General features: G+C 70.3%; 215 protein-coding genes, 1 tRNA gene, 1 pseudogene and 1 riboswitch (2 of these 218 only partly in view). Of the genes and pseudogenes, 139 read left to right on the forward strand and 78 right to left on the reverse strand.

Going from position 1 to position 223,403, the window contains the following annotated elements; translation table 11 throughout:
• Positions 1-1,082, forward strand: partial view of an ATP-dependent chaperone ClpB gene (gene clpB, locus LG391_RS26265; protein ID WP_225771012.1) — the end only. 1,525 nt of this gene lie to the left of the window's left edge; 1,082 of the gene's 2,607 nt are visible here — the last part of the coding sequence; its start codon lies off the left edge, out of view; its stop codon occupies positions 1,080-1,082.
• A gap of 41 nt (positions 1,083-1,123) precedes the next feature.
• Here the strand turns inward: clpB and LG391_RS26270 are convergent, their stop codons facing one another.
• Entirely contained in the window at positions 1,124-2,029 is a 906-nt protein-coding gene (locus LG391_RS26270) for a LysR family transcriptional regulator (protein ID WP_225771013.1), read from the reverse strand.
• A gap of 112 nt (positions 2,030-2,141) precedes the next feature.
• Between LG391_RS26270 and LG391_RS26275 the strand changes: the two genes are divergently transcribed.
• From LG391_RS26275 to LG391_RS26285, 3 genes are read left to right on the forward strand one after another with little or no spacing between them, the layout of a single operon-like run.
• Positions 2,142-2,873 carry an SDR family oxidoreductase gene (locus LG391_RS26275; RefSeq protein ID WP_225771014.1) on the forward strand — a complete coding sequence of 244 codons (732 nt, stop codon included), beginning with the start codon at positions 2,142-2,144 and terminating at the stop codon, positions 2,871-2,873.
• A gap of 12 nt (positions 2,874-2,885) precedes the next feature.
• Complete coding sequence (locus LG391_RS26280; RefSeq protein ID WP_225771257.1) at positions 2,886-3,242, forward strand: Atu4866 domain-containing protein; 357 nt, start codon at positions 2,886-2,888, stop codon at positions 3,240-3,242.
• Positions 3,243-3,289: 47 nt separating this feature from the next.
• Positions 3,290-3,688: a VOC family protein gene (locus tag LG391_RS26285; RefSeq protein ID WP_374200788.1), complete on the forward strand. Its 399-nt coding sequence runs from the start codon at positions 3,290-3,292 to the stop codon at positions 3,686-3,688.
• Between the two features lie 9 nt (positions 3,689-3,697).
• Here the strand turns inward: LG391_RS26285 and rsgA are convergent, their stop codons facing one another.
• A complete protein-coding gene (gene rsgA / locus LG391_RS26290; protein WP_225771016.1) occupies positions 3,698-4,768 on the reverse strand; it encodes a ribosome small subunit-dependent GTPase A in 1,071 nt (356 codons plus the stop codon).
• Positions 4,769-5,032: 264 nt separating this feature from the next.
• On the opposite strand from rsgA, the gene LG391_RS26295 reads away from it, so the two are divergent.
• Together LG391_RS26295 and LG391_RS26300 are read left to right on the forward strand one after the other, a co-directional pair.
• On the forward strand, positions 5,033-5,965 hold the full coding sequence (locus tag LG391_RS26295) for a cyclase family protein (protein WP_225771017.1): 933 nt from the start codon (positions 5,033-5,035) through the stop codon (positions 5,963-5,965).
• Between the two features lie 36 nt (positions 5,966-6,001).
• The gene (locus tag LG391_RS26300; RefSeq protein ID WP_225771018.1) at positions 6,002-7,996 is read left to right on the forward strand and encodes an alpha/beta fold hydrolase; all 1,995 of its coding nucleotides are present in this window, start codon (positions 6,002-6,004) and stop codon (positions 7,994-7,996) included.
• Between the two features lie 196 nt (positions 7,997-8,192).
• Here LG391_RS26300 and LG391_RS26305 read toward each other — a convergent pair whose 3' ends face one another.
• The gene (locus tag LG391_RS26305; protein WP_225771019.1) at positions 8,193-8,864 is read right to left on the reverse strand and encodes a hypothetical protein; all 672 of its coding nucleotides are present in this window, start codon (positions 8,862-8,864) and stop codon (positions 8,193-8,195) included.
• Positions 8,865-9,108: 244 nt separating this feature from the next.
• Between LG391_RS26305 and LG391_RS26310 the strand changes: the two genes are divergently transcribed.
• The 3 genes from LG391_RS26310 to LG391_RS26320 are packed head-to-tail and all read left to right on the forward strand — an operon-like array spanning position 9,109 to position 13,259.
• Positions 9,109-10,956, forward strand: coding sequence for an iron-containing redox enzyme family protein (locus tag LG391_RS26310; RefSeq protein ID WP_225771020.1), 1,848 nt, complete (start codon positions 9,109-9,111; stop codon positions 10,954-10,956).
• Positions 10,953-11,897: a hypothetical protein gene (locus LG391_RS26315; RefSeq protein WP_225771021.1), complete on the forward strand. Its 945-nt coding sequence runs from the start codon at positions 10,953-10,955 to the stop codon at positions 11,895-11,897. Before LG391_RS26310 ends, LG391_RS26315 begins: the two co-directional genes overlap by 4 nt.
• Positions 11,898-11,900: 3 nt before the next feature.
• Positions 11,901-13,259, forward strand: a complete 1,359-nt coding sequence (locus tag LG391_RS26320) for a cytochrome P450 (RefSeq protein WP_225771022.1) — start codon at positions 11,901-11,903, stop codon at positions 13,257-13,259.
• 55 nt (positions 13,260-13,314) lie between these two features.
• Here LG391_RS26320 and LG391_RS26325 read toward each other — a convergent pair whose 3' ends face one another.
• From LG391_RS26325 to LG391_RS26345, 5 genes are all read right to left on the reverse strand, one after another.
• The gene (locus LG391_RS26325) at positions 13,315-14,022 is read right to left on the reverse strand and encodes a 2-phosphosulfolactate phosphatase (RefSeq protein WP_225771023.1); all 708 of its coding nucleotides are present in this window, start codon (positions 14,020-14,022) and stop codon (positions 13,315-13,317) included.
• A 52-nt stretch (positions 14,023-14,074) separates the two neighbouring features.
• Complete coding sequence (gene pgk, locus LG391_RS26330) at positions 14,075-15,268, reverse strand: phosphoglycerate kinase (RefSeq protein ID WP_225771024.1); 1,194 nt, start codon at positions 15,266-15,268, stop codon at positions 14,075-14,077.
• A 112-nt stretch (positions 15,269-15,380) separates the two neighbouring features.
• A complete protein-coding gene (locus LG391_RS26335; RefSeq protein ID WP_225771025.1) occupies positions 15,381-15,590 on the reverse strand; it encodes a molybdopterin-binding protein in 210 nt (69 codons plus the stop codon).
• A gap of 120 nt (positions 15,591-15,710) precedes the next feature.
• Positions 15,711-16,895, reverse strand: coding sequence for a Gfo/Idh/MocA family protein (locus tag LG391_RS26340; protein ID WP_225771026.1), 1,185 nt, complete (start codon positions 16,893-16,895; stop codon positions 15,711-15,713).
• A gap of 25 nt (positions 16,896-16,920) precedes the next feature.
• The gene (locus LG391_RS26345; RefSeq protein ID WP_225771027.1) at positions 16,921-17,979 is read right to left on the reverse strand and encodes a sugar phosphate isomerase/epimerase; all 1,059 of its coding nucleotides are present in this window, start codon (positions 17,977-17,979) and stop codon (positions 16,921-16,923) included.
• Positions 17,980-18,251: 272 nt separating this feature from the next.
• Here LG391_RS26345 and LG391_RS26350 point away from each other — a divergent pair, with 272 nt between their 5' ends.
• Positions 18,252-18,710, forward strand: a complete 459-nt coding sequence (locus LG391_RS26350) for a hypothetical protein (protein ID WP_225771028.1) — start codon at positions 18,252-18,254, stop codon at positions 18,708-18,710.
• 8 nt (positions 18,711-18,718) lie between these two features.
• On the opposite strand, the gene LG391_RS26355 is transcribed toward LG391_RS26350, so the two are convergent.
• Positions 18,719-19,057 carry a DUF167 family protein gene (locus LG391_RS26355; protein ID WP_225771029.1) on the reverse strand — a complete coding sequence of 113 codons (339 nt, stop codon included), beginning with the start codon at positions 19,055-19,057 and terminating at the stop codon, positions 18,719-18,721.
• Entirely contained in the window at positions 19,054-19,353 is a 300-nt protein-coding gene (locus LG391_RS26360; RefSeq protein ID WP_225771030.1) for a YggT family protein, read from the reverse strand. The genes LG391_RS26355 and LG391_RS26360 overlap by 4 nt, the downstream gene beginning before the upstream one ends.
• Positions 19,354-19,551: 198 nt before the next feature.
• On the opposite strand from LG391_RS26360, the gene LG391_RS26365 reads away from it, so the two are divergent.
• The 15 genes from LG391_RS26365 (at position 19,552) to LG391_RS26435 (ending at position 32,910) form a co-directional block, all read left to right on the forward strand.
• Positions 19,552-19,638: transfer RNA gene (locus LG391_RS26365), tRNA-Leu, on the forward strand.
• A gap of 193 nt (positions 19,639-19,831) precedes the next feature.
• Positions 19,832-20,389, forward strand: coding sequence for a ribonuclease D (locus tag LG391_RS26370; protein ID WP_225771258.1), 558 nt, complete (start codon positions 19,832-19,834; stop codon positions 20,387-20,389).
• 152 nt (positions 20,390-20,541) lie between these two features.
• On the forward strand, positions 20,542-21,501 hold the full coding sequence (locus tag LG391_RS26375) for an SIS domain-containing protein (protein WP_225771031.1): 960 nt from the start codon (positions 20,542-20,544) through the stop codon (positions 21,499-21,501).
• Between the two features lie 2 nt (positions 21,502-21,503).
• Positions 21,504-22,205 carry an LPS export ABC transporter periplasmic protein LptC gene (lptC, locus tag LG391_RS26380; RefSeq protein WP_225771259.1) on the forward strand — a complete coding sequence of 234 codons (702 nt, stop codon included), beginning with the start codon at positions 21,504-21,506 and terminating at the stop codon, positions 22,203-22,205.
• Positions 22,202-23,053: an LptA/OstA family protein gene (locus LG391_RS26385; RefSeq protein WP_225771032.1), complete on the forward strand. Its 852-nt coding sequence runs from the start codon at positions 22,202-22,204 to the stop codon at positions 23,051-23,053. Before lptC ends, LG391_RS26385 begins: the two co-directional genes overlap by 4 nt.
• Positions 23,054-23,063: 10 nt before the next feature.
• A complete protein-coding gene (lptB, locus tag LG391_RS26390) occupies positions 23,064-23,849 on the forward strand; it encodes an LPS export ABC transporter ATP-binding protein (protein ID WP_225771033.1) in 786 nt (261 codons plus the stop codon).
• Between the two features lie 14 nt (positions 23,850-23,863).
• The gene (gene rpoN, locus LG391_RS26395; protein ID WP_225771034.1) at positions 23,864-25,402 is read left to right on the forward strand and encodes an RNA polymerase factor sigma-54; all 1,539 of its coding nucleotides are present in this window, start codon (positions 23,864-23,866) and stop codon (positions 25,400-25,402) included.
• Positions 25,403-25,549: 147 nt separating this feature from the next.
• Entirely contained in the window at positions 25,550-26,131 is a 582-nt protein-coding gene (hpf, locus tag LG391_RS26400; RefSeq protein ID WP_225771035.1) for a ribosome hibernation-promoting factor, HPF/YfiA family, read from the forward strand.
• Positions 26,132-26,152: 21 nt separating this feature from the next.
• Positions 26,153-26,611: a PTS IIA-like nitrogen regulatory protein PtsN gene (gene ptsN / locus LG391_RS26405; RefSeq protein ID WP_225771036.1), complete on the forward strand. Its 459-nt coding sequence runs from the start codon at positions 26,153-26,155 to the stop codon at positions 26,609-26,611.
• A gap of 57 nt (positions 26,612-26,668) precedes the next feature.
• Positions 26,669-28,180 carry an FGGY-family carbohydrate kinase gene (locus tag LG391_RS26410; RefSeq protein ID WP_225771037.1) on the forward strand — a complete coding sequence of 504 codons (1,512 nt, stop codon included), beginning with the start codon at positions 26,669-26,671 and terminating at the stop codon, positions 28,178-28,180.
• A gap of 57 nt (positions 28,181-28,237) precedes the next feature.
• Positions 28,238-28,993, forward strand: a complete 756-nt coding sequence (locus tag LG391_RS26415) for a GntR family transcriptional regulator (RefSeq protein ID WP_225771038.1) — start codon at positions 28,238-28,240, stop codon at positions 28,991-28,993.
• Positions 28,990-29,730 carry an SIS domain-containing protein gene (locus LG391_RS26420; protein WP_225771039.1) on the forward strand — a complete coding sequence of 247 codons (741 nt, stop codon included), beginning with the start codon at positions 28,990-28,992 and terminating at the stop codon, positions 29,728-29,730. Before LG391_RS26415 ends, LG391_RS26420 begins: the two co-directional genes overlap by 4 nt.
• Positions 29,731-29,799: 69 nt before the next feature.
• Positions 29,800-31,086 carry an ABC transporter substrate-binding protein gene (locus LG391_RS26425; protein WP_225771040.1) on the forward strand — a complete coding sequence of 429 codons (1,287 nt, stop codon included), beginning with the start codon at positions 29,800-29,802 and terminating at the stop codon, positions 31,084-31,086.
• A gap of 97 nt (positions 31,087-31,183) precedes the next feature.
• Positions 31,184-32,086 carry a carbohydrate ABC transporter permease gene (locus LG391_RS26430; protein ID WP_225771041.1) on the forward strand — a complete coding sequence of 301 codons (903 nt, stop codon included), beginning with the start codon at positions 31,184-31,186 and terminating at the stop codon, positions 32,084-32,086.
• Positions 32,083-32,910, forward strand: a complete 828-nt coding sequence (locus LG391_RS26435; RefSeq protein ID WP_225771042.1) for a carbohydrate ABC transporter permease — start codon at positions 32,083-32,085, stop codon at positions 32,908-32,910. Before LG391_RS26430 ends, LG391_RS26435 begins: the two co-directional genes overlap by 4 nt.
• A gap of 55 nt (positions 32,911-32,965) precedes the next feature.
• Here LG391_RS26435 and LG391_RS26440 read toward each other — a convergent pair whose 3' ends face one another.
• Both LG391_RS26440 and LG391_RS26445 read right to left on the reverse strand, forming a co-directional pair.
• Entirely contained in the window at positions 32,966-33,187 is a 222-nt protein-coding gene (locus LG391_RS26440) for a DUF1150 family protein (RefSeq protein ID WP_225771043.1), read from the reverse strand.
• A gap of 22 nt (positions 33,188-33,209) precedes the next feature.
• Positions 33,210-33,674, reverse strand: a complete 465-nt coding sequence (locus LG391_RS26445) for an Hsp20 family protein (RefSeq protein ID WP_225771044.1) — start codon at positions 33,672-33,674, stop codon at positions 33,210-33,212.
• 186 nt (positions 33,675-33,860) lie between these two features.
• Between LG391_RS26445 and LG391_RS26450 the strand changes: the two genes are divergently transcribed.
• Positions 33,861-34,361, forward strand: a complete 501-nt coding sequence (locus LG391_RS26450) for a Fur family transcriptional regulator (protein WP_225771045.1) — start codon at positions 33,861-33,863, stop codon at positions 34,359-34,361.
• Between the two features lie 3 nt (positions 34,362-34,364).
• On the opposite strand, the gene bla is transcribed toward LG391_RS26450, so the two are convergent.
• Positions 34,365-35,153 (reverse strand): subclass B1 metallo-beta-lactamase, encoded by a 789-nt coding sequence (gene bla, locus LG391_RS26455; protein ID WP_225771046.1) that lies wholly within the window; start codon positions 35,151-35,153, stop codon positions 34,365-34,367.
• A 202-nt stretch (positions 35,154-35,355) separates the two neighbouring features.
• On the opposite strand from bla, the gene LG391_RS26460 reads away from it, so the two are divergent.
• The 9 genes from LG391_RS26460 to LG391_RS26500 all read left to right on the forward strand — a co-directional run bounded on the left by LG391_RS26460 (position 35,356) and on the right by LG391_RS26500 (position 42,260).
• Positions 35,356-36,324: a GTP-binding protein gene (locus tag LG391_RS26460; RefSeq protein WP_225771047.1), complete on the forward strand. Its 969-nt coding sequence runs from the start codon at positions 35,356-35,358 to the stop codon at positions 36,322-36,324.
• A complete protein-coding gene (locus tag LG391_RS26465; protein WP_225771048.1) occupies positions 36,321-37,349 on the forward strand; it encodes a WD40 repeat domain-containing protein in 1,029 nt (342 codons plus the stop codon). The genes LG391_RS26460 and LG391_RS26465 overlap by 4 nt, the downstream gene beginning before the upstream one ends.
• On the forward strand, positions 37,346-37,642 hold the full coding sequence (locus tag LG391_RS26470) for a hypothetical protein (protein ID WP_225771049.1): 297 nt from the start codon (positions 37,346-37,348) through the stop codon (positions 37,640-37,642). The genes LG391_RS26465 and LG391_RS26470 overlap by 4 nt, the downstream gene beginning before the upstream one ends.
• Positions 37,643-37,682: 40 nt before the next feature.
• Positions 37,683-38,090: a GFA family protein gene (locus LG391_RS26475; RefSeq protein WP_225771050.1), complete on the forward strand. Its 408-nt coding sequence runs from the start codon at positions 37,683-37,685 to the stop codon at positions 38,088-38,090.
• 140 nt (positions 38,091-38,230) lie between these two features.
• Complete coding sequence (locus LG391_RS26480; protein ID WP_225771051.1) at positions 38,231-38,401, forward strand: hypothetical protein; 171 nt, start codon at positions 38,231-38,233, stop codon at positions 38,399-38,401.
• Complete coding sequence (locus LG391_RS26485) at positions 38,398-39,150, forward strand: metal ABC transporter ATP-binding protein (protein WP_225771052.1); 753 nt, start codon at positions 38,398-38,400, stop codon at positions 39,148-39,150. Before LG391_RS26480 ends, LG391_RS26485 begins: the two co-directional genes overlap by 4 nt.
• Positions 39,150-40,022 carry a metal ABC transporter permease gene (locus LG391_RS26490; protein WP_225771053.1) on the forward strand — a complete coding sequence of 291 codons (873 nt, stop codon included), beginning with the start codon at positions 39,150-39,152 and terminating at the stop codon, positions 40,020-40,022. The genes LG391_RS26485 and LG391_RS26490 overlap by 1 nt, the downstream gene beginning before the upstream one ends.
• A gap of 20 nt (positions 40,023-40,042) precedes the next feature.
• On the forward strand, positions 40,043-40,990 hold the full coding sequence (locus tag LG391_RS26495; RefSeq protein ID WP_225771054.1) for a metal ABC transporter substrate-binding protein: 948 nt from the start codon (positions 40,043-40,045) through the stop codon (positions 40,988-40,990).
• Between the two features lie 124 nt (positions 40,991-41,114).
• Complete coding sequence (locus tag LG391_RS26500; RefSeq protein WP_225771055.1) at positions 41,115-42,260, forward strand: helix-turn-helix transcriptional regulator; 1,146 nt, start codon at positions 41,115-41,117, stop codon at positions 42,258-42,260.
• On the opposite strand, the gene LG391_RS26505 is transcribed toward LG391_RS26500, so the two are convergent.
• Both LG391_RS26505 and LG391_RS26510 read right to left on the reverse strand, forming a co-directional pair.
• A complete protein-coding gene (locus tag LG391_RS26505; RefSeq protein ID WP_225771056.1) occupies positions 42,257-43,282 on the reverse strand; it encodes a TIGR01620 family protein in 1,026 nt (341 codons plus the stop codon). The two genes, LG391_RS26500 and LG391_RS26505, sit on opposite strands and share 4 nt — an antisense overlap.
• Positions 43,279-44,652 (reverse strand): YcjX family protein, encoded by a 1,374-nt coding sequence (locus LG391_RS26510; protein ID WP_225771057.1) that lies wholly within the window; start codon positions 44,650-44,652, stop codon positions 43,279-43,281. The genes LG391_RS26505 and LG391_RS26510 overlap by 4 nt, the downstream gene beginning before the upstream one ends.
• 149 nt (positions 44,653-44,801) lie before the next feature.
• Here LG391_RS26510 and LG391_RS26515 point away from each other — a divergent pair, with 149 nt between their 5' ends.
• From LG391_RS26515 to LG391_RS26540, 6 genes are all read left to right on the forward strand, one after another.
• Entirely contained in the window at positions 44,802-45,590 is a 789-nt protein-coding gene (locus tag LG391_RS26515; protein ID WP_225771058.1) for a YdcF family protein, read from the forward strand.
• 43 nt (positions 45,591-45,633) lie between these two features.
• Positions 45,634-46,272 carry a 5,6-dimethylbenzimidazole synthase gene (bluB, locus tag LG391_RS26520; protein ID WP_225771059.1) on the forward strand — a complete coding sequence of 213 codons (639 nt, stop codon included), beginning with the start codon at positions 45,634-45,636 and terminating at the stop codon, positions 46,270-46,272.
• A gap of 202 nt (positions 46,273-46,474) precedes the next feature.
• Positions 46,475-47,803 carry an ABC transporter substrate-binding protein gene (locus LG391_RS26525; protein ID WP_225771060.1) on the forward strand — a complete coding sequence of 443 codons (1,329 nt, stop codon included), beginning with the start codon at positions 46,475-46,477 and terminating at the stop codon, positions 47,801-47,803.
• 181 nt (positions 47,804-47,984) lie between these two features.
• On the forward strand, positions 47,985-48,551 hold the full coding sequence (locus LG391_RS26530) for an SIS domain-containing protein (protein WP_225771061.1): 567 nt from the start codon (positions 47,985-47,987) through the stop codon (positions 48,549-48,551).
• Between the two features lie 4 nt (positions 48,552-48,555).
• Complete coding sequence (locus tag LG391_RS26535) at positions 48,556-49,443, forward strand: carbohydrate ABC transporter permease (RefSeq protein WP_225771062.1); 888 nt, start codon at positions 48,556-48,558, stop codon at positions 49,441-49,443.
• A complete protein-coding gene (locus LG391_RS26540; protein ID WP_225771063.1) occupies positions 49,443-50,306 on the forward strand; it encodes a carbohydrate ABC transporter permease in 864 nt (287 codons plus the stop codon). Before LG391_RS26535 ends, LG391_RS26540 begins: the two co-directional genes overlap by 1 nt.
• 6 nt (positions 50,307-50,312) lie before the next feature.
• Here LG391_RS26540 and LG391_RS26545 read toward each other — a convergent pair whose 3' ends face one another.
• The 4 genes from LG391_RS26545 to LG391_RS26560 form a co-directional block, all read right to left on the reverse strand.
• Positions 50,313-50,678 carry a type II toxin-antitoxin system VapC family toxin gene (locus LG391_RS26545; protein WP_225771064.1) on the reverse strand — a complete coding sequence of 122 codons (366 nt, stop codon included), beginning with the start codon at positions 50,676-50,678 and terminating at the stop codon, positions 50,313-50,315.
• Positions 50,672-50,905, reverse strand: a complete 234-nt coding sequence (locus LG391_RS26550) for a ribbon-helix-helix protein, CopG family (RefSeq protein WP_225771065.1) — start codon at positions 50,903-50,905, stop codon at positions 50,672-50,674. The genes LG391_RS26545 and LG391_RS26550 overlap by 7 nt, the downstream gene beginning before the upstream one ends.
• Before the next feature lie 58 nt (positions 50,906-50,963).
• Positions 50,964-52,016, reverse strand: a complete 1,053-nt coding sequence (pyrB, locus tag LG391_RS26555; protein ID WP_225771066.1) for an aspartate carbamoyltransferase — start codon at positions 52,014-52,016, stop codon at positions 50,964-50,966.
• A gap of 62 nt (positions 52,017-52,078) precedes the next feature.
• A complete protein-coding gene (locus LG391_RS26560; protein WP_225771067.1) occupies positions 52,079-53,095 on the reverse strand; it encodes a sugar-binding transcriptional regulator in 1,017 nt (338 codons plus the stop codon).
• 262 nt (positions 53,096-53,357) lie between these two features.
• On the opposite strand from LG391_RS26560, the gene LG391_RS26565 reads away from it, so the two are divergent.
• The 3 genes from LG391_RS26565 (at position 53,358) to LG391_RS26575 (ending at position 55,605) form a co-directional block, all read left to right on the forward strand.
• Positions 53,358-53,699: a hypothetical protein gene (locus tag LG391_RS26565; RefSeq protein ID WP_225771068.1), complete on the forward strand. Its 342-nt coding sequence runs from the start codon at positions 53,358-53,360 to the stop codon at positions 53,697-53,699.
• A gap of 135 nt (positions 53,700-53,834) precedes the next feature.
• The gene (locus tag LG391_RS26570; RefSeq protein WP_225771069.1) at positions 53,835-55,100 is read left to right on the forward strand and encodes a class I SAM-dependent methyltransferase; all 1,266 of its coding nucleotides are present in this window, start codon (positions 53,835-53,837) and stop codon (positions 55,098-55,100) included.
• Between the two features lie 202 nt (positions 55,101-55,302).
• Complete coding sequence (locus LG391_RS26575) at positions 55,303-55,605, forward strand: hypothetical protein (RefSeq protein WP_225771070.1); 303 nt, start codon at positions 55,303-55,305, stop codon at positions 55,603-55,605.
• A gap of 13 nt (positions 55,606-55,618) precedes the next feature.
• Here LG391_RS26575 and LG391_RS26580 read toward each other — a convergent pair whose 3' ends face one another.
• Positions 55,619-56,629, reverse strand: a complete 1,011-nt coding sequence (locus tag LG391_RS26580; RefSeq protein ID WP_225771071.1) for a zinc-binding alcohol dehydrogenase family protein — start codon at positions 56,627-56,629, stop codon at positions 55,619-55,621.
• Between the two features lie 155 nt (positions 56,630-56,784).
• Between LG391_RS26580 and LG391_RS26585 the strand changes: the two genes are divergently transcribed.
• The 6 genes from LG391_RS26585 (at position 56,785) to LG391_RS26610 (ending at position 60,816) form a co-directional block, all read left to right on the forward strand.
• Positions 56,785-57,615, forward strand: a complete 831-nt coding sequence (locus LG391_RS26585; RefSeq protein ID WP_225771072.1) for an ABC transporter ATP-binding protein — start codon at positions 56,785-56,787, stop codon at positions 57,613-57,615.
• On the forward strand, positions 57,599-58,393 hold the full coding sequence (locus tag LG391_RS26590; RefSeq protein ID WP_225771073.1) for an ABC transporter permease: 795 nt from the start codon (positions 57,599-57,601) through the stop codon (positions 58,391-58,393). Before LG391_RS26585 ends, LG391_RS26590 begins: the two co-directional genes overlap by 17 nt.
• Positions 58,394-58,403: 10 nt before the next feature.
• On the forward strand, positions 58,404-59,417 hold the full coding sequence (locus LG391_RS26595; RefSeq protein WP_225771074.1) for an ABC transporter substrate-binding protein: 1,014 nt from the start codon (positions 58,404-58,406) through the stop codon (positions 59,415-59,417).
• A 120-nt stretch (positions 59,418-59,537) separates the two neighbouring features.
• Positions 59,538-59,999, forward strand: coding sequence for a VOC family protein (locus LG391_RS26600; RefSeq protein ID WP_225771075.1), 462 nt, complete (start codon positions 59,538-59,540; stop codon positions 59,997-59,999).
• On the forward strand, positions 59,996-60,343 hold the full coding sequence (locus LG391_RS26605; protein WP_225771076.1) for a helix-turn-helix transcriptional regulator: 348 nt from the start codon (positions 59,996-59,998) through the stop codon (positions 60,341-60,343). Before LG391_RS26600 ends, LG391_RS26605 begins: the two co-directional genes overlap by 4 nt.
• Positions 60,340-60,816 carry an SRPBCC family protein gene (locus LG391_RS26610; protein WP_225771077.1) on the forward strand — a complete coding sequence of 159 codons (477 nt, stop codon included), beginning with the start codon at positions 60,340-60,342 and terminating at the stop codon, positions 60,814-60,816. The genes LG391_RS26605 and LG391_RS26610 overlap by 4 nt, the downstream gene beginning before the upstream one ends.
• A gap of 31 nt (positions 60,817-60,847) precedes the next feature.
• Here the strand turns inward: LG391_RS26610 and LG391_RS26615 are convergent, their stop codons facing one another.
• Together LG391_RS26615 and LG391_RS26620 are read right to left on the reverse strand one after the other, a co-directional pair.
• Positions 60,848-61,327, reverse strand: a complete 480-nt coding sequence (locus LG391_RS26615; RefSeq protein ID WP_225771078.1) for a response regulator — start codon at positions 61,325-61,327, stop codon at positions 60,848-60,850.
• Between the two features lie 156 nt (positions 61,328-61,483).
• A complete protein-coding gene (locus tag LG391_RS26620) occupies positions 61,484-63,265 on the reverse strand; it encodes a bifunctional diguanylate cyclase/phosphodiesterase (protein WP_225771079.1) in 1,782 nt (593 codons plus the stop codon).
• Between the two features lie 359 nt (positions 63,266-63,624).
• Here LG391_RS26620 and LG391_RS26625 point away from each other — a divergent pair, with 359 nt between their 5' ends.
• The 5 genes from LG391_RS26625 to LG391_RS26645 all read left to right on the forward strand — a co-directional run bounded on the left by LG391_RS26625 (position 63,625) and on the right by LG391_RS26645 (position 69,166).
• Positions 63,625-64,668 carry a BMP family ABC transporter substrate-binding protein gene (locus tag LG391_RS26625; protein WP_225771080.1) on the forward strand — a complete coding sequence of 348 codons (1,044 nt, stop codon included), beginning with the start codon at positions 63,625-63,627 and terminating at the stop codon, positions 64,666-64,668.
• Positions 64,669-64,682: 14 nt separating this feature from the next.
• Positions 64,683-66,194 carry an ABC transporter ATP-binding protein gene (locus LG391_RS26630; protein WP_225771081.1) on the forward strand — a complete coding sequence of 504 codons (1,512 nt, stop codon included), beginning with the start codon at positions 64,683-64,685 and terminating at the stop codon, positions 66,192-66,194.
• A gap of 196 nt (positions 66,195-66,390) precedes the next feature.
• Complete coding sequence (locus LG391_RS26635; RefSeq protein WP_225771082.1) at positions 66,391-67,416, forward strand: ABC transporter permease; 1,026 nt, start codon at positions 66,391-66,393, stop codon at positions 67,414-67,416.
• A 5-nt stretch (positions 67,417-67,421) separates the two neighbouring features.
• Entirely contained in the window at positions 67,422-68,330 is a 909-nt protein-coding gene (locus LG391_RS26640; RefSeq protein WP_225771083.1) for an ABC transporter permease, read from the forward strand.
• 23 nt (positions 68,331-68,353) lie between these two features.
• Positions 68,354-69,166 carry a purine-nucleoside phosphorylase gene (locus LG391_RS26645; RefSeq protein WP_225771084.1) on the forward strand — a complete coding sequence of 271 codons (813 nt, stop codon included), beginning with the start codon at positions 68,354-68,356 and terminating at the stop codon, positions 69,164-69,166.
• Positions 69,167-69,277: 111 nt separating this feature from the next.
• Here LG391_RS26645 and LG391_RS26650 read toward each other — a convergent pair whose 3' ends face one another.
• On the reverse strand, positions 69,278-71,080 hold the full coding sequence (locus LG391_RS26650; RefSeq protein ID WP_225771085.1) for an IlvD/Edd family dehydratase: 1,803 nt from the start codon (positions 71,078-71,080) through the stop codon (positions 69,278-69,280).
• 175 nt (positions 71,081-71,255) lie between these two features.
• Here LG391_RS26650 and LG391_RS26655 point away from each other — a divergent pair, with 175 nt between their 5' ends.
• Genes LG391_RS26655 through LG391_RS26665 form a run of 3 tightly spaced genes read left to right on the forward strand, consistent with a single transcriptional unit; the run spans position 71,256 to position 72,796 of the window.
• Entirely contained in the window at positions 71,256-71,477 is a 222-nt protein-coding gene (locus tag LG391_RS26655; RefSeq protein ID WP_225771086.1) for a KTSC domain-containing protein, read from the forward strand.
• Between the two features lie 44 nt (positions 71,478-71,521).
• A complete protein-coding gene (locus tag LG391_RS26660) occupies positions 71,522-72,115 on the forward strand; it encodes a DUF1287 domain-containing protein (protein ID WP_225771087.1) in 594 nt (197 codons plus the stop codon).
• A gap of 33 nt (positions 72,116-72,148) precedes the next feature.
• Complete coding sequence (locus LG391_RS26665; protein WP_225771088.1) at positions 72,149-72,796, forward strand: HAD-IA family hydrolase; 648 nt, start codon at positions 72,149-72,151, stop codon at positions 72,794-72,796.
• 147 nt (positions 72,797-72,943) lie between these two features.
• On the opposite strand, the gene LG391_RS26670 is transcribed toward LG391_RS26665, so the two are convergent.
• Complete coding sequence (locus LG391_RS26670; RefSeq protein WP_225771089.1) at positions 72,944-73,720, reverse strand: CbtA family protein; 777 nt, start codon at positions 73,718-73,720, stop codon at positions 72,944-72,946.
• Positions 73,721-73,731: 11 nt separating this feature from the next.
• Entirely contained in the window at positions 73,732-73,947 is a 216-nt protein-coding gene (locus LG391_RS26675) for a CbtB domain-containing protein (RefSeq protein ID WP_225771090.1), read from the reverse strand.
• 55 nt (positions 73,948-74,002) lie between these two features.
• Positions 74,003-74,079, reverse strand: a riboswitch (cobalamin riboswitch).
• Between the two features lie 125 nt (positions 74,080-74,204).
• Between LG391_RS26675 and LG391_RS26680 the strand changes: the two genes are divergently transcribed.
• Both LG391_RS26680 and msrA read left to right on the forward strand, forming a co-directional pair.
• On the forward strand, positions 74,205-74,777 hold the full coding sequence (locus LG391_RS26680) for a histidine phosphatase family protein (RefSeq protein WP_225771091.1): 573 nt from the start codon (positions 74,205-74,207) through the stop codon (positions 74,775-74,777).
• Between the two features lie 83 nt (positions 74,778-74,860).
• Positions 74,861-75,472 carry a peptide-methionine (S)-S-oxide reductase MsrA gene (msrA, locus tag LG391_RS26685; RefSeq protein ID WP_225771092.1) on the forward strand — a complete coding sequence of 204 codons (612 nt, stop codon included), beginning with the start codon at positions 74,861-74,863 and terminating at the stop codon, positions 75,470-75,472.
• Between the two features lie 149 nt (positions 75,473-75,621).
• On the opposite strand, the gene nth is transcribed toward msrA, so the two are convergent.
• Positions 75,622-76,311: an endonuclease III gene (gene nth, locus LG391_RS26690; RefSeq protein WP_225771093.1), complete on the reverse strand. Its 690-nt coding sequence runs from the start codon at positions 76,309-76,311 to the stop codon at positions 75,622-75,624.
• 6 nt (positions 76,312-76,317) lie between these two features.
• The gene (locus LG391_RS26695) at positions 76,318-76,671 is read right to left on the reverse strand and encodes a TfoX/Sxy family protein (protein WP_225771094.1); all 354 of its coding nucleotides are present in this window, start codon (positions 76,669-76,671) and stop codon (positions 76,318-76,320) included.
• A 130-nt stretch (positions 76,672-76,801) separates the two neighbouring features.
• On the opposite strand from LG391_RS26695, the gene LG391_RS26700 reads away from it, so the two are divergent.
• A complete protein-coding gene (locus tag LG391_RS26700; protein ID WP_225771095.1) occupies positions 76,802-77,641 on the forward strand; it encodes an inositol monophosphatase family protein in 840 nt (279 codons plus the stop codon).
• On the opposite strand, the gene LG391_RS26705 is transcribed toward LG391_RS26700, so the two are convergent.
• The 6 genes from LG391_RS26705 to LG391_RS26730 all read right to left on the reverse strand — a co-directional run bounded on the left by LG391_RS26705 (position 77,638) and on the right by LG391_RS26730 (position 83,602).
• The gene (locus LG391_RS26705) at positions 77,638-78,768 is read right to left on the reverse strand and encodes a mechanosensitive ion channel family protein (protein ID WP_225771096.1); all 1,131 of its coding nucleotides are present in this window, start codon (positions 78,766-78,768) and stop codon (positions 77,638-77,640) included. The two genes, LG391_RS26700 and LG391_RS26705, sit on opposite strands and share 4 nt — an antisense overlap.
• Positions 78,769-78,829: 61 nt before the next feature.
• Positions 78,830-79,675, reverse strand: a complete 846-nt coding sequence (locus LG391_RS26710) for a glycerophosphodiester phosphodiesterase family protein (protein ID WP_225771097.1) — start codon at positions 79,673-79,675, stop codon at positions 78,830-78,832.
• Positions 79,668-80,750: an ABC transporter ATP-binding protein gene (locus LG391_RS26715; protein ID WP_225771098.1), complete on the reverse strand. Its 1,083-nt coding sequence runs from the start codon at positions 80,748-80,750 to the stop codon at positions 79,668-79,670. Before LG391_RS26715 ends, LG391_RS26710 begins: the two co-directional genes overlap by 8 nt.
• A gap of 7 nt (positions 80,751-80,757) precedes the next feature.
• Positions 80,758-81,576, reverse strand: a complete 819-nt coding sequence (locus LG391_RS26720; protein WP_225771099.1) for an ABC transporter permease — start codon at positions 81,574-81,576, stop codon at positions 80,758-80,760.
• Positions 81,573-82,445: an ABC transporter permease gene (locus LG391_RS26725; protein ID WP_225771100.1), complete on the reverse strand. Its 873-nt coding sequence runs from the start codon at positions 82,443-82,445 to the stop codon at positions 81,573-81,575. The genes LG391_RS26720 and LG391_RS26725 overlap by 4 nt, the downstream gene beginning before the upstream one ends.
• Positions 82,442-83,602: an extracellular solute-binding protein gene (locus LG391_RS26730; RefSeq protein ID WP_225771101.1), complete on the reverse strand. Its 1,161-nt coding sequence runs from the start codon at positions 83,600-83,602 to the stop codon at positions 82,442-82,444. The genes LG391_RS26725 and LG391_RS26730 overlap by 4 nt, the downstream gene beginning before the upstream one ends.
• Positions 83,603-83,828: 226 nt before the next feature.
• Here LG391_RS26730 and LG391_RS26735 point away from each other — a divergent pair, with 226 nt between their 5' ends.
• Together LG391_RS26735 and LG391_RS26740 are read left to right on the forward strand one after the other, a co-directional pair.
• Positions 83,829-85,046 (forward strand): mandelate racemase/muconate lactonizing enzyme family protein, encoded by a 1,218-nt coding sequence (locus tag LG391_RS26735; protein ID WP_225771102.1) that lies wholly within the window; start codon positions 83,829-83,831, stop codon positions 85,044-85,046.
• Positions 85,047-85,198: 152 nt separating this feature from the next.
• Positions 85,199-86,812 (forward strand): GMC family oxidoreductase, encoded by a 1,614-nt coding sequence (locus LG391_RS26740; protein WP_225771103.1) that lies wholly within the window; start codon positions 85,199-85,201, stop codon positions 86,810-86,812.
• 139 nt (positions 86,813-86,951) lie between these two features.
• On the opposite strand, the gene pobA is transcribed toward LG391_RS26740, so the two are convergent.
• Positions 86,952-88,118, reverse strand: a complete 1,167-nt coding sequence (gene pobA, locus LG391_RS26745; protein ID WP_225771104.1) for a 4-hydroxybenzoate 3-monooxygenase — start codon at positions 88,116-88,118, stop codon at positions 86,952-86,954.
• 115 nt (positions 88,119-88,233) lie between these two features.
• Between pobA and LG391_RS26750 the strand changes: the two genes are divergently transcribed.
• Positions 88,234-89,151 (forward strand): helix-turn-helix domain-containing protein, encoded by a 918-nt coding sequence (locus LG391_RS26750; RefSeq protein ID WP_225771105.1) that lies wholly within the window; start codon positions 88,234-88,236, stop codon positions 89,149-89,151.
• A gap of 113 nt (positions 89,152-89,264) precedes the next feature.
• On the opposite strand, the gene LG391_RS26755 is transcribed toward LG391_RS26750, so the two are convergent.
• Together LG391_RS26755 and LG391_RS26760 are read right to left on the reverse strand one after the other, a co-directional pair.
• Positions 89,265-90,059: an SDR family NAD(P)-dependent oxidoreductase gene (locus tag LG391_RS26755; RefSeq protein WP_225771106.1), complete on the reverse strand. Its 795-nt coding sequence runs from the start codon at positions 90,057-90,059 to the stop codon at positions 89,265-89,267.
• Positions 90,060-90,097: 38 nt separating this feature from the next.
• A complete protein-coding gene (locus LG391_RS26760) occupies positions 90,098-90,811 on the reverse strand; it encodes an SDR family oxidoreductase (RefSeq protein WP_225771107.1) in 714 nt (237 codons plus the stop codon).
• Between the two features lie 118 nt (positions 90,812-90,929).
• Between LG391_RS26760 and LG391_RS26765 the strand changes: the two are divergent.
• The 3 genes and pseudogenes from LG391_RS26765 (at position 90,930) to LG391_RS26775 (ending at position 93,969) form a co-directional block, all read left to right on the forward strand.
• A pseudogene (locus LG391_RS26765) lies at positions 90,930-91,844 on the forward strand (LysR substrate-binding domain-containing protein).
• 87 nt (positions 91,845-91,931) lie between these two features.
• Entirely contained in the window at positions 91,932-92,987 is a 1,056-nt protein-coding gene (locus tag LG391_RS26770) for a dipeptidase (RefSeq protein WP_225771108.1), read from the forward strand.
• A gap of 25 nt (positions 92,988-93,012) precedes the next feature.
• Positions 93,013-93,969: a DUF1186 domain-containing protein gene (locus LG391_RS26775; protein ID WP_225771109.1), complete on the forward strand. Its 957-nt coding sequence runs from the start codon at positions 93,013-93,015 to the stop codon at positions 93,967-93,969.
• Positions 93,970-93,979: 10 nt separating this feature from the next.
• Here the strand turns inward: LG391_RS26775 and LG391_RS26780 are convergent, their stop codons facing one another.
• Positions 93,980-94,918, reverse strand: a complete 939-nt coding sequence (locus tag LG391_RS26780) for a sigma-70 family RNA polymerase sigma factor (protein ID WP_225771110.1) — start codon at positions 94,916-94,918, stop codon at positions 93,980-93,982.
• On the reverse strand, positions 94,915-95,673 hold the full coding sequence (locus LG391_RS26785; protein WP_225771111.1) for an SDR family oxidoreductase: 759 nt from the start codon (positions 95,671-95,673) through the stop codon (positions 94,915-94,917). The genes LG391_RS26780 and LG391_RS26785 overlap by 4 nt, the downstream gene beginning before the upstream one ends.
• A 185-nt stretch (positions 95,674-95,858) precedes the next feature.
• Here LG391_RS26785 and LG391_RS26790 point away from each other — a divergent pair, with 185 nt between their 5' ends.
• The 5 genes from LG391_RS26790 to LG391_RS26810 all read left to right on the forward strand — a co-directional run bounded on the left by LG391_RS26790 (position 95,859) and on the right by LG391_RS26810 (position 102,057).
• Positions 95,859-96,374, forward strand: coding sequence for a sigma-70 family RNA polymerase sigma factor (locus tag LG391_RS26790; protein ID WP_304608564.1), 516 nt, complete (start codon positions 95,859-95,861; stop codon positions 96,372-96,374).
• 74 nt (positions 96,375-96,448) lie between these two features.
• Entirely contained in the window at positions 96,449-97,393 is a 945-nt protein-coding gene (locus LG391_RS26795; protein WP_225771112.1) for a FecR family protein, read from the forward strand.
• Positions 97,394-97,593: 200 nt separating this feature from the next.
• Positions 97,594-99,993, forward strand: a complete 2,400-nt coding sequence (locus LG391_RS26800; RefSeq protein WP_225771113.1) for a TonB-dependent siderophore receptor — start codon at positions 97,594-97,596, stop codon at positions 99,991-99,993.
• Positions 99,990-101,096: an ABC transporter substrate-binding protein gene (locus LG391_RS26805; RefSeq protein WP_225771114.1), complete on the forward strand. Its 1,107-nt coding sequence runs from the start codon at positions 99,990-99,992 to the stop codon at positions 101,094-101,096. Before LG391_RS26800 ends, LG391_RS26805 begins: the two co-directional genes overlap by 4 nt.
• A 91-nt stretch (positions 101,097-101,187) precedes the next feature.
• Positions 101,188-102,057, forward strand: a complete 870-nt coding sequence (locus tag LG391_RS26810) for a phosphotransferase family protein (protein WP_225771115.1) — start codon at positions 101,188-101,190, stop codon at positions 102,055-102,057.
• 15 nt (positions 102,058-102,072) lie between these two features.
• Here LG391_RS26810 and LG391_RS26815 read toward each other — a convergent pair whose 3' ends face one another.
• Positions 102,073-102,429 carry a hypothetical protein gene (locus tag LG391_RS26815; RefSeq protein ID WP_225771116.1) on the reverse strand — a complete coding sequence of 119 codons (357 nt, stop codon included), beginning with the start codon at positions 102,427-102,429 and terminating at the stop codon, positions 102,073-102,075.
• 109 nt (positions 102,430-102,538) lie between these two features.
• A complete protein-coding gene (locus LG391_RS26820) occupies positions 102,539-102,838 on the reverse strand; it encodes a hypothetical protein (RefSeq protein ID WP_225771117.1) in 300 nt (99 codons plus the stop codon).
• Between the two features lie 404 nt (positions 102,839-103,242).
• Here LG391_RS26820 and LG391_RS26825 point away from each other — a divergent pair, with 404 nt between their 5' ends.
• Complete coding sequence (locus tag LG391_RS26825; RefSeq protein WP_304608565.1) at positions 103,243-104,808, forward strand: ABC transporter ATP-binding protein; 1,566 nt, start codon at positions 103,243-103,245, stop codon at positions 104,806-104,808.
• Entirely contained in the window at positions 104,805-106,568 is a 1,764-nt protein-coding gene (locus LG391_RS26830; protein ID WP_225771119.1) for an ABC transporter ATP-binding protein, read from the forward strand. The genes LG391_RS26825 and LG391_RS26830 overlap by 4 nt, the downstream gene beginning before the upstream one ends.
• Before the next feature lie 7 nt (positions 106,569-106,575).
• Here the strand turns inward: LG391_RS26830 and LG391_RS26835 are convergent, their stop codons facing one another.
• Together LG391_RS26835 and purB are read right to left on the reverse strand one after the other, a co-directional pair.
• On the reverse strand, positions 106,576-107,721 hold the full coding sequence (locus LG391_RS26835; protein WP_225771120.1) for a PLP-dependent aspartate aminotransferase family protein: 1,146 nt from the start codon (positions 107,719-107,721) through the stop codon (positions 106,576-106,578).
• 3 nt (positions 107,722-107,724) lie between these two features.
• Positions 107,725-109,023, reverse strand: coding sequence for an adenylosuccinate lyase (gene purB, locus LG391_RS26840; RefSeq protein ID WP_225771121.1), 1,299 nt, complete (start codon positions 109,021-109,023; stop codon positions 107,725-107,727).
• 211 nt (positions 109,024-109,234) lie between these two features.
• Here purB and LG391_RS26845 point away from each other — a divergent pair, with 211 nt between their 5' ends.
• A complete protein-coding gene (locus tag LG391_RS26845) occupies positions 109,235-109,861 on the forward strand; it encodes an FMN-binding negative transcriptional regulator (protein ID WP_225771122.1) in 627 nt (208 codons plus the stop codon).
• 183 nt (positions 109,862-110,044) lie between these two features.
• Here LG391_RS26845 and LG391_RS26850 read toward each other — a convergent pair whose 3' ends face one another.
• From LG391_RS26850 to LG391_RS26865, 4 genes are all read right to left on the reverse strand, one after another.
• Positions 110,045-110,701 carry a hypothetical protein gene (locus LG391_RS26850; RefSeq protein WP_225771123.1) on the reverse strand — a complete coding sequence of 219 codons (657 nt, stop codon included), beginning with the start codon at positions 110,699-110,701 and terminating at the stop codon, positions 110,045-110,047.
• Positions 110,702-110,777: 76 nt separating this feature from the next.
• A complete protein-coding gene (locus LG391_RS26855; RefSeq protein ID WP_225771124.1) occupies positions 110,778-111,239 on the reverse strand; it encodes an MEKHLA domain-containing protein in 462 nt (153 codons plus the stop codon).
• 40 nt (positions 111,240-111,279) lie between these two features.
• A complete protein-coding gene (locus LG391_RS26860) occupies positions 111,280-113,019 on the reverse strand; it encodes a thiamine pyrophosphate-dependent enzyme (RefSeq protein WP_225771125.1) in 1,740 nt (579 codons plus the stop codon).
• 59 nt (positions 113,020-113,078) lie between these two features.
• Positions 113,079-114,254: a LeuA family protein gene (locus LG391_RS26865; protein ID WP_225771126.1), complete on the reverse strand. Its 1,176-nt coding sequence runs from the start codon at positions 114,252-114,254 to the stop codon at positions 113,079-113,081.
• A gap of 458 nt (positions 114,255-114,712) precedes the next feature.
• Here LG391_RS26865 and LG391_RS26870 point away from each other — a divergent pair, with 458 nt between their 5' ends.
• Genes LG391_RS26870 through LG391_RS26880 form a run of 3 tightly spaced genes read left to right on the forward strand, consistent with a single transcriptional unit; the run spans position 114,713 to position 116,116 of the window.
• A complete protein-coding gene (locus LG391_RS26870) occupies positions 114,713-115,030 on the forward strand; it encodes a helix-turn-helix transcriptional regulator (RefSeq protein ID WP_225771127.1) in 318 nt (105 codons plus the stop codon).
• Positions 115,023-115,517, forward strand: coding sequence for an SRPBCC domain-containing protein (locus tag LG391_RS26875; RefSeq protein ID WP_225771128.1), 495 nt, complete (start codon positions 115,023-115,025; stop codon positions 115,515-115,517). Before LG391_RS26870 ends, LG391_RS26875 begins: the two co-directional genes overlap by 8 nt.
• Complete coding sequence (locus LG391_RS26880) at positions 115,505-116,116, forward strand: ATP-dependent Clp protease proteolytic subunit (protein WP_225771129.1); 612 nt, start codon at positions 115,505-115,507, stop codon at positions 116,114-116,116. Before LG391_RS26875 ends, LG391_RS26880 begins: the two co-directional genes overlap by 13 nt.
• A 148-nt stretch (positions 116,117-116,264) precedes the next feature.
• Here the strand turns inward: LG391_RS26880 and LG391_RS26885 are convergent, their stop codons facing one another.
• From LG391_RS26885 to pcaD, 8 genes are all read right to left on the reverse strand, one after another.
• On the reverse strand, positions 116,265-117,608 hold the full coding sequence (locus LG391_RS26885) for a 3-carboxy-cis,cis-muconate cycloisomerase (RefSeq protein ID WP_225771130.1): 1,344 nt from the start codon (positions 117,606-117,608) through the stop codon (positions 116,265-116,267).
• 179 nt (positions 117,609-117,787) lie between these two features.
• Complete coding sequence (gene pcaF, locus LG391_RS26890; RefSeq protein WP_225771131.1) at positions 117,788-118,993, reverse strand: 3-oxoadipyl-CoA thiolase; 1,206 nt, start codon at positions 118,991-118,993, stop codon at positions 117,788-117,790.
• Positions 118,990-119,766 carry a CoA-transferase subunit beta gene (locus tag LG391_RS26895; RefSeq protein ID WP_225771132.1) on the reverse strand — a complete coding sequence of 259 codons (777 nt, stop codon included), beginning with the start codon at positions 119,764-119,766 and terminating at the stop codon, positions 118,990-118,992. The genes pcaF and LG391_RS26895 overlap by 4 nt, the downstream gene beginning before the upstream one ends.
• 148 nt (positions 119,767-119,914) lie before the next feature.
• A complete protein-coding gene (locus LG391_RS26900) occupies positions 119,915-120,772 on the reverse strand; it encodes a CoA transferase subunit A (protein WP_225771133.1) in 858 nt (285 codons plus the stop codon).
• 3 nt (positions 120,773-120,775) lie between these two features.
• Positions 120,776-121,351, reverse strand: coding sequence for a protocatechuate 3,4-dioxygenase subunit alpha (pcaG, locus tag LG391_RS26905; RefSeq protein ID WP_225771134.1), 576 nt, complete (start codon positions 121,349-121,351; stop codon positions 120,776-120,778).
• 2 nt (positions 121,352-121,353) lie between these two features.
• On the reverse strand, positions 121,354-122,046 hold the full coding sequence (gene pcaH, locus LG391_RS26910) for a protocatechuate 3,4-dioxygenase subunit beta (RefSeq protein ID WP_225771135.1): 693 nt from the start codon (positions 122,044-122,046) through the stop codon (positions 121,354-121,356).
• Positions 122,043-122,441, reverse strand: coding sequence for a 4-carboxymuconolactone decarboxylase (pcaC, locus tag LG391_RS26915; protein WP_225771136.1), 399 nt, complete (start codon positions 122,439-122,441; stop codon positions 122,043-122,045). The genes pcaH and pcaC overlap by 4 nt, the downstream gene beginning before the upstream one ends.
• Positions 122,434-123,222: a 3-oxoadipate enol-lactonase gene (gene pcaD / locus LG391_RS26920; protein ID WP_225771137.1), complete on the reverse strand. Its 789-nt coding sequence runs from the start codon at positions 123,220-123,222 to the stop codon at positions 122,434-122,436. The genes pcaC and pcaD overlap by 8 nt, the downstream gene beginning before the upstream one ends.
• A gap of 112 nt (positions 123,223-123,334) precedes the next feature.
• On the opposite strand from pcaD, the gene pcaQ reads away from it, so the two are divergent.
• From pcaQ to LG391_RS26945, 5 genes are all read left to right on the forward strand, one after another.
• Positions 123,335-124,276: a pca operon transcription factor PcaQ gene (gene pcaQ, locus LG391_RS26925; protein WP_225771138.1), complete on the forward strand. Its 942-nt coding sequence runs from the start codon at positions 123,335-123,337 to the stop codon at positions 124,274-124,276.
• A gap of 64 nt (positions 124,277-124,340) precedes the next feature.
• Entirely contained in the window at positions 124,341-125,741 is a 1,401-nt protein-coding gene (locus LG391_RS26930) for a selenium-binding family protein (RefSeq protein ID WP_225771139.1), read from the forward strand.
• 3 nt (positions 125,742-125,744) lie between these two features.
• Complete coding sequence (locus LG391_RS26935) at positions 125,745-126,398, forward strand: hypothetical protein (RefSeq protein WP_225771140.1); 654 nt, start codon at positions 125,745-125,747, stop codon at positions 126,396-126,398.
• A gap of 204 nt (positions 126,399-126,602) precedes the next feature.
• Complete coding sequence (locus tag LG391_RS26940) at positions 126,603-127,871, forward strand: multidrug effflux MFS transporter (RefSeq protein ID WP_225771141.1); 1,269 nt, start codon at positions 126,603-126,605, stop codon at positions 127,869-127,871.
• Between the two features lie 66 nt (positions 127,872-127,937).
• The gene (locus LG391_RS26945; protein WP_225771142.1) at positions 127,938-128,612 is read left to right on the forward strand and encodes an HAD family hydrolase; all 675 of its coding nucleotides are present in this window, start codon (positions 127,938-127,940) and stop codon (positions 128,610-128,612) included.
• Positions 128,613-128,716: 104 nt separating this feature from the next.
• On the opposite strand, the gene LG391_RS26950 is transcribed toward LG391_RS26945, so the two are convergent.
• Positions 128,717-129,715 carry an integrase core domain-containing protein gene (locus tag LG391_RS26950; protein ID WP_225765342.1) on the reverse strand — a complete coding sequence of 333 codons (999 nt, stop codon included), beginning with the start codon at positions 129,713-129,715 and terminating at the stop codon, positions 128,717-128,719.
• Between the two features lie 158 nt (positions 129,716-129,873).
• Here LG391_RS26950 and LG391_RS26955 point away from each other — a divergent pair, with 158 nt between their 5' ends.
• The 6 genes from LG391_RS26955 (at position 129,874) to LG391_RS26980 (ending at position 135,196) form a co-directional block, all read left to right on the forward strand.
• Positions 129,874-130,482: a helix-turn-helix transcriptional regulator gene (locus tag LG391_RS26955; RefSeq protein WP_225771143.1), complete on the forward strand. Its 609-nt coding sequence runs from the start codon at positions 129,874-129,876 to the stop codon at positions 130,480-130,482.
• A gap of 129 nt (positions 130,483-130,611) precedes the next feature.
• Complete coding sequence (locus LG391_RS26960; protein WP_225771144.1) at positions 130,612-131,520, forward strand: metal ABC transporter substrate-binding protein; 909 nt, start codon at positions 130,612-130,614, stop codon at positions 131,518-131,520.
• Positions 131,507-132,313 carry a metal ABC transporter ATP-binding protein gene (locus LG391_RS26965; RefSeq protein WP_304608566.1) on the forward strand — a complete coding sequence of 269 codons (807 nt, stop codon included), beginning with the start codon at positions 131,507-131,509 and terminating at the stop codon, positions 132,311-132,313. The genes LG391_RS26960 and LG391_RS26965 overlap by 14 nt, the downstream gene beginning before the upstream one ends.
• Positions 132,310-133,152, forward strand: a complete 843-nt coding sequence (locus LG391_RS26970) for a metal ABC transporter permease (RefSeq protein ID WP_225771145.1) — start codon at positions 132,310-132,312, stop codon at positions 133,150-133,152. The genes LG391_RS26965 and LG391_RS26970 overlap by 4 nt, the downstream gene beginning before the upstream one ends.
• 208 nt (positions 133,153-133,360) lie before the next feature.
• On the forward strand, positions 133,361-134,215 hold the full coding sequence (locus tag LG391_RS26975) for a metal ABC transporter permease (RefSeq protein ID WP_225771146.1): 855 nt from the start codon (positions 133,361-133,363) through the stop codon (positions 134,213-134,215).
• Between the two features lie 123 nt (positions 134,216-134,338).
• Positions 134,339-135,196: a class I SAM-dependent methyltransferase gene (locus LG391_RS26980; protein WP_225771147.1), complete on the forward strand. Its 858-nt coding sequence runs from the start codon at positions 134,339-134,341 to the stop codon at positions 135,194-135,196.
• Positions 135,197-135,207: 11 nt separating this feature from the next.
• Here LG391_RS26980 and LG391_RS26985 read toward each other — a convergent pair whose 3' ends face one another.
• Positions 135,208-135,603, reverse strand: a complete 396-nt coding sequence (locus LG391_RS26985; RefSeq protein WP_225771148.1) for an SgcJ/EcaC family oxidoreductase — start codon at positions 135,601-135,603, stop codon at positions 135,208-135,210.
• 151 nt (positions 135,604-135,754) lie between these two features.
• On the opposite strand from LG391_RS26985, the gene LG391_RS26990 reads away from it, so the two are divergent.
• On the forward strand, positions 135,755-136,702 hold the full coding sequence (locus LG391_RS26990) for an AEC family transporter (RefSeq protein ID WP_225771149.1): 948 nt from the start codon (positions 135,755-135,757) through the stop codon (positions 136,700-136,702).
• Between the two features lie 50 nt (positions 136,703-136,752).
• On the opposite strand, the gene LG391_RS26995 is transcribed toward LG391_RS26990, so the two are convergent.
• The 3 genes from LG391_RS26995 to LG391_RS27005 are packed head-to-tail and all read right to left on the reverse strand — an operon-like array spanning position 136,753 to position 138,778.
• Positions 136,753-137,280 (reverse strand): hypothetical protein, encoded by a 528-nt coding sequence (locus tag LG391_RS26995; protein WP_225771150.1) that lies wholly within the window; start codon positions 137,278-137,280, stop codon positions 136,753-136,755.
• Positions 137,280-138,182 (reverse strand): phosphotransferase family protein, encoded by a 903-nt coding sequence (locus tag LG391_RS27000; protein ID WP_225771151.1) that lies wholly within the window; start codon positions 138,180-138,182, stop codon positions 137,280-137,282. The genes LG391_RS26995 and LG391_RS27000 overlap by 1 nt, the downstream gene beginning before the upstream one ends.
• Before the next feature lie 5 nt (positions 138,183-138,187).
• Positions 138,188-138,778, reverse strand: coding sequence for a hypothetical protein (locus LG391_RS27005; protein WP_225771152.1), 591 nt, complete (start codon positions 138,776-138,778; stop codon positions 138,188-138,190).
• A gap of 481 nt (positions 138,779-139,259) precedes the next feature.
• Here LG391_RS27005 and LG391_RS27010 point away from each other — a divergent pair, with 481 nt between their 5' ends.
• Complete coding sequence (locus tag LG391_RS27010) at positions 139,260-140,306, forward strand: nucleoid-associated protein (RefSeq protein WP_225771153.1); 1,047 nt, start codon at positions 139,260-139,262, stop codon at positions 140,304-140,306.
• Positions 140,272-141,696, forward strand: coding sequence for a hypothetical protein (locus LG391_RS27015; protein ID WP_225771154.1), 1,425 nt, complete (start codon positions 140,272-140,274; stop codon positions 141,694-141,696). Before LG391_RS27010 ends, LG391_RS27015 begins: the two co-directional genes overlap by 35 nt.
• A 65-nt stretch (positions 141,697-141,761) precedes the next feature.
• Here LG391_RS27015 and glgX read toward each other — a convergent pair whose 3' ends face one another.
• From glgX to LG391_RS27040, 5 genes are all read right to left on the reverse strand, one after another.
• A complete protein-coding gene (glgX, locus tag LG391_RS27020; protein WP_225771155.1) occupies positions 141,762-143,897 on the reverse strand; it encodes a glycogen debranching protein GlgX in 2,136 nt (711 codons plus the stop codon).
• A 224-nt stretch (positions 143,898-144,121) separates the two neighbouring features.
• Positions 144,122-144,646 (reverse strand): hypothetical protein, encoded by a 525-nt coding sequence (locus tag LG391_RS27025; RefSeq protein ID WP_225771156.1) that lies wholly within the window; start codon positions 144,644-144,646, stop codon positions 144,122-144,124.
• Positions 144,636-147,137 carry a malto-oligosyltrehalose synthase gene (gene treY, locus LG391_RS27030; protein WP_225771157.1) on the reverse strand — a complete coding sequence of 834 codons (2,502 nt, stop codon included), beginning with the start codon at positions 147,135-147,137 and terminating at the stop codon, positions 144,636-144,638. The genes LG391_RS27025 and treY overlap by 11 nt, the downstream gene beginning before the upstream one ends.
• Entirely contained in the window at positions 147,134-148,981 is a 1,848-nt protein-coding gene (gene treZ, locus LG391_RS27035) for a malto-oligosyltrehalose trehalohydrolase (RefSeq protein ID WP_225771158.1), read from the reverse strand. The genes treY and treZ overlap by 4 nt, the downstream gene beginning before the upstream one ends.
• Before the next feature lie 33 nt (positions 148,982-149,014).
• On the reverse strand, positions 149,015-149,212 hold the full coding sequence (locus LG391_RS27040; RefSeq protein WP_225771159.1) for a DUF2934 domain-containing protein: 198 nt from the start codon (positions 149,210-149,212) through the stop codon (positions 149,015-149,017).
• Between the two features lie 498 nt (positions 149,213-149,710).
• On the opposite strand from LG391_RS27040, the gene LG391_RS27045 reads away from it, so the two are divergent.
• The 13 genes from LG391_RS27045 (at position 149,711) to LG391_RS27105 (ending at position 167,031) form a co-directional block, all read left to right on the forward strand.
• Positions 149,711-150,778: a LacI family DNA-binding transcriptional regulator gene (locus LG391_RS27045; protein ID WP_225771160.1), complete on the forward strand. Its 1,068-nt coding sequence runs from the start codon at positions 149,711-149,713 to the stop codon at positions 150,776-150,778.
• Position 150,779: 1 nt separating this feature from the next.
• Complete coding sequence (locus tag LG391_RS27050) at positions 150,780-151,742, forward strand: sugar ABC transporter permease (RefSeq protein WP_225771161.1); 963 nt, start codon at positions 150,780-150,782, stop codon at positions 151,740-151,742.
• Positions 151,742-152,641, forward strand: a complete 900-nt coding sequence (locus tag LG391_RS27055; RefSeq protein ID WP_225771162.1) for a carbohydrate ABC transporter permease — start codon at positions 151,742-151,744, stop codon at positions 152,639-152,641. Before LG391_RS27050 ends, LG391_RS27055 begins: the two co-directional genes overlap by 1 nt.
• Positions 152,642-152,685: 44 nt before the next feature.
• On the forward strand, positions 152,686-154,131 hold the full coding sequence (locus LG391_RS27060; protein WP_225771163.1) for an extracellular solute-binding protein: 1,446 nt from the start codon (positions 152,686-152,688) through the stop codon (positions 154,129-154,131).
• A complete protein-coding gene (locus tag LG391_RS27065) occupies positions 154,118-155,335 on the forward strand; it encodes an ADP-ribosylglycohydrolase family protein (protein ID WP_225771164.1) in 1,218 nt (405 codons plus the stop codon). Before LG391_RS27060 ends, LG391_RS27065 begins: the two co-directional genes overlap by 14 nt.
• Before the next feature lie 25 nt (positions 155,336-155,360).
• Positions 155,361-157,469: an ADP-ribosylglycohydrolase family protein gene (locus tag LG391_RS27070; RefSeq protein WP_225771165.1), complete on the forward strand. Its 2,109-nt coding sequence runs from the start codon at positions 155,361-155,363 to the stop codon at positions 157,467-157,469.
• Complete coding sequence (locus tag LG391_RS27075; RefSeq protein WP_225771166.1) at positions 157,462-158,682, forward strand: CaiB/BaiF CoA-transferase family protein; 1,221 nt, start codon at positions 157,462-157,464, stop codon at positions 158,680-158,682. The genes LG391_RS27070 and LG391_RS27075 overlap by 8 nt, the downstream gene beginning before the upstream one ends.
• A complete protein-coding gene (locus LG391_RS27080; RefSeq protein ID WP_225771167.1) occupies positions 158,679-160,760 on the forward strand; it encodes an ADP-ribosylglycohydrolase family protein in 2,082 nt (693 codons plus the stop codon). The genes LG391_RS27075 and LG391_RS27080 overlap by 4 nt, the downstream gene beginning before the upstream one ends.
• A 1-nt stretch (position 160,761) precedes the next feature.
• The gene (locus LG391_RS27085) at positions 160,762-161,649 is read left to right on the forward strand and encodes a CoA ester lyase (RefSeq protein ID WP_304608567.1); all 888 of its coding nucleotides are present in this window, start codon (positions 160,762-160,764) and stop codon (positions 161,647-161,649) included.
• Positions 161,650-161,755: 106 nt separating this feature from the next.
• Positions 161,756-162,265, forward strand: coding sequence for an RNA polymerase sigma factor (locus tag LG391_RS27090; protein WP_225771168.1), 510 nt, complete (start codon positions 161,756-161,758; stop codon positions 162,263-162,265).
• Between the two features lie 69 nt (positions 162,266-162,334).
• On the forward strand, positions 162,335-163,306 hold the full coding sequence (locus LG391_RS27095; protein ID WP_225771169.1) for a FecR domain-containing protein: 972 nt from the start codon (positions 162,335-162,337) through the stop codon (positions 163,304-163,306).
• Between the two features lie 135 nt (positions 163,307-163,441).
• Complete coding sequence (locus tag LG391_RS27100) at positions 163,442-165,931, forward strand: TonB-dependent siderophore receptor (RefSeq protein ID WP_225771170.1); 2,490 nt, start codon at positions 163,442-163,444, stop codon at positions 165,929-165,931.
• Positions 165,925-167,031 (forward strand): ABC transporter substrate-binding protein, encoded by a 1,107-nt coding sequence (locus LG391_RS27105; protein WP_225771171.1) that lies wholly within the window; start codon positions 165,925-165,927, stop codon positions 167,029-167,031. Before LG391_RS27100 ends, LG391_RS27105 begins: the two co-directional genes overlap by 7 nt.
• A gap of 1 nt (position 167,032) precedes the next feature.
• On the opposite strand, the gene LG391_RS27110 is transcribed toward LG391_RS27105, so the two are convergent.
• Positions 167,033-167,722 carry a GntR family transcriptional regulator gene (locus LG391_RS27110; protein ID WP_225771172.1) on the reverse strand — a complete coding sequence of 230 codons (690 nt, stop codon included), beginning with the start codon at positions 167,720-167,722 and terminating at the stop codon, positions 167,033-167,035.
• Positions 167,723-167,956: 234 nt separating this feature from the next.
• On the opposite strand from LG391_RS27110, the gene LG391_RS27115 reads away from it, so the two are divergent.
• The 12 genes from LG391_RS27115 to oxlT all read left to right on the forward strand — a co-directional run bounded on the left by LG391_RS27115 (position 167,957) and on the right by oxlT (position 183,091).
• Positions 167,957-168,982: a 2-dehydropantoate 2-reductase gene (locus LG391_RS27115; RefSeq protein WP_225771173.1), complete on the forward strand. Its 1,026-nt coding sequence runs from the start codon at positions 167,957-167,959 to the stop codon at positions 168,980-168,982.
• A 52-nt stretch (positions 168,983-169,034) separates the two neighbouring features.
• Positions 169,035-169,478: a CBS domain-containing protein gene (locus LG391_RS27120; RefSeq protein WP_225771174.1), complete on the forward strand. Its 444-nt coding sequence runs from the start codon at positions 169,035-169,037 to the stop codon at positions 169,476-169,478.
• A 115-nt stretch (positions 169,479-169,593) separates the two neighbouring features.
• Positions 169,594-170,760, forward strand: a complete 1,167-nt coding sequence (locus LG391_RS27125; RefSeq protein WP_225771175.1) for a Re/Si-specific NAD(P)(+) transhydrogenase subunit alpha — start codon at positions 169,594-169,596, stop codon at positions 170,758-170,760.
• Between the two features lie 14 nt (positions 170,761-170,774).
• Positions 170,775-171,179: an NAD(P) transhydrogenase subunit alpha gene (locus tag LG391_RS27130; protein ID WP_225771176.1), complete on the forward strand. Its 405-nt coding sequence runs from the start codon at positions 170,775-170,777 to the stop codon at positions 171,177-171,179.
• A gap of 47 nt (positions 171,180-171,226) precedes the next feature.
• On the forward strand, positions 171,227-172,624 hold the full coding sequence (locus tag LG391_RS27135; protein ID WP_225771177.1) for an NAD(P)(+) transhydrogenase (Re/Si-specific) subunit beta: 1,398 nt from the start codon (positions 171,227-171,229) through the stop codon (positions 172,622-172,624).
• A 352-nt stretch (positions 172,625-172,976) separates the two neighbouring features.
• A complete protein-coding gene (locus LG391_RS27140) occupies positions 172,977-173,666 on the forward strand; it encodes a GntR family transcriptional regulator (protein ID WP_225771178.1) in 690 nt (229 codons plus the stop codon).
• A 57-nt stretch (positions 173,667-173,723) separates the two neighbouring features.
• Positions 173,724-175,427, forward strand: coding sequence for a thiamine pyrophosphate-binding protein (locus tag LG391_RS27145; protein ID WP_225771179.1), 1,704 nt, complete (start codon positions 173,724-173,726; stop codon positions 175,425-175,427).
• A gap of 74 nt (positions 175,428-175,501) precedes the next feature.
• Entirely contained in the window at positions 175,502-176,731 is a 1,230-nt protein-coding gene (frc, locus tag LG391_RS27150; RefSeq protein ID WP_225771180.1) for a formyl-CoA transferase, read from the forward strand.
• Between the two features lie 264 nt (positions 176,732-176,995).
• On the forward strand, positions 176,996-179,146 hold the full coding sequence (locus tag LG391_RS27155) for an acetate--CoA ligase family protein (RefSeq protein ID WP_225771181.1): 2,151 nt from the start codon (positions 176,996-176,998) through the stop codon (positions 179,144-179,146).
• A 218-nt stretch (positions 179,147-179,364) separates the two neighbouring features.
• A complete protein-coding gene (gene sucC / locus LG391_RS27160) occupies positions 179,365-180,561 on the forward strand; it encodes an ADP-forming succinate--CoA ligase subunit beta (RefSeq protein WP_225771182.1) in 1,197 nt (398 codons plus the stop codon).
• The gene (gene sucD, locus LG391_RS27165) at positions 180,561-181,457 is read left to right on the forward strand and encodes a succinate--CoA ligase subunit alpha (protein ID WP_225771183.1); all 897 of its coding nucleotides are present in this window, start codon (positions 180,561-180,563) and stop codon (positions 181,455-181,457) included. The genes sucC and sucD overlap by 1 nt, the downstream gene beginning before the upstream one ends.
• Positions 181,458-181,777: 320 nt before the next feature.
• Complete coding sequence (gene oxlT / locus LG391_RS27170) at positions 181,778-183,091, forward strand: oxalate/formate MFS antiporter (protein ID WP_225771184.1); 1,314 nt, start codon at positions 181,778-181,780, stop codon at positions 183,089-183,091.
• 80 nt (positions 183,092-183,171) lie between these two features.
• Here oxlT and LG391_RS27175 read toward each other — a convergent pair whose 3' ends face one another.
• Positions 183,172-183,369 carry a hypothetical protein gene (locus LG391_RS27175; protein WP_225771185.1) on the reverse strand — a complete coding sequence of 66 codons (198 nt, stop codon included), beginning with the start codon at positions 183,367-183,369 and terminating at the stop codon, positions 183,172-183,174.
• A gap of 324 nt (positions 183,370-183,693) precedes the next feature.
• Between LG391_RS27175 and LG391_RS27180 the strand changes: the two genes are divergently transcribed.
• The 5 genes from LG391_RS27180 to LG391_RS27200 all read left to right on the forward strand — a co-directional run bounded on the left by LG391_RS27180 (position 183,694) and on the right by LG391_RS27200 (position 188,145).
• On the forward strand, positions 183,694-183,888 hold the full coding sequence (locus LG391_RS27180; RefSeq protein ID WP_225771186.1) for a hypothetical protein: 195 nt from the start codon (positions 183,694-183,696) through the stop codon (positions 183,886-183,888).
• Positions 183,889-184,213: 325 nt separating this feature from the next.
• Positions 184,214-185,236, forward strand: a complete 1,023-nt coding sequence (locus LG391_RS27185) for a tripartite tricarboxylate transporter substrate binding protein (protein WP_225771187.1) — start codon at positions 184,214-184,216, stop codon at positions 185,234-185,236.
• Positions 185,237-185,329: 93 nt separating this feature from the next.
• Positions 185,330-185,836, forward strand: a complete 507-nt coding sequence (locus tag LG391_RS27190; protein ID WP_225771188.1) for a tripartite tricarboxylate transporter TctB family protein — start codon at positions 185,330-185,332, stop codon at positions 185,834-185,836.
• Between the two features lie 68 nt (positions 185,837-185,904).
• Positions 185,905-187,428, forward strand: a complete 1,524-nt coding sequence (locus LG391_RS27195) for a tripartite tricarboxylate transporter permease (RefSeq protein WP_225771189.1) — start codon at positions 185,905-185,907, stop codon at positions 187,426-187,428.
• Between the two features lie 18 nt (positions 187,429-187,446).
• Complete coding sequence (locus LG391_RS27200) at positions 187,447-188,145, forward strand: GntR family transcriptional regulator (RefSeq protein ID WP_225771190.1); 699 nt, start codon at positions 187,447-187,449, stop codon at positions 188,143-188,145.
• Between the two features lie 109 nt (positions 188,146-188,254).
• Here LG391_RS27200 and LG391_RS27205 read toward each other — a convergent pair whose 3' ends face one another.
• A complete protein-coding gene (locus tag LG391_RS27205) occupies positions 188,255-189,271 on the reverse strand; it encodes a DMT family transporter (RefSeq protein WP_225771191.1) in 1,017 nt (338 codons plus the stop codon).
• Between the two features lie 185 nt (positions 189,272-189,456).
• On the opposite strand from LG391_RS27205, the gene LG391_RS27210 reads away from it, so the two are divergent.
• On the forward strand, positions 189,457-190,293 hold the full coding sequence (locus LG391_RS27210; RefSeq protein WP_225771192.1) for an AraC family transcriptional regulator: 837 nt from the start codon (positions 189,457-189,459) through the stop codon (positions 190,291-190,293).
• A gap of 225 nt (positions 190,294-190,518) precedes the next feature.
• Here the strand turns inward: LG391_RS27210 and LG391_RS27215 are convergent, their stop codons facing one another.
• Positions 190,519-191,409, reverse strand: coding sequence for a LysR family transcriptional regulator (locus LG391_RS27215; protein WP_225771193.1), 891 nt, complete (start codon positions 191,407-191,409; stop codon positions 190,519-190,521).
• Here LG391_RS27215 and LG391_RS27220 point away from each other — a divergent pair.
• The gene (locus LG391_RS27220) at positions 191,365-192,381 is read left to right on the forward strand and encodes an SDR family oxidoreductase (RefSeq protein WP_225771194.1); all 1,017 of its coding nucleotides are present in this window, start codon (positions 191,365-191,367) and stop codon (positions 192,379-192,381) included. The genes LG391_RS27215 and LG391_RS27220 overlap by 45 nt on opposite strands.
• A 183-nt stretch (positions 192,382-192,564) precedes the next feature.
• On the opposite strand, the gene LG391_RS27225 is transcribed toward LG391_RS27220, so the two are convergent.
• Positions 192,565-193,569, reverse strand: coding sequence for an NADP-dependent oxidoreductase (locus LG391_RS27225; protein ID WP_225771195.1), 1,005 nt, complete (start codon positions 193,567-193,569; stop codon positions 192,565-192,567).
• 104 nt (positions 193,570-193,673) lie between these two features.
• Here LG391_RS27225 and LG391_RS27230 point away from each other — a divergent pair, with 104 nt between their 5' ends.
• Complete coding sequence (locus tag LG391_RS27230) at positions 193,674-194,609, forward strand: LysR substrate-binding domain-containing protein (protein WP_225771196.1); 936 nt, start codon at positions 193,674-193,676, stop codon at positions 194,607-194,609.
• Between the two features lie 82 nt (positions 194,610-194,691).
• Here LG391_RS27230 and LG391_RS27235 read toward each other — a convergent pair whose 3' ends face one another.
• Positions 194,692-195,432 (reverse strand): dienelactone hydrolase family protein, encoded by a 741-nt coding sequence (locus LG391_RS27235; RefSeq protein ID WP_225771197.1) that lies wholly within the window; start codon positions 195,430-195,432, stop codon positions 194,692-194,694.
• Between the two features lie 403 nt (positions 195,433-195,835).
• Between LG391_RS27235 and LG391_RS27240 the strand changes: the two genes are divergently transcribed.
• Positions 195,836-196,636 (forward strand): response regulator transcription factor, encoded by an 801-nt coding sequence (locus LG391_RS27240; RefSeq protein WP_225771198.1) that lies wholly within the window; start codon positions 195,836-195,838, stop codon positions 196,634-196,636.
• 91 nt (positions 196,637-196,727) lie between these two features.
• Here the strand turns inward: LG391_RS27240 and LG391_RS27245 are convergent, their stop codons facing one another.
• Positions 196,728-198,314, reverse strand: coding sequence for an ATP-binding protein (locus LG391_RS27245; RefSeq protein ID WP_225771199.1), 1,587 nt, complete (start codon positions 198,312-198,314; stop codon positions 196,728-196,730).
• A gap of 685 nt (positions 198,315-198,999) precedes the next feature.
• Between LG391_RS27245 and LG391_RS27250 the strand changes: the two genes are divergently transcribed.
• Positions 199,000-200,055, forward strand: coding sequence for a LysR family transcriptional regulator (locus LG391_RS27250; RefSeq protein WP_304608568.1), 1,056 nt, complete (start codon positions 199,000-199,002; stop codon positions 200,053-200,055).
• 13 nt (positions 200,056-200,068) lie between these two features.
• On the opposite strand, the gene LG391_RS27255 is transcribed toward LG391_RS27250, so the two are convergent.
• Positions 200,069-200,959 carry a DUF72 domain-containing protein gene (locus tag LG391_RS27255; RefSeq protein WP_225771200.1) on the reverse strand — a complete coding sequence of 297 codons (891 nt, stop codon included), beginning with the start codon at positions 200,957-200,959 and terminating at the stop codon, positions 200,069-200,071.
• Positions 200,960-201,072: 113 nt separating this feature from the next.
• Complete coding sequence (locus tag LG391_RS27260; protein ID WP_225771201.1) at positions 201,073-202,227, reverse strand: porin; 1,155 nt, start codon at positions 202,225-202,227, stop codon at positions 201,073-201,075.
• Positions 202,228-202,493: 266 nt separating this feature from the next.
• Between LG391_RS27260 and LG391_RS27265 the strand changes: the two genes are divergently transcribed.
• Entirely contained in the window at positions 202,494-204,083 is a 1,590-nt protein-coding gene (locus LG391_RS27265) for a gamma-glutamyltransferase family protein (RefSeq protein WP_225771202.1), read from the forward strand.
• Between the two features lie 87 nt (positions 204,084-204,170).
• Positions 204,171-204,908 (forward strand): creatininase family protein, encoded by a 738-nt coding sequence (locus LG391_RS27270; protein ID WP_225771203.1) that lies wholly within the window; start codon positions 204,171-204,173, stop codon positions 204,906-204,908.
• Here LG391_RS27270 and LG391_RS27275 read toward each other — a convergent pair.
• Positions 204,881-206,647: a VanW family protein gene (locus LG391_RS27275; RefSeq protein WP_225771204.1), complete on the reverse strand. Its 1,767-nt coding sequence runs from the start codon at positions 206,645-206,647 to the stop codon at positions 204,881-204,883. The two genes, LG391_RS27270 and LG391_RS27275, sit on opposite strands and share 28 nt — an antisense overlap.
• Before the next feature lie 153 nt (positions 206,648-206,800).
• Between LG391_RS27275 and LG391_RS27280 the strand changes: the two genes are divergently transcribed.
• From LG391_RS27280 to LG391_RS27290, 3 genes are all read left to right on the forward strand, one after another.
• On the forward strand, positions 206,801-207,760 hold the full coding sequence (locus tag LG391_RS27280; RefSeq protein ID WP_225771205.1) for a GlxA family transcriptional regulator: 960 nt from the start codon (positions 206,801-206,803) through the stop codon (positions 207,758-207,760).
• A 106-nt stretch (positions 207,761-207,866) separates the two neighbouring features.
• Entirely contained in the window at positions 207,867-208,790 is a 924-nt protein-coding gene (locus tag LG391_RS27285) for a 3-keto-5-aminohexanoate cleavage protein (protein ID WP_225771206.1), read from the forward strand.
• The gene (locus LG391_RS27290) at positions 208,780-209,757 is read left to right on the forward strand and encodes an L-carnitine dehydrogenase (RefSeq protein WP_225771207.1); all 978 of its coding nucleotides are present in this window, start codon (positions 208,780-208,782) and stop codon (positions 209,755-209,757) included. The genes LG391_RS27285 and LG391_RS27290 overlap by 11 nt, the downstream gene beginning before the upstream one ends.
• A 123-nt stretch (positions 209,758-209,880) precedes the next feature.
• On the opposite strand, the gene LG391_RS27295 is transcribed toward LG391_RS27290, so the two are convergent.
• Positions 209,881-210,999 (reverse strand): hypothetical protein, encoded by a 1,119-nt coding sequence (locus LG391_RS27295; RefSeq protein WP_225771208.1) that lies wholly within the window; start codon positions 210,997-210,999, stop codon positions 209,881-209,883.
• 76 nt (positions 211,000-211,075) lie between these two features.
• A complete protein-coding gene (locus LG391_RS27300; protein WP_225771209.1) occupies positions 211,076-212,014 on the reverse strand; it encodes a DMT family transporter in 939 nt (312 codons plus the stop codon).
• 351 nt (positions 212,015-212,365) lie between these two features.
• Here LG391_RS27300 and LG391_RS27305 point away from each other — a divergent pair, with 351 nt between their 5' ends.
• From LG391_RS27305 to LG391_RS27320, 4 genes are all read left to right on the forward strand, one after another.
• Complete coding sequence (locus tag LG391_RS27305) at positions 212,366-213,904, forward strand: sugar ABC transporter ATP-binding protein (protein ID WP_225771210.1); 1,539 nt, start codon at positions 212,366-212,368, stop codon at positions 213,902-213,904.
• 214 nt (positions 213,905-214,118) lie between these two features.
• Entirely contained in the window at positions 214,119-215,096 is a 978-nt protein-coding gene (locus LG391_RS27310) for an ABC transporter permease (RefSeq protein WP_225771211.1), read from the forward strand.
• On the forward strand, positions 215,093-216,067 hold the full coding sequence (locus tag LG391_RS27315) for an ABC transporter permease (protein ID WP_225771212.1): 975 nt from the start codon (positions 215,093-215,095) through the stop codon (positions 216,065-216,067). Before LG391_RS27310 ends, LG391_RS27315 begins: the two co-directional genes overlap by 4 nt.
• Before the next feature lie 23 nt (positions 216,068-216,090).
• Positions 216,091-217,092: a substrate-binding domain-containing protein gene (locus LG391_RS27320; protein ID WP_225771213.1), complete on the forward strand. Its 1,002-nt coding sequence runs from the start codon at positions 216,091-216,093 to the stop codon at positions 217,090-217,092.
• A 112-nt stretch (positions 217,093-217,204) separates the two neighbouring features.
• Here the strand turns inward: LG391_RS27320 and purN are convergent, their stop codons facing one another.
• Both purN and LG391_RS27330 read right to left on the reverse strand, forming a co-directional pair.
• Positions 217,205-217,810 carry a phosphoribosylglycinamide formyltransferase gene (purN, locus tag LG391_RS27325; protein ID WP_225771214.1) on the reverse strand — a complete coding sequence of 202 codons (606 nt, stop codon included), beginning with the start codon at positions 217,808-217,810 and terminating at the stop codon, positions 217,205-217,207.
• Positions 217,807-218,841 (reverse strand): LacI family DNA-binding transcriptional regulator, encoded by a 1,035-nt coding sequence (locus LG391_RS27330; protein ID WP_225771215.1) that lies wholly within the window; start codon positions 218,839-218,841, stop codon positions 217,807-217,809. Before LG391_RS27330 ends, purN begins: the two co-directional genes overlap by 4 nt.
• A gap of 150 nt (positions 218,842-218,991) precedes the next feature.
• On the opposite strand from LG391_RS27330, the gene LG391_RS27335 reads away from it, so the two are divergent.
• The 3 genes from LG391_RS27335 to LG391_RS34895 all read left to right on the forward strand — a co-directional run.
• Positions 218,992-220,080, forward strand: a complete 1,089-nt coding sequence (locus LG391_RS27335; RefSeq protein WP_225771216.1) for a hypothetical protein — start codon at positions 218,992-218,994, stop codon at positions 220,078-220,080.
• A 118-nt stretch (positions 220,081-220,198) separates the two neighbouring features.
• Positions 220,199-221,443 (forward strand): glycerate kinase, encoded by a 1,245-nt coding sequence (locus tag LG391_RS27340; protein WP_225771217.1) that lies wholly within the window; start codon positions 220,199-220,201, stop codon positions 221,441-221,443.
• Positions 221,444-221,626: 183 nt separating this feature from the next.
• Positions 221,627-223,403, forward strand: the 5' portion of a protein-coding gene (locus LG391_RS34895; RefSeq protein WP_304608569.1) for an S-layer family protein. The gene runs 878 nt beyond the window's last position; only the first 1,777 of its 2,655 coding nucleotides appear in the window; the start codon lies at positions 221,627-221,629; its stop codon lies off the right edge, out of view.

The following is a 223,403-nucleotide window of genomic DNA, read 5'->3' on the forward strand; positions in this document are numbered from 1 at the left end:
TGGAGAAGAAGCTCAAGGAGGCCGAGGCGGCCCAGGCCTCGCACATGGTGCGCGAGGAGGTGCAGGCCGACGACATCGCCGCGGTGGTCAGCCGCTGGACCGGCGTGCCGGTCGACAAGATGCTGGAGGGCGAGCGCGACAAGCTGCTCCACATGGAGGAGAAGCTGAAGACCCGCGTCGTCGGCCAGGACGAGGCGCTGACCGCAGTCGCCAACGCGGTGCGGCGCGCCCGCGCCGGGCTGCAAGACCCGAACCGGCCGATCGGCAGCTTCCTGTTCCTGGGTCCGACCGGCGTCGGCAAGACCGAGCTGACCAAGGCGCTGGCCGAGTTCCTGTTCGACGACGAGACCGCCATGGTCCGCATCGACATGTCGGAGTTCATGGAGAAGCACGCGGTCAGCCGGCTGATCGGCGCGCCGCCGGGCTATGTCGGCTACGACGAGGGCGGGGCGCTGACCGAGGCGGTGCGGCGCCGGCCCTACCAGGTGATTCTGTTCGACGAGGTCGAGAAAGCCCATCCGGACGTCTTCAACGTGCTGCTGCAGGTGCTGGACGACGGCCGCCTGACCGACGGCCAGGGGCGGACGGTCGACTTCCGCAACACGCTGATCGTGATGACCTCCAATCTGGGCTCCGAGCATCTCGCCTTGGCTTCGATCGAGCAGGGCGACGACGAGGGCGAGATCGACTTCGTCAGCCGCGAGAAGGTGCTGATGGCGGTGCGCCAGCACTTCCGGCCGGAGTTCCTGAACCGGCTCGACGAGATGATCGTGTTCCGTCGGCTCAGCCGGACGAACATGACCGGCATCGTCGACATCCAGCTGGGCCGCCTGCGCCACCTGCTCGAGGACCGCAAGATCGCGCTCGAGCTCGACGAGCGGGCGAAGGCCTGGTTGGCGGAGCAGGGTTACGACCCGGTCTATGGGGCGCGGCCGCTGAAGCGGGTGATCCAGCGCGAGCTGCAGAACCCGCTGGCGACCGCGATCCTGGAGGGCCGCGTCGTCGACGACAGCACGGTGAAGGTCACTGCGGGCGAGGACGGGCTGGTGCTGGAGCCGCAGCCGCTCGCCGCCGCGGCCTGACGTGAGACGGGAAGGGGCGCTGCGGCGCCCCTTTCTCTTGCCTACACCGTGACCTCGAAGACGAAGTCGAGGAAGGCGCGCACCCGGGCCGGGGGCAGACCGCGCGAGCGGTGATAGGCGTAGACCGGGAAGCGCTCGTCCGACCAGTCGGGCAGCAGCCGGACCAGCCGGCCGGAGGTCAGCAGGTCGCACACGCTGAACTCCAGCGGCTGGCCGATGCCCTGGCCGCCCAGCAGGGCGCCGATCAGGCTGCCGGAATCATTGACCGTCAGCCGGCCCCTGACCGGGACCGACACCACCTCCGCCTTGCGCCGGAACTCCCATTCATAGGGCCGGCCGGTGGCGGCCTCCTTCACCAGCACACATTCATGGCCGTCCCGGACCAGATCCTCCGGGTGGCGGGGCCGGCCGCGGCGCTCGACGTAATCGGGGGAGGCGCAGGTCAGGACCCGCGTCTCCAGCAGCAGCTTGCTGTTCAAGCCTGAGGGCTCCGGCTCGCCGAAGCGCAAGGCGATGTCGAAGCCCTCCGCCACCAGGTCGCCGATGCGGTCGCGCACCACCAGCTCCAGCTCGATCTCCGGATGGCGCGCCATGAAGCCGGCCAGGCGCGGCGCCAGCACATGATGGCCGAAGGCGGCATCGGCATTGACCCGCAGCCGGCCGCGCACCGCGCCGGCGGCGCCCGACGCCTCGGCCGCCCGCTCCTCGATGCCGGTCAGGTGCGGCATCACCCCGTCGTAGAAGCGACGGCCCTCCTCGGTCAGCGTGATCGCCCGCGGCGTGCGGTCGAACAGGCGAACGCCCAGCCGCGCCTCCAGCCGGGCGACGGCACGGCTGACGCCGGACTGAGTCAGGCCCAGGCTGTCCGCTGCCCGCACGAAGCTGCCGGCCTCGACCACCGCGGCCAGGGCGCTGATGCCGCTCAGCAGGCGGCCATCGAAAGCCATGAGCACGAGTCCCAGTCATTGAAATGATGTCGACTATGCGCTCGTGTCGTGTTGGGTCAAGCCATAGGGTCGTGGCGGCGGCGAGGCACGCCGCAGCTGATGGAGATCCGACATGGAAGGCAAGGTCATTGCCGTCACCGGCGCGTCGAGCGGCATCGGCGAGGCCGTGGTGCGCCATTTCGCCAGGGCCGGCGCGGCCGTGATGCTGGGCGCCCGCCGCCTGCACCGGCTCGAGGTGGTGGCCGATGAGATCCGCCGCGGCGGCGGCCGGGTGGGGCTGCAGCGTTTGGACGTCACCCGCCGCGAGGATGTCGACGCTTTCGTCCAGGCCGCGGTGGCGCAGTTCGGCCGGCTGGACGTGATCGTCAACAACGCCGGGGTGATGCCGCTGTCCCCGGTTGCGGACCTCAAGGTCGAGGAATGGGACCGGATGGTCGACGTCAACCTCAAGGGCGTGCTGTACGGCGTCGCCGCGCCCCTGCCGGTGTTCCGCGCCCAGGGCAGCGGCCATGTCGTCAACGTCACCTCGGTCGCCGACCGGCGCATCGTGCCGACCGCAGCGGTGTACTCGGCGACCAAGTGCGCCGTGCGTGCCTTCTCCGAGGGGCTGCGGCAGGAGATCGGCGGCGGCGTCCGGGTCACGGTGGTGGCGCCGGGCGCGACGGAATCGGAGCTGGCCAACGGCATCTCCGACCCCGAGCTGCGGCGGGCGGCGATCGAGGACTACCGCCGCGACCTGCTTCCCGCCGAAGCCATCGCCCGCGCCATCGCCTATGCCGTCGCCCAGCCGCCGGACGTCGACGTCAACGAGCTGGTCGTGCGCCCGACCGCCCAGGCCTATTGAGCGGCGGCCGTGATGCTGCCCTTCCGCATCGCCCTGGCGGCCCTGGCGGTTCTCTCCGCCCCGGCCACCGAAGCCCAGACCATCCCCGCACAGGCCAGCGACATGACACGCACCGATCTCTCCGAGGCCGATCTCGTCGGCATGTGGGTGACCGAGAACGGTCACATCCGGCTCGAACTGCTGGCCGGCGGCCGCTACGACGAGGCGCGCGGCGCCCGGCGCAGCGCCTATGCCGGCCGCTGGGAGATCCGCGGCCCCGGCGAGATCTTCTTCGCCGACGATTCCGGCTTCACCGCCACCGGCACCGTCGCCGACGGGACCCTGGAGGTGGGCGGCGACCGCTTCCGCCGGGACGGGCGCTGGGACTGACCGGCATGCCGTCCTATCATCCCGCGCCTGAGGAGGAGGACGGCATGATCCGCATCGACCATCTCGACCACTTGGTGCTGACCGTGGCCAGCATCGAGGCGACCTGCGACTTCTACACCCAGGCGCTGGGCATGCAGGTGGAGACCTTCGGCGCCGACACGCCGGAGGGGAACCGCCGCAAGGCCCTGCGCTTCGGCGACCAGAAGATCAACCTGCATCAGGCCGGGCACGAGTTCGAGCCGAAGGCGCTGCGGCCGACGCCGGGCTCGGCCGATCTCTGCTTCATCGCCGCGACGCCGCTGGAGGAGGTGATGGCCCATCTCCAGCGCCTCGGCATCGCGATCGAGGAGGGCCCGGTGCCCCGCACGGGGGCCGCCGGGCCGATCCGCTCGATCTATCTCCGCGATCCCGACGCCAACCTGATCGAGATCTCGAACCCGGCGTGAGGGCGCCGGTCACCCCCAGTCGCCGCGCTTCTTGCCGGCGCGGTACTGCTTGTGCCGCTGGATCCAGACGCGGCGGGCCTCGGCCCGGGCCAGCGGGTCCTCCTTGCGCTCGAGATGGGCCAACTCGCGCTGCAGCTTGCCCCAACTGCGCCAGCGCTCCGGGTCCAGGCTGCCGTCCTCCAGCGCCGCGCGCACGGCGCAGCCAGGTTCGGTCTCGTGCCGGCAGTCGGCGAAGCGGCACTCCGCCGCCAGCGCCTCGATGTCGGCGAAGGTGGCGGCGACGCCGTCCCCGGCGTCCCACAGGCCGAGCTCGCGCATGCCCGGCGTGTCCAGCACCAGCCTTCCGTTCGGCAGCAGCACCAGCTCGCGATGGGTGGTGGTGTGGCGGCCGCGGGCGTCGTCCTCGCGGATCGCGCCCGTGGCCATCAGCTCGGTCCCTGCCAGGGCGTTGACCAGGCTGGACTTGCCTACGCCGGAGCTGCCGAGCAGCACCGCCGTCTGGCCCGGGGCGAAGCAGTCGCGCAAGGCCTCGACGCCCTCGCCGGTGACGGCGGAGACGACATGCACCGGCACGCCCAGCGCCACCGCCTCGATCTCGGCCAGCGGCGCGTCGCGGTCGTCGCACAGGTCGGCCTTGGTCAGCACCACGATGGGGGAGGCGCCGCTCTCCCACGCCGTGGCCAGGTAGCGCTCGACGCGCCGGGCGTTGAGGTCGGCGTTCAGCGAAGTGACCAGGAAGGCGACCTCGACATTGGCGGCAACCACCTGCCCGGTCGGGCGGCCGGGGCCGGCGGCCTTGCGGGTGAAGGCGCTGCGTCGCGGCAGCACCTGGTGGATGGTGGCGCTGCCCTCCTCCGGGCGCAGGGATGCGGCCACCCAGTCGCCGGCCACCGGATAGTCGCCCTCCAGCGCCTCATGGGCGAAGCGGCCGGAGAGTTGGCCGGTCATCTCGCCCGCCGGGGTGACGAGACAATATGCGCCGCGCTGCTGCACGGTGACGCGCGCCGGGCTGAGGCCGCGGACGGCGAGCGGACGGAAATCATGCTGGAGCGCCGGGCTCCAGCCATAGCGATCGATCAATGTCGGATCCTCGATCGGAAGCCTGTCAGGCGCCGGCCGAAGAGATCCCGATGTCAGGAGGCCCGAACGGCGGCGCAGCGAAGGGGGGCGCGAAGCGCGCGGACAATCGCAGCCATCGTCATCCCCTCCTTTCCGAGCCGTTAGGGGCGACCCAGGGATAAGCCGGCCGGGACGGGGCGTCAAGCCGGCGTCCGATCTTACCGCTTGGAGGCCGGCCCGGGCTCGGGCGATGCTCGTCCGCGCAAACCATCGAAGGGGGCTTCCATGCTGCGGATCCTGGCCGGGACGGCCGTCCTGTCCCTTGCGCTGGCCGCCGCGCCGGCGGCGCAGGCGGCGGAAGGGCTGTGGAGCGTCTATGATTCGACGCTGAAGAGCGCGAAGTACATCGACCTGACCCATGCCTTCGCACCGGTCCAGCCGGTCTGGCCGGGCTTCGGCAATGCCGAGTTCAAGCCGGCGGTGGCGGGCAACGATCTGCCCGACTACGCCAAGAAGGGCGACGAGTTCACCTACGCCAAGCACGGCTTCGTCGCCAGCGCCTATGCCCTGCCGACCGACCAGTACGGCACCCAGCTGGACCCGCCGGCGCATTGGGACGAATACGGCGCCACCATCAGCGACCTGCCGCCGACCTTCGCGGTGCGCCCGCTGGTGGTGATCGACATCCACGAGAAGGTGGCGAAGGACCCCAGCTACGCCATGACCGTCGAGGACGTGACGGCCTGGGAGGCGAAGCACGGCACCGTGCCCGAGGGCAGCGTCGTCATGGTCCGCACCGACTGGTCGAAGAAGTGGGGCGATGTCGAGCACTTCAACGACAAGCCGTTCCCCGGCGTGTCGCTGGACGCGCTGAAGTTCCTGCATCTCGAGCGCCGCATCCTGTTCCACGGCCACGAGCCGCTGGACACCGACGCCACGCCGACGCTGGAGGGCGAGGCCTGGCTGATGCACAACCACTTCACCCAGGCCGAGGGCGTGGCCAATCTCGACCAGGTGCCGGAGGCCGGGGCGCTGATCGCCATCGGCTTCGCCAAGCCGCTGGGCGGCACCGGCGGCTACGCCCGCTACATCGCCATCGCCCCGGCCGACTGGCCGCACGGCGTCACCATCGCCGAGGCGCCGGGCGCGCCGCTGCCGAAGCAGACCGCCCCGCTGCGCCGCGGCCCCGACGGGGTGATGCGGCCGACGCCGCAATAGCGGTTGCCGGTCGCGGACGCTCACGGCGGAGGAGTCATGTCGATGTCGAGGATGGCGCTGATGGCGATGACCCTGTTCGGCCTGCTCTCGGCCCCGGCGGCAGGGCAGGCGGCCGAGAAGACGGTCGAGTTCACGGTCGACGGCCAGAAAGTGGTCGGCACGCTCAACCTGCCGGACGGCGTCGCTTCGCCGCCGGCGGTGCTGCTGCTGCACGGCTTCACCGGCAGCCGGGACGAGCTGGAGATCCCGGCGGCGAAGGAGGGCATCTTCCGCCGCGCCGCGCGGATCTGGGCGGCCCAGGGCATCGCCAGCCTGCGCATCGACTTCCGCGGCAACGGCGACAGCGAAGGCGCCTTCGCCGACATGACGCTGGACGGGCAGGTGAAGGACGCGCTGGCCGCGCTCGACTTCCTCGCCGGCGGGGGCGAGGTCAACAGGGATCGCCTGGCCCTGGTCGGCTGGAGCATGGGCGGCACGGTCGGCGCCATCGTCGCCGGTCGAGCCAGGCAGAAGCTGACCTCCGTCTCGCTCTGGGCGCCGGGCACCAACATGCCGGCATCGATCGCCCTGCTGCTCGGGCCGGACATCGTCCGGCAGGGGCTGGCCGGCGGCGACACGCCGGTCACGGCGAAGCTGCCCTGGGGGGCCGAGGTCGCGCTCAAGGACAGCTTTTTCCGGAGCTTGTACGCGATCGACCCGGTGGCGGAGATCGCCCGGTACAAGGGGCCGCTGCTGGTCGCGGTCGGCACCAAGGACGACGTGGTCTTCCCGCAGCCGACGGCCGGCCAGGTGCTGCTCGACAGCCATGACGGGCCGGAGGAGCTGTGGGTGCGGCCGATGGACCACGTCTTCAACGCCTTCGACGGCACCGCGACGGTGGACGAAGTGATCGCCAAGACCGGCAGCTTCATCGCCGCGGCGCTGCCGCCCGCGGTCGACGCCGCGGCCGATCACGAGACCAAGGGCGTGACCGAGGGCAACCTGCCGGTCTTCTACCAGAAGCTGAAGGACCAGCTGCACTTCGCCCTGGCCCGGGACCAGGCCGGCGGCGACTTCCCGCAGTGGCGGGCGACCGCCCGGGCGAAGCTGTGGGACCTCTTGATCCAGCCCGACGACGACACGCCCTTCGACGCCCGGGTGGTGGAGGAGCAGGATCGCGGCGGCTACGTCGCCCGGAAGATCGTTCTGTCGATCACCGGCAACAGCCGCGTCGCCGCGCTGCTGCTGGTGCCGAAGGGGCCGGGGCCGTTCCCGGCGGCGCTGGTGCTGCACGACCACGGTGGCAAGTTCGATATCGGCAAGGAGAAGATGGTCCGGCCCTGGGGCGACGCGGCGCGGCTGGCCTCGGCCCAGGCCTGGGTCGACAAGTACTATTCGGGCAACTTCATCGGCGACGACCTGGCCCGACGCGGCTATATCGTGCTCGCGACCGACGCGCTGGGCTGGGGCGACCGGCAGAACAACGGACCGGAGTCGCAGCAGGCGCTGGCCTCGAACCTGTTCAATCTCGGCTCCTCGCTGGCCGGCACCATCGCGGTGGAGGATGTGCGGGCGGCGCGCTGGCTCGCCTCGCTGCCCGAGGTCGACAAGGACCGCGTCGCCGCCATCGGCTTTTCCATGGGTGCCTTCCGGGCCTGGCAGGTGGCGGCGCTGACCGACGCGGTGACGGCGGGCGTCGCGGTCAACTGGATGGCGACGCTGGACGGGCTGATGGTGCCCGGCAACAACCAGCTCAAGGGCCAGTCGGCCTTCAACATGTTGCACCCCGGCATGTTCCGGTGGTTCGACTATCCCGACGCGGCCGCGATCGCGGCGCCGAAGCCGATGCTGTTCTATGCCGGCGAGACCGACCCGCTGTTCCCGGCGGCGTCGGTGCGCGCGGCCTTCGCGAAGATGGCGAAGGTCTGGGCCGATGCCGGCGCGCCGGACCGGTTCTCCGCCAAGGTCTGGCCGAACGCCCATATCTTCCGCGCCGAGGAGCAGGCGGAGGCCTTCGACTGGCTCGACCGGCAATTCGCCCGGCCGGAGTGAGGGACCCGCGCGGACACGCGCAGACCCCTCCCCCTAGCCCCCTCCCGCAAGGGGAGGGGGAGAGTGGAAGGCCGGGCGGGCTTGGTGATGGCGTCGCAGGCCGGGTTCGCGCTACGCGAACCCGACACAATGGTGCGGCGGCGGGATATTGGGTTCGCGATGCGAGCCCAACCTACGCGGTCGAGCCGCAGAGGCCTCAGCTGCTGTCCGGTTTCGCCGGCTCCGGCGCGGGACGGCCGGTGCCGGACTCGTCCGGTCCGGCGGACCAGTCTTCCGCGGTCTCGCGGTCGCCGGCTTCAGTCTCGGCCCGCGGGGTGGTCGCCGGCGGGGCTGCCGGCGGATCGAGGATCTCGTCCCAGCTGCGCGGCAGCCGGATCGGGTCCGGCGGGTAACCGATCTTGCGGCACACCGCCTGCACGAACTCCGCCGCCGACAGCGTGTCCAACTGCGCGTCCAGGATCTCGTCCTCGACCAGCGCCTCCCACGCCGTCGACCGCATGCATTCGGCGTCCAGCCCCTCCTCCGGCCGCGACGCCGCCGCCACCATCCCGGCCGCGCGCTCCCGCCGCTCCCGGCGGCGCCCTTCCTCGCCCGATTCCTTGCGCTCGTCCCTGCGCTTGATGAAGCCGGTGCGGATCCGCTCGGTCAGGGCCACGGTCAGCCGCACCGAGCGCGTCAGCCGCGCCTGGACCGGGCCGAAATCGGGCGACGCCTCCGGGTCGAGATGCGCCCGCTCCTGCTGCCGCTCGGTCATCCGCTTGCAGCGCATGTCGATCTCGGCCGCCTCGCGCAGCAGTCGCAGCGCCCATCCCGTCCAGTTCATGTCGGGATCAGTCGGCCGGGTCGGTTCGGATGGCAACTCGTCCATGGAACGTATCATGAACAAGAGAACTTGCTAATACTACTGCGATCTTTGTCCGGCCGAATTCCACGATGTTAATCTGTCTATCAAAATGGCGGCACCGGCCGAAAACGCCGCGGGATGGGCCTGTTCCGGCCGCAAATCCGGGGTTTTCTGTCCGCAATGCCGCTGGGTGGACGCCGGGCCCCGGGATAGACTCGGGGCCAAAGGTCGCGCCCGGCGGCCTCCGCTGGCTGCATCGGACCCTTCCATGACCTTCCTCACCGGTTTTGGCCGATTCCTCCCGGGCGAACCTGTCGGCAATGACGAACTCGAGGCCCTGTTCGGCCCGCTGAGCCCGCGCCAGCGCCGGGTGCAGGAGGAGGCGCTGGCCCATAACGGCATCCGCAGCCGGCACTATTCGCTCGACCGCAGCGGCGTCTTCCGCTTCGACAACGCCGGCATGGCGGCCCGGGCGGCGCGCGCGGTGCTGGAGAATGCGGGGCTGCCGCCGGGCGACCTGGCCTTCCTGGCCGCCGGCACCTCGGGCGGCGACGTGCTGGCGCCCGGCTTCGCCAGCATGGTGCATGGCCGGCTGGGCCTGCCGCCGCTGGGCCTTGCCAGCCTGCAGTCCTTCTGCGCCAGCGGCATGATGGCGCTGCAGGCCGGCCACCACGCCATCGCCGCCGGCGGCCGGCCCAACGCGCTGGTGGTGGCCTCGGAATTCGCCAGCCGCTTCTTCCGCGCCGGCTTCTTCGAGACCGGGCGCTTCGACCTCGACGCCGAGTTCCTGCGCTGGATGCTGTCGGACGGCGCCGGCGCGGTGCTGCTGGAGGACCGGCCGGCCCGCCGCGGCCTCAGCCTGCGGCTCGACTGGGTCGACATCGTCTCCCATGCCGGCCATCACGACACCTGCATGGTCGGCGGCGCCCGGCCGTCGCGCGAGGCGGAGGATGGGTTGGCCGCCTGGGGCACCTATCCGACGCTGCAGCAGGCCGTCGACGACGGCGCCTTCCGCCTGCGCCAGGACCTCAAGCTGCTCGACGCCATCGTGCCGATGTGCACCGCGCGGTATTTCGAGCTGATCGATGCCGGCCGGATCGATCCCGACCGCATCGACTATGCCCTGTGCCACATCTCCTCCGCCGCCTTCCGCGGCAAGATGCTGGCGGGGCTGGAGGCGGCGGGGCGGCCGCTCGACCCGGAGAAGCTGTTCTCGAACCTCGCCACCTGCGGCAACACCGGCGCCGCCTCGATCTACATCATGCTGGAGGAGCTGGTGCGGACCCGGCCGCTGGCGCCCGGCCAGCGCATCGTGCTGATGGTGCCGGAGAGCGGGCGCTTCATTGCCGCCTATGCCCATCTGACCGTGGTCGGCCCCGACGGCGAGGCCGGAAAGGCGCCGATGCCGGTGACCGCAGCTGTGCCGCCCGAGCCCGCGCCGGCGACGGGATCCGACGCCATCCGCCGGCTGCAGCAGCGCCTGGCCGCGGTCTGGGCCGCCTTCGAAGCGGACCTCGAGGCGGTGCCGGTGGTGGTCCGGCTGCAGCATGGCCGGCTGACGCTCGACGACTACCGCCAGGTCCTGTTCGACCTGCGCCAGCAGGTGGTGGAGGGAGCGCGCTGGATCGCCCGCGCCGCCTCCTCGATCGGGCCCGATCTGGTGGCGGTGCGACCGCTGTTCATCGGCCATTCCGGGGCGGAGCAGAACGACTTCCGGCTGCTGGAGGAGGATTATGTCGCGCTGGGCGGGTCGCTCGACGACATCCGCCGCGGCCGCAAGAACATCGGGTCGGAGGCGCTGTCGGCCTGGATGTTCCAGAAGGCGAGCGAGCCGAATCCGATCGACCTCCTGGGCGCGATGGTGATCATCGAGGGGCTCGGGGAGCGCATCGCCGGCCGCTGGGGCGCCGCGATCCAGGACCAGTTGGGCCTGCGCGACGACCAGGTGCGTTTCCTGCGCCATCATGCGGCGGAGGACGAAGACCACATCGCCAAGCTGTGGTCGCTGCTGGAGCAGCTGGACCTGACCGAGGCGCGGATCGACGGCATCGTCGCCTGCGCCAAGGTCACCGCCCGGCTGTACCGGCTGCAGCTGGAGGAGCTGGGCAACCGATGACCATGCAGGCGGGGGAGGGGGGAAAGGCGGCCTGGCCGGCGGATTTCGATCCGGCCCAATCGCCGCCGGACGACCCCGATCCGTGGACCACGCTCTATGTCGACCAGGGGCTGTGGATCGACCCGGAGGCCAAGGCCGCCCTGGTGCGCAACATGAAGTCCTGGTCGCGCCGGGCGGTGCTGCCGATCCTGCGGCCGGTCGCCCGCAGCTTCGTCGTGCTGAACACCCTGATCCGCCTGGCCCTGCCCAGGACGCTGGCGCGGCCGGTGCTGCTGCACCGCATCCTGGTGTGGAGCCTGCGCCGCTTCGTCCGCCGCGACGCCAACTTCCTGGTGCTGCGGCACTTCCATCTCGGGTCGGAGATCCTGGCCTTCATCGCCGCCAACGTGCCGGGCTTCCGGCCGACCACCCGGCCGCTGCGCCCGGCCAATGTCGGCGAGCTGATGCCGGACGTGTTCCTGCGCCACGACATCAACATCTACCGCTTCATCCTCGAGCTGAACGCCCATCTCGCCGCCACCGGGCGCGAGCTGGTGCCGCCGGAACGGCTGGACCTGACGCCGATCACCGACGGGCCGATGCCGATCGAGGCGGAGCTGGAGGGCACGCGCAACGGCATCGACCTGCACAGCGCGGTCGAGGCCTACACCCCGGTCTACCAGCTGCTGCTCAGCGACAGCGACTTCTGGCGGGCCAGCAACTCGCTGCAGCTGGACGAGATCATCGGCGTTTACGTGGCCCGCATTCTCGGCAACCCCTACAACCTGTCCTTCATGCTGAACCGCCATCCGCTGATCCCGGAATCGACCCTGAAGGCCGGCTATCGGCTGATGCTGCACGGGCTGGTGACCGAACAGCTGCACGGCTATCTGCGCCAGCTCAAGCGCGCCCAGGCCAGCGGGGGGGCGATCCCGGCCACCCGCGCCACGGTCGACGGCTGACACATGGCGCCGACCGTGCGGAAGGGCCTGCTTGCCTCGTTCCGCCATGCCCTGGCCGCGCATCGCAACGGACTGCACGGCATCCCCGACGAATCCTACGCCGCGGCCTGGACCGAGCAGGCGGTGCTGGGCTGGCGCTTCCTGCTGGCGAACGAGCCGGAGGCGATCCGCGCCATCCTGACGGCGGATGAGGAGACGACGGGCAAGGCGAAATGGGTGCAGCGGACAATAGGTCCGGCACTGGGCGACGGGCTGCTGTCGATCGAGGGCGAGGCCTGGCGCCGCAGCCGGGTCGTGGTCCAGCCGATGTTCCACCCGTCGCGCATCGCCGCGCAGCACGGCGCGATCCTGCAGGCGGCGGAGGATCTCGGCGACCGCTGGCGCCGGGCCGCGGCGGCGGGGGAGGGCACGCGCGACGCCGCCCCCGACCTCAGCCGGGCGACGCGCGAGATCCTGCTGGCGCTGTTCTTCGACCCGGACTTCTCGGACATCCTGGCCCGGCTGGGCGACCTGATCCCGATCCTGCAGGAGACGGCGGGCCGGGCCCGGTTCAAGACCCTGCTGGGCCTGCCGCGCTGGTGGCCGGACCGGCTGGGGCCGGCCTTCCACCGTTCGCGCAAGGCGCTGAACGCCGCGCTGGACGACGCCTTCGCCCGCCGCCGGGCCGACCCGCAACCGCATGACGACCTGCCCGGCCGGCTGCTGACCGCGGGCGCCGAAGCTGGGCTGGACGATGCGCGCATCCGGGCCGAGATCACGACGCTGTTCTTCGCCGGCTATGAGACCACCGCCAACGGCATGGCCTGGGCGGTGTGGGAACTGGCGCAGCGGCCGGAGCTGGTGGACGCGATCCGCGCCGAGCTCGTGGCCGTGACCGGCGGCGCCCTGCCGGGACCGGACCAGCTGACGTCGCTGGGCCTCGCCAACCGGGTGATCCACGAGGTGCTGCGGCTGTACCCGCCCGGCTGGATCGTCGGCCGGCGGGCGCTGCGGCCGCTGGAGGTACCCGACGGCGCTGGGAAGACCCGCCGGATCCGCCGCGGCACCACGCTCAACATCGCCCCCTGGGTCACGCATCGCAGCCCGCTCTACTGGCGCGAGCCCGACCGCTTCGACCCGGAGCGCTTCGCCGAGGACGCGGCCGCCGGCCGGCCGCGTGGCATCTACTACCCCTTCGGCCACGGCCCCCGGGCTTGTCCCGGCCGCGGCCTGGCGCTGGCGGAGATGACGGTGCTGGTGGCCCTGATCGCCCGCGACTTCCGCCTCGAACCCGCCGGCCCGCCGCCGCAGCCGCTGGGCCGCGTCACGCTGCGCCCAGGGGCGCCGGTGATGGTCCGGGTCGCCCCGCGCGAGGCAGACTGATGCCCGGCGGCCGGGCGCCGAACCTCCGATTCCGCTTTCCGCCCGAAGCCGGTCTTCAGACGGGCCTGTAGGCGCCGTCGACCAGGAGGGGCGCGGACGAACTGACCTCCTGCTCCAAGGCGAGGTCGACGTCGTGGGGAAAGCCGCTGTCGACCAGCTCGCGGCCGGAGACCGAGGCCCGGATCAGGCGAGGCAGGTCGGCGCCGGCCGACCGCCAGGCGTCCCGGGCGATCTCGGCCTCGGGCGAGCAGGTCAGCGCCAGCTCGTGGATGATGGCGCCGGCGCCCAGCAGATCCTCGATCGCGGGCCGGAGGCCGCCATCCGGCCAGCGCTCGCCGGCGGGAACGACCCCGATGCCACCGCCGCGGGCGAGGTCCAGCGCCGCCCGGGCCACGGCGGCGGCATTCCTCAGGCAGCCGGCCAGCACCGGCGTGCTGCCGCCGGCCAGCGACAGGCGCGAGCCGTTGGGGGAAGGCAGCATCAGCCTGGTTCCGGCCGGGATCTCCAGCAGGCTGGCCGGCGATAGGCTGAACTGGCCGCCAGCTGCCCGTCGCGGCCGCGCCAGCACCGCGCCGGCGCGCTCCGCCGCCTGCCGGGCCGCGTCGTCGTCGCCATGGGGGAAGGGAGCGACCGCCGCGCCCCGCGACACGGCCACGTCGACGGCAGTCGAGAAGGACAGCACGTCGACGATGACCAGCACCGCGACCCGATCCCGCAGCGCCTCGACGCCCGCCATGCCCCATTCGGACAGAACCTGCGCCATCCGCCGTTCTCCCGGCTGACCTGAAGGGGCGGGCTAACCCCTCCCGCTGCCGTCAGCGCTTGAGCGCGGCGACGCCCGGCAGGTCCTTGCCCTCCAGCCACTCCAGGAAGGCGCCGCCGGCGGTGGAGACGTAGGAGAAGCGGTCCTCCACCCCGGCATGGCCGAGGGCCGAGACGGTGTCGCCGCCGCCGGCCACGGTCAGGATCCTGCCGGCCCGGGTCAGGTCGGCCGCCTCACGCGCCACCGCGACGGTGCCGGCGTCGAAGGGCCGCTTCTCGAAGGCGCCGAGCGGGCCGTTCCAGACCACGGTCGCCACCTTGGCCAGCCGGTCCTTCAAGAGGGCCACGGTCTTCGGCCCGACATCCAGCATCATCGCATCGGCCGGGATGGCCGAGACGTCGACCGACTCGTTCGGGGCATCGGCGGCGAATTCGCGAGCGACCACGCCATCGACCGGCAGCACGATCTCGCAGCCGGCGGCCTTGGCCTTTTCCATGATCGTCCGGGCGGCGTCGGCCATGTCGTGCTCGCACAGGCTCTTGCCGACATTCACGCCCTGCGCCGCCAGGAAGGTGTTGGCCATGCCGCCGCCCAGCACCAGCTGGTCGACCTTGGCGACGAGATTGCCCAGCAGGTCCAGCTTGGTCGAGATCTTGGCGCCGCCGACGATCGCCAGCACCGGGCGCTTCGGCGCCTCCAGCGCGGCCGACAGAGCCTCCAGCTCCGCCTGCATCAGCCGGCCGGCGATCGCCGGCAGGTGATGGGCGACGCCCTCGGTCGAGGCATGGGCGCGGTGCGCGGCGGAGAAGGCGTCGTTGACGTAGAGGTCGCCGAGCGACGCCAGGGCCTTGGCGAAGGCCGGGTCGTTCTTCTCCTCCTCCGGATGGAAGCGGACATTCTCCAGCAGCAGGATCTGCCCATCCTTCAGCGCCTTCACCGCCGCCTCGGCCTGCGGCCCGACGCAGTCCCCGGCGAAGGCGACCGGCCGCTCCAGCACCTCCTCCAGCGCCGGCAGCACGATGGTCTTCAGGCTGAATTCCGGGGTCACGCCCTTGGGCCGGCCGAAATGCGACAGCAGCACGACGCGGCCGCCCTTGTCGGCGATCTCGGCGATGGTCGGGGCCAGCCGGTCCAGGCGGGTGGTGTCGCTGACATGGCCGTCCTCGACCGGCACGTTCAGGTCGCCACGCACCAGCACGGTCTTGCCGCGCACATCCACGTCGTCGAGGGTCTTGAAGCTGCTCATCGGCTCGGCTCTCTGGTCTTGGAGGGCAAGATCGCCGGCACCGAACCACAGCCGCCGCCGCGACGCAACCGGGCCGAAGGACCGAGCGGTTGCGTGCGGAGGGGCAGAGCAATCAGTCGATCGCGACCATGACGTCGGAGGCCTTGATCACCGCATAGGCGGCTTGGCCGGCCTTGAGGCCGAGCGAATCGACCGCCTCGTTGGTGATCGAGGAGGTGACGATGACGCCACCGCCGATGTCGATGCGGACATGGGCGGTGGTCTGGCCCTTGGTGACCTCGACGATGGTGCCCTTGAGCTGGTTGCGGGCGCTGATCTTCATGATGTTCTCCGGCGATGTAGGTTGGGTTCGCGGAGCGAACCCAACGATCATCAGCGCCGATGGCGGGATGTTGGGTTCGCTTTCCGGCGAACCCAACCTAAGCGTTTCCGCCGCTTCGCCTCAGATCTTCGTCCAGGCCGCATCCTTCTGCGACGAGGCCACGCAGGCGGCGATGAAGCGCACGCCGGCCAGGCCGTCCTCGACCGTCGGCACCAGCAGCGCGTCGGGCTGCGGATCCCGCTTCTCCAGCCGGGCCAGGATCTGCTCGGCCGCGTCGCTGTAGATCTGGGCGAAGCATTCCAGATAGCCCTCGGGATGGCCGGGCGGCACGCGGGTGGCGTGGGCCGCGGCCGGGCCGCTGCCCGGGCCGCCGCGGGTCAGGCGGCGATGCGGCTCGCCCAGCGGCATGAAGGTCAGATAGTTCGGGTTCTCCTGCGCCCATTCCAGGCCGGCCTTCTCGCCATAGATGCGCAGGCGCAGCCCGTTCTCGTTGCCGCTGGCCACCTGGCTGGCCCAGATCATGCCGCGGGCGCCGCTGGCGTAGCGCAGCAGGATATGGGCGTTGTCGTCCAGCCGCCGGCCGGGGACGAAGCTCTGCAGGTCGGCGGCCAGCGATTCGGCAGCCTCGCCGGTGACGAAGCTGGCCAGGTTGTAGGCATGGGTGCCGATGTCGCCGACGCAGCCGGCCGGGCCGCTGCGCGCCGGGTCGACCCGCCACTCGGCCTGCTTGCTGCCGGTGTCCTCGGCCTTGGTCGCCAGCCAGTCCTGGGCGTATTCCGCCTCGACCAGCCGGATCCTGCCCAGCGCGCCCTCGGCCACCATCGCCCGGGCCTGCCGGATCATCGGATAGCCGGTGTAGTTGTGGGTCAGGGCGAAGACCTGGCCGCTCTTCCTGACCGCCTCCACCAGGTCCTCGGCATCGGCCACCGTGGTGGTCAGCGGCTTGTCGCAGACGACATGGAAGCCGGCCTCCAGGAAGGCCTTGGCCGGGGCGTGGTGGACGTGATTCGGGGTGACGATGGCGACGGCGTCGATCGCCGGGCCGCCGCCGTCGCGCAGCTTGGCCTCGCCCTCAAGCATCGCCTGCCAGGAGGGATAGGCGCGGGCAGGGTCCAGCCGCAGGTCGGCGGCCGAGGCCAGGGCCTTCTGCGGGTCGCTCGACAGCGCGCCCGCCACGAACTCCCAGCGGTCGTCCATCCGCGCCGCCAGGCGGTGCACCGCGCCGATGAAGGCGTCGCGGCCGCCGCCGATCATGCCCAGGCGCAGGCGCCGGCCGGGCGCCCGTTCCGCGGTTCCGGAAACCATGTCTGTCCTCCCTATCCTTGGCCGTTCAGCGGTCGATGCCGAGCAGGCGGCGGTTCGCCGCCTCGTCGGTGCCGCCGGAGGCGAAATCGTCGAAGGCGCGCTCGGTGACGCGGATCAGATGCGAGGCGATGAAGGGGGCGCCTTCGGCCGCGCCCTGCTCGGGATGCTTGATGCAGCACTCCCATTCCAGCACCGCCCAGCCGTCGAAGCCGTACTGCGTCAGCTTCGAGAAGATGGCGCCGAAGTCGACCTGGCCGTCGCCGAGCGAGCGGAAGCGGCCGGCGCGGTCGGCCCAGGAGGCGAAGCCGGAATAGACGCCCTGGCTGGCGGTCGGGTTGAACTCGGCATCCTTCACGTGGAAGGCGCGGATCCGCTCGTGATAGCGGTCGATGTAGCCGAGATAGTCGAGCTGCTGCAGCACGAAGTGGCTCGGGTCGTACAGGATGTTGCAGCGCGGGTGGTTGCCGACGCGCTCGAGGAACATCTCGAAGGTGGTGCCGTCGAACAGGTCCTCGCCGGGATGGATCTCGTAACAGAGGTCGACCCCGGCCTCGTCGAAGGCGTTCAGGATCGGCGTCCAGCGCCGCGCCAGCTCGTCGAAGGCGGTCTCGATCAGCCCGGCCGGGCGCTGCGGCCAGGGATAGACATAGGGCCAGGCGAGAGCGCCGGAGAAGGTGGCGTGGGCCTTGAGGCCGAGGCGCCGCGACGCCTGGGCGGCATGGCGCAGCTGCTGCACCGCCCATTCCTGCCGGGCCTTCGGGTTGCCGCGCACCTCCGGCGCCGCGAAGCCGTCGAAGGCCTCGTCATAGGCCGGGTGCACGGCGACCAGCTGGCCCTGCAGATGGGTCGACAGCTCGGTCAGGGCCAGGCCGTGCTGCTTCAGCGTGCCCAGCACCTCGTCGCAATAGTCCTGGCTCTCGGCCGCGCGCTTCAGGTCGAACAGCCGGGCGTCCCAGGACGGGATCTGCACGCCCTTGTAGCCGAGGCCCGCGGCCCAGCCGGCGATCGCGTCCAGGCTGTTGAAGGGCGGCGCGTCACCGGCGAACTGGGCGAGGAAGATGGCCGGTCCCTTGATCTCTCTCATGGTTTCCTCCTCCATGGGGCGCTCGGCGAGTACCCCTCTCCGGGCGACGGATTGTTCGATGCGCGAGCCTAACGCCCGGTCCGGGCGACGCGCAATGCAATCGATTACAGGATCTGTGTCTTTGGCGCCTATGGTCCCGATCCGGGACGGGCTTGTCAAATTATTGTCCGATGAATGGCAGGCTATTCAGGGAAATATTGCTGCCGGGCCGAAGCGAGGCGTAAGATAATTGCTGGACCGCTCGGAGAGGCGGGTCGTGAATGGAGGCCAAGATGCGTTTGATCGCGCTGGTCGTCGCCGGCCTGGCGACTGTTCTCGGGCTCACCGCCTGCACGCCGCCCCGGGCGCTCGACACCAACCCGCAATATGTCCGCATGACCCGGGCCGAGTTCGATCGTGTGGTGCTGGGCCGGCCGTTCCTGGTCGAAGGCGTGATGGGCGGGCCGGACCGGCTGTTCGAATACCGCCGCAACGGCAAGTACACGCTCAGCGGCCTGGACAGGAACGGCCGCCCGATCCTGCTGCGCGAGGGCAACTGGCGGTTCGAGGACGGCACGGTCTGCACCGGCCGGCTCAGCCGCAGCGAGACCGGCGACAGCTGCGTCACCATCTTCTCCTCGCCGCTCGCCGCGGCGCCGGACGTGATGAACTGCAACGTCCGCTGGGTCGGGGACCGCGGCAATCTGGACGACGGGACCGTGCATCGCTGCCGGGCCACCGTGCGGAGATAGACCCGCCGTCAGTCTTTCGTCGCCAGCGCCTCGGCCCAGGCTTCGAGGCGGGCGGCGAGGGCGGCGTCGCCGTCGATCTCGATCAGCTTGGTGCGATCGGTGGCGCCGCCGATGATGGCGAGCGCCGATTTCGGCAGGCGCCAGCTCTTGGCCAGGAGGGCGATCAGCGCCTCGTTCGCGGCGCCGCGCTCCGGCACCGCCGTGACCGCGGCTTTCAGGAGCGGCGCGCCGTCGGCATCGACCGCCCGCCCGGTCACCGCATTGCGCCCGGCCCGCGGCGTCAGCCGGACCGTGACGCGGATGCCGCGGGGGGCGGCGACGAAGAGCGGCCGGGCCGCGGCGGTCACGCCAGCAGGCTGTAGCGGATGTTCGCCAGCACCATCTGCAGGAAATAGATGATCAGCAGCAGCACCACCGGCGAGATGTCGATGCCGCCGAGATTCGGCAGGACCCGGCGAATCGGCCGCAGCGCCGGCTCGGTCAGCCGGTAGAGGGCGTTGCCGATCTGGTAGACCACCTGGTTGCGGGTGTTGACGACGTTGAAGGCGACCAGCCAGCTGAGGATGGCGGCGCCGATCACCACCCAGACATACATCTGCAGCACGATGTCGATGATGCGGAAGATTGGGTCGATGACGATCATGCGCCTGTTCCAGAGGTGGTCCGTGCCGGCCCGGTCGCCGAATCCGCCCGTACCGTACCGATGCGGCCCCGAGGGAACAAGCGATGCGACGCGGCCCGGCGGATGCGCCGGCCGCAGAAATCGTCAAAGTTTCACAAAGCGCGAATTCCCCTGTTGACAGGGGGTGGGGCGGCATCCTACATCACGGCCCGCCGCATCGCCCAGGTGGCGGAATTGGTAGACGCGCAGGTTTCAGGTACCTGTGGCCGAGAGGTCGTGGAAGTTCGAGTCTTCTCCTGGGCACCATCTTCTCGATGGGCCCGACGATGCGATGCAGTGGCAACGACCCGCTTGTCCAAAGCGGGTCTTTCCTTTTGGGGCCGACGCCCAGCTTCGGGGGAGGCCCAGGGCCGCGGCCGAAGACGGAAGGTGGCGAGCGGTGGTGTCCGAACCGATTCTGCATGACGGGGATCTGCCCGACGGTCTCGATCTCGGCGACATGATCGCCATCGACACCGAGACCATGGGCCTGAACCCGGTGCGCGACCGGCTGTGCCTGGTCCAGCTCAGCGCCGGCAACGGCGACGTCCATCTCGTCCAGTTCCGCCGCGGCGTCTACGACGCGCCCAACCTCAAGGCGCTGCTGGCCGACCCGGCCCGGCTGAAGCTGTTCCATTTCGCCCGCTTCGACATCGCCGCGCTGCAGGCCTATCTCGGCGTCGTCACCGCGCCGGTCTACTGCACCAAGATCGCGTCCCGGCTGGTGCGCACCTTCACCGACCGGCACGGGCTGAAGGATCTGTGCCGCGACCTGCTCGGCGTCGAGCTGTCGAAGCAGCAGCAGAGTTCCGACTGGGGCAGCGACCAATTGACGCCCGAGCAGCTGCGCTATGCCGCCAGCGACGTCCTGTATCTGCACGCGCTGAAGGCGAAGCTGGACGAGATGCTGCGGCGCGAAGGGCGCGAGGCGCTGGCGCAGGCCTGCTTCGGCTTCCTGCCGGCGCGGGCGGCGCTCGACCTCGGCGGCTGGGCGGATCTGGATATCTTCGCCCACTAGCCCGATATGGGGTCACATTCGTGCCGTCTTGTGGCGGTACGGGGATCGGCCGGGGCCCGGGCAGGGCCCTTCGTGCAGATCCGGATCGGATCGTGGTCCGCGCCCTCCGGACCGGCTATAGCAGCCGCCGCGCGGATCATTTGGGAGAAGGTATGGTGGCAACTGCAGGGATCGAGGCCGGCCGCAAGGCGCTGCTGGTGGAGCGCGACGCGCTCGACCGCCTCGCCGAATCGCTCGACGCCAGCTTCGACCGCGCCATCGACACCATCCTCGGCGCCGAAGGCCGGGTGGTGGTCAGCGGCATCGGCAAGAGCGGCCATGTCGCCCGCAAGATCGCGGCGACCCTGGCCTCGACCGGCACCGCGGCGCTGTTCGTCCACCCGGCCGAGGCCAGCCACGGCGATCTCGGCATGATCCACCGTCAGGACGTGGTGCTGGCGCTGTCCAACTCCGGCAACACCGCCGAGCTGGCGGACGTCATCGCCTATACCCGCCGCTTCGCCATCCCGCTGATCGGCATGACCAGCCGGTCGCCGTCGAATCTCGCCGACCAGTGCGACACCGTGCTGCTGCTGCCGCCGGCGCCGGAGGCATGCCCGACCGGGCTGGCGCCGACCACCTCGACCACCATGATGATGGCGCTGGGCGACGCCCTGGCGGTGGCGCTGATGCATCGCCGCGGCTTCTCCTCCGACGATTTCCGGGTGTTCCACCCCGGCGGCTCGCTCGGCAGCAGGCTGATCCGGGTGCAGGACATCATGCATGCCGAGGCCGAGCTGCCGCTGGTCACCCCGCAGACGCGAATGGACGAGGCGATCATCGAGATGAGCCGGGTCGGCTTCGGCTGCGTCGGCGTGACCGACGCCGACCGCCGGCTGGTCGGCGTTATCACCGACGGCGACCTGCGCCGGCACATGAGCGCCGGCCTGCTCGGCCGGACCGCCGGCGAGGTGATGACCCCTGGGCCGCGCACCATCCGCCCGGCGGCGCTGGCGGCCGAGGCGCTGGGCCTGATGAACCGCTATAAGGTGACCAGCCTCTTCGTCACGTTGGAGGACCGGCCCGTGGGCATCCTCAGGGTGCATGACTGCCTGCGGGCAGGGCTGAGTTGAGCGTGGTGGCCGCGCCGCAGACGCCGGAACCGGGCCGGGCGGGGCGCAGTGCGGGCGCCTCGGGCCGGCGCGCGCGCCTGGCCGCCGCCGGCCGTGCCGCCGGCCTCAGCCGCTCCTACAGCCGCATGGTCGGCGTGCTGAAATACGTGCTGCCGGCCGTCGGCCTGGTGGTCGTGGCGCTGATCGTGCTGTGGCCGGAGCTGCACCATTCCCAGGTCGACATCTCCAACCCCGCCGAGCGCCCGGCCGCCGCCGCGGGCGAGATCCAGAATCCGCGCTACAGCGGCATCGACGAGGCGGCGCGGCCCTACACCGTCTGGGCCACCCTGGCAAAGCAGGTGCAGGACGAGGTGTTCGACCTGAACCGCCCCAAGGGGGAGATGAAGCTGCCCAGCGGGCTGCTGCTCACCCTCGATGCCCAGACCGGCAAGCTGGACCGCAGCAGCAAATCGGTGCATCTCAGCGGCAACGTCACCCTGCGCCGCAGCGACGGCACCACTCTGGTCACCGACGCCGCGGACATCGACCTGGCCGACAAGGGCGCGCGCAGCAGCACGCCCGTGACGGCGGAAGGGCCTTTCGGTACGCTGTCGGCCGGGGGCTTCAAGGTCGAGCAGCAGGGCGACGTCATCATCTTCACCGGGCCGACCAAGCTGCTGCTCAAGCCCGGCGCCGACAAGGCCTTCCAGGGGACGCCGCAATGATCCGCCCGCTGATTCTCGCCGTCCTGCTCGCGGCCGTGGCCGTCCCGGCCGCAGCGCAACAGCAGCTGCAGCTCGGCGGCGGCAAGGGCGAGCCGTCCGAGATCCAGGCCGACGACGCGCTGGAGTGGCACCAGAACGAGAAGACCTACATCGCCCGCGGCAACGCCGTGTACAAGCGCGGCGACCTGACGGTGAAGGCCGACGTCCTGACCGCCTACTACCGCGAGCTGCCGGACAAGAGCACGGAGATCTTCCGGGCCACGGCCGAGGGCAATGTGCTGATCACCCGCGGCGACACCACCAGCGCCACCGGCGGCAAGGGGGTCTACGAGCTCGACGCCCAGACCTTCACCCTGACCGGCGGCAACCTGAAATTCGTCAACAACGACGACGTGATCACCGCCACCGAAAGCATGGTGTACCGCCAGGCCGAGGACGTGGCGATCGCCCGCGGCAACGCCACGGCGGTCCGCGCCAAGGAGCAGAAGTCGCTGCGCGCCGACACGCTGACCGGCCATTTCGCCCCGAACGAGAAGGGCGACAAGGAGCTGTCGACGGTCGACGCCGACGGCAACGTCAAGCTGACCACGGCGACCGACGTGGTGACCGGCCGGACCGGTCATTACGACGTCAAGAGCCAGTTCGCGACCATCACCGACGACGTCCGCATGACCCGCGGCGGCAACCAGCTGAACGGCGACTATGCCGAGGTCGACATGGCCAGCGGCGTCAGCAAGCTGCTGACCCGGCCGGGCCAGGGCGGCCGCGCCCGGGCCCTGCTGGTGCCGGACCAGAACAACAACCAGGGCCAGCCTGGCTTGCCGGGCCAGCCGGCACCGAAGAAGTAGGGGGCAGGCGATGACCAAGCCGATCAGCCCGCATCCGGCCGAGACGGCGGCCGCGCCGCGCCTCGTCGCCAAGAATGACGGGCTCGTCGCCCGCAACCTGGGCAAGCAGTACAAGAAGCGGCCGGTGCTGCGCGGCGTCAGCCTGCAGGTGCAGCGCGGCGAGGCGGTCGGCCTGCTCGGGCCGAACGGCGCCGGCAAGACCACCTGCTTCTACATGATCACCGGCCTGATCCAGCCGGATTACGGCACGATCCTCCTGGACGGGCAGGAGCTGACCGACCTGCCGATGTACCGCCGCGCCCGGCTCGGCATCGGCTACCTGCCGCAGGAGGCGTCGATCTTCCGCGGCCTGACGGTCGAGCAGAACATCCGTGCCGTGCTGGAGATCTCCGAGCCGGACCGCTCGGCGCGCGAGGCGGTGCTGGAGGACCTGCTGGCCGAGTTCTCGATCAGCCATCTGCGCCGCACCCCCGCCCTGGCGCTGTCGGGCGGCGAGCGCCGGCGCGTCGAGATCGCCCGGGCGTTGGCCAGCCATCCGCATTTCATGCTGCTGGACGAGCCGCTGGCCGGCATCGATCCGATCGCGGTCGGCGACATCCGCGACCTGGTGGCGCATCTGCGCGACCGGGGCATCGGCGTCCTGATCACCGACCACAATGTGCGGGAAACCCTCGATATCGTCGATCGGGCCTATATCCTCCACGACGGGCGTGTTCTGATGGAAGGCGAACCATCCGACATCGTCGGCAATGAGGAGGTGCGGCGCGTGTATCTGGGCGAACGCTTCAGCCTGTAGGCCACCGGGCAGCCATGGCCATTTCGCAACGCCTCGGGCTCCGGCAGAGCCAGGCGCTGGTCATGACGCCGCAGCTGCAGCAGTCGATCAAGCTGCTGCAGCTGTCCAACATCGAGCTCTCCGCCTTCGTCGAGGCGGAGCTCGAGCGCAACCCGCTCCTGGAACGGGAGGAGGGCGAGCGCGGCGACGACGGCGGCGACGGCACCAGCGACCGGAACGACATCGAGCCTCCCGATCCCGGATCGGGGCGGACGGTGGCGGCCGATGTCGCGCTGACCGCGCCGGAGCCGCCGGCCATCGTCTCGGCGGACGCGCCGCTGGACACCGATTGGAGCAACCTGTTCACCGGCTCCAGCGCCACCGACCGGAACGAGGATTACGGCGGCGAGGCGCAGTTCGCCGGTGCGGGGCGCGGCCGCATGGACTTCGCCGACGACCTGCCCGGCCTCGAGGAGACGCTGGCGGAGCGGCCGAGCCTGCGCGACCATCTGCTGAGCCAGATCGCGATCGAGTTCGCCGCCCCGGCCGACCGGCTGATCGCGGCACGGCTCGTCGACCTGCTGGAGGAGACGGGCTATCTCGGCGCCACGGTGGAGGAGGTGGCGGCCGGCCTCGGCTGCCCGCCGGAGCGGGTCGAGGCGGTGCTGCGTCGCTGCCAGCGGCTCGATCCGCCCGGCATCTTCGCCCGCAGCCTGGCCGAGTGCCTGGCCATCCAGCTGGCCGAACGCAACCGCCTGGACCCGGCGATGCGGACGCTGCTCGACCATCTCGACCTGCTGGCCCGGCGCGACCTGGCCGCGGTGATGCGGCTGTGCGGCGTCGACGCCGAGGACTTGGCCGAGATGATCGCCGAGATCCGTGCCCTCGACCCCAAGCCGGGCGCGGCCTTCGACCACGAGGTCGCGCAGACCCTGATCCCGGACATCCTGATGCGGGCGCAGCCGGAGGTCGGCTGGGTGGTCGAGCTGAACGCCGACACCCTGCCGCGGGTGCTGGTCAACCGCCGCTACCATGCCGAGATCAGCCGCGGCACCCGCAGCAAGGTCGACCGCGACTATGTCGGCACCTGCCTGGCCGATGCCAACTGGCTGGTCCGCGCCCTCGACCAGCGCGCCAACACCATCCTCAAGGTCGCGTCCGAGATCGTGCGCCGGCAGGACGCCTTCTTCGTCCGCGGCGTGCAGCACCTGAAGCCGCTGACCCTGAAGGATGTGGCCGAGGCGGTCGACATGCACGAGAGCACGATCAGCCGGGTGACCACCAACAAGGTGATCGCCACCCCGCGCGGCGTGTTCGAGCTGAAATACTTCTTCACCCAGGCGATCCAGGGCGCCGACGGGGCCGACGCGCATTCGGCCGAGGCGGTGCGCCACCGCATCCGCACCATGATCGACGCCGAGCCGGCGGACGCCATCCTGTCCGACGACCGGATCGTCGAAATCCTGCGCGGGGAGGGGATCGACATTGCACGGCGGACCGTCGCCAAGTACCGTGAGGGGATGCGGATACCATCCTCCGTCCAGCGACGGCGTGAGAAGGGTCTGAGCCGATGAGCGCTCCCCCCGCAGCCCGGGACCGGGCCCCCTGCGTTGACAGGAAGGCGCCCCGTCCCTATGGTCGCCGCCCGAAGGCGGCCCCCAAAGGCCGCCCCGTTCTTTTTGGGCGCCCGTCTCTCATCGTGCAGCAGTGAAGCGACAGCCATGCAACTGACCGTCAGAGGCAAGCAGATCGACGTCGGTGACGCATTGCGCACCCATGTCAGCGACGCCCTCACCAGCACGACCGCGAAGTACTTCAACAACGCGATCGAGGCGAATGTCGTCTTTTCCCGCAACGCCCATCTGATCCGGAGCGACCTGTCGGTCCATGTCGGCCGCAACATCCTCCTGCAGAGCAATGCGGAGGCCGAGAGCCCGTACCACGCCTTCGACGCTGCCGCCGACAAGCTGGCCAAGCGCCTGCGCCGCTACAAGCGCCGCCTGCGCGACCACCACAACGGCGACGCCCAGCCGGCCCTGCCGGCCCAGAGCTACATCCTCGAGGCCGAATCCGAGGAATGGCTGAACGGCGAGGAGCCGAACCAGCCGATCGTGATCGCCGACGTCTCCACCACGATCGAGAGCCTGACGGTGCTGCAGGCAGTGATGCGCCTCGATCTGGGCGACCTGCCGGCGCTGATGTTCCGCAACCAGGCCCATGGCCGGCTCAACATGGTGTTCCGCCGTCCCGACGGGAACATCGGCTGGGTCGATCCGAAAGGGACCGAGGATGCTGCTGCCTGAGGGCGGCGCATCCGACATGTCATGATCGATTTCCTCCGCCCCGAGGCGATTCTCGCCAATCTGAAGGCTGCCAGCAAGAAGCAGGCGCTGCAGGAGCTGGCCCGCCGTGCCGCCGAACTGACCGGCCAGCACGAGCGCTTCATCTTCGACGTGCTGCTGGAGCGCGAGCGGCTGGGCTCGACCGGCGTCGGCCGCGGCATCGCCATTCCGCACGGCAAGCTGCCGCATCTGCAGGGCGTGTTCGGCGCCTTCGCCCGGCTGGAGCGGCCGATCGACTTCGACGCGGTCGACGAGCAGCCGGTCGACCTGGTGTTCCTGCTGCTGGCGCCGGAAGGGGCGGGGGCGGACCATCTGAAGGCGCTGGCCCGGATCAGCCGCATGCTGCGCGACGAGAGCCTGTGCGAGAAGCTGCGCGGCTGCCAGAGCGCCGACGCGATCTTCGCCCTGCTGTCGCAGAGCGAGTCGGTGAACGCCGCTTGACCGGCCGGCCCCCGCTCCGCTAGCCGGGGCGGATCGGCCCCCGCAAGCGGTTCCGCCATGCTCCTGCTCGGCCTCGACGCCGGCACCTCGGTCATCAAGGCCGCGCTGTTCGGGCGCGACGGCCGGCAGCGCGCCGCCGCGTCCCGCCGCACCACCGTCTCGCGCCCCCGCCCCGCCTGGTCGGAAAGCGACCCGGAGACCGCCTGGGTCGCCACCGCGGCGGTGATCCGCGAGGTGCTGGCCGTGGCCGGGGTCGACGGCTCCACGGTCGTCGCCGTCGGTGTCACCGGCGCCATGGTCGGGGCCTGGGTGATCGATGCCGATGGCCGGCCGCTGCGCCCCGGCATCCTGTGGGACGATGGCCGCAGCCAGCCCTGGATCGAGGCGATGCAGGCCCGGGATCCGGCGTTCATGTCCCGGATCTTCGCGTCCTCCGGCTCGGTGATGCAGCAGGGCTGCACCCTGCCGGTGCTGCGCTGGCTTCTGGATCACGAGCCCGAGGTGATGGCCCGGGCCGACTGCGTGTTCGGCTGCAAGGACTATCTCCGCTTCCGCCTGACCGGGGGGCGCGCCGCCGACCCGACCGAGTCGGCGGTGGCTCCGGGCGACGCCCGCTCGCAAGGCCGCAGCGAGGCGATGCTCGAGCTGTTCGGCCTCGGCCAGCACCGGCACCTGCTGCCGCCGGTGCTGGCGTCCGAGGCGGTCGCCGGCGCGGTGACGGAGGTCGCCGCGGCGGAGACGGGGCTGCGGGCCGGCACGCCGGTCGTCACCGGCGCCGGGGATGTCGCGGCCAGCGTCATCGGCTCGGGCGGTCTCGCCGCCGGCGCGGCCTGCACCGTGCTCGGCACCACCTGCCTGAACGGCGTGGTGCTCGACGCCCCGTCCTTCGAGCCGCCGGATCTCGGCCTGCTGTTCAGCCTGCCGGGCCGGCTGTGGCTGCGCTGCATGGTCAACGTCGCCGGCACCAGCAATCTCGACTGGTGCCTGCGCAGCCTGTGCCCGGACCTGGCCCGGGACCCCGACCCTTACGCCGCGCTGGAGGCGCTGGCGGAAGCCGCCCCGCCGGGCGCCGGCGGCGCCGTCTACTTGCCCTATCTCAGCGAGGTCGGGATCATCGCCCCGGCGGTTTCGGCCGCCGCCCGGGCCCAGTTCGCCGGGCTGGTTCCGGGGCACGGCCGGCCCGAGCTGGTGCGCGCCGTCTATGAAGGGCTGGCCTATGCCGTCCGGGACTGCTTCGCGGCGATGGCGGAGCGGCCGCAGAGCGTGCTGTTGTCCGGCGGCGGCAGCCGCAGCCGCTTCTGGTCGCAGATGATCGCCGACGTGCTGGGCCTGCCGGTCGAGGTCCCCGACGGCGGCGAATACGGGGCCTGCGGCGCCGCCCTGTTGGCCGGGACCGGCATCGGATGGTATCCCTCGATCGGCGACGCGTCGCGCCGGGTCCGCAGGATCCGGCGCACGCATCGCCCCGATCCGGCGCTGCGGGAGGCCTATGAGGCCGCCTGGCGGCGCTACGGCGGGCATCGCGACGCGCTGCTGCGCATGCCCGCCGCTTTGTCCGACCTTTCTTGACGGGGCCCGGATCGGCCTTCATCATGCCGATTGTGGTCTAGACCACCAGGGCCCGCCATGACCGATCTACAGCCGACATCGACGGATAAGCCGATCTACCAGCAGATCGCGGAGGATCTGGCCGATCGGATCCGTGCTGGCGCCTTCGCCGTCGGTGACCGGCTGCCCTCCGAGCGCGATCTGGCCGACCAGCTCGGCATCAGCCGGATGACCGTGCGCCAGGCCTTCAAGAGCCTGACGGACGCCGGGCTGATCGAGAGCCGGATCGGCCGCGGCTGCTTCGTCGCCCGGCCGAAGGTCGACCAGCGGTTGCAGCGCCTGACCGGCTTCAGCGAAGACATGGCCCGCCTCGGCCGTCGCGCCGCCAGCGTGATCCTGCGCCAGGCCGTGATGCCGGCGACCGGCGAGGCGCGCGAGGCGCTGGGCGTGGCCGAAGGCGCGCCGCTGGTGCTGCTCGAGCGCGTCCGCCTGGCCGACGCCGTACCGATGGCGTTCGAGGTCACCTGGCTGCCCGAGGCGCTGGTGCCCGGCATCCTGGACCGCCACGATTTCCGCACCGCCTCGCTGTACGAGGTGCTGCGCCACGATTACGGCCTGGTGCCCTGGCAGGCGGAGCAGACGGTCGAGGCCGACCTGCCCGACGCCGTGACCGCCGGCGCCCTCGACATCCCGCGCAGCGCGCCGGTGCTGGTCTTCACCCGGCGCACCGCCGATGCCGACGGCCACGTCATCGAATTCGTCCGCTCCGCCTATCGCGGCGACCGCTACAAGATGCGGGCGCGGCTGTCCCCTCCAGACTCGACGGACCCATGACATCGACAGCCCTTTCCGGCGCCGCCGCCTATCTCGCCGGCATCGCCGATCGCATCGCCGCCCTGACCGCGACCCAGGGCGAGGCGATCGGCGCCGCGGCGGCGGCCTGCGTCGAGACCATCCGGCGTGACGGGCTGATCTACATCTTCGGCACCGGCCATTCGCATCTGATGGCGGAGGAGGGGCATTTTCGCGCCGGCGGCCTGGCCTGCGTGGTGCCGGTCCTGGCCTCCTCAGTGATGTTGCATGAGGGCGCGGTGGTCTCCGGCGCTCTGGAGCGGATGCCCGGCTTGGCCGCGCATCTCCTCGGCCGCTATCCGATCGGGCCGGCCGATACGCTGTTCGTGTTCTCCAACAGCGGCGTCAACGCCGTGCCGGTCGAGGCCGCGCGCCACGGCCGGGAGAAGGGCGCCACGGTGGTCGCCGTGACCTCGATCGCCTATTCGCGGGCGGCGGCCGCCGGCCGGCCGACCCTGGCCGAGTCCGCCGACATCGCCATCGACAACCAGGGCCCGCCCGGCGACGCCTCGGTGACGGCGGCGGAAGGGCTGGTCGTCGGGCCGATCTCGACGGTGCTGGGCGCCGCGGTCTGGAACGCGGTGCTGAGCGAGACGGTAGCGCGGCTGGCCGAGTCCGGCGAGGTGGCGCCGGCCTATATCAGCGCCAACATGCCGGGGGCGAAGGAGCGCAACGCCGCGCTCGTCGAACGCTACCGGACGCGCAATCCGCATCTGTAGACAGCCCGGCGGACGCTCGGTCAACGACGCGCCGCATCCCGGGCCGCAGGACAAACAGGGGAGAGGGCAATGGCGACGAGATGGTCGATCGTGTCGGGCGTGGCCGCGGCCGCGCTGGTCTGGGGCGCTGCCGCCCAGGCGGCGCCGGTGCAGCTGACGCTGTGGCACATGGAGCAGCCGCCGCACCGCGTGGCGCGGGTGCAGGAGCTGATCGACGCCTTCAACAAGAGCCATCCGGACATCGCGGTGAAGCAGGAGCCGCAGAGCTGGGGCGAGATCTACGCCAAGGCGCCGGCCGCCATCGCCGCCGGCAACGCGCCGGATCTCCTGTTCGCGATCCCGGACTTCACCCCGGTCCTGAAGGATCTCGGCGCCCTGCAGTCGGTCGAGGGCTTCGTCAAGCAGCTCGACGCCCAGCATCATTTCGTGCCCAGCGCGCTGGCGCCCTACAGCTATGACGGCGGCGTCTGGGCGGTGCCGCTGTACAACATGGCGATGTCGCTGTGGTACCGGAAGAGCGTGTTCGCCGAGGCCGGGCTGACACCGCCGAAGACCTGGAGCGAGTGGAAGGCGGCGGCGGAAAAGCTGACGGCGGACGGCCGCTACGGCATCGGCCTGCCGGCCAACAAGCAGCTCTACACCGACCAGACCGTCTACGACCTGATGGTCAATGCCGGCGCGGCCGACATCTACAACCCGGACGGCACGCTGCGCTTCGACAACCCCCAGACGGTCAAGGCCTACGACTTCTACAAGGACCTGTACCAGTTCTCCGCCGCCGACGCGCCGGGCTGGACCTGGGGCGAGGCCGAGGCCTGCTTCGCCAGCGGCGGCTGCGGCATGATCCTGCAGTTCACCGTGATCAGCACCTATGACAGCCAGGCCGAAGGCGACGCCCAGGACCTCGGCGTGGCGCCGATCCCGCATGCCGACGACCGCAAGGAGTCGGGCACCATCGCCTATTCCAACGCGGTGATGATCCTGGCCAAGGACGAGGCCAAGCGGAAGGCGGCCGAGACCTTCATCGCCTGGCTCCTGGAGCCGGAGACCTATGGCCGCTTCCTGAACATGGAGCCGGGGCTGTTCCTGCCGGTCACCGCCGACGGCGCCAAGGCCAAGAGCCTGTGGAGCGACCCGCTGGTGGTGAAGTACAAGCCGCAGATCGAGGCGATGATCGCCAACAGCCGCAACGGCGCCCTGTTCGGCTTCACCGGCGGCCACACCTTCCCCAGCATCGCCGCGATCTCGGCCCAGAACATCCTGGCCGAGACGCTGCAGAAGGTGGTGATCGACGAGATACCGGCCGCCGAAGCGGTAAAGGCCGGCCAGGCGCGGATGCAGGAGGCGGTGAAGTAGGGAGCGCGGGGCGGGGGCGCCTTTCGACCATGGCCAGTGCCAGCCAGGGTCCCCCCTCCCCGCAAGGGGAGGGGGGATTCAAAGGAACGAGCGAGGGATGAGCGCCGGTCCCCGGCGCCTGTCGCGCGCCCGGTCCGAGGCGATCGCCGGGATGCTGATGGTGGCGCCGGTGCTGGTGTGGCTGGCGGCGACCATCCTCTATCCGCTCGGCGCCGCGGTGGCGATCAGCCTGCGCGACATCCGCGTCATCGGCTCCGACGGGGGCTTCGTCGGGTTCGGCAATTACCAGGAAGTGCTGGAGATGGCCCGGCTGTGGGCGGCGCTGGGGCGCAGCCTGGTCTGGGTCGCCGGCAACGCCGTGCTGCAGACGCTGCTGGCGCTGGGCACGGCGCTGCTGCTGAACCAGCGCTTCCGCGGCGTGCGGCTGGTGCGGGTCTGGGTGATCCTGTCCTGGATCGTGCCGACCATCGTCGTCGTCATCATCTGGCGCTGGCTGCTCGGCACCTCCGGCGGGGTGGTGAACCATCTCCTGGTGTCGCTCGGATTGACCGATCGCCCGATCGGCTTTTTCGCCGGGCCGGGCAGCGCCATGGCGTCGCTGGTGGTGATCAACTCCTGGCGCTGGTTCCCCTTCGTCGCGGTGATGCTGCTGGCGGGGCTGCAGCGTATCCCGGCCGACCTGTACGAGGCCGCGGCGATCGACGGCGCCGGCCCGTGGCAGCGCTTCCGCCGCATCACCTGGCCGCTGCTGCAGCCCACGATGCTGGTGCTCGGCGTGGTCGGCACGCTGCTGTCCTTCAACGTCTTCGACATCATCTGGCTGACCACGGCGGGCGGGCCGTCCGGCGCCACCCAGACCCTGCCGGTGCTGATCTACGAGACCGCGTTCAAATCCTATCGGCTGGGCCAGGCGGCGGCGATGTCGGTGCTGGTCAGCCTGCTCCTGATGGCGCTGGCCGTCCTTCTCACCCGGGCGCTGGCGCCGAAGGGGGAGGGGTGAGGCGCAGCCCGGGCCAGACCCTGGCGATCGGCGGCGGGCTGCTCGGTCTCGCCGTCCTCGTGCTGCTGCCCTTCTGGTTCATCGCCACCGGCGCGATCAAGGCGCCGCAGGAGATCATCGCCCGGGTTCCGACGCTGGTGCCGCACAGCTTCACCCTGCGGCATTTCGACAAGCTGCTCGGCGCCTCGGATTATCCGCGCTATCTCGGCAACAGCCTGCTGGTCGGGCTGGGGTCGACCGTGATCACCGTGTTGCTGTCGGTGCTGGCCGCCTACGGCTTCTACAGGCTGCGCTTTCCCGGCCGCGTCCTGCTGTTCCGGGCGGTGCTGGTGGCCTACGCCTTCCCGGGCATCCTGATCCTGATCCCGCTCTACGGGATGATGTCGCAGGCGGGGCTGATCGACACGCCGGCGGCGCTGGTGATCGTCAACGTCACCTTCGCCTCGCCCTTCGCGATCTGGATGATGCGCAGCTTCTTCGCCTCGATCCCGGCGGAACTGGAGGAGGCGGCGCTGATCGACGGCGCCTCGCGTCTGGCGATCCTGCTGCGGATCATGGTGCCGCTGGCGGTGCCGGGCATCGCCAGCGTCGCCATCTTCGCCTTCATCGCCAGCTGGACCGAATACCTGTTCGCCTCGGTACTGATCCTGTCCGACGCCAACCGCACCCTGCCGGTCGGCTTCGCCGGCATCATCGGCCAGTACCAGATCGACTGGGGCCTGCTGCTGGCCGGGGCGACGCTGGCCACCGTGCCGGTGGTGCTGCTGTTCGGCATCGTCGGCCGCTGGTTCATCGCCGGGCTCCCCGCCGGGGCCGTGAAATAGAGAAAGCCCCGCCGGCGGCGGGGCTTTCGCGTTCGCTCATCGGGACGAAGCGGGATCAGTGGGCGCTGACCGGCTCCATGTCGTTCTGGCGGACCACGGCGAAGGCCAGGTCGCGGTCCTTGACCACGGCCAGCGGGGTGCCGTCGGCGCCGTGCACGGCGAAGGCGGGCTCGCCCTCGACCACGACCGGCTTGACGAAGGCGATCTGGTTCAGGCCGATCGCCGCGAAATCGGTCGGCGACATCTGGGTGAAGGTGGGGGTGGCGTTGGTGTTCATTCTGGTCACCAGGTGTTTCGGTTCACCCTTCGACGTCGGTCGAGACGTCGATCGCGGTCTTGCCGTTGGGTTTCGCCGCGGAACGGTTGATGGCGATGGTCCGGACCTTGCTCTCCGGCACCGGCCGGCGGAGATCGATGTTCAGGAGCCCGTTGTCGAGCGAGGCCCCGGTCACCTCGATGCCTTCGGCCAGCACGAAGGCGCGCTGGAACTGGCGGGCGGCGATGCCACGATGCAGGAACACGCGCTCCTTGTCGTCGGTCTGCTTGCCGCGGACCACAAGCTGGTTGTCCTCGATCTGCACCGTCAGATCGGCATCCGTGAAACCGGCGACCGCCAGAGTGATGCGCAGCTGGTCCTCGCCGAGCTGCTCGATGTTATAGGGCGGATACCCGTCGCTCGGCGTCCTGCCGATCCGGTCGAGCGTCCGCTCGAACTGCTCGAAGCCGAGCAGAAGCGGGCTGTTGAACAGCGACACCCGCGTCATGGTCACTCCTCCTGAGAGCGAGCTGCCGGAACCCCCGGCTCGGGCGGCCCGGTTCCCCGGCGCCTGCGGAGCAGGGACCACGCGGCATCCCCACTCCCGTTAAACAGGAAATGGGGGGTGACCGGTCGGTTTCAAGATCGGGCAGGGCGTGGCGTTCGGGAGGGGCCGCATGCTATCACTCGACGCATGAGACAGAAGCTGGAAGGCGCGGCGCCGAAGGGCAAGGCCGCCACGGCATCGAAGACAGCAATGGGCACGACCCGGCGCGGCCGGCCTCCCCGCGCCGGCCTGTCGCACTGGCAGCAGCGGGTGCTCGACCTGGTGCGGGCCAGCGCCGAGCCGGCCAGCGCCTACGACATCCTGCGTGAGATGAAGGGCGACGGCATCACCGCGCCGCCGGTGGTGTACCGGGCGCTGAAGGGGCTGCTCGACCGCGGTCTGGTGCACCGGATCGAATCGCTCAACGCCTATGTGGTGTGCGGCGGGCCGGACCACCACCACACCCATCCGGCGCAATTCGCCATCTGCCGCGACTGCGGCCGGGTCGAGGAGATCACCGATCCGGCGGTGGACGGGCTGATCGAGGCCTGGACCGGGCGGATCGGCTTCGTCGCCGACAGGCGAACCATCGAGATCCTCGGCCGCTGTCGCGATTGCGCGGCCGGGGCGGCGGCTGCCGGGGGCTGATCGTCAGCCCGCCGGGCTGCAGCTCTTCGCCGCTTCGGCCTTGGCCAGCTGGTGGGTGTGGGACAGCAGGCCGGCGTCGCCGGGCTCGCCATGGCCCGGCACCACGATCCTGGCCGCCTTGCCGTAACGGGCGATCACCGCCTCGACCGATTGCGGCCAGCGGCAGACGTCGGATTCGGGGACGGTGACGAGATTGGCCTGCTCGGCCGCCCGGATCACGCAGCCGCCGAACAGCACGGCGCTGTCCGGCAGGAAGGCGACGGTGTTGTCGCGGGTGTGCGCCGGACCCGGATAGAACAGCTCCACCGTGCGGCCGCCGCCGGTGATGGCGGTCGATTCGCCGCTCCAGCTGCGCTGGATCGTGCCGGCGCCGGCGGCTTCCGCCGCCTTGACCGTCTCGTCGCGGGCCAGCGACCAGCCGCCGCGGGCATGCACCGCCGCCAGGCCGGACAGCCGATCGTCATGCGCATGCGTCACCACCAGGTTGACCGGCCGGTTCGGCGCAGCCTCGGCCAACCGTTCCAGCAGCGCCACGGTCTGGGCCGGGCTCCAAGCGGTATCGATCAGCAACACCTCCTCGGGCCCGATCACGGCCAGGCCGTTGGACGAGACCCAGCCCTGCTCCAGCTTCTTCCAGCTGGTGTGCAGCCAGACACCGTCCGCCAGCTCGCGGAAGCCGAGCGGCGGCGGCGCCTCCGCGTCCTGGGCCAGGGCCGGCCGAATCAGGGCCAGGGACAGGCCGGCGGCGCAGCCATGCAGAAAGGCGCGGCGGGACGGGGCGGGAACGGGCATGTCGGTCCTCGGGTGACGGACGGCAGGCTGCCGCCCGGCGTCGTCCCTCGCGGGGAATCTGGGCGATTCTGGGGCGCGATGCCGGGTCGGCGATCGGATGCGATCTCCGTGCATACCATCCCATCGGCCCATGGGCGACAGGCTTGCGTCCGGTTATTATGTTATATAATAACATTTAAATTCCCGAAGCCCGAGGTTCCTCATGTCCCGCATCCCCGTCACCCTGCTGACCGGCTATCTCGGGGCCGGCAAGACCACGCTCCTGAACCGCATCCTGTCCGAGGCGCATGGCCGGCGTTATGCCGTGATCGTCAACGAGTTCGGCGAGATCGGCATCGACGGCGACCTGGTGGTCGGCGTCGACGAGGAGGTGTTCGCGCTGAACAACGGCTGCCTGTGCTGCTCGGTCCGCGGCGACCTGATCCGGATCATCGGCGGGCTGATGAAGCGGGCCGGCGGCTTCGACCGCATCCTGGTCGAGACCACGGGTCTGGCCGACCCGGCGCCGGTGGCGCAGACCTTCCTGGTCGACGACGAGGTGCGCGAGCGCACCGCCCTCGACTCGATCGTCACCGTGGTCGACGCCCGCAACATCGAGGCGCGGCTGGGCGACAGCGACGAGGCGGAGGAGCAGGTGGCCTTCGCCGACACCATCCTGGTGAACAAGACCGACCTGGCCGACGAGGCCGGGCTGGCGACGGTGGAGGCGCGGCTGCGCGCCATCAATCCGGTGGCGCGGCTGCTGCGGACCCGGCGCTGCGACGCCGATCTCGGCACCGTGCTGGACGGCGGCGCCTTCGATCTCGACCGGCTGCTGGCGCTCGAGCCCGACCTGCTCGATGGCCACGGGCACCATCACCACGAGCGCGACGAAGGCGTCGGCAGCGTCTCGTTCCGGCTCGACCGGCCGCTGGACGGCCGCCGCTTCGTCGACTGGATCGGCATGCTGCTGGCGATCCGCGGCGCCGACATCCTGCGCAGCAAGGGCATCCTCGCCTTCGCCGGCGAGGACCGGCCCTTCGTGTTCCAGGGCGTGCACATGCTGCAGGAGGGCGATTTCGGCCCGGCCTGGCGGCCGGGCCAGCCGCGCGAGAGCCGGCTGGTGCTGATCGGCCGCAACCTCGATGCCGCCGTGCTGCGTGCCGGCTTCGAGGGCTGCGCCGCGGCATGAGCCTGCTGCTGCCGCCGCGCGCCCTGGCGGAGGAGAAGGGCACGGTCTGGGCCTGGCCGGCGCCGGTGGTGGCGGCCGCCTTCGACGCCGCCGGGCATCTGGCCTTCGGCCTCGGCGACGGCACCGTCCGGCTGGCGTCGCCGGGCGCGCCCGAGCCTCCGGCGGTGACGGCGCATCGCGGCGCCGTGCTGGCGCTGGCCGCGGATGTCGGCGACGGCTTTCTCAGCGGCGGCGACGACGGCCGTCTGGTCCGCACCGCGCCGGACGGTGCGATCGCCGAGATCGCTGCCGTGCCGGGCCGCTGGATCAGCGCCGTCGACGCCGCGTCCGCCGGCGGGCGGCGCCTGGCCGTCGCCGGCAGCGAGGTGCTGGTGTTCGACGCGGACGGGGGGCCGGTGACGCGGCTACGGGGCCCGGCGGGGCTCGACGGCGCCGCCTTCGACCCGCGCGGCCGGCGCATCGCCGCGGCGCATTACGGCGGCGTCACCGTCTGGTCGCCGCGGAAGCGCGACTGGGCGGCCAAGCTCTACGCCTGGCAAGGGGCGCATCTAGCGGTCCTCTGGCATCCGCGGTCGCGCTTCATCGTCTCGGCGATGCAGGAGAAGGCGCTGCACGCCTGGCGCCTGTCGGACGGCGTGCACATGCAGATGCCGGGCTATCCCGCCAAGCCGCGGTCCCTGGCCTGGGCCGATGGCGGCAGGGCGCTGCTGACCTCCGGCTCCGAAGGCGTGGTGTCCTGGCGCTTCGCCGGCCGCGACGGCCCGATGGGCGGCACCGCCAGCGAGAGCGGCTGGGCCCGCGGCGTGCCGATCACCCGGGTCGCGGCGCATCCGCAGCTGCCGATCGCCGCCGCCGGCGCCAAGGACGGCTTCGTCGCGCTGATGCCGCTCGACGGCAGCGGCTATGTCCCGGTGCTGCGGCCGAACGGCGCCGCGGTCGAGGCCCTGGCCTTCTCGCCCGACGGGCGCTGGCTGGCGGCGGGCGATGCCGGCGGCCGGGCGACGCTGGTCGACCTGCAGCCGTGAGGGACCCGTCCGACGTCGCCACGCGCCGGGCCCGGCACTGGCCGGAGGCGCGGCGGGTGCTGAGCCACCCCGACTTCCATCGCGGCTTCCGCGAGGCGCAGTCCGGCCGCCCCTTCGACCATCGCCGCGCTGACGCCCTGCCGCGGCTCGGCCAGATCCGCTACGAGAACGGGCGCCAGATCGCAGCCGAATGCGCCGCCCTCGGCCTGGCGGTGGACTGGCCGTCGCCGGTCCACATCCCGCCGGCCCTGAAGCATCTGGTGCTGCGCCGGCTGCAGCCGGGCCGGCGATAGGCTAGGCTGCCGTCCGGTTCCATGCGGGATGGGGCGCGCCATGATGCGGATCGACGGCCGCTGCCATTGCGGCCATGTCGCCTATGAGGCGGAGATCGACCCGGAGCAGGTGGGGATCTGCCACTGCACCGATTGCCAGACGCTGACCGGCTCGCCCTTCCGGGTCACGGTGCTCGCGCGGCGCGAGGCCATCCGGCTGACCGGCCATGAGCCGAAGATCTATGTGAAGACCGGCGACAACGGCCGCAGGCGGTTCCAGCATTTCTGTCCGGAATGCGGATCGCCCGTCTTCACCAGCGGCGAGGGGGCCGATGCCGAGGAATGGGGCATCCGCTGGGGCGGCATCCGGCAGCGCGACCAGCTGGCGCCGAAGCGGCAGATCTGGTGCCGTTCGGCCGTGCCCTGGATCCATCACCTCGAGGACCTGCCGGGCAAGCTGGGCGGCTGACGTCGATCCCGTCCCCAAGAACGAGCCGATCGGGCCGTGCGGTGCTTTCCGATATCGCAAAGATGTTATACATTAACGTCAATGGTGCCGTGCCCGCCGGGCGCTATGGTGCCGGACCATCTTTCGCCATCGGCTGACCCATGACCGTGTCGCATCACCACCCCGCCCATGCCGCCCGCCGGGCCGGGGAGATCGGGCCGTCGGCCCTGGCCGCGCCGGTCGGGGCCCGCCTGCTCGTCGCCTTCGCGCTGATCGCGGTGCTGTGGCTGGCCGTGGCCTGGGCCATGGGCTGGTTCGGGGGCGCGGCATGACCAGCGCGACGGGCCGCATCCGCCTCGCCAACCTGACCGCCGGTTACGAGCGGCACCCGGCCGTGCACCATGTCGACGGCAGCTTCGAGCCGGGCACGCTGACCGCCATCGTCGGCCCGAACGGCGCCGGCAAGTCGACCCTGCTGAAGACCATCGCCGGCCTGCTGGCGCCGCTGTCCGGCCATGTCGACCTGGGCGGCCTGCGCCGGCGCGACATCGCCTATCTGCCGCAGCAGGCGGAAATCGACCGCAGCTTCCCGATCTCGGTCGCCGACACCGTGCTGCTGGGCGGCTGGGCCCGGACCGGGATCTTCGGCGGCGCCTCGAAGGAGCTGCGCCGCCGCGCCGCCGAGGCGCTGGAGGCGGTCGGCCTCGGCGGCTTCGAGGCACGGCCGATCGGCAGCCTCTCGGCGGGCCAGTTCCAGCGCGTCCTGTTCGCCCGGCTGCTCTTGCAGGACGGGCGGGTGATCATGCTGGACGAGCCGTTCACCGCGCTCGACGCCAAGACCACGCGCGACCTGGTCGACGTGGTCCGGCGCTGGCACGGCGAGGGCCGGACGGTGATCACCGTGCTGCACGACCTGGACCAGGTGCGCGAGGTCTGTCCGGACACGCTGCTGCTGGCCCGCGACCCGATCGGCTGGGGCCCGACCGGCGACGTGCTGTGCGCCGAGAACCTGCTGCGCGCCCGCGCCATGGCCGAGGCCTGGGCCGACCGTGGCGAAGCCTGCCGGCGGAGCGCGGCGTGATGGCGGTGTGGTATTTCCTGGTCACGCCCTTCCTCGACTACGCCTTCATGCAGCGGGCGCTGGTGGCCTGCCTGGCGCTGGCGCTGGGCTGCGGCCCGGTCGGGGTGCTGCTGGTGCTGCGGCGGATGAGCCTGGTCGGCGATGCCATGTCGCATGCGGTGTTGCCGGGCGCGGCGGTCGGATTCCTGGTGTCCGGCCTGTCGCTGTGGTCGATGGGGCTGGGCGGGCTGATCGCCGGCCTGGCCGTCGCGCTGCTGGCCGGCGCCGTCACCCGGATGACGGCGCTGCGCGAGGACGCCGCGTTCGCCGCCTTCTACCTGATCGCGCTGGCCTCGGGCGTGCTGATCGTCTCGACCCGCGGCAGCAATGTCGACCTGATCCATGTGCTGTTCGGCACCATCCTCGCGGTCGACGACGCGGCGCTGCTGCTGATGGCCGGGATCGCCACGGTGACGCTGATCACCCTGGCGCTCTTGTACCGGCCCCTGGTGGTGGAATGCTTCGACCCCGGCTATCTGCGCATGGTCGGCGGCGTCGGCGCGCTGGTCCACTTCGCCTTCCTGGTGCTGGTGGTGCTGAACCTGGTCGGCGGCTTCCAGGCGCTCGGCACGCTGATGGTGGTCGGGCTGATGATGCTGCCGGCGGCGGCGGCGCGGTTCTGGAGCCGGTCGCTGTGGTCGCTGTTCGCCTGGGCCGCCGGGATCGCGCTTCTGTCCGGCTATTCCGGCCTGCTGGTCTCCTATCACGGCAGCCTGCCCTCCGGCCCCAGCATCGTGCTGACCGCCGGCGGCTTCTACCTGCTGTCGCTGATCTTCGGGACGCATGACAGCCTGCGGGCCCGATACCTGCCCACCGCGCATTTCGCGCACTGAACTCCCAACGGAGCCATCGCATGAGGATACCGTTCCGTGCCGGCCTGATCGGCCTGTCCCTTGCCGCCCTGTCGCTGCCCGCGACGGCGGCGGAGAAGCTGTCGGTCGTGACCAGCATCACCGTCCTCGCCGACATGGTGCGGCAGGTGGGCGGCGACGATGTCGAGGTCCGCAGCCTGGTCGGGCCCAATGGCGACGCCCATGTCTACGAGCCGACGCCCCAGGACGCCCAGGCGGTCACGAAGGCCGACCTGATCGTGGTCAACGGGCTGGAGCTCGAAGGCTGGATGGACCGGCTGGTCACGGCCTCCGGCACCAAGGCCAGGATCGTGGTCGCCAGCCAGGGGATCGCGACCCTGCGCGCCGAGGAGGAAGGCCACGAGGCTCACGAAGCCCATGACGACCACGCGGGTGAGGATCACGATCACGATCACGGCGGCCTCGACCCGCACGCCTGGAACAGCGCGGCGAACGGCGCGATCTACGCCGCCAACATCGCCAAGGCGCTGGAGGTCGCGGACCCGGCCCATGCCGCAGCCTACCAGGCGAACGGCGCCAAATACGTCGCCGAGCTGAAGGATCTCGACGCCTGGGCCCGGCGCGAGGTGGCGACCATTCCCGAGGGCAAGCGCAAGGTCATCACCAGCCACGACGCCTTCGGCTATCTGGGCGCCGCCTACGGCATCGAGTTCCACGCCCCGGTCGGCTTCTCGACCGAGAGCGAGGCCTCGGCCGGCGACGTCGCCAAGCTGATCGACCAGATCAAGCACGAGCACATCAAGGCGGTGTTCATCGAGAACGCCACCGACCCGCGCCTGGTGCAGCAGGTGGCCAAGGCCTCCGGCGCGCAGATGGGCGGCGAGCTCTACGCCGAGGCGCTGTCGACCGAGGACGGGCCGGCTTCGACGTATGCGAAGATGTTTCAGTATAACATTTCATCCCTGGTCGCGGGGATGAAGCAGAACTGAGGCTGGATCAGAGGCCCGGCGCGACCATCGCCGGGCCTTCCGCGTCGGGTCTTCTCCGAAAACCGCGTCGCTCTGCGGCGGAGACTAGGATAAAATTCGCCCGCTCTCGGGGGAGAGACGGGTCATGCGCAGCCTGGAGCAGTTCTCCAGCCTGGTGGCGGGCATCTATGATGCGGCGCTGGAGCCGTCGCTTTGGCCGGATGTACTCGAGCGGATCGTCCGGGCGACCGGCTTCAATTCCGCCGGCCTGATGCTGATGGACGCCAACTCCCGGCGGATGACCTATCACACGCGCCTCGATGCCGACGCGATCCGCAGCTACGACAGCTATTATGGCCGCGGGGACCCGGTGGCGTTGGCGCTGGAACGCTCCCCGATCGGCGTCATTCAGCCCATGGGCGGCTTGGTGCCGTGGCCGCAACTGCTTCGAGCCGAGGTCTATAGCGACTGGGGCGCGCGCCATGCTCTGAGGGACGGGGTGTTCGTCAACCTCCTGCGCGAGGGATGCGACGTCCATCCGCTCTGCTTGCTCCTGGACCGGCGGACCGACGGGATCGAGCCGTCGGCGCTGCAGGGGCTGCAACTGCTGCTGCCGCATCTGCGGCAGATGGCCCGCCTTCAGCGCAGGATCCGCGGGCTGAGCCGTGAGCGCGACGACGCTTTCCATAGCTTCGAAGCGATCCAGCACGGCATTGTGCAGCTCGATTCCACCGGCCGGATGATCTTCGCCAATGCGGTCGCCCAGGCCCTGCTGCGCCGGTCGGACGGGCTGTCGATCCGCCCGGGCGGCAGGCTGCAGGCCGCGACGGCCGCCGATCATGCGGCCCTGCAGGCGTTGATCGGCCATGCCATTGGCCAAGCGGCCGGCGGCAGCCTGTCGATCGGCCGGCCCTCCGGCCGCCGGGCGCTGGCCGTGCATGTGCTGCCGGTGGGGCCGGCGACCGCGGCCGGGGCAGGGCAGTCCCGGACGACGGCGCTGGTCGTCATCGCCGATCCGGACAGTGAGCCTGAGACCTCGCAGACGATGCTGCGGCAACTGTTCGGCTTCACCAATGCGGAGGCGGCCGTTGCCCTGCGCATCCTGCCGGGCCGGGGCTTGCAGGAGGTGGCGGACGACCTGAAGGTATCGCTGGCGACCGTCCGGTCGCATCAGCAGCGGGTGTTCGAGAAGACCGGCACCCGGCGACAGGCGGAGCTGGTGCGCCTCCTGCTGCAGGCCCAGGCCGGGGTGATGCCGCGGATCGGGGCGCCCGCGCCGCCCGACGCTTAATCCTTCCCCTTCGGCGCGGCCTCGGCCCCGAAGATCGCCTTGGCCAGGCTCATCGTGCCGGGCGGGGTGTCGCGCAGATAGGGCAGGGGACGGCACACCTTCATCGCGGCGACGCCGATGCGGACGCTGAGGATGCCGTTGATCGCGCCCTCGCCGGCGCGGCGGCCGAAGGCGCGGAGCAGGCCGGCGCCCAGGAAGTCGCCGAGATAGTCGTTGGCGGCCTCGATGCCGCCGGCGATCAAGAGGGTCGTCGCCACCCGCCGGACCAGCGACAGGGTCGCGAACAGGCCGGGGCGGAAGCCCTGGATCTCGGCGATCCGCCGGATCATCCGCAGGTTCAGGGCACCTGACGCCACCATGTCGACGACGGCGAAGGGCGTGACCGTGGTGATCAGCGCCGTGCGCCGCGCCGTGGCGGCGATGGCGGCGCGGCAGGCGGCGTCGATCGGGCGCTGGGCGTGCAGCTCCAGGAGGCCGATCAGCTCCGCCGGGTCGCGCAGCTCGTCGCGCTCGCGCTCCAGCCGCGCCAGACCGTCGGCCGCGGGACCGTCGGCATGCAGCCGGCGGAAGCGGGCGATCACGGCGTCGGCCGCTTCCGCGTCGCCGCCCGCCGCCGCCCGGCCCAGGCTACGGATCTCCTCGACCCGGCCGAGCCGGCGCGGCGCCAGCAGCTCCCACCCCGCCCAGACCAGGATGCCGGCCCCGGCCACGGCCAGCAGCGCCAGCGTGACGGCCTGCAGCGGCCCGCCCCGGCTCAGCAGATCGGTGACCAGCCGCTCGACCCACAGGCCGATGCCGAGACCGACCAGAGCGATCAGCGCGCCGAAGGCGATGCGCAGGGCGACGCTGCCGGGGCTGCGGCGGCGGCGCAGCCCGGGGTCGACGGCGTCGGGCGCGGCCGGGACCGGCGCATCTTCGACCGGCACCGCCTCGGCCTGGTCGAGCGCGAAGACGGCCGGCGCGCGGCCCCGGTCGCGCTCCGGTTCCGGCGGCTGGTCGAGGATCAAGGGCGGACGGCTCATGACAGATCCTCCCCGATCAGGAACTGCAATGCCCCGTCCAGGCGGATATGCGGCCAGGGCTGGCCGTCGGCGCCGAGATCCGCCGGCGGCAGGAAGCGCTGGGCGCCGAAGCGGCCGCCGCCGCGGGCCTCTCGCAGGCTGCGCGGCAGGGCGCCGGGATAGGCCGCGACCGGCTTGCCGCCCGGCTCGATCACGCCGGCGACGCAGCGCAGCGTCTCGCCCTCATGCTTGACGTCGACCTCGCGGGTGGCGCGCAGCGAGGCGATCGCCATCGATCGGGCGGTGGCGCCCTGGAAGGCGGTGCGCCGCACGCTCTGCTGCAGCAGCTCGTCCATCAGCCCGACCAGCGGCTCATGGCCTTCGCGCGGCAGGTGGTCGGCCTTGGTGGCGGCGAACAGGACGCGGCGGATGCGCGATTCGAACGGCCACAGCCAGTTGATGCCGCCGGTCTTGAAGCAGGTCAGGATGTCGTCCATGGCGCGGCCCAGATCCTCCAGGCTCTCAGGCCCGGCAGCGAGATGGGCCAGCAGGTCGACCAGCACGATCTGCCGGTCCAGCCGGCTGAAATGGTCGTTGAAGAAGGGGCGGATCACCTTGGCCTTGTAGGCCTCGAACCGCTCCTCCATCAGCCGCCACAGCGACCCGCGCGGCGTCTCGCGCGGCCGCGGCAGCGGGCAGAAGGTGAGGGCGGGGGATCCTTCCAGGTCGCCCGGCAGCAGGAATCGGCCGGGCTGCAGCCGGCTCAAGGGGACCGCATGGGTGCGGCAGCCGCGCAGATAGTCGGTGTAGAGCCGCGCCGCTTCGATCGCGTCGGTCTCCTTGGCCGGCCCGGCGGGATCGAGCCGGGCAATCGCGTCGCGCCAGGCCTGGGACAGCGGCGCCCGGACCCCGGTCGCGGCCAGCACCAACGTCTCCTCGGCCCAGGCGGCGTAGTCTCGCTCCAGGAGCGGCAGGTCGATCAGCCATTCGCCCGGATAGTCGAAGATGTCGAGATGCAGCACCTGGTCGCCCAGGAAGCTGCGCAGCCCGCTCTTCGGTGCGAAGCGCAGCGACAGGCGCAGCTCGGCGACGTTGCGGGTGCCGGCCGGCCAGTCCGGATGCCCGCCCGCGCCCGTCAGGCGGGCCACGGCCTCCTCATAGGGGAAGCGCGGCAGCTCCAGATGCGGCTGCGGCCGCAGCACGGCCGCGCGCAGCCGGTCCTCGGCCACGGCGTCGAGCAGCCCGAAGCGCCGCGGATCGGTCAACCCATGCACCAGCGCGGCGATGAACACCGATTTGCCGGAACGGCTCAGCCCGGTGACGCCGAGGCGGATGCGACGGTCGAACAGCTCGCCGGCCCGATCGAGAAGGTCGGTGGGGAACAGCTCCATGAACGGGCGGCGGACTCCGAGGGCCGTGGGATCGACAGCCTAGCGCATGTGCGGATGCGACGTCTCCGCTTCAACCCGCGCATGGGCGACGGGTTGCATCTTCGGCCGCAATCCGCCATTGCTCGACGGTCGCGCCGGGTGGGTGAGCGGTGTTCTTTTTCCTGTCGAAGCTGATCTGGTTCTTCATCCAGCCGCTCGGCCTCGTGCTGTTGGCGCTGCTGCTGGCTGCGGCCGGCTTCCTGTATCGCCCGCGGCGCCTGGCCCGGCGGCTGGTGATCGCGCTGACCCTGGCCTTCGCCGCGGTCTGCCTGCTGCCGGTCGGCGATCTGGTGATGCTGCCGCTGGAGAACCGCTTCCAGAAGCCGGAGCGGCTGCCGGCGACGCTGGAGGGGATCATCGTCCTGGGCGGACCCGAGCAGCCGACGCTGTCCGGCGCCCGCGGCGAGCCAATGCTGGGCGGTGCCGCCGAGCGGCTGTTCGCCGCGCTCGACCTGGCCCGGCGCTTTCCGGAGGCGCAGGTGGTGTTCTCCGGCGGGCTGGGCGATCCGTGGAACGGCGTCCCGCCGCAGTCGGACATCTTCCGCGACACCATGCTGATGGCCGGGCTGCCGGAGCAGCGGATGGTGCTCGAAGGCCAGGCCCGGAACACCGACGAGAACGTGCTGCTGCTGAAGCAGATGCTGCAGCCCCAGCCCGGGCAGAACTGGGTGGTGGTCACCAGCGCCTATCACATGCCGCGGTCGATGGGACTGTTCGCCAAGGCCGGCTGGAAGGTGGTGCCATGGCCGGTCGACTATCGCGGCCTGCCGCCGATGCTGCTGCCGCGGCCGGACCTGGTGGAACAGGTCGAGGTGCTGAACATCGCGGTGCACGAATGGATCGGCCTCGTCGCCTATTGGGCGACGGGTCGCATCGACACGCTGTTCCCCGGACCGTGATCCCGCGGCTATAGCTGGGGGTACCGCTGCCCGGAGGACCCCAGTGGCCACCCCCGATTTCCCGCCCGAGTTCCGCGACCGCTTCGCCGAGCTGCTGCGCTGGCGCCGCGACGTACGCCGCTTCCGCCGCGACCCGCTGCCGCCGGGGCTGCTCGACCGGCTGCTCGACCTCGCCTGCCTGGCCCCCTCGGTCGGCAACAGCCAGCCCTGGCGTTTCGTCCTGGTCGAGGACGAGGTGCGGCGGGCCGCGGTGCGGGCGGTGTTCAGCCGCTGCAATGCCGATGCCGCCTCCGGCTACGAGGGCGAGCGCGCGGCTCATTACCGCCGGCTGAAGCTGGCCGGGCTGGAGGAGGCGCCGGTGCAGCTCGCGGTGTTCTGCGACCGGTCGACCGGGCAGGGGCACGGGCTCGGACGGCAGACCATGCCGGAGACGCTGGACCACTCCGCGGTCACCGCCATCCACACGCTGTGGCTGGCCGCGCGGATCGAGGGCGTCGGGCTCGGCTGGGTCTCGATCCTGGAGCCGCAGGCGGTGGCGGCGCTGCTCGACGTGCCGCCGGACTGGCACCTGATCGGCTATCTCTGCCTCGGTCTTCCGGAGTCGGAAGAGCCGGTGCCGGAGCTGGAGCGCGAAGGCTGGCAATCCCGCCTCGGCGCCTGCCGCACGGTTCTGCGGCGATAGTCGTCCGGCTTGACATCGGAGCTGTCGCTTGACGACTGTATCGACGAGGATACAAATGTTTAGAAGTGGCGCGGCCAAGGCCTTCGCCATGCAGGCGGAGTATCGCGACCGTGCGATGAAGAGCATCGTTCAACGAACGGGCAGGAGAACCGCCCGGCTGGCAGCAGCCGGGTATGACATGTCAGAAAGGGAGGCCAACCTCATGAAGAAGCTGTTGTTTTCGGGCGCCGCGATCGCTGCGCTGCTGACCGCCGGCCAGGCCATGGCCTGGAGCCTGAAGGAGGCGGCGGAGCCCTACAAGGGCACCACGATCAAGGCGATCTTCCTCGACCGGCCGGGCTATCGCGCCGCGATCCAGCTGCTGCCGCAGTTCGAGCAGGAGACCGGGATCAAGGTCGAATACGAGATCCTGCCCTATGAGAACAGCCGCGAGCGCGAAGTCCTTGATTTCACGGCCGGGGGCGAGATCGACGTAGTCCTGACCGACGTCGTCTGGATCGGCGAATACGCCGACAGCGGCTGGCTGGTGCCGCTCAAGACCTTCACCGAGGACCCGGCCCTGGCCGACCCGAATCTCAACCTGAAGGGCTTCTTCCCGATCCTGCTGGAGAGCTTCGGCACCTGGAACAAGGAGCTGTACGGCCTGCCCTTCGACAACTATTCGGGCCTGCTGTTCTACAACAAGTGCATGCTCAAGGACGCCGGCTTCGACAAGCCGCCGGCGACCTGGGACGAGCTGCTGAACACTTACGGGCCGAAGCTGACCCAGAACGGCAAATACGCCTATGCCCTGCAGTCGCGCCGCGGCGAGACCCAGTCGGCGGACAGCTTCATGCGCGTGCTGTGGCCCTTCGGCGGGTCGCTGCTGAACGACGACTTCAAGTCCAACCTCACCTCCGAAGCGTCGCAGAAGGGGCTGAAGTTCCGGCAGGAGCTGATGAAATACATGCCGCCGGGCATCGTCGACTACGACCATGCCGAGGCGGTGAACGCGCTGGCCCAGGGCCAGGTGGCGATGATCACCGAATGGTCGTCCTTCTATTCGACGCTGGTCGACCCGGCGACCTCGAAGCTGGGCGACTGCCTGGGCGTGGCGACCGAGCCGAAGGGCGAGGCCGGGCTGAAGCCGGCGCTGGGCGGCTTCTCGCTCGGCGTCGCGTCGCAGGCCAGCGAGGCGGAGCAGAAGGCCTCCTGGCTGTTCATCCAGTGGGTGACCTCCGAGGCGATGGCCAAGCCTTATGTCGAGGCCGGCGGCGTCTCCGGCCGCACTGCGGTCTATGACGACCCGGCGATCAAGGCGAAATACGCCTTCGTCGAGCCGACGGTGGCGTCCTGGCAGGGCGGCGTGCCGTCCTTCCGGCCGCGTTTCCCGGAATGGCCGGCGATCTCCGAGATCGTCGCCGAGTTCGGCACCAAGATCATGCTGGGCGAGGAGACGACCGAATCCGGCGCCCAGAAGATCGGTGAGCGCATGGAGGCGGTGCTGCAGAAGGCCGGCTACTATGACGGCAAGAAGGAGAAGCTGCAGTAAGCTCCTGACTTGAGAGGCCGGAGCCACCCCCTCACCCGAAATCGCTGTCGCGATTTCGACCTCTCCCCGGGGGAGAGGTAACCAACCCTCTCCTCGGGGAGAGGGAGGGGCCCGCGGCGAAGCCGTGGGAGGGTGAGGGGCGGGCGCCGGCCCATCCGTTCGTGTGATCTTGGAGAATTCCATGCCCGACAGCCTGGGCGCCCTGGCGGAAGGGGCGCTGGACGAGATCCGCGGCGTCTTCGGCCGGCTCGCCCCCGGCGCTCTTGATCCGGTGCTGGACGCCCTGGCCGGCGCACGCCGCGTGGTCTGCTATGGGGTCGGGCGCGAGGGGCTGATGATGCGGGCGCTGGCCATGCGCCTCTATCATCTCGGCCTCGACACTCATGTCGTCGGCGACATGTCGGCGCCGCCGGTCGGGCCCGGCGACCTGCTGGTCGCCAGCGCCGGGCCGGGCGGCTTCGCCACCGTCGACGGGCTGATGCGCGTCGCCCGCGACGCCGGGGCGCGGACCCTCCTGTTCACCGCCCAGCCGCAGGGCAGCGCCGCAATCCTGGCCGACACCGTCTTCGTGCTGCCGGCCCAGACGATGGCGAACGATACAGGCCCCGCCGTCGCCTCGGTGCTGCCGATGGGCAGCCTGTATGAGGGCGCGCAGTTCCTGCTGTTCGAGCTGGTCGTGCTGGCGCTGCGCGACCGCCTCGGCGTTGCGCCCGAGGCGATGCGGGCGCGGCACACCAACCTCGAGTAGACCCATGGCGCACCGTCTCGACAGCCGCTGGACCCCGGTCTGGTTCCTCGCCCCGGCCGTGATCGCCCTGTTCGCGATCGGCATCTTCCCGACGCTCTACGCGCTGTGGAACTCGCTGCACCAGGTGATCCTGCCGAAGATCCCGCGCGAGGGGACGCCCTTCGTCGGCCTCGGCAACTACCTGTCGGTGCTGACCGACCCGACCTTCTGGGACGCGCTCGGCCGCACCCTGCTGTTCCTTGTCATCGTGCTGCCGGCGGAGCTGCTGCTTGGCCTCGGCATCGCCCTCCTGCTGCACAAGCCGGGGCTGCCGCTGCTGAAGACGCTGGCCCGGCTCAGCCTGGTCATCCCGATGGCCACCACCTATGCGGTGGTCGGGCTGATCGGCCGGCTGATCTTCAACCGCGACTTCGGCGTGGTGAACTGGTTCCTCGGCCTGGTCGGGATCGGCCCGGTCGAATGGCTGGGCGATCCGACCTTCGCCTTCGTCTCGATCGCGCTGATGGACATCTGGCAGTGGACGCCGTTCTGCGCCCTGGTGCTGCTGGCCGGGCTGACCATGGTGCCGCCGGAGATCGAGGAGGCGGCGCGGCTGGAGACCAGGCGCTTCCGCCACATCCTGCGCCATGTCCAGCTGCCTTTCCTGCTGCCGGGCATCACCGCCGTCCTGATCCTGCGCACGGCCGACACGCTGAAGCTGTTCGACATGATCTTCACCCTGACCCGCGGCGGGCCGGGTGCTGCGACCGAGCTGATCTCGATCACCATCCAGCGCATCGGCTTCCGGGTCTTCGACCAGGGCGTCGCCTCGGCCCAGGCGATCCTGCTGCTGGTCCTCACCATCGTGCTGTCGCGAATGTATATCCGCCTCGTCTACCAGGAGGTCGAGTGATGGTCGCCTCGACAGCAGCGGCGCGGGCGGAGGCTCGGCCGGCCAAGGCCCGCATCCGGGTCTCGCCCTGGCATGCGATCGCCCTGATCGCGATCGCGCTCGTCTGCGTCTTCCCGTTCTACTGGATGGTGACGACCAGCCTGAAGGACCAGGCGGTGGCACTGGCCTCGCCGCCGGCCTGGCTGTTCGAGCCGACGCTGGACCACTACCGCACGGTGCTGGGCCCCAAGGATGTCGGCCCCAGCCTCTTGAACTCGATCATCGTCGCGGTCTCGACCACGGCGCTGGCGATCCTGCTCGGCACGCCCGCGGCCTATGCCCTGGCGCGGTTCGAGTTCCGCGGCAAGTCCGACCTGTGGTTCTGGTTCATCACCAACCGCATGGTCAGCCCGATCGTGCTGGCCCTGCCGATCTTCCTCCTGGCCCGCAACCTGAACCTGATCGACACCCATCTGGTGCTGATCCTCTTGTACCTGACCTTCAACCTGCCGATTGTGGTCTGGATCTGCGCCGACCAGTTCCGCGGCATCCCGCGCGACCTGGACGACGCGGCCCGGATCGACGGCGCCTCGCGCTTCACCGTGTTCTGGCGCATCGCCCTGCCGCTGGCGGCGCCAGGCGTCGCCGTCTCGGCGATCTTCTCCTTCATCTTCTCCTGGAACGAGCTGCTCTACGCCCTTGTCCTGACGCGCAGCGCCAGCCGCACCGCGCCGGTGGCGGCGACCAGCTTCATGAGCGGCTACGACCTGCCCTGGGGGCAGATCATGGCCACCGGCACGCTGATCGTGCTGCCCGTGATCGTCTTCGCCCTGATCGTGTCGCGCCAGCTGGTACGCGGGCTCACGATGGGTGCGGTGAAGTAAGCGGCGTTAGACCGAATAGGGCATGCGGATGCCGGGATCGCCTGCCGGAAAGTCCTTGCTGTTGCGGGTCACCAGCAGGGCCGGGCGGCGGCGGGCGGATGCCCAGACGATGGCATCTGGCAGCTTGATGCGATGCGCCTTCCGGAGCGCTACCGCCTCTTCGGCGACGCCGTCATCCAACTCAATCAGGCTGAAACCCCGAAGGAAGCTTCTGGTCGTCTGCTCTGTCGCCGGCGAGGTTCCAACCATCACCTCCATCCACGTCACGACGCTGATCGCCTTGTCCGCATACCGGTCCAATTCGTCCCGAGCGTCAGCGATGCCGTTCAGGTAATCGATCAGGATGTTGGTGTCGAAGACGGCGCTCACCATTCGCCGCGCAGGGCCTTCTGGTAGTCGACGCCGTCCACGATGTCCTGGCCCTCACGACGCCAGAGGCCGAAGGCATCCTTGGCGCCGGCCTTGCGTCGCTTCGCGAGATAGCTGGTGATTGCCTCACGGATAATGGCTGCCCGGGACGTGTTCTCCCGGGCGCTGATCTCCGTCAGCTCCTCAAGCTGCTCTACCGGGATGTCGATAAGGGTGCGCATGGCGGCCATGTCACATATATGATATCGACATCATATATCATCGATCCGCGATGCAACAAGGCCTGCGTCAAACCTTCCCCGGCCTGTAGAACTCGGCGTCGTCCGGGCCGATCCGCTCCGGCCGCCACCAGCGGGCCGGCTGGAAGGTCTTCTCGATGCCGTCGGCGACCCCGAGGGTCAGGGCGAACAGCGCCATGCGCACCGGCACGCCGTTGTCGGTCTGGCGGAAGATCGCCAGGCGCGGATCGGTGTTCAGGTCCTGCGCCAGGTCGTTGGCGCCCGGCCGGCTGTCGCGCGGCAGCGGGTGCATCACCACCGTGTGCGGCAGACCATGGGCGTTCAGGATGCCGAGGCTGATCTGGAAGTCCGGCGCGTAGTCGGCCGACAGCTCGCCTTCGGCGAAGCGCTCCTTCTGCACCCGGGTCGCATAGATCAGGTCGGCCTTGGCGACGCCGCGCGGCACCTCGTCGTGCTCCTCGACCGTATGCCCGCGGCTGCGGGCGTGCTCCACCAGCTCGGCCGGCATGCGCAGCGGCTCGGGCGAGACCAGACTCAGCGTCAGGCCCTGGTACAGCGACAGGATGTGGATCAGGGAATGCACGGTGCGGCCGTATTTCAGGTCGCCGACCAGGGCGATGCGGGCGCCGTCGACCGGCCGGCCGATGCGCGCGAACTCCTTCTCGATCGTATAGATGTCCAGCAGCGCCTGGGTCGGATGCTCGCCGGCGCCGTTGCCGCCGTTGATCACCGGGATGTGGGTGGCGGCGGCGAATTCATGGATCGCCCGCTCCTCCGGGTGGCGCATCACCACCGTGTCGACATAGCCCGCGACCACCCGGGCGGTGTCGTAGATCGACTCGCCCTTGGCGATCGAGGAGAAGGTGAAGCCGGTGGTGTTGACGATCGCGCCGCCCAGGCGCTGGAAGGCGGCCTCGAAGCTTAGCCGGGTGCGGGTCGACGCCTCGAAGAACAGGCTGCCCAGCACCGCCCCCTCCAGCACCCGCGTGGTGGCGCGGCCCTGGGCCACCGGGGCCAGCAGGTCGGCGACGCGGAACACCGCGGCGAGCGAGTCGAGCGTCAGCTCGCGCGTCGAGAGGAAGTGCTTGCCCTGGAAATCCATGATCTCAGCCCGCCATCCGGAGAAGGCACCCGAGCCGGGTGCCGGTGCGGAGCCCAGTCATCTCAGCCTTCGCCGTCTTCCGCAAGCCGTTCCGCCAGCGTCTCGTCGGTGATCAGGACGTTGACGCAGCGGCGGCGCAGCGCGGCGCGGATGATCTCGAATTTGTAGCTGCCGCCGGAGGCCAGGACGACGGTCGGGATCCGGGCCAGGTCGTCCAGCGACAGCGCCACCATGCGCCGGTTCAGCGGGTGGTCGACCGGCCGGCCTTCGGCATCCAGCCAGGTGCCCAGCACGTCGCCGACGGCGCCGGCCGCCCGCAGCGCCGCGACCTCGCGGTCGACCACGCCCAGCGCCAGCATCAGGTTCTGGTCGGAGACGTTGCCGACGCTGACCAGCGCCAGGTCGGCCGACTTCGCCTTGTCGTAGATCTCGCGCAGCACGCCGCGGGCCAGAAGGCCGTCGCGCTGGGCCTCGTCGTCGGCATAGACCGGGGCGGCCAGGTAGAAACGCTCGGCGTCGTGCAGGTCGGCGAAGCGCGAGACGATCTCGAAGGTGTTCTCGCCCGAGCCGCGGGTCATGCTGCCGATCAGCGAGACCACGGACAGGTCGGTCATCCGCCGCCGTCGGATCGACTGCAGGCCGAGGCGCAACGTCAGGCCCCAGCCGATGCCGACCAGCATGCCGTCATGCACGGCGTTCTCGACATAGCCGCCGAGGGCGACGCCGATGGCGGCGCGGATCTTGTCCTCGTCGCGCGGGGTCGGCACCACCACGGCGTCGCGCAGCCCGTAGCGGCGGATCAACGCCCGCTCCAGCGCCACGCAGGAGGCGAGGGGGGATTGGATGCGGATCTGGATCACCCCCGCCTCGCGGCAGATCTGCAGGATGCGGTTGACCCTCAGGCGGGTCAGCCCCAGGCGCTCGGCGATCTCGGCCTGGGTCAGGCCCTCGACGAAATAGGCCCAGGCGATGCGGATCTGCTGCTGCTGCTCGGGGTCGACCGGCAGGTCGGCCGAATCCGATTCCGGCGCCCGCGGCCGGGTCTTCGCGGTCTCCAGGCGGCGGCGCGTCTCGCTCATCGGTATCCCGTCCGGCATTTCCCGGCCGCCATGGTGCGGGCAGGACCGACTCGCTGCAAGCGATCCCGCAGCCGCCGCGAAACGAAACGGGCCGCGCCGGTGTCCCGGTGCGGCCCGCTGCCTTTGCTATGATCGGACCATAGCAAATCCGGCCGCGGCCGACCAGCCGAGAAGCCGCAGGCCAGATCCGGCGGGGCGCGGGCTTGCCGCTGCGGACACGGCTGCCATTTCAGGGGCGTGAGGCGACAGGGAGATCGACGGGATGCGCAGGGGCGATCTGACGCGGCTGATCCGGATCCTGGGGATGCTGGGCTCCGACCACGATGGGGAGCGGGCGGCCGCGGCCCTGGCGGCGGACCGGCTGGTGCGCGGCAGCGGCTTGACCTGGTCGGACCTGCTGGCGCCGTCCCGGGTGTCGCGGCCGGTCCGGGCGCAATCGATGGATCCGCTGACCGACCGGCTCGCAGCGGCGGATTCGCGAATGCGGCAGCTGCGCAGCGAGAATGCACGGCTGCAGGAGGAGATCCGGCGGCTGAAGCGGCGGCTCGACCTGCGCACCCGGCCGTTCCGCCCGGCCGAAAAGGAACCGCCGATGACGCCTTGATCGGATAAGTATAAAATCCAGGGAAATCTTTGGAGGTTACAGTCCTGTGGAGTCTTTTTGCTCAAAGGGAACATAAGCCTCTCTCATTCGCTTCAAGGGGGCTGTCATTCCAGAAGCGAGGGAGAGCGCGGACAGATGACTGCCATCGATAGTATTCCCGATACTCGAATCGACAATCTGCAGAAGGTCAGCGATATCTATGACTGGTTCGATCCGGCCGTGGATCATGTGGTACGTCATCACCTGAAGGTGACGCCCGGGGTGTCGCGCCGGACCTGGGAATTCGCGATGATTTTCCTGGCCCTGCACCGGGCCGGAAAGCTGCATGACGGGGCGCGGGGGCTGGCGCTCGGCGCCGGCACCGAGCGCCTGATCTTCGCCATTGCCGACCAGGTGGCCCATGTCGACGTCACCGACCTGTACCAGGCCGACAGCCGCTGGGTCGGGGTGCGAACCGACAATCCGCAGGACCTGGTGATGGCGCATGCGCCTTGGCCGGTGCCGGAGGGCCGGATCCGGGCGACGCGCATGGACATGCGGCAGATCGAATTCCCGGACGACAGCTTCGACTTCGCCTGGTCGACCGGGTCGTTCGAGCATATCGGCGAGGATGCGGATTTCATCCGGCATCTCGACGAGGTGCACCGCGTGCTGAAGCCTGGCGGCGTCTACGCCTTCACCACCGTGGTGTCCTACGGCAACGAAAGCCATCGGATTCCCAATAATTACTACTTCCACCCGGAACACTTCGTCGATCTGCTGCATGCCTCGAAGCTGCGGCCGCAGCCGGTGTTCGACTGCACGGTCCGGGAGCACCACTTCAACAAGCCGAGCCTGGAGTCGCTCGAGGATTTCGGCTGCGCCGCCGCCGACGGACAACTGCACGCGGTGGTCGCCTGGCGACGCGGCACGATCAACGTCGCCAACCTGGCGGTGCTGCGGAAGGACGACGCCGTGCCCAAGGTCCGGCCGGAGGTGCGGGGATTCGCCGAGACCAGAGCCCGGCTGTGGCGCGAGGCCGAGATGCTGACGCGGCGCCTATGGGCCGACTGGCAGGAGCTGAAGCCGCATCGCAGCGGCGCCGATTGCGTCACCGGCCCGCAGTATCTCGGCCGGGGACCGGTGGAGATCGAGGTCGATGCGATCGACCGCAACGGCGCCGCGATCGACGTCTCGGTGCTGGTGCGCCGTCCCGCCCCGCCGCTCGGCCGGCGGGTCCTGGCGACGCTGCAGCACCGGCCCGGGGACGGGCCGCTGACCTTCCAGGCGCAGGCCGGCCTTCTCTATGCGCTTCGCGTCGCGCGGCAGGACGGCGGCGATGCCGGAACCATCCGGCTCCGCCTGCGCCGCACCCGGAAGCGCGGGTCGCAGGCCGGCGTCATGACGGCCACGGCGGCCTGACCGCCACCCTCGGCCTGTGGTGCCGGCAGGTTGGCGAGACACAGCAGCCGTCCTGTCCGCATCAGGGTTCACGAACAATTCACGGTCGCCGCCAATGATGGCGTCTGCCGGGGGGTGAGCCGGTTCAGCCGAGGGCGGTCGCATGTGTCGGGGAACGTCCAGTTATTACGATCTCTTTTCAGCTTCATTGGCGGAACGGTATTTGCAGAAGCTCGATGTCGGGCTCGACCATTGGGAGGTTCATTTTCTGCGCCGTGGGTATGACTTCCTGCGTCGCGGCACGCCGGAAGGCGCCATTTCCGCGCTGAATTATCTCGAGCTGCCGCCCGAGCGCCGGGCGGCGGTTTTCTCCGGGCCCATGCCGGTCACGCCGCTGACCGGCCGCGAGGCGGAGGAGATCCGCCGCGGGCTCGGACATGTCATCGCCATGGAGGAAAAGCGGGTGGTGGTCTCGGCGCCGCCGGCCGCAGCCCACGCAAACGTGGCGATGGTGCGGTTCGGCTAGAGGGACCGCCGGATCAGACCTCGACCAGCGCCTTGATCACCCCGCCCTCCGGGCGGCTCCAGCCCGGCACCAGCGCCGGCACCTCGGCGAGGCCGCCGCGGTGGCTCGCCAGGGCCTCCGTCGGCACGTGCCCGGCGCGCATCGAGGCCAGCACATGCTCGAAATCCTCGCGCGTGGCGTTGCGGCTGGCCAAGAGGGTGGTCTCGCGCTTGTGGAACTCGGGGTCGGAAAAGCCGATCTCGCCGAGGACGATGCTCAGCAGCACATAGGCGCCGGCATGGGCGACATAGGAGAAGCCCTTGCGCATCGCCGCCGAGCTGCCGGTGGCGTCGACCACCAGGTCGAAGAACTCGCCGTCCGTCGCCTGCTTCAGCCGGTCGTCGATATCGCCACCGCCCTCGAACACCGCATCGGCCTTCAGCACGTCGCGGCTGAAGGCGAGGCGGCCCGGATTGAGGTCCAGCACGCTGACATGGGCGCCGCGCAGCTTGGCGAAGATGGTCGCGGCGATGCCGATCGGCCCGGCGCCGACCACCAGCACCCGGTCGCCGGCCGCCGGCGCGCCGCGGCGGATACCGTGCGCGCCGATCGCCAGGAACTCCACCATGGCCGCCTGGTCCAGGCTCAGCCCCTCGGCCGGCACGACGTTCTGCTCCGGCACCGACAGGAATTCGCACAGGCCGCCGTCGCGATGCACGCCCAGCACCGACAGGGTCTTGCAGCAATTGGTGCGGCCGCGCCGGCAGGCGCCGCAGGTGCCGCAATGCAGATAGGGCTGGATGGCGACGACCTGGCCCGGGCGGAATGCGCTGCCGGCATCGGCCTCCACCACCTCGGCGCCGAGCTCGTGGCCGATCACCCGCGGATACTCGAAGTAAGGCTGGTTGCCCTTGTAGATGTGATAGTCGGTGCCGCAGATGCCGACCCGGCGGATCCGCACCAGCACCTCGCCCGGGCGGCGCTGCGGCTCCGGCCGGTCGATCAGGCGCAGGGTCTCGGGCTTCTCGCAGAGGATCGCTTTCATCGTCGGTCCGTGTCGGGTCGGGTGGGACGCCCCAAATTGATCGGACAAATCGCGATTGTCGAGCGCGTTTGACTGGAAAGCCGGGCCGGATCTGGGACAGACTTGCCGCCCGAGTCCCAAGAGGCCCAGGGCCGATCATCCGGGGGAAGCCAGGAGTGCAGAGAGTCGCCGAGGCTGCGCGCGGCGGAGACGTCCCGCCGGCCATCGCGTTTTCCGGAATCTCCGTCGCCTATCCGCTGAAGGGCGGCGGGCGCTATGTCGCGCTGGGTGAGACCGACCTGGTGGTGGCGGACGGCGAGTTCACCGCCATCGTCGGCCCGACCGGCTGCGGCAAGTCGACCCTGCTGAACGTCGCCGCCGGGCTGGTGCCGGCGGCCTCCGGCGGCTGCACCGTGTTCGGCCGGGCGCTGCAGGGGCTGAACCGTGATGCCGGCTACCTGTTCCAGGCCGACTCCCTGATGCCGTGGAAGACCGCGCGCGACAACGTCGCCGTGGGCCTCCTGGTGCGCGGCGTGGCGGCGGCCGAGGCGCGGGACCGGGCGCAAGCCTGGCTGGCCAGGGTCGGGCTGGCGTCGATGGGCGACCGCTATCCGCACCAGCTGTCCGGCGGCCAGAAGAAGCGCGTCGCCCTGGCCCAGATGCTGATCCTGGAGCCGAAGCTGCTGCTGATGGACGAACCCTTCGGCCCGCTCGACGCCCAGACCCGGATCGTGATGGGCGACCTGCTGCTGTCGCTGTGGTCGGCCGAGCGCAAGGCGGTGCTGTTCGTGACCCACGATTTGGAGGAGGCGATCGCGCTGGCCGACCGGGTGGTGGTGCTGTCGGCCGGGCCGCAGGCGCGGATCATCGCCGACCACCGGGTCGGGCTGGCCCGGCCGCGCGAGCTGGCGGAATCCCGGCACGACCCCGAATTCGTGGCGCTGCACCGTGCGATCTGGGCGGCGCTCAAGGACGAGGTGATGAAGGCCTATGGCGATGTCGTCTGAGCGCGGCCGCATCCTGTTCTGGCAGATCGCGGTCGCCGTGTTCTGCCTTCTGGCTTGGCACGTGCTGACGGCGACCAGGATCCTCGACCCGTTCTTCTTCGCCACGCCGCTCGGCGTGATCGAGCGGACCTGGAAGGACTTCGCCTCGGGCGTGATCTGGCGCCATCTCGGCGTCACCCTGCTGGAGACGGTGCTGGCTTTCGCCATCGGCGCGCTCGGCGGCGTGGCGCTCGGCTTCTGGTTCGCCCGGCGGGCCATGGCCGCGGCGGTGTTCGACCCCTACATCAAGGCCGCCAACGCGCTGCCCCGGGTGGTGCTGGCGCCGATCTTCGCGCTGTGGTTCGGCCTCGGCATCTGGTCGAAGGTGGCGCTCGGCGTCACGCTGGTGTTCTTCATCGTGTTCTTCAACGTCTACCAGGGCGTGCGCGAGGTCAGCCCGACCGTGCTGGCCAATGCCCGCATGCTGGGGATGAACGACCGGCAGCTGCTGCGCCATGTCTATTTGCCCTCGGCGCTGTCCTGGGTGTTCTCAAGCCTGCACACCTCGGTCGGCTTTGCCCTGGTCGGCGCCGTGGTCGGCGAATATCTCGGCGCCACCGCCGGGCTCGGCTACCGCATCGCCCAGGCCGAAGGCGTGTTCGACGTGGTCGGTGTGTTCTCGGGCATGCTGGTGCTGGCGGCCTTCGTGGTGGCGATCGATGCTTTCGTCTCGGTGATCGAACGACGGCTCCTGGTGTGGCGGCCCGACAGCGCGGCCGCAGCCTCGGCCCAGGGATAGGAGGAAACGGATGAAGACCCTGCTGCGCGGAATGGCGCTGGTCCTCGGGTTGGCACTGGCCGTGCCGGCCGTGGCGGCGCCGGAGAAGACGCATGTCACCATCGGCGTCGGCGGCAAGCCGCTGCTGTACTACCTGCCGCTGACCATCGCCGAGAAGAAGGGCTTCTTCCAGGAGGAGGGGCTGGAGGTCGAGATCAGCGACTTCGCCGGCGGCGCCAAGAGCCTGCAGGCGATGATGGGCGGGTCGACCGACGTCACCACCGGCGCTTATGAGCACACCATCCTGATGCAGGCCAAGGGCCAGGACATCCGGGCGCTGGTCGAGCTCGGCCGCTTCCCCGGCATCGTGCTGGTGGTGCGCCAGTCCCTGGCCGGCGAGATCAAGTCGGTGGCCGATCTCAAGGGCCGCAAGATCGGCGTCACCGCGCCCGGCTCCTCGACCAACTTCTTCGTCAACTCGCTCCTGGCCAAGGAAGGGCTGACGCCGGAGGACGTGTCCTTCGTTTCGGTCGGCGGCGGCCCCAGCGCCGTGGCGGCGATGCAGCATGGCGAGATCGACGCGATGGCCAATCTCGACCCGGTGATCTCGAAGCTGCAGTCCAGCGGCGCCGCCACCGTCCTGGTCGACACGCGGACGGAGGAGGGGGTGAAGGCGGTGTTCGGCGGCCCGGTGCCGGCCGCCGTGCTCTACGCAAAGGAAGACTTCATCGAGGAGAATCCGGAGACGGCGCAGGCGCTGGTCAACGCCTTCATGAAGTCGCTGCGCTGGCTGGCCACCGCCAAGCCGGAGGATGTGGCCGCGGTGGTGCCGGAGGAATACCTGCTGGGCGACCGCGACCTCTATGTCGCGGCGGTGAAGGCCTCGCTGCCGATGTATTCCCGCGACGGGCTGATCGGGGCGGAGGGGATGCAGACCGCGCTCGACATCCTGCACCGCTTCAGCCCGGAGCTGAAGGACGCCGAGGTCGACCTGTCGAAGACCTGGGATCCGCGCTTCGCCGAGAAGGCGCAGGCGATCAAGTAGCCGACGGACGTTGCAGGCCGGGTCCGCCCAGGCGCCCGGCCTGCCCATCCTCTCGGATCAGGCTTGACTCGATATTTCTCTCTATCGTTAAATATTTCATATCGAGTGAAGGAGGTGAGCATGGCTGATCCTGCTTCCCGCCCGGCGCTGACATCGGGCGTGTTCTACAAGGACCCCAAGGCCGCCCTCGACTGGCTGGAGAAGGCCTTCGGCTTCGAGCGCGCCATGGTGATCACCGACCAGGACGGGAATCTCGCCCATTCCGAGATGCGGTTCGGCGACGGGCTGATCTATGTCGGCTCCGAATGGACGGAGTCCGTCGCCAGCCCGGCCTCGATCGGCGGCAAGAACACGCAGGCGATCCACGTCCACCTGGATCATGGGATCGACGAGCATTGCGCCCGGGCCAGGGCGGCCGGCGCGGTGATCCTGCAGGAGCCGTCCGACCAGTTCTATGGCGACCGCACCTATCGCGCGCGCGACCCGGAGGGCCATCTCTGGACCTTCGGCCAGACCGTCCGCCAGGTCTCGCGGGAGGAGGCGGAGCAGGCCTCTGGGCTGAAGATCGAAGGCTGGATGTGAGGGCCGCTGCCGCCCTCGACCGGACGGTCCTCGACCAGACGCTGGCGGCCCTCGCCGACCCTCATCGCCGGCGGCTGGTCGAGCTGCTGCGCGAGCGGCCGCGGCGGGCGGGGGAACTGGCGGAGGCGCTGGGGCTCAACCCGCCGGCGCTGAGCCGGCATCTGCGCACGCTGAAGGCGGGCGGGCTGGTCGAGGAGGCGCATCCGGACTTCGATGCCCGTGTCCGCATCTACAGCCTGAGGCCGGAACCGATGGCCGATCTGAAAGCATGGCTGGCCGAGACCGAGCGGTTGTGGGTCGACCAGCTCGCCGCGTTCAAGGCACATCTGGAGCGACCGGAATGAGTTCGCGCATCCTCGTCTCGCTGCGCGTCGCGGCGCCGCCGGAGCGGGCCTTCACCGCCTTCGTCCGGGACATCGGCCTGTGGTGGAAGCCGAATGCGTTGTTCCAGTTCAGCCCTGGCCCAGCCGGGACGTTGCAGTTCGAGGCCGGGCTCGACGGCCGGTTCACCGAGACCTATCCGGACGGGCGGATCTTCGAGATCGGCCGGATCCGGGTGTGGGAGCCGGGCAGCCGCCTGGTCTTCTCCTGGCGGCAGGCCAGCTTCGCGCCCGGCCAAGCCACCGAGGTCGAGGTCCGGTTCGAGCCGGTGGACGACCAGACCCGCGTGACCGTCGAGCATCGCGGCTGGGACAGCGTGCCCCAGGACCATGTCGCCCGGCACCGCTTCCCGGACGCGGTGTTCCTGCAGCGGCACGGCGAATGGTGGCAGGCCCTCCTCGGGACCTATAGGGCATCGGCCCGGTTCGACGGATAGAGGCGATGCCGTTTCCCGGCTGTCTCCCTGGTCAGCTCCGCGCCTCCGCGATCTTCTGCCGGATCTCCGCGGCGAAGGTCGCGGCCTGGATCGGCTTCTGGATATAGGAGGAGCCGCCGGCGGTCAGCGCCTGGTCGATCAGGCTCATGTCGCGGGTGGCGCTGATCATGATCACCGGCAGGTCGCTGTAGCCGCCATGCCCGCGGATCAGCGAGCACAGTTCGGTGCCCGAGACCTCGGGCATGACGATGTCGATCAGCACGGCGTCGAAATCCCGCGCCGGCTTGGCCTCGTCGTCGAGATGGAGCGCGGCCATGGCCTCGGCGGCGCTGGCGCAGGTCTCGACGGCGGCGCCGTCGGCGCTCAGCATGGCCGAGGCGAATTCCAGGAACAGCTCGTCGTCGTCGACAAGAAGGATCTTCATCGGGGCGGCGCGCCTGCTCAAAGCCATGGTGCCGGCCGGGTCACGATGGATGCCTTCCCCGAGGGTGAGGTCGGCGGCTTCCGACATGTCGCATTTCCCGCTGCTGCTCCGCTATCCGAGGTTGGCATCCCTGCCCAGGCTGAGGCCGGCCGTCCCGGCCGGCGACGAATTCCAGATAATCAATGCGACGACAAATCGTTCCCGGTGGGCGATGTGAACGTTACCATCGATCGGGTTCCCGCGCTATGTGCCGCGGTGAACCGCGCGCACCGCGGCCGCCAGATCGCCGGCGGGCACGGGCTGACCGAACAGATAGCCCTGGCCCTGCTCGACGCCCAGCCGCCGCAGGATGTCGTATTGCGCCTGACTCTCGACATGCTCGGCGCAGAGCGAGACGCCGAAGGTCTCGGCGAAGCGGGCGATGCCGTCGATCAGCCTTTCGCAGCGGGGTTCGGTCGCCAGGGTCTGCACGATCTCGCCGGCGATCTTGATGGCGGAGAAGGGCAGCCGCGACAGCGCCGCCAAATTGGCCTCGCCGCTGCCGAAATCGTCGAGCTCGAAGGTGATACCGAGCCCGACCATGCGCTCCACCACCGCCTCGACCTCGGCCGGCATCCGGGTCAGGGCGCGTTCGACGATCTCGATCCGCAGCAGGCTCAGCGGCAGCCCCGCCTCGGTCATGCGGTCGAGCATGCCGGTGAACACGGCGTCGGACTGCATCACCGCGACCGGGATGTTGATCGAGATCGGCACCAGCGCATCCCGCGGCAGCCGGATCAGCGTGTCGGCCAGCGAACGCAGCAGCCACTCGGTGTATCTCAGGGCCAGATCGGGGCGGCGTTCGACCCAGGGGATGAAGTGGCTCGGCGACAGCACGCCGAGGGTCGGATGGTTCCAGCGGGCCAGCGCCTCGAACCCGGTCACCTGCCCGCTGACGAGCTTGACCCGCGGCTGGAACACCAGCCCGATCTGGTCCGACTGCAGCGCCGCCGGGATGTCGAACTCCACCGCCGAGATCGACATGGCCCGTCGCACCTCCGGCGTGGCGGCCGAGGCGATGCCGGTGGCGGATTGCTTGGCGTAGTACATCGCCATGTCGGCCAGGCGCTTCAGCAGGGCGGGGTCGGATTCATGGTCGGGGCAGGTGGCGATGCCGATGCTGCAATAGATCGGCAGCCGGTAGCCGCGCAGCATCGCCGGCTCCCTCAGCGCCTTGGCGATCCGCCCTGCGGCGGCCGCGGCCGCGCCGGCATCCGCGGTGACGATGGCGGCGAACTCGTCGCCGCCCAGCCGGGCGACGAAAGCCTCGGCCGACAGGGCCCGGCGCAGCCGGCTGCCGACGATGGCCAGCAGCAGGTCGCCCACCTCGTGGCCCAGGGTATCGTTGACCTTCTTGAACTCGTCCAGGTCCATGAACAGGACCGAGACCGGAGAGGCGGCATCGACCCCGCGGGCGAAGGTTTCGGCCAGCCGCTCCTCGAAGCAGCGGCGGTTGGGCAGGCCGGTCAGCGGGTCGCGGTAGATCAGGTCCTGCACGTCGCGGTCGCGCCGGTCGCGCCGCAGCGCCATGGCGAACAGCCGGCCGACGGTCTGCCGCAGCGCGCCCGGCATCCCGTCCGGAGACAGGCCGGCGAGCACCAGGGCGCCGGCGATCCGACCGTCGTCGTCGGTCAGCGGCTCGGCCAGCACCTCCCCGGCGTCCTCCGTCCGGCAGAGGGGGCCGGCGGCCGGCGCGTTGGTGAAGACGGCGACGCCCGGCGGCGGACCGGCGGGGCCGACGCGGATTGTTCCCAGCGCATCCAGAACGGGTTCCTGCAGGCCGCTCTGCGCCAGTAGGGACAGGCTGGCGCCGCTTTCGTCGAGCCGCAGGAAGGCGACACCGGCCTCGGGGCAGGAGGGGCCGTGCAGCCGGCCCACCGCTCGGGCCACGTCGCGCAGGATGGCCTCGATCGGATCGCCGTCGACCAGGGCCTGCAGGGCGTCGCGTTCCAGCGCGATCAAAGGGGAGGCGGGGAAACCGGTCATCGGGGCGAAGCGGCGGCTCCAGCAAGCGACGGGGCCCGCTCCGTATCGGGAGGCGGCCGGGTGGTCGAAGATCTGCCGCTCATGGATCCCGTATCTCCCGGTCGGACGAATGGCCCGGCTTGGCGCCGGTCCTCCGCCGATTAGAGCCGGATTTGCGTCGGAGGCGGAAGGCAATTCGAATAAATACAATTTTAGTAAATTGCAATTTCATCACGCTGTCCAGCGGAATGGTCCCGAGTCGCAGGCCGTCCGCTGCGCATTGACGAATCGAACGGCAGCCGCCAAAGGTGGACCTTCGGCATCGGCGGTCCGCAGACCGCCGCCGGCGGGTCGGGGCGTGCCGGCGATCGCGAGGGGACATGGGGAAGATCATGCGCAACCAGGCACGGCCGCGGCATCTCATCGGTTCGATCACGGCGGCGGCCCCCGTCCTCGGCGCCGCGCTGCCGGCCCAGGCGGCGGGCAGCAAGCTGGTCTTCATCTCGCCCGACCCGCTCGGGGTGAACGACTTCCTGAAGCTCGGCAAGAAGGGGGCGGAGGCGGCGGCGGCCGCGATCGGCGGCGAGGCCAGGATCTATGAGAGCACCGACCCCGCCACCCGCCGCCAGAACGTCGAGGCGGCGGCGCGCGAGGGCGCGGCGGTGGTGATCGTGATCGGCTTCGAGTTCGGCGACATCGTGCCGGATGCGGCGGCCAAGTTCCCGGATATCAAGTTCCTGATCGTCGACCAGTGCATCCAGAAGCCGATGCCGAACGTCTACTGCGCCGTGTTCCGCGAGCATGAGGGCGCGTATCTGGCCGGCGCCGAGGCCGCGCTGACGACCGAAAGCGGCACCATCGGCGCGGTCGGCGCGCTCGACATCCCGTTCCTGCACCGCTTCACCGACGGCTTCGCCGCCGGCGCCAAGGCGGTGAACGACGAGATCGTGGTCAGCCCGACGGTCTGGGTCGGCGGCGACAACCCGTTCTCCGACCCGGTGCGGGCGCAGCAGCAGGCGGTGTCGCTGATCAGCGAGGGCGCCGACCGGGTGCTGGCCGCCACCTCCGGCGGCAATGGCGGCATCTTCAAGGCGGCGGAGGCGACGCCGGGCACCCTGACCTTCGGCGTCGACGTCAACCAGTGCCCGCTGGCGCCGGGCGTGGTGCTGGACAACATCGAGAAGAAGGTCGACGTCGCCCTGGTCGAGGCGGTGAAGGGCATCCTGGCCGGCACCCAGGCGCCGCTGACCTCCTATGGCGTGAAGGAGGGCGGCATCACCCTGACCGGCCTCGGCGACGACGTCGCCAACTCGAAGTGCCTGATCGCCGAGCATCCCGACGTCATCGCCAAGGTGCGGGAGCTGCGCGACGCCATCGCCGCCGGCACGGTGACGGTGACCGATCCGCTGACGGCCGGCCAGTAACCGGAGGCGGTGCCGTGCCGTTTCTGGAGATGCGCGGCATCGTCAAGCGCTACCCCGGCGTGCTGGCCAACGACCGGATCGACCTGTCGGTCGAGGCCGGCGAGATCCATGCGGTGATGGGCGAGAACGGGGCCGGCAAGTCGACCCTGATGGGCATCCTCTACGGGCTGGTGCAGCCGGACGAGGGCGAGATCGTGATCGCCGGCCGGAAGCGTCCGTTCCGCTCGCCGATCGACGCCATCGCCGCCGGGCTCGGCATGGTGCATCAGGCCTTCAAGCTGTTCGACAGCCTGACGGTCTGGGAGAACGTGGCCTACCGGGCCGAGCCGCGGCGGGGGCCGTTCATCGCCCGCGCCGCCGCCCGCCGCAAGGTGGCGGAGCTGGCGCGGCGCCACGGCCTGCCGATCGACCCCGACGCCCGGGTCGGCGCCCTGCCGGTCGGCGTCAAGCAGCGGATCGAGATCCTGAAGGCGCTGTACCGCGACGCCCGCATCCTGATCCTGGACGAGCCGACGGCGGTGCTGACCCCGGGCGAGCGCGACGGGCTGTTCCAGGTGATGCGCGGCCTGGCGGCGGACGGGCGCACCATCCTGTTCGTCACCCACAAGATCCACGAGGTGATGGCGGTGACCGACCGCATCACCGTGCTGCGCGACGGCCGCGTGGCCGACCGCATGGCGACGGCCGGGACCGACCCGCAGGCGATCATCCGGGCGATGACCGGCCGCAAGGTCTCGCTGAAGGTCGACAAGGCGCCGGCGCAGCCGGGCCGGCCGCTGCTCGAGGTCGAGGGCCTCACCCTGGCGGCGCCCGGCCGGCCTGCGGTCGACGGCGTGTCCTTCACCGTGCGGGCGGGCGAGATCGTCGGCATCGCCGGCGTCGCCGGCAACGGCCAGACCGAGCTGATCGAGATCCTGGCCGGGCTCCGGGCCGCCGATGCCGAGGCGATCCGGGTCGACGGCCGCGACGTCACCGCCGCCGGGGTCGCCGGCCGACGCGCCGCCGGTATCGCCTATGTGCCGGAGGATCGCGCCCATACCGGCACGGCGCTGCGCGCCAGCGCCGCCGACAATCTGTCCATCGGCTTCCACCGCCGGCCGCCGCTGTCGCGCCGCGGCGTGCTGGATCCCGCGGCGATGCGGGACCGGGCGCGCGGCCTGATCGCCCGCTTCGGCATCAAGATTCCGGGCGAGGGGACGGCCGTCGGCACCCTGTCCGGCGGCAACCTGCAGAAGGTGGTGGTGGCGCGCGAGCTGGCCCACGAGGCGCCGGTGCTGATCGCCGAGCAGCCGACCCGCGGCGTCGATGTCGGCGCCATCGAGTTCATCCACGCCCGGCTGGTGGCGGAACGCGACCGCGGCTGCGCCGTGCTTCTGGTCTCGGCCGAGCTGAGCGAGATCCTCGCCCTCTCCGACCGGGTGCTGGTGATGTATGAAGGCCGGGTGATCGCCGAGGTGCCCGGCATCGAGGCCACCGAGACCAGCCTCGGCCTGCTGATGGCCGGGGTGACGGGGCAGGCGGCATGAGAGCCGGCTTCATCATATTGCCTCTCCCGCTTGCGGGAGAGGTCGGAGGCGCGAAGCGGCTCCGGGTGAGGGGAGTTTGTCGAGGCCTGGGCCAGCCCTCACCCGGTCTCGCTGACGCGAGCCCGACCTCTCCCGCCAAGCGGGAGAGGCAATGCGAGAGACGCTCGGGGTCGGCTTTCTTGCATCGGGGCATTCCATGACCGCCGCCGCCTCTGTCCTGCGCGGCGCCGCGACCTCCTCCGTGCTCTGGGCGATCCTCGGTGGCTTGATCATCGGGGCCCTGATCACGCTCGCCGCCGGGCACGACCCGGTCGCGGTCTATGGCGAGATCCTGGCCGGCGCCGTGGCCGGGCCGAACCTGGCGGAGACCATCGCCCGGGCGGTGCCGCTGGTCGGCATGACCCTGGTCGCCGCCATCCCGCTGCGCGGCGGCATGGTCAATCTCGGCGGCGACGGCCAGCTGGTGCTGGGCGGGCTGGTGGCGGCGCTGGTGGCGCTGTACCTGCCGGCGCCCGGCGCGGTCCGGTTGGTCGCCGCGATCCTGGCCGCCATGGTCGTCTCCGGCGCCTATGCCGCGCTGGCCGCCTGGGGCGAGGTGCGGTTCGGCGTGCCGCTCTTGATCTCGACCCTGCTGCTCAGCTACCCGGCCCAGGGCGTCTCCTCATACCTGGCGCGGTTCCCGCTGCGCGACCCGTCGACCGGCATGCCCGAGACCTACCGGGTCGAGGAGGCGGCGAGGCTGCCGGTGCTGGTGCCGGGCACGCCGATCACCTGGGGCCTCGTCCTGCTGCTGCTGGTGATCGCCGCCGTGGTGTTCGTCGACCGGCGCGGCACCGCCGGCTACGAGCTGCGGCTGCGCGGCCTGAACCCGCGCTTCGTCGCCTATGGCGGGGTCGATCTCGGCCGCCAGACCATACGAACGCTGTTCGCCAGCGGTGCCGTCGCCGGGCTGGTCGGCGCCATGCTGGTGCTGGGCGACCAGTTCCGCTTCACCGACGGGGCCCTGCTGTCGCCGGCCTACACCTGGTCCGGGCTGATGGCGGCCCTCCTGGCGATGGGCGAGCCGGTCGGCGCCGTCTGCGCCGGGCTGTTCTTCGCCGCGCTGCAGACCGGCGGCTTCGCCATGGAGCGGGCGACCGAGGTGCCGCGGGTGCTGACCCTGGTGCTGCAGGCGGTGATCATCCTGCTGCTGGCCATGCGCCACGGCTTCAGGAGGCGGTGACGGCGATGGACTGGCTGTCGCTCTTCAACGCCGTTCTCTTTGCCCAAACGATCCAGGCGGTGACGCCGATCCTGCTGGCCGCGCTGGCTGGGGTGCTGTGCGACCGTGCCGGCGTGTTCAACATCGCGCTGGAAGGCCAGATGCTGATCGGCGCCTTCGCCGCCATCGCCGGCACCTGGGCCACCGGCAGCGTCGCCGGCGGCGTGGCGGTGGCGCTGGTCGGCACCATGGCCTTCTCCGCCATCCTGGCCTTCGGCTCGACCTGGTTCCGCGGCGACCCGATCGTCATCGGCATCGGCCTGAACCTGCTGGCGTCGGGCCTGACCGCCTTCCTGCTGCGCATCCTGTTCGGCGTCTCCGGCACCTTCACCGACCCGACGATGCAGGACCTGCCTCGCGTGGTGCTGCCGCGGATCGCCGCGGTGCCCTGGTTCAACCGCGTCTTCGGCAGCCATACGGTGCTGACCTGGGCGGCCTGGATCCTGGTGGCGCTGATCGCCGTATTCCTGTTCCGCACCGTCTGGGGCCTGCGGCTGCGCGGCGTCGGCGAGCGGCCGGACGCGGCGGAGACGCTGGGCGCCGACGTCGCCCGCACCCGCATCGCCGCGGTGCTGGCCGGCGGCGCCCTGTGCGGCCTGGCCGGGGCGCAGCTGTCGCTCGGCAGCGTCACGCTGTTCGCCGAGGACATGAGCGCCGGGCGCGGCTGGATCGCGGTGGTGGCGGTGATGCTGGGTCGCGGCCATCCGGTCGGCGTCGCCCTGGCCTGCCTGCTGTTCGGCTTCGCCGACGCCGCCGGCCTGCGGCTGCAGGGCAGGGGTCTGCCGAACCAGCTCACCGATATGGCACCCTATGTCATCACCCTGGTCGCGCTGGTGATCGCCCGCGGGCGCCGCCGGCGCGGGGCCATGGCCTGAACGTCCGAAGAGGAGACGCCGCAATGGAAGACCCCTATGTCCTGGCGGAAGCCGCCGCCGCGGCGCTGAAGGACCGGCTCGGCCCCGACCATCATGCCGCGATCGTGCTCGGCTCCGGCTGGGGCCCGGCGGTGGACAAGGTCGGCGAGACCGTGGCCGAGGTGCCCTTCACCGAGATCCCGGGCTTCCCGCCGACCCCCGTGCTGGGCCACAGGGGCGTGTTCCGCAGCGTCAAGGCCGGCGACCGACGCATCCTGGTGATGGCGGGGCGAGTGCATCTCTATGAGGGCCACCCGCCGGCCAAGGGGGTGCACGGCGTGCGCAGCATGGTGCTGGCGGGCACGAAGATCGTGGGCCTGACCAATGCCTGCGGCGGGCTGCGGCCGGGCATGAAGCCGGGCGAGCCGGTGCTGATCCGCGACCACATCAACTTCACCGGCGTGTCGCCGCTGTCCGGCCCGAACCCCGACCGGCTGGGGCCGCGCTTCGTCGACCTGACCGGCTGTTACTCGCCCCGGCTGCGCCAGGCGGCGCAGGCGCTGGACCCGTCGCTGACCGAAGGCGTCTATGTCGGCTTCCCCGGCCCGATGTTCGAGACGCCGGCCGAGATCCAGATGGTCGGCCGCTGGGGCGGCGACATGGTCGGCATGTCGACGGTGCTGGAGGCGATCGCCGCCCGCCATCTCGGCGCCGAGGTTCTGGGCCTGTCGCTGGTCACCAACCTCGCCGCCGGCCTGCCGGGCGCCGATCTGGACCACGAGCATATCCTCGAGGTCGCGAAGGGCACGGCCGAACGGATGGGCGGGCTGTTCCACGACCTGGTGCGGACGATCTGATACGCGCGAACCCGTCATTGCGAGCGCAGCGAAGCAATCCAGGGCCGCTCGCATTGGCCCTGGATTGCTTCGTCGGCTTCGCCTCCTCGCAATGACGGTGTCTGGCGGCAGCTAGTGGTTGTTGCGCGGCACGCCCTTGGTCTGGGCGACGCGCTGGTACTTCAGCGCCGGCTTGAGCGCCATGCCCTCGGCCAGCTGGTCGGTCATCCCGCGCTGGATCTCCTGCCACGGGGTCTGGCTGGCCGGGTACTTGTAGCCGCCCTGGGCCTCCAGCGCGGTCCGCCGGCGCGCCAGCTCCTCGTCGGAGACCAGGACGTTGACGCTGCGCTGCCGCAGGTCGACCCGGACCTTGTCGCCGGTCTGCAGCAGGGCCAGGCCGCCGCCGGCCGCGGCTTCGGGGGAGGCGTTCAGGATCGAGGGCGACCCCGAGGTGCCGGACTGCCGGCCGTCGCCGATGCAGGGCAGGGCGTGGACGCCCTTCTGGATCAGCCGCGCCGGCGGCTGCATGTTCACCACCTCGGCGGCGCCGGGATAGCCGATCGGCCCGGTGCCGCGGATCACCAGGATCGAGAACTCGTCGATCTCGAGCGACGGGTCCTCGATCCGGTGGTGGTAGTCCTCCGGCCCGTCGAAGACCACGGCCTTGCCGACGAAGGCCTCCGGGTCCTGCGGGTTCGACAGGTAGCGGTCCCTGAACTCCGGCGAGATCACGCTGGTCTTCATGATCGCGCTGTCGAACAGGTTGCCCTTGAGATTCAGGAAGCCCGACTTCGCCTTCAGCGGCCGGTCGACCGGGCGGATCACCTCGGGGTTCAGGTTCTCGACGTTCCGGCAGTTGTCGCCGATGGCGCGGCCGTTGACCGTGACCGCATCGGGATGCGGCAGCAGGCCCGCCTTCAGCAGCTCCGCCACCACCGCGGGCACGCCGCCCGCCTGGTGGTAGTCCTCGCCGAGATACTCGCCGGCCGGCTGCAGGTTGACCAGCAGCGGGATGTCGTGGCCGACCTTCTCCCAATCGTCATTGTCCAGCGGCACGCCGAGATGCGCGGCGATGGCGTTGAGGTGGATCGGCGCGTTGGTCGACCCGCCGATGGCGGAGTTGATGACGATCGCGTTCTCGAACGCCTTCCGGGTCATGATGTCGGACGGCTTGATGTCCTGCTCGACCATCTCGACGATGCGCAGGCCGGTCTCGTAGGCGATCTGGCCGCGCTCCCGATACGGCGCCGGGATGGCGGCCGAGCCGGGCAGCTGCATGCCCAGCGCCTCGGCCAGCGAGTTCATGGTCGAGGCCGTGCCCATGGTGTTGCAGTAGCCGACCGACGGGGCCGAGGCCGCGACGATGTTCATGAACTCGTTGTAGTCGATCTCGCCGGTGGCCAGCCGTTCGCGCGACCGCCAGACGATGGTGCCGGACCCGACCCGCTCGCCCTTGTGCCAGCCGTTCAGCATCGGCCCGACCGACAGCGCGATGGCCGGGATGTTGACGGTAGCGGCCCCCATCAGCAGCGCCGGGGTGGTCTTGTCGCAGCCGACGGTCAGCACGACGCCGTCCAGCGGATAGCCGTACAGCAGCTCGACCAGCCCCAGATAGGTCAGGTTGCGGTCGAGCGTGGCCGACGGGCGCTTGCCGGTCTCCTGGATCGGGTGGCAGGGGAACTCGAACGGGATGCCGCCGGCGGCGCGGATGCCGGCGCTGACCCGCTTGGCCAGCTCGAGGTGGTGCCGGTTGCAGGGCGACAGGTCCGACCCGGTCTGGGCGATGCCGATCATCGGCTTGCCGGACTGGAGCTCCTCCCGCGTGATCCCGAAATTCAGGTAACGCTCGATATACAGGGCAGTCATTCCCGGATCGTCCGGGTTGTCGAACCACTGCTGGGACCGCAACGGTCTCGAACGGTCTTGGCCGGCCATCGTCTGTCTTTCCTCCAAGCGCCGCGCTTTGCGTCGGCGCCCCACTTCAAAGGCAAATTGTACGACGATATTAGGGCAGCAAAGGGCCATCGGCATAGAGGCGGATTTGCGGGACGATCACGCGGCAGGAACCCGCCGGGACCGCGGGCCGTTCGAGAGGGGAGGAGGCCGTGCCATGCCGCGCATCAGGCGGGCTCCGCTCGAGTCCAGCGCCGTCCACTCCGTCGGTTATGATCCGCGGACCAAGGCGCTCGACGTCGAATATGCCGGCGGTGCCGTCTATCGCTACTATCCCGTTCCGGACCGCGTCTACCGGCAGTTGCTGCAGGCGGAGTCGAAGGGCCGGTTCGTGAATTCCCGGATCCGCGACGCGTATCCGTTCCGCCGCATCGGTTGACCGGCCGCCGCAATCCGGCCACCGAGTCCTGCTTCGATCGCGGGATGCTTCGACGCCGCCTCTTCCTCTCATTCGGTCTTCTGCCGGTTCTCGGCCGCATCGCCCGGGCCGAAGCGCCGGACCGGCCGGCACGGCTGGTGGCGGCGGCCGAGGCCCAGATCGGCGTCACCGTGTCCTATGACCCCGCCTATGTCCGTCTGGCCTATCCCGGCGGCGACGTGCCCCGCGACCGCGGCGTCTGCACCGATGTGGTGATCCGCGCCTATCGTGACGCCTTAGGCATCGACCTGCAGCGCCTGGTGCATGAGGACATGCGGGCGAATTTCTCGCGCTATCCCCGTGCCTGGGGGCTGTCGCGCCCGGATCGCAACATCGACCATCGCCGGGTGCCGAACCTGCAGACCTTCTTCCGCCGCCACGGGCGGGCGCTGCCCATAGAATCGCCGAGGAACTTCGCCGAGGGCGACCTGGTCACCCAGAGGCTCCCGGGCAATCTGCCGCACATCGCCGTTGTCACGGGCCGGACCGGCGCCGGCGGGGCGCCGCTGATGGTCCACAACATCGGCGGCGGGACGCGGCGGGAGGATCGGCTGCTCGACTTTCCGGTCACCGGCCGCTACCGCTTCATGGTCGGCTAGGCCGGCGCGGATTCACAGGCAGGCAGACCCGGCATGAAGGCCGCCATCTTCGATCTCGACGGCACCCTGGTGGACAGCGCGCCGGACATCACCCACGCGGTCAACCGCATGCTGGCCGACCGCGGCGCGCCGGCGCAGCAGGTTGCCTTCATCGAGACCCTGGTGGGGGAGGGGGCGCGAATGCTCGTGGTCAAGCTGCATCGCGCCCTGGGCCTGCCGGAAGAGGATGTCGACCGCGACACCCGGATCTATCTCGACCATTACGCCGCCCGGCCGGTGGCGGATTCGCGGCTCTATGCCGATGCGGCGACGGCGCTGCCGGCGCTGCGGGCCGCGGGCATCCGGCTCGGCGTCTGCACCAACAAGCCGCAGGCGCTGGCCGAGCAGGTGCTGGACCGGCTCGGCCTGCTGGGCGACCTGTCCGTGGTGGTGGGCGCCGACACCACGCCGCATGTGAAGCCGGACCCGCGGCCGCTGCTGCACACGCTCGGCGCGCTGGGCGTGACGCCGGGCGAAGCGGTCTATGTCGGCGACACCGGCATCGACCTCGCCTGCGCCCGGGCGGCCGGGGTGCCCTGCCGGATCGTCGGCTGGGGCACCGGCCCGGCCGTGCCGGTCGAGGACTCGGCACGGCTGGGACGCTTCGCGGATCTCCTGCCGGCCGCTGTCCATGCGGGTTAGGGCAGCCACTATTCCCCTATTTGTCATTGCCGGGCTTGACCCGGCAATCCAGGGCCACTCAGAGCGGCATCGATAGTCCTGGATGCCCGGGTCAAGCCCGGGCATGACAATGTTATTTGCCTCGATTATTGGAGCGGGCCAGAAGAATCAGCGGGAGAAGGCGAGACGCCCGCCGGCGCGGCGGGCGAGGGCGCGTTCGGCCAGAACGCCGAACCCCAGGCCGATCGTGGTCCACAGCACCGCGTGCATGCCCAGCGAGGCGATCCGGAAATCCCACAGCAGGTCGGCCGGGAAGCCCTCCGGCACGTCGTTCACCACCGGCAGGGCGATCTGCACGACGGCGATGATGGCGATGTAGACGGCGCCGCCGATCAGGCCGGCGCTCCAGCCGCCATGGCGCCGGGCCAGGCCGAGCGCGAGCCTGACCGCCAGCACCAGCGCCGCGACCGAGATCGCCAGCATGAGGAAGAACAGCGCCGTGCGTTCGCCGATCGTGTCCGGATTGCCGACCGCGGGCGGGTTGGCCGGGTATTTCAGGCCCGGCACCACCACCAGCGCGAGGAAGGCGCCGAGCGCCAGCAGCGCCGCGGTGGCGCGGGCGTCGAGGCGGCCGACCCGGCCATAGGTGAAGGCGAAGGCCAGCGCGAACAGCCCGCCGATGGCGGCGCCGTAGACGACAGCGCCGATCAGCAGGCCGAGCCCGGCCTGGGTCTCGCGGCTGACCAGATCCGGCTCCTCCGCCTCGCCGCCGGCCGGGGCCGCGGCGTGGTCATGGTCGCCATGGTCATGCGAATGGCCCAGCGTCCCTTCCAGGGCGATGGCCCGGTCCACCTGCGGCTCGCCGAAGATCCGGGCGAAGCCGAAGGCGAGCAGCCCCGCCAGCACGCCGACCAGCATGCCGCGCAGCAACAGGCTTCCAACCATGGCGGTTGGCCTCAGTGGCAGGGGAAGCCGAGCAGATGGCGGCCGTCATGCACGAATTCGTGCACAGCGCTGCCGGAGAACAGGGAGGGCGCGCCCTGCTCGGCGCCGACGAAGTAGACCGCGAGCAGCAGGATCAGCCCGGCGAACACCGCCCAGGGCAGCACCTCGCCGACCGGGATCGGCCCGACGGGAATGGAAATCGGACGTGCGGCGGTGATGTCGGACATGATAGCGCTCCCCTGGGATTCGCGTCCCGTTGTTGTGCAGCCGGGCCATGGCGGGGTCTGACTTCCGGAACCGCGTCGACGACGCCGTCCCGGTCACAGTGGCGCGACCGTGCCGGAGTTGCACCGGCTTCCGCATCCATGGCGAACAGGCTGCAGCATGGGTCGGGGCCCGACTTCTGTCAATCGAAGCCGCTGCCGGCGGGCGGCGCATCGTGCTTTCCTGCTGTCGTGAGCTCCGCAGCCGAACGGTTCCGCCGATGCCGACCCGCCTGACCCTGATCTGCCACGGCGCCACCGCCGCCACCCGGTCGGGCGCCTTTCCCGCCGACGAGCCGCTGGAGGAGGGCACCCTGGCGCAGGCGGCCCGGCTGAAGCCGATGATCCGGCGGGCCGACCGGGCATGGGCCAGCCCGGCGCTGCGGGCGCGGCAGACGGCGGCGGCGCTCGGGCTCGATGCGGCGGAGGCGCCGGCCTTGCGCGACGTCGATGCCGGGCGCTGGGCCGGGCGCCGCCTGCAGGAGGTCCAGGCCGAGGAGCCGGAGGCCGTGATCGCGTGGCTGGCCGATCCGGACGCCGCCCCGCATGGCGGCGAGACGCTGTCGGATCTGCTGCGCCGGGCCGCGGCCTGGGTCGACGCCCGGGCCGGCGACGGCGGCCATGGCATCGCCGTCACCCATGCCGCGGTGATCCGGGCGGCGATCCTGCACGGGCTGGGCGCGCCGGCCTCCTCCTTCTGGCGCATCGACGTCGTGCCGCTGGGCATCGTGGAGCTGAGCCACGACGGCCGGCGCTGGGCCTGGCGCGCGTCAGGCCCGCTCCTTGCCGGCTGAAGGGGCTTGTCCCGCCGGGCGGGCGATCTCACCTTGGAGGGCACATCGCGCTTGCGGCCGCGCCCGGCCGCCGGAGACATCCCATGGCCCTGAAGATCGATCCCTGGTCCTTTCCCGCCCCCGAGCTGGACGCCGAAGAGCAGGGCCGTCGCTCGATCGTGCTGGGCGGCGGCTGCTTCTGGTGCACCGAGGCGGTGTACAGCCAGCTCGACGGCGTGCTGTCGGTGCGCCCCGGCTATGCCGGCGGTACCCGCGAGACGGCGGACTACCGCACCGTCTGCAGCGGCGCCACCGACCATGCCGAGGTGATCGAGGTGGTCTACGACGCCGGCAAGATCAGCCTGGGCCAGATCCTCAAGCTGTTCTTCTCGATCGCCCACGACCCGACGCAGAAGGACCGCCAGGGCAACGATGTCGGCCGGCAGTACCGCTCGGCGATCTTTTATGCCGATGACGAGCAGAAGCGGGTGGCCGAGGCCTATATCGCCCAGATCGAGCGGGACCGGCTGTTCGATGCGCCGGTGGTGACCGAGGTGGTGCCGCTCGAGGCCTTCTACGAGGCCGAGGAATATCACCACGACTACGCTGCCCGGAACCCGAACCAGCCCTATATCCGCGCGGTCTCGACCCCGAAGGTCGAGAAGCTGAAGGCGGTGCATGGCGACCTGCTGAAGGCGTCGGCCAAGGCGGGGTGAGGGCCCGGATCGCCGAAATCGTCATTGCGAGCGCAGCGAAGCAATCCAGGGGCCAGTGCGAACCGGCCCCTGGATTGCTTCGTCGGCTTCGCCTCCTCGCAATGACGGCTCTGTTCCTTGGAAGAGCCCAATTCGCGGGCTTGGCAGCCTCACATCCCGCAACGGGGGCACAGGTCGCGCAGCGGGCAGGCGCCGCAGGCCGGGGCGTGGGCGGTGCAGATGGTCTGGCCCAGCAGCTTCATCAGCCGATGCAGCTCGGCCAGATCCTCGGCGTCCCACGCATCCGGCAGCTGGCGCATGAACAGCTCGAATCCGGCATCGTAGTCGGCAGCGGGCGGCAGCAGCCCCAGCCGGCCGCCGAGCCGCAGCAGATGCGTGTCGACGACCAGGGCACGCTTGCGCAGCGTGCTGAAGTTCAGAACCGCAGCGGCGATCTTCGACCCGACGCCGGGCAGGCGGCGCAGCCACTGCATCGCCGCCTCCTCGTCCAGATCCGCCAGATGGTCGAGCGAGAGGCGGCCGGTGCAGGCGACGATCATGCGCAGCGCCTGGGGCAGCTGCTCGGCCTTCGCATCCGCCAGGTTCACCGGCCAGATGATCCGCAGCACGGCGTGTGGCGACTCCTCGCGCAGCCAATCCCAGGACGGGTACTGCCGGCGCAGCTCCCGGAACACGCGCCGCGACACCTCGTCCCGGGTCTTGGAGCCGAGCATGCTGCGGACCAGCTGGCTGACCGGATCTCGGCGCCGGCTGTCGCGCCGCGGCCCGAGCCGCGCCAGCAGCCGGTCCCGGACCCGGGGCAGAAGCGGAGAGTCTTCGAGGGCGAGGGAGAGCTGCATCGCGGGTCACCGGGCGCGCGATCCCGCGGCTGCGACCCGATGCGCGGCCGCCAGTCCGGCCCGCGCCCAGTCGATCAGCTCGTCGGGTTCGTTGAAGAGGCGGTCCGGCACGCGCCAGAAGGAGAGGTCGATGGTGCGGCCCTGCTTCTCGTAGCTGAGCGGCGGGAAAGCCTCCGCTTCCTTGAAGGCCGCGCGGTTGAGGTCGTCGACTCGGAGGTAGAGAGCATCCTCCGCGATCACGCCGAACATCACGCCCTCGCAGAACAGGCCGGTCGCGCCGAACATGCGCCGGGGCGCGATCGGGCCGAGCGGCGCGAGCTGGTCGCGCAGGAAGTCGATGAAGCTGTCGCGAGCCGCCATGCTCGATCCTCGAGGAAAGGCGATGAGTCATGATAGGAACGAATATGGAACACGGCAAGCGGGAAGCGGTGCCTTGGCCACCTTCGGGGCGCATGGGATAAGGAGGTCCCGCTCCGCACCGAGACCGACCATGCTTCGACCGTTCGCGCCGCCCGCCGACATCGCCGCCCTGGCGCCGACCGACCGCAGCCGGCGCATGCTGGAGGCGGCGCTGGCCGGGGCGGAGGCGATCCGGGCCCTCAGCGCCCATGCCGGGCGCTGGGAGGGGACGGCGCTGGAGCGCAAGGGCGCGCGGGACTTCGTCACCGCCGCCGACCGGCAGTCCGAGGCGGCGGTGGCCGCGGTGCTGTCCGCCGCCTTTCCCGACCACGCCATCACCGGCGAGGAGGGCACGGCGATCCGCGGAGACGGTGCGGGCACCTTCCTGGTCGACCCGATCGACGGCACCACCAACTTCGCCTGGGGCATGCCGTTCTTCGGCATCGCCATCGCCCTGGTCGAAGGCGGCGAGACGGTGGCGGGCGTGGTGCTGGACCCCAGCCTGGGCGAGGCCTTCGTCGCCGAGCGCGGCCTCGGCGCCTTCCTGAACGGCCGACGGCTGCGGATCGACCGCGCGGTCGTGCCGGAGGAGGCTCTGGTCGGCGCCAGCCTGCCGATCCCCGGCCAGCTCCGCAGCATCGGGGTCGAGACCTATCACCGGGCGCTGCGCGGGGTGATCGACCGCGCCGCCGGGGTGCGTCGGCTCGGCTCCGCCGCGCTCAGCCTGTGCTATGTCGCGGCCGGCCGGCACGACGCCTTCTTCGAGGACGGCCTGTCGCCGCTCGACCACGCCGCCGCGGTGCTGGTGCTGCGCGAGGCGGGCGGCATCGCCACCGGCTTCGACGGCGGCCCGATCCCGGCGACCGGCGCGGTGCTCGGGGCCAATCCCGGCCTGCACCCCTGGCTGGTCGGGCTGCTGAGCGGCAGCTAGCCGCGGCCGGCGGCCCGGCGGCGGACGATCTCCTCGGCCTCGACATCTGGTGGCTGCAGCTCACCGCGCCAGCGGGGCAGGGCGTGCGGATGCGCCGCCTGCAGCCAGGCGATCATCTTCTCGCGCACCTCGCAGCGCAGGTCGAAGGCGCGGCCGGAGTTGCGGGCGCTGACCAGCATGCGGATCTCCATCACCTGCTCGCGGAAATCGGTGACCTGCAGCACCGCGACCTGGCCGTCCCACAGCGGCGAGGCCTTGGCGATATCGTCCAGCCTGCGCCGCATCTCCTCCACCGGCGCGGTGTGGTCGAGATAGAGGAAGACGCTGCCGATCAGGGCCGAGCCCTCGCGCGTCCAGTTCTGGAACGGCTGCTCGATGAAATAGCTGAGCGGCAGCACCAGCCGGCGCCAGTCCCACAGCCGGACCACGACATAGGTCGAGGTGATCTCCTCGATGTTGCCCCACTCGTTCTCGACCAGGACGGCGTCGTCGATCCGGATCGGCTGGGTCACCGCCAGCTGGATGCCGGCGATCATGTTCTTCAGCATCGGCTGCAGCGCCAGGCCGATGACCAGGCCGGCGGCGCCGGCCGAGGCCAGCAGGCTGATGCCGTATTGCCGCACCTCCTCGAAGGTCATCAGCGCGGCGGAGAGGGTGACCGTCACGATCAACGCCGCCACCACCCGGCGCAGGATCCGGGTCTGGGTGACATGCTTGCGCGCCAGCAGGTTGTCCTCGGCGTCCAGCGTGAAGCGGCGCAGATAGACCGTCATCCAGATGTGCAGCGCGGTCAGCGCCACCCAGCCAAGCAGGGCGATGAAGGCCAGCAGCAGGAGGTGGCGCACGATGCCGATCTGGGCGTCGGACAACGGCGCGACGGTGCCGGCGGCGGAGATCGCGACGATCATCGCGGCCAGCCGGGTCGGCCCGTGGGTGCGCGACACCAGCGAGCGCCAGAACAGGTCCTTGCCGGCCACGATGCGGGTCGCGGTCCGGAACAGGATCTTGTGGACGGCCCTGGCGACCACCACGGCCAGGGCCAGCAGGCCGGCGCTGATCGCCCAGGGCGGCATCCAGGGCAGCTGGGCCTGGAACCAGTCCAGCCAGCGGTCGATGGTGTCGATCATTCGGTGGTTCCCGCGGGTGTCCCTCTGCTTGGCAATGCGGAGGGACGCGATGGGTTCCGCCCTAGGGGCGTGGTGTCGCGCCGAACATCGCCTCCAGCGCGCCCGGCGCGTCGGTGGTGATCTGGTCGGCGCGCAGCGCCACCAGCCGGGCCAGCGCGGCCGCCGCGCCCGGATGGTCGGGGTTCAAGGTCCAGGCGTCGACCGTCCGGCCGGCGGCATGGCAGGCGGCGATCAGGTCCACCCCCAGCGCATCGGCGCGCAGCACGATCGGGTAGGAGAGATAGATCATCGCCGCCTCGGGGGCACGGTCCAGCGCCGCGGCGATGAAACGCTCGGCATCCGCGGCCGTCCGCAGCGTGCCGAGCGTGTCGTCGTCGCAGGGATCGAAGCCCAGGCGCAGCCCCGGCAAGGTCGCGCCGAGGCGGCGCACCGCCGTCCAGTCGCCGCCGCTCAGGATGAAGCGGCCGGCCACCGGCGCCAGGGCGTTCCGGAAGGCATCGACGCTCCGGCCGTCCAGGGCGCCGTCCGCCTCCTTGAGGTCGAGCTGGACCAGGGCCGCCGGATCGGCCCCGGCCGCGGCCAGCTCGGTCAGGTCCTCGAGCTGCAGCAGCCGGTCCCCGGTCGGCGTACCGTCCTTGCCGCGCATTCGCAGGCCGCGCAGGTCGGCGAAGGTGGCGGCCGCGACCGGGCCGTGTCCCGTGGTCTCGCGGTCCAGCGTCTCGTCGTGCAGGCAGGCGAAGCCGCCATCGGCGCGGCGGCGCAGATCCACCTCCATCGAGGCGCCCAGCGCCATGCCCTCGCGCAGCCGGGCGGGGGTGAAGGGGATGTCCTCGGGCCGGCGCTGCAGCCGGTGCCATTTCAGCCGGATGCGGTGGCCGTCGGAAAGGATCTCGATGCCGTCAGGCATGGGTCTGCTCCGGTTGCCGGGCGGGTTCGGCCAGGGTCAGGTGACGTGCCGGCTCGCCCGGGCGAAACAGCGCGCAGCGGGTGGGGCGCAGCGTCACCGCGGCGCCTTCGGCGAGGCCGTCGGCCCGGCCGAGCTGCAGCTTGAGCACGGTGCCGTTCCCGATGTCCACATCGCCCATCCGGACGGCGCCGAGATCGACCAGCCGGGCGACCCGGCCGAAGACGGTGCCCGGCGTGCCGGCGGGGACCGGGACCAGGTCCTCCGGCCGCAGCGCCAGGGTGGCGGGGCCGTCCGGCAGGTCGCAGGACGCCGCCAAGCCGTGCCAGCGCAGACGCCCGGCCTCGACCCGCGCCTCGGCCAGGGTCATGGTGCCGATGAAGCCGGCGACGAACTCGGTCTCCGGCCGGGCATAGATCTCGCCGGGCCGGCCGACCTGCTCGATCCGCCCGTCCTTCATCACCACGATGCGGTCGGCCAGGGTCATCGCCTCCTCCTGGTCGTGGGTGACGAAGACGGTGGTCAGGCCCAGGCGGCGCTGGATCGCCCGCACCTCCTCGCGCAGCCGCACCCGGAGGTGGGCGTCGAGGGCGGAGAAGGGCTCGTCCATCAGCAGGATCTTCGGCTCCAGCACGACGCAGCGGGCGATGGCGACGCGCTGCTGCTGGCCGCCCGACAGCTGGCCGGGATAGCGGCCGCCGTAGCCGGACAGGCCGACGAGGTCCAGCACGCCGTCGACCCGGCGGTCGACCTCGCCGCGCGACAGAGGCCTGAGCCGCAGGCCGAAGGCGATGTTGCGGGCCACGGTCATGTGCGGCCACAGCGCGTGGCTCTGGAACACCATGCCGGTCGGGCGGCGGTTCGGCGGCAGCGCGCCGATATCGGCGCCGTCGATCGCGACCCGGCCGCCGCTCGGCGTCTCGAAGCCGCCGATCATGCGCAGCACGGTCGACTTGCCGCAGCCGGAGGGGCCGAGCAGGCAGACCAGCTCGCCGTCGCCGATCGCCAGCGACACCCGGTCGACCGCGGCGGTCTCGCCGAAGCGCTTGGTCAGGCGGTCGAGCTCGAGCGTGGCCATGTGGTCCCTAGGCTCCCAGCCCGCGCGCGATGGTGCGGGCGCTGAGGATGTTGCGCGCGAACAGCAGCGCCACGAAGGACGGGACCCAGAGCAGCACGGACAGCACCGCGCCGTACTGGATCACCAGCTGGTTGTTGATCAGGGAGATCATCAGGATCGGCATGGTCCGGACCGTCGGCGCGCCGATCAGCCAGGCGCCCTCGGTCTCGTAGAAGGTGCCGACGAAGCTGAGCAGCAGGGCGGCGGCGATGGCCGGGCCGGCCTGGGGCAGGGTGACGTGCCAGAAGGTGCGGAACGGGCCTGCCCCCACGTCCCGCGCCGCCTCCTCCAGCCTTCGATCCACGGTCTGGAAGGCGGCCACCGGGATCCAGATCATGAACAGCAGCGTGTTCAGCACCTGGATGATGGCGACGCCGGCGAAGGTGCCGACCAGGCCGAGCTGCAGGAAGATCGCGGCGATGGCGACATAGAGGCCGAATTTCGGGAAGGCTTGGGTCGCCAGGAAGGACAGGAGGAGCAGCTGCTTGCCCGGGAAGTCGAGCCGGGCGAAGGCATAGGCGGCGGGCAGGCAGATCGCGGCCGAGACCGCGGTGACCACCACCGACAGCGCCAGCGAGGTGCGCAGGGCCGACCAGACGTCGGCCCGGGCCAGGGTCATGCCCCAGAAGCGGAAGCCCCATTGCGTCGGCAGCAGGGCCGGGTAGCGCCAGGCCTCGGCGAAGGCCCACAGGAACACGGTGGCGATCGGCACGATGATCGCCACCGCCAGCACCGCCGCCAGCAGCGGTCCCGGCAGGCGGCGCAGCAGGCGTCGGGCCGCGGTCACGGAGCCCCCCGGGCGCGCGACTTCGAGATCGCGCGGACATAGAGCACGCCGACCGCGGCGCAGATCAGGAAGGTGACGACGGCCTGGGTCTGGGCCGCCACCGGGTCGCGCACGTCGCCGAAGGTGCGCTGCATGTAGACGCCCATCATCTCCGGCGAGGCGGGGCCGAGCAGATAGGGCAGGGTGAAGCTGCCGAAGATGTTGAGGAATTCGAGGGCGAAGGCGATCAGCAGCGAGTTGCGGATCAGCGGCAGGACGATGCTGACCAGGATGCGGACGGGGCCGGCGCCGACGTCGCGCGCGGCCTCGATCGCCGGCAGCGGCACCTGGGCCAGGCCGGACAGCAGCACCAGGAGCGTGAGGGGAACGCCCTCCCACACCAGCCCGATCACCGGCCCCCAGGGGCCGAGATAGGGCGAGACATAGCCGCCGATGCCGAAGGCGGCGAGGATCGTGGCCAGCAGTCCGTTCGGCCCGATCGACCGGATCAGGGCGTAGGCGACGATGATGCCGGGCACGAACAGCGGGAACACGGCGATGCCTTGCACCACCGCCGGCAGCCGCCCGGCGGCGAAGCGGAGGTACAGCGCCAGCGGCAGGCACAGGGCCAGCAGCAGCGCCGTCGCCACCGCCGTGGTCCAGAGAGTGAAGCCGAGGTTGCGGCGGCTCTGCGGGTCGGCGAAGAACTCGGCGTAGTTCGCCAGCGAGAAGACGCTGCGGCCGTCGACTTCGACCCGCAGCGTGGTCAGGATCGCCGACACCGCCGGCACCAGCACCAGCGCCACCACCAGCAGCACCGGTGCCGCCACCATCAGCAGGCCGAGCGCCTGCCGCCGGAAGCCGATCGCGCGCGGGGACCTTTCGGTCACTTCGACCGGTCGATGTTGGGGGCGACGTTGCGGTACCAGCCGTCATTCATCGCCGCCTCCCAGTCGCCGCCCGGATATGTGGGGATCGAGGTCGGGATCACCGCGGCGAACTGGTCCTTCAGCTCCGGCGGCAGCTTGCCCCAGTCGACGCCCGGGAAGCCGCCGAGGTCCTTGACGACCGAGACCTGGATCTCGTCGGTCAGCAGGAAGTCGGCCAGGGCCAGGGCGGCGTCCTTGTGCGCCGCGTTGCTGGGCACGGTCGCATCGGCGAAGCTGCCGCACAGGGCCAGGTCCTGCAGCTGGAACAGCTTGACCGAAGGCGGCAGCACGCCCTGCGCGATGCCCTGCAGCGCCTGGTCCGACCATGCCGGGATCATCGACACGGCGCCGCTGGCGAGCAGCTGCAGCGTCGGCGTGTTGCCGGCGGCGTAGGCGCCCTTCTCGTACAGCGACGGCGCCAGGTCGTTCAGGATGGCCCAGGCCTTGGGCAGCCGCTCCTCCGCCGCCTGCTTCGAGTGGTTGGCGACGGTGAACAGCGCCGGGTCGCGGCCATTGGCCTCGTGGATGGCGCGGACCACGAAGTTGCGGCCCGACCCGCCCTTGTCCGGCCGGCCGTAGATGAACTGGCCGGGATGGGCCTTGATCCAGGCGACCAGGCCCGCCCAGTCCTTCGGCACCTCGGCCTCGGCCACCTTCTCCGAATCATAGGCCAGCACGACCTGGGAGCCGCGATAGGGCAGGCCGTAAGGCGTCTCGATCGCCAGCGGGTTGACGCGGCCGTAGCCGGGCACGGTGCCGGCGTCGAGCCGGACCCACAGCCCGGCCTCGATCCCCTCCTTGGGCAGCCGCGGGTCGTGCTGCTCGAAGAAGTCGACCTGCGGGTCGGCCCCCGCCTTCAGCGCCGCGAAGGCCCGGTCGGCGATCGCCACGATGCCGCCGCTGCCGGCCCCGCGCGAGATCACGATGTTGATCTCGAGCTCCGGATGCGCCGCCTCGAAGGCCGGCTTCACGACATTGGTCCACCAGTCCGACACATTGGCGTCGCTGTTGGTGTAGACGTCGATCCGGGTCGCGGCGGCGCTGGCGCGGCGCTGCGGCACCAGGGCAACGGTGCCGGCGGCGACGCCGGCGGAAAGAACCTGACGGCGATTGAGCATCCTGCCCCCCGAAGACAGTCGGCATGTGGTTTGCGGGTGCTGCCTTTAGGGGCGAAGCATGACAGGGCGATGACGGCCGGGCCACAGCTTCGTGACTTGCCGGCCGGGCGGCGTCGTTTGCGCGGGATTTTCCGTCGCCGCCGGCCTGGAGGGGCGGGATCGGGCGATCCATGATGCGCCGGGCCGCGGCGCGCCGTTGCGCCGGCCCATAGCGAAAGGCCGCCGCATGAAGATCGCATCGCTTCAGACCCATGTCGTCGCCGTCCCGCCGCCGCATGTCGGGGGCATGTACTGGATCTTCGTGCAGCTGAAGACCGATGACGGCATCGAGGGTGTCGGCGAGATCTACTCGACCGCCTTCCACCCCCAGGCGATGGTGCCGCTGATCGAGGACGTGTTCCAGCGCCACCTGGAAGGCCACGACCCGCACCGGGTCGAGCGGTTCTGGCGGTCGGCCTATTCCAGCGGCTTCACCCAGCGCCCGGACCCGACGATGATGGGCATCGTCTCGGGGCTGGAGATGGCCTGCTGGGACATCATCGGCAAGGCGGCGGGCCGGCCGGTCTACGACCTGCTGGGCGGGCTGGTGCACGAGAGGCTGCGCGCCTACACCTATCTCTACCCGAAGAATGCGGCCGGGGAGTTCGACTTCAACGACCCCGACCTGGCCGCGGAATGCGCCGCCGAGATGGTCAGGATGGGCTTCACCGGGGTGAAGTTCGACCCGGCCGGCCCCTACACCGCCTATTCCGGGCACCAGATCTCCCTCGGCGTCATGGACCGCTGCGAGACCTTCTGCCGCAAGGTGCGCGAGGCGGTGGGCAGCGGCGCCGACCTGCTGTTCGGCACGCATGGCCAGATGGTGCCGTCCTCGGCCATCCGCCTGGCCAAGCGGCTGGAGACATACGACCCGCTGTGGTTCGAGGAGCCGGTGCCGCCGGGGCAGGAGGCGGCGATGGCCGAGGTGGCGCGGGCGACCTCGATCCCGATCTCGACCGGCGAGCGGCTGTGCACGAAATACGAGTTCCAGCGGGTGCTGGAGCTGGGCGCCGCCTCGATCCTGCAGCCGGATATCGGGCGGGTCGGCGGCATCCTGGAGGCCAAGAAGATCGCCAGCATGGCCGAGGCGTATTACGCCCAGATCGCGCCGCACGTCTATTGCGGCCCGGTCGTCGCCGCCGCCAGCATCCAGCTCGGCGCGGCCTCGCCGAACTTCCTGATCCAGGAATCGATCCTCGATTTCGGCGGCTTCCACGCCGAGATCCTGAAGAAGCCTCTGGCCTTCGACGACGGCTACCTGATCCCGTCGCGCGAGCCGGGGCTGGGGGTGGAGCTGGACCTCGAGGTGGTGGCGAAGCACTCGCCCTACACCGGCGACCGGCTGCACCTGCAGATGGCGCCCGAGCCCGCAGACGTGAAGCAGTTCGCCCCAGCGCGGGGATAAGACGACCCACTCAAGGACCCCGAATTGATCCCCTCCAAATTGTCATGCCCGGGCTTGACCCGGGCATCCAGAGACTGTCGACGCCCTCTGGATTGCCGGGTCAAGCCCGGCAATGACAGTAAAGGGCGAGGTCAGTTCTCCGAGACCTCCTCATGACCCACGACTACGTCATCGTGGGCGCCGGCTCGGCCGGCTGCATCCTGGCGGCGCGGCTGAGCGAGAGCGGACGGCATTCGGTGCTGCTGCTGGAGGCCGGCGGCCGCGACGATTCCTTCTGGTTCCGCATCCCGGTCGGCTACGCCCGCAGCTACTACAACCCGCGGGTCAACTGGATGTACTGGTCGGAGCCCGAACCGGCGCTGGGCGGCCGCCGCATCTACTGCCCGCGCGGCAAGGTGCAGGGCGGCTCCGGCTCGATCAACGCCATGGTGTTCGTCCGCGGCGCCGCGGCGGATTTCGACGACTGGGCGGCGGCCGGCAACCCCGGCTGGGCCTATGACGACGTGCTGCCTCAGTTCCGCCGGCTGGAGACGCATGCCGGCGGTGTTTCCCAGTGGCATGGCGGCGACGGGCCGATCCATGTCACGCCGATGCGCGGCATGATCCATCCGGTCAGCGACGCTTTCCTGCGGGCCTGCGGCGAGCTGCAGCTGCCGCTGAACCCGGACTTCAACGGCGCGTCGATCGAGGGCGCCGGCGTCTACGACATCAACACCCGCGACGGGCGGCGGTCGTCGTCGAGCGTCGAATACCTGCGCCCGGCGCTGGGCCGCCGCAACCTGGCGGTCGAGCGCGAGGCCCAGGCGTTGCGTGTGGTGCTGGACGACACCGGCCGCGCCGCCGGCGTCGAGGTCCGGCAGGGATCGGAGGTCCGGACCGTCATCGCCCGGCGCGAGGTGATCCTGGCCGCCGGCGCCGTCGACACGCCGAAGCTGCTGCAGCTCTCCGGCATCGGCGACGGGGATCGCCTGAAGCAGGCGGGCGTCGCGGTGGCGCATCACCTGCCGGCGGTCGGACGCAACCTGCAGGACCATCTCTGCGCCAGCTTCTACTACCGCTCCCGCGTGCCGACTCTGAACGGCCCCTTCGGCAGCCCATGGGGCCAGGCCCGGCTGGGGCTGCAATACCTGCTGACCCGCAAGGGCCCCTTCGCCATGAGCGTCAACCAGGCCGGCGGCTTCTTCCGCGGCGCGCCGGGCGAGGCGCGGCCGAACATCCAGATGTATTTCAACCCGCTGTCCTACCGCATCCCCGACAGCCCGAAGGCCGGGCTGAAACCGGAGCCCTATCCCGGCTTCCTACTGGCCTTCAACTCGTGCCGGCCGACCAGCCGCGGCGAGATCGCCATCGCCTCGCCCGACCCGGCGGCGCCGGCGAAGATCCGGCCGAACTACCTGTCGACCGACCGCGACATCGAGGAGGTGCTGCAGGGCAGCCGGCTGGCGCGGCGGATCATGGCGGCGCCGGCCCTGGCCGCGATCACGGCGGAGGAGATGCCACCCTCCGCCGGGGTCGAGAGCGACGATGCGCTGCTCGACTGGTTTCGGGCCAACAGCGGCTCGATCTACCACCTGTGCGGCAGCTGCGCGATGGGGCCGGACCCGGCGACCGCGGTGGTCGACGCCCGGCTGCGGGTGCATGGCGTTCCGGGCCTCCGCGTGGTCGACGCCTCGATCTTCCCCAACATCACCGCCGGCAACATCAACGCCCCGACCATGATGGTGGCGGAGAAGGGGGCCGGGATGATCCTGGAAGAGGCGGGGTAGGGAACGCCTCGAACCGCACCTGATCCAAAGTTGTCATTGCCGGGCTTGACCCGGCAATCCAGAAGATGTCGACGCTCTCTGGATGTCCGGGTCGAGCCCGGGCATGACAGTTATGGAAATGGCGTCATTCCACGCAACCCTAGACCAGCGGCAGCCCGACATAGTTCTCGGCCAGCACGGTCTGGGCGGCGCGGGAGCCGCGGATGTAGTCCAGCTCGGCCCGCTGCAGCCGACGTTCCAGCGGGCCGGTGTCGGGGAAGCGGTGGGTCAGGCCGGTGAACCACCAGGAGAAGCGCTCCGCCTTCCACACCCGGGCCAGGGCGCGGGCCGAATAGCTGTCGATGCCGGCCGAAGAACGCTCGGCATAGAACTCCCCGAACGCCTCGGCCAGCATGGCCACGTCCGACACCGCCAGGTTCAGCCCCTTGGCCCCGGTCGGCGGCACGATATGCGCGGCGTCGCCGGCCAGGAACAGCCGGCCGTGGCGCATCGGCTCGGACACGAAGCTGCGCAGCGGCGCGATGCTCTTCTCGCAGGACGGGCCGCGCACCACCGCCGCCTGCGGGCCCAGGCGCAGGCAGACCTCGTCCCAGAAGCGCTCGTCCGGCCAGTCCTCGACCCGGTCGTCCAGCGGGCACTGCACATAGTAGCGGCTGCGATGGGCCGACCGCATGCTGGCCAGCGCGAAGCCGCGCTCGTGATTGGCGTAGATCAACTCGTGATGGGCCGGCGGCACCTCGGCCAGAACGCCCAGCCAGCCGAAGGGGTAGATCCGCTCGAACTCCCGCCGCACGCCGTCCGGGATGCAGCCGCGGGTGACGCCGTGGAAGCCGTCGCAGCCGGCGATGAAGTCGCAGTCCAGGCGCCGCTCGGCACCGTCCTGCCGCCAGGTGACGGACGGCCGGTCGGTGTCGATGCCGTGCAGCGCCACGTCCCCGGCCTCGAACACCACCGGCAGGCCGCGCGCCAGGGCGCCGTCGAACAGGTCGCGCATCACCTCCTGCTGGCCGTACACGGTGATGCAGGATCCGGTCAGGGCCTGCATGTCGATCCGGAAGACCTCGCCATCGACCGCCAGGTTGGTGCCGGCATGGGGCAGGCCCTCGCGGTGCAGGCGGTCGGCGAGGCCGAGCCGGTCCAGCAGGTCGACCGTGCCTTGCTCCAGCACCCCGGCGCGGACCCGACCCTCGACATGCTCCCGGCTGCGGCGCTCGACCACCACGGCCTCGATGCCGGCGTGGTGCAGCAGATGGGCCAGCACCATCCCGGCCGGCCCGGCGCCGATGATCGCGATCTGTGTGCGCATGGCTCCTCCCTTCCCGGAGAGGCTAGGCGCGGCGACGCGGAAAGCCATGGACGCGGCGTCGGAAAACTTGGACTGTTTTTCCCGTGAGCCCTGGGCAGGAAGGGGGCAGAAGCCCATGCAGACGCCCGCGATCCCGAACTTCTTCCTCTATGGCGAGCCGCCGCGGACTGTCGACGACCGGTTCCTCCATTTGGAGGCATTGGAGGATCGCAGCCGGCCGAGCGGCTGGACCATCCGGCCCCATGCCCATGCCAACCTGAACCACGTCTTCCACTTCACCCGCGGCGGCGGCGTCGCCCGGGCCGAGGGGCAGTCGATCCGGTTGCGGGCGCCCTGCCTGCTATTGGTGCCGGCGGGGGTGGTGCACGGCTTCGACTTCGAGCCGGAGACGGTCGGCTCGGTGCTGACCGTGTCGGACACGTATCTGCGCGAGCTGGTGCGGCGCGAGCCGGAGTTCCGGCCGCTCTTCGCGGCGCCGGCCGTGATCCCGGTCGCCGACCAGGGTTTCCTGCGCGCCAGCCTCGGCCGGCTGTCGCGCGAGCTGGCCTGGCTGGCGCCCGGCCGCGCCGCGGCGGTGGAGGCGCTCCTGGTCGGGATCCTGGTCGAGGTGCTGCGCCTGGCGCAGGCGGGAGGAGGAGAGGCCGCGGCGCCGGGCCCGCAGGCGCTGCTGGTGGCCCGGTTCCGCGAGCGGATCGAGGAGCGCTACCGCGCCCATGACGAGGTCGAGGACTATGCCCGGGCGCTGGCGGTCAGCCCGAAGCGGCTCTGGGCCGCCTGCCGCCGGGTGGCCGGCGCGCCGCCGGCCCGGCTGATCCAGGACCGGCTGCTGCTCGAGGCCAAGCGCCTGCTGCTCTACACCAATGTCCCGGTGGCCGAGGCGGCCTACGCCCTCGGCTTCAACGATCCGGCCTATTTCTCGCGGCTGTTCGCCAGGGAGACTGGCCGGTCGCCGCGCGCCTTCCGCCGCGGCGGCGATGACCAAGTTCGGACTGATGCCTCAAGTCAGAGCCCGTCCGAGATCGCGCTGGCGTGAGTCGGCTGGCGGTGGTTTCGAGAACCGGAGCGCAGCGCACATTGGTGCGTGAGCACCGGAAGCGGAGAGACCGCCGTCAGGCGGCCGCGCCAGTAGCGATATCGGACGGGCTCTCAGGTCAGGGCGTCGACCACGCCGCCATCCACCCGCAAGGCGGCGCCGTTGGTGGCCGCCGCCTGGGGCGAGACGGCATAGACCACTATGTTGGCGACTTCCTCGGGCGTCGCCATGCGGCCGATGATCGAGGTCGGGCGGTGGGTGCGAACGAACTCGGTCGCGGTCTCGTCGATCGACTTGCCCGACTCGTCGGCCATCTCGCGCAGGAACTCCTTGACCCCCTCGGTCATGGTCGGGCCGGGCAGCACCGAGTTGACGGTGACGCCGGTGCCGCGAGTCAGCTTGGCCAGGCCGCGGGCGATCGAGATCTGGGCCGTCTTGGTGAAGCCGTAATGCACCATCTCCACCGGAATGTTCAGGCCGGATTCGGAGGAAATGAACACGACCCGGCCCCAGTTGCGCGCCAGCATGCCCTTCAGATAGGCGCGCGAAAGCCGCACGCCGGACATGACGTTGACCTCGAAGAACCGGGCCCAGTCCTCGTCCGGGATGTCGAAGAAGTCCTTCATCTCGAAGATGCCGACATTGTTGACCAGGATGTCGGCCTCCGGCACCGCCGCCAGCAGCTCGGCGCAGCCCGCGGCGGTCGAGACGTCGGCCACGGCGGCGCGCAGTGCGGCGCCGGGCACGGCCTGCCCGATCCGCTCGATCGCCTCATCCACCGCGGCGGGCTTGCGGCCGTTCACGATCACCTCGGCGCCGGTCCCGGCCAGGCCCTGGGCGATGGCGAAGCCGATGCCGGTGGTCGAGCCGGTGACGAGGGCGGTCTTGCCCGACAGGTCGATCTTCATGGGTAGGCTCCGTGCTGCGGGAAAGGCCGCCGGGGTCGTCAGACCAGGGCGCTGCCGCCATGAATATAGGCCGTGCTGCCGGTGGCGTAAGGGTTGGTGATGAAGGCCAGGATCTGGGTGGCGATGTGCTCCGGCTGGCCGACCAGTCCGACGGGCAGGGTGGCCGCCGCGCGGTCATACATCGCCTGGCGGGCATCGGCGGCCATGCGGTCGTAGAGCGGCGTCGCCACCAGGCCGGGCGAGACGGTATTGACCCGCACCGGCGCCAGCTCCAGCGCCAGGCCCTGGGCCAGCGCCTCCAGCCCGGCATTGATCGCGCCCTGGACCGCGGCGCCCTTGCGCGGCCGGATCGCCAGCACGCCGGTGACGAAGGTCAGCGACCCGCCGTCGCGGATCGGCGCGGCGCGGGCGACGCGGTAGGCGCCCCAGAATTTCGAGTTCATCGAGGCGAAGGCGTCGGCCAGCGGCAGCTCGCGCACCGCCGCCACCTTGGTCTGGGCCGCCGTGACCACGACATGGTCGTAGACGGTGCCGTCGGCGAAGAAGGCCTCGACCGCGGCATCCGACGTGGTGTCGAGCACCCGGCCTTCGGCGTCGGTGCCGATCGTCGCCACCGCCGCGTCGATCTTCTCCTGCGACCGCGAGGCCACCGTCACCGCCGCGCCCAGGCCGGCGGCCGCCTGCGCCGTCGCGAGGCCGAGCCCCGAGCTGCCGCCCACCACCAGCACCCGCTGGCCCGAAAGATCGCCCATCGTCTCGCTCCTTCCATCTCCGCCGGCCCTTCCGGCCGGCCGCCGCGAAGATCTGGATCTTCCATGTTCCGGAAATAATACTCGGCTCGGGAAAACCACTCTTTCCGGATCGTTGAGAATGGGACCGATCGAGAACCTGGCCGATATCGCCGTCTTCGCCCGCATCGCCGCCGCGGGCAGCCTGTCGGCGGCCGCGCGGGATCTCGGCCTGTCGCTGGCGGTGGTGTCGAAGCGGCTGGCGCGGCTGGAGGCGGCGCTCGGCGCCCGGCTGGTGCAGCGCACCACCCGGCGGCTGAGCCTGACCGAGGAGGGCGCGGCCTTCCACGAGCGGGCGCTGCGCATCCTGGCGGAGCTGGAGGCGGCGCAGGAGGCGGTGGGCGGCGACGGCCGGCCCCGCGGCCTGCTGCGGGTGACCACCACGGCCGCCTTCGCCCGCCGCTGGATCGCCCCGATCCTGGCCCGCTTCCAGGCAGGCTGCCCGGAGGTGCGGGTGCAGGTCACCACCACCGACGCGGTGCTGGACCTGGTGCAGAACGGCATCGATCTCGCCATCCGCCAGGCCGTGCTGCCCGACAGCGCCCTGATGGTGCGGGAGCTGGCGCCGAACTGGCGGGTGGCCTGCGCCGCGCCGGACTATTTGGCCCGGCACGGCCGGCCGCAGACGCCGGCGGAGCTGGCCCGCCCTCCCTGCATCGTCTAGGGCGCCCCGCCGATGACGGCCTGGAGCTTCGTGCGGCCGGGCGAGCCGCCGGTCGAGGTCGCGGTCTCCGGCGCGATCACGAGCAATGACGGCGAGGTGGCGCATGAGGCCGCGCTGGCCGGCGCCGGCATCGTGCTCAAGTCGATCTGGTACGTGGCCGGGGACCTGGCCGCCGGCCGGCTGGTCCGGGTGCTGGCCGACCATGCATCGCCGGCATCCCCGCTCCAGGCCGTGTTCCCTTCGGCCCGTCACTTGGCGCCCAAGACCCGCGCCTTCCTGGACGTGCTGGGCGCCGAGCTGCGCGTTGCCGCCCGGCGCCTCGGCCGGCCATGACTCGATGCCTTGCCAGGGTGCGCCGGGGCTGCTCAACTCGGGCAACCCGGCCGACCCGCGGCCGCGCCCCCGAGACGATGGATCCTGATGACCGAGCCCATTCCCGTCTTCGACGGCCACAACGACGTCCTGCTGCGTCTCCTGAAGTCCCACGCGGCCTCGGCCGAGACCGCCTTCATCGAGGGCACGGCGACCGGCCATCTCGACCTGCCGCGGGCGCGCCAGGGCGGCTTCGTCGGCGGCATGTTCGCGATCTTCCCGCCGTCGCCGCACTCCTCCGGCTCGATCGACCGGATGCAGGGCGGCGCCTACGCCGTGCCGCTGCCGCCGGAGCTCGGCCTGGCCGAGGCGCAGGCCTCGACCACGGCGATGGCGTCGATCCTGCTGCGGCTGGAGCGGGCCGGGGGCCTCAGCGTCTGCCGCAGCGTCGCCGAGATCCGCGCCGCGATCGCGCAGGACTTGCTGGCCGCGGTATTCCACATCGAAGGCTGCGAGGCGGTCGACACCGATTTCCGCATGCTCGACCTGCTCTGCGCTGCCGGGCTGCGCTCGCTCGGCATCGTCTGGAGCCGGCCGAACGCCTTCGGCCACGGCGTGCCCTTCACCTTCCCGAGCACGCCCGACACCGGGCCGGGCCTGACCGATGCCGGGCGCGATCTGGTGCGGCTGTGCAACGAGCGCCGCATCCTGATCGACCTGTCGCATCTGAACGAGAAGGGCTTCTGGGACGTGGCGGAGCTGTCGACGGCGCCGCTGGTCGCGACCCATTCCAACGCCCATTCGGTCTGCCCGCATGCGCGCAACCTGACCGACCGGCAGCTCGACGCGATCCGCGAGAGCGGCGGCATGGTCGGCCTCAACTTCGCCACCGCCTTCCTGCGGCCGGACGGGTCGATGAACGCCGACACCGACCTCGAGGTCATGGTCCGGCACGTCGATGCGCTGATCGAGCGGCTGGGCGAGGACGGGGTCGGCATGGGCTCTGACTACGACGGCGCCACGGTGCCGGCGGCGATCAAGGACGCGGCCGGCCTGCCGCGCCTGTTCGAGGCGCTGCGCGCCCATGGCTATGACGACGCCCTGCTGCGCAAGCTCGGCACCGAGAACTGGTTCGGGGTGCTGGAACGGACCTGGGGCGGCTGACGGCGATGTCGGAAGACCGGCCATCATGACCGTGGACGAGGCGATCCGAGGGCTCGCGGAGGCGCCGGCCGGCGTTCTGCCCGTCGATGCGATGACTTGGGCGCTGGGCCACTGGGAAGAGGCCGGCCCGCGATTCATCGAGCTGGTGGAGCGCTACGCCGACGGCGATGACCGTTCCGAGGACATTGAAAGCGCCCTGTTCTTCATCATTCATCTTCTCGGCGAGAGGATGGAGACACGGGCCTTCCCGGGCCTCTGCCGCCTGGCTCGGGACCGTGAAGCGATGGACCGGATTCTCGGCGATGCCATCACCGAGACTCTCGACCGGATCCTGATCTGCACCTTCGACGGCGATCTCGTGCCTCTGAAGGTGGTGATCGAGGACCCCGCCGCCGGCGAATTCGTACGCGAGGCCGCATTCGAAGCTCTGGCCTATCACTGCCGCATGGGCGCGATTTCCGACGAGGAGATGAAAGCCTATCTGCTCCATCTCGCCGAGCATATGCAGCCGCGGGACGACAATGCTGTCTGGATGGGCTGGACGACCGCAGTGTCGTCCCTGGGTTACGAGGATCTGGCGCCGACGGCGGAGCGGCTGATCAACGACTTCCTGGTGCCGGTGGCGATTATGGATGTCGATGATTTCCGAGAAGACCTCCGACGGACGCTCGACGACCCGGATCGGATGGCCGGCTTCGTCGCCGGCCGCCTCATGCCGTTCATGGATACGGTCGGTACCTTGTCGACCTGGTATGGCTTCTCGGAGGAATACCGGGTGCGGCGCGCGAGAGGGGAGCTGGACGAGGAATTCGACGATCTGGATGAAGGGCTCGATGATCTGGACGATCCGCTGGTCCCCCGTGGATGGCCGTCCATCACGTTCGGCGAGCCTGCGGTCAATCCGGTGCGGGATGTCGGCCGCAACGACCCGTGCCCCTGCGGCAGCGGCAAGAAGTACAAGAAGTGCTGCCTGGGGAAATAGGCCGATCAGCTCATCTGTGGCCGGTCCCCTGGCCCGGAGGCACGGCGTCCGGCGCCAGGACCAGCTCCGCGTCGTCGACGACGTAGCGGACATAGCGATAGTCGCGGATGAAGCTGATCCGCCCATCCGTCCATTCCAGCCACATCAGGTAGCTGGGCTTCGCCGCCTGGGCATCCTCCCAGACCGCGATCACCTCACGGCCATCGAGCCAGGCGGGGGCGAGCCGGACCGGGGCGCTTCGCGCATAGACGCCGAAGAACATGCCGACATCCGCGGCGCCGGCGCGCGGCGGATGCAACGACTGGATCAATCGCACGTCGTCGGCCAGCATCGCGCGCAGCCCTTCCCAGTCGCGCCGGTTGAACAGGGCGACATAGCGGGCCGCGGCGGGTGACGGTACGCGCGGCGCGGGCTGGGCCGGCGCCCTGGCGTTGATGACCTTGAGCCGGGCTCGCCCGCGGGCGAGATGAGCCTTCACCGCGTTGACCGTGAGGTCGAGCAGGACGGCGATCTCCTCCAGGGACTGGTCGAGCACGTCCTTGAGGATCACCACGCTGCGTTGCACGGCCGGAAGCTCCACGAACCGCGACACCGCAGTGTCGACCGCTTCCTGCCGCATCAGCACCTCCATGGGATCCGGGCTCTCGGGATCGGCGACCTCATGCGCCGCCTCGATCGGCTCGGCCGCGCGGATCGTACGGCTGCGCAGCAGGTCCAGCGCGCGGTTGTGGGCGATCCGGAACAGCCAGGCGCGCAGCGGCGGAACTTCCTGCAAATCATCCAGGGCGACGAGGGCTCGGGCGAAGGCGTCCTGCACCACGTCCTCGCCGTCGATCACCGAGCCCATCAGGCGCGCGCAGTAGCGGTGCAGTTCCGGCCGCAGCTCGCCGGCCAGCGCCAGGAGCTGTGCCTGGCGCGCCGTCGGTGACGGGGATTGACCTTCGCTCAAGCCGTCTCCCTCTCGAGAACGGTGATTCCTGTATCGCCTTTCAGACCGAAGGCGAAGTCCGTGGCGTATTGTTGATCGTCCAGCACCGCGACCACGTGGTCGCCGAACTGGCGGGGCGGCATCGGCGTGCCGAACCGCGCCAGGTACTCTTCAATCCCGATGCCCAAGGCGCGTGCGTAGGCGTCGGAAGCCTCGTCGCCGACGCCGGTGCCGGCAACCATCTGCCGCGGCACGATCGCCTGGAAGCGGATCCCGAGGCCCTGCTGCTCCGAAACGCGGTTGGCGTAGCTGGCCATGAACCAGAGCATGCGCTTGGCGCCGCCGTAGCCGCCCGACATCGGTGATCCGCTCACGGCCGCGCCGCTCGACACCACCAGGACGCGGCTTCCGGGTCTGAGCGGTAGGCCGAGCGCCGCCTGCAGCCAATACAGCCCGGCCTTGACGTCGGTCTCCCAGGGTGCGGTGAAATCCTCCCAGCTCAGCTGGTCCAAGCGACCCATCCGCGGCTTCGCACCGGCGTTCAGCACCAGGATCTCGGGGTGGGTTTCGGCGAGGATGCGCCGGGCGGCACCCTCGTCGGTGACGTCGGCCGGAATCACGGCGACGCCGAGCCGCCGCTCCACCGCTGCGAGCGCGGCCTGGCCGCGTGCCACGACGGTCACCTTGGCGCCTTGATCAACCAAGGCCTCGACGAGCCCGAGGCCCAGGCCTCGGCTGCCGCCGGTCACCACGATGGTCTTGTCCCTGAGGCCCATAGGCCTGCTCCTGTGCTCGGGTTCGCTGAGATTAGGACGTTCGAGCACGCGAAAAAGAGTCACCCGTGGCAGAAGGGTCACCTGGCCTTATTCTTCCTCCGCACTGCGCAATCCGTAATTGCGAATGATTTGCATTTGAAATAAGGTCGCGCCGGTCTCGTTTCGGAGGTGGAATCAGGGTCGGAATGGCCGAGCAGGATCGGTCCTCGCTGCTGGCGCTGCTGACGCGCCATTACCAGGAGCTGCTGCGCCATCTGACCCGTCGGCTGGGCAGCGCCAGCGCGGCGGCGGACGTGGCCCAGGACACCTGGCTGCGGCTGCGCCGGGCCGAGACGGTGCCGGAGCTGCAGAACCCCCAGGCCTATCTGTTCCGCATCGCCGACAACCTGGCGCGCGACCGGCTGCGCAGCGACGCCGCCCGCGCCCGCACGCTGCTGCCGGCCGAGCTCGGCGACGACCGCCCTTCCGATGCGCCGGGGGCGGAGTCGGTGCTGGACCACCGTCAGCGGCTGCAGGTCCTGGAACGCGCGGTGGCCGAGCTGCCGCCGAAATGCCGGGAGGTGTTCCTGCTGCACAAGTTCGACGGGCTGGGCCATGGCGAGATCGCCGCCCGGCTCGGCATCTCGCGGAGCATGGTGGAGAAGCATGTGATGAAGGCCCTGGCCCATTGCCGCGACCGCATGCGCGACCTGCTCGACTGATGGAAGGTGAGGGAAGGGCCTGGCGGATTCGTCATTCCTGACGGGGACCGCCGCGAACGACCGAAGACATGACCATGGATCTCCAGCCAGACGCCCGGGACCAGGCCCTTCAATGGTTCGTCCGGATCAACTCCGGCGAGGCCTCGGCCGCGGACCGCGCGGACTTCGAGGCCTGGCTGGCCGCCGATCCGGCGCATGGCCGCGAGATCGACGCCCTGACCGGGCTGTGGACGGATCTCGGCCGCATCCCGGACCCGCGGCCGCGTCCCGTGCCGCGCGTGAGGGCGCCGCTGTTCGGCCGCCGCCGGATCCTGGCCGGCGGCCTGGCCTTCGCCGGGCTCGGCGGCGTGGTCGCCATGACCGGCCTGCCGCCGGCCCTGACCAGCGACATCTGGACCGGCACCGGCGAGCTGCGCACGGTGACGCTGGCGGACGGGACACGGGTCGATCTGGATGCCGGCTCGGCCCTGTCCCTGGCCTTCTCGGATTCGATGCGCGAAGTCTCGCTCGACCGGGGCCGGGCGCTGTTCACGGTGGCGAAGGATGCGGCGCGGCCGTTCCGGGTCGCCGCCGGGCCGGGGCGCAGCACCGCCCTCGGCACCCAGTTCGTGGTCCATCGCTGGGCCGACGACGTCACGGTGGCGGTGACGGAGAGCGCCGTCTCGGTCGCCGCGCCCGGTGCCGGCGGCACGGCGGAGGCCCGGGTCGCCGCCGGCGAGCAGGTATCCTACGGCCCGGCCGGGCTCGGCGCCGTGCGGAAGGCGGACGGCCAGGTCGAGACGGCCTGGCGGCGCGGCAAGCTGGTGTTCGAGGACCGGCCGCTGCGCCAGGTGGTGGCGGAGCTCGGGCGCTACCGCAGCGGGTCGATCGCGATGACCGACGGGGCTCTCGCCGAGCTGCGGGTCAGCGGCATCTTCGACGTGAGCGACCCGGATGCGGCGCTCGACGCCATCACCCGCACCCTGCCGGTGCGCGTGGTGTCGCTGACCCGCTATCTGGTGGTTCTTCGGCCGGCCTGAACTTTTTTCGCCGGGCGAGGTGAGGGGACGTCGCCGCCGATCCGTCATCTCGGCGAGGGGCGACGCGATTGCGTCTCACTCCTAACTCGGACGCGACGCGTGGGATGATGATGCAGAGTGATCGGACGGCCTTGCCGGGCAGGGCGCGCAGGATGTCGGCCCGGGACCGTGGAGTTCGCAGGATCGCCTCAGCCGTCCCCATGCGGCCGAGGCGATCCTGCCTGGCTGCGGTGCTGCTGGCGTGCACGGCGCTGGCGCCCGCCGCGGCCTTCGGCCAGGCGGAGACAGAGGTGGCGCAGGCGGCGCCGGCCACGCGCTTCGACATCCCGGCCGGGCCGCTGGCCGCCGCCCTGGCGCAGTTCGGCGACGCCGCCGGGCTGCAACTGCTGTATCCGGCGGATCTGGCGCGCGGCCTGACCTCGCCCGGTGTCACCGGCGCGATGTCGCGCAACGAGGCGCTGCGCCGCCTGCTGTCCGGCACCGGCCTGACCTGGCGCTTCACCGGTGCCGACACGGTGACGCTGGAGCGGGTGCCGGGCGGCGACGCGGCCGGGGGCGGGCTGGCGCTCGATCCGATCGTCGTCACCGGCGCCGGCGGCAATGCCTGGGGCCCGGTCGACGGCTATGTCGCCGAGCGCAGCGCCACCGGCAGCAAGACCGACACGCCGCTCCTGGAGACCCCGGCCTCGGTCTCGGTGGTCGGCCGGCCGCAGATGGAGGACCAGGCGATCCGCACGGTCGACGAGGCGCTGCGCTACTCTCCCGGCATCCGCACCCAGCCCTACGGCACCGACACCCGCTTCGACTGGTTCTTCATCCGCGGCTTTCCCGCCTATCAGGACGGCCTGTTCCGCGACGGGCTGTCGCTGTTCTCGACCGCGCTGGCCGGCTGGCGCGCCGAGCCCTACGGGCTCGAGCGGATCGAGATGCTGCGCGGCCCGTCCTCCTTCCTCTATGGCGGCGGCTCGCCCGGCGGCCTGGTCAACTTGGTGACCAAGCGGCCGCCGGAGGAGACGCTGCGCTCGGCCGAGGCCGGCATCAACGAATACGGCCGCGCCTATGGCGCCTTCGACATCGGCGGACCGCTGGACGACGACGGCGAATGGTTCTACCGCCTGACCGCGCTGGTCCATTCCGGCGGCACCGAGACCGAGAAGGCCGAGGATTTCCGCGGCTTCATCGCCCCCAGCCTGACCTGGAAGCCGAACGAGGACACGACGCTGACCATCCTGGCCAGCTACCAGCATGACGACCTGAACCAGGCCGCGGGCTTTTTGCCCTATGTCGGCACGGTGAAGCGGGCCAGCTATGGCCGCATCCCGCGCGACCTGTTCACCAGCGAGCCGGGCTACGACAAGTTCGTCCGCAACCAGGCGATGATCGGCTATCAGCTGGAGCATCGCTTCGACGACACCTGGACTGTGCGGCAGAATTTCCGCTTCGCCCATCTCGACCTCTACAACGACGGCATGTTCGGCGTCGGCTATGCCGATGCGGCCCAGACCCAGCTGGCGCGCCTCAACTACCGGACCCGGCCCGAGGTCAACTTCGTCACCGTCGACAACCAGGCCGAGGCGAAATTCGACACCGGGCCGCTTCAGCACACCATGCTGTTCGGGCTGGACTACAAGCGCTACCAGATCGACGACGACCAGGCGTCCGGCCCGGCCGCGCCGCTCGATATCGCCCATCCGCATTACGGCCAGTGGCCCGGCCCGGCGTCGCGCTACATCCTGAACCGGCAGGTGATGAGCCAGATCGGGGTCTATGTGCAGGACCAGATCAGCTGGGACGACCGCTGGTTCCTGACCGCGACCGGCCGCTACGACTGGGTGTCCTCCGACATCGACAACCACCTGACCGGTGCCAGCACCAGCTCCGACGACGGCGCCTTCACCGGCCGGATCGCGCTGCTCTACAAGTCGGATCTCGGCCTCGCCCCCTATGTCAGCTACGCCACCTTCTTCAACCCGGTGGTGGGCACGAATGTCTACGGCCAGCCCTTCAAGCCCGAGAGCGGCAACCAGGTCGAGCTCGGGGTGAAATACCAGCCGGAGGGCATGCGCAGCTTCGTCACCGCCGCCGTGTTCGACCTGCGGCGCGAGAACGTCACCACCACCGACCCGGACAACATCCTGAACCAGGTGCAGACCGGCGAGGTGCGGTCCCGCGGTGTGGAGCTGGAGGCGACCGCCAGCCTGGCGGAGGGGCTGGAGCTGATCGCCTCCTACACCCGCTACGACCTCGAGGTCACCAAGAGCAACGACGTCAACAAGGGGAAAGTGCCGATCGGCGTGCCGCAGGAGCTCGGCTCCCTGTGGCTCGACTACAAGGTCCTGCATGGCCAATTCGAGGGTGTCGGCCTCGGGGGCGGCGTGCGTTATGTCGGCGCCAGCTGGGCCGACGCCGCCAACACGCTGAAGGTGCCGGCCTCCACCGTGTTCGATGCGGCGGTCAGCTACGGCCGCGACAACTGGCGAGTGGCGCTGAACGCCTCCAACCTGTTCGACCGCACCTATGTCGCCGGCTGCAACGGCCCGACCGCCTGCTACTACGGCGACGGTCGCACGGTGAAGCTGACGCTGGGCTACAACTGGTGAGGCGCGGGGCGCTCTGGGTCCTGCTGCTGGCCCTGGCCGCGGCGCTGCCGGCCCGCGCCGAGTGGCCGCGGACGGTCACCGACATCCTGGGCCGGACGGTGACGATCGGGCACGAGCCGCGGCGCATCCTCCTCGCCGAGGGCTTCCAGCTGATCGCGCTGGCGCTGATCGATCCCGACCCCGTGTCGCGGCTGGCCGGCTGGGGCGGCGACCTGGAGAAGCAGGATCCGGCGACCTACGCCCTGTTCAAGGCGCGCTTCCCGGCAGTGGCGGAAGTACCCGTGGTCGGGCTCGGCAGCGGCGAGACCTTCTCGATGGAGAAGGCGCTGGCGGTGGCGCCCGATCTCGCGATCTTCAGCGCCTGGCAGGCGGCGGCGACCAGCCCCGAGGCCGTGGCCAAGCCCTTCGAGCAGGCCGGCATCCCGGTGATCTTCGTCGACTTCTACCAATCGCCGCTGACGCACACGGCGCCGAGCTTGCGGCTGCTCGGCCGGGCGCTGGGGCGGGAGGCGGCGGCGGAGGCCTTCATCGCCTTCAGCGAGGACCGGCTGCGCCGGATCCACGACCGCATGGCCGACGCCGGCCCGGGGCCGCGGGTGATGCTGCACGCCTATCCCGGCCTGTGGCCCTGCTGCTGGTCGGCCGGCAGCGGCAGCCTGGGCGAGGTCATCACGCTGCTCGGCGGCCGCAACATCGGCGCCGAGCGGTTCCCGACCCCGAATGGCGGCCAGTTGGACCCGGAATACGTGCTGGCGGCGGACCCCGAGGTCTACATCGCCACTGGCCTGTCGCAGTTCGATCAGCCCGGCAGCATCAGCATCGGCAGCGGCGTGGAGGCGGCGACGGCGCGCGGCCGGCTGCGGACGGTGGCGGCTGAGCCCGGCCTGGCCGGACTGTCGGCGATGCGGCAGGGCCGGGTGCATGCGCTGTGGAACTTCTTCAACGGCGGCCCGCTCAGCATCGTCGGCATCGAGGCGATGGCGCGCTGGATCCGCCCGGAGCTGTTCGGCGATCTCGACCCGGCGAGGACGCTGGCGGAGATCAACCACCGCTTCCTGGCGGTGCCCTTCACCGGCACCTACTGGGTCAGCCTCCACCCCTGACCTCCGCCCTCTCGAGACGCGCGATCATCGACCCCTCCCGCAATCGTCGTTTCCATGATACTGGCGGCCCTGCGCTTCACGGGAAAGCCTCATGACGGATATCGATCGGTATCGCGCCGCGATCCTTCGCGCCGCTCCGGACCTTGCCGCGTCGGACTTCCGGCTGCTGGCGGAAAGCTGGGATTCGACGGCGGTCGAGGCCGACGGCCGGCTGGTCTTCAAGTTCCCGCGCAACGAGGCGGCGGCGCGGCGGCTGCGCAAGGAGGCGACGCTGCTGGCCGTGATCCGGCCCGCAGTGTCGCTGCCGGTTCCCGACCTTGTGCTCGAGGAGGGGCCGCCCCTGTTCTCCCGGCACTCCAAGATCCCTGGTGAGCATCTGCTGACGGAGCATTACGCCGAGCTTCCCGAGGAAGCCCGGCGGCGGCTCGCCGAGGATCTGGCGGGGTTCTACGCCGAGCTGCACGGGCTGGATCTCGACAGGATGGCGGCGGCCGGCGCCGAGCCCGAGGCCTGGGGGGCGGCGGAGGAGATCGGTGCGAAGGCCCTGCCGGCGCTGAAGCCGGAGCTGCGCCAGACGGCGCAGCGGCTCCTCGCGGCCTATGGCCGGCTGCCACCCGATCCGCACGGGACGATCTACGGCTTCTTCGACGGGCATGGCTGGAACATGGCGTTCGACCACGACCGGCAGCGGCTCAACGGCATCTACGACTTCGCGGATTCCGGCATCGGGCCGCTGCACCAGGAGTTCATCTACTCGAGCTTCGTCTCGCCCGACCTCACCGCCCGGGTCGTGGCGGCCTATGAGCAGCTGACCGGGCATGCGCTCGACCACCGACGGATCGCCATCCTCACCGGAGTGCATCGCCTGTGGGAGCTGGGCGAGCTCGCCGATGATCCCGAGCATGGGCCGATGATGGTCCGCAGCTTCGCGGGCTGGGCCGGGACGGCAGAGCGCTTCTAGGGCTTGCCCGGATGGTCAGAGCGCCGGCCGGCCGGGGTCCCCGACGCGGTCGGCCCGCACCGGCGCGACTGCCGGGGCCAGCGGACGGTACTGCCCGATCAGCAGCGCCGCCTGCGTCCGCAGCGGGTCGCTGAGCTGCACTGCTCCGCGGTCCATCTCCTCGGTCACCCGGAACAGCAGCCGTTCGATCGTGTCGAGATGCTTCGTCCGCAGTGTGCCGGCGACATGCGCCTCCCGGCGTCTCGGGTCGAGCAGCATGTCGTAGAGGGCATCGAGATGTTCGACCAGCGTGGCGGCGACGGTGATCGAAGCCACCTCGCCATCGGTCGAGGTGAAGCGGATCGGTGGAACGATGCGCGTCGGCCGATCCATCGTGGGACCTCCCCGGAAATCAATGGTCCACGATCCCTTGGATCGTGACATTTGGCAACTCCGAAGCGAGTGCCCAAGAACAATTTATCTTACGGATTTTCCAGGGATTTTAGCGGCTGTCGAGGTATCGCGTCTGAAACGCCGAGAGATCGCGCCGGAAACTGGCGAGACTGTAGTCACCGGCCTCGGGGGGAGGGACGCGGTCCTGCAGGATCGCGTGCAGAATGCATTCTTGGGTTCGTCCCAGACTGCCGTGCCGTGCCGCCTCCAGCGCCAGGCAGATCCATGCCGCCTCGTCCGGGCTGGGCGGAAAGCCATCCTCCCAGTTCTGACCCTGGATGCGAAGCCAGAAATGCAGGGTCTGCGCAAGGCTCCGGCCATCGCTCATCATTCGGTCTGCCGTCTGCATCGTCTCCACAAAAGACACGGGCGGACGATTTGTTCCGGCGCTCCGCAACAACCCGTCCGGATGACGAAACGGAACGTCGACGGCCGTGCCGGTTCCATCCGGCTCGAATTGCGGCCTCCTTGATCCCATTGAATGCGATCAACTCTCATTTGCATTTCTTAATTGACTCAATGACCGCCGGTCAGTCATCAATGGTCCACCGACCTTGCAAGGCGGTTCCATCGGTTGCGGAGCGTGGCCGTCATGATGATCAACCGGACGATGCTGTCCCTGGCCGGGCCGGTCGGGGGCGAGGTGGCGCTGGGCGCGGGGCTGGGGCTGGCCGTCACCGCGGCCAATCTCGGCCAAGGCGTGCTGCTGGCGCTGGTCGCGGGCGGGTTGCTGCAGGGGCGGGGCTGGCGCCGGTGCTGCCCTGGATCGGCCTTCTGGCCGGCCTCGTGCTGCTGCGGGCGGGGCTGGTCTGGCTGGCGGAGCTGGCGGCCCAGCGTGCCGCGCAGAGGACCAAGCTGGCGCTGCGCCGCCGCCTGTTCGAGCGGCTGCTGGAGCTCGGCCCCGGCTTCGCCACCGAGCGGCGGACCGGCAAGATCCAGGCGACGCTGGTCGGCGGGGTTGAGGCGGTCGAGGCCTATGTCGCGCGCTACCTGCCCTCGGTGATCGTCGCGGTGCTCGGACCGCTCGCCGTGCTGGTTTGCCTGGCCGCACTGGACCTCACCTCGGCGGCGATCCTGGCGGTCTTCGTGATCCAGGCGCCGCTGGTCAACTCGCTGTGGCTGGCCTGGCGCATGCCGCGGTCGACCGGCATCTTCGCCGCCATGGCCGTGTTCGGGGCCTTCCTGCTGGACAGCATTCAGGGGCTGGTGACGCTGAAGGCGTTCAACGCCGTCGGCCGGCGGCGGCAGGAGCTGTCGGAGCACGCCGCCAGGCTGCGCCGGGAGTCGATGCGCGAGCTCAGCGTCACGCTGATGCGCGACGGGGTGACGACGCTGTGCTCGCTCGGCGGCGTCGCCGCGGTGCTGGCCTGGGGCGCCTGGCGCGTCTCCGCGGGGGAGCTGGCGCCGGTGGCGCTGCTGACCGCGCTGTTCCTGGCGCGCGAGGCGTTCCGGCCGATCGAGCGCATGGACCAGGCGCTGCACGCCGCCTGGGCCGGCATCGGCGCGGGCACGGAGATCGCGGCCCTTCTGGCGGCGCAGCCGGCGGTGATCGACGCGCCGCGCCTGCCGACCCCGGCGCCGCTGGCCGCCAACATCGCTTTCGACCGCGTCGGCTTCGCCTATGACGGGGCGGAGGGGCCGACGCTGGACGAAGTCTCGCTGCGGGTGGAGGAGGGTGAGCTGGTGGCCCTCGTCGGCCCGTCCGGCGCCGGCAAGTCGACCGTCGTCGCGCTGCTGCTGCGCTTCTTCGACCCGGCCCGCGGCGGCATCCGGGTCGGCGGCATCGACATCCGCGACCTGCCGCTGGCGGCGCTGCGCGAGAAGATCGCCGTGGTGTCGCAGGACACCCATCTGTTCCCCGGCACGGTCGCCGACAACCTGCGCATCGCCAGGCCGGAGGCCGGTCTGGATGAGCTGGTGGAGGCCGCCCGCGCCGCCAACGCCCATGATTTCATCCAGGCGCTGCCCGAGGGCTACGACACCGAGGTGGGCGAGCGCAGCGCGCTGCTGTCCGGCGGCCAGCGCCAGCGCATCGCCATCGCCCGGGCGCTGTTGAAGAACGCGCCGATCCTGGTGCTGGACGAGGCGACGTCGAGCGTCGACGCCGCCAGCGAGCGGGCGATCCAGGACGCGCTGGAGCGGCTGTTCCGCAACCGCACCACCCTCGTCATCGCCCACCGCCTGTCCACCATCCGCAAGGCCGACCGCATCCTGGTGCTGGACCAGGGCCGGGTGGTGGAGGAGGGGCGGCACGAGGCACTGCTGGCGGATGGCCGCCGCTACGCCCGCCTTGCCCAGGCCCAGGGAGCCGTCGCATGACCACGATCGAAGTCACCGCCCCGCGCTATCGTTTGCGTGACCTGCTGCCGGTTGCTGCCCGCCGGCCCGCCGGGCTGGCCCTGACCGCCCTCTGCGGCACGCTGGCCCAGTTGGGCATGCTGGCGACGCTTGCCATTGGTGCCTGGCTGGTCGGCGGCGCCATCACCGGCACGGCCGGGCCGATGCTGCAACCGGCGGCCTGGGGCCTCGCCGCCGGAGTTCTGGTGACGGCGCTGGCCCGCTGGGGGCAATCGTATTTCGGCCACGACCTGGCCTTCGCCCTGATCGAGCAGCTGCAGCTCGGCTTGTTCGACGGGCTGGAGCGCGCCGCGCCCGGCTATGTCCTGGGCCGCCGCACCGGCGACCTGGCCGGCACCGCGACCGGCGACGCCGAGATGCTGGAGAGCTTCTTCGCCCATCTGCTCGGCGACTATGTCGGTGCCGCGCTGGTGCCGCTGACGGCGCTGGTCGCGCTGGCGCTGATCCATCCGCTGCTGGCGCTGGTGCTGGCGCCGTTCCTGCCGCTGGTGGCATCGATCCCGTTCTGGCTGGCGCGCCGCGCCGGGCAGCAGGGCGAGGCGCTGCGGGCAGAGCTCGGCCATCTCAACGCCGAGGTGGTGGAGGGCGTCCAGGGCCTGCGCGAGCTGGCGATCTTCGGCCATGGCCGGCGCTATCTCGACCGGCTGATGCGGCGGACGGCGGACCTCCACGGCCACCAGCTGCGCTACGGCGCGCGGGCGGGGCTGGAGGCGGCGGCGATCGACATCCTGCTGGCGCTGGCCGTGCTGGCGGTGCTGGCCGTCGGCGCCAGCCTCGTCGCCCGGGGCGCGCTGCCGATGGCGCTGTTCCCGCTGGCGCTGGTGCTGGCGGGCGCCGCCTTGGCGCCGATCACCCAGGTGACCGAGACCGGCCGCCAGCTCGGCGCGCTGCAGGCGGCGACGCAGCGGGTGCTGACCATCCTGCACCAGCGGCCGCAGGTCGAGGATCGCGGCCGGGCGCGGCCGGAGGAGGCGCTGGCGCCGGAGGTGCGGTTCGAGGGCGTCGCCTTCGGTTACGACGAGGAGCGCGGGCCGGTGCTGCGCGGCTTCGACGCCATCCTCGCCGCCGGCGAGACGGTGGTGCTGGTCGGCCGTTCCGGCGCCGGCAAGAGCACCTGCGCCAGCCTGCTGATGCGGTTCTGGGACCCGGCGGCCGGGCGCATCACCCTGGGCGGCCACGACCTGCGCGACCTGCCGCTGTCGGAGCTGCGCCGGCGCGTGGCGATCGTGCCGCAGGACGTGCATCTGTTCGACCTGCCGGTCGCCGACAACATCCGCCTCGGCCGGCCGGAGGCGACGGAGGAGGAGGTGCGGGAGACGGCGCGCCTGGCCCAGGCCGACGGCTTCATCCGCGCTCTGCCCCAGGGCTACGGCACGCGCTGCGGCGAGCGCGGCGCACGGCTGTCCGGCGGCCAGCGCCAGCGCATCGCCATCGCCCGCGCCTTCCTGCAGAACGCGCCGGTGCTGGTGATGGACGAGGCGGTGTCGAACCTGGACACCGAGAGCGAGCAGGCGCTGCAGGCGGCGGTGCGCGAGCTGCGCCGCGGCCGTACCACGCTGATCATCGCCCATCGCCTGTCGACCATCCGCAGCGCCGACCGGATCCTGATGCTGGAGGGCGGCCGCATCGTCGAGACCGGCCGGCACGAGGAACTGCTGGCGCGCGGCGGCCCCTATGCCCGGCTGGTCGCGGCCGCGGTCGACGGGGTGCTGGAGGCGTGAGGCGCCGTCAGGCGACGGCGGCCCGCAGCGCCTGCTCCAGGTCGGCGATCAGCTCGGCCGGATCCTCGATCCCGGCGGACAGGCGCAGCAGGTCGTCCGGCGCCGGGCTGGCCGGGCCTTCGACGCTGGCGCGGTGCTCGATCAGGCTCTCGACCCCGCCCAGCGAGGTGGCGCGTTTCCACAGCTCGACCTTCGCCGCCGTGGCGACCGCCGCCTGGGCGCCGGTCTTGACCCGCAGAGACAGCATGCCGCCGAAGCCGCCCTGCATCTGCCGGGCGGCGACCGCATGGCCCTGGGCGTCGTCCAGGCCGGGATAGAGCACGGCCGAGACCAAGTCGTGGCCGCGGAAATGCTCGGCGATGGCCAGGGCCGTGGCCGAGGCCTGGCGCACCCGCGGCACCAGCGTGCGCATGCCGCGCAGCAGCAGCCAGGCCTCGAACGGGCCGAGCACGGCGCCGTTCTGGGCGCGGATGCGCTTGATCCGCTGCCAGGTCTCGTCGTCGCGGGCGGTGGCCAGCGCCCCGGCGATGACGTCGGAATGGCCGTTCAGGTACTTGGTGGCGGAGTGCATCACCAGGTCGGCGCCGAGATCCAGCGGCCGGGTCAGCACCGGAGTCGCCACGGTGGAATCGACCGCCACCCGGGCTCCGGCCGCATGAGCGGCCTCGGCCACCGCGGCGATGTCGGTGACGGTCCACATCGGGTTGGCCGGCGTCTCCAGCCACACCAGCTTCGTCTCGCCGGGCCTGAGCGCGGCGCGGACGGCGTCGATGTCGTGGGTGTCGACCAGCTCGACCCTCAGCCCCCAGCGGGTGGCCTCGGTCACCAGCCAGTTGCGCAGCGACCAGTACATCACCTTCGGCGCCAGCACGTGGTCGCCCGGCGCCAGCGCCAGGAACACCGCGGTCGCCGCCGCCATGCCGGAGGCGAAGACGGCGGCGCCCGCCGCCCCCTCCAGCGCCGCCAGCACCGCCTCGGCCTGGTCGAAGCTCGGGTTGTTGTCCCGGGCATAGACCCGGCCGGACCGGTACTGGTTGTCCGGGTCGCGGATATAGGTGGAGGAGGGATGGATCGCCGGGGTGACCGCCCTGGTCACCGGGTCGACCCAGCCCAGCGCCTGCGCCGCGATGCTGGCGATGGAACGGTCGGCCATGGCTCAGGCCTCCGCGAAGACGCGGGCGAAGATGTCGTCGACGTGCTTGGTGTAGAAGTCGTAGCTGAAGGCGTGGGCCAGGCTCTCGCGCGGGATCGCCTTGGCCACCTCCGGGTCCGCCGCCAGGCGGTCGAGGAAGCTGCCGCCCTCGTGCCACACCTTCATCGCGTTGCGCTGGACCAGGAGATAGGCGTCCTCGCGGCTGACGCCGGCCTGGGTCAGGGCCAGCAGCACGCGCTGCGAGAACACCAGGCCGCCGAGCGATTCCAGGTTCGCCCTCATCCGCTCCGGATAGATCAGCAGCTTGTCGACCACGCCGGTCAGGCGCGCCAGGGCGAAATCGAGGGTGACGGTGGCGTCGGGCGCCTGCATCCGCTCGACCGAGGAATGGCTGATGTCGCGCTCGTGCCACAGCGCCACATTCTCCATCGCCGGCACCACCGCGGCGCGCACCAGCCGGGCCAGGCCGGTCAGGTTCTCGGTCAGGACCGGGTTGCGCTTGTGCGGCATGGCCGACGAGCCCTTCTGGCCCTGGTGGAAGAACTCCTCCGCCTCACGCACCTCGGTGCGCTGCAGGTGCCGGATCTCGATGGCCAGGTTCTCGATCGACGATGCGACGACGCCGAACACGGCGAAGGCCATGGCGTGGCGGTCGCGCGGGATCACCTGGGTCGACACCGGCTCGACCTGCAGCCCCAGCTTGTCGGCGACGTAGCGCTCGACGAAGGGATCGACCGAGGCGAAGGTGCCGACCGGGCCAGAGATGGCGCAGGTGGCGATCTCGCGCCGCGCCTGCACCAGCCGGTCGCGGTTGCGGCGGAAGGCGGCCCAGTGGCCGGCCAGCTTCAGGCCGAAGGTGGTCGGCTCGGCATGGATGCCGTGGCTGCGGCCGACGGTCAGGGTGTGCCGGTGCTCCTCCGCCCGCCGCTTCAGGGCCGCGAGCAGCCCGTCGAGATCGGCGAGCAGCAGGTCGATCGCCTGGGTCAGCTGGATCGCCAGCGTGGTGTCCAGCACGTCCGACGAGGTCATGCCCTGGTGCACGAAGCGCGCCTCGGGCCCGACATACTCGGCCAGGTTGGTCAGGAAGGCGATGACGTCGTGCCGGGTCTCGCGCTCGATCTCGTCGATCCGCTCGACATTGAAGTTGCCGCGCTCGCGCACCGCCTTCACCGCCGTCTCGGGCACGATGCCCAGCTGCGCCATCGCCTCCAGCGCCGCGACCTCGATGTCCAGCCAGATCCGGTACTTGTTCTCCGGCTCCCAGATCCGGGTCATCTCGGGGCGGCTGTAGCGGGGGATCATCGGCGTGGTCCAGATGCGGGGCGGGGAAGGGGCTGGGGCGGGATATAGCAGCATGCGGCGGCAGGGCGGAAGCGCAGGGCCTTGCCGAAACTGCATGCCGCCGGTGCGTCACACCGGAATTGGACTGACAGTATTCGGCCGATTGGTTCTGGCGGCCAGTCCGATTCATCGCCATCTGTCCGGCACCATCCCTGCTGCCCAGGCTATTGCCATGTATGTCCCGCCCGCCTTCCGGGAAGACCGGATCGAGATCCTGCACGACGCGATCCGCCAGGCTGGCCTCGCCACGCTGGTCAGCCTCGGGGCCGACGGCCTCGTCGCCAGCCATGTGCCGATGCTGCTGGACCCGGCGGCGGGGCCGAACGGCACGCTGTACGGCCATCTCGCCAAGGCCAATCCCCATGCCGCCGGCGGCGCACCGGGGACGGAGGCGCTGGCGATCTTCCAGGGCCCGGAGGCCTACATCACCCCGTCCTGGTACGAGACCAAGCGGCAGACGGGAAAGGTGGTGCCGACCTGGAACTACGTCGCGATCCATGCCCACGGGCCGTTCGAGATCTTCAACGATGCCGACCGGCTGCTCGACCTGGTCACCCGCCTGACCCGGCGGCACGAGGGCGGCCGGGCGTCGCCCTGGGCGGTGACGGATGCGCCGGAGGATTTCGTGCGCGCCCAGCTGAAGGGCATCGTCGGCTTCGCCCTGCCGATCGCCCGGCTGGAGGGCAAGTGGAAGATGAACCAGAACAGGCCGGCCGGCGACCGGTTGGGCGTGGCCGAAGGCCTGCGCGGCGAAGGGCGGGCCGAGGTCGCGGCGCTGGTTCCGGTCGACGAAGGCTGAGATCGGGCGGCAATCACAACGGCCATTCTCCGTCCCTCGCGTTGCCTCTGCCGCTTGCCCCTCCGCTGAGCCATTCGCGCGCGGACGCACGCAACCCCTCCCCCAACCCCCTCCCGCAAGGGGAGGGGGAGTTTGGAAGGCTGGACAGGCTGATGATCGGGAGACGGACGGGTGGCGCTGCCCTCAACTGCTGTCCGATTCCGATGGTTCCAGCAGGAGTTGGCCGGTGTCGGGGTCATCCAGCGCCTGCGGCCGGCCTTCCGCAGGTCTGCGGTCGGCAGCCTCCGCCGGCAGGGCGCCGACGGTCACCACCTCGGCGATGCCATCCCAACTCCACGGCAGCGGGATCGAGGGCGGCGGGCGGCCGATCCTGCGGCACACCGCCTGCACGAACTCCTCCGGCGACAGCGTATCCAGCTGCACGTCCAGGATCTCGTCCTCGACCAGCCTCTCGCGCACGAGCTTCCGCACATGCTCGACGTCCTCGGCGTCGTCGGGCTTCGCTGCCGCGACGACCACGGCCTCGGCAGCCTGATCCCGCCGCTGCCGGCGGTGCTGCTCCTCGCCCGACTGCTTGCGTTTGTCCCGACGCATCAGATAGTCGGTCCGGATCCTCTCAGTCATCGCGATCGACAGCCGCACCGACCGGGACAGCCGCGACTGGGTCAACCCGAAATCCGGCGCGTCCGGTCCCGCGGGCGTCCTGTCCTGCTGCCGCTCGATCATCCGCTTGGTGCGCAGGTCGGACTGGACCAGCTCGCGCAACGAATCCAGCGCCCACTGCGTCCAATGCATGTCGGGGTCGGTCGGCCCGGTCTCGTCGGTCTGCGTCATGTCCATGGAACATATCATGAACATAGCGCGGGCAGTTAAGCAATGAACATTGTGTTCACAGCGCGCATCCGGAGTCCGGAAGCTACACCTCCCGCCAGTCCCCGAACGCGGCGGCCTGGCCGTGCAGCGTGCCGGCCTCGTCGATCAGCTGCCAGACGACAGCGCTCTCGATCCGGAAGCGGCGGCCGGATTTGGCGATGCGGACGCCGCGATAGTCGCCGATGAAGCCGTCGCGGGCCACCGCGTCCAGCAGGCGCTGCCGCTCGGCCCGGTCCGGCGCCTCGGCGGAAAGGCGGGAGGGCAGGGTCGTGAACTCGTCCCAGCCATACTCGAAACAGGCCTGGGCCGCCCGGTTGGCGTAGATGAAGCGCGGGTCGGCGTCGGTGTTGTGGGCCAGCACGCAGAAGGGAGCGTCCTCGTACAGCCAGCGCGCCCGGGCCGCGTCGTCGTCTTCGGGGTCTTCCGGCAGCAGCGGCGCGCCGACCAGCCGGGCATGGCTGCCGACGAGGAGGTGGAGGAAATCGGGGTCGCGGGCCAGGCTCACGGGGCGGGCTCCGGGATTGGGGGCGAGGCGACGAGATGCGTCACAGGTTGCCGGCCCTGGGGTTGATGCCGAGGATGTGCCCGGGATCGACCGGCACCGAGACCAGGGTCGAGACCGGGCCGGCGCGGTGGGCGTCGAGGATCTCGTCCAGATTGGCGAGGTCGGGGCGGAGCGCGGCCGACCGCCAGCCGCAGCCGCCGGCCATGGCGGCGAAGTCGATCCGAGTCAGGCGGTTGTGGCGGCGCGAGGCCGGCGCGTCCGGGATGATCGTCTGCACACCCTGCTCGATGATGCCGTAGCTGGCGTTGTCGAGCAGGAACAGCAGGATCCCGAGGTCGCGGGCCTCCGCCAGGCATCCGGCGAACAGCCGGAAGCAGCCGTCGCCGGTGAAGCCGACGACATCGCTCTCCGGCGCGGCGAGCTTGGCGCCGATGGCCAGGCCCAGCACGTTGCCCATGGCCGAGCCGCGATAGAGCGAGAAGAAGCGCGCCCGCGGGTTCGGGCGCTGCAGGACGAATTGCCGGTCCTTGTAGGCCAGGCACACATCGTCGAAGCCGATGGTGTTCGGCCGCCAGCGCGCATCCAGTTCCCGGAACAGCCGGGCCATGTCGACATGGCCCGGCCGCGGTGCCCCGGGCCGGCGCGTGTTCAGGTCGCCCGGGGCCGGGCCGGCGCGAAGGGTCTCCGGCGGCTGCCGTTCGATCCGGCCGAGCAGGGACCGCAGCGCCGTGTCCAGCGGGGCGACCAGCTGCCGGTAGCCGCCGGTCGCGCGGTGCCCGAAGCCGCCCTCGACCTGGCCGTAACCGTCCACGAGGCCGGTCAGGACGAAGGTGTCGCCGGCCGCATACGGGGCCAGGTTGACCGTGTACTCGTCCGGGCAGGCGCCGAGCACCAGCAGCACGTCCTCCGTTCCGATGCCTCGCCAGAGCCGGATGGCCGCGTCGTTCCCGCCGAAGGCGATGTAGCCGTGGCCCCAGGGATTGCCGCGCTCGACCCCGTTGGCGCCGTTGATGCTCCAGATGATCGGCGCACCCAGCGCCTCGCACAGGCGGGTGGTCAGCCGCGGCGCATCGGGCACCCGCGCCAGCTCCTCGCCGGCCAGGATGACGACGCGTCGGCCGCGGCTGCGCTGGCAGAACGCCTCCGCGAACGCGTCCGTCGCGGCCGGCGAGGGGGCCGGGACGGTCTCCGGCGGCGTGCGGTGCGGGGGCGCCGCCATCCCGGTGTTGAGCGCTGCGTGGTCCAGGACCAGGACCACCGGCTTACAGCGCTGCAGCTGGGCATGGGCCGCCCGCAGCTGCCGCGCCACGGTGGCGGCGTCGTCCAGCACAAAGACGCCGTCCGGCAGTTCCGCGCGCAGCTGCGCCAGCATGTTGCTGCCGTGGCGGCTGGTGTCCTGCAGCGGGGACAGCCCTTCGGTCTCCACGGGCGACGCGGCGACGACGTAGACCGCCGGGATGTCGTGCAGCTTGGCGTCGCTGAGGCCGCAGCCGAGCAGCTTGGTCGCCGCCCCGGTCGTGGCGATGCTGGCACCGATGCGGCCGGTCGCCAGATAGCTGCCGAGCGGCACGAAGCCGGAGGCGTATTCGCCGAGCGACAGGAAGCGCAGCCCGTCCGGCCCGCCGGCCGCCTCCTCTCCCGGGCACAGCGGGGTGAGGTGCTGCAGCAGGCGGATCGTGCCGCCGCCGGTGACGCCCGCGCAAACCTCGATCCCCCAGGATTCCAGCGCCGTCACCAGGGTTTCGTAGCCGGTCACGGTTTCCGTCAGATGAATGTCCATGCGAACGCCTCGTGGTCACGCCATCGCGATGCGACGGCCCTGTCTGCTGGGAGATCCGTTCAGACCGGCAGCGCCGTTGCCGGCGTGCTCTGCAGGACCAGGGCGCGCAGCCTGCTGTCGCTGCAGACGGGCTCTTCCGACGCCGTCAGCTCGCGATAGATCGTTTCGATCAGGCCGGGCGTCGGCGACAGGCCGAAGGCCTCGATCTTCGCCTTCAGCGCATGCCGGCCGGAATGGCGGCTGATCACCATCCGCCGCTCGGCGCCGAACATCTCCGGCTCCAGGAACTCGTAGGTCTGGGGGTTGCGGATGATCGCCGCCTGATGGATTCCCGCGGCGGTGGCGAAGGCGTTCTCGCCGATGATGGCCTTGCCGCGCGCCATCGGCAGCTGCAGGCTCTCGATCAGCAGCCGGCAGGCGGCATAGACCCGGTGGAGATCGATGGTCGTCGACCGGCCGAAATGCGCCGGATGGGCAGCCAGCGCGGCGACGACCTCCTCCAGCGCGCAATTCCCGGCGCGCTCGCCGATGCCGCACAGCGTCACCTGGATCTCGTCGATTCCCGCCTCGATGGCGGCGAGGGTGTTGGCCACGGCCAGGCCGAGATCGTCATGGGCGTGCATGGCCACCTTGACCGTCGCCGGCACGCTCGTCCGCACGGCTTCGACCAGGGCCGGCACCCGGCCGGGCAGCAGGCAGCCGACCGTGTCCGGGATCAGGATCATGGTGGCGCCGGCCCGCGCGGCGGATGCGCACATCGCCCCCAGGAAGGCCGGGTCGGCCCGGGTCGCGTCCTCGGGGGCGACGCAGATGTCGTCGAAGCCGACCCGGCGGGCGAGATGGACGGCGCTCTCGATCTCCTCCAGCGCCTGCTGGCGGCTGATCTGGCGCTTGTGGCGCAGATGGATCTCCGAGGCGACGCCGAGGATCTCGATCTGCGCCGCCTGCGCCGGCTCCACGGCCCTGGCGGCGGCCTCGATGTCGGTGCGGCTGGCCCGGGCGAAGGCGCAGATCCGGCTGCCCCGCACCGCTTCGGCGATGGCGCGCACGGCGGCGAGGTCGTTGTCGGACGCGGCCGGGAAGCCCGCCTCGATCGTGTTCACCCCCAGCGCCTCCAGCTCGCGGGCGATGCGCAGCTTCTGCGGCAGCGACATCGCGTTTCCGGGCGCCTGCTCGCCGTCGCGCAGGCTGGTGTCGAAGATCGTCAGCGGTTTCGGCACAGAAACAGTCGACATGATCGAACCTCCGTTCAGGGCGTCCTCTTCTTCCGAAGGACGCCAGGTCCCGATGTCAGGGCATGAATTGCTTCCCCCGATCCGCGGCTGTTCTCTCCGCAATGGATCCGGATCGGGGCGGCAGGTGTGTTTTTGGGGTACGGTTTTCCGAACCTTATTCGCGTATCGCGAATATAGTTTAAATGTGTGAGCCGTTTTTCTGGATTTATTTAGATCATCGGATTTTGTGGAGTCAAAAGATTCCTATTCTCAAAAAGTGCAATCAATTTTATTCTAATGATATAAGAGAATGAGGTGTTATATATTGGTTTTGATGCGATATGGGATTTTCGCCGTGGTGTTTTTCTGCCTGTTATCGCGCCACCTGCCCAAAATATCGCAAATGCCGATGGGCGGAGCTGGTCCGACGCCGAGGAGCGGGCATTGCGAATCAAATAAGTATCCGCTTATATGTTCACATGACCGCGCCCGAGATCTTCCAGGCCTTGGCCGACCCGACCCGCCGTGCCGTGTTCGAACGGCTGGCCGAGGGCGAGCTGAGCGTGACCGAGCTGAAGGCCGGCTTCGCCGTGTCGCAGCCGGCGATCTCGCAGCATCTCGCCGCGCTGCGCCGCGCCGGTCTGGTGGCGGAGCGGCGCGACGGCCGCTTCGTCTACTATCGTGCGGCGCCGGAAGGCCTGGCGCCGCTGGCCGGCTGGATCGACCGCTACCGCGCCTTCTGGCCGGAGAAGGTGGCCCGCCTCAAGACCCTGCTCGAGGACATGGACGATGAGTGATCCCAAGCCCGACGACACCCGCAGCCCGGCCGACATCGTGGTCGACTGCGACCTGGAGCATCCGCCGGAGAAGGTGTGGCGGGCGCTGACCGAGCCGGAGCTGCTCGCCGCCTGGCTGCTGCCGAACGACATCGCGGCGGGGGGGGGGCGGCGCTTCACCCCGCGCGGCGGGGCGGGGACGGACCGGCCGATCGACTGCGAGGTGCTGGCGGCGGAGCCGCCGCGGCTGCTGCGCTACAGCTGGCGCGGCCGGGAGGCGGACGCCGGGGGACGGGCGCTGGAGACGGGGGTGACCTTCACCCTCGACGGCACGGCGGCGGGCGGCACCCGGCTGCGCATCGTGCACAGCGGGTTCCGGGCCGGGGCCCGGGCGACGGCGCTGTGGACCGGCACGGCGGCGCCGCGCCGGTCCGCCGGGCGTCGTGCCGCGGCGCGTCCGCTGGTGAAGGCATCAGCGGCCGGCGGGAGGCTGCGATGGGCGGCATGACCATGAACCTGGTGCCGATGGTGGTGGAGCAGTCGGGCCGCGGCGACCGCGCCTTCGACATCTTCTCCCGCCTGCTGCGCGACCGCATCGTGTTCCTGAACGGGCCGATCGACGACGGCGTCTCGGCGCTGGTCTGCGCCCAGCTGCTGTTCCTGGAATCGGAGGACCCGCGCCGCGAGATCGCGATGTACATCAACTCGCCCGGCGGGGTGGTGAGCAGCGGCCTCGCGATCTACGACACGATGCAATACATCAAGAGCCCGGTGTCGACCGTGTGCATGGGCACGGCGGGATCGATGGGGTCCTTCCTGCTGATGGCCGGCGCGCCCGGCCGGCGCATCGCCCTGCCCAATGCCCGGATCGTGCTGCACCAGCCCTCCGGTGGCTTCCAGGGCCAGGCCTCCGACATCGAGCGGCACGCCGAGGACATCGTGAAGCTGAAGCGGCAGCTGAACGAGATCTATGCCCGGCATTGCGGCCGGACCTATGACGAGGTGGAGCGCACCCTCGACCGCGACCGCTTCATGACCGCCGCGGAAGCGAAGGCCTGGGGGATCGTCGATCATATCTTCGCGCATCGGGAGGATGTGGCGGCTTGATCATAGCGATCTTCAGGGTCGCCCCGCCCAATTCCGTCATGGCGAGGCGCGCAGCGCCGTGGCCATCCAGAGATCGAGCCGCTGGATGGCCGCGCCCCTTCGGGGCTCGCCATGACGGGTCAATATTCAGGCCGCTGGTTCGCAGCCTTCACACGGTCTTCTTTACCGCCGCCAGCACCCGGTCGATGAAGGCGTCCGCCGCGCCCAGGTGGCGGGCGGGGTCGCGCAAAGCGGGCCAGTCGACCGGCGCCTGGGACATCTCGGCCAACAGGTCGAACAGGTGGCGGCCGGTGGCGGTGGCTTTCGCCGCCGCCTCCTTGACCAGACGCTGGGCCTCCGGGCGCGGCATGTGGGCGGCCAGGGCGAAGCTGGCCGCCTCGGCCAGCAGAAGGCCGTGCGAGGCTTCGAACTGCTGCGCCATCCGGGCCGCGTCGACCGTCAGGCTGCCGGTGACGGCAAGGGCGTGGTTCAGCGCCGCACCGGCGGCCACCGCCATCTGCGGCAGGACCAGCCATTCGACCGGCCAGGCGCTGCCGTCACGCTCATGCTCATGCAGCATCGCCTGCTGCAGCTGCCCGGCCAGGCCGGCGTTGAAGCGGGCCAGGGCGACCAGGGTCTCCGGCCCCACCGGGTTCGATTTCTGCGGCATGGTCGAAGAGCCGCCTCCGGCGCCCGGCCGCACCTCCGCCACCTCGGTCTGGGCCAGGAGGATCAGGTCGCGGCCCAGCTTGCCCAGCGTGCCGGTGACCAAGGCCAGCCAGCCGGCGAATTCGGCGATGCCGTCGCGCTGGCTGTGCCAGGGCATCGGCGGCACGGCAAGGTCCAGGATTTCGGCCAACACGGCCTCGACCTTCACGCCGTCCTTGCCCAGCGCGCCCAGGGTTCCGCTCGCCCCGCCAAAGGAGAGTAGCAGCAGGCGCGGCTTCAGCTCCCGCAGCCGGTCGCGATCGCGCAGCAGCGGCGCCAGCCAGCCCGCGGCTTTCAGGCCGAACGAGACCGGCGTCGCCTGCTGCGACCGGGTGCGGCCGGGCATCACCGTGGCGCGATGGGCGTCGGCGAGACCGGCCAGGGCCTCGACCAGCGTATCCAGCCGGCCCTCCAGGATCGCGATCACCCGGCGCAGCCGCAGCACCAGCCCGGTGTCGAGGATGTCCTGGCTGGTGGCGCCCCAATGCACCGCCTGGGCCGCCTCTTCGCCCGCTGAGGCGGCGACCGCCTGGCGCAGCGCCGAGACCAGGGCGGGCACCGGCACGCCGTCCTCCGCCGTCTTCGCGGCCAGCGCCGCCGGGTCGGGAATCAGCGCGCCGGCGGTCGCGGCGATGGCGCTGGCGGACGCGGCGGGGATCACGCCGCAACGCGCCTCGGCCTCGGCCAGCGCCGCCTCGACCTTCAGCATTGCTCGCAACGCCGCCTTGTCGCTGAACAGGGCGGCGGTCTCCGCGTCGGAGAGCAGCGGGCCGATCAGGGCGGAGTCGAAGGGTGAGACGGTCATGGCTCACGGTCGGGATCAGGGGCAGATTGCCTCTCCCGCCTGGCGGGAGAGGTCGGGCTCGCGCAGCGAGACCGGGTGAGGGCTGGCCCAGGCCTCGACAAACTCCCCTCACCCGGAGCCGCTTCGCGTCTCCGACCTCTCCCGCAAGCGGGAGAGGCAAAAATGGACTGCGCCGCTTCTTACACCGCTTCCAGCGCCAGGGCGATGCCCTGGCCGACGCCAATGCACATCGTGGCCAGCGCCCGCTTGCCACCGGTCAGGCTCAGCTGCAGCGCCGCGGTGCCGGCGATGCGGGCGCCGGACATGCCGAGCGGGTGGCCGAGGGCGATGGCGCCGCCGTTGGGGTTCACCTGCGGCGCGTCGTCCGGCAGGCCGAGGTCGCGGGTCACCGCGAGGGCCTGGCTGGCGAAGGCCTCGTTCAGCTCGATCACGTCGAAATCGCCGATCGACAGGCCAAGGCGCGCCATCAGCCTGCGGCTGGCCGGGGAGGGGCCGAAACCCATGATCCGCGGCTCCACCCCGGCCACGGCGCCGCCGAGGACGCGGGCGATCGGGGTCAGGCCGTGGCGCGCCGCCGCGGCCTCCGACGCCACGATCAGCGCCGCGGCGCCGTCATTGACGCCCGAGGCGTTGCCGGCGGTCACGGTGCCGCCCTTCCGGAACGGGGTGGGCAGGGCGGCCAGCTTCTCCAGCGAGGTCTGGCGCGGATGCTCGTCGCGGTCGACCACCACCGGCTCGGCCTTCCGCTGCGGGATCGTCACCGGCACGATCTCGCGCGCCAGCCTTCCGTTGGCCTGGGCGGCCAGCGCCTTCTCCTGGCTGCGCAGGGCGAAGCCGTCCTGGTCGGCGCGGCTGACGCGGAACTGCTCGGCCACGTTCTCGCCGGTCTCGGGCATCGAATCCGTGCCGTACAGCTCCTCCATCCGTGGGTTGACGAAGCGCCAGCCGATGGTGGTGTCGTAGACCGCGTTGGACCGAGAGAAGGCGGTGTCGGCCTTCGGCATGACGAAGGGGGCGCGCGACATGCTCTCGGCACCGCCGGCCAGCATCAGCTCGGCCTCGCCGGCCTTGATCGCCCTGGCGGCGATGGTCACGGCGTCGAGGCCGGAGCCGCAGAGGCGGTTGACGGTCGCGCCGGGGATGCGCGAGGGCAGACCGGCCAGAAGCAGCGCCATGCGGGCGAGGTTGCGGTTGTCCTCGCCGGCCTGGTTGGCGCAGCCGAGCACGACGTCGTCGACCGCCTCCCAGTCCACCTTGGCATGGCGCTCGACCAGCGCCTTCAGCGGGATGGCGGCGAGGTCGTCGGCCCGCACCGCGGACAGGGCGCCGGCATAGCGGCCGATCGGGGTGCGCAGATAGGCGCAGATATAGGCGTCGCGGCTCATGCGGCCTCTCCATGGGCGATGCGGGTGCGCTCCTTCAGGTCGCGCAGCGTCTTCAGCTCCAGCGCCGAGGGCGGCGGGGTCTGCTCGAGATTGTCGGCGAAGCGGACGGTCCAGCCGCAGCTGTCCTGCACCTGCTCGCGGGTCACGCCCGGATGCAGCGAGACGACCGTGAACTCTTTGGTCACCGGGTCGGGGCGCCAGACGGCGAGGTCGGTGACCAGCAGGGTCGGGCCCTTGGTGGTGACGCCGTGGCGGGCGCGGTCGTCGCCGCCGGTGCCGTGGCCCAGCGAGGTGAAGAAGTCGATCTTGTCGACCATGCCGCGCCTGTTCTGCTTCATGGTGATGAAGATCTCGCCCGAGGAGGTCGCGATCTCCGGCGCGCCGCCGCCGCCGGGCAGGCGGACCGACGGGTGGTGGTAGTCGCCGATCACCGTGGTGTTGATGTTGCCGAAGCGGTCGAGCTGGGCGGCCCCGAGGAAGCCGACCGTGATCCGCCCGCCCTGCAGCCAATAGCGGAACATCTCCGGCACCGAGACGGTGGTGACGGCGGTGTCGCACAGCTCGCCGTCGCCGATCGACAGCGGCAGCACGTCGGGCGCGGTGCCGATGGTGCCGCTCTCGTAAATCAGGGTGATGTCCGGGGCATGGGTCAGCCGCGCCACGTTGCAGGCGGCGGACGGCGCGCCGATGCCGACGAAGCAGACATCGTCGTTGCGCAGCGCCCGGGCGGCGGCGATGGTCATCATCTCGTCGGGGGTGAAGGTCTCGGTCATCTCACACCGCCAGGCACTTGCGTTTTATGAGTGTCATGCCCGGGCTTGACCCGGGCATCCAGGAAATGCCGATGCCGCACTGGGTGGCCCCTGGATTGCCGGGTCAAGCCCGGCAATGACAATAAGGGGAAAGACCGGTCCGTCACCCTCACGCCCTCCCGCTCAGCGGCGCGACCCGGCCGGCGAAGGCGCTGGGGGCGCTCTCGATCACGTTCTCCTTCATCCAGGCGAGGAAAGCCTCGCGGTCGGCGGCGATCCTGTCCCAGGCCAAGTAGAAGGCGTTGTCGCGCGGGTAGTAGCCATGAGCGTAGGACGGGTGGGCGCCGCCCGGCACATGCACGATCGAGGTCACGGTCCAGCGCGGCAGCACGCAGGCATTGGGGTGGACGCCGTCGAAGTCCTCGACGATCTCCTCCACCGTCACCACCGAGCGCTTCGCCGCCAGCACCGCCTCCTTCTGCACGCCGACGATGCCCTCGATCAGCACGTCGCCGCGGCGGTTCGCCTTCTGGGCATGGATGAAGGTCACGTCCGGGCGGATCGCCGGGACGGCCGCCAGGGTCTCGCCGGTGAAGGGGCAGGTGACCGACTTGATGTTCGGGTTCACCTCGGCCAAGCCGGCGCCGCGATAGCCGCGGAACACGGCGCAGGGCAGGCCGGCCGCCCCGGCCTCGTAGGCGTTGGCCATGGCGGCGTGGGAATGCTCCTCGATCGCCACCGGGTTCGGCCAGCCCTTCTCGACCGCGTCGCGGACGCGGCGCAGCAGGCCGACGCCGGGGTTGCCGGCATAGGAGAAGACCAGCTTGCGGGCCATGCCCATGCCGATCATCTGGTCATAGACCAGGTCGGGCGTCATCCGCACCAGGGTCAGGTCGCGCCTTCCCTGGCGGATCGCCTCATGCGCCGCGGCGTGCGGGATCAGATGGGTGAAGCCCTCGAAGGCCGCGGTGTCGCCGTCATGAAGGTTCTCGGCGACGGCCTCGGCCAGGATCTGGAATTTCGCCATGGGTCAGATCTCGAAGAAGACGGTCTCGCCGTCGCCCTGCATGCGGATGTCGAAGCGGTAGCGGCCGGGGCCATCGGGCTGGGCGATCAAGGTGCCGCGGCGCGCCTCCGGGACGGTGTTCAGCACCGGGTCGCTTGCATTGGCGGTTTCCTCCGGGAAGTAGATCCGGGTGAAGCAATGCACCAGCATGCCGCGCATGAAGACGATGACGCTGAGATGCGGCGCCTGGCCCGGCCCGGGGGCGCCCGGCTTGATCGTGTCGAAGACGAAGCGCCGCTCCGGATCCGTGCCGGTGCCGCAGCGGCCGAAGCCGGTGAAGCCGTCATTGGCGGTGCGCTGCGGTCCGGGGAACAGCCCTTGGGAATCCGCCTGCCAGATCTCGACCAGCGCGTCCTCGATCGGCTGTCCGGCGCCATCCAGCACCCGGCCGGCGACGCGGATGCGCTCGCCCGCCACCGTGTCGCCGGCGATGGAGCCGTCGGCGATCTGCGGGAAGTCGTAGCCATATTGCCGCGGCGTCAGGCCGTAGGCGAAGAAGGGGCCGACCGTCTGCGACCCGGTCTGGGGAAGCTTCGCCACGATCAGCCCTCCATCGGCGTCGCCAGGCGCCCGCGCAGCACGATGTCGAACTCATAGCCCAGCGCGTATTCCGGCTCGGTCAGGTCCAGCCTGAAGGCCGCGATCAGGCGCTCGCGCCCGGCCGGGTCGGGGATGCTGTTGAACATCGGGTCCAGCGTGTGCAGCGGGTCGCCGGGGAAGTACATCTGCGTCACCAGCCTTGTGGCGAAGGCCGGGCCGAACAGCGAGAAGTGGATGTGCTGCGGCCGCCAGGCATTGGCGTGATTGCGCCAGGGATAGGCGCCCGGCTTGATGGTGAGGAAGCGATAGCGGCCTTCGGCGTCGGTGACGCAGCGGCCGGCGCCCAGGAAGTTGGGGTCCAGCGGCGCGTCGTGCTGGTCGGCCTTGTGGATGTAGCGGCCGGCGGCGTTGGCCTGCCACAGCTCGACCAGCGTGTTCGCCACCGGCCGGGCATCCTCGTCCAGCACCCGTCCGGCGACGATGATGCGCTCGCCCAAAGGCTCGCCATTGACCCGGCCGTTGCGGGTCAGGTCGGCCTCGCCCTCCGGCGCCGCGGGGAAGGACGGGCCCTGGTGCTCGGACAGGGCGCCGGAGAGCGGCACCAGCGGCTGCGACGGGGCGCGCAGGACGGTGGAGCGGTAGCCTTCGTAGAGATGCGGCGGGTGGATGCGCCAGTCGCGCGGCTGGAAGCTCACTTCGTCTCCTCCCGGTCGGCGCCGTCGCGTTCGGCGTAGACCTGCTTGGCGATGGCGAAGGCGGCGTTCGCCGCCGGCACGCCGGCATAGACCGCGACATGCAGCAGCGCCTCGCGGATGTCCTCCGGCGTCGCGCCGGTGTTGGCGGTGGCGCGGAGATGCATCGCCAACTCCTCATGATGGCCCAGCGCGGCCAGCAGGGCGACGGTCAGCATCGACCGCTCGCGATGGGTGAGGTGAGGGCGGCTCCAGACCCCGCCCCAGGCGCCGCGGGTGATGAACTCCTGGAACGGCGCGTCGAACTCGGTGGTGCGGGACTGGGCGCGGTCGACATGGGCGTCGCCCAGCACCTTGCGGCGCACCGCCATGCCCCGGTCGTGGAGCGGATCAGCCATGGCGATCCTCGTCGATGAAATCCCGGATCAGCCCGGCCAGAAGCTCCGGCGCCTCGACGCAGGGGATGTGGGCGACGCCCGGGATGTCCCGGTAGCGCGCGCCGGGGATCAGGGCGGCGAGGGACCGCACCAGCTCCGGCGTGGTGGCGATGTCGGCGGTGCCGCACAGGCACAGGGTCGGCACCGCCACGGCCCGGGCCGCGGCCGTGAGGTCGGCGTCGCGCAGGGCGGCGCAGGCGCGGATGTAGCCGTCTACGGGAGTGCGGCTCAGCATGGTGCGGGCGACCGCGACCAGATCCGGCTGCCGCGCCCGGAAATCGGCGGAGAACCAGCGCTCCATCGTCGCCTCGGCGATGCTCGCCACGCCGCCGGCCTCGACCGCGGCGATCCGCGCCTGCCAGGCCTCGGCCGTGCCGATCCTATGAGCGGTGTCGCAGAGGACCAGTCGGTCGACCAGATCCGGCCGCAGCCTGGTGAGGCCGAGCGCGATCATCCCGCCGATCGACAGGCCGACCACCGTCGCCCGACCGATGCCGCAGGCGTCGAGCAGCGCCGCCAGGTCGGCGGCATGGGCGTCGATGCTGTCGCCGCCCTTGCTGGTCGACAGGCCGTGGCCGCGCTTGTCGTAGCGGAGGGTGCGATAGTCCGAAAACTGCGGCACCACCGCATCCCAGATGCGGAAATCGGTGCCGACCGAGTTGATGAAGACCAGGGCGGGCGCGTCGCGCGGGCCCCTGTCCTCGACATGCAGCACGATGCCGTTCGCCTTGACCGCGTCCATCCCCTTGCCCTGGCTCGATTCCTGCGGTTCGCCCCGCTGTGACGCCGCACTGTGCGCGGCCCGGACGGTTATGTAAAATGAGGAATTCGCCGAGAAACATAACCGGACGATTATGGCGGACACTGCGCTGACGATCGAGCGGCGGATCAAGCTGCGCCACCTGCAATGCTTCCTCGAGGCGGTGCGGCTGCGCAGCGTGGGGGCCGCGGCCGACGCGCTGGCGATCAGCCAGCCGGCGGGGTCGAAGACCCTGCGCGAGCTGGAGGAGGCGCTGGGCGCGCCGCTGTTCGACCGCAGCCGCAAGGGCGTGGTGCTGACCCCCTTCGGCCGCACCTTCCTGCACCATGCCGGCACCAGCGTCACCGCGCTGCGTCAGGGCATCGAGAGCGTGGTGCGCGCCCGGGCGGCGGGGGAGGAGCTGCTGCGCGTCGGCGTGCTGCCGACGGTGGCGGCGCAGATGATGCCGGAAGCGCTGCAGCGGTTCCGCCGGGCCTGCCCCGGCGTGGTGGTGCGGGTGGTCGACGGGCCGAACCAGATGCTGCTGGGCCAGCTGCGGGTCGGCGGGCTGGACCTTGTGCTCGGCCGGCTGGCGGAGCCGGAGCAGATGACCGGCCTGTCCTTCGAGCACCTCTATTCCGAGCGCATCGCCTTTGCCGTGCGGCCGGGCCATCCGCTCTTGTCCCGGCCGGCGGTGGCGGTGCGCGACATCCGTGCCTATCCGGTGATCGCCCCGCCGCCGGGATCGGTGATCCAGCCGACCGTCGACCGCCTGCTGATCGCGGCGGGAGTGGAGGCGCTGCCCGACCGGATCGAGAGCGTCTCGGCCACCTTCGGCCGCTCCTATGTCCGCCGCAGCGACGCGGTCTGGATCATCTCGCGCGGCGCCGTGGCCCTGGACCTGGAGGAGGGGGTGCTGGCCGAGCTGCCGATCGACGACAGCGATTCCACCGGCCCGGTCGGGCTGACCATGCGGGCCGAGGTGCCGCCCACCGATGCCGGCCGGATCTTCATGGCCATGGTGCGCGACGCGGCGCGGGAGGTGCGCGGCGGCTGATCCCGCGCCGGCCGGGTGCGTCCTGTGATAGGCTCGGATCATTCGGCAAACAGGGAGGATTCCAATGGCCATGAGGCCCGACCCGACCTTCCACGCCTCGCCGAAGCTGGCGATGGAAGCCCCGCCCGAGGACTTCGCCTACACGCTGCTGCTCAGCCCGGATTTCTCGCAGCCCGACGCGCTGGCGGTGATCGACGTCAGGCCCGGCTCGCCCAGCTACAGCAAAGTCGTCCACACCGTGGCGATGCCGCACAAGGGCGACGAGTTCCATCATTTTGGCTGGAACGCCTGCTCCTCGGCCCTGTCGCCGCTGACCGGGCATGCCTTCCTGGAGCGGCGCTATCTGATCATCCCGGGCATCCGCTCGTCCCGGATCTATGTGGTGGACACCAGGCCGGACCCGACGCAGGCGAAGATCCACAAGGTCATCGAGCCGGAGGAGGTGTTCCGGAAGACCGGATATTCCCGGCCGCACACCGTGCATTGCGGCCCGGACGGCATCTATGTCTCGACCCTCGGCGGCGGCGGGCCGGACGGCACCGACGGCCCGCCCGGCATCTTCATCATGGATTGCGAGAGCTTCGAGGTGCTGGGCCGCTGGGAGATCGACCGCGGGCCGCAGCAGCTGCACTACGATTTCTGGTGGAACCTGCCGCGCGACTATATGGTGACCAGCGAATGGGCGCTGCCACCGCAATTCGAGAACGGCATCGTGCCGGAGGACCTGCTGGCGAACAGGTACGGCCACCGGGTGCATTTCTGGGACCTGCGGGCCCGGCGCAACGTCCAGACCATCGACCTCGGCGCGAACCACCAGATGGCGCTGGAGGTGCGGCCGGCGCATGACCCGGCGAAGGAATACGGCTTCCTCGGCGTCGTGGTCGACACCACCAACCTGGAAGGGTCGATCTGGACCTGGTGGCGCGAGGGCGGCCGGTTCCACATCGAGAAGACGGCGACGATCCAGCCCGAGCCGGCGGAGGCCGACCGGCTGCCGCCGCTGCTGAAGGGCTTCGGCGCGGTGCCGCCGCTGGTCACCGACATCGACCTGTCGCTCGACGACCGCTTCCTCTACGTCTCCTGCTGGGGCACCGGCGAGATGCGGCAATACGATGTCCGCGACCCGCGCCAGCCGAAGCTGTCCGGCTCGGTCCATATCGGCGGCATCGACCGGCGCAAGGCCCATCCGAACGGCAGGCCCTTTGCCGGCGGGCCGCAGATGGTCGAGATCAGCCGCGACGGCAGGCGGGTGTACTGGACCAACTCGCTGTACTCGACCTGGGACGACCAGTTCTATCCGGACGGCGTGCCCGGCGCCCAGGTGATGGCCCAGGCCGGACCCGATGGCGGGTTGGAGTTGGCCGAGGACTACTGGGTCGAGTTCCCGGACGGCTACCGGGCGCATCAGATCCGGCTGCAGGGCGGCGACTGCTCGACCGACAGCTTCTGCTATCCGTCGGCTTGACCGATGCCGGAGGCGGCCGGCCTGTGGCTGGCGGTGGTGGCGAGCGGCCTCTATCACGGGATCAATCCCGGGATGGGCTGGCCGCTCGCGGTCTCGGCCGGGCTGATGGAGCGCAGCCCGCGCGCCCTGCTGGCGGCGCTGGGGCCGCTGACGATCGGCCATCTGCTGGCGATGGCGGTGGTGATCCTGCCCTTCGCCCTGTTGGTGACGCTGGTGGCTTGGCAGCAGCCGATCCGGATCGGCGCCAGCCTGCTGGTGATCGGCTTCGGCGTGTTCCGCCTGGTCAACCGGCGCCATCCGCGGGCGCTGGCGCGGATCCGGCCGACGCAGCTGGGACTCTGGTCCTTCGCTGTGGCGACGGCGCATGGCGCCGGGCTGATGCTGGTGCCGATCTATCTCGGCCTGTGCCGCACAGTCGGGAACGACCAGGCGGCGGGGGCGCTGATCGGCGGCGACCTCGGCATGGGCGTGCTGGTCTCGGCCGTGCATTCCGTCGCCATGGTCGCGGCCGGCGGCGCCTTCGCCTGGCTGGTCTACAGCACACTCGGGCTGAAGGCCGTGTCGCGCAGTTGGTTCAACCTCGACGCGGCCTGGGCCACCAGCCTGATCCTGGTCGGCGGCCTGTCGCTCGTTCTCGCGCTGGACGGCGGGGTCTGACCGGCAGCTCAGACCAAATGTGAAGACCCGCCTTTCCAGCGCGCAGCAGCCCTGCACGACAAGCCCTTGCCCGGATTGCGGTCCTGGCCGAAGCTCATCCTGTTTCTCATCATCCCCGCGGGGGCGGGCAGCGCTCGACCGGCACCATCGCCCAGGCGGCATGGCGCGGGCCGGGCCGTGCCGCGTTTGAGCGAGACCGATCGGATGTCGTTCGTCAGCAGGATCGCCGCGAAGGCGCCGGGCCGCGCCATGCCCGCGCCGGGCTTCGCCGAATTCGTCGGCCTGATCGCCTTCATGATGGCGTTGATCTCGCTGTCGATCGACAACCTGCTGCCGGCCTTCGGCGCCATCCAGGCCGATCTCGGCATCGCCGACGCCAACGCGCTGCAATACGTCCTGACCGCCTACATGGCCGGCTTCGGCGTGATGCAACTGGTCTACGGCCCGGTGTCGGACGTGATCGGGCGGCGGCCGACGCTGATGATCGGGCTGACCGTCTACACCTTCGGCAGCATCCTGGCGATCGTCGCCCACGGCTTCGAATGGCTGCTGATCGCGCGGGTGGTGCAGGGCATGGGCGCCGCCGCGGCGCGCGTGCTGACCGTCACCATCGTGCGCGACCGCTATTCCGGCCGCGAGATGGCGCGGGTGATGTCGCTGACCATGATGGTCTTCATCATCGTGCCGATCTTCGCGCCGGCGGTCGGCCAGGTGTTCCTGGTGCTCGGCGGCTGGCACGCGATCTTCGTCAGCATGCTGGCGCTGGCCCTGGTGCAGATCGTCTGGTTCAACCTGCGCATGCCGGAGACGCTGCATCCCGAGCACCGCAAGCGCTTTTCCCTGCCGACCATCCTCGGCGCGGCGGGGCGCTGCGTCACCACCCGGGTGTCGATCGGCTACGCCACCGCCATGGGGCTGATGATGGGGGCGCTGATGTCCTATCTCGGCTCGTCCCAGGCGATCTTCGAGACCGATGTCTACGCCCTCGGCGCCTTCTTCCCGATGGCTTTCGGGCTGATCGCGATGGTGATGGGCTTCGCCTCCTTCCTCAACTCCCGGCTGGTGCGCCGGCTGGGCATGCGGCGGCTGTCGCACACCGGGATCCTGGGCTTCGTCGCCGTCGGCGCGCTGCAGGTGATCTTCGCCTTCGCGTTCGGCGGAAAGCCGCCGCTCTTCCTGTTCGGCGTGGTGCTGGCCGCCAACATGTTCCTGTTCAGCCTGACCGTGCCGAACTTCAACGCCATGGCGATGGAGCCCCTGGGCGACGTCGCCGGCACCGCCTCCTCGGTGTTCGGCAGCTACACCACGATCGTCAGCGCGGTGCTCGGCGCCGTCGTCGGCCAGGCCTTCGACGGCACGGTGGTGCCGCTGGCCTTCGGCTATTTCGGCCTCGGCCTGCTGGCGCTGCTGATCGTGCTGTGGACCGAGCGCGGCCGGCTGTTCGTGCCGCACCACCCGGATCCCGTCCGCTGAGGGTTTCCCTCCGCGCGGGATCGGCTACATCTGTCACCGGGCCCTGTTCCCGACGCGGAGACCGAGATGCGCCAGCAGACCTCCTTCCTGTTCGACCTCGACGGCACGCTGGTCGACAGCGTCTATCACCACGTCATGGCCTGGCGCGAGGCGCTGGAGGCCGAGGGCATCGAGCTGTCGGTCTGGCGCATCCACCGCAAGATCGGCATGAGCGGCGGGCTGTTCACCAACATGCTGCTGCGCGAGACCGGGCTGGACATCAGCGACGAGCGGGTGGAGCGGCTGCGCCGCCGCCATGCCGAAGCCTATAACCGGAACTCGGAGCAGAGCGTGCCGCTGCCCGGCGCGCGCGAGCTCCTGGCCTGGCTGACCGAGGCCGGCATCCCCTGGGCCATCGCCACCAGCGGCCGGATGGAGACGGCGCGGCCGGTGATCGAGAATCTGGGCGTCGACTTCGCCAAGGTGCCGGTGATCACCCGCGACATGGTGAAATACGCCAAGCCCGACCCCGACCTGTTCCTGGCCGCGGCGGAGAAGCTGGGCGTGCCGATCGAACGTGCCCATGTGGTCGGCGACAGCGTCTGGGACATGCTGGCGGCACAGCGGGCGCGGGCGCTGGGCATCGGCTTCCTGTCCGGCGGCTACGGCCAGGACGAGCTGGAGCGCGCCGGCGCCTACCGCGTCTTCGAGGACCCGGCCGACATGCTGCTGCATATCGACGAGGTCGGGGGCAGAAGGTAGGGGGCTCCCTCACCGTCATTGCGAGCGCAGCGAAGCAATCCAGGGCCGTTCGGCACGGCTCCTGGATTGCTTCGTCGGCTTCGCCTCCTCGCAATTGTAGAGGTTCAGGAATTCGCTGATCGGTTGGGTTGGGTTTTGGTGAGAGCGAAGGCCTTTGGGGTAAGGCCATCGAGGGCTTGGTGAGGCCTGAAGGCGTTGTAGTAGACGAGGTATTCGAACAGCTCGTTGGAGAAGTGTTCGAGGTGGTCGAAGGTGGCGCCGTCGATCAGGTCGTCGTTGAGGGTGCGCCAGAAGCGTTCGGCCTTGCCGTTGGTCTGGGGCCGGTAGGGCCTGGTGTAGCGGTGGTTGATGCCGAGCTCGAGGAGCATGGCCTCGAAGGGGTGGTCTTCGGGGTGTTGCCGGGAGGCGAACTCGGCGCCGTTGTCGGTGAGGATGTCCTTGAACTGCAGGCCGTAGTTGGCGTTGAGGGTGTTGATCATCTTCAGGGTGCGGAACATCACCGGCAGGGCCTTCTTGCTGGCGAGGATCTCGGCCCAGGCCAGGCGGGAGCAGGCGTCGATCAGGCAGACGAGGTAGGCCGGCTTGGCGGGCGGCTGCAGGAACATGTCGCGGGGCAGCTGGTGCAGGTCGACATGGCCCATCTCGCCGAGCATGGTCTTGATGATCCTGCGCTTGGTCTCGACCATGGCCTTGGTCTTGCGGTTCAGGCCATGCTGCTTGAGCCTGCGGTAGATGGTGGAGGGTGACGGCAAGGACGATACATCCTGGCGCGTCTCCCGCAAGACGGCATGGATCTCGTAGCGGTTGAGGCCGCGCTGGCGGCAGGCCAGGATCTCGGCCTCGATGCCGTCGGGGTCGCGGCGCTCGCGCCACTTCGGTCCGCGCCGCTGCGGCAGCAGATCCTGCTCCGAGCCGCTGAGCAGATAGCGGTTGTAATACTTGCGGAAGGTCTGCGAGCAGGTGCCGTGATGCCGGTAGAACTCGCCGACCCGCCGGAACGTCTGTGACGTCCCGGCCTTCACCGCCTCGTATTCCGGGATCAGGAAGCGCCACTTCTGCAGATAGTTGCGCTCGATCGTCCGGTCGTAGCTGTTGTCCCGCATCGATGCCGCCTCCTTCTCGCCGGCATCGATCAACGAATTAATGAACATGCACAGCAATGACGGTTTAGGAGGGCTCGGGGCCGCGTAAGCGATCCGTAAGTCGCTGTCGGTCAGGATTCCGTCAGCCGCAATCGGCGGCGGGACCTGGAGGCATCGACATGCTGGCATTGCTCGACGAACCGGGCCTGGAGCGGGACGACGCGCTCGGGGCTTTGGACCGGCTGGCCCATGGCGTGGCGCTGGTGGCGCCCGGCGGCCGGATCCTGTTCCTGAACGGCGCGGCGGAGGACATCGTCGACGCCCGCGACGGGCTGTCGATCGGCCCCGGCCGGGTGCTGCGGGCGGCGCGCCCGGCCGAGGACGCCGCGCTGCAGCGGCTGATCCCGCAGCCCGTGCCGGGCTGCCTCGCCGTCAGCCGGCCCTCGGGCGCGCGGCCCTATGCGGTGCAGGCGGCGCCGCTCGGCTCCGCCCTGCGGGCGGCGGATCGCCCCCCGGCGCCGGCGCTGCTGCTGATCCTCGACCCCGAAGCCGGGCCGGAGCCGCAGCCGGCGACGCTGCAGCGCCTGTATGGCCTGACTGCGGCGGAGGCGCGGGTGGCGCTCCTGACCCTGCGCGGCGCCGGGATCCGGCCGATCGCCGAGGAGCTGGCGGTCTCCGTCTCCACTGTCCGCATCCATCTGCAGCGCGTGTTCGACAAGACCGGAACGCATCGTCAGGCCGCCCTGGTGCGGCTGCTGCTCGGCGCCGGGCTGGTGGCGGGAGGATAGGACCCAAAGCCTGGGCGTCAAGAGGAAGCCCATGAGCTTCTATTAAGCTTGAATCTCAAAATTTAGCTTGAGCTACATTTGGGTCGATGCGAGCATTCCCACGCAAACACGCTGCGATGGGAGAGGCTGATGGCGAGGATTCGGGGCGCGCTGGCGGCGGCGCTGGTGCTGGCGGGCGTGTTGACGGCCGGGAGCGCCTGGGCGGACGGGGCGCGGCCGAAGCGGATCGTCACCACCTTCACCATCCTGCAGGACATGGCCCAGCAGGTGGCCGGCGACGCGGCGATCGTCGAGTCGATCACCAAGCCGGGGGCGGAGATCCACGACTACGACCCGACGCCGCTGGACGTGGTCAGGGCGCAGGACGCCGACCTGGTGCTGTGGAACGGCCTGGGCCTGGAGCGCTGGTTCGAGAAGTTCTTCCAGGGCGTCAAGGACGTGCCGAGCGTGGTGGTGACCGACGGCATCCAGCCGGTCTCGATCGTCGAAGGCCCCTACACCGACAAGCCGAACCCGCACAGCTGGATGTCGCCGGCCAATGCGGTGATCTATGTCGAGAACATCCGCAAGGCGCTGGTGGCGCTCGCCCCCGCCAACGCCGCGCCCTACGACCGCACCGCCGCCGCCTACACCGCCGAGCTGAAGGCGCTGGACGCGCCGATCCGCGAGGCGCTGGCGAAGATCCCGGCCGATCAGCGCATGCTGGTCAGCTGCGAGGGCGCCTTCTCCTACCTCGCCCGCGACTACGGGCTGAAGGAGGGCTATCTCTGGGCCGTCAACGCCGACGAGGAGGGCACGCCGCAGCAGATCCGCAAGGTGATCGACACGGTGCGCCGGGGCCATGTGCCGGTGGTGTTCTGCGAGAGCACGGTCAACGACAAGGCGATGCAGCAGGTGGCGCAGGAGACCGGCGCCCGCTTCGGCGGCACGCTGTATGTCGACAGCCTGACCACCGAGGACGGGCCGGCGCCGAGCTATCTCGCCATGCTGCGCTACAACGCGAAGCTGATCCAGGACGGCTTCAATGTCGGCAACTGACGCTCCGTCGATCGTCGTCTCCGGCGTCACCGTCCGCTACCGCGCCGGCAACACGGCGGTGAGCGACGTGTCGCTGACGCTCGACCGGCCCAGCATCTGCGGCCTGATCGGCATGAACGGCAGCGGCAAGTCGACCCTGTTCAAGGCGATCATGGGTTTCGTCATGCCGGTCGCCGGCTCGGTCGCGATCTGCGGCCGGCCGGTGGCCTGGGCGCAGAAGGCCAACATCGTCGCCTATGTGCCGCAGACCGAGGAGGTGGACTGGAGCTTCCCGGTCTCGGTCCGCGACGTGGTGATGATGGGCCGGCAGGGCCGGATGGGCCTCCTGCGCATCCCGTCGGCCGCCGACCGGCAGGCGGTGGCGGCCAGCCTGGAGCGGGTGGGGATGCAGGATTTCGCCGGCCGGCAGATCGGCGAGCTGTCCGGCGGTCAGCGCAAGCGGGTGTTCCTGGCCCGGGCGCTGGCGCAGGAGGCGCGGATCATCCTGCTGGACGAGCCCTTCACCGGCGTTGACGTCAAGACCGAACGGGCGATCACCGGCATCCTGACCGGGCTGCGCGAGGCCGGCCACCTGATCCTGGTGTCGACCCACAACCTGGCGAGCGTGCCGGAATTCTGCGACCAGGCGGCGCTGATCCACCGCAGCCTCGTCGCTTTCGGCCCGGTCGACGAGGTCTTCACGCCGGACAACCTGGCCCGCACCTTCGGCGGCGCGCTGCACCAGCTGCCTTTCGGCCTGGCCGGGCTGAGCGCGGATGGCGCCGAGCCCCGGCTGCGGGCGGCGGCGGGATGACCGGGCTGCTCGACCTGCTGGCCGAGCCCTTCGGCTACCAGTTCATGGTCAAGGCGATCCTCGGCGGCGGCGCGGTCGGGGCGGTCTGCGCCGTGCTGTCCTGCTTCGTCACGCTGAAGGGCTGGTCGCTGCTGGGCGACGCGCTGTCCCACGCCGTGGTGCCGGGCGTCGCCATCGCCTACCTCGCCGGCGCGCCCTTCCTGCTGGGCGCCGTGCTGTCCGGCCTGTTCGCGGTGCTGGGCATCGGCGCGATCGAGCGCGCCACCAGGCTGCGCGGCGACGCGGTGATCGGCGTCGTCTTCACCGCGTTCTTCGCCCTCGGCCTGCTGCTGATCTCGCTGTTTCCCAGCAACCTGCGCCTGACCACGATCCTGTTCGGCAACCTGCTGGGCATCGCCGATGCCGATCTGTGGCAGCTCTTCGCCGTCGGCGCCGGCTGCCTGCTGATCGTCGCGGTCAAGTGGAAGGACCTGCTGCTCTATTGTTTCGATGCCCAGCATGCCCGCGCCATCGGCCTGCCGACCGGGCGGCTGCACCTGCTGCTGCTCGGCCTCTTGTCGCTGACGGCGGTGGCGGCGTTGCAGGCGGTCGGGGCGCTGCTGGTCGTGGCCATGCTGATCACCCCCGGCGCCACCGCCCATCTGCTGACCGACCGCTTCCCGCGCATGCTGGTCCTGGCCGCGGCGATGGGGGCGGTGACGGCGATGGCCGGCGCCTATGCCAGCTACTTCCTCGACGGGTCGACCGGCGGGCTGATCGTGCTGGCCCAGACCGCCCTGTTCCTCCTGGCGCTGGCCCTGGCGCCGAAGCACGGGCTGCTGCGGAGGGCGAGGGCGTGAGGCACCTCTCAGATCTGCTCACCGGCTCGGTCAGTTCCCCCTCACCCTCCCGTCGCCTTCGGCGCCGGGCCCCTCCCTCTCCCCGAGGAGAGGGGATCGGGACGGTCGCCATACACCTCTCCTTGGGGAGAGGTCGAAATCGCGCAGCGATTTCGGGTGAGGGGGCGGCTCCGGCCTATCCGCGGTCGGCCACCGGTGGAGGCACGCCGTGACCTCCCTCCTGTCCCTGATCGAGGCCGCGGCCGAGCCGCTGCGGCACGGCTTCATGGTCCAGGCGATGCTGATCGCCGCCTTCGTCGGCACGGTCTGCGCCGCCCTGTCCTGCTTCGTCGTGCTGAAGGGCTGGGCCCTGGTCGGCGACGCCGTCTCGCACGCCGTGCTGCCCGGCATCATCCTGGCCTATGTCGCGGGGCTGCCGATGTCGCTCGGCGCTGTCGCCAGCGGCATGGCCTGCGTGCTGTCGGCCGGGGCGATCGAGGCGCGCTGCCGGGTCAAGAGCGACGCCGTGCTCGGCATCACCTTCACCGGGTTCCTGGCGCTCGGCATGGTGCTGCTGGTGGAGACGCCGAGCGACATCCATTTCATGCATGTGCTGTTCGGCAACCTGCTGGGCATCGAGCCGGCGGACAGGATCCAGACGCTCGTGGTCGGGTCGGTCACGCTCGTCGCCGTTCTGCTGCTGCGGAAGGACCTGATCCTGTTCTGCTTCGATCCCGGCCAGGCCCGGGTGACCGGGATCTCGCCGCGGCGGCTGGAGCTGATCCTGCTGCTGCTGGTCGCCGCCACCATCGTCGCGGCGCTGCAGGCCGTGGGCGTGGTGCTGGTGATGGCGATGCTGGTGACGCCGGGCTGCATCGGCCTCTTGCTGGCCGACCGCTTCGGCCAGGTGATGGCGGCGGCGATCGGCTCCGCGGTGCTGTCGAGCGTGCTCGGCACCCTGCTCAGCTTCTGGCTCGACGGCGCCACCGGCCCGACCATCGTCGTGGTCCAGGCTCTGCTGTTCGCGCTGGCCTTCCTGTTCGCGCCGAAGAAGGGGCTGCTGCGGCAGCGCGCGGCCGCCTGACCGTCGGCCGGATGTGCCCCGGGTAACCGCCGCCGGCGTCCGACTTCACCATACTGGGTCCATTCGGCCGACCGCGTTTCTTCGGACCGGTCCGGCCGCAACCTCTGGTGAGGGCGGACAGAGATGCCAGACGACGTTCCTTATATCCTCGGCCATTCCGGCGCCGAACTGCGCCGCCTGATGCTGCAGGCGTCGATCCTGCAGCCGATCACGAGGCGCCTGCTGCTGCAGGCCGGGCTGAAGCCGGGCATGCGCGTGCTCGACATCGGCTGCGGCACCGGCGACGTGTCGCTGCTGGCGGCGGAGCTGGCCGGCCCGTCCGGCGCGGTGGTCGGCATCGACCGCAGCGCCGAGGCCGTGACCACCGCCCGCGCCCGGGCCGAGGCGCTGGGCCTGCGCAACGTCGCCTTTCGCGAGACGGAGGCGGAGGCCTTCGACGATCCTGTACCCTTCGACCTGGCGGTCGGCCGCTACGTGCTGATCCACCAGGCCGATCCGGCGGCGCTGGTGCGGGCCGCAGGGGCCTGCGTGCGGCCGGGCGGCACCGTCGCCTTCCACGAGATCGTGCTGCACGGGGAAAGCCAGACGCGGCCGGCGGTGCCGCTGGTGACCCAGGTCTGGGACGGGGTGATGGCGGCCTTCGCCTCGGTGCTGCCGCACCGGGATGTCGCCAGCCGGCTGGTCGAGCATTTCCACCGGGCGGGGCTGGGGCAGCCGTCCCTGTTCTGCGAGACCCCGGTCGGCGGCGGCCCGGATTCGCCGATCTACGCCTGGTTCGCGCAGACCCTGAGCAGCGTGCGGCCGCAGCTCGCGCGGATCGGCGCGCCCGTGCCGGGCGACATCGACACGCTGGAAGACCGCCTGCGCGAGGCGGTGACGGCCGCGCACGCCCAGGTGGTGGCCCCGGCGCAGTTCTGCGCCTGGGCGCGGGTGCCCGGGGCGCACGAGGGCGGCCGGGACCGGTTCAGCGACCACGAATGAGGGGCCGGATCTCACGCCGTGCGTGTGTTGTGCGAGGCGGAGATCCGCCACCCGTCCGCGAGGCTGAGCACCATGGTCACCAGGCCGGCGCGGTCCTCGGCCGGCGCCCCGGGCGTCTCCCGGAACTTGGACCAGCGCCAGGCGGCATGCGCCACCGCGATCGCCGGGGTCACGCTGCGGATGCGCAGCGGCTCGACCCGGTAGGCGCCGAACTGCCCGCGGATGAAAGGGTCGACCGCTTGGTGACCGGCGAGGATCTCGCCCCGCCCCTTCCACCACAGGCCGCGCCAGGTGACGAAGTCGGCGTCCTCGGTGAACAACTCCGCCCAGCCCGGCATGTCGCCGGCCTGCCAGCGGGCCTGGTAGCGCTCGAACAGCGCCTCGGGGGTCGGTGCGGCGTCGGGCATCTTCTCCTCCTGTCGGCGTCGGTGCGGCCTGGACAAGGACTGCCGCAGCGCAGGGCGCTTCGCAACGGGATCCGTGCACGTCCCATGGACGCCGCCCGGTGCGCTATGCTTCGCCATGCGCGGGCCGCGCCCGATGGGGGAGCAAGCCGAGATGGACGTCGCCAACCTGGTCCTTCCCGTGTTCGCGATCATCGTCACCGGCTGGCTGGCCGGCTGGTCCGGCTATGTCTCGCGGTCGCTGGCCGACGGGCTGGTGCATTTCGCCTACAACGTCGCGATGCCGGCGCTGCTGATCGTCACCATCGCGCAGGAGCCGGCGCGCAACCTGCTGGAATGGCGCTTCCTGCTGGCCTTCGGCGGCGGCTCCACCCTGTGCTTCGCGCTGGTGTTCCTGGCCGTCCGGTCCGCGTGGGGGCGGGGCCTCGCCAGCAGCACGATCCACGGCATGGCCGCGGCGATGACCAACACCGGCTTCGTGGCGCTGCCGATCCTGCATTCGATCTACGGCCAGCCGGCCGTGCTGCCCGCCGCCATCGCCACCGTGTTCGTGGCGGGGGTGATGTTCCCCGTGGCGGTCATCCTGCTGGAAAGCGACGGCCATGGCGGGCCGGGGCGCCCGGTCCGCCCGGCCGCGCTGGCGCGGCAGATCCTGCTCAACCCGATGGTGCTCTCCACCCTGATCGGCCTGGCCTGGGCGGTCGCGGGCCTGCCGATCCCCGCGCCGGTCGCGGCCTATCTCGGCATCTTCGCGGCGGCGCTGACGCCCTGCGCGCTGTTCGCCATCGGGCTCGGCCTGTCGGCCGCGGGGCTGCGCTCGACCCTCCGCGCGTCCCTGCTGCTCGCGGTTGTGAAGCTGGCGGTCATGCCGCTGGTCGTCTACGGCCTGTGCCTGGCGACGGGCCTCGACCCGCTCTACACCATCGCCGCCGTGGTCTGCGCCGCCGTGCCGACGGCGAAGACGGTCTACATCCTGGCCGGCGAGTACAAGGTGGAGGAGCCGCTGGTCGCCGCCACCGTCTCGATCACGACGCTGCTGTCGGTGCCGACGCTGCTGATCTGGCTTTATGCCCTGTCCGGAGCGGTGGCACGGACGGGCTGAACGGATCGGACCATCCGCCGATCGCTGCCAGCGCCATCTGTCCGTGCAGCTCAGTCGTCGCCGGATATGGTGACGCTAACCCGCGATCCGACCTGGGAGAAGGAGATCTCGGCCGCATCTCGTTTCCAATAGGCCGTCGTTCCGAAGTCATGCTTGTCGAGCGTGTCCGGGGCGCCGAGGCGTTCCGACAGGGCGTCCAGAAACCCGTCAGGGCTGCCCGTCGAATAAGAGCACGCCCTGTGCCCGTTGGGCCCTCGCGCGATCCAGAACGACAGCGTGTCGTCGCCGTCCTTCTCTCCCCGCCGCCATGCCAGCACCTGCACCGAGCCGCCGTTGTAGGCGACGAAGCTGCTGCGCCAGTCCTCGAGCTGTGCGTCTGTCATGCGCTGCCAGCCAAGGCGGTCGCCTCTCGCCGCGGCTTCCGGGATCGTCGAGGATCCGCAGACATCGAACAGCTGCGCGGCCGTCAGCGCCGGCATCGCCGCGGCCGGCCCGGCGGCCAGGAGGATGCCTAAGACGGCAGCGGCTGCGATGTTCGCGCGCATCCTGCGTCCATGGTCCAGTGATGCCTTCTTCACTACCCCCATCCACCCGCCGCCAGCGCCCGCCCGGTGAACGCCCGGTGCCGCTCCCGCAGGCTGCGCTCTTCCGCCGGCTCCAGGCCCCAGCCGGGCAGGCCGGCGATCGGGCGCAGCGCCGCCCACAGCTCCCAGAGGGGAAGGGCTGTCGTGTCGGCTCCGGTCAGGGCGAGATAGTGGCGGGTGAGGGCGGCCATGGCGTCCTCGCCATGGGCGAGGAACAGCTCCAGCCGGGCATTGGCCAGGTCGGCCAGCGGGTCGCCGGCGGCCGCGTCCTCCCAGTCCACCACCGCCTGCAGCCGGCCGCCGCGCCACAGCAGGTTGCCGGGCCAGACGTCGCCGTGCAGCAGCACCGGCGGGTTGCGGCGGGGCGGGGGCCAGGCCGCGGCCAAAGCGGCGCGCAGGCGGGATTCGGCCAGGGTCTCGTCCGGCTCGGGCCGGGGCCGGGCGATCAGCGCCGCCGCCTGCTCCTCCTGAAGCGGCAGGAACGGCAGGGCCGGCACGCGGTGGATCGCGGCCAGCGCCTCGGCGATCTGGCGCATATGATCGTCGAGGTCGGCCGGCACGTCCTCCGTGTCGCCGTCGACGAAGCCCTGCAGCAGGAAGGGCGTCGGCAGGATGGTGCCGCTGGTGTCCAGGTGCAGCGGCCGGGGTGCGGGCACGCCGGCGGCCTGCAGCACCTGCAGCAGGCGAAACTCGTGCGCCGCGATGTCCGGGTCGCGCGCCAGGTCGGCGGCGCCGTGGCGGCGCAGCACCAGGGTCTCGGCCCGCCCGTCCGGATGCGCGACCTCCAGCGCCGTCACCTCGGCCGAGACGCCGCCGGCCAGCGGCCGGGCGGCCAGCAGGCGAGCACCTGGATAGAGGCGCTGGACCAGCCGCGCCAGGGCACCGGGATCCTTCATCCCGACTACCGGCCCAGCGCGATGGCCGAGCCGGTGAAGGGCACGACCAGGGTGAAGCCCTGCGGCGCCGGCTGGACCGGCGCGCCGGCGGCGGTGCCGAACTGGGTGACGCCGCGGCCGAGATGCTCGGCGACGTCGTGGCGGCCGCCGGCGAAGTCGAAGGGCGTGCTCTCGACCAGAAGGGCGGAGAACACGTTGGTGCCGACCAGCGCCGCCGCCGTAGTGCCGTCGGGGGCGGTGACGGTGGTGCCGACCACCAGGCTGGCGCGTCGGAAGGTGGCGATGCATTCGCCCACGGCGAAGGAGGCCGGGTCGTCGAAGCTCCCTTCCGGCCGGCGCTGCAGGTACAGCGAGAACTCGCCGACCGGATCGACCCCGAGCCGCAGCGCGCCGTTGTCGACGCCATGCGCCTGGAACGGTTTGGCGGCGAAGGTGAAGTGGGCGGTGGTCTCACCACGCTTGCCGAGGAACAGCGGCACGTCGAGGAAGGGCAGGTGCAGAAAATAGCCGTAATCCGCCACCCGCCCGTCCGGCTCGGCCTGGTAGAAGCGGCCGGTGACGTACCAGGCGAGCTCGGCGGGGAGGAGGGCGGGCATCGGCGGTCCTTCCGGGGCTGATCGAAGGCGTGCGCTGGGGCGAGGGCACGGTATGATGCCGGAACCGGTGCCAGGATTCGATGCCCGGATGCGCGATTGATCCGGGATCCCCTGGGTGGACTATGCCGAAACGGATCGTGCATTGGGCCCTGCTCGACCGCGGCGTCCAACTCCGGCGCTCAACCTCGACGTGGCCTCCGCCGCGACGGTGGCACGATCTGTCTACCCAACATCGCCGCCTGGGCTGATTGCTGCGGCAGGGCCAAGGTGGGCGACCAGGGAGCGGTGGAGACGTTCCGGCCGCTGACGGGCTCACAGGCACGATGGCTCTGGCAACCGGTTTGCAGGGCGAATAGCCCATGCTTCGCGCGGACGAAGCTTGACTCGCAGCTTTGGAACATATAGAGAACATTCTGGCTCTGGTTTACTAAGTCCACCCTGCTGGTTAGGCTGTGATCTTTAATCAGGCAGGGGAAACAAAGTGTCTCTTATTTCGGTAGAACAGTTAGATAAAATCGTTATAGAGAGGATGATATTTCATGTTGTTGGTCCGGAAGATGCGAATTTAGTGTTGTTAGAGGAGATTGATCCAGGAAGTCATGCGAGTTTCTTCCTTGATAGGATTCGATCTTCTTGCAATGGAATCATGTTTGATTTTCTTTCAGCATCACCGGTTCTAGCATCTCTCAGGCGTGTTGAAAGTGACTCTAGTCGATTTTCATCAGAGACAAAGGATTTGGCCGCGCTGTTCAACGGGCTGCACAGTGGAGCAGCAAGTGTTGGTGTATTTTTGGTATTCATGTTGCTTGTTGACGGGAATCGATTTTATGCAATAATTAAATACGATCACGAAGAAGTTTTGTCGTATACTATACAGGAAGAAGAAGATGTTCGACGTGCATTGATTGCAGCACTTCAGAGTACCTTTGTTCGCTCTCCTGACGCTTTGCAGAAAGCGGCGATCATACGGCTTACTGATGTAGGCGGCGAACTTTCTATCCGCGATCGGGTGTCTCCAGGAAAGGTCACTAAGTATTTCCAAGGATTTTTAGGCGTGAGACGCCGTTTTCAACCGGATCAGCTCACTAGTTCACTTTCTGAAATTGCTAAGAAGACAGCTCGGAGGCATGCAGCAGACCTCGGTTCTGCAGTAATGGGGCAGCTTAACCGGCGTGTTTATGATGCAATTCAGGCGCAGCCCGGATTCGATCCTGCCAACCGTGAACCGTTCCTTGCGGCGGTGTTTGGTCCACTTCCTGAAGACTCACCGATCCGCAAGACCTTTGATAGGGAGTTGCGGAACTCGCGCATTGAGAACGAAGTATTTGAATTCGACAAGGCTGCTGTGCCGCGTCCTCGTCGTAAGCATTTAGTTACAGATGAGGGTATCGAGGTTATATACGACCGTCAGTATGACGATCGTATTCGTCGTGAGCCTAACGTCGGTGGGGGAGAACGCATTGTGATCGAGACCGGAGGGGTCAGGGTCGAAGATGACTACGCCGAACCGCGTACGCGCCTTCGTTAATCAACTTGCTGAGAATGGTTCGCTCGACGAGCGTCTTGATCGAGTTGATGTACGTGGCTTGGCCGGTGCTTCTCTGATCGCGGAGCTACGTGAAGTCGCGCGCCTATGGCAAGATGGCGGATTTGGCAGCTTTGAGGCGTTAGATGCGCTCGGTGATGATCTGGACTTGGCGACGCTCAGCGAGGTCGAAGGTGAGCTGCGATTGATCATCACAAAGCGATCGACTGATACTACGTCTTACTTTCTAACGCCTCAGGGAGTTCGTCATCTTCTAATAGATGCGGGGCGAGTAGCAAAGACAAGGCGTGTACTTGTTGCCGAGGCCTTCGACGCCTTTCAGACAGTTTCCTGTTCGTTTGAGCCATGGATAACCATGGTTGAGGACATAACGGAACCATGTCGTCTTCAGGGCGTAGTGCCGCGACGTATCGTACGAGACCAACTTGCGCAGGTTCCGCTCTCGATTGGGCCAATCCTACTTGATTCCGCGCCGGCTCAAGCTAGTACAGTTTTCGAAGTCTGGAGGGCCGTTGCGGCTCCCCAACTCCTTACCACGCTTTGTGATGAGATATGGTCGGTTGATGGCGTTACGACGATAGCCCTGTCTGGTCCGAGACGTCGGCGTCTTATTGCTGACTTCGATGCCGTCTTGCCCGAGCGCGATCTTGGCCCGGCTATGGAAGCTGCCTCTTGGATCTATGACAGCGGTCGTGATGTAGAGACTCGCCACACTCTCTTTACATACGAGCTTGCGCGTGAATGGCCAGCAGACACTCCGTTTGCGCTTGGATTTGCTGCGCGGGTACCCGATGCTCTGGAGGCCGCAAAATCCGCATTTCGTATGCATGTTCGTGAGGCTAGCAAGGAAACGCTAAAATCCTTGCAGGATTTGCGGAAGAGCCTGTCGGAAGATGTTGCCCGGATGGTCACCCAAACCCGCGAGCTCGTGGCAACAACTTGGCGGGATTTTCTCGTCGTGGTAGCTGCGTTGTTGGGAAGGATGGCGCTAGTCAGCTCTTCAAAATCTTCTGAGTTAGATGCTGCTGAATGGTTGCTCATAGGCACTGCCATTTATCTTACTTTCAGCATTATCATCACGATCGCATCTAATGCTAGCTTCATGCGCCTCGCAAGAGAGTCTCGCGCGGAATGGAAGACTAAGCTTTATGGGTTTCTTGATGAAAAGGACTTCAAGAAACTAGCTGCTGATCCGTTAGATAAAGCAGAGCGCATTTACCGTCGAGCACGCAACGTTGCTTGTTGCGCTTATGTTATTTTGATTGTCGGTCTTATTGTGATGGCGATTGTTTCGGGAATTGGGGCTGGTAGAGCGGAGGCCAGCGAGGAGGATGTGCCGTTTCTGCTAGCGCACGCACCGACTTCCGAGTAGTCCCGTCGTGCATGATTATGTGGTGGCCTGGATCGTCGTGCGTATGGGGATGATTGTGGCTAGTTTCACACCCCCGTCTGCGCCGACAGCAGCACCACCGCGCGGCCCTGCAGTGCGAACGTCTCCCCCGCCGGCAGGTGCCCCTTCGGCGCCGCCTCCGGCTCGGCCGTGTCGACCAGCGCCGTCCAGAAGGCGCCGTCCGGCACCTCCGGCAGCAGGAAGGGCACCGGCTCGTGGTGGGCGTTCAGCAGCAGCAGCAGCGTCGCCTCGGAGCCGCGGCGGCGGATGCCGGTCGGCTGGGCGCGGCCGTCGATCAGCATGCCCAGGCAGCGGGTCTGCGGGTTGGTCCAGTCGCCATTCTCCATCTCCCGGCCGTCGGGGCGCAGCCAAGCCACGTCCTTGACCTCCAGCTCCTCGTTGTAGACGCCGGCCAGGAAGCGGCTGCGCCGCAGCACCGGGAAGCGCTGGCGCAGCGCGGTCAGCCGGCGAGTGAAATGGACCAGCCGGAGGCCGTCCTCGCCGATCGCCTCCCAATCCACCCAGCCGATCTCGTTGTCCTGGCAATAGGCGTTGTTGTTGCCCCCCTGGGTGCGGCCGAACTCATCGCCGCCCAGGATCATCGGCGTGCCCTGGGCCAGCAGCAGGGTGGCCAGCAGGTTGCGCTTCTGCCGCTCGCGCAGGGCGCGGATCGCGGGGTCGTCGGTCGGGCCCTCGGCGCCGTGGTTCCAGGACAGGTTGTCGGCATGGCCGTCGCGGTTGCCCTCGCCATTCGCCTCGTTGTGCCGGTCGTTGTAGGAGACCAGGTCGTTCAGGGTGAAGCCGTCATGGGCGGTGACGAAGTTGACGCTGGCCCAGGGCCGGCGGCCGCGGCGGTTGAACAGGTCGCCCGAGGCGGCGAGGCGGGAGGCGAGGTCGGCCACCTTGCCCTCGTCGCCCTTCCAGAAGCCGCGCACGGTGTTGCGGAAGCGGTCGTTCCACTCCGCCCATCCCGGCGGGAAGCCGCCGACCTGGTAGCCGCCGGGGCCGAGGTCCCAGGGCTCGGCGATCAGCTTCACCCCGGCCAGCACCGGGTCCTGGCGGCAGGTGTCGAGGAAGCCGCCATTCTCGTCGAAGCCGTGCGCCTCGCGGCCGAGGATGGTGGCGAGGTCGAAGCGGAAGCCGTCCACCCCCATCTCGGTCACCCAGTACCGCAGGCTGTCGGTCACCATCTGCAGCACCCGCTGGTGGCTGAGGTTCAGCGTGTTCCCGGTGCCGGTGTCGTTGATGTAGTAGCGCTTCTGGTCCGGCATCAGCCGGTAGTAGGAGGCGTTGTCGATGCCCTTGAGCGAGAGGGTAGGCCCGCGCTCGTTGCCCTCGGCGGTGTGGTTGTAGACCACGTCGAGGATGACCTCGAGCCCGGCGTCGTGCAGCCGGGCCACCATCTCCTTGAACTCCGCGGTCTCGCCGGTGGCGGAGTAGGGCGTGTGCGGGGCGAAGAAGCCGATGGTGTTGTAGCCCCAGAAGTTGCTGAGGCCGCGCTCCAGCAGATGCCGGTCCTGGATGAAGGCGTGTACCGGCATCAGCTCGACCGTGGTGACGCCGAGGGCGCGCAGATGGCCGACCACCTCGGGATGGCCGAGCCCGGCGAAGGTGCCGCGCTGGCGCCGCGGCACGGCCGGGTGGCGCATGGTGTAGCCGCGGACATGCAGCTCATAGACCACGCTGCGGTCCCAGCCGATCGCGGGCGGGCGCGACCGGCCCCAGGTGAAGGCGGGGTCCACCACCCGGCATTTCGGCATGAATGGGGCGCTGTCGCGGTCGTCGAAGGACAGGTCCTCCTCCGCCGCGCCGATGGTGTAGCCGAACAGGGCGTCGTCCCAGGAGAGCTGGCCGACGAGGCGCTTGGCGTAGGGGTCGAGCAGCAGCTTGTTCGGGTTGAAGCGGTGGCCGGCCGCCGGCTCGTAGGGGCCGTGCACGCGATAGCCGTAGATGGTGCCGGGGCGGGCGTCAGGCAGGTAGCCGTGCCAGACCTCGTCGGTGTATTCCGGCAGCTCGACCCGGGCGAGCTCGCGCTTGCCCTCGTCGTCGAACAGGCACAGCTCGACCTTTGTGGCGTTGGCCGAGAACAGGGCGAAGTTCACGCCCAGCCCGTCCCAGGTGGCGCCGAGCGGGAAGGGCTGCCCCTCCAGCACCCGCACGGCCGCCGGTCTGACACGCTTCATTCGCTCTTTCCCTTCCAGGCCGGCTGAGCCGGCCCCCGTAGCTCTTGGCACCAGTCCGTTGCCGCTGCCGCTCGCAAGGATCGATGTCGGGCGATCACTCAATCCGGCAACGGGGATGAATGTTCCGCACCGGCCCCCGTCATCAACAACCCTCCCCCTGGCCCCCTCCCGCGAGGGGAGGGGGAGGATGGACGGCGAGGGCTGATCCAAAACCTGCCGTCCCCTCACAGCGCCTCGCGCCAGCGGGACCGCCACAGCCGGTAGTCCGCCCCGTATTCGCAGGCCGGGCTGGTCTCGTTGCCGAAGCGGTCGCGGAACGGGTTCAGCACCCGGTGGCCGCGCCAGTCGAACACGTCGGTCGCCGCGGTCGGCCCCAGCGCCTCGGCCAGCGCGTCGTTCCGTAGGCCGCGCAGGAGGGCGAAGGCGTCGATCGGGCGCAGGCCGAGCCATTCGTCGAGATCGGCGGGATGCAGGCACAGGCGCCGCCGCTTGCGCCAATGGCCGAGCACGTCCCAGACCACCGGCGCCGGCTCCTCCTCGTCCCCCGGCGGGCGGGCGACGGCACGGATGTCGACCCGCTCGGCGAAGCAGCCGGTCAGCTCCACCCGCTCCGGGCCGGAGCTCGTGACCGACAGGCCCAGCCGCTCGAAATGCTCGCGCTGCGGCTCGTCGGAGGCGGCGGAGCGGGGCAGGGGCAGCCCGCCCTGCGCGGCGGGGTTCGAGATCAGGCGCAGGACTCTATTCACCATCGCGACCTCCAAGCTGATGCAGGAACACCGGCAGCCGGCCGAAGACGGGGCCGAGATCGGCCCGGCTGCCCCCATTCCCCCGCACGTCACCCCCGACAGACAGTCCATCCGGCAGCGCCAGCGCCGTGCCGTCGAAGCCGGTCAGGCCCAGGGCTCCGTTCAGCTTCCCGGCGACGAGGCGCGGCACCGCGACCACCAGGTGCCGGCCGTCCAGCGACCGGCGCCAGGCCACGACATGAGCCGCCGCCGGGCCCTGCGCCGGCACCGGCGCATAGTCGCCGCGGGCGAAAAGATCCGGGTCGTCGCGGCGCAGGCGCAGCAGCCGCGCCGCCAGCCACTGCTTGATCCGCCCGTCCGGCCAGGCGGCGGCGAGCTCCGCCGGATCGGCCCCGGCCACCGCGTCGAGCTGCCGGTCCAGCCGGGCCCAGTCGACCGGGCGGCGGTTGTCGGGATCGACCAGCGACAGGTCCCATTCCTCGGTGCCCTGATACAGGTCGGGCACGCCGGGCAGGGTCATCTGCATCGCCAGCTGGGCCAGGCCGTTGACGGCGCCGATGCGGGCGACGCGTTCGGCGCAGGGCGCGACCGCGGCCGGGAAGGGGCCGGAGGGATCGAGCGCGGCGCGGACGAAGCGCTCCAGCCCGGCCTCGTAGGCCTGGTCCGGGTCGGTCCAGCTGGTCTCGTCCTTGCCCTCGCGTGCCGCCTTCAGGAGATAGGCGGCGATGCGGTCGGCATAGGCCGCGTCCGGGCCGCCGGCGGGCCAGGTGCCGATCACGGTCTGGTAGAACAGGTGCTCGTGCCGGCGGCTCGGCACCGGGCGGTCGTCGCTGCCGCCGCGATGGGCGGCCAGCAGGGCCGACCAGGCGGCGAGGCCGGACTGCCACTCCGGCGCCAGCTCGGTCAGCGCCGCGAGGCGGGCGCGGACATCGGCGCCGCGCTTGTGGTCGTGGGTCGACAGGGCGGAGAGGGCGTCCGGCCAGTCGCGCCGCCGGCGGGCGAACATCGCGTGGAAGGCGTCGGGCTCGAGGCCGAACCGCTCCGGCGCGCCGCCGACCTCGTTCAATGAGGCGAGGGGAAGGTGGCGGTAGAAGGCCGTGTCCTCCACCGCCTTGGCCGCGACCGCGCCGGTCAGCTGCTGGAAGCGCCGCAGGACCAGGGCGGCCTCGTCGCCCGGGATCTGGCCGGCGGCGAGCTTCGCCACCAGCTCGAGCGCCGGCCCGGGCACGGCCTCGCGGGCCCGGGCGATCGCGACGTCGAGGCCGAAGGTGCCGCCGGGATAGCCGCGATAGGCCGAGAGATGCTCGATCACCGCGGCCAGGGCGTCGCACAGCGCGGCGCGGGTCAGGTCGCGGCTCTCCCAGCCGGCATAGGCCAGGCGGTCGACGGCGTCGACCAGCGCCTCGAAGGGCGCGGCCAGGCTGCCCTCGATCACCGCCCGGCGGCAGCGCCGGATGGTATCGGCCATGCCGCCGTCGTCGCCGGTGAAGCGGGCATGGGCGGCGCGGATCGGGCCGGCCGCCGCCGGGTCGAGCTGCAGCGCATGAATCGCGTTGGCGACCTCGTAGCCGGTGGTGCCCTCGACCGGCCAGTCGGCGGGCAGGTCTTCGCCTTCGGCCAGGATCTTCTCGACCCAGATCGCGAAGGGCGCGCCGGTGGGGCGGACGGCGTCGACCGCTTGGCGCAGCCGGGCCAGGTAGCCGCCCGGGTCGGCCAGCCCGTCGACATGGTCGATGCGCAGCCCCTGGACGTGGCCGGCGGCGACGGCGCCCAGGATGCGGGCATGGGTGGCGTCGAACACCGCCGGGTCCTCGACCCGCACCGCCACCAGGTCGTCGATGTCGAAGAAGCGGCGGTAGTTGATCTCGGCCGCTGCCACCTGCCAATGGGCCAGGCGGTAATGCTGCCGCTCCAGGATCGCGTGCAGCGCGTCCGGCCCGATGCCCTCCTCGATCGTCTCCACCGTGCCGGGGGCGAGCGGCAGGGTGTGGCCGGGGACCGAGACGACGGGGCGGCCGGTGGCGGGATCGCGATGCAGCTGGATGTCGCCGGCGCGCAGCGCCTCGCCGTAGCGCCGGCCCAGGATCGGCAGCAGCACCCGGCCGGGATGGGCCGGCGCGTCCCAGTCGATGTCGAACACCGCGGCGTGCGGGCTGGCCCGGCCATGCTCCAGCACGTCGCGCCACCACGGATTGTCCGGGCAGGCCGCCATGTGGTTCGGCACGATGTCGAGGATCAGGCTTAAGTCCTGCGACCGCAGCGCCTCGACGAAGCGCTCGAAGCCGGCCTCGCCGCCGCGCTCGCGGTCGATCCGGGTCGGGTCGACCACGTCGTAGCCATGGACCGAGCCCGGCCGGGCGGCCAGCAGCGGCGAGGCGTAGACATGGCTGACGCCGAGCCGGGCGAGATAGGGCAGGGCGGCGCGGGCGTCGTCCAGGGTAAAGCCGGCATGGAGCTGCAGCCGGGCGGTGGCGCGGGGCGGCGCCGCGATCATGCCGCCGGCTCCAGCGCCACGACGGTGCCCCAGCCCTCGACGCCGTCGGCCAGGGCGGCGGCGAGGCCGGGGGCGCTCTCGAACAGGATCTCGCCGGACGGTATCTCCCAGGCCGGACCCTTCTCCGGCGCCAGATGGGCGATGATGCGAAGCCAGCCGCCGCCCCGCAGCATCCAGGCGACGTCCAGCATCCGGCCGCGGCTGCGGTCGATGCCGGAACCGATCCGGCGCGGCGCCAGCAGCGGCACCACCCGCCGCCGCCGGATGTCGAGCAGCCGGCGCACCAGCGCCAGCCGGCGCGCGGCCTGGGGATCGTCGTCGTCGGGCTGCAGCACCGCGGAGTCGAAGGTGGCGGGGTCGAGCGCGTCGGGCAGGGTCTCGGCCGCGTCGGCGAAGCCGGCGAACTGCGCGAACTCCTCGCGCCGGCCGCGGCGCACTGCGTCGGCCAGCTCGCCCTCGAAGTCGCAGAAGAAGGGGAAGGGCTGGCGGCTGCCCCATTCCTCGCCCATGAACAGCAGCGGGATCTGCGGCGCCAGCAGCAGCACCGCGGTCATCGCCTCGACCGCCGCCGGCTCGGCCAGGGCGGCCAGCCGGTCGCCGAGGGCGCGGTTGCCGATCTGGTCGTGGTTCTGCAGGAAGCTGACGAAGGCGGTCGGCGGCAGATGGGCGCTGGGCTCGCCGCGCGGGGCCCGCCGCCGCTCCGACCAGTCGCCCTGGTAGACGAAGCCTTCGGCCAGGGCCCGTCCCAGGCGGGCCACCGGGGCGTCGGCGTAGTCGGCGTAGTAGCCGTCGGCCTCGCCGGTCAGCGCGACATGGGCGGCGTGATGGACGTCGTCGTTCCACTGCGCGTCGTAGCGCCCCTGGGCCCCGGGCGTGCCGGACAGCCGCCGCGCCTCGTTCAGGTCGTTCTCCAGCACCAGATGGATGTGGCGGTCGGGGAAGGCGGCGCGGGCGGCATCGGCGATCTCGGTCAGGATGTCCGGCCGGCTGTCGTCCCGGATCGCGTGCACGGCGTCGAGGCGCAGCCCGTCGAAGCGGAACTCCTCCAGCCAGTAGAGGGCGTTGTGGCGGAAGAAGGCGCGCACCTGCGGCCGGCGGAAGTCGATCGCCGGGCCCCAGGGCGTCAGACGGTCCTGGTCGAAGAAGGACCTGGCGTAGAGCGGCAGGAAGTTCCCGGCCGGGCCGAAATGGTTGTAGACGACGTCCAGCAGCACCATCAGCCCGCGCCGATGTGCCGCGTCGACCAGGCGCTTGAGGTCGTCCGGCGAGCCGTAGATCGAGGCCGGGGCAAAGGGCAGCACCCCGTCATAGCCCCAGCCGCGCGACCCGGGGAAATCGGCCACCGGCATCAGCTCGATCGCGGTGACGCCGAGGTCGGCGAGGTTATCGAGCCGCCCTTCCACCGTCGCGAAGCCGCCGGGCCGGCCGATGGCGCCGCAATGCAGCTCATAGATCACCGCCTCGTGCCGGGGCCGGCCGAGCCAGCCCCCCGCCTGCCACTCGAAGGCATGCGGATCGCAGACCAGGGACGGGCCGAAGGGACCGCCTGCTTGGGCGCGCGAGGCCGGGTCCGGCACCTCGGTGCCGTCGGCCAGACGGTAGCGATAGGGCGTGCCCGCCGGCGCGCCCGTCACGGTGCGGCCGAACCAGCCGTCGTCCAGCCGCTCCAGCGGCAGGGGGGCGCCGTCCTGGCCGAGCAGCAGGGTCACGCTTTCGGCATCGGGCGCCCACAGGCGAAAGCGCGTGCCGCCGTCCAGGCGCAGCTCGGCCCCGAAGGGCATGGCGTGGGCGGTGCGCTCGGGCTGCGACGCCGGAGCGGCACGGGCGGCGGCCGGCGGGGGCATCGCCCGCCCTCCGGCCGCAGGCTCCGCATCCGGTCAACCCCGCTTCGGCGCGCCATCGGGGTCCAGCTCCTCCGCCCCTTCGGGCACGCTGCCGGTGCCCTGGCTCTCCTCGCCCAGGATCTCCGCCTCGGCCTGGGCCCAGTGCTGCTGCTGCCCGCCTTCGGGCCGGCCCAGCGCCTCCCAGATCTCATAGGCGCGGCGTCGGATCCGTTCGTTGCGATCGTCGCTCATCCACCACTCCGTCTTTAGTATTAGAGTTATTATGGTTCATTCGTCCGTACGTGCACTCCGATTCGCACCAGCAAATGTGAATGTTTTGTAAATTGAAACGATCTTTCTATCCTGTCCGGTCCTGATATTCACGTGGCCTCTATGCAAAATTTATTGTCAGGCAAAAGAAATCGCTTCGCTGCTGGCCGAAGTATTTCTTCCTGTGCGTGACGGGGCGCACCGAAACGGCTGCGCCCGCTGGTGTCGGGGCCTCGGCGAAGCTGCGGCGGCGGAACGTGCCCGCAGCACAGCCTCATCAGCGTCAATAGTGGCTGCACGGTTCGGTTCCGGCCCGCTCGCAAATTCTTTTCACGGTGGGAAAAGAGTCTTTCCAGATCCGGAACGAGTGCGGCATGATCGCCATTCGCGATGCCCGCTTGACGGGAGGAGTCGGGAATTGGTAACGTTCCCACAACCTGCCCGGGAGGCAGGGGAAACGGCTTCACCGGGGAGGCGTCTTTGAACGGCAAGCGGCAGCCCACGATCATCGATGTCGCCCGCCTGTCCGGCGTCTCGAAGACGACGGTGGCGCGGGTGCTGTCCGGCGTCGGCGCGGTGCATGCCGAGACCCGCCAACGGGTGGAGGAGGCGGTCCGCCAGTCCGGCTATGAGCGCAACCACCTGGCCTTCGGCCTGCGCACCGGCCGCAGCCGCATGATGGGGCTGGTGATCCCCGACATCTCGAACCCGTTCTGGGCCGATCTCGCCCGTGGCGCCCAGGATCGGGCGGAGGCCGAGAAGCGGTCGCTCCTGATCTTCAGCTCGGACTGGGATGCGGAGCGCGAACGCCGTCACCTGCAGGCACTGCGCCAGGCGCGGGTCGACGGCATCATTCTCAACCCCGCGACCGACGACCGCGGCCTGTTGCGCCAGACCGAGGCGCCGGTGGTGGTGATCGGCTCCTCCGGCGAGCGCTTCCCCGAATTCTCCAGCGTGCGCAGCGACGTCGCCCAGGGCGTGCGGCTGGCGCTCGATTACCTGATCGCCGCCGGGCACCGCCATATCGGCCTGATCAACGGCCGCGACCGGCGCGTCGCCCGGACCCGCTTCGTCACCGAGGCGCAGGCGCATTGGCAGCGCCACGGCTTCGATCCCGCGGCGCTGCCCATGGACGAGGGCGACTACACAGCGGAGTCCGGCCAGGCGGCGATGCATCGGCTGATCGAGCGCGAGGGCCGGCGGATGACCGCGGTCTTCGCCGCCAACGACCTGATGGCGGTGGGCGCCATCCTGGCCGCCCGCGCCGCCGGCCTGGCCTGCCCCCGCGACATCTCGATCATGGGCATGGACGGGGTCGAGGCCGGCAGCTTCACTGATCCCGGCCTGACCACAGTCGACAAGCCGCGCTACGACATGGGCGTCCACGCAATGCGCCAGCTGCAGGCCGAGATCGACGGCGAGGCCGAGATCGTGCACACGGTGCTGCCCTGCCGGGTGGTCGAGCGCGCCTCGGTCGCCGCCCCGCCGACGGCCGCCCTGCGCAGTGTCCGGCCGGCCCCACGCGCCGCCCGGAAGAAGAGCGCCTGACATGACCGGCCTCGATCATAGCCCGGCCTCGATTCCGATCCTCGGTGGGAACGTTCCCAAGGCGGCCCGCGAATCCGCCCTGCGGCGGGTCTGGCGCTGGCGCGGCTATTACCTGATGCTGCTGCCGGGCCTGCTGTACTTCGTGGTCTTCCATTACCTGCCGATCTGGCAGGCCAAGCTGGCCTTCCAGGACTACCGCATCATCGGCCCCAGCGTCTGGGTCGGGCTGAAGCATTTCCGGGCGCTGTTCGACAGCCCCGTCTTCTATCAGGTGCTGTGGAACACGGTGCTGATCAGCGCCATGAAGCTGGTCATCCTGTTCCCGGTGCCGGTGATCGTGGCGATGCTGGTCAACGAGGTGCAGGGCCGGCGCTACCGCCGTTTCGTGCAGTCGGCGATCTACCTGCCGCATTTCCTGTCCTGGATCGTCATCGCCGGCGTGTTCATCGCCGTGCTGTCGCCGACCGACGGCACGGTCAACGCCATCCTCGGCCTGTTCGGCTTCGCGCCGGTGCCGTTCATGACCTCGGAAGGCAGTATCCTCTGGGTCCTGGTCTTCTCCGAGATGTGGCGCAGCGCCGGCTGGGATTCGCTGCTGTTCCTCGCCGCCGTGATGGCGATCGATCCGCAGCTCTACGACGCCGCGACGATCGACGGCGCCGGCCGCTGGCGCAAGATCTGGCACGTCACCCTGCCGGCGCTGGTGCCGACCATGGCGACGGTGTTCATCCTCAATCTCGGCGCCTTCATGAGCGCCGGCTTCGACCAGGTGTTCAACTTCTCCAACGACGCGATCCGCGACCGGATCGACATCCTGGACACCTATGTCTATCGCATGGGCCTGGTCGGCGGCGAATACGCCTATGCCACCGCCGCCGGCGTGTTCAAGGCGGTGATCGGCATGGCGATGATCCTGGCCGCCCACTTCGTCTCCAAGCGCATCACCGGCAAGGGGGTATGGTGATGGCGACGCAGATCAAGCGCACCCCGCTCGAGCGCATCGAATACGCCATCATCTGCTCGACCCTGCTGCTGATGGTGGTGGTGACGGTCCAGCCGATCTTGAACCTGCTGGCCGTGTCGCTGTCCGACAGCGCCCAGGTGCCGGGGATGAGCGGCCTGGCGGTGCTGCCGCACGGCTTCTCGCTCGACGTCTGGCAGGTGCTGCTGACCCATCCGCAGGTGCTGAAGGGCCTGGCCAACAGCCTGCTGATCACCGTCGCCGGCACCGCGATCAACGTCGTCGCCACCACGCTGATGGCCTGGGCCCTGTCGCGCGAGGGGCTGCCGGGGCGCCGCGCGATCCTGGTCTTCATCCTGGTGACCGTGGTGTTCGAGCCCGGGGTGGTGCCGGACTATCTGGTGATGAAGCAGCTCGGCCTGCTCAACTCCTACTGGTCGGTGATCCTCTACCGCGGCGTCTTCGCCTGGTACCTGATCGTGCTGATCCGCTTCTTCGAGGAGATCCCGAAGGAGCTGCTGGAGGCGGCGGAGATGGAGGGTGCCTCGCCGCTGCAGACGCTCTGGCACGTGGTGGCGCCCCTGGCGCTGCCGGCGATCGCCACCATCACCCTGTTCTACACGGTGCTGCACTGGAACGAGTATTTCCGGGCGATGATCTACCTGAACGACCCCGGAATGTGGCCGCTGCAGGTGGTGCTGCGCCAGTTCGTGGTCGAAGGCGACAAGTCGCTGATGGTCGGGCTCCAGGCCATGAACCAGTACACCGGCGGCAGCCAGATCGACCTGCGGGCGCTGAAGGCCGGGATGATCATCCTGACGCTGATCCCGGTGCTGGCGATCTATCCGCTGATCCTGAAGTTCTTCACCAAGGGGACCATGAGCGGGGCCGTCAAGGGATGACCCGCGCCGATGACCCCCAACCAAAAAGTCGAGGAGGAGACGCAATGAACAAGATGCTGCTGGGTTCCGCACTGGCCCTGGTGTTCGCGGCGGCGCTGGGCGCGTCGGCGCAGGCTGCCGACCCGGTGACCCTTCGCGTCGTCAGCAAGGACTTCACCAAGTCGAATCCGGACGATGTCAAGCTGGTGGCGGCGATCGAGGCCGGCATGGCGGCCAAGGGCCATCCGATCAAGATCGACCTGGTCGACGTGCCGCCCGGCGGCTATGCCGACAAGCTGTCGCTGATGCTGCTGTCGGGCGACATCCCCGACCTGATCTACTTCCAGGGCGGCGACCAGAAGATCGTCGAGCAGGGACTGCTGGAGGACTGGCGGCCCTGGCTGGACAAGGCGCCGAACCTGAAAAACGCACTGTGGGCGCACAACAAGCCGCGGCTCGAGAACTACCCCTATCTGATCTACCCGTTCCCGGTGCGCGCCAAGGTCGGCGTGATGCGCCAGGACTGGCTGGAGAAGACCGGCCTGCCGGCGCCGCAGACGCTGGAGGACTGGGAAGCTCTGTTCCGCAAGATCGTGGACGGCGATCTCGACGGCAACGGCAAGAAGGACAGCTACGGCATCACGGTGGCCACTATCCCGCCGGCCGGCGCCACGGATGAGCTGGACGAGATCTTCAACCAGGCCTTCGGCGTCAGCGGCACCTGGCTGAAGGATGCCTCCGGCCAATGGATCCACGCCCGCGTCTCGACGCAGGAGCGCGACAAGATCGCCTATTACCGCAAGCTGTTCGCGGAAGGTCTGCTGGACCCCGACTTCATCACCACCAAGTGGGACACCCGCGAGGACAAGTTCTACTCCGGCCGCGTCGGCGTGATCCTCGGCGTGGTCGGCGTCAACATGGACATCTACCAAGGCAAGATGCGCCAGGTTCATCCGGGCGCGACCCTGGTGCCGCTGGACCCGCCGAAGGGCCCCGGCGGGCAGGGGCTGCGCGCCGTCGACGTCAGCCGCGAGAGCCGCGGCTTCGCCATGTCCGCCATCTCCGAGCACAAGGAGGATGTGGTCGCGCTGATGGACTTCATGGCCAGCCCCGAGGGCCAGGCGATCGACCGCATGGGCTTCGAGGGCGAGCAGTGGGTCAAGGACGGCGGCACGGTCAAGACCACCGACAAGATGGCGACTTGGTATCCGCGCTTCATCATCGACCAGCCGGACGCCTGGAAGCCGCCGGTGCCGCTGATGTCGGAGCAGGCCGAGAAGTCGGTCGCGCTGGCCCAGAAATACTACGCGCCGGACAACGCCTTCGTCTTCCCCAGCGACTACACCGCCAAGCTGGACGCGGCGGAGAACGTGTACCGCAGCTACGCCTGGAAGTTCATCTCCGGCGAGCTGCCGATCGAGAAGTGGGACGAGTACGTCGCCGAGTGGAACGCCAAGGGCGGCGCCGACATCACCGAATATGCGAGGACCAAGCTGAATGGAACGAACTGAGGCGGGGCCGTCGCTGAAAGGCCGGGTCCGGGGCATGCTGCACGGCGTCGCGTTCGGCGACGCCGTCGGCGCCACGATCGAGAAGCTGTCCGCGGCCGAGATCCGGCAGCGCTACGGCCGGGTCACCTCGCTGGAGGTCGACTGGCACCGCGCGGAGGTGCCGGAGGCGGCGCGGGGCGGCCGGATCCGCGGGCACGGCATCGTCACCGACGACACGCTGATGACGCTGTGCCTGATGGCGGTCTACCGCGAGGCAGGCCGCCATCTCGACGCCTGGGACATGGCCGGCGGCATGGTCCGCCAGATCGCCTGGACGCCGCGCTGGATCCCGGAGATGCAGCGCGAGACCATGCTGATCGAGCGGCTGTTCTACCCGGAGAAATGGATCTTCCAGCGCCACCAGCTGACCAGCTGCGACCCGCGCGAGGGCGGCATCGGCAACATGGTCAATTGCGGCGCCGCCATGTACATCGCCCCGGTCGGCGCGGCGAACGCCTGCGACCCGAAGGCGGCCTATGACGAGGCGATCGACCTCGCCGCCGGCCACCAGCACAGCTACGGGCTGGAGGCGGCCGGGGTGATGGCCGCCTGCGTGGCCGCCGCCATGGTGCCCGGCACCACGATCGAGGCGGTGGTCGACACCGCCGTCTCGCTCGCCAAGGACGGCACCCGCGCGGCGATCGCCGACATCGCCGCGGCGGCGCGGCGGCTGAAGCCGCATCGCGCCGACCACGCCCGGGTGACGGCGGAGTTCCAGTCGATCATCGGCCGCTATTCCAGCATGGGCGACGACGTGCACCGCCATCCCGAGAGGGCCGGGCTGCCGACCCATGACTACACCCCGTCGCGGCTGCGATCGATCGAGGAGCTGCCGCTGGCGCTGGGCTTCTGCCTGCTCAACGACGGCGACTTCCGGGCCTCGGTGCTGGACGGCGTCAATTCCGGCCGCGACACCGATTCCATCGGCTGCATGGCCGGCGCCATCCTCGGCGCGATGCACGGCGAGGCCGTGATCGACCCGGCCGAACGCGACCTGCTGGACCGCGCCAACCGCTTCGACCTGACGGCCGAGGCCGACCGCTTCCACGACGCCGTGGCCGGCATCCTGGCCGCGGATTTCGGCCTCGCCCGCCTCCGCGACGCCCGGCGCCGGGCGCTGATCTCCGATCCCGCCGAACCGGCCCGTGCCGCGGCCGTCCACTGACCCGCCCGCAGACCAAGAGCCCGGAATGCCCCTGCCCACCGACACAATCGACCGCATCTATGCCGGCTTCCTCGGCAAGGCCATCGGCGTGCGCCTCGGCGCCCCGGTCGAGCCGACGATCTGGACCTGGGACCGGATCGACAAGACCTATGGCGAGATCACCGGCTATCTGCGCGACTTCAAGAACTTCGCCGCCGACGACGACACCAACGGACCGGTCTATTTCATCCGGGCGCTGCGCGACTTCGGCCTCGACCCGTCGCCCCAGGATGTCGGCCGCACCTGGCTGAACTACGCCGCCGAGCTGCACGGCATGTTCTGGTGGGGCGGCTACGGCATCTCGACCGAGCACACCGCCTTCGCCAACCTCCAGTCCGGCATCCCGGCGCCCGAATCCGGCTCGATCGCCCGCAACGGCGCGGTGATCGCCGAGCAGATCGGCGGCCAGATCTTCGTCGATTCCTGGGGCTGGGTGTGCCCGGGCGATCCGGCCCGCGCCGCCGATCTCGCCGCCCGCGCCGCCAGCGTCTCGCATGACGGCAACGGCCTGCACGGCGCCCGCTTCGTCGCCGCCTGCATCGCCAAGGCCTTCGTGGCGGAGACGATCGAGGAGGTGGTCGAGGCCGGTCTGGCCGCCATCCCGGCCGGCAGCGAATACGCCCGCGTCGCCCATGCGGTGCAGGCCATGCACCGGGTGAAGCCAAAGGACTGGCGCGCCTGCCGGCGGATGCTGGAGACCGAGTTCGGCTACGACCGCTATCCCGGCGTCTGCCATATCATCCCGAATGCCGGGCTGCTGATCCTGGCGCTGCTGTACGGCCAGGGCGACCTGTCGCGCACGGTCGAGATCGCGACCATGGGCGGCTGGGACACCGACTGCAACGCCGGCAATGCCGGGGCCATCGTCGGCACGCTGGCCGGCATCGCCGGGGTGGCGGCGCATTACCGCAAGCCGATCAACGATTGCATCGTCGCCTCCGGCGTCACCGGGTCGCTCAACATCGTCGACATCCCCAGCTTCTGCCGCGAGCTGGCGGTGCTGGCCCATCGCCTGGCCGGGGGGGAGCCGCCGGCGGAGTGGGTGGCGGACATGGAGCGGCGCGGCATCCGCTTCGACTTCGACCTGCCGGGGTCGACCCATGGCTTCCGCACCGAGGCCGACAATCGCATCGCGCTGTCCTGGTCGGACGAGCGCAAGGCGACCGGCCGCGGCGCGCTGTGCGCCCTGCTGGACCGGCTGGAGCGCGGCGATGGCGGCCGGATCTTTTGGAAGCCGTTCTACCGTCGCAGCGATTTCGACGACGAGCGCTACCGGCCGATGTTCTCGCCCGTGGTGGCGACGGGGCAGGAGGCGACCCTGCGCCTCTGGCTCGACCCCTGGGAGGGCGACGGCCATCTCCGCATCGTGCCCTATGTCCGCCGGGCGATGAGCGGCACGATCGACGAGATCGGCGCCTGGGCCCAGCCGCCGGCGGGGGAGTGGCAGGAGCTGCGCTTCACCGTGCCGGAGACGGGCGGCGAGGCGGTCGACGAGATCGGCATCAAGGTCGAGTATTTCGGCCGGCTGAAGTTCCTCGGCCGGATCTTCATCGACGCGTTCGCCGTCTCCGGCCCCGGCTCGGCCCGCCTCGATCCGCGGATCGAGGCCAATGAGTGGGGCGGCATCACCCGCTGCACCTGGAACCGCGGCGTCTGGCGCATCGAGGACGGCCGCATCCACGCCCTCACGGCGACCGACGCCGATCTCTGGACCGGCCATCTCTACGCCCGCGACCAGACCGTGACGGCCGAGATCACGCCGCTGGCCGGCGACGGGCATCTGGTCTGCGCCCGGGGCCAGGGCAATGAGCGCTGCTATGCCGCCGGCTTCGTCTCGGCAGAGGAGGTGGCGATCATCCGCCGCGACTTCGGCGAGACCGTGCTGGCCCGCGCGCCGTTCAAACGCGAGCTCGGCCGGACCTACAGCCTGGCGTTGGAAGCGGTGGGTGACCGGCTGGCCCTGTCGGTCGACGGCCAGGTGCTGCTGGAGGCCCACGATGCCACGCTGGCCTATGGCATGGCCGGCCTGCGCATGCCCTCGGCCGGGCGGATGCAGGCGGGGGTGATCGAGATCCGTGAGGCCGCCCATGGCTGAGGCGCGGCCCGCCCGCATTGAGCCGGAGCGCGCGGGGCCGCTCTCCGGCATCCGCGTGCTCGATCTGTCGCGCGTCGTCGCCGGCAACGCGCTGGGGCTGGAGCTGGCGGATTTCGGCGCCGAGGTGATCAAGGTCGAGCCGCCGGGCGGCGACCCGCTGCGCGATTGGCAGGTGAAGGGCCACAGCCTCTATTGGAAGGAGCTGTCGCGCAACAAGCTGTCGGTCGTGCTCGACCTGCGCAAGCCGGAGGGGATGGCGGCGCTGGAGCGGCTGATCCCGACCGCCGATGTGATGATCGAGAATTTCCGGCCGGGCGTGCTGGAGGAGATGGGGCTGGCGCCCGACCGGCTGCAGGCGATGGCGCCGGACCTGATCCTGGTCCGCATCTCCGGCTTCGGCCAGACCGGCCCGGCCAGCCGCCTGCCGGGCTTCGGCACGCTGGTGGAGGCGATGTCCGGCTTCGCCTCGCGCAACGGCTTCGCCGACCGCGAGCCGGTGCTGCCGCCGCTGGCCCTGGCCGACATGATCGCCGGGCTGCACGGCGCCAAGGCGGTGCTGGCGGCGCTGCGGGCCCGCGACCGCGGCATGGCCCGCGGCCAGGTGATCGACCTGTCGCTCCTGGAGGCGATGTATTCCGTGCTGGGGCCGGAGGCCGGCAGCTACGCCGTCACCCGCCAGGTCAAGGAGCGTACGGGCAGCGCCTCGGGCAACAGCGCGCCGCGCAACGTCTACAAGACCCGCGACGGCCGCTGGATTGCCATGTCCGGCTCCACCGACCGGATGGCCAAGCGCATCCTGCTGCTGGTCGGCGGCGACGCCCTGGCGCGGGATCCGCGCTTCGCCACCAACGCCGACCGGGTGCGCAATCGCGCGGTGCTGGACGCCATCATCGGCGAATGGATCGGCGCCCGCGACCGCGACACGGCGCTGGCTGTCTTCCGGGCCGAGGGCATCACCGTCGGCCCGGTGCACGACATCGCCGACTTCATGGCCGACGAGCATGTGATCGAGCGCGAGGTGGTGGTGTCGATCCCCGACCCGGATCTGGGCCCCCTGCCGGTGCACAACGTCCTGCCGCGCCTGTCGGCCACGCCCGGCGCGATCCGCCGCCTGGCGCCGGCGGTCGGGGCGGACGCCGAGGACGTGCTGCGCCGCGCCGGCTTCTCGGACGAGGAGATCGCGGGCCTGCGCGCCGCCGGGGCGCTGGGGTGATCCCGGCCGGCTACGACGACCGGGTCTATGCCGGATGGCTGGGCAAATGCATCGGCGTCCGCTTCGGCGCGCCGCTGGAGAACTGGACCGAAGCCCAGATCCGCAGCCATGTCGGCGAGCTGGTGTTCTATCTCAGCGAGGATGACGGCCGGTTCTTCAAGCCGGACGACGACACCGCCTTCTCGATGATCCTGGCCCGCATCTTCGAGGATTGCGGCGCCTCCACGGAGGTGACGACGCAGCAGATCGCCGAAGGCTGGCTGAATTATCTGGGCGATCAGCACGGCACGCTGTGGTGGGGCGGCTACGGCGTCGCCGCCATGCACACCGCCTACGTCAACCTGGCGGCCGGGATCCCGGCGCCGCTGGCGGGATCGGCCGCGCTCAACGGCCGGATCGTCGCCGAGGAGATCGGCGGCCAGATCTTCGCCGATATCTGGGGGCTGATGGCGCCCGGGCGGCCGGGCCTCGCCGCCGATCTGTCGGAGCGGGCGGCACGGGTGGCCTGGGACGGCAACGCGCTGCAGGGCGCGCGCTTCGTCGCCGCCATGGTCAGCGCCGCCTTCGCCGAGCGCGATCCGGCGGCGCTGATCGAGGCCGCGCTGGCCCGGATCGACCGCGACGGCGACTACGCCGCCGTGGTCCGCGCCATGATCGGTGCCCATCGCCGGTTTCCGGACGACTGGCGGGCTGCCTTCGCCGTGCTGTCGGCCGAGTTCGGCTACGACCGCTATCCGGGCACCGTCCCGATCGTGCCGAATGCCGGCGTGATCGTCCTGGCCCTCCTGTACGGCGCCGGCGATTTCAGCCGGGCGCTGCGGGTCGCCGCCATGGCCGGCTGGGACACCGACTGCAATGTCGGCAATGTCGGCGCGATCATGGGGGCCGCCGTCGGCATCGAGGGCATCGACCCGTCCTGGCGCCGGCCCTTGAACGACATCCTGATCAATGCCGGGCTGATCGGCGGCCGCAACCTCATGACGATCCCGCAGGGCGCCGACTTGCTCGCCCGCCTCGGCCGCCGCCTGGCCGGGATCGAGGCCGGACCGGTGCCGCCGCGGCGGCATGTCCGCCACGGCGGGGCCATGGGCGGGTTCCAGGCCAGGGCGACCGGTGGCCTGGGCCGGCCGATCGAATGGCGGCGCTCCACCGACATCGATCCGGCCGGCGCGCTGGCCATCGCGATCCGCAAGCTCGGCGGCACCGGCGAGATCCGGTTGTCGACCCGCAGCCATGTCCGGCCGTCGGAGCTCAGCGGCAATTTCTACGGCGCCAGCTTCTCGCCGCAGATCCATCCCGGCCAGCGGGTGACGGCCCGGCTCTGGGTCCCACCCGATGCGCCGTCCTCGCTGCGCGCCGCCCTCTACGTCCGCGACGACAACCACGACCGCAGCCACCAGGCCGAAACCACGCCGCTGCGGCCGGGCGAATGGCAGGACTTGGCCTTCGACATTCCGCTGCTCGCGGATGCCTGCCTGTCCGAGGTCGGCATCGTGCTGCGCAATCTCGGCGCGGCCTGGGAAGCGGGATCGCTGCACCTGGCCTGGCTCGACTGGGGCGGCGCGCCGCGCTTCTCGACCAGCTTCGCCCGTGAGCGGCCGCAGACCGGCGGCATCAGCCAATGGACCTGGCTGCGCGGCTTCTGGCGGCTGGAGGACGGCGCCTGTCACGCCAGCGGCGCCGGGCTGTCGGAAAGCTACACCGGCGACATCGAGTGGCGTGACTATGCCGTCGCCGCCACCCTGGTCCCGATCGTCGGCCCCGCCCATGCGGTGCTGGCCCGCGTCCAGGGCGCCCGCCGCAGCTACGCCCTCGCTTTGACCGCGGAGGGGCTGACCCTGTTCCGGAAGAACGGGGAACTGCGCCCGGTCCGCTCCGTGGCCTTCGCCTGGACGCACGGCCGAAGCTACCGGCTCGGCATCACCGCCACCGGACCGACCCTGCGCTGCGAGGCGTCGGGTAACGAGGGCTCGGCCCGGTTCGACTGGACCGACGACGCTCCCCTCGGCCATGGTCAGATCGGCCTCGCCAACTGGGGCGGCGCCCACACCCGCTTCACCGCCGTGGAGGTCGGCTGACATGCCCGCCATTGACGAGTCCGATGGGCGCTTCCTCCGCCTGCGCTCGCTGCTCTACGTCCCCGCCGATCGCGAGCGCTTCGTCGCCGGCGCGGCCGGACGCGGCGCCGATGCGGTGATCCTCGACCTCGAGGACGGCGTCGCCGAATCCGCCAAGCCCGCCGCCCGTTCGGCGCTGGCTGCCGCGGTGTCGCAGGCGGGATCCGCCGGGGCGCGGGTCTTCGTCCGCATCAACAGCCGGCTGGCCCATGCCGCCGCCGACGTCGAGGCCGCGGTGCGGGCCGGGGCGGACGGGCTGTTCGTGCCGAAGACCGACGACCCGCAATGGCCTCGGCTGATCGCCGAGCGCGCCGGGGAGGTGGAGCGTGAGGTCGGGCGGCCGGAAGGCTGGACCCGGCTGGTGCCGATGATCGAGAGCCTGCGCGGCCTCGACCGGCGGGCGGAGATCGCCGCGGCCACGCCGCGCAACCTCGCTTTGGTCTGCGGCGGCGAGGATCTGTCGGCCGAGATCGGGGCCGACCCGGCCGCCGAGGTGATGCGCCTGGCCAAGCTGCAGATCCTGATGGCCGCGCGGGCCGCCGGCCTGACCGCGTTCGGGCTGATGGGATCGCTGGCCGGGATCGACGACCTCGACGCCCTGCGCCGCGCGGCGGAGGAGGCGGCGCGCCAGGGCTTCGAGGGCGCCAGCTGCATCCACCCGGCCCAGGTGGCGGTGCTGAACCGCGCCTTCACCCCGGACGAGGCCGCGGTCGAGCATGCCCGCCGGGTGGTCGCGGCGCTGCAGCCGGGGCAGGGGACGGCCAAGGTCGACGGCCGCATGGTCGACGCCCCGGTCGTCGCCCGTGCCCGCCGGGTGTTGGCGAGGGCCGGGGTGGCGGAGTCGGGCTGAGCCGGCGGCCGCGCCATGAAGGCGCCGAACGGGGCAACGGCGAATAGTTGAGAATGGATTGCATTCTCGATACATTCGCTCCGTCCAACTCGAGCCGCGGGGTGTCGTGAAGAAGCTGTCTCGGATCCTGGATGCCTTCGGGGCCAACGCACCCGGCATGGCGGCCGGCCTGTATGGCAGGGTGCGCTGCCGGGCGCGCTCCGCCGACATCCTGCAGGACGCCTGGATCAGGCTGGCCGAGCTCGGCACCGACGGTGCGGTGGAGAACCCGCAGGCCTATGTCCGCCGCACGGTGCGCAATGCCGCGACCGACCATCTGCGCAAGGAACGCCGGCGGGCGGCGATTGATCAGGAGGTGCACGACCTGCTGTGGGACAGCGCCGACGAGATGTCGCCGGAGCGCATCGCCATCGGCCGGGAAGCCGTGGCGGCGCTGGGGAGAGCGCTGGCGGAGATGCCGGAGCAGAGCCGGCGGGTGTTCCTGATGAACCGCTTCGAGGGCAGGACCCACCGCCAGATCGCGCGCGATCTGGGCGTGTCCGAGACCACGGTCTACTACCACATCCGCCGCGTGCTCGAGCGACTGTCGGAGCTGCGCGACAGTTTGGCCGATTGAGGCAAATCCCCCTCTCGCACGTCTAGGGAGTAGAAGGGGGAACCGCCCTCCGCCTGCCGCCGCGAGCCGATGGACACCGACGACAACGCCCAGGACATCAGGATCGCCAGGGACGCGCGCGACTGGGTGGTCCGGCTCGCCTCCGGCACCGCGACCGAGGCCGACCTCGCCGCATTCCGGGCTTGGCGGGCGGCGTCGCCCGACCACGACCGCGCCTTCGCGCGGGAGCGTGCCTTCTGGCGGCAGCTGCAGGCGATGGCCCCGGAGGCGCCGCCGCGCACCGCGCCCCGGCCGAGGGGCATCGGCCGCCGGGCGCTTCTCGGCGGCGGCGCGGCGCTGGCGGCCGGCGTGGCCGGGGTCGCCCTGGCGCCGCGGCTGGCGCTGCTGTGGCGGGCCGATCACCGCACCGGCATCGGCGAGCAGGCGCGAATCCCGCTGCCGGACGGCTCCGCCGTGCTGCTCAACACCGACAGCGCCATCGCGCTCGGCTTCCGCCCCGGGCTGCGCCTCGTCACGCTGCTGCAGGGCGAGGCGCTGTTCGAGGCCCGGCGCGATGCCGCGGCGCCGTTCCGGGTGGCGGCGCTGGGCGGCAACAGCGAGACCGAAGGCGCGGTCTTCGCCGTGCGGGCCGTCGAGGACGAGGCGACCGTGACGGTGGCGGAGGGGCGGGCCGGGGTGTTCGGGCCGGCCGCCGCGGCGGCGCCGATGCCGCCGGCCGGCGCGGTCGCCCTCGCGGCGGGGCAGCAGGCGCGGTACCGGGAGGGCTCGGCGCCGGGCCGCGCCGCCCCGGTCGATCTCGGCGCCGCTTTGGCCTGGCGGGCCGGCCGCATCGTCTTCGACCGCAAGCCCTTCGCCGAGGCGGTGGCCGAGCTGGGCCGCTACGTGCCCGAGCGGGTGGTGCTGGCCGACGGCGGCCGCGCGGCGGAGCCGGTCGGCGGCGTGTTCTCGATCCGCGAGGCCCAGGCGGCGCTGGCGGCGCTGGCCGAGACCCAGGGCCTGGCGCTGCGCCGGGTCCCCGGCGTCGTGATCGTGATCGGCTGAAAAATCCGACTTGGCCCTATAGGCAAGCCGCCGCCTCACGCGTCTCTCCAGTGAAGGGCCGCGATCGGCCTGTCCGGGGCTCATGCAGAGCACCGGATGCATGTGGTTCTGAATTGCAAGCGGGGTGGGGGAAGAATGTCAGACGTTCAGGGGCGGCGTGCGGCGCCGCGGGGGCGGCCGCATCGGGTGCTGCGGTCCTTGCTGGCCGCGACCGCGTTGGTGGGAGGCGTCCCGCTGGCCCTGGCCGTTGCGCCGTCGGCCTGGGCACAGGACGCTCCGTCCGCCGCGGCGCGCAGCTTCGACATCCCGCGCCAGCCGCTGGCGGCGGCGCTGCGCCGGTTCGCCGACCAGTCGGGCATGCAGCTGGCCTATGCCTCGGCCGATCTGCAGGGCCTGACCTCGCCCGGCGTCCGCGGCAGCCTGCCACCGGCCGAGGCACTGTCGCGGCTGCTGGCCGGGACCGGCGTCACCTGGCGCCTGACCGCAGCCAACACGGTCTCGATCCAGCGTCCGGCGCCGGCCCCCGCGGCCGATGCCACGGCGGAGGGCGCCCTGGCGCTGGACCCGATCATCGTCCAGGGCGGCGGCTTCTTCGGCGCGACCGACGGCTATGTCGCCGAGGAGTCGCGGACCGCGACCAAGACCGGCACGCCGCTGATCGAGACGCCGCAATCCGTCTCGGTCGTCACCCGCCGGCAGATGGACGACCAGAAGGCGCAGTCGGTGTCGCAGGCGCTGCGCTACACCGCCGGCGTGGCGCCGGAGACGCGCCCCGGCCGCTACGACTTCCCGAACATCCGCGGCTTCGGCACCCCCGGCGGCGCCGACGCCAACTTCGTCGGGCTGATGGACGGTCTCAGGCTGCCGCGCGGCGTCTACTACATCGCCCCGTCGGTCGACCCGTACATGCTGGAGCGCGTGGAGGTGCTGCGCGGCCCGTCCTCGATCCTCTACGGCAGCGTGAACCCGGGCGGCGTGGTCAATCTCTGGAGCAAGCGGCCGACGGACGAGCCTCTGCACGAGATCGACCTGGAATACGGCACCTTCGACCGCCTGCAGGCGGGGCTTGATCTCGGCGGCCCGCTGACCGAGGACGGCTCGCTGCTGTACCGCCTCACCGCGCTCGGCCGCGATTCCGGCACCCCGCTGGCCGATACCCAGGACCAGCGGATCTCGGTCGCGCCGGCGATCCCCTGGCGGCCGAACGAGGACCCCAGCCTGACCATCCTCGGCAGCTCCCAGCACGATCCCGCCGCTGGCGCCTTCAACTACCTGCCGGCGCTGGGGACGGTCGACCGCGCGCCCTGGGGGCGCTTCTCGACCAGCTTCTTCGACGGCGACACCGGCTTCGACCGGTCGGAACGGACGCAGTACTCGGTCGGCTACGAGCTGGAGCACAAGGCCGGCGACGTGCTGACCCTGAGCCAGAACTTCCGCTACATGCACGCCGACTACGACTACCGCTCGGTGTTCCAGACCGGCTATGACGGACCGACATCGCTGGCGCGGGCCACGATCGCGACCAGGGAATCCTTCGACGGCGTCGCGCTCGACAACCAGGCGCTGCTGCGCTTCTCGACCGGGGAGGTCGAGCACACGGCGCTGTTCGGCATCGACTACCGGCACAATGACGCCAGCGCCCTGCTCGGCATGGGCAGCGCGCCGTCCATCGACGTGCTGCACCCGGATCGTCGCCAGGACATCGTCATGCCTGCCTACAACAGCGACACGCGGCAGACGCTGGACCAGGTCGGCTTCTACGCGCAGGAGCAGATGAAGTGGGGCGGCCTGTCGCTGCTGCTGGGCGTGCGGGCGGACTGGGCCGAGACCGACACCGACAGCCGCGCCCTGCCGGATGGGGCGCTGACCGCGAGCCACCAGGCGGACAGCGCTGTCACCTGGCGGGCGGGGCTGGTCTACGAATTCGACAACGGGATCGCCCCCTATGCCAGCTATTCCACCTCCTTCGAGCCGGTGAACGGCACCGACTTCTACGGCCAGCCCTTCAAGGCCAGCCGGGCCGAGCAGTACGAGGTTGGGGTGAAATACCAGCCGGACTGGATGTCCGGCTTCTTCACGTTCGCCCTGTTCGACATCACCCAGACCAACGTCAAGACCGCCGACCCGGACCCGCTGCATCCCTATGCCAGCATCCAGACCGGCGAGGTCCGGTCCCGCGGCGCCGAGCTGGAGGCCCAGGCCAAGGTGACCGACAACCTCAGCCTGCTCGGCTCCTTCACCGTGCTCGACATCGTCAACACCGAGAGCACGACCGCCGAGGACAAGCGGCCCTACGGCGTGCCGGACCGGCTGGCCTCGCTCTGGGCCGACTACGCCTTCACCGACGGCGCTCTGGACGGCTTGGCGCTCGGCGCCGGCGTCCGCTACATCGGCTCGTCCTACGGCAATGCCGGGAACACGCTGAAGGTGCCGGACGTCACCCTGTTCGACCTCGGCCTGCGCTACGACCTCGGTATGCTGCAGCCGGAGTTGGAGGGGACGCAGATCTCGGTCAACGTCTCCAACCTGTTCGACCGCAAGTTCGTCGCCTCCTGCTGGGACGACAATTCCTGCTTCTACGGCACCCGGCGCACCATCACCGCCGGCCTGAAGCTGCGGTGGTGATCATTCGCCGGCTGGCGGCGGCGATCGCGCTGCTGGGGCTGTTCGCGTCGCCAGCGGCGGCCGATCCGATCACCGTCACCGACGTCGCCGGCCACACGGTCGAGCTGCCGCAGCCGGCCCGGCGCGTCGTGCTGGGCGATGGCGGGCTGATCGCCGTGCTGGCGCTGCTGGACCCGGAGCCGCTGTCGCTGGTCGCCGGGTGGGCCGAGAACCTGGTGCGGTTCGATCCCGGCACCGCCGCGGCCTATCGCGCGCGCTTCCCGGCGATCGACCGGCTGCCGCTGGTCGGCGGGACCACCGCGGAGACCTTCTCGGTCGAGCAGGCCCTCGCCCTGAGGCCGGATCTCGTCGTCCTGCCGCTCTGGTTCGGCCCGGCGGAGGAGCTGGAGCGACAGCTCGCCGCGGCGGGCGTGCCGGTGCTGCGCATCGACTTCTTCGACGACCCGCTGCGCAACACGGTGCCGAGCCTCAGGGCGCTCGGCCACGCGCTGGGGCGGGAGGAGCGCGCCGAAGCCTATGTCCGATTCTACGAGGCGCATATAGGGCGGATCGCCGGGACGCTGGCCGCACATCCCGGCGCCCGGCCGAAGGTGCTGCTGCACGCCCGCGCCGGCGGCTGGGAATGCTGCTGGTCCGCCGGGGCCTCCGGCGCGGGCACGCTGATAACCTTCGCCGGCGGCGAGAACATCGCCGGGGCGGCCGTGCCCGGCCCGACCGGCCAGCTCGGCCTCGAATACGTGCTGGCGCGGAATCCGGAGGTCTACATCGCCGCCGGCGGCCCGCAGCTCCCCGGCCCCGGCAATTTCCGGATCGGGCCGGGCGTCTCGCCGGCGGAGGTGCGGCAGCAGCTGGCCGCGATCCGCGGCGAGCCCGGACTCGGCGAGTTGCCGGCCATCGCCGCCGGTCGCGCCCATGCGCTCTGGCTCAACTTCTTCCACGCCCCGACCCATGTGGTCGCGGCGGAGGCGATGGCCAAATGGTTTCATCCGGAGCTGTTCGGCAATCTCGACCCCGCGGCCACGCTGGCCGAGATCAACCGCCGCTTCCTTGCCGTGCCGATGGACGGGACCTATCTCGGCGACTTCGGAGCAGGGGAGTGACCTAGTCCAAGAAATCCCCGTGCTTGCGCACATGCTCGGCCAGGCCCAGCGTGTGCTCGCGCACCAGCGTTTCGGCCAGGTCGGCGTCGCGGGCCTCCAGCGCGGCGACGATCTTCTGGTGGTCGACCACCGAGCGCTGGGCCCGGTGGTCCTGGCCGATCGTCACCCGGCGGATGCCGCGCATGTGGATGAACAGGTTGTCGGTGATGTCGACGATCAGCTGGCAGCCGCTGATCCGGATGATCTGCTTGTGGAAGGCGATGTTCGCCTCGGAATACTCGCTGACATGCTCCTCCGGGTCGCGGTCGCGGAACACGTCGACATAGTCGTGCAGCTTGCGGATCTGGGCGTCGGTCGCGACCTGTGTGGCCAGCCGCGCCGCCATGCTCTCCAGCGCCGCCCAGACCGTGATCATCTCCAGGACCTCGGCCTTGCTCTTGCGGATCACGAAGATGCCGCGGCGGGGCACGGAGCGGACGAAGCCCTCCTGCTCCAGCAGCGTCATCGCCTCGCGGATCGGGGTGCGGCTGACGCCCAGCATCTCGCTCAGCTGCCGCTCCTCCAGCTTGATCTCGCCGGCATGGCCATAGATGTCCATCTCGGTGATGGCGTGCTTCAGAGCCTTGTAGGCCTTGATCCGGAAGCTCGTTTCGGTGTCGAGCGGCTTGACGTCGATCTGCGGGATGCTCATCGAAGGCCCTTCTGTCGCCTGCGCGGCCAGCGTTCACCTCGCCTATAACCTTAGGCGTCGCCGGTCACAAGTATACCGTGGACGAGAGTCCAACGCAGCTTTCCTCCCTTGGATCGATTGGGTCTTGGATCGATTGGGTCTTGGATCGATTGACATTGGGTATTTTGTATACCACGATGATCCGGTCGGCTGCTCAGCGGCCCTGACTCCAATCAACGGGAGGAAGGCGCGGCCATGAAACTCTGCATCTACGGCGCCGGGGCCATCGGCGGCTATCTCGGCGTCCAGCTCCATCGCGCGGGCGTCGAGGTCAGCCTCGTCGCCCGCGGCCTGCATCTCGAGGCGATGCGCCAGAACGGCCTGACCCTCAGGATCGACGACGAGACCCGCACCGCCCGCATCCGCTGCACCGACAACCCGGCCGAGCTGGGGCCGCAGGACTATGTCGTGATCTGCCTCAAGGCCCATTCGGTGCCGGGGGTAGTCGAGGCGATGCAGCCGCTGCTGGGGCCGGAGACGGCGGTGGTGACTGCGGTGAACGGGCTGCCCTACTGGTATTTCCATCGCCATGGCGGCGCGCTCGAGGGCCGCACCATCGAGACCGTCGATCCCGGCGGCGTGCAGTGGAAGCGGCTGGGGCCGCAGCGCGGCATCGGCTGCATCGTCTATCCGGCGACCGAGGTGGTGGCGCCCGGCGTGGTCGAGCATCACTACGGCGACAAGTTCCCGCTGGGAGAGCCGGACGGCAGCCGGTCGGCCCGCGTCACCGCGCTCAGCGAGGCGATGACGGCGGCGGGATTGCAGGCGCCGGTCCGGGACAACATCCGCGACGAGATCTGGCTCAAGCTCTGGGGCAATCTCTGCCTCAACCCGATCAGCGCCCTGACCCATGCGACGCTCGACGTCATCACCGGCGACCCTTCGACCCGCGACGTCGCCCGGCGGATGATGGCCGAGGCGCAGGCGATCGGCGACCGGCTCGGTGTCCATTTCCGGGTCGACATCGAGCGGCGGCTGGACGGCGCCGGCGCCGTCGGCGCCCACCGCACCTCGATGCTGCAGGACCTCGACCGCGGCCGGCCGATGGAGATCGACCCGCTGGTCACCGTGGTGCAGGAGCTCGGCCGCATGGTCGGGGTGCCGACCCCGACGATCGACACCGTCCTGGCCCTGGTGCAGCAGCGCGCCGAGATCGCCGGGCTCTACAGCCGTCCCGCGACGGCCGAGACGAAACGGACGCCGGCGCTGGTGCCGGCCTGACCCCCGTCCGAGCGGCCGGAAAGAGCCGCTTTCCAGAGGAGGAACCCAGCCAATGAGGGCCGAAGACATTCTCCGCCAGAAGGATTCGCGCGTCGTCATGATCCGCGTCGGCGAGACGGTGGCCACCGCCGTCGCGCTGATGACCAAGGAGATCATCGGCGCCCTCGTCGTCAAGGAGGTGTGCCGCACCGAGGGCAATGTCGTGGTCGGGGTGTTCTCCGAACGCGACGTCGCCCGGGCGCTGGCCACGCATGGCGCCGCGGCGCTGTCGATGCCGGTCTCGGCCTTCATGGGCCGCACGGTGATCAGCTGCGAGCCCCGCGACAGCATCGAGACGGTGCTGCGGCTGATGGACGAGAACCACATCCGGCACGTGCCGGTGATGGAGGATCACACCCTGGTCGGGGTGATCAGCGCCCGCGACCTGATCCGGCACTTCCTGCAGCAGTCCTCGCCGGCGCTGCAGGAGCCGGCTGCGGCCGTGGTGCACGCCTGATCTCCACTTGATGGTGAACCGCGGCGGCCCGGCCGGGCTGCCGCGGCGTCTCTAACGCAGTGCGGCGCCGCCGCCCAATGACCTTGGGGAGGGCCGCGTGGGGGAGCTGTTGTCCATGCGGATAGTGGTGTTGCGGGAGCGGCGGGACGGTGAGCGCCGTGTGGCGGCGACGGCGGACAGCGTGAAGAAGCTGGTGGGTCTGGGGGCGACGGTCGTTGTGGAGGCCGGGGCCGGGCTGGGCAGTGCCGTGACGGACGAGGCGTACCGCGCGGCGGGGGCGGAGGTGGCGCCGGACGCGGCGGCGGCTCTCGCGGGCGCCGATGTGGTGCTGAAGGTGCGGCGGCCCTTGCGGGCCGGGCAGGGCGAGGTCGACGAGCTGTCCTTGATCCCGCGGGGGGCGGCGCTGATCGGGGTGCTGGAGCCCTATGACGACGCGGAGAGCCTGTCGGCCTATGCCGAGGCGGGGATCGAGAGCTTCGCCCTGGAGCTGGTGCCGCGGATCACGCGGGCGCAGGCGATGGACGTGCTGTCGAGCCAGGCGAACCTGGCGGGCTACCGGGCGGTGCTGGAGGCGGCGTCGGTGTTCGGCCGGGCGTTCCCGATGATGATGACGGCGGCGGGCACGGTGCCGCCGGCGCGGGTGCTGGTGATGGGGGCCGGCGTGGCCGGGCTGCAGGCGATCGCGACGGCGCGGCGCCTCGGGGCCGTGGTCTCTGCCACCGATGTGCGTCCGGCGGCGAAGGAGCAGGTGCAGTCGTTGGGCGCCAGCTTCGTGGCGGTGGAGGACGAGGAGTTCAAGGCGGCGGAGACTTCGGGCGGCTACGCCAAGGAGATGTCGGCGGAGTACCGGGCCAAGCAGGCGGCGCTGATCGCCGAGACGGTGAAGAAGCAGGACATCGTGATCTGCACCGCGCTGATCCCGGGGAAGAAGGCGCCGGTGCTGATGGACGAGGCGATGGTGCGGTCGATGAAGCCGGGGTCGGTGATCGTGGACCTGGCGGCGGAGCGGGGCGGCAACTGCGCCCTGACCCGGCTGGGCGAGGTGGTCGAGGACCAGGGCGTGACCATCGTCGGGCACAGGAACGTGCCGGGCCGGATCGCGACCGACGCCTCGGCGCTCTACGCCCGCAACCTGGTGGCCTTCCTGACGCCGCTGATCGACAAGGAGAGCAAGGCGCTGAAGGTGGACGGCTCTGACGAGATCGTGGCGGCGACGCGGCTGACCGCGGGGGGCCGTGTGGTGCATCCGGGCTTCGGCGGCCGGGCCGAGCAGGCGGCGTAGGGGAGAGCGGGATCATGGCGGCGGACGGGATCGCAGAGGGCGCGGAGGATCTGGCCGAGGCGGCGCGGGGGCTGGCGGACCAGGCCCAGGCGCTGGCGGTGCAGGCGCCGGCGGCGACGGCCGGGCCGGCGGGGGAGCACGGCTTCTTCCTGACCGGGCTGACGGTGTTCGTGCTGGCCTGCTTCGTCGGCTACTACGTGGTGTGGCGGGGGTCGCCCGCCCTGCATTCGCCCCCCATTAGCGTGACCAACGCGATTTCCTCCGGGGTCGCGGGCGGCGCCCTGATAGCGGCGGGGCCGGCGGTGATCGGGGCGTCGAGCGTGCTGGGGGCGCTGGCGGTGCTCTTGGCCTCGGTGAACATCTTCGGGGGCTTCCTGGTGACGCGGCGGATGCTGGCGATGTACCGGAAGAAGGGCTGAGACAGCCCGTTCAGGCAACATTCGAATACGAAGGCGAGGGGATCGCGATGACGAGCCTGGCGGTGCTGGCGTATCTGGTGGCGGCGGTGTGCTTCATCATGGCGCTGCGGGGCCTGTCGAGCCCGGAGACGAGCCGGCAGGGGAACTGGTACGGGATCGCCGGGATGGCGATCGCGGTGGCGACGACGCTGGTGCTGCTGCCGCAGGTGCGGAACTACTGGCTGATCGTACCGGCGATCGCGATCGGGGGCGGCATCGGCTACGTGGTGGCGCAGCGGATCCAGATGACGGCGCTGCCGCAGCTGGTGGCGGCGTTCCACAGCCTAGTGGGGCTGGCGGCGGGGTGCGTGGCGGCGGCGGCGTTCCTGGATCCGGCCGCCTACGCCATCGGCACGCCGGGGGCGATCCATGTCGGCAGCCTGATCGAGATGGCGCTGGGGGCGGCGATCGGCGCCATCACCTTCACCGGATCCCTGGTCGCCTTCGCCAAGCTGCAGGGTCTGGTCTCGGGCAAGCCGCTGGTGTTCCCGATGCAGCACCCGCTGAACGCCGGCCTCGGCCTCCTGATCGTGCTCCTGATCGTGTGGATGTGCGCCGGGCAGTCGGGCGCGGCGTTCCTCCTGCTGATCCTGGTGGCGCTGGCGCTCGGGTTCCTCTTGATCCTGCCGATCGGCGGGGCGGACATGCCGGTGGTGGTGTCGATGCTGAACAGCTACTCCGGCTGGGCGGCGGCGGGCATCGGCTTCACCCTGCAGAACAACCTGCTGATCGTGACCGGGGCGCTGGTCGGGTCGTCGGGCGCGATCCTCAGCTACATCATGTGCAAGGGGATGAACCGGTCGATCATCAACGTGATCCTGGGCGGCTTCGGCGGCGAGGCCAATGCCGCCGCGGCCGGCGGCGCCTCGGGCGACCGGGCGGTGAAGCAGGGCTCGGCGGAGGACGCGGCCTTCGTGATGAAGAACGCCCGGTCGGTGATCATCGTGCCGGGCTACGGCATGGCGGTGGCGCAGGCGCAGCACGCGCTTCGGGAGATGTCGGACCTGCTGAAGAAGGAGGGGGTGGAGGTGCGCTACGCCATCCACCCGGTGGCGGGCCGCATGCCGGGGCACATGAACGTGCTGCTGGCCGAAGCCAACGTGCCGTACGACGAGGTGTTCGAGCTGGAGGAGATCAACCGCGACTTCGCCCAGGCGGACGTAGCCTTTGTGATCGGGGCGAACGACGTGACCAACCCGGCGGCGAAGTCGGACCCGGCGAGCCCGATCTACGGCATGCCGATCCTGGACGTGGAGAACGCCAGGACGGTGCTGTTCGTGAAGCGCTCCATGGCCTCGGGCTATGCCGGGGTCGAGAACGAGCTGTTCTTCCGCGACAACACCCTCATGCTCTTCGGCGATGCAAAGAAGATCAGCGAAGACGTGGCGAAGTCACTGGCGGCGTAGGGAAGGGCTCGCCCCGTATTGTCATCGCCGGGCTTGACCCGGCGATCCAGGGGCCACCAAGGACCGCTCTCGAAAGCCCCTGGATCGCCGGGACAAGCCCGAGGATGACAGGAGGGGGAAGGCGAAGACCAAGCCTCCCACTGCACAAGTTTCCTCCCGACTGGGCCGTGCCACGCCGTGGCACGGCCATCTTTTTGCGCACCGCAGCATAAACTGTCTCTGCGCCAAATAAAAAAGACGATCGCATCCACTTTCCCGGCTTGCCGGACCGATTCTTCTGGTATACAAAATTCTGAATTCAGTCGACCAGAGAGCCTTCGCGGCCGGTCGCACGCTCTGGGACGGAACGCCGATGCTGGTGGATGGGGTGACGCTCGATGTCGCGCCGCTGGCCGCCAAGGCCAGCTACAAGGCCAAGGCCTATCAGGCCCTGCGCGACGCCATCGTGCGCATGAACATCTACGGCCACAGCCGCCCGATCCGGATCGACGAGCGGCAGTTGTGCGAGGCTCTGGGCATCAGCCGGACCCCGGTGCGTGAGGCAATCGCGCTGCTGGAGCAGGAAGGGCTTGTGCGGTCGATGCCGCGGCGCGGCGTCTTCGTGGTCCGCAAGACCCGGGACGAGATCCGCGAGCTGATCGTGGTCTGGGCCGCGCTGGAAGGCATGGCCGCCCGTCTGGCGGCGGCGCGCGTCGGCCCGGCCGAGATCGAGGAGCTGCGCGGCATGATCGCCGGCCAGGCGGCGGAGGCGGATGCGCCCGACCGGTTCGCCGCCGCCAACATCGATTTCCATCAGGCGCTGATCCGCCTCGGCGGCTGCGTCCTGATCACCGAGATGACCGAGACCCTGTTCCTGCACATCCGCGCCATCCGCTGGTCCCTGATCGGCCGGCCGGAGCGGGCCGAGCGGTCGGTGGCGGACCACACCGCCGTCGTCGAGGCCCTGGCGCGGCGCGACGGGGATCTCGCCGAGACGCTGGTCCGCAACCATGCCCTCGACCTGTCGCGGTCGGTCGAGCGGCACGGGACCGGCTTCGAATGACCGCCCGGCGCCGCGCGATGCCGCGCATCCCGAGCAAGAGGTGAGGAGGAAGCGATCATGCCCGATACTGCAGTGAAGGAAGCGGCCGCGACGGAGGAGGTCATCTCCGGCGGTCACCTCGTGGCCAAGGCGCTCAAGGCCGAGGGCATCGACACCATCTTCACCCTCTGCGGCGGCCACATCATCGACATCTATGACGGCTGCCTGGACGAGGGCATCCGCATCATCGACGTCCGGCACGAGCAGGTCGCGGCCCATGCCGCCGACGGCTATGCCCGCGTCACCGGCAAGCCCGGCTGCGCCGTGGTCACCGCCGGCCCGGGCACGACCGACGCCATCACCGGCGTCGCCAACGCCTTCCGCGCCGAGAGCCCGTTCCTGCTGATCGGCGGCCAGGGGGCCCTCGACCAGCACAAGATGGGGTCGCTGCAGGACCTGCCGCATGTCGACATGATGAAGTCGATCACCAAGTTCGCGGCCAATGTGGTGACCACCGAGCGCGTCGCCGACATGTGCTCGATGGCCTTCCGCGAGGCCTTCGCCGGCGCCCCCGGCCCGGTCTATCTCGAGATCGGCCGCGACATCCTGGACGGCCATGTGCCGCTGAAGAAGGCCAGGCTGCCGGAGGCCGGCCACTACCGCTGGTCGACCAAGAGCATCGGCGACCCGCGCGACATCGAGAAGCTGGCCGACATCCTGGTCCACGCGAAGAAGCCCTGCGTGCTGCTGGGCCAGCAGGTCTGGACCTGCCGGGCGGCCGACGACGCGATCAATTTCGTCCGCACCCTCAACATCCCGGCCTTCATGAACGGCGCCGGCCGCGGCACGCTGCCGCCGGGAGACCCGCACCACTTCCAGCAGACCCGGCGCTACGCCTTCGACAACGCCGACGTGATCCTGATCGTCGGCACGCCCTTCGACTTCCGCATGGGCTACGGCAAGCGCCTGGGCCGCAACGCCACCGTGGTGCAGATCGACCTCGACTACCGGACGGTCGGCAAGAACCGCGACGTCTCGCTCGGCCTGGTCGGCGATTGCGGCGCCATCTTCGCCGCCGTCACCCAGGCCGTCTCCGGCCGGGTCGACAACGGCGCCAGGAGCCGCGAGCCCTGGCTCGAGGAGTTGCGGGCCGAGGAGGCGAAGATGGAGGCGGCGCGGCTGCCGAAGCTGAAGTCCGACGCCTCGCCGATCCACCCGCTGCGCCTGGCCTATGAGCTGAACGAGTTCCTGACCGAGAACACCGTCTATATCGGCGACGGCGGCGACGTCGTCACCTTCTCGGGCGGCGTGGTCAAGCCGCGGGCGCCGGGCCACTGGATGGATCCCGGCCCGCTCGGCACCCTCGGCGTCGGTGTGCCCTTCGCCATGGCGTCGAAGATCGCCCAGCCGGAGAAGGAGGTGCTCTGTCTGTTCGGCGACGGCACCTTCAGCCTGACCGGCTGGGACTTCGAGACCATGGTGCGCTTCGACCTGCCCTTCATCGGCGTGGTCGGCAACAACTCGCACATGAACCAGATCCGCTACGGCCAGATCCAGAAATACGGGCCGGAGAAGGGCAATGTCGGCAACAAGCTGGGCGACGTGCACTACTCGAAATTCGCCCAGATGCTCGGCGGCTATGGCGAGGAGGTGTACGAGGCCAGCCAGATCCGCCCGGCGCTGGAGCGGGCGCGGGAGTCCGGCAAGCCGTCGCTGATCAATGTGTGGATCGACCCCGACGCCTACGCCCCGGGGACCATGAACCAGACCATGTACAAGTAACGCGGCCGCGGGCGCGGGCTGAATCCACAGCCGCCCGCGCCCGTCCTGCACCGGCACAGATAGGGAGAGAGACCATGGGCAAGGCCCTGGATGGGGTGCGCGTTCTCGACATGACCCATGTCCAGTCGGGACCCTCGGCGACGCAGATCCTGGCGTGGTTCGGGGCCGATGTGATCAAGGTGGAGATGCCCGGCCGCGGCGACATCACCCGATCGCAGCTGCGCGACAAGTCGAATGTCGACAGCCTCTACTTCACGATGCTGAACAGCAACAAGCGCAGCATCACCATCAACATGAAGTCGCCGCAGGGGCAGGAAGCCTTCACCAGGCTGCTCGAGCAGTCCGACGTGCTGGTCGAGAATTTCGGCCCCGGCGTGCTCGACCGCCAGGGCTTCCCCTGGGACCGGATCCGGACGATCAACCCGCGGGTGATCTACGCCTCGGTCAAGGGCTTCGGCCCCGGCCCCTATGTCGACTGCAAGGCCTATGAGACCGTGGCCCAGGCCATGGGCGGGTCGATGAGCACCACCGGCTGGCATGACGGCCCGCCGACCTCGACCGGCGCTCAGATCGGCGACAGCGGCACCGGCATGCATCTCGTGGCCGGGATCCTGGCCGCGCTGCTGCAGCGCATCCAGACCGGGCAGGGCCAGCGGGTCGAGGTGGCGATGCAGGACTGCGTGCTGAACCTGGTCCGCGTCAAGATGCGCGACCAGCAGCGCCTGGCGCACGGCCCGCTGCGCGAATACCCGAACAAGGAGTTCGGTGACGCCGTGCCGCGCTCCGGCAACGCCTCGGGCGGCGGCCAGCCCGGCCAGGCGCTGCGCTGCGCCCCGGGCGGCGAGAACGACTACGCCTATGTCATCATCCAGCCGCAGGGCTGGGCGCCGCTGATGCGGCTGATCGGCCGCGAGGAGCTGATCGAGGACCCGGCCTTCGCCACGCCGGAGGCACGGCTGTCCCATCTCGACGAATGCTTCGGCATCATCGAGGGCTGGACCAGCCGGCGCAGCAAGATCGAGGTGATGCAGGCACTGAACGAGATCGATGTGCCCTGCGGCCCGATCCTCAGCATGAAGGACCTGATCGAGGATCGCTCGATGTACGACCGCGGCATGCTGGTCGAGGTACCGCATCCGGAGCGCGGCAACTACGTCCAGGTCGCCTCGCCGATCCGGCTCTCCGACAACGACGTGCCGGTCGACCGTTCGCCGCTCCTGGGCGAGCACACCGACGAGATCCTGGCCTCGATCGGCTACGACGCCGACGCCATCGCCGCGATGCGCACCGCCGGCGCCATTTGATGATAAGGCGAACCCCTTGTGGTGCCTCTCCCGCTTGGCGGGAGAGGTCGGGCGTCCGCAGGACGACCGGGTGAGGGCTGGCCCAGGCCTCGACAAAATCCCCTCACCCGGAGCCGCTTCGCGTCTCCGACCTCTCCCGCAAGCGGGAGAGGCAATGACTGATCCGACGGCCCGGCCGTCGACCCGAACCCGTTGCGACAAACGACCGGATAGCCTCAGGTGGGTCCGGTCCTCCCCCACATCCTTTGCTGAGCGAGGACCGCCATGAATGGCCATGTCGACGTCCTGGACGATGCCCGGACGACCGCCCGCCGCATCCTTGACGCCGTGAAGCGGGACGGGCGCACCAGCCTGACCGCCCCCGAGGCCCGCGAGCTGTGCGAGGCCTGGCAGATCCCGATCCCGAAGGAGGCGCTGGCGACCACGGCCGACGAGGCGGCGGCCCAGGCCGAGGCGATCGGCTTCCCGGTGGTGCTGAAGATCGTGTCGCCGCAGATCCTGCACAAGACGGAGGCCGGCGGCGTGCTGGTCGGCGTCAAGTCGGCCGACGACGTCCGCGCCGGCTTCAAGCGCATCGTCGAGAGCGCCGGCCGGTACGATCCGAAGGCGGAGATCCTCGGTGTCCAGGTCCAGCAGATGCTGGTCGGCGGGCAGGAGGTGATCATCGGCGCCGTCACCGACCCCAGCTTCGGCAAGCTGGTGGCCTTCGGCCTCGGCGGCGTGCTGGTCGAGGTGCTGAAGGACATCACCTTCCGCCTGGCCCCGGTCGACCATGACGAGGCGCTGTCGATGCTGGACGGCATCCAGGCCGCCGCGGTGCTGCACGGCGTGCGCGGCGCGCCGCCGGTCGACCGCCAGGCCCTGGCCCAGCTGATCGTCCAGGTCTCGCGCCTGGTCGACGCGCTGCCGGAGATCGTCGAGCTCGACCTCAACCCGGTCTTCGCCCGGACCGACGGCGCCATCGCCGCCGATGTCCGCGTCGTCGTCGACTTCGAGCAGAAGCCGGTGCGGCCGCGGCCGGCGAAGGACGCCATCCTGGCCAAGATGAACCGGATCATGCGGCCCGACGCGGTCGCCGTGATCGGCGCCTCGGCCGAGGACGGCAAGATCGGCAATTCGGTGATGAAGAACCTGATCAATGGCGGCTACAAGGGGAAGATCTACCCGATCCACCCCAAGGCCACCGAGATCCTGGGCCTGCAGGCCTATCCCAGCGTCAAGGACGTGCCGGGCGACATCGACGTCGCGGTGTTCGCCATCCCGGCCAAGTTCGTGGCCCAGGCGCTGACCGAAGTCGGCGAGAAGAAGATTCCGGGCGCCGTCCTGATCCCCTCCGGCTTCGCCGAGACCGGCAACCATGAGGGCCAGGAGGAGATCATCGCCATCGGCCGGAAATACGACATCCGCCTGATGGGGCCGAACATCTACGGCTTCTACTACACGCCGAAGAACCTCTGCGCGACCTTCTGCACGCCGTTTGACGTGCAAGGCCGTGCGGCCTTGTCCTCGCAATCCGGCGGCATCGGCATGGCGATCATCGGCTTCAGCCGGTCGACCAAGATGGGCGTGTCAGCCATCGTCGGCCTGGGCAACAAGTCGGACATCGACGAGGACGACCTGCTGACCTTCTTCGAGCAGGACGACGCGACCGACGTGATCGCGATGCATCTGGAGGACCTGAAGGACGGCCGCGCCTTCGCCGAGGTGGCGAAGGAGGTGTCGAAGAAGAAGCCCGTGGTGGTGCTGAAGGCCGGGCGCACCTCGCTCGGCGCGCGGGCGGCCAGCTCGCACACCGGGGCGCTGGCCGGCAACGACAAGGTCTATGACGACGTGCTGCGCCAGTCCGGCGTGATCCGGGCCAAGAGCCTGCAGGACCTGCTGCAATTCGCCCGCGGCATCCCGGTGCTGCCGGCGCCGAAGGGCGAGAACGTGGTCATCATCACCGGCGCCGGCGGCTCGGGCGTGCTGCTGTCGGATGCCTGTGTCGACAACGGACTGTCGCTGATGGCGATGCCGCCGGATCTCGACGCCGCCTTCCGCAGGTTCATCCCGCCCTTCGGCGCGGCCGGCAACCCGGTCGACATCACCGGCGGCGAGCCGCCGACCACCTACCGCAACACGGTGAAGCTGGGGCTGGAGGACGACCGCATCCACGCGCTGATCCTCGGCTACTGGCACACCATCATCACGCCGCCGATGGTGTTCGCGAAGGTGATCACCGAGGTGGTGGACGAGATGCGGGCCAAGGGCATCAACAAGCCGATCGTGGCCTCGCTGGCCGGCGACGTGCAGGTCGAGGAGGCGGCGCAGTACCTCTACGACCACGGCATCGTCGCCTACCCGTACTCGACCGAGACGCCGGTCGCGGTGCTGGGCGCCAAGTACCGCTGGGCCCGCGCCGCCGGGCTGCTGTGAACCAGGCATAGGAGCAGGGAAGGGGCGGTTCCGGGCATCGGCACCGCTCCCCCTCACCCGAAATCGCTACGCGATTTCGACCTCTCCCCAAGGAGAGGTGATTTTTCCCTCTCCTCGGGGAGAGGGAGGGACCCGCCGCGTTGGCGGCGGGAGGGTGAGGGGGAGGGGCGTCGATCGTCGGAGCCGCCCTCGAGCCGGCACCGCAGGAAGGGCAGGGAATGAACATCCACGAGTATCAGGCGAAGGGGCTGCTGGGGCGCTATGGCGTGCCGGTGCCGCGCGGCGGGGTGGCGTACACGCCGGAGGAGGCGGTGCGTGTGGCGGAGGGTCTCGGCGGCGGGGTTTACGTCGTCAAGGCGCAGATCCATGCGGGCGGCCGGGGCAAGGGCCACTTCCAGGAGGATCCGCAGGGCAAGGGCGGTGTCCGGGTGGTGAAGTCGGTCGAGGACGTCGCGGCGAATGCCGGGGCGATGCTGGGCCGGACGCTGGTGACGGTGCAGACCGGGCCGGCGGGCAAGGAGGTCGGCCGGATCTATGTCGAGGAAGGCTGCGACATCGCCCGCGAGCTGTATCTGTCGCTCTTGGTCGACCGCAAGAGCGGCCGGGTGACGATCATCGCCTCGACCGAGGGCGGCATGGCGATCGAGGAGGTGGCGGAGGCCACGCCGGAGAAGATCCTGACCATCGCCATCGACCCGGCGACGGGGCTGTCGGACTTCCATGCCCGCAAGGTGGCCTTCGGCCTCGGCCTCGAGGGCAAGCAGGTCAATGCCGCGGTCGGCTTCCTGAAGGCGCTGTACCGCGCCTTCACCGAGCTCGACGCGTCGCTGGTGGAGATCAACCCGCTGGTGGTGACGGGTGCGGGGCAGCTGATCGCGCTCGACGCCAAGATGGGCTTCGACGACAACGCCCTGTTCCGCCACAAGGAGGTCGAGGAACTGCGCGACGAGAGCGAGCAGGACCCGACCGAGACCGAGGCGGAGAAGGCGTCGCTGAATTACGTCAAGCTCGACGGCAACATCGGCTGCATGGTCAACGGCGCCGGCCTCGCCATGGCGACCATGGACATCATCAAGCTGGAGGGCGGGGAGCCCGCCAACTTCCTGGATGTCGGCGGCGGCGCCACGCGCGAGCGGGTGACCACGGCGTTCAAGCTGATCCTGTCCGACCCCAACGTCGAAGGCATCCTGGTCAACATCTTCGGCGGCATCATGCGCTGCGACGTGATCGCCGAGGGCGTGGTCGAGGCCGCGCGCGAGGTGTCGCTGCACGTGCCGCTGGTGGTGCGGCTGGAGGGCACCAATGTCGAGCGCGGCAAGCAGATCCTGGCCGAGAGCGGTCTGCCGATCCTGTCGGCCGACGACCTCGGCGACGCCGCAGTGAAGATCGTCCGTGCCGTGAAGGAGGCCGCGTGATGGCCGTTCTCGTCGACAAGAACACCAAGGTGATCTGCCAGGGCTTCACCGGGGCCCAGGGCACCTTCCATTCCGAGCAGGCGATCGCCTACGGCACCCGCATGGTCGGCGGCGTCACCCCGGGCAAGGGCGGCACCCGGCACCTCGACCTGCCGGTGTTCGACACCGTGGCCCAGGCGGTGGACCAGACCGGCGCCAACGCATCCGTGATCTACGTGCCGCCGCCCTTCGCCGCGGACGCGATCCTGGAGGCGATCGACGCCGGGATCCCGCTGGTGGTGTGCATCACCGAGGGCATCCCGGTCCTGGACATGGTCAAGGTCAAGCGGGCGCTGGCGGGCTCGGCCACCCGGCTGATCGGGCCGAACTGCCCGGGCGTGATCACGCCGGGCGAGTGCAAGATCGGCATCATGCCGGGCCACATCCACAAGCGCGGCAAGATCGGCATCGTCAGCCGGTCGGGCACGCTGACCTATGAGGCGGTGGCGCAGACCACGGCGGCCGGCCTCGGCCAGACCACCTGCATCGGCATCGGCGGCGACCCGGTGAACGGCACCAACTTCGTCGACGCGCTGGAGCTGTTCCTCGGCGACCCGGAGACCGAGGGCATCATCATGATCGGCGAGATCGGCGGCGACGCCGAGGTGATGGGCGCGCAGTTCCTGAAGGACAGCGGCACCAAGAAGCCGGTGGTCGGCTTCATCGCCGGCCGCACCGCCCCCCCGGGCCGCCGCATGGGCCATGCCGGCGCCGTCATCTCCGGCGGCCACGACACCGCCGACCACAAGATCGAGGCGCTGAAGGCCGCCGGCATCGCCGTCGCCGACTCACCGGCCGCACTCGGCAGCACGATGATCCGGGTGCTGCGCGAGGGCAGCCGGGCCGCCGCGGAGTAGGGGCCACGAGTTGCTGCGGTGCAGCCACGATTCCGGCTTGCCAGCGCGGCTGAAACGTTCTTTGGTATCTCAGGTTCTGCATTTGGTATGCCAGAGGGCCGGCCATAACGGCCCCGGATAACAACGACATAACCGAGGGGAGGGGCAGCCGATCAGCACATCGGCACGACGGGACCTGCTGACCCACCGAACCTGGTCCACGCCGGTCCGGCGGCCGCAGTCCGGCGCACCCCTCCTCGAGGACGATGGCGTCCGTCACGGGCCGTCACCTCCGATGCCATGGGGTTGCCTCAACCGACATGCGAAGGATTGGGACGGAAATGCTGACTGAAAACTCTGCTCAGGGACCGGCGATCAAGGGACCGCCGGGGGGACGCTGGCTCCAGCTGCTGATCGGCATCGTCTGCATGGCGATGGTGGCCAACCTGCAATATGGCTGGACCCTGTTCGTCGGCCCGATCGATGCGACGCATCACTGGGGGCGGGCGGCGATCCAGGTCGCCTTCACCATCTTCGTTCTGACCGAGACCTGGCTGGTGCCGGTCGAAGGCTGGTTCGTCGACAAGTTCGGGCCGCGCATCGTGGTCCTGATCGGCGGCCTGCTCTGCGCCATCGCCTGGGCGCTGAATTCGGTGGCGGATTCGCTGACCGTGCTCTACATCGCCGCCGCGATCGGCGGCGTCGGCGCCGGCGCCGTCTACGGCACCTGCGTCGGCGCGGCGCTGAAATGGTTCCCGGATCGGCGCGGCCTGGCGGCGGGGCTGACCGCGGCCGGCTTCGGCGCCGGCTCGGCCCTGACCATCGTGCCGATCGCCAACATGATCCACTCCGCGGGCTATCAGTCGACCTTCATGACCTTCGGCCTGATCCAGGGCGGGGCGGTGGTGCTGCTGTCCTTCCTGCTGGCGACGCCGGCCAAGGGGCAGCTGCCGGCGGTGAAGCCCAAGGTGGTGCAGACCCGCCGCGACTACGCGCCGGCGGAGATGCTGCGCAGCCCGGTGTTCTGGGTGATGTATGCGATGTTCGTCATGGTCGCCTCGGGCGGCCTGCTGGCGACGGCGCAGCTGGCCCCGATCGCGGCCGACTTCAAGATCGGCGACACGCCGGTCAGCCTGCTGGGCCTGACCATGCCGGCCCTGACCTTCGCGCTGTCGCTCGACCGCGTGCTGAACGGCGTCACCCGGCCGTTCTTCGGCTGGGTCTCGGACCATATCGGCCGCGAGAACACGATGTTCATCGCCTTCTTCCTCGAGGCGGTCGGCATCGTCATGCTGATGGAGTTCGGCCAGGACCCGGTGGCGTTCGTGATCCTGACCGCGATGGTGTTCTTCGCCTGGGGCGAGATCTACTCGCTGTTCCCGGCGACCTGCGGCGACACCTTCGGGTCGCGCTATGCCACCACCAATGCCGGGCTGCTCTACACCGCCAAGGGGACGGCCTCGCTGGTCGTGCCCTTCGCCAATGTCGCGGTCAGCCAGCTCGGCAGCTGGGACATGGTGTTCATCTTCGCCGCGCTGGTGAACGTGATCGCGGCGGTGATGGCGATGTTCGTGCTGAAGCCGATGCGGGCCCGGGCGCTGGAGCAGGCGCGGGCCGGGGCGAGCCCGGAAGGGGCGCCGCGCCTCGCCAACTGAGATCCGGGCCGGGACGCGCCCGGCAACCGAGACAATCCCCGGGGAGGCGAGCCGTCGCCTCCCTTTTTCTTTGGCCGGGGTTACAGCGCCCGCATGAAGCTGGCCCAGGTCGGGTCGGCGGTCTCGGACTCGTCGGCCGCATCGCCCGTCTCGGCCCGGCGGAGACCCGCGGCGCTGCCGGACAGCGAGGCACCCTGGACCGCCGCCAGGCGGGGGGCGGTGACGAGGCCCAGCAGGGAGACGAGGGCCAGGGCGGTACCGATCAGCACGCCGGTCATGGTCAAGTCCTTTCGAATGGGTTCGGGTTCCTGTTGCGATGCAATATACGCCTGTTCGACGGGCGGACAAGACAATCTGGTATACGGAATACGAAAAACCGATATGTGTCGAGCTTCGCCGGCACATCCGCCGTTCCGTATCGTCGGCCTCTCAGAAACATCAACAAAGTCAGCTGGATAGGCTGAATTGTCCTTATCCTTCCCGGAATCCGCAGATCAGCCATCGCCGTCTGGCATACAAAATCCATAATGCGCGATCTTGATGAAGGTCAGCTGCTCTGTCATATGATGCAGCGCAAGAGAGCCAACCCCACGGAGCTTGCCATGACCCTCGGACTGATCGCCCTCGTCGTCGCTGCGGCCGGCCTGGCCGCCGTGATCACCGAGATCGCCGTGAAGGCGCCCGACCTGTTCAACGCGATCGCCACCGACGTCCGCGCCATGGCGACGCCGCATCGCCACGTGGCGGCCGGCTCCCAGGAGGCCGCCAACAGCAATGCCTGGCGCAAGGCGGCCTGAGCGCGGCTCTTCCCGGTTTCATCGACGCAGATCGGACAGGCGGCCCTCGGGCCGCCTGTCGTCGTTTCCGGCCGTGTGCACAGGCGAAGAGAAGGCGCCGTCTCTAACGGACTGGAAAGGGGCGTTTTTCGGCGTTCGTAATTTTCTTCTGCTGCATCGCGAAATAGCGATCGAAACGGAGCGTCTCGGTTTCAAAAAGATCCGTTGCGTTACATTCCAGATACAATATATTGGATACCAGCCAGCCTCGGTCACCGACCTGGCCATCCACCACAAGACAGTCGGGCCGCGCTTCGCGCGAAGCCGCGGCGCTGGGGAGGCACCAATGACCGGGAAAGTGCGTCAAGCGCTTGTGCATGGATTCGCCTGTGCCGCGGCCGCCGTGGCCCTGCTGGGGGCCGGCATCGCCCAGGCGGACTGGAAGCCCACCCGCAACGTCGAGTTCGTCGTCCCCGCGGGCACCGGCGGCGGCGCCGACCAGATGGCGCGGATGATCCAGGGCATCATCCAGAAGCACGGGCTGATGGAGCAGTCGATCGTCGTGGTCAACCGGTCCGGCGGCGCCGGGGCGGAAGGCTTCCTCGATGTCAAGGGGTCGGGCGGCGACCCGCACAAGATCATCATCACCCTGTCGAACCTGTTCACCACGCCCCTGGCGACCGGCGTGCCCTTCAACTGGAAGGACCTGACGCCGGTGACGATGCTGGCGCTGGACGAGTTCATCCTGTGGGTGAACGCGTCCGAGCCGTACCAGACGGCGCAGGACTACGTCACCGCGATCAAGGCGGCGGGCGACAACGCCTTCAAGATGGGCGGCACGGGGTCGAAGCAGGAAGACCAGATCATCACCGCCGGGCTGGAGCAGATCCTGGGCAAGCGGCTGACCTACGTGCCCTACAAGGGCGGCGGCGACGTCGCGGCGCAGCTGGTCGGCAACCACATCAACTCCAGCGTCAACAACCCGATCGAGGCGGTGGCGCAATGGCGCGCCGGCGCGCTGCGCCCGCTCTGCGTCTTCGACGACCAGCGCATCGCCGTGACCACGCCCCAGGCGGACGGCAAGGCCTGGAGCGACGTGCCGACCTGTAAGGAGGCCGGCCTGGACATGAAGTACCTGATGCTGCGCGGCATCTTCATGCCGCCCGAGGCGACGCCGGAGCAGGTGGCCTATTACGTCGCGCTGTTCGACAAGGTGCGCGAGACGCCGGAGTGGAAGGAGTTCATGGCCAACGGCGCCTTCAACACCACCAGCATGACCGGCGACGCCTTCAGGACCTGGCTGGGCGAGACCGAGCAGACCCACAAGAGCCTGATGGAAGTGGCCGGCTTCATCGACAAGAGCAACTAGGGGTCAGGACCGGGCTCCCGGCCCCGGGCCGGGAGCCGCTTCCGGCGGCGCTCGCCCCGCGGGTGCCGCACAGCCTTCCGGGGAGGATCGGGCATGGCGCACCACGACCAGGAAGACGGCGGCACCGTCAGCGTGCGGATCGTGGAGATCGCCGTCGCGGCCGTCCTGATGATCGTCGCCGTGGTGGTGATGGTCGACAGCCTGCGCGTCGGCATCGGCTGGGCCTATGACGGGCCGGAATCCGGCACCTTTCCCTTCTATGTCGGCGTCGCCCTGTTCCTGGCCAGCGCCGGCACCCTGCTGACCAATCTGGTCGGCCGCTCGGCCGATCTCGGCAGCTTCGTCGGCCGGGAACAGCTCGGGCTGGTGCTCAAGGTGCTGGTGCCGACCATCGTCTTCGTGGCGCTGATCGGCTTCATCGGCCTCTACGTCGCCGCGGCGCTGTTCATCGCCTTCTTCATGCGCTGGCTCGGCAAGTACCCGGCGGTGAAGATCGTGCCGGTCGCGGTGCTGGTGCCGGCGGCGCTGTTCCTGATGTTCGAGCTCTGGTTCCTGGTGCCGCTGCCAAAGGGGCCGCTGGAGACCATGCTGGGCTACTAGCCCGGACCGACGCGAAACAATCCCGAGACCCGCGGCAGGCGGGCGGAAGCGAACGCTGGGAGGGACCGTTGGACGCTCTCTACTCTCTGATTCACGGCTTCGGCGTGCTCGCCGACCCGATGAACATCGTCTACATGTTCGTCGGCATCACCCTCGGCGTGCTGATCGGGGTCCTGCCCGGCCTGGGCGGCGCCAACGGCGTGGCCATCCTGCTGCCGCTGACCTTCGCGATGTCGCCGACCTCGGCGATCATCATGCTGTCCTGCATCTACTGGGGCGCGCTGTTCGGCGGCGCCATCACCTCGATCCTGTTCAATATCCCCGGGGAGCCGTGGTCGGTCGCCACCACCTTCGACGGCTATCCGATGGCCCAGCAGGGCAAGGCGGGCGAGGCGCTGACCGCCGCCTTCACCTCCTCCTTCTTCGGCGCCTTCGTCGCCGTGGTGATCCTGACCTTCCTGGCGCCGATCATCGCCGGCTTCGCCCTGAGGTTCGGGCCGGCGGAGTTCTTCGCGGTCCAGCTCCTCACCTTCTGCAGCTTCATCGGCATGGGCCGCGAGGCGCCCCTGAAGGTGATCGCGGCGATGATGCTGGGCTTCGCCCTGGCCGCGGTCGGCCTCGACACCGTCACCGGCCAGCTGCGCATGACCTTCGGGTCGACCGAGCTGCTGCGCGGCTTCGACTTCCTGATCGCGGTGATCGGCCTGTTCGGCATCGGCGAGATCCTGCTGACCATGGAGGAAGGCCTGGCGTTCAAGGGCAAGAACGCGAAGATCAACGCCAAGGTGGTGCTGCAGGCCTGGGCCCAGCTGCCGAAATACTGGGTCACGGCGCTGCGCGGCGCGATCGTCGGCTGCTGGATGGGCATCACCCCGGGCGGCGCCACCCCGGCCTCGTTCATGAGCTACGGCCTGGCCAAGCGCTTCTCGCGCAACGGCAAGCGCTTCGGTCGCGGCGAGATGGAGGGCGTGGTGGCGCCGGAGACGGCGGCCCATGCCGCCGGCACCAGCGCGCTGCTGCCGATGCTGACCCTCGGCATTCCCGGGTCGCCGACCGCGGCGGTGCTGCTGGGCGGCCTCCTGATCTGGGGCCTGCAGCCCGGGCCGCTGCTGTTCGTGGAGCAGCGCGACTTCGTCTGGGGCCTGATCGCCAGCATGTATCTCGGCAACATCGCCGGGCTGATCGTGGTGCTGACCACGGTGCCGCTCTTCGCCTCGATCCTGCGCATCCCGTTCAGCATCATCGCGCCGGTGATCATCACCATCTGCGCGGTCGGCGCCTACACGGTCAGCAATGCCCTGGCCGACATCAGCGTCATGCTGGTCTTCGGCGTCGTCGGCTACCTGTTCAAGAAGCTGTCCTACCCGCTGGCGCCCCTGGTCCTGGCGCTGGTGCTGGGCGACATGGCGGAAGGCTCGTTCCGCCAGGCGATGCTGCTGTCCCAGGGCAGCCTGTCGATCTTCTGGTCGAACGGCCTGGTCGGCAGCATCGTCGCCCTGGCCCTGGTGATGCTGTGCTGGCCGCTGATCTCGGCCGTGATCGCGCGGCTGCGCGGCGGCGCCAAGCCGGGCGACGCCGTTGCGGCGGATTGATGGAGCGGGGAGGGGGCCGTGCTCGAGGCGCGGATCAGCACCCGGCTGGCGCTGCCGCGCCTCGACGCCAATGACAGCTTCCGCACCCAGGCCTATCTGGCGCTGAAGCACGCCATCGCCGGGATGGACCTCTACGACCATCCCGGCGAGATCCGGCTGGACGAGCGGCAGCTGTGCCGGGACCTCGGCGTCAGCCGCACCCCGATCCGCGAGGCACTGACGGTGCTGGAGCAGGAAGGCTTCGTCCTGACCCTGCCGCGCCGCGGCATCTTCGTCCGGCGCCGGACGAAGCGCCAGATCGTCGAGATGGTGCAGGTCTGGGCGGCGCTGGAGAGCATGGCGGCGCGGCTGGCGGCGACCGTGGCGACGGATGCGGAGATCGCGGCGCTGCGCGATCTGTTCGCGGGCTTCGAAGGCCGGCCGGCGGCGGAGATCGACGGCTATTCCGACGCCAACATCGCCTTCCACCGGGCGATCGTCCGGCTCGGCGGCAACCGGCTGATCGTCGCCCGCACCGCCGACCTGTTCCTGCAGATCGACGCCATCCGCCGCCGCACCATCCGCGAGGACGACCGGGCCGACCGCTCGATCCGGGACCATCTGCGGATCATCGAGGCGCTGCAGCGCCGCGACGCGGATCTCGCCGCCCGGCTCGACCGCGACCACACGCTGGGCCTGGCCGAGCATATCGAGCGGCACTGTCACTTCCTGGCGTGAGCGGGGTCGGCGGGGGTACGAGAACGCATTGCCTCTCCCGTTTACGGGAGAGGTCGGGCTCGCGCCGCGAGACCGGGTGAGGGCGGGTCCCGGCCTCGACACACTCCCCTCACCCGGAGCCGCTTCGCGTCTCCGACCTCTCCCGCAAGCGGGAGAGGCAATCGGTGAGCGCCCGGGAGATCCGTGAAGGCAACCGCGGGATGGCCGCGCCTCCCGGCACCACCGCGATGGCGAAGCCGAGCAGGATCAGGCCGATGCCGATCAGGTGGAAGCCCCGCACCGGCTCGCCGAGCAGCAGGAAGGCGAGCGCCGAGGAGTAGACCGCCACGAGATGAAAGGACGCGCCGGTCAGCGCCGGGCCCAGCGTCGCGACGCAGCGGTTCCACAGCCCGGCCCCGAGGAGCGAGGAGAAGATGCCGATGAACAGCAGCGACGCGATGGCATAGGGCTCGACCGGGATCGACCGCCCGGCCGCCGCCTCGGCCAGCCAGAAGGGCAGCATCAGGACGGCGGTCGTGACCGTCAGCGCCGCCATGAACACCATGTCCGGCACGCCTTTCGGGCGGTAGCGCAGCAGCACGGAATAGAGCGCATAGCCGGCGGCGGCGAGGAGCACCAGGACCTCGCCGCCGCCGATCGACAGCGCGGCGAGCGTGGCGGGATCGCCCCGCCCGACGATCCAGCCGACGCCGAGGAAGGACAGGACGATGCCGGCGACCACGCGCGGGCGCGGCGCCTCGCGGGCGATCGCCCAGGCGAACAGCGGCACCATCAGCGGCAAGGTGGAGTTGAGCATCGCCGCGGTCGCCGCCGGCGTGCCGTGCAGCGCGATGTAGTTCAGCAGCGGATAGCCGGCGAGGCCGCTGGCGGCGCAGGCGGTGATGACCGGCCAATGCGCCAGGAGCGTGCGCCGATGCACGGCCAGGGCGCGCCAGACGAAGGGCAGCAGCACGGCCGAGGCGATCACCCAGCGCCAGAAGGTCAGGCCGAAGGGCGGCAGCTCCTGGGCGAAGGCGCGGCCGATCACCAGGTTGCCGGCCCAGAACAGCGGCGGCAGGGGCAGCAGCGCATAGGGGCGGCGCCAGACGAGGTCCGGCAGGCGGGCGGGCCGCAGGGACGTGGTCACGGTGCTGCCCCGGCGGAACCGAAGCGGCGCCCGCCGTCGCTCTCGCGGGCGGGGTATTCCGGCGTCTCGTGGTAGAAGGGGGATGCCATGGCGGGCCACCTGAGGGATGATCCGGGCAGTCTGGCCCTGGCGCGGCCGGCGCTATTGGCGGAAATCGAGGCTTCAGAGGATGAACGGAGGGCGGCATGGCCCGGGTTGATCGGCTCAACATCGCCCATTACTGGCAGGACCGGACCGTCCCGGGCCTCAGCCTGATGCAGGCGGATTTCCGCACCCAGGAATATCCGCCGCATCGCCACGAGGCGCTGGTCGTCGCCGTCACCGAGCTCGGCGGCTCCATCATCAAGACCCGCGGCGTGGCCGAGCCGGCGAGCGAGGACCAGGCGCTGTTCGTGTTCAACCCGGTCGAGCCCCACGCCGGCTGGATGGGGGAGAGCCGGCGCTGGCTGTACCGCGCGCTGTATCTGGAGGAGGCGGCGCTGCAGGAGGTGGCGCGGTCACTCGGGGTCGAGGGCCTGACCTACTTCCCCCGCAGCGCCTATGCCGACCGCGCCCTGAGCGCGGGATTCCTGTCGCTGCACCGCGCCCTGCAGGCCGGGCGCGACCCGCTGCTGGAGCGCGAGCTGCTGGTGTCGACCTTCGGCACCCTGTTCCGCCGCCACGGCAGCGGCGAGGGGCGGATCCAGCCCGGGCCCCGCGACCGCACTCGGCTGCGCGCCGCCACCGAGTTCATCCAGGCGCGCCTGAGCGAGACGATCTCGCTGGCGGATCTCAGCGCCGCGGTCGGCCTGACCCAGTACCAGCTGATCAGCCTGTTCAAGCGGACGACGGGCCTGACGCCGCACGCCTATGTCACCCAGCTCCGCGTCGACCGTGCCGCCCGCTACCTGGCGCAGGGCCTGCCGATCGCCGAGGTCGCCGTCGCCGCCGGCTTCTACGACCAGAGCGCGCTGACCCGGCACTTCAAGCGCTGCCACGGGATTACACCGCTGCAATACGCCGAGGCGACGCGCGCCGCCTAAGGAGGGAGCTGTTGCCGCTTTCGGCTTGGCGCGGACGTTGTCCGGTGAAGATCTGGGCTGTCCGGTGCGTCCCTGTTTAGTCCCGGCTTGGCTAAGACCGCGGCGACGATACCCCTTTCATCGACTTTCGCGAGGGACGACCTGAGGTTTGGTCGAGGATGTCCGCTTCGGAGCTACCGGCGCGGTGGCCGGATATGGCGCGGTCTGGCCAGACGGTAGCGGCCGTCACTTGCCGATATAGGCGGCCAGTTCATCGGGCGTTCCCGTCGGAAATGCCTGTTTCAGATGATCGAGAAACGCCGATACCCGGGCGCTGAGCAGCCGCCTGGACGGGTAGAGGGTCCACAAGGCGATTTCGGGCCCTTCATCGTCGCCCCAATGCACCAGCGAGCCGTCGGCCAGATCATGGCTCACGAGCGACACGGGAAGGCGGCCGGCACCGACGCCTGCCCGCACGGCATCCCGGACCATCATGAGCGATGACAGGGCGAGGACCGGCTCGATCGCGATCACGGCTCGGCCGTCAGGCGTCTTCACGGCCCATTCCCGTCGATCGACTGCCGAGCGGACCACGGCTGGAGCGGCGAGATCTCCGGCCGGTCGGGCGAGGCCGGGGCTCGCCACGACCACCAGCCGGTCGTGCAGGAAGGTCCGTCCGACCAGGCTGTCATCGGGATCCGGGTTGACCCGGATCACCAGGTCGAATCCCTCCTCGATCAGGTCGACGGGACGGTCCTCGGTCGAGACCTCCAGCCTCACCTCCGGATAGGCCAGGGCGAAGCCGGCGGCGATCTTGCCCATGGCCGTCTGGGAGAACAGCAACGGGACGCTGACCCGCAACCGGCCTCGCGGCCTCTCACCGCCGGAGGCGATCGCCGTCGCCGTCTCCTCGAGTTCGGTCAGCAACCGGCCCGCCCGCTCGAACAGCGCCCGTCCTTCCTCGGTGAGCTTCAGCGCGCGCGAGCCGCGCTCGAACAGGCGCAGGCCGAGGGCGGCTTCCAGCTCGGCGACCCGCCGGGACAGGGTCGCCTTGGGGCGACCCGTGGCGCGTGCGGCTCTTCCGAACCCGCCGTGGCGGGCGACGAGATTGAAATCGGCAAGAGCGAGCAGATCCATATGTTTCACCAGCGGGACGGTCTGTCCAAATATAGCGTCTCCTGGTTTGAATTTGGATCGGTCATCTACAGGGCGTCTTCGACCCAAACCGGAGTGACTCCCATGACCATCCTCGTGACCGGCGCCACCGGCCGTGTCGGCCGTCATCTCGTCGACCAGCTCGTCCAGCGCGGCGCCGCCGTGCGCGTGCTGACCCGCGATCCCGCGAAGGCCGGTTTCCCGGCCGGCGTCGAGGTCGCACAGGGCGACCTGCTCGATATCGATGCGCTGCGGTCCGCGTTCTCCGGCGTCCGCACGCTGTTCCTGCTCAACGCGGTCACGGGCGACGAATTCACTCAGGCGCTCGTTACCCTGAACATCGCCCGCGAGTCGGGCGTCGAGCGCGTCGTTTATCTCTCGGTGATCCACGCCGACCGTTTCGTGAACGTGCCGCATTTCGCGGTGAAATCCGGCGCGGAGCGGATGATCGAACAGATGGGCCTCAGCGCCACGATCCTGCGTCCGTCCTACTTCATCGACAACGAGCTGATGATCAAGGACGTCATCCTCAACCACGGCGTCTATCCGATGCCGATCGGCGGCAAGGGCGTCGCCATGATCGACTCCCGCGACATCGCCGAGGTGGCGGCGATCGAGCTGATCCGCCGCGATCAGGCGCCGGGCAAGCTGCCGGTCGAGACCATCAACCTGGTCGGTCCCGACACGCTGACGGGTCAGGGCGTGGCTGCGATCTGGTCGGAGGTCCTGGGCCGCCCGGTCGTCTACGCCGGCGACGACCCCGGCGGGTTCGAGCAGAACCTGGCGACCTTCATGCCGAAGTGGCAGGCCTATGAGATGCGCTTGATGGCCGAGCGCTATGTCAGCGACGGCATGATCCCGGAGGCCGGCGATGTCGAACGTCTGACCAGGATCCTGGGCCGGCCGCTGCACTCCTATCGCGACTTCGCGGCCGCGATCGCCTCGGCGGCGTGACGGCGGGCATCCCAACGATCACCCTGCGCGCCGAGGGCAAGCTCTGATCCTCCACCCTGACCAGCGGAACTGCTTCCCTCGGGAGTCTCGCCACCGGCGGCACCCATCCCCGGATCGGGCATGGGGGCCGCCGAGGCCAGGGATCGCGACGGAGATCCCCCATCCCGATTTCGGTCGGGAGCATCACTCGACGGTGAGGACGATCTTCCCCCGGATATGTCCCTTTGCAGCACGTTCATGGGACTGGCGCGCTTCGGAGAGCGGGAAGGTGCTGTCGATGAGGACGCGGATGGTCCCATCATCGAGCAGGCGTCCGGCCTTCTCCAACTGGGCGCCGTTCGAGCGAACCTGGGTGGTTGAAACGGTGACGCCCAGCCGTCTGGCCTCTTCGATGCCGGAGAAGCCTAGCGGAAAGATCGGGAACAGCGCACCGCCGCGTTTCAGGGTGCGGAGGAAACGTCCCGTGCCCGGGCCGCCGACCGCGTCGACAACGAGGTCGACGCCGCGGACCACGTCCTCGACTGCCGTCCTTGTGTAGTCGATAACCTCGTCGGACCCCAGCCCTCGCAGAACGGGCTCGTGCTTGCCGGAGGCGACGGCGATGACATGCGCGCCCTTCCACTTCGCCAACTGCAACGCGAGGTGCCCCACGCCGCCCGCGGCCCCGTTCACCAAGACGGTCCTGCCCTGAAGCGGCACCGGCACATGCCGGTCCGGCTGGAGCGGGTTCGGCTCGTCATGTCCCAGCTCGATCATGAACTGCCACGCGGTCAGCAGCGACATCGGTGCCGCGGCGGCGTGCACATGATCGATGGCGGCCGGCTTGCGGGCAAGCTCCGACGCCGGCACTCCGACATACTCGGCATAGGCTTTGCTTTCCCCCGCAAGGCCGGTCGGAAAGCGCACCATGGAATAGACCTCGTCGCCGGGCGAAAACCGCTCGACGTCGGCCGCCACGGCTTCGACCACGCCGGAAATGTCCGTACCGGGTATCGCTGGGAATGACACCTGCGGCTGCCACTCCGGGGGCAACATCTTGTAGCCCTCTCGCAGATACCAGTCGGGCGGATTGAGGCCGACCGCGTGAACGCGGACGAGAACCTCGCCGGTCGCCAGGTGGGGCCTAGGCGCATCCTCGTATCGCAGCACCTCGGGGCCACCGAACGCATGGAAGCGGATCGCCTTCATCCTACTGCTCACACGAACCTCCAGAATTGCGACACTGTGGTCGCCAACAGTTATTCACTCATCTGAAGATTGATAATGACGCCGTCTTTCGCTTCTGTAGTGCCATGAAGGAACAGGTGGCGTTCGAGAGGTTGACCGGCTTGATCGCGTTCGCGCGCGCCGGATCGATGGGAAGCTATAGCGCCGCTGCCCGGTCGCTATCGATCTCGCCTTCGGCAGTCAGCAAGAGCGTGCAACGGCTCGAGCAGCGGCTGGGCGTATCGCTCTTCACGCGCACGACCCGCTCCCTGACGCTCACGCCTGAGGGTCGCGAACTGCACGACCGCGCGCTCAAGCTGCTGCGCGATGCGGAAGAGATCGAGCAGGCGGCGTTGACAGCGCGCGCCGAGCCGTCGGGCACCTTGCGGATTGCCGCCTCCCTGCCGATCGGAATGCATGTGATCGCGCCCGCGCTGCCGACCTTTCGCAGGCTCTACCCCAAGGTGACGATCGACCTGCGGCTGAGCGACCAGATTGTCGACATCGTCGATCTGGGAATCGATATCGCGGTGCGGATCGGCGACCTGGCGGACTCGCGACTGCTGTCACGCCGCCTCGCGCCACATCGCCTCTGTGCGTTCGCGTCGCCAGCCTATCTGGCCGCGCGGGGCACCCCGATGCACCCCGACGAACTGTCGCGGCACGACGCTGTCAACCTCCGCTACCAGAGCACGGGCCAAGTGTTTCGCTGGCCTTTTCGGATCGGCGAGCGGGTGGTCGAGATCGTGCCGCCGTCCGGCGTGATCGTCGACGCGAGCGATGCGGTCGTCGCGACGCTCGCGGCTGGTGGCGGCATCGGGATCAGCGCGGACTTTATCGCGTCCACCTATGTCGCGCGCGGCGAACTGGTCCCGGTGCTGTCCGAGTTCGCCGTCGAGCGGCACAACATCACTGCCCTCTGGCCGGAAAGCCGCCGCACCAACCCAGCTGTCCGCACATTTCTGGCGTATCTGCAGGAGACCTTTCAGGAGCGGATGAGCGTGCTGGAATCGCAGGTCTGACCCTGCCCACTCCCACCGAGCCGTGGCCATCGCGCCTCGCCGCGCTTCGGGGTGAGCCTCCATCCTCACCAGAATGGTGCTCTCAGCGATGATCCTCGCGCTTGCCGGCAGCGGGCGCTTCGAACACCTCCTCGAACAGCGCAAGCATCATCCGCCATGACCGCTTGTCCGCGGAGGCATCGTAGCCGTAGCCGGGCCTGTTCAGCCGATCGGCGTCGGGGTTGGTGTAGGCATGTCCGACCCCGCCGAAGAGGTGCAGTTGCCAGTCCACCTGCTTTCTCTGCATCTCCGCCGCGAACGCGGCCCTGTCCTCCGGCGGCACGTCGGGGTCCTGGTCGCCGATCATCATGAGGACCTTCGCCTGGATCGGCTGGTCCGGGCTTCCCGCGGGACGCATCAGACCCGGATGAAAGCCGACGGCGCATCGGACGGGCGCCCCGCCGCGCGCCAGTTCGAGAGCGGTTATCCCTCCCTGGCAAAAACCGATCGCGGCCGTCCGCTCCCGGTCCACCCCGGGCAGGGCCGTCAGGACGCCGAGCGCGGCGCTCGCCCGGGCGAGCATCAATCCCGGCGCGGACATCAGCTCGACATGGCGGCTCACCGCCTCGGGCAGCGAAAATCCCTCGGCGCCATACATGTCGAGCGCGAATGCGGCATAGCCCAGTTCGGCCAGCCGTTTCGTTCGCGCCCGGATATGATCATTCATCCCGAAGGCCTCGTGCGCGACCAGGATCGCCGGCTTCTTCTCCTGCGGCGCACGGTCGGCGAAATAGCCCGTCAGCCTGGTCCCTTCACATTCGTAGGCGATCGTTCGTGTCTCCAATGTCCCGTCTCCTCGGCGTAGCGAAGGTCATCCCTTCGGGCTTCACGACACCGCGCCGGCTTGGGCGAGGCGAAATGTCGGTGCGCATGCACGCCGCCAGTCTAGCCTCTCGATCGGAGACCACGAATGCGTTGGCGTGACTGCGACCAAAGCTGCGCCTTGCCGGATGTAATCTGGACTCATCGATAGAGGAGATCTGGATCTATCGGATCGGAACGAGTGACGGCTAAATCCACTATGCTGCGGGTTGCCCGGAAGGTGGTGGTGGCGGTATCGGCGTTTCTGAAAGTGATTTGAGGCAAATATAAATAAATTGCCTCCTGCCGCGCCCTTCTGCCGAACCGACATCTCTACCGGGGTAGCCGTATTCGTGACGTTGTCTCGTCTCGACAGGGAGGTGGACATGGTTTCGGATCAACATGCGAACGATGCTTCCCTCCTGTCGTCCGGTGCCGCGGATTGGCAGTCCGGGACCGCTGACGGCCGTGCTTCGCGCCTGTTGACCGGCCGATCGACCGCCCCTGTCACGAGTTCCGGACTCGGCCGGGACGCGATTGCGGTGATCGATCGCCGCGCGCTCGGCCGAGACGTCCTGACACGGTCGGTCGAGCTGGCCGGCGGGTGCCGCAGCATCACCGCCTTCTCGAATATCGACGAATGGTTGATCGATGGGTCCGCTCACGAAACGTCGGCGGTCCTGCTCGGAGTTGGGGATGCGGACAGCGACGATCCGGAGGTCGCCGGAGACCTGAGGCGTCTCGCGGAATGCCATCCGGATATTCCGGTGATCGTCATCGGCGACAGGGACGATGCGGCCCAGGTGGTCGCAATCCTCTCGCAGGGTGCCAGCGGCTATATCCCGACCAGCATGGGTTTGAGCGCAGCGGTCGGAGCCATCTCGCTTGTCATCGCCGGCGGCGTGTTTGTTCCCGCAAGCGCGCTGCTGGACATCGGGAATCCGGACACGAGGCGATCGGCACCTTCCGAAACCCGGTTCGGCCTCACCGAACGGCAGGGGGCAATTGCAGATCGAATTGCCCAGGGAAAGCCGAACAAGATCATCGCCTATGAGCTCAACCTGAGCGAGGGCACCGTAAAGGTGCACGTTCGTACGATCATGAGGAAGTTGAAGGCCAGGAACCGCACTGAAGTGGCTTTCAAGCTGCATGCCGTTCAGAGACGGCCGGCCGCGCGGACCTTCTAGTCTAGGTGCGCAGCGGGTATCGGTCCATGAGCACCGGAAACGCTCGAGACCGTGGTCGGACGGCTTCGCCGGGAGTGTCGACGGAAGTCTCTCAGGAGAGCGACGGGGCCGGCTCGGTCTCGCCGGCCGCGGCGGTCTCCTCGCCGGCGGCGGCGTCGCGATCGTCCACGATCTTCGCCGGCACCTCCTCCGGCGCGTTCGGGTCGCCGGGGGCGGTCTCGCAGCCCAGTTCCGGCACCGTCACGATGCGGTGGCCGCCGCGGCCGGCGGCGCGGCAGACGATGAAGCCGCGCTGCTCCATATAGGACAGGAGGCGCCGGGTGCGGCCGACCGACTGGGTGCCGTAGGCGCGGGCGATGGTGGCGTCGGACGGGCAGGGGGCTCCAGCCATCGCCGCCTTGACCAGCAGCAGGAAGATGCCCTGCATGTCTTCCGGCAGCTCCCGTGCCAGCCCGGTCGCGTGCTGCCAGGCCGGGCTTTCCGCCGTGTCGGTGTCGACCCCGGCGCGGGCCACGGCCAGCCGGCCGCGGAAGCCGGCCAGGTCGAGCGCCGGGGCGCCGCGGCTGCCGACCCGCTGGATGCGGCAGCGCACCAGGAAGTCCTGGTACAGCACCGAGATCGGGCGGAAGGCCGAATCCTCCTCCGCCACTAGGTCGCGCAGCACCGCGTCGATCGCGGCGTCGCGCTCGGCCTGGGTCATCGGGTCCGCCTCCTCCTCCACCACAGGGGTGTCGGGGCGGCTGCGGATCAGCTGGGCCAGCAGCTCGGCCGTCGATTGCGGCGGCTGCGGCGGCGGCCGCGGCGGGCGGGGCATCGGCGGCTCGGCCTCGACCGCCTTGAAGATCAGCTCGTGCACGTCCTCGGGCGGCGCCTCGGGCATCGGCAGCAGCTTCGGGCTGGTCGAACGCGCGCCGGTCTCGACCGCGCCGATCCGGATCTCGATCGGCCGGCGCGACAAGGCCGGGCCGAGGGCGACGAAGCGGCCGCGGCCGAGGTCGCGGAACATCTCGGCCTGGCGCCGCTCCAGCCCCAGGAGGTCGGCGGCCCGGGCCATGTCGATGTCGAGGAAGGTGCGGCCCATCAGGAAGTTCGAGGCCTCGGCCGCCACGTTCTTGGCCAGCTTGGCCAGGCGCTGGGTGGCGATCACCCCGGCCAGGCCGCGCTTGCGGCCGCGGCTCATCAGATTGGCCATGGCGCCCAGCGTCGCCTTGCGCGCCTCCTCCGACACGTCGCCGGCCGCGGCCGGGGCGAACAGCTGGGCCTCGTCCACCACCACCAGCACCGGGTACCAGAGGTCGCGTTCGGCGTCGAACAGCCCGTTCAGGAAGGCGGCGGCGGCGCGCATCTGCGAATCGATGTCGCAGCGCTCCAGGTTCAGCACGGCGGAGGTGCGGTGCTGCCGCACCCGGCCGGCGATGCGGTACAGGTCGTCGTCGGACCGGTCGCCGTCGACCACGATATGGCCGAAGCGGTCGGCCAGGCTGACGAAGTCGCCCTCGGGGTCGACCACCACCTGCTGCACCCAGGCGGCGCTCTGCTCCAGGAGGCGGCGCAGCAGATGCGACTTGCCAGAGCCGGAATTGCCCTGCACCAGCAGCCGAGTCGCCAGCAGTTCCTCGAGATCGATCATGGCCGATGCCCCGTCGGACAGCGTTCCGATGTCGATTTGAACCGTCATCACCCCTCCGCACACTCCCCCGCCGCCCGGGGACGGCGGGGCCGGGCATGGTCTATCACGACCGGGCGGGCCGGGGGCAACCCGATGGGGCAGGGCAGGGTCCCGGCATGCCGAATCCCTCGACCCGCCGGGCCGGGGCTATATCAATAATGGATAGCGTGATGCGGGAACCGGATCCGCGCGGGGGCGGGACGCCGCAGCCGGGCACAACGCCCGGCCGCCCGCAATGGCCGTCCGGCAAGGGTTGCGGCCGGTCGCGGCGCGTCCGGGCAGGCCAACAGTTTGGGAAATATCGGACAATTCGCGGGCGCCGGTAACGGAGACGGCTCGCCCTCGGCGCTTGACTCCATCCGGCTTGGTCTGAGCATCTGTTCATAAATTGAGCATAAGATCATAGCTACCCTGTCGGGCAGACGCCGTGCCAGCCGGATGCCGGTGCCGGCCGGCAGGCAGCGGCATCGCCAGAACGGCTTTGGATCAACCCGAGGAGGCCCCGCCCCATGGTTCGGACGATGACGAACGCCCTGGCCCCGCCGGCATGGACGTCCATCGCCGGGGGCGTGCCCTGAGAGGTCCGATCCCCACGAATCGTGTCGCCAGGAAATCTTGACGATCCACGACCTCCCCGCCGGGCGGGAGAGGTGCCCGGTCCTTCGCCCGCCTCTGTCTGGAAGAGGGAAGATGCATGCTTGAATACGCATTCACGCCGACGGCTCCGGCGTCGCAGGCGCAGCAGGCCGCGGTCGGCGGCGACCGTCAGTCGGCCCTGCAGCGGCCAGCGATGAACCTGGCCTCGGTCGACCTGAACCTGCTGGTGGCGCTGGAGGCGCTGCTGCAGTTCCGCAACGTCACCCACGCCGCCCAGCATGTCGGCCAGAGCCAGCCGGCGATGAGCCGGGCCCTGGCCAGGCTGCGCGGCATGTTCAACGACGACCTCCTGGTCCGCACCTCGACCGGCCTGGCGCCGACGCCGCGGGGCGAGCGGCTGGCCGAACTGCTGCCCTCGGTGCTCGGCGCCATCCGGGAGATCGTGACGAGCCGCAGCTTCGCTCCCGGCGAATGGCGGTCGAAGGTGACGATGGCGATGCCCGACCACCAGTCCCTGGTCCTGCTGCCGCGCCTGCTGCCGCGGCTGCGCGAGCGGGCGCCGCATCTCGACGTCGTCACCGATCCGCTGCTGGCCGGCGCCCTGCGGCGGCTCGAACAGGGCGAGATCGACCTCGCCGTCGGGCAGATCGGCGACACCCCGCCCGGCTATTTCCGGCGCAGCCTCTACGCCGACCGCTTCGCCTGCCTGCTGCGCCGGGACCATCCGGCCCTGGCGCAGGACTGGACGATCGAACGCTTCTCGACCCTGCGCCACGCCGTGATCGCCTCCGGCGCCGAGGACGGCTTCGGCCAGGTCTATGACGGGCTGGCCAAGCTGGACCTGCCGGACCGCGACCCGATCCTGGTCCCCAACATGCTGACGGCGCCGGCGATGATCGCCGAGACCGACCTGGTGCTGACCGTGCCGCACCGCGTCGCCACCCGCGTCGCCGCCATGCTGCCGCTGGCGGTGGTCGACCCGCCGCTGGAGCTGCCGGCCTACGAGGTGGCGCTGATCTGGCATGAGCGCCGCCATCGCGACCCGGACCACAGCTGGCTGCGCGGCGAGATCGCCGCGGCAGCGCTCGCGGCGGTTCATGGCGGCCGCCGGGCCGCCGGCCCGATGGGATTGCACGGCGGCCCGGCATCCTGATGATGCTGCAGGATCAGCGGCCCAGCCGGTCCTCGACCCGGCGAATCAGCCCCTTGGCATCGGCCGGGGCGCGCACCTTGGCGTCGTTGTCGAAATAGACGTAGACGTCGCGCCCGGCCCGCTTCGGCCCGGGCCGGTCGATCACCCGCTCGGCGTCCTTCGGCTCGCGCCCGATGGCCCAGGCGGCCACGCGGTCGGCCCAGGTGTCGAGCGCCGCGTCGTCGTAGCCGCTGACATACAGCTGCTCCGACCCGTGCAGGCGGCAATAGACGAAGTCGGCGGTCAGGTCCATGCGCCGCGGCCAGTCCACCGTGTCGGCGCAGACCAGAGCCACGCGGTAGCGGCGCAGCAGCCGGATGAAGGCGGGATCGAGGAAGCTGTCGTGGCGGATCTCCATGGCGTGCCGCATCGGCCGCTTGCGGTCGGTCCTGGTCCAGGCCCGGCCGGCATAGCGCTCGTCGTGACGGCGGGCGATCTCCGCTGCGGCCTCGGTGTCCTTCGGCAGCAGCTGGAAGAAGGCCTCGATCCGGTCCTGGTCGAAGCGGAAGCTGGGCGGGAACTGCCACAGGATGGGCCCCAGCTTCGGCCCCAGCCGCAGCGGCCCGGAGGCCAGGAAATTGGCCAGCGGCGCCTCCACCTCGCGCAGACGGCGCAGATGGGTGATGTAGCGCGGCCCCTTGACCGCGAAGACGAAATCCTCCGGGGTCTCATCGGACCAGCGGGCATAGCTCTCCGGCCGCTGGGTGCCGTAGAAGGTGCCGTTGATCTCGACGGTCGGAAAGCTCTCGGCGGCGAAGGCCAGCTCACGCTTCTGCGGCAGGCCCTTCGGATAGAACACGCCGCGCCAGGGCCGGTAGGTCCAGCCCGAGATCCCGATCCGCACCTGTCCGGCCTTGCTGCCCATCGCGCTCCTCCGGTGAGGAAACGCCGTAAGAAGTAGTGCCGTGCCCCAAAACAAAGAGGGCGGCCCCTGGCGCCGCCCTCGAGTTCGCTGGGTAATAGGAGGTCAGGTATCGATCAGAAGGAGAGGGCCAGGCCCGTGGTCAGGGCGGTCGCCTCATAGTCCCGGCCGAAGCGGAACTCGTTCCGCTCATAGGCCAGCTCGGTGAAGCTGTTGAGGCCCGGGGCGATGTTGTAGAGGAACGAGCCGATGACGCTGTGGTTGGTCTTCAGGTCGGCGCCGTCGGTGAAGGACGATTCGAGGCCGTTGTTCTTCTCCGCCGTGGTGTAGGCATAGCCGACCGAGGCGACGAAGGGGCCGCTGGCGTAGGACAGGTCGCCGGTGATCGAGTCGATGGCCTTGTCGGCGCGGAAGGTGCTGGAGAAGTGCACCCAGTTGACGCTGGCACCGAACCCGCTGGAATGGATGAACTGGCCGCCGAGGCTGTAGGCCTCGTAGTCGTGGTTGCCGCTGACGCCGTTGCCGTTGCCGGCCGAACCGCGCAGGGTCACCGTGCTGCCGTCGAAGGTGTTGGTGTACTGGACGCCGGCGGTGACGATGTTCTCGTAGCGGGTGCTGCCGTCATTGGTCAGGTCGTTGCGGCCGCCGTTGCCGGCATGGCCGTTGCCGCCCGCGACCGGCGTGAAGTCGACGCCGAACGAGAAGCCGGAGAAGCTCGGCGAGGTGTACTTGACCTTGGTGTCCTTGCCGTTCAGGCCGCCGATGCCATAGCTCGGATCCACGGCGTAGAAGGTGTCGGAGCCGCCGAACAGGTTGAACTTGCCGTCCAGCCCGTCGCCCCAGCCGGCGCCGAGGCCGAGCTTGCCGTTCAGCGTGTCATGGACATAGACGTAGCCGAAATCGGCGATGGCGTAGGGCGCGTCGCCGAGGGTGACGGTGCCGAAGCCGCCCTTCACGTAGAGATAGGTGCGGTCGATCGTGACGTCGTTGCGGCGGTCGACGTTGTTCATGCGGATGCGGGCGCCGTATTCCAGGCCGGAATCCGTGACGTTCTTGACGTCGAACTGCAGCCGCGCATTGGACACGAAGTCATAGTCGCGGTCGAAGGTGTCGTCGGCGGTGTTGCTGATCGACAGGCCGGCCATGAAGCCGATCCAGCCGCTGATCTTCAGCGACAGGCCCGAGGTGACGTTCGCATCCGCCGCCTGGGCAATACCAGTCCCTCCCGCGGCGGCCGCAAGGCACACCCCGAGCAACAAAATCTTCCGCATTTTACTTCCCCTCGCGTGTCAGGCGCGTTTCCCCCCAAGTGGAATCGCGGCCTTTTTCTGTGACGGGGCGGCTTATACGAAGGCAGCTGTTCCAAATCAATCATCAGGTGCGACGAAAAATTCGTGTGTGCGCAAATTTCATAAAATCGTCACGGCGTTCCCGCAGGTGATGCGAGCAGGCCGTTCCGGCTTGCGGCGTGGCCCGGTTGCCAGCGGCCGCCGCGGCCGATATCAACAACCGATCGAAGCGAGAAAGGACACGGCGGATGCAGCGGGATTTCGGCCAGCCGGGGCGCTCGGCGCTGATCGCGGGCGAGGCGGCGATCGCCACCTCCCACCCGCTGGCCTCGGCCACCGGGCTCGAGGTGCTGATGGACGGCGGCAACGCGGTCGATGCGGCGCTCGCCGCGGTCGCGGTGCAATGCGTGGTCGAAGCCCACATGACCGGCATCGGCGGCGACTGCTTCGTGCTCTATGCCCCGGCCGGGAAGGACGCGCTGGCGCTGAACGGCAGCGGCCGCGCCCCGCGCGCCGCCTCGGCGGAGGCGCTGGCGGCGCAGGGCCTCTCGGCCATCCCGCAGCGCAGCCCGCATGCGGTGACCGTGCCGGGCGCGGTCTCGGCCTGGTGCCGGCTGCATGCCGAGCACGGGTCGCTGCCGCTCGACCGTCTGTTCGCCCGCGCCATCCTCTATGCCGAGGAAGGCTATCCGGTGGCCCCGCGCGTCGCCTGGGACTGGGCCGAGGATGCCGGCTTCCTGGCCGGCGACGCCGGCTGCCGCGCCGTGTTCCTGCCTGGCGGCCGGATCCCGGCGGTCGCCGACCGGCATGCCCAGCCGCTGCTCGGCGCCCGGCTGCGCGACATCGCCGCCCGCGGCGCCGCCGCCTTCTACGAGGGTGCCGTGGCGGATTCGCTGGTCCGCTTCCTGCGGGCCCAGGGCGGGCTGCACACGCTCGACGATTTCGCCGCCGGCCGTGAGGTCGCCAACTGGGTCGACCCGATCCGGCTCGACTACCGCGGCACCGAAGTGGTGGAGTGCCCGCCGAACGGCCAGGGTTTGGCGGCGCTGATGATCCTGGGCCTGCTGGCCGGCCAGGATCTCTCGGCGGAGCTGCCGGAGGCCGACCGCATCCATCTGCACGCGGAGGCGACCAAGATCGCCTATCACCACCGCGACGCGCTGATCTGCGACCCAGACCACCTGCCGCACGACCCGCGGACGCTGCTGTCGGAGGAGGTGCTGGGCACGCTGCGCCGGCGGATCGACCCGAAGCGCGCCGGCCAGCCGGCGTTGTGGACCGAGCCGGAGCACCGCGACACGGTCTATCTCTGCGTCGTCGACCGTGACGGCAACGCCGTCTCCTTCATCAACTCGATCTTCGACAGCTTCGGCAGCGGGCTGCTCGACCCCGAGACCGGCGTGCTGCTGCACAGCCGCGGCCGGTCCTTCCGGGTCGAGCCGAAGCACCCGAATTCGATCGGGCCGGGCAAGCGGCCGATGCACACCATCATCCCCGGCCTGCTGCGCCGCGGCGGCCGTACCGCCGGCGTGTTCGGGGTGATGGGCGGGCACTACCAGGCGGCCGGCCAGGCGCAGTTCGTGTCCTCGGTCGTCGACCGCGGCCTCGACCCGCAGGCGGCGCTGGACCTGCCGCGCAGCTTCGCCTTCGACGGCGTGCTGCAGCTCGAGACCCGGATCGGCGAGGCGGTGGCGACGGACCTCGCCGGCCGCGGCCACACGGTCGAGCGGCGCGACGAACCGCTGGGCGGAGGCCAGGCGATCCTGATCGACCATGAGCGCGGCGTGCTGATCGCCGGCTCCGACCCCCGCAAGGACGGCTGCGCGCTGGGGATCTGACGACGCCTCGCCGCTGACCGGCGCTTTCAAAGGAACTCCCGGGCCGCTCCCGGATTGGACAAGGCGAGCCCAGGAAACGGAGGACCCATGCAGCTTCAGCTCAGCTCCTGGCCGGAGATCGAGGCCTATCTGAAGACCTCGCGCGGCGCGATCATGCCGATCGGATCGACCGAGCAGCACGGCCCGAACGGGCTGATCGGCACCGATGCGCTGTGCGCCGAGGGCATCGCCCGCGGCGTCGGCGACAAGACCGGGGCGGTGGTCGGCCCGACCATCGGCGTCGGCATGGCGCATCACCACATGACCTTCCCGGGCAGCATGACGCTGAAGCCGTCGACGCTGGTGCTGGTGATCCGCGATTACGTCATGGCGCTGGCCGAGCACGGCTTCGAGCGCTTCCTGTTCGTCAACGGCCATGGCGGCAACATCGCCACCATCCAGGCCGCCTTCTACGAGATCTATTCCGAGCGGCGCGCGCTCGGTAGCCCGTCGGTCCGCTGCCGCCTGGTCAACTGGTGGGACAATCCCGGCGTGCAGCGTCTGTCGAAGGAGCTGTATGGCGTGGCCGAGGGCAGCCACGCCACGGCCAGCGAGGTGGCGGTCACGCAGCACCTGTTCCCCGACCACATCAAATCGGCCGAGCTGGACCCGCCGATCGCACCGTCGGGCCGGTTCTACGACGCCGCCGACTACCGCCGGCGCTTTCCGGACGGCCGCATCGGCTCCAACCCCGGCCTGGCGACGCCGGAGCACGGGAAGCAGTTCTACGACGCGGCGGTCGAGGCGATCGCCGGCACCTATGCGGAGTTCCTGGCCGAAGCCTGAAGCCGCTGGGGGGCATCGCCGAGCGCCTGCAGCAGCGCCTGCCGCAGGGCCGCGGCGTCGTCTTCCGGCACCAGGGTGACGCCGGGTCTCTCGTCGAGGCCGCAGGCGGCGGTGGCGATCACCGGGATGCCCAGCGCCAGGGCGCGCAGCAGCGCCCGCGGCTGGTGCTCGACGATCGCCGGCAGCACCACCGCCGCCAGCGGGGACGGCCAGGCGCCGCCGGGCACCGTCCGGGCCGAGACGTTGCGCCAGAACGGCTTGTCATGCTCCCGCGCCCGGCCGGTGACGGCCAGGTCGATGTCCAGCCCCTCGACCGCGTCGCGCAGGGCATGGGCGCCCTTGCGGCCCAGCGGCGAGGCCGGGAACAGGATGGTGCGGCCGCCGATCGTGGGCGTGGGTACGGCAGTCACGTCCGGCAGCGCCCAGTCCAGATGCACCGCCCGGTCCGGAAAGCGCGCGGCGATGCCGGCATGTGGGGTGTACAGGCGGGGCGCGGCGGCCAGCGCCCCGGCGTCCGCCGCGACGATCTCCTCCGGTGCCCGGAAATCGCCCAGGGTCGGGCTTTCGGGATGGCGCGTCAGGGCCCGGTCCAGCCGCGCCTGCAGCGCCGCCAGCGGCCAGCGCTCCATCAGCACGTCGAAGCTGCGGCCTTGCAGGCAGCCGAGGCGCCAGAGATGCGGCAGCAGCCCCTGGCCGACCACCAGATGGGTGTGGCGGTAGGACAAGCGGCCGGCATAGGCCTCGGCGAGCCGCCGGTCGAAGTCCAGCATCGCCCGCGGCAGGGCCCCGCCCCCCGTCGGCAGCCGACGCAGCGCCCGGGCGCGGACCAGCGCGACCAGTATGGCGCGGTCCTCGCCGCCGGGCAGCTCCGGCCAGGCATAGCGGGCCCGGGCCGGCCAGCGCATCGGCAGGAACAGCCTGTCCTCCGGCCCAGACTGGGCGCGCATCAGCGCCGCGTATTCCGGCCAGCTTCCGTCGACCAGCCAGGCGGTCGGCCGCCGCGTGACCGCCGCGCCTTTGGGCACGTGATGGACGCAGCCTTCGCGGGCGCAGCCGACGCAGTCATGCGCCGCCTCGCGCGGGGCAGGGAAGGGGATGACGATTCCGGCAGCCGGGGCGGCGGCGCTGCGGAAGCGGATCTCCAGCTCCGACGCCGTCAGCCGGGCCTCGATGCGGAAGCTCGCCGGGCTGCGGAAGCGCAGGTCGACATAGTTCCAGAACACGGTGGCGTCGCGCCCGGCCGCGGCGCGCGACCCCGGCACCAGCCGGCTGTGGGCGTGGCGCTCGACGATCTCGAACCCCGTGGCCAGCGCCGCCTCGTACAGGCCGTTCGACAGCTGGCACAGCCCGCCGCCGGTGCTGGCGACCAGGCAGCCCTCGCGCAGCTCGCGCCCGGCGACGAAGCCCCGCCGGCGGGTGGCGCGGCCGACCTGCCGCCAGAAGCTGAACCCCGTCCCGGCCGGCACCACAACGCCGTCGAGGACACGCACGGCCAGGCGCAGATTCTGGATCTTGCCGGCGGTCAGGTCGTGCTCGCCGGTCCCTTCGGCGCCGGACCACAGCGGCGACCGGATCTCGGTGACGACGGGAGCATCGCGCAGCGCCTCGGCCCGCCGGTGGCGCGCCGGCCGGCTGCGGATCTCGGCCAGGGTCCGGCGGGTGCGCAGCAGCGCGGCCTTGGCCCGGAAGGCCAGTGCGCTCCAACGTGACGGAACCCCGGAATCCGCAGGCAGTGCCATGATCGTCTCTACCCCCGTGCCTGACCGGGCCAGTGGATCAGGGGAAGATGGCCGGACGATGTCGCCGCCGTGGCCGGCCGGGCGCCATGCGGTCGGACTTGACGTCCGGCCCCGTCGGCTTGATGAAAGGCGACGCTTCCGATCGGGCCCGCCATGACGACCGACGCCCCCCGCCGCATCGGCTTCCTGCTGCTGCCGCAGTTCTCGATGATGGCCTTCGCCTCGGCGATCGAGCCGCTGCGCGTCGCCAACCGGCTGTCGCGGCGGCAGGTCTATCGCTGGACCATCTTCTCCGCCGACGGCCTGCCGGTGCCGGCCTCGAACGGCCTGCCGCTGCCGGCCGACGCCGTGGCCGGCAGCCAGGACGACCTGCCGATGCTGATCGTCTGCGCCGCCTTCGAGCCGCTGGCCGCGGTGAGTCCGGCGCTGACCCGCTGGTTCCGCCGGCTCGACCGCGCCGGGGCCGTGCTCGGCGGGATCGACACCGGCTGCTTCGCGCTCGCCTCCGCCGGGCTGCTCGACGGCTATCGCGCCACCGCGCATTGGGAGGCGCTGGACGGCTTCGCCGAACAGTTCCCGCGGGTCGAGGCGCGCGCCTGCCTGTTCGAGGCTGATCGCCGCCGCCTGACCTGCGCCGGCGGCACCGCGGCCTTGGACCTGATGCTGCAGATCATCCGCATGGATCACGGCGCCCGACTGGCCGCGGCGGTGTCGGAGCAGTTCATCTACAACACGCTGCGCCATGCCGAGGACCGGCAGCGCCTGTCGGTGCCGCGGCAGCTCGACATCCGCGACAGCCGCCTGGCCAGGATGGTCGAGATCATGGAGCGCAACGTGGCGAGCCCGATCGCCGTCACCGCCCTGGCCCGCACCGTCGACATGTCGCCGCGCCAGGTCGAGCGGCTGTTCACCCGTCATCTCGGCCGCGGCCCACAGGGCTTCTACCAGTCGCTGCGGCTGCAGCGGGCGCGGTCGATGGTGCAGTATTCCGACGACCCGTTGCTGGAGGTGGCGGTGGCCTGCGGCTTCGGCAGCTACGAGCATTTCTGCCGCTGCTATCGCCGCGAATTCGGCGTGCCGCCCAGCCGCGACCGCAGGGCGTCCGCCGCCTAGCGGAAAGCGTCAAGCGGCTGTCGCTCCCGATCAAGGTCCGGGCAGCCGCGCGGGCGTAGCCTGACCCGGAGGCCGGTTCGCCGGCGATACGGGGAGGTGGCGGGCGATGGCCCTGCAGACTGACATCAACCGGCGCGTGATCGTGACCTGCGCCGTCACCGGCGCCGGCGACACGGTGGGCAGGCATCCGGCGATCCCGGTGACGCCGCAGCAGATCGCCGATGCGGCGCTGGAGGCGGCGAAGGCCGGCGCCACCGTCGCGCATATCCATGTCCGCAACCCCGAGACCGGCAAGCCCAGCCGCGACCCGGCGCTCTACCGCGAGGTGGTGGACCGCATTCGCTCCAGCGGTGTCGACATCGTCATCAACCTCACCGCCGGCATGGGCGGCGACTTGGTGATCGGCCCCGAGGACAACCCGACCAAGTTCGGCCCCGACACCGACCTGGTCGGCGGCGTCGCCCGCCTGCCGCATGTCGAGCAGCTGCTGCCGGAGATCTGCACCCTCGACTGCGGCTCGCTGAATTTCGGTGACGGCTCGCTGGTCTATGTCTCCACCCCCGACATCCTGCGGAAGCAGGCGAAGCGGATCCAGGAACTGGGCGTGAAACCGGAGCTCGAGATCTTCGACACCGGCAACCTGTGGTTCGCGCGGAAGATGGTGGAGGAGGGGCTGCTCGACGCGCCGCCGCTGTTCCAGCTGTGCCTCGGCATTCCCTGGGGCACGCCGCCCGACCCGCGGATGATGCTGGCGATGCGCGACATGCTGCCGGACGGCGCGGTCTGGGCCGGCTTCGCCATCGGCCGGCTGCAGCTGCCCTTCGTCGCCCAGGCAGTGCTGCTGGGCGGCCATGTCCGGGTCGGGCTCGAGGACAACCTCTATCTCGACAAGGGCGTCTACGCCTCCAACGGCAGCCTGGTCGAACGGGCGCGGACCATCATCGAGGCGATGGGATCGAAGGTGATGACCCCGGCCGAGGCGCGCAGCCATCTCGGCCTCAAGGCGAAGGGGCAGGCCCATGCCGCGTGAGATCCGCACCCTCGGCATCGTCGGCGGCGGCGTCATCGGCAGCGGCTGGGCCGCCCGGGCGCTGGCCCGAGGACTGAACGTCGTCGCCTGGGACCCGTCGCCGACCGGCGAGCAGGCGCTGCGCGACGCCGTCGCCAATGCCTGGCCGGCGCTGACCCGGATCGGCCTGGCCGAAGGCGCCGACCCGGACCGGCTGGTGGTCCTCGGCTCCGCCGAGGCGGTCGCGGCCGAAGCCGATTTCGTGCAGGAGAGCGCGCCGGAGCGGATCGAGCTGAAGCGCAGGCTGCACCACGCCATGGCCGAGGCCGCGCCGGCCGACGTCATCCTCGGCTCCTCCTCCTCCGGCCTGCTGCCCAGCGAGATCCAGGAGGGCGCGCGGCATCCGGAGCGGATCGTCATCGGCCACCCGTTCAACCCGGTCTACCTGCTGCCGCTGGTCGAGGTTGTGGGCGGCAAGCAGACGGCGCCGGAGACCATCACGGCGGCCTCGGCCTTCTACGCCTCGCTCGGCATGAAGCCGCTGCATGTGCGCAACGAGATCGACGGCTACATCGCCGACCGCCTGCTGGAGGCGCTGTGGCGCGAGGCGCTGCACCTGGTCGCCGACGGCATCGCCACGACCAGGGAGATCGACGAGGCGATCTGCTTCGGCGCCGGCATCCGCTGGGCCTTCATGGGCACCAACCTGACCTATCACCTGGCCGGCGGCGAAGGCGGCATGCGGCACATGCTGGAGCAGTTCGGCCCGGCGCTGGAGCTGCCCTGGACCAAGCTGGTGGCGCCGAAGCTGACCGACACGCTGATCGACCGCATGGTCGAGGGCACGCGCGAGCAGGCCGGCGGCTGGCCGGTGAAGAAGATCGAGCGCTGGCGCGACGAACGCATCATCCGGATCCTTCAGGCGCTGGAGGCCGCCGACCGCGAGACCGGCCACCCGACCTACGACCCCCGGCCGGGCCAAGCCTGAGCCGCAACCCGATCCCCGCGCCCGCGGGGATGGCGCGGCCGGGACCGATGCGAGCCCCGGCCGCTGTTCGCCTGACTCCGCCCGGCCGGATCCTCCCCCGGCCGGGCGGTCTTTCATCCGGGATCAGCGCAGGCCGGCCCCCGGCTGCCGCAGCCTGGCGAAGGCCGCCTTCAGCCGCGCCGCGTAAGCCGGGTCGGCCGGCGCGGTGGGCGCCGGCGGCCGGCGCCGGGACACCGCGGCGGCCGGTGCCGCGGCCGCGATCGCCGCCCGCTGGCGTACGGCCTCGCCCTCAGTCACCGAGGTGCCGCCGAGCAGGGCCATGTAGGTCTTGGTGTCGTGCTGCTGCAGCACCTCGTCGAGCCAGGGCCCGACCGGGGAGCTCGGGTCGGGCGCCAGCCAGCTGCCCGGCAGCGACTGGCTGTCCGGGATGTCGGTGTAGGACACGCCGCAATGCAGCAGCCAGAGGTCGTAGCCCAGGACCGCTGTGGCGATCGCGACCGGCGCCAGCAGGCCGGGACCGACATCCTCATAGATCAGCGGGATCTGGTACAGGTCGGCCATCGCCTTCGGCACGATGTCGAGCGTGTTGCGGTAGCAGGCCGCGGTCGGAAAGGCGCTGCGGAAGGCCTCGGCAAAGGCCTGGTTGCCGGCGGTCGGCGCCGCGTAGGTCGTGGGCACGATGGACGGGGACAGGCCCTGCTGCCCCAACTGCGACTGCAGCCAGGGCGCCAGAACGGTGGTGACGCAGCCGCCCAGGCTGTGCCCGGTCACCTGCAGCGGCACCTGCCCGTTGCCGGCGGTGCCGTAGAAGCCGGCCAGGAAAGCGACCAGGGACTGCCCGCCCGCGGTCATGCCGGAGACCCGGGACAGCGCATCGGCCGTGCCGTCGGCGATCAGCGTGCCGGTCGCGGCCGTCCAGGGCGGCGCCTGCTGGCTGTCGGCGTCGAGGTCCTGGACGATCTGGTTCCACAGCCCGAGCACAGGCACGTCCCAGTCGGTGCCGCGCACGACGACCGCCAGGGACAGGGTCTGGCCCGACGCGCTGCGGACCGCGACATAGGCGAGGTTGCCCCCGGACGGGTCCTGCGCCGGCCCCCAGGCCAGCGACCAGCTGCCGCCGCCCGATGCCGGCCAGGCCAGCGGAAAGCTGCCGGGGATGGCGGAGGGGTCGAGATAGGAGATCTGGCACAGCTGGAGCAGGCTGATGCTCGCGGCATCAGCCGCGGCAAGTGGAGTGGGCATGATCAATTCCTCGAATTAATAATAAAATTCAGCAATCAGACAATATTATTATAGCGGAAGAACAATATCCGGAAAGCTATTTCACATGCGCCCGCAGGGTCCGGCCGCGGACGCGCTCGCGGTGCATGATATAGAGGCTGGAGGCGATGACGATGCCGGCGCCGAGCACGACGAACGGGTCGATGGCATTGCCGAAGAACAGGCTGCCATAGGCCAGCGCCCAGACGATCATGGTGTACTGCATCGGCGCGATGGTGCTGGCCGGCGCCAGCGACAGCGCCCGCACCACCAGGAACTGGGCCGACCCCATCAGCAGGCCGGCGGCGCCGACGCGCAGCAGGTCGAACCAGCTGGGCAGCTTGAACACGAACAGCGCGACCGGCAGGCTGGTCACCAGCAGCCCCAGCATCACCGCCGTCACCATCACCGCGCGCTGCTCGTCGCGGCTGATCCTGCGCATGATCAGCACCACCCCGGCGCCGGTGAAGACCGAGCCGAGGGCCGAGAGATGGCCCAGCGTCAGCGTCTCGAAGCCGGGCCGCACCATCACCAGGATGCCGAGGAACCCCACCACCACGGCGGCCCAGCGATGGGCACGCACCTGCTCGCCCAGGATCGGGATCGACAGGATCGTCACCACCATCGGGGTGCAGAAGGCGATGGCGTAGACATCGGCCAGCGGCAGGGCGGAGAAGGCGTAGAAGCCGAAGATCGTGCCGATCCCGGCCAAGAGGCCGCGCAGCACGATCAGCCGCGGATGCGCCGCCCGCATCCGGCCCAGCCCGCCGTCGCGCCGCAGCATGATCAGGATCGGGATGCAGGCGAAGGCGACCTGCATCGGGATGATCTGGAAGATCGAGTAGCTGGCCGTCAGCCCCTTCACCAGCGCGTCGCTGGACGCGAACATCAGATTGGCGAAGAGGGAGCAGAGCACGCCGAGCAGCGGCGTCTCGGCGCCGGAGGAGGGGAGGGGCGTCGCGGCGGGAGGCGCCGTGGCCGCACGCACAGGGGCCATCGGGACAGTCTCGTCGCCGCGCCGCCAGAGTCGCATGGTCGTCTCGATCCCCTCCGGGGCGGCGGGCTGCCCGTCCTGCCCCGATGGTCAGACATACGCCTGTGGCCGGAAAACGGGTGGCGAAAGCCGGAAGGGCTGGCATGCGCGCCGGGCGGCCGTCGCGGCCTCGGTCGTGGAAACGTTTTAACAGAGTCGACCCGCAGTGATCCTGCAGGCCGGCGGAACGCATGTTCCGGAATGTCGCTCCACGGATGTTGACGTTCACACGGATTCATCCAAACATGGTCAACGGTCTGATGAATAGGCGCCGGCGCGGGGCATCCCCGGGCGAAGAGCGCCGAGGGGAGGGATGTGAGCGTCCGGGAAACCGCCTCGTCCGAACTGTCCGCGCCGGCCGTGATCGCCGCGGAGGGGATCTCGAAATCCTTCGCCGGGGTCGAGGTGCTGCGCGGCATCGACCTGGCCCTGGCCGGCGGCGAGATCCATGCGCTCCTGGGCGAGAACGGCGCCGGCAAGTCGACCTTCGCCCGCATCCTCGCCGGGGTGCACCGGCCGAGCGCCGGACGCCTGCTGCTGCAGGGACGGCATGTGGAGATCGGCTCGCCGCTCGAGGCGCAGCGCCTGGGCATCACCCTGATCCATCAGGAGCCGATCTCCTTCCCGCATCTCTCGGTGGCGGAGAACCTGTTCATCGGCGGAGCCGACGGCGGGCCCTTCAGCCGGGTGCGCTGGCGCGGCATGGCGGCCGCGGCCCGGCGCCTGATGGACGATCTCGGCGTCGCCATCGACGTGACGCGGCCGACCGGCGGCCTCTCGATCGCCGACCAGCAGATGGTCGAGATCGCCCGCGCGCTGGCCGCCGACAGCCGGCTGATCCTGATGGACGAGCCGACGGCGCCCCTGACCCCGCGCGAGGTCGAGACCCTGTTCGCCATCGTCCGCCGGCTGCGCGACGAAGGCCGCGCCGTGGTCTTCATCAGCCACCGGCTGGAGGAGGTGCGGGCGCTGTGCGACCGGGTCACCATCTTCCGCGACGGCGAGCGGGTGGCGACCGCGCCGGCCGCCGACCTGCCGGATGGCGAGATCATCCGGCTGATGATCGGCCGGCCGCTCAAGGCCTTCCTGCACAAGGAGAAGGCGGCGATCGGCGAGACGGCGCTGGAGGTCGAGGGGCTGGGCCGCGCCGGCCGCTTCGCCGATATCGGCTTCACGCTGAGGCGCGGCGAGGTGCTGGGCATGGCCGGTCTGGTCGGCGCCGGCCGCACCGACGTGGCCCGGGCGCTGTTCGGCATCGCCCCGGCCGATCGCGGCCGGATCCGGGTGAAGGGGCGGGAGGTGGCGATCGCCGACCCGGCCCGGGCGATCGGCCTCGGCCTCGCCTATGTGCCGGAGGACCGGGCGGCCGCCGGCATCTTCCGGTCGCTGCCGGTCGACCAGAACATCACCGCCGCGGCTCCCCGGCGGATCGCGCGGCGCGGCGTGATCAGCCCCGCGGCGGAGCGGGCGGCGGCGCGCGGCGCGATCGAGAGGCTGCGCATCCGCCTGGCCTCGCCGCGCCAGCCGATCGGCGAGCTGTCCGGCGGCAACCAGCAGAAGGCGATCCTGGCGCGCTGGCTGATGACCGACCCGGAGATCCTGATCCTCGACGAGCCGACGCGCGGCATCGACATCGGCGTGAAGGCGGAGTTCTACGACATGATCAACGCGCTGGCGGCGGACGGGCGGGCGATCCTCCTGATCTCGTCGGAGCTGCCGGAGCTGCTGACCCTCAGCGACCGCATCCTGGTGATGTCCGAGGGCCGGCTGACCGCGGAGTTCAGCCGCGCCGAGGCGACCCAGGAGGCGATCATGGCCGCCGCCGTGCCCCGCCGCCGGGCGGAGGGGGCGTGATGCAGCTCTTCCCTGTCCTGTTCCGCTCTCCCCCTTACCCTCCCGTCGCCTGCGGCGCCGGGTCCCTCCCTCTCCCCAAGGAGAGGGGAGGGAGGCGCCGGCACGACACCTCTCCTTGGGGAGAGGTCGAAATCGCGCAGCGATTTCGGGTGAGGGGGTGGCTCCGCCCTATCCCGTTTGAGCCGCCCGCTCCCGCCAGGGTGGAGGCTCCCCGATGACCCGCCTCCTCGCCGCGCGGGAGGCCGGTATCGTGGTGATGCTGGTGCTGTTCTACGCCGCGGTCGGTGCGATCGAGCCGCGCTTCCTGACCTGGGAGACGTTCCGCATCGTGCTCCTGGCCATCCCGCTGATCCTGGTCGCGGCGATGGGGCAGATGATGGTGATCCTGGCCCGCCACGTCGATCTCTCGATCGGCTCGGTGCTCGGCTTCGCCGCCATCGCCGTCGGCATGATCTTCCGCGACGTCCCGGACTTCCCGATCTGGCTCGGCTTCCTCCTGGCGGTCGCGATCGGCGCAGGGCTCGGCCTGGTCAACGGCCTGGTCGTCACCCTGTTCGGGCTGCCGTCGATCATCGTCACCCTCGGCACGATGAGCCTGTTCCGCGGGCTGGTCTTCATCCTGTCCGGCGGCCGGCAGGTCGACCCGAACCACATCCCGCCGGACCTGATCCGCATGGCCCAGACCTCGCCGGTCGGCGTCCCCTGGATCGTGCTGATCGCCCTGGCCGTGGCCATCGCCACCCATCTGGCGCTGCGCCATCTGCGCGTCGGGCGCGAGATCTACGCCATCGGCTCGAACCCGCCGGCGGCGCGGCTGCGCGGCATCCGGGTGGTGCCGGTGACGCTCGCCGTCTTCGCCCTGTCCGGCGCCTGCGCCGGCCTCGCCGGCCTGCTCTACGCCTCCCGCTTCGGCTATGTGAACCCCGGCATCACCGGCGTCGGCTTCGAGCTGACGGTGATCGCCGCCGTGGTCATCGGCGGGGTCAGCATCAACGGCGGCACCGGCAGCGTCGCCGGCACCGCGCTCGGCGTGCTGCTGCTCGGCTCGGTCACCGTGGCGCTGCCGATCCTCGGCATCTCCGGCTTCTGGCAGAACGCGATCTACGGCGCCATCATCATCCTGGCGCTGGTGATCGACCGCTCGGTGCGCGAAGGCGGCTTCGCCCATCTCTGGCGCCGGGGGCCGGCATGACGGTGCTGCCGATGGAACGACCCGCCTTCTCCTGGCGCCGCGCTTTGCTGCGGCCGGAGACGATGACCTTCCTGCTGCTGGTCGCGGCCGCCATAGCCGGCACGCAGCTGTCGCCGTTCTTCGCCGATCTCGGCTTCGTGCTGGAGAGCGCGACCTATTCGATCGAGTTCGGCATCGTCGCCCTGGTCCTGACCATGATCGTGGTCTCGGGCGAGATCGACCTGTCGGTGGCGGCGATGATGGCGCTGTCCACCTGCCTGTTCGCGCTGGCCGCCAAGGCCGGGCTGCCGATGCCGGCGGCCATGGGCCTCGGCGTGCTGGCCGGGGCGGCGATGGGCGGAATCAACGCGCTGCTCGTCACCTGGCTGCGCCTGCCCTCGATCATCGTCACCATCGGCACCATGACGCTGTATCGCGGCATCGCCCAGATCTTCGCCGGCGACCGCTCGATCGGCGGCTTCCCGGCCTGGTTCGTCGGCATCGACTTCGTCGAGATCGGCATCGTGCCGGTGCCGGTGCTGGTCTTCCTGGTGCTGGCGCTGCTGCTCGGCCTCTTGCTCGGCCGCACCGTGTTCGGCCGGCAGATCTACCAGATCGGCACCAGCGAGACCGCGGCGCGGCACGCCGGGATCCGGGTCGACCGCATCAAGACCCTGCTGTTCGTCGCCTCCGGCGTGGTCTCGGCCCTGGCCGGGCAGATGATGGCCTCGCGCCTCGGCTCCGTCCGCTACGACCTGGCCGCGGGGGGAGAGCTGCAGATGGTGCTGATCGTGATGCTGGGCGGCACCTCGATTTTCGGCGGCCGCGGCACCATCGCCGGCACCTTCCTGGCCCTGTGGCTGCTGGTGATCATCCAGACCGGCATGACCGTGGCCAACATCGCGATCGAGGCGCAGCTGACCGTTCTGGGCCTGCTGCTGATCCTGTCGATCGTCGCCTCGAACGCCATCACCGCCGCCCGAAGACGCTGACAAAGCCGAACAAGGAGGAAACCATGCCCCGGACCAAGCTTCTCACCGCGCTGGCGGTCGCCGCCGGCCTGTTCGCCGGCTCCGCCCTCGCGGCCGACCCGGTCAAGATCGTGTACATCCCGAAGAACACCGGGAACCCCTATTTCGACAGCATCATCAAAGGGTTCGAGGACGGCTGCAAGGAGCTGGGCTGCGAGTTCACCACGGTCGCCCCGGCGACGCCGGAGGCGACCTCGCAGATCCCCTTCGTCACCGCCCAGATCCAGCGCGGCGTCAACGTCATCGCCATCTCGCCGAACAGCCCGGACGCGCTGAACCAGATCTTCGACCGCGCCCGGTCGCGCGGCGTGAAGATCCTGGTGGTCAACTCCGACGTGCCGGGCAACGAGGCGCATCGCGACGCCGCCATCCTGCCGGTCGACTTCTCGCAGACCGGCGCGGCCCAGGTCGAGCTGATGGGCTCGCTGATCGGCTACAAGGGCGAGGTCGCGATCCTCTCCGCCACCACCGACGCGCCGGACCAGAACGTCTGGATCGCCGACATGAAGAAGGTCCTTGAGACCAATCCCAAGTACAAGGACATGAAGCTGGTCACCATCGCCTATGGCGACGACGACCCGCAGAAGAGCACGACCGAGACCGAGGCCCTCCTGGCCAACTACCCGAACCTGGCCGGCATCATCTCGCCGACCACGGTCGGCGTCGCCGCCGCGGCCCAGGTGGTGGAGACGGCGGGGAAGGCCGACAAGGTGAAGGTCACCGGCCTCGGCACCCCGAACCAGATGCGCCGCTTCATCGAGAACGGCACGGTCACGGCCTTCCAGCTGTGGAGCCCCTACAACGAGGGCTGGCTGGCCTCCCACCTCGCGGTCGGGGTGCTGGGCGGCAAGATCGATCTGAAGCCGGGCTCGAGCTTCGAGGTGCCGAAGCTGGGCACGATCAAGATCGGCGACAACAACCAGATCCTGACGCAGTCCCAGCCGACCACCTTCGACAAGAGCAACATCGGCCAGTTTAACTTCTGAGGCGTCGTCCGATTCCCACCCATTGTCATTGCCGGGCTTGACCCGGCAATCCAGAGAGCGTCGAGACCTTCTGGATGCCCGGGTCAAGCCCGGGCATGACAGTTGGGGGGGCTTACGGCACCGCAAGCCGGCCTGTAGCGATGCCCTGCAGCACCTCGACGAAGAAGGCCGGCTCGGCCTCGGCGATCCGCTGCTGCAGCGTCTCGACCGTGTCGCCCGGCAGCACCGCGACCTCGCGCTGCGCCACGACCGGCCCATGGTCGTATTCGCCGTCGACGATATGGACCGTCATGCCGCTGACGGTCCGGCCGGCAGCCAGAACAGCCTCGTGCACATGCCGACCGTACATCCCCCGGCCGCCGAACTCCGGCAGCAGGGCGGGGTGGATGTTGAGGATGCGGCCGCGATAGCGGTCGAGCGTGAGGGGACCGACCTTGCGCAGATAGCCCGACAGCACCAGCCATTCGGCGCCTGCTTCCTGCATCGCCCGGCGGATCGCCAGATCGGCCGCTTCCTCGCCGCCTTCGCTGGTCGCGCTGATGTGGCTGTGCGGAACCCCGGCCGCTTCGGCAAAGCGCAGCGCCGGCGCGTCCCGGTTGTTGCTGATCGCCAGGCACGCCTCGCCCGCAAGCGTCCCGTCGGCGATGGCGTCGATGATCGCCCGCATGCTGGTGCCGCCATGCGAGGCCAGGAAGCCCAGCCGCAGACGCCCGCTCATCGCGGCTTCCCCTTCGGCCGGCCGATGGACCCGTGCAGCACCACGCTGCTGCCCAACAGCACCCGGCGCGGCGGGGCGTCCAGGCCGTCCAGCCGCTCCAGCAGCATCCGCGCCGCGGTGGCGCCGACCTCGGCCATGTCGCGGTCGATCACCGTGATCGGCGGGTCGACCAGCTCGGCCAGCACCCGGTCGTCGGCGCCGGCCAGCGACAGGTCCCGCGGCACCGACAGGCCGAGCAGCCGGATCGCGCGCAGGGCGCCCTGGAAGATCTCGTTGCCGCCGGCGATCAGCGCGGTCGGCGGTTTCGGCCCGGTCAGAAGGTCGTGCGCCTCGGCTGCGCCGTACTCCGCCGTCTGGGCGCGGGACCGGATCAGCCGCTCCTCCACCGTCAGGCCGGCTTCGGCCACCGCCTTGCGGAAAGCCTCGGCGCGGGCGCGGCCGGGGCGGATCTTCTCCGACGCCGTGATCAGCGCGATCCGCTTGTGGCCCTGCGCCGCCATCTGCCGCACCAACGTCTCGACCGGCCGGGCGTGGTCGCTGTAGACCACGTCGGCCGCCACCGGCACGTCGCGGTCCAGGATCACCAGCGGCACGCCGATCCGGCCCAGGCGCTCGACCACCGGCGCGTGCGTCTCGTCCGCCAGGGTGACGATCAGCCCGTCCATCTGGCGCTGCTGCGCCGCCTCCAGGAAGGCCAGCTCGCGGGCGGGCGAGCGGTTGGAGGAGACGGCGAACAGCATGTAGCCGGCGGCGGACAAGACCGGTTCCGCCCCGATGGCGACGCGCGAGAACACCGGGTTGGCCATGTCCGGGATCAGGAAGCCGATGGTGCGGGTGCGGCTGGTGCGCATGGTGCGGGCGGCGGCGTTGGGCTGGTAGCCCGTCTCGGCCATCGCCGCCAGCACGCGGGCCCGCGTCGCCTCCGCCACCCGGGCGCTGCCGCCGGCGACGCGCGACACGGTGCCGATCGACACCGAGGCCCGCGCCGCCACGTCGCGGATCGTCGGCCGGCGCGCCGGGAAAACGTTCACAGGGGAAGGCTTCGTGCGATCGGCCATGGCGTGCCGGGATTCTCGCCGGAATCCCCGCCGGCTGCAATCGGCGCATGATGTTGACGTTTACACGCTCGCGCCGCTGCGGCATCGATGCTACCCCGCTGTCAGGCCATCCGGGAGAGGGCGATGATCGAGTTCGGCGTCGATACGGTTCAGATCGTCTTCAACCCGGAAGGCGGCCACCTGCACGATGTCGTGATGCGCTGGCAGGGGCGGGAGATCCGGCCGCTGCACCGGGCGCCCTGGATCGACAGCGGCGAGGCGTTGCCGGACGACATCCCGGTCGGCCTGCGCAACCTGGCCGGCGACTTCTTCTGCGCCCCCTTCGCCGACAGCGACCTCGACGGCGCGCCGGGCCATGGCTGGACCGCCAACGGCCATTGGGGCTTCGACGGCATCGACCGGGAGGCGGGCGGCGTCACCGCGCGCTTCACCCTGCAGGAAAAGGGGTTCGGCGCCACCGTGCGCAAGGCGGTGACGCTGCGCGAGGGCCAGCCGATCGTCTATCAGCGCCATGTCTTCGAGGGCGGCGCCGGCGCGCTGCCGATGGCGCATCACGCCATGATCCGGGCGCCGGGCGGCGCGGCGCTCAGCGTCTCGCCCAAGGCCTTCGGCATCACCCCGCCGACGCCGGTCGAACCCGATGCCGCGCGGGGGCGCTCGGTGCTGGCTTATCCGCAGCGCTTCGCCGGGCTCGATGCCCTGCGCCTGGCCGACGGCCGCACCATAGACGCCTCGCGCTACCCTTTCGCCGAGAGCCATGAGGACATCGTGCAGCTGGCCGAGGCGCCGGGCTCGCCGCTCGGCTGGTCGGCGGCGCTGGCGGCGCGCGAGGGGTTCCTGTTCTTCGGCCTGAAGGACCCGCGCCGGCTGCCCTTCACCATGCTGTGGATGAGCAATGGCGGCCGCGACTACCCGCCCTTCTCCGGCCGGCACCGCCATGTGCTGGGGATCGAGGAAGGCTGCATGTACCTCCATCTCGGCCACCGCGCCTCGATCGGACCGAACCTGCTGACCGCCGAGGGCTATCCGACCGCGATCGCGCTCGACCCGGCGAGGCGGGTCGAGATCGTCTACGCCTTCGGCGCCGTCCCGGCCGAGCCGGGCTGGGACCGGGTCGAGGCGATCGCTCACCGCGCCGGCGAACTCGACCTGCGCATCGCCGGCGGGCCGGCCGTGACACTGCCGTTCGAGGCGGAGCGGATCGGGCTCTGAGACCGCTTTCTCGCAGGGTGGAAGCCCTGCGGCCGCTCGCCTGCGATTCGCTCTTGAACCGCGGCGGGTCCTCGCCTTGGATGGGCCGCCCGCAGCCGCATCCAGAGAAGGGCCGTCCATGTCCGCGTCCGATCGCGCCGTCCTCGAGGCTCTGTTCCAGGCCGCGCTCAGCGCCGCCTATCCGGAGACGCGGATGCGGCACCTGCTACCGCAGCCGCCGAAGGGCCGCACCATCGTGCTCGGCGCCGGCAAGGGCGCGGCGCGGATGGCCCGGGCCTTCGAGACGCTGTGGCTGCATCCCTGCGAAGGCCTGGTCGTCACCCGCTACGGCCACGGCACGCCGACCGACCGGATCGAGGTGGTCGAGGCCGCGCATCCGGTGCCGGACGCCGCCGGCAGCGCCGCCGCCCGCCGCATCCTCGACCTCGCCCGCGGCGCCGGGCCGGACGACCTGGTGGTCTGCCTGATCTCGGGCGGCGCTTCGGCCCTGCTGTCGCTGCCGGCCGAAGGGCTGACCCTGGCCGACAAGCAGGCGGTGAACAAGGCGCTGCTGCGCTCCGGCGCGCCGATCCAGGAGATGAACGCGGTGCGCAAGGCGATGTCCGCGATCAAGGGCGGGCGCCTGGCCGCAGCCGCGGCGCCGGCGCGGGTGGTCACCTATCTGATCTCCGACGTGCCGGGCGACGAGCCGGGCGTGATCGGCTCCGGCCCTACCGTCGCCGGCGGGGCGGACCCGGAGACGGCGCTGGCGATCCTGCGCCGCTACGAGATCGCGGTGCCGGAGGCGGTGGAGCGGGCGATCCGCGCCAACGCCGCGCCGGCCGAGCTGCCGGCCGCCGGCCTCCACATGCTGGCGACCCCGCAGATGGCGCTGGAGGCGGCGGCGGCGAAGGCGCGCGAGCTCGGCCTGACGCCGGTGATCCTGGGCGACGCGCTGGAGGGCGAGGCGCGCGAGGTCGGCCGGGTCCTGGCCGGCATCGCCGAGCAGGCGCTGCGGCACGGCCAGCCGGCGGCGCGGCCCTGCGTGCTGCTGTCCGGCGGCGAGACCACGGTGACGGTGAAGGGGCAGGGGCGCGGCGGCCGCAACGTCGAGTTCCTGCTGGCCCTGACGATCCAACTGCAGGGCCGGCCCGGCATTTCCGCCATCGCATGCGACACCGACGGCATCGACGGATCGGAGGACAATGCCGGCGCCTGGGCCGATGCCGGGACGCTGGCGCAGGGCAAGGCGCAGGGGCTGGCGGCGGCCGAGTTCCTGGCCAACAACGACGCCTACAGCTATTTCGCGGCGCTCGACCGGCTGGTGGTGACGGGCCCCACCCTGACCAACGTCAACGACTTCCGCGCCATCCTGGTGCGATAGCGCCCGGGGCGGGCCGGGGCCGTACGGCCGTGTATGAGGCGCCCCGAGGTCCGGCGTGTGAACCGGCGTCCATTATCCATATCATTCTCGTTCGTAAAATTTTGTTCTCCTCCTCACCCTCCGATGGCGCTTTCCGGAAAAAGCCCGTCATCGGCAACGGATTCGATGGGGAGGTTTTCCGTCATGACCGTCAATGCCAGCTCGCTCACCCGGATCTCGGTCGACGGCAGCGGCACCAGCGCCAACAACATCGCCACCGGCGGCGTGATGTCGGCCGATGGCCGCTATGTCGTGTTCCAGAGCACCGCGACCAACCTGGTCGGCGGTGACGCCAACGGTTTCTTCGACGTCTTCCTGCGCGACACGCTGACCGGCACGACCACGCTGATCTCGACCGCGACCGGCGGGACGCAGGGCAACAACGTCTCCAGCGTCGCCGCGGTCACCGATGACGGCCGCTATGTGTTCTTCAACAGCAGCGCGACCAACCTGGTCGGCGGCGACACCAACGGCGGTCTCGACGTCTTCATGCGGGATACGCAGACGGGCGTCACCACCCGGGTCTCGACCGCGTCGGACGGCAGCCAGGCCAACGGTGCCAGCCAGAATGTCGACGTCACCGGCGACGGCGCCTTCGTCGGTTTCCAGAGCACCGCCACGAACCTGGTCGCCGGCGACGGCAACGGCTTCAGCGACGTCTTCGTCAAGAACCTGGCGACCGGCGCCGTCACCCGCGTCTCGGTGGCGGATAACGAAGCGGAGGCCAACGGCAACTCCCTGGTCGCCCGCCTGTCCGACGACGGCAACCGCGTCTCCTTCGTCAGCACCGCCAGCAACCTGACCGTGAACGACAGCAACGGCGTCGTTACCGACGTCTTCGTCCGCGACATCGCCGCGGGCACCACCACCCTGGTCTCGGTCTCGACCGGCGGCGGATCCGGGGACGGCGCGTCCTCCGGCGCTTCGATCTCCGGCAACGGCCGCTACGTCGTGTTCCAGAGCGACGCGGCCAACCTGGTCGCCGGCGACACCAACGGCGCCACCGACATCTTCGTCCGCGACCTGCAGACCAACACCACCACCCGCGTCTCCACCGCCGGCGACGGCAGCCAGGCCAACGAGCTCTCGGGCCAAGCGGTGATCTCGGCCGACGGGCGTTACGTCGTCTTCTTCAGTCTCGCCAGCAACCTGGTGCAGGGCGACACCAACGGCCTCCGCGACATCTTCCTGAAGGACATGGTGACCGGCACGGTGACGCGCCTGTCCGTCGCCGCCGACGGGTCCGAGCTGAACGACCTTTCGAACACGCCCTCGATCTCGGCCGATGGGCGCACCGTCACCTTCCAGACCCAGGCGACCGACACCGGGGTGGGCGCCGAGGGCAACGGCACCGGCTTCGACGTGTTCCGCGTCTCGCTCGTAGCCTCGGCCGGGGCCGACCGGATGCTCGGCTCCGACGGCAACGACTCGATCGACGGCCTGGGCGGCGATGACATCCTTCTCGGCGGCTTCGGCAGCGACGTGCTCACCGGGGGCGCCGGGGCGGACCAGATCTCCGGCGCCGATGGCTCCGATACCGCCAGCTACACGGCCTCGGTCGCCGGGGTGGTCGTCGATCTCGTCGCGGGAACCGGCTCCGGCGGCGACGCTCAGGGCGACACGCTGTCCGGGATCGAGAACCTGTTCGGCTCCGCCCAGGCGGACCGCCTGTACGGCAACGGCGTCGCCAACTCGCTGGTCGGCGGGGCCGGCGACGATCAGCTCCGCGGCGGGGGCGGCGCCGACATCCTCAATGGCGGCGACGGCTCGGACTTTGCCAACTACCAGGGCTCGACCGCGGCGGTCGTGGTCAACCTGCTGGCGGACAGCGCCTCGGGCGGCGACGCCCAGGGCGACCAGCTCGACAACATCGAGAACCTGTACGGGTCGAGCCATGACGATCAGCTCACCGGCGACAATG

The organism is Inquilinus sp. Marseille-Q2685, from assembly GCF_916619195.1.
GTDB lineage: Bacteria > Pseudomonadota > Alphaproteobacteria > DSM-16000 > Inquilinaceae > Inquilinus.

Bases quoted from the DNA above. Each gene is read 5' to 3' on its own strand.
- LG391_RS26460 (WP_225771047.1), top strand. From the start codon at position 35,356: ATGTCCCGCATCCCCGTCACCCTGCTGACCGGCTATCTCGGGGCCGGC.
- LG391_RS26635 (WP_225771082.1), top strand. From the start codon at position 66,391: ATGACCGCCGCCGCCTCTGTCCTGCGCGGCGCCGCGACCTCCTCCGTG.
- LG391_RS26375 (WP_225771031.1), top strand. From the start codon at position 20,542: ATGGTGGCAACTGCAGGGATCGAGGCCGGCCGCAAGGCGCTGCTGGTG.
- LG391_RS26410 (WP_225771037.1), top strand. From the start codon at position 26,669: ATGCTCCTGCTCGGCCTCGACGCCGGCACCTCGGTCATCAAGGCCGCG.
- LG391_RS27095 (WP_225771169.1), top strand. From the start codon at position 162,335: ATGGACACCGACGACAACGCCCAGGACATCAGGATCGCCAGGGACGCG.
- LG391_RS26845 (WP_225771122.1), top strand. From the start codon at position 109,235: ATGTATGTCCCGCCCGCCTTCCGGGAAGACCGGATCGAGATCCTGCAC.
- LG391_RS27185 (WP_225771187.1), top strand. From the start codon at position 184,214: ATGACCGGGAAAGTGCGTCAAGCGCTTGTGCATGGATTCGCCTGTGCC.
- LG391_RS26600 (WP_225771075.1), top strand. From the start codon at position 59,538: ATGGCTGATCCTGCTTCCCGCCCGGCGCTGACATCGGGCGTGTTCTAC.
- LG391_RS26880 (WP_225771129.1), top strand. From the start codon at position 115,505: ATGGGCGGCATGACCATGAACCTGGTGCCGATGGTGGTGGAGCAGTCG.
- LG391_RS27190 (WP_225771188.1), top strand. From the start codon at position 185,330: ATGGCGCACCACGACCAGGAAGACGGCGGCACCGTCAGCGTGCGGATC.
- LG391_RS26480 (WP_225771051.1), top strand. From the start codon at position 38,231: ATGACCGTGTCGCATCACCACCCCGCCCATGCCGCCCGCCGGGCCGGG.
- LG391_RS27145 (WP_225771179.1), top strand. From the start codon at position 173,724: ATGCCCGATACTGCAGTGAAGGAAGCGGCCGCGACGGAGGAGGTCATC.
- LG391_RS26300 (WP_225771018.1), top strand. From the start codon at position 6,002: ATGTCGATGTCGAGGATGGCGCTGATGGCGATGACCCTGTTCGGCCTG.
- LG391_RS26965 (WP_304608566.1), top strand. From the start codon at position 131,507: ATGTCGGCAACTGACGCTCCGTCGATCGTCGTCTCCGGCGTCACCGTC.
- LG391_RS26360 (WP_225771030.1), bottom strand. From the start codon at position 19,353: ATGATCGTCATCGACCCAATCTTCCGCATCATCGACATCGTGCTGCAG.
- LG391_RS26640 (WP_225771083.1), top strand. From the start codon at position 67,422: ATGGACTGGCTGTCGCTCTTCAACGCCGTTCTCTTTGCCCAAACGATC.
- LG391_RS27125 (WP_225771175.1), top strand. From the start codon at position 169,594: ATGCGGATAGTGGTGTTGCGGGAGCGGCGGGACGGTGAGCGCCGTGTG.
- LG391_RS26425 (WP_225771040.1), top strand. From the start codon at position 29,800: ATGGCGACGAGATGGTCGATCGTGTCGGGCGTGGCCGCGGCCGCGCTG.
- LG391_RS27005 (WP_225771152.1), bottom strand. From the start codon at position 138,778: ATGCCCGCCCTCCTCCCCGCCGAGCTCGCCTGGTACGTCACCGGCCGC.
- LG391_RS27270 (WP_225771203.1), top strand. From the start codon at position 204,171: ATGCAGCTTCAGCTCAGCTCCTGGCCGGAGATCGAGGCCTATCTGAAG.
- LG391_RS27100 (WP_225771170.1), top strand. From the start codon at position 163,442: ATGTCAGACGTTCAGGGGCGGCGTGCGGCGCCGCGGGGGCGGCCGCAT.
- LG391_RS27140 (WP_225771178.1), top strand. From the start codon at position 172,977: ATGCTGGTGGATGGGGTGACGCTCGATGTCGCGCCGCTGGCCGCCAAG.
- LG391_RS27180 (WP_225771186.1), top strand. From the start codon at position 183,694: ATGACCCTCGGACTGATCGCCCTCGTCGTCGCTGCGGCCGGCCTGGCC.
- LG391_RS26490 (WP_225771053.1), top strand. From the start codon at position 39,150: ATGGCGGTGTGGTATTTCCTGGTCACGCCCTTCCTCGACTACGCCTTC.
- pcaQ (WP_225771138.1), top strand. From the start codon at position 123,335: ATGGCGGACACTGCGCTGACGATCGAGCGGCGGATCAAGCTGCGCCAC.
- LG391_RS26320 (WP_225771022.1), top strand. From the start codon at position 11,901: ATGGCGCCGACCGTGCGGAAGGGCCTGCTTGCCTCGTTCCGCCATGCC.
- LG391_RS26800 (WP_225771113.1), top strand. From the start codon at position 97,594: ATGCGGCCGAGGCGATCCTGCCTGGCTGCGGTGCTGCTGGCGTGCACG.
- LG391_RS26940 (WP_225771141.1), top strand. From the start codon at position 126,603: ATGTCGTTCGTCAGCAGGATCGCCGCGAAGGCGCCGGGCCGCGCCATG.
- purN (WP_225771214.1), bottom strand. From the start codon at position 217,810: ATGAGCGGGCGTCTGCGGCTGGGCTTCCTGGCCTCGCATGGCGGCACC.
- LG391_RS27250 (WP_304608568.1), top strand. From the start codon at position 199,000: ATGCTTGAATACGCATTCACGCCGACGGCTCCGGCGTCGCAGGCGCAG.
- LG391_RS26450 (WP_225771045.1), top strand. From the start codon at position 33,861: ATGAGACAGAAGCTGGAAGGCGCGGCGCCGAAGGGCAAGGCCGCCACG.
- LG391_RS27315 (WP_225771212.1), top strand. From the start codon at position 215,093: ATGACGGTGCTGCCGATGGAACGACCCGCCTTCTCCTGGCGCCGCGCT.
- LG391_RS26700 (WP_225771095.1), top strand. From the start codon at position 76,802: ATGCTTCGACCGTTCGCGCCGCCCGCCGACATCGCCGCCCTGGCGCCG.
- LG391_RS27130 (WP_225771176.1), top strand. From the start codon at position 170,775: ATGGCGGCGGACGGGATCGCAGAGGGCGCGGAGGATCTGGCCGAGGCG.
- pgk (WP_225771024.1), bottom strand. From the start codon at position 15,268: ATGAGCAGCTTCAAGACCCTCGACGACGTGGATGTGCGCGGCAAGACC.
- LG391_RS26900 (WP_225771133.1), bottom strand. From the start codon at position 120,772: ATGGCGAAATTCCAGATCCTGGCCGAGGCCGTCGCCGAGAACCTTCAT.
- LG391_RS27285 (WP_225771206.1), top strand. From the start codon at position 207,867: ATGGCCCTGCAGACTGACATCAACCGGCGCGTGATCGTGACCTGCGCC.
- pcaD (WP_225771137.1), bottom strand. From the start codon at position 123,222: ATGGACGCGGTCAAGGCGAACGGCATCGTGCTGCATGTCGAGGACAGG.
- LG391_RS26545 (WP_225771064.1), bottom strand. From the start codon at position 50,678: ATGGTGAGCGCCGTCTTCGACACCAACATCCTGATCGATTACCTGAAC.
- LG391_RS26870 (WP_225771127.1), top strand. From the start codon at position 114,713: ATGACCGCGCCCGAGATCTTCCAGGCCTTGGCCGACCCGACCCGCCGT.
- LG391_RS26595 (WP_225771074.1), top strand. From the start codon at position 58,404: ATGAAGACCCTGCTGCGCGGAATGGCGCTGGTCCTCGGGTTGGCACTG.
- LG391_RS26325 (WP_225771023.1), bottom strand. From the start codon at position 14,022: ATGGCGCAGGTTCTGTCCGAATGGGGCATGGCGGGCGTCGAGGCGCTG.
- LG391_RS26705 (WP_225771096.1), bottom strand. From the start codon at position 78,768: ATGATCGACACCATCGACCGCTGGCTGGACTGGTTCCAGGCCCAGCTG.
- LG391_RS27110 (WP_225771172.1), bottom strand. From the start codon at position 167,722: ATGAGCATCCCGCAGATCGACGTCAAGCCGCTCGACACCGAAACGAGC.
- LG391_RS27240 (WP_225771198.1), top strand. From the start codon at position 195,836: ATGGTTTCGGATCAACATGCGAACGATGCTTCCCTCCTGTCGTCCGGT.
- LG391_RS27295 (WP_225771208.1), bottom strand. From the start codon at position 210,999: ATGCCCACTCCACTTGCCGCGGCTGATGCCGCGAGCATCAGCCTGCTC.
- LG391_RS26660 (WP_225771087.1), top strand. From the start codon at position 71,522: ATGCTTCGACGCCGCCTCTTCCTCTCATTCGGTCTTCTGCCGGTTCTC.
- LG391_RS26835 (WP_225771120.1), bottom strand. From the start codon at position 107,721: ATGGCCGACCGTTCCATCGCCAGCATCGCGGCGCAGGCGCTGGGCTGG.
- LG391_RS26785 (WP_225771111.1), bottom strand. From the start codon at position 95,673: ATGGGCCTCAGGGACAAGACCATCGTGGTGACCGGCGGCAGCCGAGGC.
- LG391_RS27055 (WP_225771162.1), top strand. From the start codon at position 151,742: ATGGCGACGCAGATCAAGCGCACCCCGCTCGAGCGCATCGAATACGCC.
- LG391_RS26735 (WP_225771102.1), top strand. From the start codon at position 83,829: ATGAAGATCGCATCGCTTCAGACCCATGTCGTCGCCGTCCCGCCGCCG.
- LG391_RS26795 (WP_225771112.1), top strand. From the start codon at position 96,449: ATGGATCTCCAGCCAGACGCCCGGGACCAGGCCCTTCAATGGTTCGTC.
- glgX (WP_225771155.1), bottom strand. From the start codon at position 143,897: ATGAAGCGTGTCAGACCGGCGGCCGTGCGGGTGCTGGAGGGGCAGCCC.
- ptsN (WP_225771036.1), top strand. From the start codon at position 26,153: ATGATCGATTTCCTCCGCCCCGAGGCGATTCTCGCCAATCTGAAGGCT.
- LG391_RS27025 (WP_225771156.1), bottom strand. From the start codon at position 144,646: ATGGTGAATAGAGTCCTGCGCCTGATCTCGAACCCCGCCGCGCAGGGC.
- LG391_RS27340 (WP_225771217.1), top strand. From the start codon at position 220,199: ATGTCCGCGTCCGATCGCGCCGTCCTCGAGGCTCTGTTCCAGGCCGCG.
- LG391_RS26755 (WP_225771106.1), bottom strand. From the start codon at position 90,059: ATGAAGATCGACCTGTCGGGCAAGACCGCCCTCGTCACCGGCTCGACC.
- LG391_RS26875 (WP_225771128.1), top strand. From the start codon at position 115,023: ATGAGTGATCCCAAGCCCGACGACACCCGCAGCCCGGCCGACATCGTG.
- pcaF (WP_225771131.1), bottom strand. From the start codon at position 118,993: ATGAGCCGCGACGCCTATATCTGCGCCTATCTGCGCACCCCGATCGGC.
- LG391_RS26440 (WP_225771043.1), bottom strand. From the start codon at position 33,187: ATGAACACCAACGCCACCCCCACCTTCACCCAGATGTCGCCGACCGAT.
- LG391_RS27290 (WP_225771207.1), top strand. From the start codon at position 208,780: ATGCCGCGTGAGATCCGCACCCTCGGCATCGTCGGCGGCGGCGTCATC.
- LG391_RS26860 (WP_225771125.1), bottom strand. From the start codon at position 113,019: ATGGACATTCATCTGACGGAAACCGTGACCGGCTACGAAACCCTGGTG.
- LG391_RS26540 (WP_225771063.1), top strand. From the start codon at position 49,443: ATGGTCGCCTCGACAGCAGCGGCGCGGGCGGAGGCTCGGCCGGCCAAG.
- LG391_RS26865 (WP_225771126.1), bottom strand. From the start codon at position 114,254: ATGTCGACTGTTTCTGTGCCGAAACCGCTGACGATCTTCGACACCAGC.
- msrA (WP_225771092.1), top strand. From the start codon at position 74,861: ATGGCCCTGAAGATCGATCCCTGGTCCTTTCCCGCCCCCGAGCTGGAC.
- LG391_RS26955 (WP_225771143.1), top strand. From the start codon at position 129,874: ATGCTGGCATTGCTCGACGAACCGGGCCTGGAGCGGGACGACGCGCTC.
- LG391_RS27225 (WP_225771195.1), bottom strand. From the start codon at position 193,569: ATGAAGGCGATCCGCTTCCATGCGTTCGGTGGCCCCGAGGTGCTGCGA.
- LG391_RS27230 (WP_225771196.1), top strand. From the start codon at position 193,674: ATGAAGGAACAGGTGGCGTTCGAGAGGTTGACCGGCTTGATCGCGTTC.
- LG391_RS26420 (WP_225771039.1), top strand. From the start codon at position 28,990: ATGACATCGACAGCCCTTTCCGGCGCCGCCGCCTATCTCGCCGGCATC.
- LG391_RS26415 (WP_225771038.1), top strand. From the start codon at position 28,238: ATGACCGATCTACAGCCGACATCGACGGATAAGCCGATCTACCAGCAG.
- LG391_RS27040 (WP_225771159.1), bottom strand. From the start codon at position 149,212: ATGAGCGACGATCGCAACGAACGGATCCGACGCCGCGCCTATGAGATC.
- LG391_RS26550 (WP_225771065.1), bottom strand. From the start codon at position 50,905: ATGGCCGCCATGCGCACCCTTATCGACATCCCGGTAGAGCAGCTTGAG.
- LG391_RS26655 (WP_225771086.1), top strand. From the start codon at position 71,256: ATGCCGCGCATCAGGCGGGCTCCGCTCGAGTCCAGCGCCGTCCACTCC.
- LG391_RS26445 (WP_225771044.1), bottom strand. From the start codon at position 33,674: ATGACGCGGGTGTCGCTGTTCAACAGCCCGCTTCTGCTCGGCTTCGAG.
- LG391_RS26775 (WP_225771109.1), top strand. From the start codon at position 93,013: ATGACCGTGGACGAGGCGATCCGAGGGCTCGCGGAGGCGCCGGCCGGC.
- LG391_RS26970 (WP_225771145.1), top strand. From the start codon at position 132,310: ATGACCGGGCTGCTCGACCTGCTGGCCGAGCCCTTCGGCTACCAGTTC.
- LG391_RS27265 (WP_225771202.1), top strand. From the start codon at position 202,494: ATGCAGCGGGATTTCGGCCAGCCGGGGCGCTCGGCGCTGATCGCGGGC.
- bla (WP_225771046.1), bottom strand. From the start codon at position 35,153: ATGCCCGTTCCCGCCCCGTCCCGCCGCGCCTTTCTGCATGGCTGCGCC.
- LG391_RS26945 (WP_225771142.1), top strand. From the start codon at position 127,938: ATGCGCCAGCAGACCTCCTTCCTGTTCGACCTCGACGGCACGCTGGTC.
- LG391_RS27275 (WP_225771204.1), bottom strand. From the start codon at position 206,647: ATGGCACTGCCTGCGGATTCCGGGGTTCCGTCACGTTGGAGCGCACTG.
- LG391_RS26295 (WP_225771017.1), top strand. From the start codon at position 5,033: ATGCTGCGGATCCTGGCCGGGACGGCCGTCCTGTCCCTTGCGCTGGCC.
- pcaC (WP_225771136.1), bottom strand. From the start codon at position 122,441: ATGGCTGATCCGCTCCACGACCGGGGCATGGCGGTGCGCCGCAAGGTG.
- LG391_RS26850 (WP_225771123.1), bottom strand. From the start codon at position 110,701: ATGGACATGACGCAGACCGACGAGACCGGGCCGACCGACCCCGACATG.
- LG391_RS27135 (WP_225771177.1), top strand. From the start codon at position 171,227: ATGACGAGCCTGGCGGTGCTGGCGTATCTGGTGGCGGCGGTGTGCTTC.
- LG391_RS26990 (WP_225771149.1), top strand. From the start codon at position 135,755: ATGGACGTCGCCAACCTGGTCCTTCCCGTGTTCGCGATCATCGTCACC.
- LG391_RS26350 (WP_225771028.1), top strand. From the start codon at position 18,252: ATGCGTTTGATCGCGCTGGTCGTCGCCGGCCTGGCGACTGTTCTCGGG.
- LG391_RS26930 (WP_225771139.1), top strand. From the start codon at position 124,341: ATGGCCATGAGGCCCGACCCGACCTTCCACGCCTCGCCGAAGCTGGCG.
- LG391_RS27310 (WP_225771211.1), top strand. From the start codon at position 214,119: ATGACCCGCCTCCTCGCCGCGCGGGAGGCCGGTATCGTGGTGATGCTG.
- LG391_RS26750 (WP_225771105.1), top strand. From the start codon at position 88,234: ATGCAGACGCCCGCGATCCCGAACTTCTTCCTCTATGGCGAGCCGCCG.
- treY (WP_225771157.1), bottom strand. From the start codon at position 147,137: ATGATCGCGGCGCCGCCCCGCGCCACCGCCCGGCTGCAGCTCCATGCC.
- LG391_RS27060 (WP_225771163.1), top strand. From the start codon at position 152,686: ATGAACAAGATGCTGCTGGGTTCCGCACTGGCCCTGGTGTTCGCGGCG.
- LG391_RS27155 (WP_225771181.1), top strand. From the start codon at position 176,996: ATGAATGGCCATGTCGACGTCCTGGACGATGCCCGGACGACCGCCCGC.
- LG391_RS27175 (WP_225771185.1), bottom strand. From the start codon at position 183,369: ATGACCGGCGTGCTGATCGGTACCGCCCTGGCCCTCGTCTCCCTGCTG.
- LG391_RS26485 (WP_225771052.1), top strand. From the start codon at position 38,398: ATGACCAGCGCGACGGGCCGCATCCGCCTCGCCAACCTGACCGCCGGT.
- LG391_RS26820 (WP_225771117.1), bottom strand. From the start codon at position 102,838: ATGCAGACGGCAGACCGAATGATGAGCGATGGCCGGAGCCTTGCGCAG.
- LG391_RS26680 (WP_225771091.1), top strand. From the start codon at position 74,205: ATGCCGACCCGCCTGACCCTGATCTGCCACGGCGCCACCGCCGCCACC.
- LG391_RS26830 (WP_225771119.1), top strand. From the start codon at position 104,805: ATGACCACGATCGAAGTCACCGCCCCGCGCTATCGTTTGCGTGACCTG.
- LG391_RS26270 (WP_225771013.1), bottom strand. From the start codon at position 2,029: ATGGCTTTCGATGGCCGCCTGCTGAGCGGCATCAGCGCCCTGGCCGCG.
- LG391_RS26510 (WP_225771057.1), bottom strand. From the start codon at position 44,652: ATGGAGCTGTTCCCCACCGACCTTCTCGATCGGGCCGGCGAGCTGTTC.
- LG391_RS26895 (WP_225771132.1), bottom strand. From the start codon at position 119,766: ATGACCGAGACCTTCACCCCCGACGAGATGATGACCATCGCCGCCGCC.
- LG391_RS27255 (WP_225771200.1), bottom strand. From the start codon at position 200,959: ATGGGCAGCAAGGCCGGACAGGTGCGGATCGGGATCTCGGGCTGGACC.
- LG391_RS26665 (WP_225771088.1), top strand. From the start codon at position 72,149: ATGAAGGCCGCCATCTTCGATCTCGACGGCACCCTGGTGGACAGCGCG.
- LG391_RS26770 (WP_225771108.1), top strand. From the start codon at position 91,932: ATGACCGAGCCCATTCCCGTCTTCGACGGCCACAACGACGTCCTGCTG.
- LG391_RS26560 (WP_225771067.1), bottom strand. From the start codon at position 53,095: ATGAGCGAGACGCGCCGCCGCCTGGAGACCGCGAAGACCCGGCCGCGG.
- LG391_RS27335 (WP_225771216.1), top strand. From the start codon at position 218,992: ATGATCGAGTTCGGCGTCGATACGGTTCAGATCGTCTTCAACCCGGAA.
- LG391_RS27000 (WP_225771151.1), bottom strand. From the start codon at position 138,182: ATGAAGGATCCCGGTGCCCTGGCGCGGCTGGTCCAGCGCCTCTATCCA.
- LG391_RS27085 (WP_304608567.1), top strand. From the start codon at position 160,762: ATGCCCGCCATTGACGAGTCCGATGGGCGCTTCCTCCGCCTGCGCTCG.
- treZ (WP_225771158.1), bottom strand. From the start codon at position 148,981: ATGCCCCCGCCGGCCGCCGCCCGTGCCGCTCCGGCGTCGCAGCCCGAG.
- LG391_RS26465 (WP_225771048.1), top strand. From the start codon at position 36,321: ATGAGCCTGCTGCTGCCGCCGCGCGCCCTGGCGGAGGAGAAGGGCACG.
- LG391_RS27320 (WP_225771213.1), top strand. From the start codon at position 216,091: ATGCCCCGGACCAAGCTTCTCACCGCGCTGGCGGTCGCCGCCGGCCTG.
- LG391_RS26935 (WP_225771140.1), top strand. From the start codon at position 125,745: ATGCCGGAGGCGGCCGGCCTGTGGCTGGCGGTGGTGGCGAGCGGCCTC.
- LG391_RS27075 (WP_225771166.1), top strand. From the start codon at position 157,462: ATGGCTGAGGCGCGGCCCGCCCGCATTGAGCCGGAGCGCGCGGGGCCG.
- LG391_RS26530 (WP_225771061.1), top strand. From the start codon at position 47,985: ATGCCCGACAGCCTGGGCGCCCTGGCGGAAGGGGCGCTGGACGAGATC.
- LG391_RS26590 (WP_225771073.1), top strand. From the start codon at position 57,599: ATGGCGATGTCGTCTGAGCGCGGCCGCATCCTGTTCTGGCAGATCGCG.
- LG391_RS27115 (WP_225771173.1), top strand. From the start codon at position 167,957: ATGAAACTCTGCATCTACGGCGCCGGGGCCATCGGCGGCTATCTCGGC.
- LG391_RS26715 (WP_225771098.1), bottom strand. From the start codon at position 80,750: ATGGCCACGCTCGAGCTCGACCGCCTGACCAAGCGCTTCGGCGAGACC.
- LG391_RS26650 (WP_225771085.1), bottom strand. From the start codon at position 71,080: ATGGCCGGCCAAGACCGTTCGAGACCGTTGCGGTCCCAGCAGTGGTTC.
- hpf (WP_225771035.1), top strand. From the start codon at position 25,550: ATGCAACTGACCGTCAGAGGCAAGCAGATCGACGTCGGTGACGCATTG.
- LG391_RS26740 (WP_225771103.1), top strand. From the start codon at position 85,199: ATGACCCACGACTACGTCATCGTGGGCGCCGGCTCGGCCGGCTGCATC.
- sucC (WP_225771182.1), top strand. From the start codon at position 179,365: ATGAACATCCACGAGTATCAGGCGAAGGGGCTGCTGGGGCGCTATGGC.
- LG391_RS26500 (WP_225771055.1), top strand. From the start codon at position 41,115: ATGCGCAGCCTGGAGCAGTTCTCCAGCCTGGTGGCGGGCATCTATGAT.
- LG391_RS26980 (WP_225771147.1), top strand. From the start codon at position 134,339: ATGCCAGACGACGTTCCTTATATCCTCGGCCATTCCGGCGCCGAACTG.
- LG391_RS26315 (WP_225771021.1), top strand. From the start codon at position 10,953: ATGACCATGCAGGCGGGGGAGGGGGGAAAGGCGGCCTGGCCGGCGGAT.
- LG391_RS26950 (WP_225765342.1), bottom strand. From the start codon at position 129,715: ATGCGGGACAACAGCTACGACCGGACGATCGAGCGCAACTATCTGCAG.
- LG391_RS27300 (WP_225771209.1), bottom strand. From the start codon at position 212,014: ATGGCCCCTGTGCGTGCGGCCACGGCGCCTCCCGCCGCGACGCCCCTC.
- LG391_RS27245 (WP_225771199.1), bottom strand. From the start codon at position 198,314: ATGACGGTTCAAATCGACATCGGAACGCTGTCCGACGGGGCATCGGCC.
- LG391_RS26730 (WP_225771101.1), bottom strand. From the start codon at position 83,602: ATGCTCAATCGCCGTCAGGTTCTTTCCGCCGGCGTCGCCGCCGGCACC.
- sucD (WP_225771183.1), top strand. From the start codon at position 180,561: ATGGCCGTTCTCGTCGACAAGAACACCAAGGTGATCTGCCAGGGCTTC.
- LG391_RS27215 (WP_225771193.1), bottom strand. From the start codon at position 191,409: ATGGATCTGCTCGCTCTTGCCGATTTCAATCTCGTCGCCCGCCACGGC.
- pyrB (WP_225771066.1), bottom strand. From the start codon at position 52,016: ATGGATTTCCAGGGCAAGCACTTCCTCTCGACGCGCGAGCTGACGCTC.
- LG391_RS26565 (WP_225771068.1), top strand. From the start codon at position 53,358: ATGCGCAGGGGCGATCTGACGCGGCTGATCCGGATCCTGGGGATGCTG.
- LG391_RS26430 (WP_225771041.1), top strand. From the start codon at position 31,184: ATGAGCGCCGGTCCCCGGCGCCTGTCGCGCGCCCGGTCCGAGGCGATC.
- LG391_RS26310 (WP_225771020.1), top strand. From the start codon at position 9,109: ATGACCTTCCTCACCGGTTTTGGCCGATTCCTCCCGGGCGAACCTGTC.
- rpoN (WP_225771034.1), top strand. From the start codon at position 23,864: ATGGCCATTTCGCAACGCCTCGGGCTCCGGCAGAGCCAGGCGCTGGTC.
- LG391_RS27070 (WP_225771165.1), top strand. From the start codon at position 155,361: ATGCCCCTGCCCACCGACACAATCGACCGCATCTATGCCGGCTTCCTC.
- LG391_RS26610 (WP_225771077.1), top strand. From the start codon at position 60,340: ATGAGTTCGCGCATCCTCGTCTCGCTGCGCGTCGCGGCGCCGCCGGAG.
- LG391_RS26885 (WP_225771130.1), bottom strand. From the start codon at position 117,608: ATGACCGTCTCACCCTTCGACTCCGCCCTGATCGGCCCGCTGCTCTCC.
- LG391_RS26645 (WP_225771084.1), top strand. From the start codon at position 68,354: ATGGAAGACCCCTATGTCCTGGCGGAAGCCGCCGCCGCGGCGCTGAAG.
- LG391_RS26535 (WP_225771062.1), top strand. From the start codon at position 48,556: ATGGCGCACCGTCTCGACAGCCGCTGGACCCCGGTCTGGTTCCTCGCC.
- lptB (WP_225771033.1), top strand. From the start codon at position 23,064: ATGACCAAGCCGATCAGCCCGCATCCGGCCGAGACGGCGGCCGCGCCG.
- LG391_RS26985 (WP_225771148.1), bottom strand. From the start codon at position 135,603: ATGCCCGACGCCGCACCGACCCCCGAGGCGCTGTTCGAGCGCTACCAG.
- LG391_RS26475 (WP_225771050.1), top strand. From the start codon at position 37,683: ATGATGCGGATCGACGGCCGCTGCCATTGCGGCCATGTCGCCTATGAG.
- frc (WP_225771180.1), top strand. From the start codon at position 175,502: ATGGGCAAGGCCCTGGATGGGGTGCGCGTTCTCGACATGACCCATGTC.
- LG391_RS26695 (WP_225771094.1), bottom strand. From the start codon at position 76,671: ATGGCGGCTCGCGACAGCTTCATCGACTTCCTGCGCGACCAGCTCGCG.
- LG391_RS27050 (WP_225771161.1), top strand. From the start codon at position 150,780: ATGACCGGCCTCGATCATAGCCCGGCCTCGATTCCGATCCTCGGTGGG.
- LG391_RS27280 (WP_225771205.1), top strand. From the start codon at position 206,801: ATGACGACCGACGCCCCCCGCCGCATCGGCTTCCTGCTGCTGCCGCAG.
- nth (WP_225771093.1), bottom strand. From the start codon at position 76,311: ATGCAGCTCTCCCTCGCCCTCGAAGACTCTCCGCTTCTGCCCCGGGTC.
- LG391_RS26625 (WP_225771080.1), top strand. From the start codon at position 63,625: ATGGGGAAGATCATGCGCAACCAGGCACGGCCGCGGCATCTCATCGGT.
- LG391_RS26280 (WP_225771257.1), top strand. From the start codon at position 2,886: ATGCTGCCCTTCCGCATCGCCCTGGCGGCCCTGGCGGTTCTCTCCGCC.
- LG391_RS27015 (WP_225771154.1), top strand. From the start codon at position 140,272: ATGACTACGCCGAACCGCGTACGCGCCTTCGTTAATCAACTTGCTGAG.
- LG391_RS26335 (WP_225771025.1), bottom strand. From the start codon at position 15,590: ATGAAGATCAGCGCCCGCAACCAGCTCAAGGGCACCATCGTCGAGGTC.
- LG391_RS26385 (WP_225771032.1), top strand. From the start codon at position 22,202: ATGATCCGCCCGCTGATTCTCGCCGTCCTGCTCGCGGCCGTGGCCGTC.
- LG391_RS26810 (WP_225771115.1), top strand. From the start codon at position 101,188: ATGACGGATATCGATCGGTATCGCGCCGCGATCCTTCGCGCCGCTCCG.
- LG391_RS26525 (WP_225771060.1), top strand. From the start codon at position 46,475: ATGAAGAAGCTGTTGTTTTCGGGCGCCGCGATCGCTGCGCTGCTGACC.
- LG391_RS26275 (WP_225771014.1), top strand. From the start codon at position 2,142: ATGGAAGGCAAGGTCATTGCCGTCACCGGCGCGTCGAGCGGCATCGGC.
- LG391_RS26675 (WP_225771090.1), bottom strand. From the start codon at position 73,947: ATGTCCGACATCACCGCCGCACGTCCGATTTCCATTCCCGTCGGGCCG.
- LG391_RS26760 (WP_225771107.1), bottom strand. From the start codon at position 90,811: ATGGGCGATCTTTCGGGCCAGCGGGTGCTGGTGGTGGGCGGCAGCTCG.
- purB (WP_225771121.1), bottom strand. From the start codon at position 109,023: ATGATCCCCCGCTACAGCCGCCCCGAGATGACCCGGATCTGGGAGCCG.
- LG391_RS27260 (WP_225771201.1), bottom strand. From the start codon at position 202,227: ATGCGGAAGATTTTGTTGCTCGGGGTGTGCCTTGCGGCCGCCGCGGGA.
- LG391_RS26305 (WP_225771019.1), bottom strand. From the start codon at position 8,864: ATGGACGAGTTGCCATCCGAACCGACCCGGCCGACTGATCCCGACATG.
- LG391_RS26580 (WP_225771071.1), bottom strand. From the start codon at position 56,629: ATGAAAGCGATCCTCTGCGAGAAGCCCGAGACCCTGCGCCTGATCGAC.
- LG391_RS26505 (WP_225771056.1), bottom strand. From the start codon at position 43,282: ATGAGCCGTCCGCCCTTGATCCTCGACCAGCCGCCGGAACCGGAGCGC.
- LG391_RS26495 (WP_225771054.1), top strand. From the start codon at position 40,043: ATGAGGATACCGTTCCGTGCCGGCCTGATCGGCCTGTCCCTTGCCGCC.
- LG391_RS26960 (WP_225771144.1), top strand. From the start codon at position 130,612: ATGGCGAGGATTCGGGGCGCGCTGGCGGCGGCGCTGGTGCTGGCGGGC.
- LG391_RS26570 (WP_225771069.1), top strand. From the start codon at position 53,835: ATGACTGCCATCGATAGTATTCCCGATACTCGAATCGACAATCTGCAG.
- LG391_RS27065 (WP_225771164.1), top strand. From the start codon at position 154,118: ATGGAACGAACTGAGGCGGGGCCGTCGCTGAAAGGCCGGGTCCGGGGC.
- LG391_RS26670 (WP_225771089.1), bottom strand. From the start codon at position 73,720: ATGGTTGGAAGCCTGTTGCTGCGCGGCATGCTGGTCGGCGTGCTGGCG.
- LG391_RS27120 (WP_225771174.1), top strand. From the start codon at position 169,035: ATGAGGGCCGAAGACATTCTCCGCCAGAAGGATTCGCGCGTCGTCATG.
- LG391_RS26815 (WP_225771116.1), bottom strand. From the start codon at position 102,429: ATGGATCGGCCGACGCGCATCGTTCCACCGATCCGCTTCACCTCGACC.
- oxlT (WP_225771184.1), top strand. From the start codon at position 181,778: ATGCTGACTGAAAACTCTGCTCAGGGACCGGCGATCAAGGGACCGCCG.
- LG391_RS27210 (WP_225771192.1), top strand. From the start codon at position 189,457: ATGGCCCGGGTTGATCGGCTCAACATCGCCCATTACTGGCAGGACCGG.
- LG391_RS26790 (WP_304608564.1), top strand. From the start codon at position 95,859: ATGGCCGAGCAGGATCGGTCCTCGCTGCTGGCGCTGCTGACGCGCCAT.
- LG391_RS26370 (WP_225771258.1), top strand. From the start codon at position 19,832: ATGATCGCCATCGACACCGAGACCATGGGCCTGAACCCGGTGCGCGAC.
- LG391_RS26710 (WP_225771097.1), bottom strand. From the start codon at position 79,675: ATGCCTGACGGCATCGAGATCCTTTCCGACGGCCACCGCATCCGGCTG.
- LG391_RS26615 (WP_225771078.1), bottom strand. From the start codon at position 61,327: ATGTCGGAAGCCGCCGACCTCACCCTCGGGGAAGGCATCCATCGTGAC.
- LG391_RS26620 (WP_225771079.1), bottom strand. From the start codon at position 63,265: ATGACCGGTTTCCCCGCCTCCCCTTTGATCGCGCTGGAACGCGACGCC.
- LG391_RS26345 (WP_225771027.1), bottom strand. From the start codon at position 17,979: ATGAGAGAGATCAAGGGACCGGCCATCTTCCTCGCCCAGTTCGCCGGT.
- pobA (WP_225771104.1), bottom strand. From the start codon at position 88,118: ATGCGCACACAGATCGCGATCATCGGCGCCGGGCCGGCCGGGATGGTG.
- LG391_RS26340 (WP_225771026.1), bottom strand. From the start codon at position 16,895: ATGGTTTCCGGAACCGCGGAACGGGCGCCCGGCCGGCGCCTGCGCCTG.